We start from the raw sequence: 163365 nt of genomic DNA, 5'->3' as shown, positions 1-163365 counted from the left end.
TGCATCCGGGAGGATTCGAACCTCCGACCGCTCGGTTCGTAGCCGAGTACTCTATCCAGCTGAGCTACGGATGCATCGGGAAATTTATTTTACTGCTGATATTGATACCGCCACTAAAGCCATATCAAGTAAGAAAATCCATCTTAACCATCATCACTGATGATTACGGAGAATATGGTGCATCCGGGAGGATTCGAACCTCCGACCGCTCGGTTCGTAGCCGAGTACTCTATCCAGCTGAGCTACGGATGCATCGGGAAATTTATTTTACTGCTGATATTGATACCGCTACTAAAGCCATATCAAGTAAGAGATGGTGCATCCGGGAGGATTCGAACCTCCGACCGCTCGGTTCGTAGCCGAGTACTCTATCCAGCTGAGCTACGGATGCATCGGGAAACTTACTTTACTGCAGATTTTTTGATACCGCTACTAAAGCCGTATCAAGTAAGAGATGGTGCATCCGGGAGGATTACTCGCCTTGCGGCTCGCCCTTCGGGCCGTTGCTAAAGCAACGTTATCCTCCCTGGTGCCTGCGGTTATTACCGCCACCTCTTCCATACCTTCATCGCTGAAAGTACGTAGAATATGGTGCATCCGGGAGGATTCGAACCTCCGACCGCTCGGTTCGTAGCCGAGTACTCTATCCAGCTGAGCTACGGATGCAAATGGCGGTGAGGCGGGGATTCGAACCCCGGATGCAGCTTTTGACCGCATACTCCCTTAGCAGGGGAGCGCCTTCAGCCTCTCGGCCACCTCACCACACGCCTCTTACGAGTGCTTCGAAGAACTTGTTTATCGCTCATCGTCGCTGCGTGGCGCACATATTACTTTCTGAGACTTATAAGTCAAACAATTTTTCCCACACTTTTATCGTTTGCACACTTCACGCTCAATTAGTCTGTAAAAACGTCAAAAAGAGTGTTTTATCAACAGAAAAACGGAGGTCTGTCAGATAGCAGTAATGCAAAAAAATGGAGACTTAAGTTGAATGAACGGGAGTAAAGCGAAAAGACAATGGAGTGAAGAAGAAATTTTGAGGGTGCGTCTCACCGATAAAGATGAGACGCGGAAAGATTAGTAACTGGACTGCTGGGATTTTTCAGCCTGGATACGCTGGTAGATCTCTTCACGGTGAACAGAAACTTCCTTCGGGGCATTTACGCCAATACGTACCTGGTTGCCCTTTACCCCTAAAACTGTCACGGTGACCTCATCCCCAATCATGAGGGTCTCACCAACTCGACGAGTCAGAATCAGCATTCTTTGCTCCTTGAAAGATTAAAAGAGTCGGGTCTCTCTGTATCCCGGCATTATCCATCATATAACGCCAAAAAGTAAGCAATGACAAACACATTACATCTAAGCAGTCATGGCATTACATTCTGTTAAACCTAAGTTTAGCCGATATACACAACTTCAACCTGACTTTATCGTTGTCGATAGCGTTAATGCGAATGCCGTGAAGCGAGTCCACGGCATTGCCTGACGCTTATATTATTGCAATTTCGCGCTGACCCAGCCTTTCACACTGGCTAACGCTGCAGGTAAGGCCGCAGCATCCGTACCACCGGCTTGCGCCATGTCAGGACGTCCACCACCCTTGCCGCCCACCTGCTGAGCGACCATACCAATCAGTTCCCCTGCTTTCACACGATCTGTGACGTCCTTAGATACGCCTGCAATCAGAGAAACCTTACCTTCGGCTACCGTTGCCAGCACGATAATTGTCGACCCCAGCTGATTTTTTAAATCGTCAACCATGGTACGCAACATTTTCGGCTCAACACCGCTAAGCTCGCTAACCAACAGCTTAACACCATTAACATCAATTGCCTTACTGGAAAGATTTGCGCTCTCCTGTGCGGCAGCTTGTTCTTTAAGCTGTTGTAACTCTTTTTCCAGCTGACGCGTACGTTCCAGTACTGAGCGCACTTTATCAGCCAGATTATTGCTATCGCCTTTCAGCAGATGCGCGACTTCGTTTAAGCGATCGCTGTCTGCATGAACGGTGGCGATAGCGCCTTCTCCGGTTACCGCTTCGATACGACGAACGCCTGCAGCAGTACCCGATTCAGAGATGATGCGGAACAGACCAATATCACCAGTGCGACTGGCGTGAGTACCGCCACACAGCTCGGTGGAGAAATCGCCCATGCTCAGCACACGTACACGTTCATCATACTTCTCGCCGAACAGCGCCATCGCACCTTTCGCTTTCGCCGCTTCGAGATCCATGATGTTGGTTTCAATCGGCAAGTTACGGCGAATCTGTGCGTTCACCAGGTCTTCGACCGCACGAATCTCTTCTGGTTTCATCGCTTCGTTGTGTGAGAAGTCGAAGCGCAGCACTTTGTCGTTAACCAGTGAACCTTTCTGCGATACATGAGTACCCAGAACCTGGCGCAGCGCAGCGTGCATCAGGTGCGTTGCGGAGTGATTCAGACGAATACGGGCGCGACGAGCTTCATCAACATCAGCCTGCACCGCGTCGCCCACTTTCACAGAACCCGCAGCAAGTTTACCGATGTGACCAATCGCCTGGCCGTATTTCTGCGTATCTTCCACCGCAAAGGAGAAGTTAGCGCCTTTCAGTTCGCCTTTATCACCAACCTGACCGCCGGATTCCGCATAGAATGGCGTTTGATCCAGCACGACCACAGCTTCCTGGCCTGCATTGATGGCATCAACCGCTTTACCATCAACAAACAGCGCGGTCACTTTGCCGTTCAGTTCCAGATGGTCATAGCCTTTAAATTCAGATGCACTGTTAACACGGATCATTGCGTTGTAATCGGCACCAAAGCCGCTGGCTTCGCGCGCACGACGACGCTGCTCTTCCATTGCTGCTTCAAATCCAGCTTCGTCAACTTTGATGTTGCGCTCACGACAAACATCAGACGTCAGGTCAACCGGGAAGCCATAGGTGTCGTACAGACGGAAAGCCGTTTCACCATCCAGCGTATCACCAGAAAGTTTTGCCAGCTCTTCGTCCAGCAGCGCCAGACCGCGCTCCAGAGTACGGGCAAACTGCTCTTCTTCAGTCTTCAGCACCTGCTCAACCTGCGCCTGCTGGCGTTTCAGGTCTTCACCCGCAGAGCCCATTACGTCGATCAGCGGACCAACCAGTTTGTAGAAGAAGGTTTCTTTCGCGCCCAGCATATTGCCGTGACGCACTGCGCGACGAATGATACGACGCAGTACATAACCACGGTTTTCGTTGGACGGCATTACGCCATCCGCGATCAGGAACGCACAAGAACGAATGTGGTCAGCGATTACGCGCAGCGATTTGTTGCTCAAATCGGTCGCGCCAGTGACTTTCGCTACCGCCTGGATCAGCGTACGGAACAGGTCGATGTCATAGTTAGAGTTAACGTGTTGCAGCACCGCAGCAATACGCTCCAGACCCATACCGGTATCTACAGACGGCTTCGGCAGCGGTTCCATCGTGCCATCTGCCTGGCGGTTGAACTGCATGAAGACGATGTTCCAGATCTCAATGTAGCGGTCGCCGTCTTCTTCCGGACTTCCCGGAGGGCCACCCCAAATGTGGTCGCCGTGATCGTAGAAGATTTCGGTGCACGGGCCGCACGGACCAGTGTCACCCATCTGCCAGAAGTTGTCAGATGCGTATGGCGCACCTTTGTTATCGCCGATGCGAATAATACGTTCGCGCGGGATCCCGACTTCTTTTTCCCAGATTTCGTAGGCTTCGTCGTCGCTTTCATAGACGGTAACCCACAGACGCTCTTTCGGCAGGGCAAACCATTTTTCGCTGGTCAGCAGTTCCCATGCAAACTGAATGGCATCGTGTTTGAAATAGTCGCCGAAGCTGAAGTTGCCCAGCATTTCGAAGAAGGTATGGTGACGCGCGGTGTAACCGACGTTTTCCAGGTCGTTGTGTTTACCACCCGCACGCACGCAGCGTTGGGAAGTGGTAGCGCGGGAATAATTACGCTTGTCGAGCCCAAGGAACACATCCTTGAACTGGTTCATCCCGGCGTTGGTAAACAACAAAGTTGGGTCGTTATGGGGTACCAGGGAGCTGCTGGCAACTACCTGATGTCCCTTACTATGGAAAAAGTCGAGAAACGCCTGACGGATCTCAGCGGTGCTCTTGCTCATAATTATCCTGAAATCAAGCTAACGAAATATCGCCACCAGCTCCAGCGTGTCTTAACCGCCGGGCTGGTAACTGAAAAGTGGGAATAAGATAAGTTTTCTTGACTGGGAAGTAAAATACCGTATGCGTTCAGTCGGCAAAATTTCGCCAAATATCCTGGATATCTTCCATCAGATAGCCACGATAGAGCAGAAAACGCTGGATCTTAACTTTTTCTGAAAAGACAGTTGGCAAAGGTTCGCCATATTTTCGCGTCGCCTGATCGCGCGCCAGTGCGCACCAGTCGATGTCACATTCACGCATCGCTTTTTCTGTCGCTTCGCGGGAAATACCTTTCTGATTCAGTTCCTGACGAATACGCGCAGGTCCATAACCTTTGCGGCTACGGCTGGCGATAAAGCGCGCAACAAATCGGCTGTCATCGAGATAGCCATGTTCATGGCACCAGACGATAACGCGCTCGTAATCTTCTGCCGTGGCATCAATCTCTTCCGGGCCATTTTTGCCCATGATCGGTGCCGCGAGTTTACGTCGCAATTCTTGCTCACTGTGATCGCGCACCGCCAGAATGCGTACCGCACGATCCAACAGGCGAGCATATGCCGGGCGACGGGACGTTGATTCTGTCATGGCATATCCTTACAACTTAAAAAAGCAAAAGGGCCGCAGATGCGACCCTTGTGTATCAAACAAGATGATTAAAAATCTTCGTTAGTTTCTGCTACGCCTTCGCTGTCATCTACAGAGAAATCCGGCGTTGAGTTCGGGTTGCTCAGCAGCAACTCACGTACTTTCTTCTCGATCTCTTTCGCGGTCTCCGGGTTATCTTTCAGCCAGGCAGTCGCATTCGCTTTACCCTGACCGATCTTCTCACCTTTGTAGCTGTACCACGCACCTGCTTTCTCGATCAGCTTCTCTTTCACGCCCAGATCAACCAGTTCGCCATAGAAGTTGATACCTTCGCCGTAGAGGATCTGGAATTCAGCCTGTTTAAACGGCGCAGCGATTTTGTTCTTCACCACTTTCACACGGGTTTCGCTACCCACCACGTTTTCGCCCTCTTTCACCGCGCCGATACGACGGATGTCGAGACGAACAGAGGCGTAGAATTTCAGCGCGTTACCACCGGTAGTGGTTTCCGGGTTACCGAACATCACACCAATTTTCATACGGATCTGGTTGATGAAGATCAGCAGCGTGTTGGACTGCTTCAGGTTACCCGCCAGCTTACGCATCGCCTGGCTCATCATACGTGCCGCAAGGCCCATGTGAGAGTCGCCGATTTCGCCTTCGATTTCCGCTTTCGGCGTCAGTGCCGCCACGGAGTCAACGACGATAACGTCTACTGCGCCAGAACGCGCCAGGGCGTCACAGATTTCCAGTGCCTGCTCGCCAGTGTCCGGCTGGGAGCACAGCAGGTTGTCGATATCGACGCCCAGTTTACGTGCATAGATTGGGTCCAGCGCGTGTTCAGCATCGATAAACGCACAAGTTTTACCTTCGCGCTGGGCTGCGGCGATCACCTGCAACGTCAGCGTGGTTTTACCGGAAGATTCCGGTCCGTAGATTTCGACGATACGGCCCATCGGCAGACCACCTGCCCCAAGCGCGATATCCAGTGAAAGCGAACCGGTAGAGATGGTTTCCACATCCATGGAACGGTCTTCACCCAGGCGCATGATGGAGCCTTTACCAAATTGTTTCTCAATCTGGCCCAGTGCTGCCGCCAACGCTTTCTGTTTGTTTTCGTCGATAGCCATTTTTACTCCTGTCATGCCGGGTAATACCGGATAGTCAATATGTTCTGTTGAAACAATTATACTGTATGCTCATACAGTATCAAGTGTTTTGTAGAAATTGTTGCCACAAGGTCTGCAATGCATACGCAGTAGCCTGACGACGCACCGCATCACGGTCACCGCTGAAGCATTCCCGCCGGGTAATGCCTTCACCGCGGGCAGTGGCAAAAGCAAACCAGACGGTGCCGACAGGCTTTTCTTCACTGCCGCCATCCGGCCCGGCGATACCACTAATAGACACAGCATAATCAGCACGAGCCGCTTTCAGTGCGCCTATCGCCATTTCCACCACGACAGGTTCGCTCACCGCGCCATGCTGCGCCAGCGTCTCTTCGCGTACACCGATCATTTGCGCTTTGGCTTCGTTACTGTAGGTGACAAATCCGCGTTCAAACCAGGCGGAGCTACCGGCAATATCGGTAATCACTTTCGCTACCCAACCACCGGTACAAGACTCAGCAGTTGTTACGGTTGCGCCACGGGCTTTCAGCGCCTGCCCAACCTGTTCGCTTAACTGCATCAGTTCACTGTCAGTCATCACAACCTCTGTCAGTCAAAAATTTATGCCGGACAAGATAGCACTTTCGTCAGGAAGATGGTGTTGGCGTTGCAATTTTACGAGGAGGATTCAGAAAAAAGCTGATTAGCCAGAGGGAAGCTCACGCTCCCCTCTTGCAAATAGTTACTGCACGCGCGCCAGCGCCACGGCTTGTCCTAACTGCCAGACCGCCATTGCGTAATGGGTACTGTGGTTGTAACGGGTGATGGTGTAGAAGTTCGGCAGACCGTACCAGTACTGGTAACCGGTACCGACATCCAGACGCAGCAGGCTGGCTTGTTGATGGTTGCCCAGCGGCTGCTGTGGCGTTAAACCTGCCGCGGCAAGCTGCGAAATGCTGTACTTGGTTTTGAAGCCATTTGGCAAGCCTGGAGCCTGACCGTTTGCCATCACCGCAACCTGCTCACCTTTCACCCAGCCGTGCGCTTTGAAATAGTTCGCCACACTACCAATGGCATCAACCGGATCCCACAGGTTGATATGCCCGTCGCCGCTGAAATCTACCGCATATTGTTTGTAAGACGACGGCATAAACTGTCCGTAGCCCATCGCCCCGGCAAAGGAACCTTTCAGATTGAGCGGATCGTCCTGCTCGTCGCGCGCCATCAGCAGGAAGGTTTCCAGCTCGCCAGAGAAATACTCCGCGCGGCGTGGGTAGTTAAATGACAGCGTTGCCAGCGCATCGAGGATACGGGTTTTCCCCATCACGCGCCCCCAGCGGGTTTCAACGCCGATAATCCCGACGATAATTTCCGGCGGTACACCATACACCTGCCACGCGCGATTCAACGCATCTTCATACTGATTCCAGAAAACCACACCGTTCTGCACGTTGTCCGGCGTAATAAATTTTTTGCGATAACGCAGCCATGCGCCGTTCGGACCTGATGGCGGTTTCACCGATGTGGTTGGTGCCTGGTTATCCATCAGCCGCAGTACCGAATCCAGACGTTTCGCCTGGGAGAGAATTTCCTGCAACTGCTGACGATCGAAACCGTGTTTGTTCACCATTTTGTCGATGAACTGCTGGGCATTCGGGTTATTAGCGAAATCGCCACCCATCTGCATCACATTGTGCTGCGGCTCAAGCAGGAAGCCGCCAGACGGCGTTCCGGTGGTCGTTTCAGTCTCAGTAGGTTTTGGCTTGCTGCTACAGGCGGCAAGCAACACAAAAAGGGGAAGCAATGTTACATAACGACGCTTGAACATGAGGGGTCCATTTAACAGATTCAACCAGGGGCAAGTATGGTAAAGCATCACGCCCCGCACAAGGAAGCGGTAGTCACTGCCCGATACGGACTTTACATAACTCAACTCATTCTCCTCGCTATCCTTTTATTGAAACTTTCAAGTTAAAATATTTATCTTTCATTTTGCGATCAAAATAACACTTTTAAATCTTTCAATCTGATTAGATTAGGTTGCCGTTTGGTAATAAAACAATAAATCCTGAAGGAGAGAACAATGATAGAAACCATTACTCATGGTGCAGAGTGGTTTATCGGGCTGTTCCAAAAGGGCGGAGAGGTGTTTACCGGGATGGTGACCGGCATTCTTCCGCTGTTGATTAGCCTGCTGGTTATCATGAACGCACTGATTAATTTTATCGGTCAGCATCGTATTGAACGTTTTGCTCAACGTTGCACCGGTAACCCTGTTTCCCGTTACCTGCTGTTACCGTGCATTGGCACGTTTGTCTTTTGCAATCCGATGACCTTAAGCCTGGGTCGCTTTATGCCGGAAAAGTACAAACCCAGCTACTACGCGGCCGCCTCTTATAGCTGCCACTCAATGAATGGCCTCTTCCCCCATATCAACCCAGGCGAACTGTTTGTTTATCTTGGCATTGCCAGCGGTCTGACAACACTGAACCTGCCACTTGGCCCACTGGCGGTGAGTTATCTGCTGGTTGGTCTTGTCACCAACTTCTTCCGCGGCTGGGTGACCGATCTGACCACCGCCATTTTTGAGAAAAAGATGGGTATTCAACTTGAACAAAAAGTTCACCTGGCAGGAGCAACATCATGACGCGTATTCGGATCGAAAAAGGAACGGGTGGCTGGGGCGGCCCGCTTGAGCTGGAAGCCACGCCGGGCAAAAAAATCGTCTATATCACCGCCGGTACCCGGCCTGCGATTGTTGACAAACTGGCACAGCTTACTGGCTGGCAGGCTATTGACGGATTTAAAGAAGGTGAACCCGCGGAGGCGGAAATTGGTGTCGCGGTAATCGACTGTGGCGGCACATTACGCTGCGGCATTTATCCGAAACGGCGTATTCCCACCATTAATATCCACTCGACGGGCAAGTCCGGTCCACTGGCGCAGTACATTGTGGAAGATATTTATGTCTCTGGCGTAAAAGAAGAAAACATCACTGTAGTGGGTGATGCGACACCACAACCCTCTTCCGTGGGCCGTGACTATGACACCAGCAAGAAAATCACCGAACAAAGCGATGGTTTACTGGCGAAGGTGGGAATGGGTATGGGTTCTGCCGTTGCCGTGTTGTTTCAATCTGGTCGTGACACCATCGACACTGTATTAAAAACCATTCTGCCGTTTATGGCGTTCGTCTCGGCGCTTATCGGCATCATTATGGCTTCCGGTCTTGGCGACTGGATTGCCCACGGTCTTGCTCCGCTGGCGAGCCATCCACTGGGTCTGGTCATGCTGGCGCTCATCTGCTCCTTCCCGCTGCTTTCACCTTTCCTCGGCCCAGGCGCAGTTATCGCACAGGTTATCGGCGTATTGATTGGCGTGCAGATTGGCCTCGGCAATATTCCGCCGCATCTGGCTTTACCTGCACTGTTTGCCATCAACGCGCAGGCGGCCTGCGACTTCATCCCGGTCGGTTTGTCGCTGGCGGAAGCCCGTCAGGACACGGTTCGCGTCGGTGTCCCTTCTGTACTGGTGAGCCGCTTTTTAACCGGCGCGCCGACTGTACTGATCGCCTGGTTTGTCTCCGGTTTTATCTATCAATAGAGGCTGAAACATGACCGTTATTTATCAGACCACCATCACCCGTATCGGCGCGAGTGCCACTGACGCCCTCAGCGACCAGATGCTCATCACCTTTCGTGAAGGCGCGCCTGCGGATCTCGAAGAGTATTGCTTCATTCATTGCCACGGCGAGTTGAAAGGTGCACTCCATCCCGGTTTGCAATTTACGCTCGGGCAGCATCGCTATCCGGTGACCGCCGTTGGCAGTGTGGCGGAAGACAACCTTCGCGAACTGGGTCATGTCACCCTGCGCTTCGATGGTTTAAACGAAGCGGAATTTCCGGGCACTGTCCATGTGGCAGGCTCTGTACCCGACGATATCGCGCCGGGATCGGTTTTGATGTTTGAATCTGTTAAGGAGTAAAAAATGAATCAGGTTGCCGTTGTCATCGGTGGTGGGCAAACCTTAGGCGCGTTCCTGTGCCACGGTCTGGCTGCCGAGGGGTATCGCGTCGCGGTTGTCGATATTCAGAGCGACAAAGCCGCAAATGTGGCACAAGAAATTAACGCCGAATATGGTGAAGGAACAGCGTATGGTTTTGGTGCTGACGCCACCAGCGAGCAAAGCGTTCTGGCGCTCTCTCGTGGGGTAGATGAAATCTTTGGTCGCGTGGATTTGCTGGTCTACAGCGCCGGAATTGCAAAAGCAGCCTTTATCAGCGACTTCCAGCTCGGCGATTTTGACCGTTCGCTACAAGTGAATCTGGTGGGTTATTTCCTGTGTGCCCGTGAATTTTCGCGTTTGATGATCCGCGACGGGATTCAGGGGCGCATTATTCAGATCAACTCGAAATCCGGCAAAGTGGGCAGCAAACACAACTCTGGTTATAGCGCCGCGAAATTTGGTGGCGTCGGGCTGACTCAATCACTGGCGCTGGATCTGGCGGAGTACGGCATTACGGTGCATTCACTGATGCTCGGTAATCTGCTGAAATCGCCGATGTTTCAGTCGCTATTGCCACAATATGCGACCAAGCTGGGTATCAAACCGGATCAAGTCGAGCAGTATTACATCGACAAAGTACCGCTCAAACGCGGCTGCGATTATCAGGATGTGCTGAATATGCTGCTGTTCTACGCCAGTCCTAAGGCGTCGTACTGCACTGGTCAGTCGATCAATGTCACCGGCGGTCAGGTGATGTTCTGATTAACAGCGGAGATCCGTTAAGGATCTCCGCGAGACTAATAAAATGCCTGATGCGCTACGCTCATCAGGCATACAGGACTTCCGCCACTACATTAAGGAAAAGTTATGGTATCCGCACTCATCACCGTCGCCGTTATCGCCTGGTGTGCGCAACTGGCCTTAGGCGGTTGGCAAATTTCTCGTTTTAACCGTGCCTTCGACACACTATGCCAGCAAGGGCGGGTTGGCGTGGGCCGTTCCAGCGGGCGCTTTAAACCGCGGGTCGTGGTCGCCATCGCCCTGGACGATCAGCAACGCATCGTCGACACCTTGTTTATGAAAGGACTGACCGTCTTCGCCCGACCACAAAAAATTCCCGCAATTACCGGTATGTATGCGGGTGATTTACAGCCCGATGTGATCTTTCCCCATGATCCACTATCACAGAATGCTCTATCATTGGCGCTTAAACTGAAACGTGGATAATTTCGTTGTGAATGTTACTTGCTTGCGAAGTTATCATTTTGAAACCTAAATCAGGTAATCACGCCCATGAAACCTCGTCAGCGTCAGGCCGCCATTCTGGAGTATCTGCAAAAGCAGGGTAAATGCTCGGTTGAAGAATTGGCGCAATACTTTGACACCACAGGCACAACCATTCGCAAAGATCTGGTCATTCTGGAACATGCCGGAACCGTCATTCGTACTTATGGCGGAGTGGTGTTGAATAAAGAGGAATCCGATCCGCCTATCGATCATAAAACACTCATCAACACCCACAAGAAAGAGCTGATTGCAGAAGCTGCCGTTAGTTTTATCCATGATGGCGATTCGATCATTCTTGATGCTGGCAGTACCGTTTTGCAGATGGTTCCCCTGCTCTCGCGCTTTAATAACATCACAGTGATGACCAACAGCCTGCATATCGTCAATGCGCTATCCGAACTGGATAACGAACAAACTATCCTGATGCCAGGCGGAACATTTCGTAAAAAATCGGCCTCATTTCACGGGCAACTGGCAGAGAATGCCTTCGAGCATTTCACCTTCGATAAATTGTTTATGGGCACCGACGGCATCGATCTCAATGCGGGCGTAACCACGTTCAACGAGGTTTATACCGTCAGTAAGGCAATGTGCAATGCCGCGCGCGAAGTGATTTTGATGGCAGACTCATCAAAGTTTGGCCGTAAAAGCCCCAACGTAGTTTGCAGTCTTGAAAGCGTCGATAAGCTAATTACCGACGCAGGTATCGATCCAGCGTTTCGTCAGGCGCTGGAAAAGAAAGGGATCGATGTGATCATAACCGGAGAGAGCAATGAGTGAAGCACTACTGAACGCGGGACGTCAGACTTTAATGCTGGAGTTGCAGGAAGCAAGCCGTTTACCGGAACGTCTGGGCGATGATTTTGTTCGCGCCGCCAATATCATCCTGCACTGCGAAGGCAAAGTGGTGGTTTCGGGAATTGGCAAATCGGGCCACATTGGTAAGAAAATCGCCGCAACGCTTGCCAGTACCGGCACACCGGCTTTTTTTGTCCATCCGGCAGAGGCACTGCACGGCGATCTGGGGATGATCGAAAGCCGCGATGTGATGCTGTTTATCTCTTACTCCGGTGGCGCGAAGGAACTGGATCTGATTATTCCGCGTCTGGAAGATAAATCTATCGCACTGCTGGCGATGACCGGCAAACCGACGTCACCGCTGGGCCTGGCGGCGAAAGCGGTGCTGGATATCTCCGTAGAACGCGAAGCCTGTCCGATGCACCTTGCGCCGACCTCCAGCACCGTCAATACCCTGATGATGGGTGACGCGCTGGCGATGGCGGTCATGCAGGCGCGCGGATTTAATGAAGAAGATTTTGCCCGCTCCCACCCTGCTGGAGCATTGGGTGCTCGCTTGCTGAATAAAGTGCATCATCTGATGCGCCGTGATGACGCTATCCCGCAGGTAGCGTTAACCGCCAGCGTGATGGATGCGATGCTGGAACTCAGCCGCACTGGTCTGGGGCTGGTGGCGGTATGTGACGCTCAACAACAGGTACAAGGCGTCTTTACCGACGGCGATTTACGTCGCTGGCTGGTTGGCGGCGGCGCACTCACCACGCCAGTTAATGAAGCGATGACGACAGGCGGCACCACATTACAGGCGCAAAGCCGTGCCATCGACGCCAAAGAGATCCTGATGAAGCGCAAAATCACTGCCGCACCGGTGGTGGATGAAAACGGCAAACTCACCGGCGCAATTAACTTGCAGGATTTCTATCAGGCCGGGATTATTTAATCCTTCAATCCCAGACGTTTCGCCAGCCGATGCAGGTTGGCGACGTCGGTTTCCAGCATCCGCGCACAGGCAGCCCAGTTGTGATGATTTTGTGCCAGTGCCTGACGAATAGTTTCACGCTGGAACGCTTCTGTCGCTTCACGCAGGTTTTGCTTAACAACGGGCACCGCCGCCGCTTCTGGCGGCGGCAACGTCACCTCAGGAAAAGCAAAATGTTGCGCCTCAAGAATCACTTCATCGCCGCTGCGAGTGGCTCTCGACAGTACTACCGCCCGATGAATAGCATGTTCCAGTTCGCGCACGTTTCCCGGAAAACTGTAGTGTTGCAGTAAATTTCGCGCCCCGGCACTTAATACCACGCGGGAGAGCCCCAGCCGCAAACGACACTGCTCGCAGAAATACCCCGCCAGCAGAATGACATCATCGCCCCGCTCACGCAGCGGCGGCACCGAAAGTGGAAACACGCTCAGGCGATGAAACAAATCGGCGCGGAATCGCCCTGCCAGTACCTCTTCGCGTAAGTCGCGGTTAGTCGCCGCCAGCACGCGCACATCGACCCGCAAACTGCGGTCATCGCCAACACGCTGAATATCGCCATACTGCAACACTCGCAGCAACTTGGCCTGCAATGCCAACGACAACTCGCCGATCTCATCCAGAAACAGCGTGCCGTTATCCGCCATTTCAAACTTCCCGCTGCGGTTACTCATAGCGCCAGTAAACGCCCCTTTCACATGCCCGAACAGTTCACTTTCCGCCACACTTTCCGGCAGTGCGGCACAGTTGAGATAGACCAGCGGATTCACCGCCCTTGGCGAGGTTTCATGAATCGCTTTCGCCACCAGCTCCTTACCGGTTCCCGTCTCACCGCTGATTAAGACGTTGAGATCGGACGCCGCCACAATCTCAATCTCTTTTTTCAATTGCGTCATGCCAGGGGACAAGCCAATCATCTGCGTCTGTTTCACCGCTTCAAACGGCGTGGCATCGCCTGGCAGCATATTCTGGCTTTCCAGTTGCTCAATCAGCAACGCATTGCTTAACGCTCCCGCCGCCAGTGCGGCAATCAGCCGTAGCTCTTCGTCGCTGAAAACATCGAACTGATCGGGCTGCATCCCGTCGAGCGTCAAGGCACCGATCAGGTTTTGCCCGGCAAACAACGGCAAACCAACGCAGGCGTGAACCTTCAGACTCTCCTGCCCTGGAATCAAACCGTCATAAGGATCGGGCAATTCGCTGTCTGCGGGAAAGCGCACCACATCCCCGGCGCGGGCAATCGCTTCCAGCCGTGGATGACCTTCCAGCGCAAAGCGTCTACCGAGTACATCCTTCGCCAGCCCGTCGATGGCAAGCGGAATAAACTGCCGCGAGTCGTAACGTAGCAACGCAGACGCATCGCACTCCAGCACCTGACGCAACGTGGTGATCAGGCGCTGAAAACGATCCTGATGACCAATCCCACGCTGCAATTCGATGGCGATATTCGCCAGCACATCAACGGAAAAACTCATCTTTGCCTCACTGTCAATTTGACTATAGATATTGTCATATCGACCATTTTATTGATAGTCATTTTGACTACTCATTAATGAGCACAATTTTATTTATAGAGTAAAAACAATCAGATAAAAAACTGGCACGCAATCTGCAGTTAGCAAGACATCTTTTTAGAACACGCTGAATAAATTGAGGTTGCTATGTCTATTGTGGTGAAAAATAACATTCATTGGGTTGGTCAACGTGACTGGGAAGTGCGTGATTTTCACGGTACAGAATATAAAACGCTGCGCGGCAGCAGCTACAACAGCTACCTCATCCGCGAAGAAAAAAACGTGCTGATCGACACCGTCGACCATAAATTCAGCCGTGAATTTGTGCAGAACCTGCGTAATGAAATCGATCTGGCGGATATCGATTACATCGTAATTAACCATGCTGAAGAGGACCACGCCGGGGCGCTGACCGAACTGATGGCACAAATTCCCGATACGCCGATCTACTGTACTGCCAACGCTATCGACTCGATAAATGGTCATCACCATCATCCGGAGTGGAATTTTAATGTGGTGAAAACAGGCGACACGCTGGATATCGGCAACGGCAAACAGCTCATTTTTGTCGAAACGCCAATGCTGCACTGGCCGGACAGCATGATGACTTACCTGACAGGCGACGCGGTGCTGTTCAGTAACGATGCTTTCGGTCAGCACTACTGCGACGAGCATCTGTTCAACGATGAAGTGGATCAGACGGAGCTTTTCGAGCAGTGCCAGCGTTACTACGCCAATATCCTGACGCCGTTCAGCCGCCTGGTAACGCCGAAAATTACCGAGATCCTGGGCTTTAACTTGCCAGTCGATATGATAGCGACCTCTCACGGCGTGGTATGGCGCGATAACCCGACGCAAATTGTCGAGCTGTACCTGAAATGGGCGGCGGATTATCAGGAAGACAGAATCACCATTTTCTACGACACCATGTCGAATAACACCCGCATGATGGCTGACGCTATCGCCCAGGGTATTGCGGAAACCGACCCACGCGTGGCGGTAAAAATTTTCAACGTCGCCCGAAGCGATAAAAACGAAATCCTGACCAATGTCTTCCGCTCAAAAGGCGTGCTGGTCGGCACTTCGACGATGAATAACGTGATGATGCCAAAAATCGCCGGGCTGGTGGAGGAGATGACTGGTTTACGCTTCCGTAACAAACGCGCCAGTGCTTTCGGCTCTCACGGCTGGAGCGGCGGTGCGGTGGATCGTCTTTCCACACGCCTGCAGGATGCAGGTTTCGAAATGTCGCTTAGCCTGAAAGCCAAATGGCGACCGGACCAGGACGCTCTGGAGTTATGCCGTGAACACGGTCGCGAAATCGCCCGTCAGTGGGCGCTCGCGCCGCTGCCGCAGAGCACGGTGAATACGGTAGTTAAAGAAGAAACCTCTGCCACCACGACGGCTGACCTCGGCCCACGGATGCAGTGCAGCGTCTGCCAGTGGATTTACGATCCGGCAAAAGGCGAGCCAATGCAGGACGTTGCGCCAGGAACGCCGTGGAGTGAAGTCCCGGATAACTTCCTGTGCCCGGAATGCTCCCTTGGAAAAGACGTCTTTGACGAACTGGCATCGGAGGCAAAATGAGCAACGGCATTGTGATCATTGGTTCGGGCTTCGCCGCCCGCCAACTGGTGAAAAATATTCGCAAACAGGACGCCAGTATTCCATTAACCCTGATTGCCGCCGACAGCATGGATGAGTACAACAAACCGGATCTCAGCCATGTTATCAGCCAGGGGCAACGTGCCGATGACCTTACCCGCCAGACGGCGGGTGAATTTGCCGAGCAGTTTAATCTGCACCTGTTTCCGCACACCTGGGTGACGGATATCGATGCCGAAGCCCATGTGGTGAAAAGCCAGAATAATCAGTGGCAATACGACAAGCTGGTGCTGGCAACTGGTGCCAGTGCCTTTGTCCCGCCAGTGCCTGGGCGTGAGTTAATGCTGACGTTAAATAGTCAGCAAGAGTATCGCGCCTGTGAAACGCAACTGCGGGATGCCCGACGCGTGTTGATTGTCGGCGGTGGTTTGATTGGTAGCGAACTGGCGATGGATTTTTGTCGTGCAGGCAAAGCGGTCACGCTAATCGACAACGCTGCCAGTATTCTGGCATCGTTAATGCCACCGGAAGTAAGCAGCCGCTTGCAGCATCGGTTGACGGAGATGGATGTTCATCTGCAGTTGAAATCTCAGTTGCAGGGACTAGAAAAAACAGATTCTGGCATTCTGGCAACGCTGGACCGCCAGCGCAGCATCGAAGTGGATGCGGTAATTGCCGCCACCGGGCTGCGCCCGGAAACCGCCCTGGCACGACGCGCAGGGCTGACGATTAATCGCGGCGTTTGCGTCGATAGTTATCTGCAAACCAGTAATGCCGATATTTATGCGCTGGGCGATTGCGCGGAAATTAACGGTCAGGTATTGCCGTTCCTGCAACCGATTCAACTTAGCGCGATGGTGCTGGCAAAAAATCTTCTCGGCAATAACACGCCGCTGAAACTCCCGTCGATGCTGGTGAAAATCAAAACGCCGGAATTACCGCTGCATCTGGCAGGCGAAACCCAGCGTCGGGATTTACGCTGGCAGATAAATACCGAACGCCAGGGAATGGTGGCGCGCGGTGTTGATGATGCCGACCAGCTTCGCGCCTTTGTGGTCAGTGAGGATCGGATGAAAGAGGCGTTTGGATTGTTGAAAACGTTGCCGGTGTAGGCATGGTTTTCTCCCTCGCCCAAAGGGCGAGGGGACTGTCCGCGCTCTATTTACGCTTAGTTACGCCACATCCACCACTATGCAGTATGCAGGATGCGCGCCGCAGCAATAACCCCCTGCCCCAGAGACAAGCCGCCATCACCCGCCGGTAAACTCTGTGGAAAGAGCAATGTGAAATCAGCGAGATAATGCGCCAGACGTGCACGCAGCAATCGGTTATGAATAACCCCACCGCTAAATACCAGCGTAGTGATACCGCGCATCGTGGCCTGCTCACGCATCAACGCGGCAAAACCCTGCGCCAGCGCATCATGAAACGCCCACGCGCGTTGATTAACCGGTGCCTGCCAGTTCAGCCACTGCTGCCAGAAAGTGGCGAGATCCAGTTGATTGTCCACCAGCGGCATCGTCACCGGATGCGTCACTCCGTCACATGAGGCTGCGAGCGCCTCCAGAGCACAAGCCGCTTCACCTTCATAACTTAACGTGGCTGGCGCACAGCCCAGTGCCGCCGCCACAGCATCAAACAAACGCCCACACGACGACGCCAGCGGCGCGTTAATTCCACGCTCAATGGCCCGCGCCAGCACGCTCCAGTTTTGCTGTTGCACACTTGCCGTTTCAGGGTAATTCTGCCACTCCGGCACAAAGCGCAGGCACTGCGCCAGCAGGTTACGCCACGGCTGCTTCGCCGCCAAATCGCCCCCAGCAAGCGCCACCGCTGGCAAGCCGCCCAGGTGCTGGCATTCGCGATAGTTCACCCGCAGGCACTCGCCGCCCCATAAAGCGCCGTTCTCCCCCATACCGATACCGTCGAGCGTCAACGCAATGACATCACCGCCATCCAGCGGCCAGTGATGTTCTGCCAGACACGCCGCTGCGTGGGCATGATGATGCAGCACCGTTTGTGTCGGCAGATTCATTTCGCTCGCCCACTGGCTGGAGACATAGCCCGGATGCGCGTCATGCACAACGTATTGCGGGGTGAAATCGTAGATGTTTTGCATCAGGCGTAACGCTTCGCGCCACTGCATCTGGATGCCATCGTCACTTAAATCGCCCAGATGCTGACTCAACACCGCTTGTTCACCGCGCACCAGGCAGAAGGTATTTTTCAGATCCGCGCCGAGACACAGCACAGGCGGAACATTTTTAAAGCCCGGAGGCAAAGACAGCGCGTCCGGTACATACCCTCGCGAACGGCGCAGCATTTCGCCGCTTTCGCGCACCACTGAATCATCCATCCGCTGCACGATGTCGCGGTTATGTAGCAAGAATCCGTCGGCAATGCCCTGCAAATCCGCCAGCGCCTGTTCGTTGCTGATAGCCGGTGGTTTACCGCTCAGGTTGCCGGAGGTCATCACCAGCGGGCATTGCAGTTCCTGTAACAGCAAATGCTGGAGCGGGTTCGCAGGCAACATTACCCCGACTTCGTTAAGGCCAGGGGCGATATCATCACAAAGCTCAGGTACGTATTTTTTATCCACCAGCACAATCGGCGCGGCGGGCGTGGTAAGCAACTGGCGCGCAGCGTCTGGTAAACCTTCTGCCACTGGCAACATGACCGCCAGCGGTTTCGCCGGGCGATGTTTGCGCGCCCGAAGTGTCGCCACCGCGTTACTGTTACGCGCATCGCAGGCGAGATGAAATCCGCCAATCCCTTTGATGGCGACAATGTTGCCCATTTTTAACTGTGCGATAGCCGCCTGTAATGCCGCCTCTTGTTCTGCATGTTCACCATGACTTACCCATTCAAGATGTGGGCCACACTCCGGGCAGGCCACCGGCTGGGCGTGGAAGCGACGATCGAGCGGGTCGCGATATTCTTTGTCACAGGCCGGACACAGCGGAAACGCCGCCATCACGGTAAACGGGCGGTCGTAAGGCATCGCGCGAATAATGGTGAAACGTGGGCCGCAGTGGGTACAGTTGATAAACGGATAACGATAACGCCGCTCGCCCGGGGTATTCATTTCAGCAAGACAGGCAGGACAAGTCGCGGCATCGGGAACAATTTGCGTATTCATGACGCCGCCTGTGCTCTGACGGATAGTGAACTCGGTGGGCAGTTGTGACCAGATAAACGGCTCACGCTCGACGCTATCAATACGCGCCAGCGGCGGGCAGTGCTGATGCAACTGCACAAGAAACGTTTCCGGGTCTTCCAGCAGCCGGACTTCTACGCCATCGCCGTCATTACAGACATCGCCGTGAAGATTTAATTGCTGTGCCAGCTGCCAGACAAACGGACGAAAACCGACGCCCTGCACTTTGCCACGAATACGCAGTTGGACACCGCAAGATGTGTTTTTTGCCATTGAGTTATTCCCGCCATCATGAATTGCGTAACCCGCCCTGCCGGACACGACAGCGTCGTATCCGGCAATCACAGGTCGGCGATACCGCCCGCTCCGTATTCTACGAATATTTCCGGGAATTCCTTTGATGCCAGAACAGTTCAGTAAGATTTTTAGAACATCAGCGCCGTACGGCGACGTTTTTCTGCGCTCAGTTGTTCAAGTTTATTACGATCGACACAAATCAGCGCATGAGTCGGGCAAGCCGCCATACACGCCGGGCCGTCTTCACGATGGTTGCACAGGTCACATTTATTGGCTTCGGCTTTGTCAGCCCGTACATTCAGCCCCGCGCCGCTGTTGCGAATCACCGGACGTACCACCACTTCCATCGCGCCATACGGGCAAGCCACAACGCAGGTTTTGCAACCAATACAACGTTCCTGCATCACATGAACAAACCCTTTATCACGACTGATAGCACCATTCGGGCAGACGTTAGCGCACGGTGCATCTTCACACTGACGGCAAACTGTCGCCGTGGAAATGTTCACACCTTTAATGACATGGATACGCGGTAAAAATGTTTCCGGGGTCAGCGATGCACAGTCCTGATTTTCCTGATGAGAAACCACGCACGCCACTTCACAGGTACGGCAACCAATACATTTACTCGCGTCAGCAATGATGAAACGGTTCATCAAATTCTCCAGCAATGACAGTTAATGCGCCGATACATTCACAAATCATGCCAGTTTTTAATTTACTGTTATTTAAGGAAATTAAATTCTGTAATGCAGGAAAAACGATGTCATCGACACTAGTGACGATGACATGTGATGACAATGTTTATTGCGAAAGGGCAATGAGTGAGTCACGGCGGATCAGTTTTCCGCTGAAGGTTTTCGGCGGTGAGAAATCCCCGCCATCGAGCATAAAAATCAGCCGTCCAATAATTTCCTGAATCATCTCAGTTACCGGAATTTTTACGCTGGAGAGCGCCGGAACGGTGTAGGGGGCAATAGCGATATCATCGAATCCGATAACTGACACCTGCTCTGGCACCGCTACGCCGCGCTCGTGTAACGCTTTCATCGCACCTATCGCCATATCGTCGTTACTGGCAACTAACGCGCTAAATTTAGCCCCACGTTCGAGCAACATTTCTACCCCTTCGGCCCCGCTGGCAGGCGTCCATTTACCGTTAGCGATAAGTTTTTCATTGAGCGCAATACCATGCTGCGCCAGCGCGTCTTTATACCCGGCAAGACGTTCAACGCTGGTGGGGGAATCCATCGAACCGGTAAGGAAAGCAATCTCCTGATGTCCGGCGTTTATCAACTCTGCCACGGCGTTAAAGCTGGTCTGTTTATGATCGCACCAGACGCTATGGCTGCTGTTTTTGCGCAGGCGGCGATTAAGCACCATTATCGGCTGACTGTGTGCGTCAATGATGTCATCAATCTCATCCACGCTTAAAAAACGCGGGTAAATCATAATGGCGTCGCAGCGCAAATCCAGCAGATACTGAATCGCCTGGCGCTCTTCTTCGGCGCTATGTTTACCATCTGCCAATAGCAACTGTCGCCCTTTCTCTTCCGCCATTCGCGCGGCATGAAACAGTAATTCACTAAAATAAATGCCGTGGTAAAGCGTGTTGGTCACGACCAGCCCCAGCGTCTGAGTACTCTTCGCCGACAGATTGCGCGCCAGCAAGTTTGGACGGTAACCGCTCTCTTCTACCGCCTGAAACACGCGATCTTTAGTCTCCTGGCTGACGTAGCCATTACCTGAAAGCACGCGGGAAACGGTCGCTTTTGAAACCCCGGCGCGCTTCGCCACTTCCAGCATCGTCGTCATCATTTTCATCCCTTTACACGCAATCAACGCAGTGTACTGCACCGTTTGCCGATTGTCCTTGCGCAATCGGCGGGAAAAATATTCAGGTGACCGGTTTCACAAATATAAAAAATGAACAATTAACTCTCTTGCTTATTTAGTGACAACTATTCATGATTTTGTGAAACCGGTTTCCTAATTCCGTTTCAGCATCGGCATTTTTCCGTCACGTCGACTGATAACAACTACATCTACCCTACTGATAACAGGATAAAATCCGATGGCCAAAAATTATGCGGCGCTGGCACGCTCGGTGATAGCGGCACTGGGCGGCGTTGATAACATCTCGGCAGTCACGCACTGTATGACGCGTTTGCGCTTTGTTATCAAAGATGACCAGCTTATCGACAGTCCGACGTTGAAAACCATCCCCGGCGTGCTCGGCGTGGTACGTAGTGACAACCAGTGTCAGGTGATTATCGGCAATACCGTTTCACAAGCCTTTCAGGAAGTCGTCAGCCTGCTGCCGGGAGATATGCAGCCCGCACAGCCCGTGGGTAAACCCAAACTTACGCTACGTCGCATAGGTGCGGGGATCCTCGATGCGCTGATCGGCACCATGTCACCGCTGATCCCGGCGATTATCGGCGGATCGATGGTCAAACTGCTGGCGATGATCCTCGAGATGAGCGGCGTGCTGACAAAAGGATCGCCGACCTTAACCATTCTGAATGTGATTGGTGACGGTGCTTTCTTCTTCCTGCCGCTAATGGTCGCGGCATCTGCCGCCATCAAATTTAAAACCAATATGTCGCTGGCGATTGCCATCGCGGGTGTGCTGGTACATCCGAGTTTTATTGAATTAATGGCGAAAGCGGCCCAGGGTGAACATGTCGAATTTGCCCTGATCCCGGTCACCGCGGTGAAATACACCTACACGGTGATCCCGGCGCTGGTGATGACCTGGTGCCTGTCATATATCGAACGCTGGGTGGATCGCATTACACCGGCGGTGACTAAAAACTTCCTCAAGCCAATGCTGATTGTGTTGATTGCCGCACCGCTGGCAATCCTGCTGATTGGCCCGATTGGTATCTGGATCGGTAGCGCCATTTCGGCGCTGGTTTACACCATTCATGGTTATCTGGGCTGGCTTTCAGTCGCCATTATGGGCGCGCTGTGGCCTCTGCTGGTAATGACCGGGATGCACCGCGTCTTTACGCCAACCATCATTCAGACCATTGCCGAAACCGGCAAAGAAGGGATGGTCATGCCGTCAGAGATCGGCGCTAACCTGTCGCTGGGCGGTTCATCACTGGCGGTGGCGTGGAAAACGAAAAACCCGGAACTGCGCCAGACGGCGCTCGCAGCGGCGGCATCAGCCATTATGGCGGGGATTTCCGAACCGGCGTTATATGGCGTGGCGATCCGCCTGAAACGTCCGCTTATCGCCAGTCTTATCAGTGGTTTTATTTGCGGCGCGGTTGCCGGTATGGCGGGGCTTGCCAGCCACTCAATGGCAGCGCCGGGGCTATTTACCAGCGTGCAGTTCTTCGATCCGGCGAATCCAATGAGCATCGTCTGGGTGTTCGCGGTCATGGCGCTGGCGGTGGTGCTGTCGTTTATCCTCACACTGTTGCTCGGCTTTGAGGATATTCCTGTTGAGGAAGCGGCTGCCGAGGCGCGAAAGCATCAGAGCGCACAACCGACCGTCGCCAAAGAAGTAAGTCTTAATTGAGGATGAAAATGTCAGTATTTCCAGAAGGTTTTTTATGGGGCGGCGCGCTTGCCGCCAACCAGTCTGAAGGTGCGTTCCGCGAAGGCGGCAAAGGACTGACCACGGTCGATATGATCCCGCACGGCGAGCATCGAATGGCGGTGAAACTGGGGCTGGAAAAACGTTTTCAGTTGCGCGATGACGAGTTTTATCCCAGCCATGAGGCGACGGATTTTTATCATCGTTATAAAGAAGATATCGCCCTGATGGCAGAGATGGGATTCAAAGTGTTCCGTACCTCAATTGCCTGGAGCCGCCTCTTCCCGCAGGGCGATGAACTGACGCCCAACCAGCAGGGCATTGCTTTTTACCGTTCTGTCTTTGAAGAGTGTAAAAAGTACGGTATCGAACCGCTGGTCACGTTGTGCCACTTCGATGTGCCGATGCATCTGGTCACCGAATATGGCTCCTGGCGTAACCGCAAGCTGGTGGAGTTTTTCAGCCGCTACGCCCGGACCTGCTTTGAAGCATTTGATGGCCTGGTGAAATACTGGCTCACCTTCAATGAAATCAACATTATGTTGCATAGCCCGTTCTCCGGCGCGGGTCTGGTGTTTGAAGAAGGCGAAAATCAGGATCAGGTGAAATATCAGGCTGCGCATCACCAGCTGGTTGCCAGTGCGCTAGCCACCAAAATCGCCCATGAGGTTAACCCGCAAAATCAGGTGGGCTGTATGCTGGCGGGCGGCAACTTCTACCCTTATAGCTGCAAGCCGGAAGATGTCTGGGCGGCGCTGGAGAAAGACCGGGAAAACCTGTTTTTTATCGATGTGCAGGCGCGGGGCGCGTATCCGGCTTACTCTGCCCGCGTATTCCGCGAAAAAGGGGTAACCATCAACAAAGCACCGGGCGATGATGAAATCCTGAAAAACACCGTCGATTTTGTCTCCTTCAGCTATTACGCCTCGCGCTGCGCCTCGGCGGAGATGAACGCCAACAACAGCAGTGCGGCGAACGTGGTGAAATCGCTGCGTAACCCGTATCTACAGGTAAGCGACTGGGGCTGGGGTATTGATCCACTCGGTCTGCGTATCACCATGAATATGATGTACGACCGTTATCAGAAGCCGCTGTTTCTGGTGGAAAACGGCCTGGGCGCAAAAGATGAATTTGCTGCCAATGGTGACATTAACGATGACTATCGCATCAGCTATTTACGCGAACATATCCGCGCAATGGGCGAAGCGATTGCAGACGGTATTCCGCTGATGGGCTACACCACCTGGGGCTGTATTGATTTAGTTTCCGCCTCAACGGGTGAAATGAGCAAACGCTACGGTTTTGTCTACGTAGACCGTGACGACGCAGGCAACGGTACGCTGGCGCGCACGCGTAAGAAATCATTCTGGTGGTATAAAAAAGTGATTGCCAGTAACGGTGAAGATTTAGAGTAAGCAACCGTGCCGGATGCGGCGTGAATGCCTTATCCGGCCTACATAGTTCGTGCGACATGTAGGCCCGATAAGCATTGCGCATCGGGCAATCTGGCGTTTGCTATCAGTTCTGATTCCCTCATCAAGAACATCCCTGTCCTGATTCCTTACTGAAAAACTACTCTTCTTCCACCGCTAACTGCGCGAATCCGCCATTCCCTTCCCAGCCTTCCAGTCGTTGATAAACGGTTTCTACCGCATCTTTAATCGGCTGGGTCATCGGGTAGTAAAAGCCGACGATATCCGGCTGGATGCCGAGGAAAATCACTTCGCCAATGTCTTCTTTCAACTGGTCGATAAGGTAGTTCAACGGCATGTTATGGGTAGTCATCATAAACATCTCGGCGATGTCATCCGGGTCGATGATGCGGATCTCGCCGGGGTTTAGCCCCATATCCGTGGCGTCGACAATCAGCAGCCGCGTAGGGCGCAGTTCACGGATGGCGACAATATCGTTTTCCGGTGCACTACCGCCGTCAATCACCACCCAGTGACCTTTCGGCGCGGCGGCGCACTTTTCCGCCAGTAGCGGGCCTGCGCCATCATCGCCCATCATGCTATTGCCAACACAGAGTAAAACGTCAGTCACGCAATCTCCTCACCATCAAATAGATGGCGTTTTCCTGATGAATATCATGCAGCATACTTAACAGCATTGTACTCCATTCCTGCTGCTGCGAAGTTTGCGCTGCCCGGGCTTTATCGAATGCATTGGCCAGCATCGGCACATGGTTAATGTCGATGACGATCTCACCGTACTTCGGTACGCCTTCCATTTTGCGGCGGGCTTCGCTGCCCGCCTCCAGAGTGGCAATCCATGCCAGATATTCATCCCATGGGCAGGTGAGCGCCGCTTCCAGGCAATCGATAACCCCAAGGTGGTGACCAATCGCCAGGCTGTAATAGACCACCTGCTGCGCCTCGGCGGGCGTGGCATCGTTCTCATCAATAAATTTACGGCTCAGTTGACTGAACACCACCTTTTCACTCATCGGATACGCGCCTCTTCAACAACATGATTCAGATGGCTGACAATCTCGTTCAGACGCGGATCGTTTTCCGCTTCCAGCCAGCGTGCAACCTGCTCTTCGCCCTGCCCTAACTGTGTCAGGAAGTCATCGGCAATCTGACGACCGTAACGATAACCCGCCAGGCGGCGTGCTTCGCGATCCACTTTCACGCGCAGCGGCTGCACCATATCGCCATGCAGAATTTCTGCCGGTTGTTCATCCTGCTCACCCGGGCCACGGGCGTGAATTTTCTGCTCCAGCAGGCCGAGCGCCATTGCAAAGCCGTACAGCGTGGCGGCAGGCGTTGGCGGGCAGCCAGGGATATAAACATCCACCGGGACGATTTTATCCGTACCGCCCCACACGCAGTAGAGATCATGGAAGATCCCGCCACTGTTACCGCAGGCACCGTAGGAGATACAGATTTTCGGGTCCGGCGCGGACTGCCACGCACGCAGCGCAGGGGATCGCATTGCACGGGTGACCGCGCCGGTAAACAGTAAAATATCCGCATGACGCGGTGAAGGAACGACTTTAATGCCGAAGCGTTCTGCATCAAACAGCGGCGAAAGCGTGGCGAAAATTTCGATTTCGCAGCCGTTGCAGCCGCCGCAGTCCACGCGGTAAACGTAGGCAGAACGTTTGATTTTTTTCAGTAACGACGCCTTCATGCTGGCGATGGATTCATCCACCGTCATCGGGACCGGAATGCCGTTGGCGTCACGGGGGCCTAATAAATTGCTCATCAGATGGCCTCTTTCATATGGCGAGTCAGTTCAATACGGTCGGACGGCACCAGGCATTTCTGGCGCTTACATTCCGGGCAAGTCTCAAAGCTTTCGCGGTGGTTTTCCGCGCGGCTGTCACCATTGTGCTTAAGCAGCGCAATGGCGTAGTCGATCTCTTTCTGGACGGCGAAAGGACGATTGCAGACGCGACAGTTGCACAGCGCGAAGCGGGACTGTTGCAGGAAGTCTTCTTTCTTCCACACCGCCAGTTCGTACTCTTGCGACAGTTTGATCGCCGCCGTCGGGCAAACTTCTTCGCAGCGTCCACAGAAGATGCAGCGCCCGAGATTAAACTCCCAGGCAAGCTCTCCTGTGGCGAGGTCAGTTTCAACCGTTAAGGCGTTTGACGGGCAGGCATTGACGCAGGCCGCGCAGCCGATGCACTGCTGCGGGTTCTGCTCTGGCTTACCACGGAAGTTTTTATCAACCGCAATCGGCTCCAGCGGATAAGACGAGGTCGCCGTGCCGGTTTTGATAACTTTTTTGATAAAGGTAAACATGGCGATTCCTTATTTCAGCGGCGAGTTTTTACGCTCAATGCTGTAACGCTCGAGTTCTTTGTACGGCACCACTTTGCTCTTCTTCTTACGCACATCGACCACGGTCATGCGGTCGGTACAGGAGTAGCAAGGGTCCAGACTACCGATAATCAGCGGCGCATCGGAAACGGTGTTGCCGCGCAGCATGTAGCGCAGGGTCGGCCAGTTCGCGTAGGTCGCGGCACGGCAGCGCCAGCGGTACAGCTTCTGGTTGTCGCCGGTCATGCTCCAGTGGATATCGTCGCCGCGCGGCGCTTCGGCAAAGCCCAGCGCAAAACGGTGCGGAATGTAGGTAAAACCTTCTACCATCAACGGACCGCCCGGCAGGTTATCCAGACCGTAGTCGATCATGTTCAGCGCGGTATAAACTTCGTTGATACGCACTTTCAGACGGGAAATAACGTCGCAGCCCTGCTCGCTGTGGACTTCCATTGGCAGCAGGCCATAACCAACAAACGGGTGATCGGCGCGGGTATCGCGAGCGTGTCCGCTGGCGCGGACCATCGGGCCAACGTTACTGAAGTCGCGGGCAATTTCCGGGTCCAGACGACCAATGCCGACGGTGCGCTGTTCCATGTTCGGTGTGCTCAGCAGCACATCCACCAGCTCCTGCACTTCACGACGCATCTGTTGTGCCAGCTGGCGGGTCTGGATCATGTCGTCTTTCAGCAGATCGCGACGAATCCCGCCGATCAGGTTCAGGCCGTAGGTTTTACGTGCACCGGTAAGGATCTCTGCCATTTTCATGGAGGTTTCACGCACGCGGAAGAACTGCATAAAGCCGGAGTCGAAGCCGGTAAAGTGACAGGCGAGGCCGAGGTTGAGCAGATGCGAGTGCAGGCGTTCTACCTCCAGCAGAATGGCGCGGATCATCTGCGCACGTTCTGGTACCTGAATACCCATCGCGTTTTCCACCGACGTGGTGTAGGCGGTGCTGTGAGCAAAGCCGCAGATCCCGCACACACGGTCAGAGAGGAAGGTCACTTCGTTGTAACCCATGCGGGTTTCCGCCAGTTTTTCCATGCCGCGATGGACATAGAACAGGCGGTAGTCGGCGTCGATAATGTTTTCGCCATCGACGAACAGACGGAAGTGACCCGGTTCGTCGGAAGTAACGTGCAGCGGACCAATCGGCACGACGTTGTTTTTCTTGTCGCCCAGTTCGTTGATGAACTCGTAGGTTTCAGCATCGGTAGTCGGTGCCGGACGTTGACGATAATCCATGCTGTCTTTACGCAGCGGATAAAGTTCATCCGGCCAGTCATCCGGCAGCACCAGACGACGTTCATCCGGCAGCCCTACCGGAATCAAACCGTACATATCGCGCACTTCACGCTCGCCCCATACCGCCGCCGGAACGCGCGGCGTTACGGACGGATATTCCGGTTTGTTGGCGTCAACTTCAACGCGCACGGTTATCCAGCATTTGGTGCCCTTCTCCATCGACAGCACGTAATAAACGGCGTAATGACCATTCAGTTTGCGTTCGTCGTTACCAAACAGCACCGACAGCCAGCCCCCCTGCTTGTAGTAGAGAAACTCCACCACTTCCGGCAGGTAGTTCACCTTCACGGTCACGGTCAGCTGATCTTTGGTCTGCCAGGCGTGATCCAGCACGACGCCCGGAAATGCCTCATTCAGCGCGGCGAGATAATGTTGACCTAATTTTTCTTCAGACATGCTCAAACTCTCTTTAATCACGCCGCCAGCAAGGAGACGAACGCTAAAAATGCAAAGCCAAACCCAGCCCAGGTAATGCGCGGAGTAATATCAAGACGCAGACGGGCCATGCTGTTTTCGAACAGCGCGATAACCAGGACGCCGACCACCAGTTTGACGATGGCAATCACCAGCGCCAGCAGCAGCCCACCGACGGTGAAGGTTTCCATTTGTCCCCACGGAATAAACACCCCGACGAACATCTGCAACACCACCAGCTGTTTCAGGCTGATACCCCATTTCATGACGCCAAAGCCGCTGCCGCTATACTCAGAGAGCGGACCTTCCTGCAACTCCTGCTCGGCTTCCGCCAGGTCGAACGGCAGTTTGCCCATTTCGATAAAGGTGGCGAATGCACAGGCACAAAGCGCCAGCACCAGCGGGATGCTCTGGCTCAGCGGCCAGTGATAAACGGTGTCGGTGATGTTGCTGATGTTGGTGGAACCGGCAACCTGCGCCGCAACCCACAGACCAAGCAGCAGCATCGGTTCGACCAGCACGCCAAGCATCGCTTCACGGCTCGCGCCGATAGCGGTAAACGGGCTACCGGTATCCAGACCAGAAATGGCAAAGAAGAAACGCGCGATGGCAAAGAGATACAGTAAAGTGATCAAATCGCCCAGCTGCGGCAGCGGAGAACCAACGGTCACCACCGGCAGCGCAGTAGCGATAGTCAGCATGACGCCCACCATCACATACGGCGTCAGGCGGAACACCCAGCCGGAGGCATCCGGGCCAACGCTCTGGCGACCCAGCAGTTTGATAATGTCGCGATACTCCTGCAACACGCCCGGCCCGCGACGGTTATGCAAGCGGGCGCGCGCCACGCGGGTTATACCGGAGAGCAGCGGCGCAACGGCAAATAACACCAGCGCCTGAATTAACGGATATAAAACACTCATTCTCAGGCTCCTCGTGAAACAATAATCACCACCAGTACCGCCAGTTCAACCAGCGCCATCCGGCGGAACAGCAACGCACTCCCCTCACACTGCCAGCCCGGTACCAGCGACACCGGATTCAGCCATTTGCGCAGTTTCAGCACCGGCGCAAACGCCTGTTTCACCGGCATGGCAAAACCGTGAGCAGTAATCACCATTGATTTTTCATGGTCGTAGCCGCACACCCAGGCCGCGCCGCGGGAACGCGACGGCAAACGATCTCCTTTGCAAATCGCCATAATGATGAATGGCAGCAGCGGGCAGGCAATCAGCAGCAACGTGATCATGGGTTGAGAAACGGTGGTGTTAGCAGGCTCCAGCGGCAGAGGTACAGCAGCAGAGAGCATCGGCAGCAGCCACGGCGCAGCAACACCGCCAATGACGCAGCAAATCGCCAGTGCCACCACGCTTACGCTCATCAGGAGCGGCGCACAGGTGGCGTTTTCGGCTTCTTTGGTACGCGGCGCGCCGAGGAACGTGACGCCATAGACTTTCGCCATACACATCACCGCCAGCGCACCGGTAATTGCCAGCCCCACAGCGAGCAGCGGCCCCAGCAGACGGGCAACAAACGCGCCACTATTGCTCAGTTTGAAGAAGGATTGATAGATAACCCATTCCCCGGCAAACCCGTTCAGCGGCGGCAGCGCAGCCATTGCCATCAGCCCGACTAACATGGCGATGGAGATAACCGGCATTTTCTTGCCAATACCGCCAAGTTTTTCGATATCGCGATGCCCGGTACGGAACCAGACGCTCCCCGCCCCGAGGAACAGTACGCTTTTGAACAGGCTATGGTTAAGCAGATGGTACAGACCACCGACCAGACCAAGGGCAATCAGCGCCGGTTGTTCGAGCGCAATACCCGTTACGCCAGCGCCCAGCCCCAGCAGGATAATGCCGATATTTTCCAGGGTGTGGTAAGCCAGCAGGCGCTGGATGTTGTGTTCCATCAACGCATACAGACCACCGACGAACGCGGTGATCATGCCGAGCACCAGCAGCGCGATTCCCCACCACAGCGGTGCATTACCGCCCAGCAGTGACAGGGTTAAAATGCCCAGCAGGCCAATTTTCATGACTACCGTGGAAAACAACGCGGCAGCTGGCGCAGAGGCGTTAGCATGTGCCTGCGGCACCCAGCCGTGCAGCGGAATAATCCCGGCCAGCAGGCCAAAGCCAATCACACCGAGCAGCCAGATATCGGAACCGAGCGGCAGCTGTTGCATACGCATATCCAGCAGGCGCAGATCCAGCGTGCCGTAACGCTGCCACAGCAGCCAGCAAGCAATCGCCAGCAGCAGAGTGCCAAGACGCCCCAGTGCAAACCACAGTTTGCCCTCTTTGCTGTTGTTGGTGAGGAACACCGCGCACAAGGCCATGATTTCTGCCATTACCACGAACATACCGAGGTTGCTGGCAATGACGGCGCAGACGGCGGCAGCCATCAACATATTGATCTGCAAGCCGTTGCACTTCACCTGCGCGTGGCGATGCCAGTCAATGTTATAGAGGCTGACAAACAGACCGCACAGACCGAGCGTAATCAGCCAAATCGCGTTAAGCGGAGAGATTTGCACATCGTAGCTTACCAGCGACAGCGCACCGCTCACGCCAACCGCGCCAGTCAGCACAGTAAAGCCCGCGGCTGCCGTATACAGGCTACCAACCGCGCCGCCAATTCCGGCTATCCAGCCGCTTAGCGCCTTTTGAAAAGAAAAGAGAAATGCCAGAACAGCGGCGGCGACAAACCACGCCACGCCGCTATTGATCAGGGAAATTGCGCTCATTTAGCCTCTCCACTTTGAGCCTGCTGAAACAAGGTGAGATCGCCAAAGTCCGTGTTAAAAGTCAGCTCACGCTTACGTTTGCTGACGCGGGCGATATCGGTGTTATCCACCAGATGCAGGGCTTTAGTCGGGCACATCCGCACGCAGGCCGGACCTTGTTCATCAAAACTACAAAGGTCACATTTGACGGCGATCGCGCGAATACCTGGCACCCAGTCAAGCAATGTGCTGACACGCGCCGGAGCAGGCGGTGCCGGTGGCGCTTTCGGGGTATTGGCATTTGCCGGAATATCCAGCGGACGGCTGCCGGAAAATTCAATTGCGCCAAACGGGCAGGCGATGCCGCAGAGTTTGCAGCTTACGCACAGACTTTCATTCAACTGCACGGCCCCATCAACGCGGGTGATGGCGTTAACCGGGCAGACCACCGCACAGGGCGCATCTTCACAGTGGTGACAGAGCTGCGGCGCAGATTCTTTTTCATTCAGCATCACTCTCAGGCGCGGCATTGATTGCAGGCCGTGCTGGCGATGCGTCTCTGAACAGGCGGCCTCACAAGTGTGGCAGCCGATACAGAGCGTGGAGTCAGCAATTACAAAACGATTCACCAGGCATTCCTCAGGCGATTGTCATTTTTGACGAAAACATGCCGATGAAATGTCATTTTCGACACTCATCGACACGCCCATCCCCAAACAGGCGTAACGCCTGCAAAACGGGCAAAGCCTCAGCTCATGCTGCCGGGCTTTGTCCCTTTACCAGTTGGCTTAAATTCACCGGCACATTGTTTTCAATAGCGGTGTATAAGCTGTCGTAAACGCCCGCGATTTTTTCGAGATAGTGTTCCAGAACCTGTTCGCGATCGCGGATGTTGACCTTGCCATCAATCATGCCGTCAATGCTCAGTTGCGCCTGCGCAATCCGCTGTTTGTCTTCGCCATCTTTTGTTTCGACGTAATACTCGATGGTGTGGCTGTTAAAGCCATCCGCCAGGGTGACGTAAATGCGAAAATGTTCAAAAAGGACGAAACAGAGTTCTTTGTCCGGCGCGCAGCTCATGGCGTGATGCAGGCGCGCTTTCGATAACGTGATCCCCTGAACCAGCGAATTGCAGTAGATGTGCCACTGGTCCTGTAGGCGACGATGCCGCTGTGCGATGTAATCGGCTTTCTCGCTTATTTCCCAAATAGTCATTGTCAGGTTACCCGTTTAACAGAGATGCCAGCTTTAAGCATTTTCTGTGCCAACTTTTAATTCATTGTTATGAAACAGATTTTTAAGATAAAGATGAATTTCGTCGCCGTGTCGACGTGTCATTTCGACATCATCGACATTATTCACCGCAGGGATAATCAACACTGGCACAATTATTGCTTGTAGCTGGCAATAGTTAATGGGAGGCGATATGCACGAAATAACCCTCTGCCAACGGGCACTGGAATTGATCGAACAGCAGGCCGCAAAACACGGCGCAAAACGCGTAACTGGGGTCTGGCTCAAAATTGGCGCATTTTCTTGTGTCGAAACCAGCTCTCTTGCCTTTTGTTTTGATCTGGTTTGCCGCGGCAGCGTGGCGGAAGGTTGTAAACTGCACCTCGAAGAACAAGAGGCCGAATGCTGGTGTGAAACATGCCAACAGTATGTGACGCTACTGACCCAGCGCGTCCGCCGCTGTCCACAGTGTCATGGTGACATGCTACAGATTGTGGCAGACGACGGTTTACAGATTCGGCGGATAGAAATAGACCAGGAGTGAGCGATGTGTACAACATGCGGTTGCGGTGAAGGCAACCTGTATATCGAGGGTGATGAACATAACCCTCATTCCGCGTTTCGTAGCGCGCCATTTGCCCCGGCGGCACGCCCGAAGATGAAAATCACCGGCATTAAAGCGCCTGAATTTACCCCCAGCCAGACTGAAGAAGGCGACCTGCATTACGGTCATGGCGAAGCGGGCACACACGCGCCGGGCATGAGCCAGCGTCGAATGCTGGAAGTCGAAATTGACGTGCTGGACAAAAACAACCGTCTGGCTGAACGCAACCGCGCGCGCTTTGCTGCCCGCAAGCAACTGGTGCTCAACCTGGTTTCCAGCCCTGGTTCCGGTAAAACCACCCTGCTGACGGAAACCTTAATGCGCCTGAAAGACAGCGTTCCGTGCGCGGTTATTGAAGGCGATCAGCAAACCGTGAACGATGCCGCACGCATTCGCGCTACCGGCACACCAGCGATTCAGGTGAATACCGGTAAAGGCTGCCATCTTGACGCACAGATGATTGCCGACGCCGCACCGCGCCTGCCACTGGACGATAACGGTATTCTGTTTATCGAAAACGTTGGCAACCTGGTATGCCCGGCCAGCTTCGATCTCGGTGAAAAACACAAAGTGGCGGTGCTTTCCGTTACCGAAGGTGAAGACAAACCGCTGAAATATCCGCATATGTTTGCCGCCGCCTCGCTAATGCTGCTCAACAAAGTTGACCTGCTGCCGTATCTTAACTTTGACGTTGAGAAGTGCATCGCCTGCGCCCGCGAAGTCAATCCAGAAATTGAAATCATCCTTATTTCCGCCACCAGCGGCGAAGGGATGGACCAGTGGCTGAACTGGCTGGAGACACAGCGATGTGCATAGGCGTTCCCGGCCAGATCCGCACCATTGACGGTAACCAGGCGAAAGTCGACGTCTGCGGCATTCAGCGCGATGTCGATTTAACGTTAGTCGGCAGCTGCGATGAAAACGGTCAGCCGCGCGTGGGCCAGTGGGTACTGGTTCACGTTGGCTTTGCCATGAGCGTAATTAATGAAGCCGAAGCGCGCGACACTCTCGACGCCTTACAAAACATGTTTGACGTTGAGCCGGATGTCGGTGCGCTGTTGTATGGCGAGGAAAAATAATGCGTTTTGTTGATGAATATCGCGCGCCGGAACAGGTGATGCAGTTAATTGAGCATCTGCGCGAACGTGCTTCACATCTCTCTTACACCGCCGAACGCCCTCTGCGGATTATGGAAGTGTGTGGCGGTCATACCCACGCCATTTTTAAATTCGGCCTCGACCAGTTGCTGCCGGAAAACGTTGAGTTTATCCACGGTCCCGGTTGCCCGGTGTGTGTACTGCCGATGGGTAGAATCGACACCTGCGTGGAGATTGCCAGCCATCCGGAAGTCATCTTCTGTACCTTTGGCGACGCCATGCGCGTACCAGGGAAACAGGGTTCGCTGTTACAGGCAAAGGCACGCGGTGCCGATGTGCGCATCGTTTACTCGCCGATGGATGCGTTGAAACTGGCGCAGGAGAATCCAACCCGCAAAGTGGTGTTCTTCGGCTTAGGTTTTGAAACCACCATGCCGACCACCGCTATCACTCTGCAACAGGCAAAAGCGCGTGATGTGCAGAATTTTTACTTCTTCTGCCAGCACATTACGCTCATCCCAACACTGAGCAGTTTGCTGGAACAGCCGGATAACGGTATCGACGCGTTCCTCGCGCCCGGCCACGTCAGTATGGTGATCGGCACTGATGCCTATAATTTTATCGCCAGCGATTTTCATCGTCCGCTGGTGGTGGCTGGTTTCGAACCGCTTGATCTACTGCAAGGCGTGGTCATGCTGGTGGAGCAGAAAATAGCGGCCCACAGCAAGGTAGAGAATCAGTATCGCCGGGTAGTGCCGGATGCCGGTAACCTGCTGGCGCAACAGGCAATTGCCGATGTGTTCTGTGTCAACGGCGACAGCGAATGGCGCGGCTTAGGCGTGATTGAATCTTCCGGGGTGCACCTGACGCCGGATTATCAACGATTCGATGCCGAAGCGCATTTCCGCCCGGCACCGCAGCAGGTCTGCGATGACCCGCGCGCACGTTGTGGCGAAGTATTAACGGGCAAATGTAAGCCGCATCAATGCCCGCTGTTTGGTAACACCTGTAATCCTCAAACCGCGTTTGGTGCGCTGATGGTCTCCTCCGAAGGGGCGTGCGCCGCGTGGTATCAGTATCGTCAGCAGGAGAGTGAAGCGTGAATAATATCCAACTCGCCCACGGTAGCGGCGGCCAGGCGATGCAGCAATTAATCAACAGCCTGTTTATGGAAGCCTTTGCCAACCCGTGGCTGGCAGAGCAGGAAGATCAGGCCCGTCTTGATTTGGCGCAACTGGTAGCGGAAGGCGACCGTCTGGCGTTCTCCACCGACAGTTACGTCATTGACCCGCTGTTCTTTCCTGGCGGTAATATCGGCAAGCTGGCGATTTGCGGCACCGCGAATGACGTTGCGGTCAGTGGCGCTATTCCGCGCTATCTCTCCTGTGGCTTTATCCTCGAAGAAGGATTGCCGATGGAGACACTGAAAGCCGTAGTGACCAGCATGGCAGAAACCGCGCGCGCGGCAGGCATTGCCATCGTCACTGGCGATACTAAAGTGGTGCAGCGCGGCGCGGCAGATAAACTGTTTATCAACACCGCTGGTATGGGCGCAATTCCGGCGAATATTCACTGGGGCGCACAGACGCTAACCGCAGGCGATGTATTGCTGGTTAGCGGTACACTCGGCGACCACGGGGCGACTATCCTTAACCTGCGTGAGCAGCTGGGGCTGGATGGCGAACTGGTCAGCGACTGCGCGGTGCTGACGCCGCTTATTCAGACGCTGCGTGACATTCCCGGCGTGAAAGCGCTGCGTGATGCCACCCGTGGTGGTGTAAACGCGGTGGTACATGAGTTCGCGGCAGCCTGCGGTTGTGGTATTGAAATTTCAGAAGCGGCACTGCCGGTTAAACCAGCCGTGCGCGGCGTTTGCGAACTGCTGGGACTGGACGCCCTTAACTTTGCCAACGAAGGCAAACTGGTGATCGCCGTTGAACGCAACGCGGCAGAGCAAGTGCTGGCAGCGTTACATTCCCATCCACTGGGAAAAGACGCGGCGCTGATTGGTGAAGTGGTGGAACGTAAAGGTGTTCGTCTTGCCGGTCTGTATGGCGTGAAACGAACCCTCGATTTACCACACGCCGAACCGTTACCGCGTATATGCTAATAAAATTCTAAATCTCCTATAGTTAGTCAATGACCTTTTGCACCGCTTTGCGGTGCTTTCCTGGAAGAACAAAATGTCATATACACCGATGAGTGATCTCGGACAGCAAGGGTTGTTCGACATCACTCGGACACTATTGCAGCAGCCCGATCTGGCCTCGCTGTGTGAGGCTCTTTCGCAACTGGTAAAGCGTTCTGCGCTCGCCGACAACGCGGCTATTGTGTTGTGGCAAGCGCAGACTCAACGTGCGTCTTATTACGTGTCGCGTGAAAAAGACACCCCCATTAAATATGAAGACGAAACTGTTCTGGCACACGGTCCGGTACGCAGCATTTTGTCGCGCCCTGATACGCTGCATTGCAGTTACGAAGAATTTTGTGAAACCTGGCCGCAGCTGGCCGCAGGTGGGCTATACCCAAAATTTGGTCACTATTGCCTGATGCCACTGGCGGCGGAAGGGCATATTTTTGGTGGCTGTGAATTTATTCGTTATGACGATCGCCCCTGGAGCGAAAAAGAGTTCAATCGTCTGCAAACATTTACGCAGATCGTTTCTGTCGTCACCGAACAAATCCAGAGCCGCGTCGTCAATAATGTCGACTATGAGTTGTTATGCCGGGAGCGCGATAACTTCCGCATCCTGGTTGCCATTACCAACGCGGTGCTTTCCCGCCTGGATATGGACGAACTGGTCAGCGAAGTCGCCAAAGAAATCCATTACTACTTCGACATTGACGATATCAGCATCGTCTTACGCAGCCACCGTAAAAACAAACTCAACATCTACTCCACTCACTATCTTGATAAACAGCATCCCGCCCACGAACAGAGCGAAGTCGATGAAGCCGGAACCCTCACCGAACGCGTCTTCAAAAGCAAAGAGATGCTGCTGATTAATCTCCACGAGCGGGACGATTTAGCCCCCTATGAACGCATGTTGTTCGACACCTGGGGCAACCAGATTCAAACCTTGTGCCTGTTACCGCTGATGTCTGGCGATACCATGCTGGGCGTGCTGAAACTGGCGCAATGCGAAGAGAAAGTGTTTACCACTACCAATTTGAATTTACTGCGCCAGATTGCCGAACGTGTGGCAATCGCTGTCGATAACGCCCTCGCCTATCAGGAAATCCATCGTCTGAAAGAACGGCTGGTTGATGAAAACCTCGCCCTGACCGAGCAGCTCAACAATGTTGATAGTGAATTTGGCGAGATTATTGGCCGCAGCGAAGCCATGTACAGCGTACTTAAACAAGTTGAAATGGTGGCGCAAAGCGACAGTACCGTGCTGATTCTCGGTGAAACTGGTACAGGTAAAGAGCTGATTGCCCGCGCGATCCATAATCTCAGTGGGCGTAATAATCGCCGCATGGTAAAAATGAACTGCGCGGCGATGCCTGCCGGATTGCTGGAGAGCGATCTGTTTGGTCATGAGCGTGGGGCTTTTACCGGTGCCAGCGCCCAGCGCATTGGTCGTTTTGAACTAGCGGATAAAAGCTCCCTGTTCCTCGACGAAGTGGGCGATATGCCACTGGAGTTACAGCCGAAGTTGCTGCGTGTATTACAGGAACAGGAGTTTGAACGCCTCGGCAGCAACAAAATCATTCAGACGGACGTACGTTTAATTGCCGCGACTAACCGCGATCTGAAAAAAATGGTCGCCGATCGCGAGTTCCGTAGCGATCTCTATTACCGCCTGAACGTTTTCCCGATCCACCTGCCGCCCCTGCGCGAGCGTCCGGAAGATATTCCACTGCTGGCAAAAGCCTTTACCTTCAAAATTGCCCGTCGTCTGGGGCGCAATATCGACAGCATTCCTGCCGAGACGCTGCGCACCTTGAGCAACATGGAGTGGCCGGGTAACGTGCGCGAACTGGAAAACGTCATTGAGCGCGCGGTATTGCTGACACGCGGCAACGTGCTGCAGCTGTCATTGCCAGATATTGCTTTACCGGAGCCTGAAACGCCGCCTGCCGCAACGGTTGTCGCTCAGGAGGGCGAAGATGAATATCAGTTGATTGTTCGCGTGCTGAAAGAAACTAACGGCGTGGTTGCCGGGCCTAAAGGCGCTGCGCAACGTCTGGGGCTGAAACGCACGACCCTGCTGTCACGGATGAAGCGACTGGGAATTGATAAATCGGCATTGATTTAACAGATGTGGTTATACTCGATCAACATTCAATGAAAGGAGGCAGTATGGCAGTTTCAGCAAGAAATCAATTAACCGGAACAGTTAGCGCAGTAGCAATGGGCGCTGTGAATGATGAAGTAGAACTGACGCTGGCAGGTGGTGCAAAGCTGGTGGCAATTGTGACTCACAGCAGCCAGCAAGCGCTGGGTCTGGCGAAAGGGAAAGAAGCGATTGCCCTGATTAAAGCCCCGTGGGTAACGCTGGCAACGGAAGACTGTGGACTGAAATTCTCTGCTCGCAACCAGTTTGCTGGCAGCGTGTCGACAATCACCGAAGGCGCAGTGAACGCCACTGTCCATATCAAAACGGATGCGGGTTTTGAAATTGTGGCAGTGGTAACAAATGAAAGTCAGGATGAAATGAAACTTACCACTGGCTCACGCGTTATTGCGTTGATCAAAGCATCAGCAATCCTGATTGCTACCAAAGCGTAAGCGCCTTATTTGCCGGAGAGTATGGCTCTCCGGCAGATTTATTTCTTTGGACGATATTTTTCTGGCAACTCCGGCACCGGACGCTTGTCATCGATGAGATGACGCACGGTTAAGATCGGATGACGCCACAGCATTCTCGGCCCGGCCCAACGCATAATCTGTTTCATCTCTTCACGCTTTGCAGGCTGGTAACAGTGCACCGGACACTGCTTACAGGCTGGTTTCTCTTCGCCGAACACACATTTATCCAGCCGCTTTTGCGCGTAAGCAAACAACGCCTCGTAATGCTCCGGCTCCGCTGACGCCTGCGGGCATTTCGCTTGATAAAGATCGATCATTTTTTTAATCGTCAGTTTTTCACGAGAGATACGCTTGCCGGACATGCTGCCTCCACCTCATTAAGATGTATTTATACTACAACTTAATTTGAAAGGGGACTATGGCTCTGAAGGAGGAGGTTTATTCAACCGACGCAATTTTGCGTACTTGCTTCATAAGCATCACGCAAAAGCTGCAAAACAGCATCTTTCCCGGAACCAGCATCAAGAACTCGCCGTTCGCTTCTTCCCCTGAAATGATTAACTCCGGTATCATGTGCGCCTTATGTGATTACAACGAAAATAAAAACCATCACACCCCATTTAATATCAGGGAACCGGACATAAACCCATGAGTGCAATAGAAAATTTCGATGCCCATACGCCCATGATGCAGCAATATCTCAAGCTGAAAGCCCAGCATCCCGAGATCCTGCTGTTTTACCGGATGGGTGATTTTTATGAACTGTTTTATGACGACGCAAAACGCGCGTCGCAACTGCTGGATATTTCACTGACCAAACGCGGTGCTTCGGCGGGAGAGCCGATCCCGATGGCGGGGATCCCCTACCATGCGGTGGAAAACTACCTCGCCAAACTGGTGAATCAGGGCGAGTCCGTTGCCATCTGCGAACAAATTGGCGATCCAGCGACCAGCAAAGGTCCGGTTGAGCGCAAAGTTGTGCGTATCGTTACGCCGGGCACCATCAGCGATGAAGCGCTGTTGCAGGAGCGTCAGGATAACCTGCTGGCAGCTATCTGGCAGGACAGCAAAGGTTTCGGCTACGCGACGCTGGATATCAGTTCCGGTCGTTTTCGCCTGAGCGAACCGGCTGACCGGGAAACGATGGCGGCAGAACTGCAACGCACTAATCCTGCGGAACTGCTGTATGCAGAAGATTTTGCTGAAATGTCGTTAATTGAAGGTCGTCGCGGTCTGCGCCGTCGTCCGCTGTGGGAGTTTGAAATCGACACCGCGCGCCAGCAGTTGAATCTGCAATTTGGGACCCGCGATCTGGTCGGTTTTGGCGTCGAGAACGCGCCGCGCGGACTTTGTGCTGCCGGGGGTCTGTTGCAGTATGCGAAAGATACCCAACGCACGACCCTGCCGCATATACGTTCTATCACCATGGAACGTGAGCAGGACAGCATCATTATGGATGCCGCGACGCGTCGTAACCTGGAAATTACTCAGAACCTGGCGGGCGGTGCGGAAAATACGCTGGCTTCTGTGCTCGACTGCACCGTCACGCCGATGGGTAGTCGTATGCTGAAACGCTGGCTGCATATGCCAGTGCGCGATACTCGCGTGTTGCTTGAGCGCCAGCAAACTATTGGCGCATTGCAGGATTTCACCGCCGAGCTGCAGCCGGTACTACGTCAGGTCGGCGACCTGGAACGTATTCTGGCGCGTCTGGCGTTGCGTACCGCTCGCCCACGCGATCTGGCCCGTATGCGTCACGCTTTCCAGCAACTGCCGGAGCTGCGTGCGCAGTTAGAAACTGTCAATAGTGCACCGGTACAGGCGCTGCGTGAAAAGATGGGCGAGTTTGCCGAGCTGCGCGATCTGCTGGAGCGAGCAATCATCGACACACCGCCAGTGCTGGTACGCGACGGTGGTGTTATCGCATCAGGCTATAACGAAGAGCTGGATGAGTGGCGCGCGCTGGCTGACGGCGCGACCGATTATCTGGAGCGTCTGGAAGTCCGCGAGCGTGAACGTACCGGCCTGGACACGCTGAAAGTTGGCTTTAATGCGGTGCACGGCTACTACATTCAAATCAGCCGTGGGCAAAGCCATCTGGCACCCATCAACTACATGCGTCGCCAGACGCTGAAAAACGCCGAGCGCTACATCATTCCAGAGCTAAAAGAGTACGAAGATAAAGTCCTCACTTCAAAAGGCAAAGCACTGGCTCTGGAAAAACAGCTTTATGAAGAGCTGTTCGACCTGCTGTTGCCGCATCTGGAAGCGTTGCAACAGAGCGCAAGCGCGCTGGCGGAACTCGACGTACTGGTTAACCTGGCGGAACGGGCCTATACCCTGAACTACACCTGCCCGACCTTTATTGATAAACCGGGTATTCGCATCACCGAAGGCCGCCATCCGGTGGTTGAACAGGTGCTGAATGAGCCGTTTATCGCCAACCCGCTGAACCTGTCGCCGCAGCGTCGCATGTTGATCATTACCGGTCCGAATATGGGCGGTAAAAGTACCTATATGCGCCAGACCGCACTGATTGCGCTGATGGCCTACATCGGCAGCTATGTACCGGCACAAAAAGTCGAGATTGGACCTATCGATCGCATCTTTACCCGCGTAGGGGCAGCGGATGATCTGGCATCCGGGCGTTCAACCTTTATGGTGGAGATGACAGAAACCGCCAATATTTTACATAACGCCACCGAGTACAGTCTGGTGCTGATGGATGAGATTGGGCGTGGAACGTCCACTTACGATGGTCTGTCGCTGGCGTGGGCGTGCGCTGAAAATCTGGCGAATAAGATTAAGGCATTGACGTTGTTTGCCACCCATTACTTCGAGCTGACTCAACTGCCGGAGAAAATGGAAGGCGTGGCTAACGTGCACCTCGATGCGCTGGAGCACGGCGACACCATCGCCTTTATGCACAGCGTACAGGACGGCGCGGCGAGCAAAAGCTACGGCCTGGCGGTTGCTGCTCTGGCGGGCGTGCCAAAAGAGGTGATTAAGCGCGCACGGCAAAAACTGCGTGAGCTGGAAAGCATTTCGCCGAACGCCGCCGCTACGCAAGTGGATGGTACGCAAATGTCTTTGCTGTCCGTACCAGAAGAAACTTCGCCTGCGGTCGAGGCACTGGAAAACCTCGACCCGGATTCACTGACTCCGCGTCAGGCGCTGGAGTGGATTTATCGGTTGAAGAGTCTGGTGTAATAACAATTCCCGATAGTCTTTTGCTATCGGGAATATTAACGACAACTGACGAATCAAATAAAAATACCCTGTATAATAGGAAATCTTATTTTACAGGGTAAAACCATGCCATCTACACGCTATCAAAAAATCAATGCCCATCACTATCGCCATATATGGGCCGTTGGTGATATTCATGGTGACTATCAATTATTACAATCCCGCTTACATCAACTCTCTTTTTGCCCTGAAACCGACTTACTTATTTCTGTCGGCGATAATATTGATCGTGGGCCGGAGAGTCTTAACGTGCTGCGCCTGCTAAACCAGCCCTGGTTTACGTCGGTTAAAGGCAACCATGAAGCGATGGCGTTGGATGCGTTCGCGACCGGCGATGGCAATATGTGGCTTGCCAGCGGCGGCGACTGGTTCTTTGAATTAAATGAGACGGAACAACAAGAAGCAATAGATCTGTTGCTGAAATTTCATCACCTTCCACATATTATTGAAATCACTAACGACATAATAAAATATGTCATCGCGCATGCAGATTATCCGGGGAGTGAATATCTCTTTGGCAAAGAAATAGCGGAGAGAGAACTACTCTGGCCTGTTGATCGTGTGCAGAAATCGCTTAATGGCGAGTTACAACAAATAAACGGCGCTGATTATTTTATATTTGGACATATGATGTTTGATAACATTCAGACGTTCGCTAACCAGATTTATATTGATACCGGATCGCCGAAAAGCGGGCGGCTGTCATTTTATAAAATAAAGTAGTCTCATGCTTCTTCTGTGAAGCATGAGTAACCCGGTGTTATTGCAGGCCATTATTCATTTTTCGCTACCAGCAAAGAGAGCTCCTGCTTCGCCAGCGCGCGACTGGCACTCTCCGGCAAACCGTCGTCTGTAATAATCTGATCAAACTCGCTTAATGGTAACGCCAGCCATGTCGCCACCTGACCATATTTCGTCGCATCACAGACCAAAACTCGCTGGCGGCTGGCACTGGCAATCGCCCGTTTCACCGTGACTTTATCTTCCGCTGGCGTAGAAATCCCCCGCACACTCCATGACGATGCAGAAATAAAAGCCTGATCAATCATCAGGCTGCGCAGCATGGTCGCAGCGGCTTCCCCGACACAGGAACGGTTTTCCCGACACACTGCACCGCCAGTGTGAATAATTGTGCAATTACTGTTGTCGAGCAAGTAGTCCGCAATAACGAAATCGTTTGTGACCACAGTCAGTGACTCCATGTGAATCAGATGCTGTGCTATCGCTAGCGTGGTCGTTCCCGCATCCAGATAGATACAACTTCCCGGCTGAACAAGACTTGCCGCCAGCTTGCCAATAGCCGCTTTTTGCGTCATTGCCAGCGCAGTTTTTACCTGATGAGAAGGTTCATGCGCCACGCGTCCCGGAGACTGGACGCCTCCGGACACCAGCACAACGGCTCCCTGCTGCTCCAGTTTTTGTAAATCCCGACGAATGGTCATATGTGACACATTCATTCTGTCCGTTAGTTCAGCAATACTGACAATGCCTTTTTCAGCTACCATCTCAAGGATGATTTGGCGACGCTCTACGGGTATCAACTTTTGCTCCTTCCTTTGTCCTGCTGACATTCTACGCTATTTGCCTGCGAAACGTGCGCGGCGCAACTAACACTTAGTTCACATAAAATAACACACAATGTTAATTTATGTGAATCAGCTCACCATATCGTTATCTTCCAGCGCTTATATTCACAATATCAAACAAAATATCACTTAAATTAACAAGGAGAGCAGATGAAAACGGGATCTGAGTTTCATGTCGGTATCGTTGGCTTAGGGTCAATGGGAATGGGAGCAGCACTGTCATGTGTCCGCGCAGGTCTTTCTACCTGGGGCGCAGACCTGAACAGCAATGCCTGCGCTACGTTGAAAGAGGCAGGTGCTTGCGGGGTTTCTGATAACGCCGCGACGTTTGCCGAAAAACTGGACGCTCTGCTGGTGCTGGTGGTCAATGCGGCCCAGGTTAAACAGGTGCTGTTTGGTGAAACAGGCGTTGCACAACATCTGAAACCCGGTACGGCAGTAATGGTTTCTTCCACTATCGCTAGTGCTGATGCGCAAGAAATTGCTACCGCTCTGGCTGGATTCGATCTGGAAATGCTGGATGCGCCAGTTTCTGGTGGTGCAGTAAAAGCCGCTAACGGTGAAATGACTGTCATGGCCTCCGGTAGCAATATTGCCTTTGAACGACTGGCACCCGTGCTGGAAGCCGTTGCCGGAAAAGTTTATCGCATAGGTGCAGAACCGGGACTAGGTTCGACCGTAAAAATTATTCACCAGTTGTTAGCGGGCGTACATATTGCTGCCGGAGCCGAAGCGATGGCACTTGCAGCCCGTGCGGGGATCCCGCTGGATGTGATGTATGACGTCGTGACCAATGCCGCCGGAAATTCCTGGATGTTCGAAAACCGGATGCGTCATGTGGTGGATGGCGATTACACCCCGCATTCAGCCGTCGATATTTTTGTTAAGGATCTTGGTCTGGTTGCCGATACAGCCAAAGCCCTGCACTTCCCGCTGCCATTGGCCTCAACAGCATTGAATATGTTCACCAGCGCCAGTAACGCGGGTTACGGGAAAGAAGACGATAGCGCAGTTATCAAGATTTTCTCTGGCATCACTCTACCGGGAGCGAAATCATGATCAAGATTGGCGTTATCGCCGATGATTTTACCGGCGCGACGGATATCGCCAGTTTTCTGGTGGAAAACGGTCTACCAACGGTACAAATTAACGGTGTTCCAACAGGTAAAATGCCGGAAGCAATCGACGCACTGGTGATCAGCCTGAAAACGCGTTCCTGTCCGGTGGTTGAAGCCACACAGCAATCGCTGGCGGCTCTGAGCTGGTTGCAACAGCAAGGTTGCAAACAGATCTATTTCAAATACTGCTCTACTTTCGACAGTACGGCGAAAGGTAATATCGGCCCGGTTACCGATGCATTAATGGATGCTCTCGACACGCCGTTTACGGTCTTCTCTCCGGCCCTGCCGGTCAACGGACGTACGGTTTATCAGGGGTATTTGTTCGTAATGAATCAACTGCTGGCCGAATCTGGGATGCGCCATCACCCGGTAAATCCCATGACCGACAGCTATCTTCCCCGTCTGGTTGAAGCGCAATCCACAGGGCGCTGCGGCGTCGTTTCGGCACATGTTTTCGAACAAGGTGTGGATGCCGTTCGTCAAGAGCTGGCTCGCTTACAGCAAGAGGGCTACCGCTACGCGGTGCTTGATGCGCTGACCGAACACCATCTGGAAATTCAGGGAGAAGCCTTGCGCGATGCCCCACTGGTAACGGGCGGTTCTGGTCTGGCGATTGGCCTTGCCCGGCAGTGGGCGCAAGAAAACGGTAACCAGGCTCGCAAAGCAGGGCATCCGCTCGCTGGGCGCGGCGTAGTGCTCTCCGGTTCATGCTCTCAAATGACCAACCGCCAGGTAGCACATTACCGTCAAATTGCACCAGCCCGTGAAGTTGATGTGGCACGCTGCCTCTCAATTGAAACTCTGGCCGCTTATGCACACGAACTGGCAGAGTGGGTTCTGGGCCAGGAAAGTGTACTTGCTCCACTGGTTTTTGCCACCGCCAGCACTGACGCATTGGCAGCAATTCAACAGCAATACGGTGCACAAAAAGCCAGTCAGGCAGTAGAAACACTGTTTTCTCAACTAGCGACGCGGTTAGCCGCGGAAGGCGTGACACGCTTTATTGTCGCAGGCGGTGAGACCTCCGGCGTAGTCACACAGAGCCTGGGAATAAAAGGGTTTCATATTGGCCCAACCATTTCCCCCGGCGTGCCGTGGGTAAACGCACTGGATAAGCCTGTCTCACTCGCCCTTAAATCTGGCAACTTCGGTGATGAAGCCTTTTTTTCACGAGCCCAAAGAGAGTTTTTATCATGAGCGATTTCGCAAAAGTAGAGCAGTCTTTGCGAGAGGAGATGACGCGGATTGCCAGTTCATTCTTTCAGCGCGGCTATGCAACCGGTTCGGCTGGCAATCTGTCGCTGCTTTTACCTGACGGGAATTTACTGGCGACACCGACAGGTTCATGCCTGGGCAATCTCGATCCGCAGCGGCTTTCCAAAGTCGCCGCGGATGGCGAATGGTTAAGTGGTGACAAACCCTCGAAAGAGGTGCTCTTTCATCTGGCGCTGTATCGCAACAATCCGCGCTGTAAAGCGGTGGTGCATTTGCACAGCACATGGTCGACGGCGCTTTCCTGCCTGCAAGGGCTGGACAGCAGCAACGTTATTCGTCCGTTCACACCATACGTGGTGATGCGGATGGGAAATATCCCGCTGGTGCCTTATTACCGACCGGGCGATAAACGCATCGCACAGGATCTGGCGGAACTGGCAGCAGACAATCAGGCTTTTTTACTGGCAAATCATGGCCCAGTGGTTTGCGGTGAAAGCCTGCAAGAAGCCGCCAACAATATGGAAGAGCTGGAGGAAACGGCAAAGCTGATTTTTATTCTCGGTGACCGCCCGATCCGTTATCTGACCGCAGGTGAAATTGCGGAATTAAGGAGTTAATGCAATGCCTCGTTTTGCAGCTAATTTATCCATGATGTTCACCGAAGTGCCTTTTATTGAACGCTTCGCCGCAGCGCGAAAAGCCGGGTTCGATGCTGTGGAATTTCTGTTTCCCTATAACTACTCCACCCTGCAAATCCAAAAGCAACTGGAGCAAAACCATCTGACACTGGCGCTGTTCAATACCGCTCCCGGAGATATTAATGCGGGAGAATGGGGATTATCCGCCCTTCCCGGACGTGAGCACGAAGCACACGCAGACATCAACCTGGCACTGGAATATGCATTGGCGCTCAATTGTGAACAAGTCCATGTGATGGCAGGCGTCGTGCCCGCTGGCGAAGATGCTGAACGGTACAGGGCAGTATTTATCGATAATATCCGCTACGCTGCCGACCGCTTTGCACCACACGGCAAGCGAATATTAGTTGAAGCACTCAGCCCCGGCGTTAAGCCTCATTATCTCTTCTCCAGCCAGTATCAGGCACTGGCTATTGTTGAAGAAGTTGCGCGAGATAACGTGTTTATTCAACTAGATACTTTTCATGCGCAAAAAGTAGATGGCAACCTGACGCATTTAATCCGCGACTACGCCGGGAAATATGCGCACGTACAAATTGCCGGACTACCTGATCGACATGAACCGGACGATGGAGAAATCAACTATCCGTGGCTGTTCCGCCTGTTCGATGAGGTGGGATATCAGGGCTGGATCGGTTGTGAATATAAACCTCGTGGCCTCACCGAAGAAGGGCTTGGCTGGTTTGACGCCTGGCGCTAATTCGTTAAATCCCTAATTACAACGTACCCATACATCCCCCCATCTACGGATGGGGTAGGTTAACTATAACTTTCAGACAGGGTTTCCCATGTCCACAATTACATTGTTATGCATTGCGTTAACTGGCGTAATCATGCTGTTGCTGCTGGTCATCAAGGCAAAGGTACAACCATTCGTTGCTCTGCTCCTCGTCAGCCTGTTAGTCGCACTTGCGGCGGGTATACCAGCGGGCGAAGTGGGTAAAGTGATGATCGCCGGGATGGGCGGTGTGCTTGGTTCCGTCACTATTATTATTGGTCTGGGCGCTATGCTGGGGCGTATGATCGAACACTCTGGTGGTGCAGAGTCACTGGCTAATTATTTCAGTCGCAAGTTAGGTGACAAACGAACTATCGCTGCGCTGACTCTGGCAGCGTTCTTCCTCGGTATTCCCGTCTTCTTTGATGTCGGCTTTATTATTCTTGCGCCAATCATTTACGGTTTTGCCAAGGTTGCCAAAATATCGCCACTCAAATTTGGCCTGCCTGTCGCTGGAATCATGCTAACTGTTCATGTGGCGGTACCGCCGCATCCAGGCCCTGTCGCCGCAGCGGGGTTACTCCACGCAGACATCGGCTGGCTAACCATCATCGGTATTGCGATTTCTATTCCAGCAGGGATTGTTGGCTACTTTGCAGCGAAAATAATCAATAAGCGCCAATATGCGATGTCGGTGGAAGTACTGGAACAGATGCAACTGGCTCCGGCCAGTGAGGAAGGCGCGACAAAATTAAGCGATAAAATAAATCCACCGGGCGTCGCGCTGGTCACCTCGCTAATTGTTATTCCTATCGCGATTATCATGGCGGGTACGGTTTCCGCAACACTGATGCCGCCTTCGCATCCCCTGCTTGGTACGCTACAGCTGATCGGCTCACCAATGGTAGCTCTAATGATTGCGCTGGTGCTGGCATTCTGGTTATTGGCTTTACGTCGCGGCTGGAGCTTACAACACACCAGCGACATTATGGGCTCAGCCCTTCCCACTGCGGCGGTAGTGATTTTGGTTACTGGTGCTGGAGGGGTATTTGGCAAAGTGCTGGTGGAATCGGGCGTCGGCAAAGCCCTTGCCAACATGCTACAAATGATTGACCTGCCTCTGTTACCAGCCGCATTTATTATTTCACTGGCGCTGCGTGCATCGCAGGGGTCAGCAACCGTAGCAATCCTGACAACCGGCGGGTTACTCTCAGAAGCGGTGATGGGATTGAATCCGATTCAGTGCGTATTGGTGACGCTGGCAGCCTGCTTTGGTGGGCTTGGCGCGTCACATATTAATGACTCAGGGTTCTGGATTGTGACCAAATATCTGGGGTTGTCGGTAGCAGACGGTCTGAAAACCTGGACAGTGTTAACGACCATTCTCGGTTTTACCGGATTCTTAATTACCTGGTGCGTATGGGCGGTAATTTGACCTTAATAAAAAGGTCCGATGGGCATCGGACCTTTTATTTAGCGCTTACCTTCCGCCAGCAGCGGCGGGATGCTCGGCACCATCGGCGCGTCATCAATATCTTTCTGCGTCATGCGGAACGCTTCGGGATAATGTTCGCGGCTGGTGCGGCGTAGCGGTTCGGTATCGCGCCAGGTATAGAGGCAATGCTGGCACTGATAGATCGTCCAGACATCTTTTACCGGCGATTTCGCCATCACTTCAATCTGTTCATCAGCACAACGTGGACAAATCATCTTGTTCTCCTTATTTACGTGCGGCCAGCATAGCGGTCAGTTTTTCAGCCCAGGCTTTGGTTTCCGGTAAATCCACCACCGGCTGGCTGTAGTGACCACGGTTGTCCGGGGCGACAGGCGTGGTGGCGTCGATAATCAGCTTGTCGGTGATACCGGCCGGGCTTGAGCCGGGGTCGAGTTCCAGCACGGACATATTCGGCAACTGCACCAAATCCCCTGCCGGGTTCACTTTCGAAGAGAGCGCCCACATCACCTGCGGCAGGTTGAACGGATCAACGTCTTCATCGACCATAATCACCATCTTCACGTAGCCCAGACCGTGTGGCGTGGTCATCGCACGCAGGCCCACCGCGCGGGCAAAGCCACCGTAGCGTTTTTTGGTGGAGATAATCGCCAGCAGGCCGTGGGTGTACATGGCGTTCACCGCCTGCACTTCCGGGAACTCGGCTTTCAGTTGCTGATACAGCGGCACGCAGGTGGCTGGCCCCATCAGGTAGTCGATTTCTGTCCACGGCATGCCGAGGTACAGCGATTCGAAAATCGGCCTGGTGCGGTAAGAGACTTTATCGATACGCACCACGGTCATGTTACGCCCGCCGGAGTAGTGCCCGGTAAACTCACCGAACGGCCCTTCGATTTCGCGTTTACGGCTTTCGATGACCCCTTCGAGGATCACCTCCGAGCCCCACGGCACATCAAAACCGGTCAATGGCGCGGTGGCGATCGGATACGGGCTTTCGCGCAGCGCGCCTGCCATTTCATACTCAGACTGATCGTATTTCAGCGGCGTGGCCCCCATCAGGGTGATGATCGGATCGTTACCGAGCGTGATTGCAATCGGCAGATCTTCACCGCGCTCTTCTGTTTTATGCAGATGCAGGGCGATATCGTGCATCGGCACCGGTTGCAGGCCGAGCTTACGCTTGCCCTTCACTTCCATGCGGTAGATGCCGACGTTCTGCTTGCCGAAGTTATCCGGATCAAGCGGATCGCGGGAAACCACGCACGCTTTGTCGAGATAGAAACCGCCATCGCCATCGTTTAAACGAAACAGCGGCAGGATATCGAACAGGTTGATCTCGTCGCCATCGACGGTGTTCTGCGCCCAGGCTGGATTGGCGCGGCGCTCCGGGGCAATCGGGAAGTTATCCCAGCGGCGGATAAACTCATCAATCTGCTTTTTGACCGGGGTGTTTGGCGGCAGGCCGAGGGAAATCGCGTGGTTCTGCCAGGAACCGATGGTATTCATCGCCACACGGGCATCGGTAAAGCCGCGAATATTATCAAACCACAGCGCGGGCGCGCCGTCGCCGATACGCCCGGTGGCGTTAGCTGCTGCTGCCAGATCCGGTTCCGCGTTCACCTCTTCGCTGATTTTCAGTAACTGTCCGTGGTCATCAAGCGCCTGTAAAAAGCTGCGTAAATCATCAAATGCCATTATTCATTCTCCTGAGAAAAATTCCGGACCTGCGGCAATCCTTGCCAGCGCCTGGCGTGGGGATGTTCGAGGCCAAATTGATCCAGCACGCGGGCTACCACGTGGTGGACAATGTCATCTACCGTTTCGGGATGGTTATAAAAGGCAGGCATCGGCGGCACCATCGCCACGCCCATGCGTGAAAGTGCGAGCATATTTTCGAGATGGATGGTGCTAAGCGGCATTTCACGCGGCACCAGCACTAGTTTGCGGCCTTCTTTGAGCACGACGTCCGCCGCGCGCCCTACCAGGCCATCGGCGTAACCGGCACGGATACCGGCGAGCGTTTTCATACTGCACGGAATAACGATCATGCCGTCGGTACGAAAGGAACCTGAGGAGATGGTCGCCGCCTGATCCGCCGGGTTATGACTGAAGTCTGCGAGGGCAGCAACATCGCGAGCGCTGTAAGGCGTTTCCAGTTCAATGGTGGTTTTCGCCCACTTCGACATCACCAGATGAGTCTCGACATTCGGCATCTCCCGCAGCGCTTGCAGTAATGCCACCCCAAGAGGCGCACCGGTAGCCCCTGTCATCCCGACGATCAGTCTCATTGTTTATTCTCTTAATTGTTCGTATACGAACGTTATTATTAAAATACGCCTCTGTTTTCATCGCGGCAAGCACTGAAAAGTAACAACATCTTCTTCGTCACTGAAAAACCGCTATGATAGCCACAGATAGTTTGCCCGGAGTTTACATGGCGTTACGAAATAAAGCGTTCCATCAGTTACGACAGCTTTTTCAGCAGCACACGGCTCGCTGGCAGCACGAGTTACCTGACCTCACCAAACCACAGTACGCGGTGATGCGCGCCATTGCTGATAAGCCTGGTATCGAACAGGTGGCACTGATGGAAGCAGCAGTCAGCACCAAAGCAACGCTGGCAGAAATGCTGGCAAGAATGGAAAATCGTGGCTTAGTCAGACGAGAACATGACACCGCTGATAAGCGGCGACGCTTTGTCTGGCTGACTGCCGAAGGAGAAAAGGTACTTGCTGCGGCGATACCGATTGGTGACAGCGTGGATGAGGAATTTTTGGGGCGTTTGAGTGCAGAAGAGCAGGAGCTGTTTATGCAGCTGGTGCGCAAGATGATGAACGCATAGGGGGCAAATTTCCGGATGCGACGCTATCGCGTCTTATCCAGACTACAAATACACCGACTCACCAACCGAAAGAAAAAAGGCCAGCCTCGCTTGAGACTGGCCTTTCTGACAGATGCTTACTTACTCGCGGAACAGCGCTTCGATATTCAGCCCCTGCGTTTGCAGGATTTCGCGCAAACGGCGCAGGCCTTCAACCTGAATCTGGCGAACACGTTCACGGGTGAGGCCAATTTCACGACCTACATCTTCCAGTGTTGCCGCTTCGTACCCCAGCAAACCGAATCGACGTGCCAGTACTTCACGCTGTTTGGCGTTCAGCTCGAACAGCCATTTGACGATGCTCTGCTTCATATCGTCATCTTGCGTGGTATCTTCCGGACCGTTCTCTTTTTCATCGGCCAGGATGTCCAGCAACGCTTTTTCGGAATCACCACCTAGCGGGGTGTCTACCGAGGTAATGCGCTCGTTAAGACGAAGCATACGGCTGACGTCATCAACTGGCTTATCCAGTTGCTCTGCGATCTCTTCCGCACTTGGTTCGTGGTCCAGTTTATGGGACAACTCGCGTGCGGTTCGCAGGTAAACGTTCAGCTCCTTTACGATGTGAATCGGCAAACGAATAGTACGGGTTTGGTTCATAATCGCCCGTTCGATCGTCTGGCGAATCCACCAGGTTGCGTATGTTGAGAAGCGGAAACCACGTTCCGGGTCAAACTTCTCTACCGCGCGGATCAGCCCCAGGTTGCCCTCTTCGATCAGGTCCAGCAACGCCAGACCACGATTGCCATAACGGCGGGCAATTTTTACCACCAGACGCAAGTTACTCTCGATCATCCGGCGGCGGGAGGCAACATCTCCACGCAGTGCGCGACGCGCAAAATAAACTTCTTCTTCGGCCGTTAACAGTGGTGAATAACCAATCTCACCAAGGTAAAGCTGAGTCGCGTCCAACACACGCTGTGTGGCTCCCTGCGATAACAGTTCCTCTTCGGCCAAATCGTTATCACTGGGTTCCTCTTCTACTAAGGCCTTTTCGTCAAAAACCTCAACTCCGTTCTCATCAAATTCCGCATCTTCATTTAAATCATGAACTTTCAGCGTATTCTGACTCATAAGGTGGCTCCTACCCGTGATCCCTTGACGGAACATTCAAGCAAAAGCCTGGTTCCGCCGATTTATCGCTGCGGCAAATAACGCAGCGGGTTTACGGATTTCCCCTTGTAACGAATTTCAAAATGCAAGCGTGTTGAACTGGTTCCGGTGCTACCCATGGTTGCTATTTTTTGCCCCGCCTTCACTTCTTGTTGTTCCCGGACCAGCATTGTGTCGTTATGGGCGTAGGCACTCAGGTAATCATCATTATGTTTGATGATAATCAGATTACCGTAGCCGCGCAGCGCGTTACCGGCATAAACAACGCGGCCATCTGCGGTCGCGATAATTGCCTGTCCTTTGCTGCCTGCGATATCAATCCCCTTGTTGCCCCCCTCAGAAGCGCCAAAGGTTTCGATCACTTTGCCCTCAGTCGGCCAGCGCCAGGTGGAGATAGGCGTACTGGTTGATGTACTGCTGACAGTCGGCTCGGTTGTGCTTGCTGTTGGCACCGTTACAGGCGCTGTGACCGTGGTCGCAGTTGGCTTGTTGTTCGGCAACATTTTGTTAGCACTCTGTTCACCCGAAGACTCAGAATACGTAATTGTCGGTTGCGACGCAACAGCAACGGTGGAATTTTGTGCAGGCTTGATCACAACTCCTTGCTCTGCTGCGTCGGCCTGGGTAATGGCATTTCCGCCAGTGATTGGCGTACCGGAAGCATTACCCACCTGCAAGGTCTGACCAACGTTCAGCGCGTATGGTGCCTGAATATTGTTGCGCTGAGCAAGGTCACGGAAATCGTTGCCAGTAATCCAGGCGATATAGAAAAGTGTGTCGCCTTTTTTCACGGTATAGGTACTGCCGCTATAACTGCCTTTCGGAATGTTCCCATACTGACGGTTATAGACGATGCGTCCGTTTTCCATCTGTACCGGCTGCTGAGCTACTGGCTGCACCGGCTGGATTTGCGGTTGTTGAGTGGCCTGAATTTGTGGCTGCTGTACCGGCTGAATTTGCGGTTGCTGAGCTGTAGACGTCGTTCCCATTTTCGGCGGCGGCGTAATCAACATACCAGAATTGGTATTTGCAGGCGCATTGCCATTAACGGAGCTGACCGGTGCCGGTGGATTTGAAGTGTCAGAACAGCCTGCCAGCCATAGCGAAACCAGTGACAAAGCCGCAATGCGGCGAACGGTGAATTTTGGGCTTCCCGCGCTCATTTATCCCCCAGGAAAAATTGGTTAATAACCAGTGACATAATTACCGTGCAAGGCACCATACTGAACACTGGAAAAGATGTTCACGATACGCTGACCTGCGGCAAAATAACCAGGAAAAATCCAGGTATTTCCTCACGTTTTAAGCCAGCTCACCCTTCACTAAAGGGACAAAGCGCACGGCCTCCACGGTATCGATAATAAATTCGCCTCCCCGACGACGCACCCGTTTCAAATACTGGTGCTCCTCCCCTACGGGTAAGACGAGAATCCCGCCTTCGTCCAGCTGCGTCATTAGCGCAGTTGGAATTTCCGGCGGTGCCGCCGTAACAATGATAGCGTCAAACGGCGCACGTGCCTGCCAACCTTGCCATCCATCGCCATGACGGGTTGAAACATTATGTAAATCAAGATTTTTCAGGCGGCGACGCGCCTGCCACTGCAAGCCTTTAATCCGTTCGACCGAGCAAACATGCTGGACAAGATGCGCCAGGATTGCCGTTTGATATCCCGAACCGGTGCCAATTTCCAGCACCCGCGACTGCGGCGTCAGCTCGAGTAATTCGGTCATTCGCGCCACCATATACGGCTGCGAAATTGTCTGCCCCTGACCTATCGGCAAGGCGATATTGTCCCAGGCTTTTTGTTCAAACGCTTCATCAACGAATTTTTCACGCGGCACGGCGGCAAGTGCATTCAGCACCTGCTCATCCTGAATACCTTGCGCACGTAATTGATCCAGAAGTGCTTGTACGCGTCTGCTTACCATTGCGTGCCAACTCCCACGCTGTTTAACCAGTCTGAAACCACATCTTGCGCGCTATGCGCAGTTAAATCCACATGCAGCGGCGTGATGGAGACATAGCCCTCATCTACCGCAGCAAAATCGGTCCCCGGACCGGCATCACATTTACCGCCCGGCGGGCCAATCCAGTACAGCGTATTGCCGCGCGGATCTTGCTGCGGGATCACCTGATCTGCCGGATGTCGTGTACCGCAGCGCGTCACGCGAATACCTTTGATTTGATCCAAGGGTAAATCCGGAACGTTAATATTAAGAATACGTCCGGTGCGCAGCGGCTCTTTACACAGTGCGCGCAAAATTGAACAGGTTACCGCCGCGGCAGTGTCGTAATGTTTATGCCCGTCAAGCGAGACGGCAAGCGCCGGAAAACCTAAATGACGGCCTTCCATCGCGGCGGCTACCGTACCGGAATAAATAACATCATCCCCCAGATTCGGCCCGGCGTTAATTCCGGACACAACAATGTCCGGGCGCGGACGCATCAGAGCATTCACGCCAAGATAGACGCAATCGGTCGGGGTTCCCATTTGCACAGCAATATCACCATTTTCAAAGGTAAACGTGCGCAGGGAGGATTCCAGTGTCAGAGAATTTGAAGCGCCGCTGCGGTTACGATCTGGGGCGACCACCTGAACGTCAGCAAACTCACGCAAGGCTTTCGCCAGCGTTTGTATACCGGGTGCATGTACCCCGTCATCATTACTCAGCAATATGCGCATAATCACCTGTTGTGTTGATAAGTTCCCTGACAACGCTGGTTGCAAAACTACCCGCCGGAAGCCAGAAACGGATTTCTACGGTGACGTCATCCCACCAGTTCCAGCTTAATTGTTGCGGATACAGCAGCATCGCTCTGCGCGCTGCTTCAACTTTTTCGCGCACCAGTAAGGCTTGTAATTCAGTTTCTTCGGCGATAGCTGCTTGTTCGAATGCCAGCGCTTCACGCTGAGTTCCCCATTCACCACTGCCCGGCAATGCGGCGGTTATCATCAGCTCTTTATCGTTGACGCGACGCTGTAATTCCGCCAGTTCTTCGGTGGTTGCAACAAACCAGCTACCACGTCCGGCTAATTGTAGCGCATCGCCGTCAACAACTTGATTAACGTCTGCTTTTTTGAGGCGCTCAGCAACAATCTGATTAAACAACGCACTGCGGGCGGCCGACAACCAAAAACTCCGTTTATTGCGATCGCGCACCGGAGTATTGGTTTGCGCCCAGCGCAGCGCGCCCTGCAAGTTGCTACCGCCAATCCCAAAACGTTGGGCACCAAAATAGTTAGGCACGCCTTTTACGCAAATATCGATCAGACGTTGTTCAACGTCATCGCGATTGCTCACTTCGCGCAGAACCAGGGTAAAGGCGTTACCTTTCAGCGCGCCTAAACGCAGCTTGCGCTTGTGCCGCGCATACTCCAGCACCTGGCAGCCTTCCAGTTGAAAGGCGCTCAGATCGGGCATTTCCTTGCCCGGCACGCGAGCGCATAACCACTGTTCCGTAACAGCATGTTTGTCTTTTTGCCCAGCGAAGCTGACTTCACGGGCATGAATTTTAAGGAATTTTGCCAGTGCATCCGCCACAAAACGGGTATTGCAGCCGTTTTTGAGGATTCTAACCAGAATATGCTCACCTTCACCATCAGGCTCAAAGCCCAAATCTTCCACCACCACAAAGTCTTCCGGATTGGCTTTCAGCAGCCCGGTGCCTTGCGGTTTACCGTGGAGGTAAGTGAGATTATCAAACTCAATCATTTTGTTGCCTTAATGAGTAGCGCCACCGCTTCACAGGCAATCCCTTCCCCACGTCCGGTAAATCCAAGTTTTTCCGTAGTAGTGGCTTTCACGTTAACATCATCCATATGGCAGCCGAGATCTTCGGCAATAAACACGCGCATTTGTGGAATGTGCGGCAACATCTTCGGTGCCTGAGCGATGATAGTGACATCGACGTTGCCAAGGGTATAACCCTTCGCCTGAATACGACGCCAGGCTTCGCGTAGCAGCTCGCGGCTATCGGCACCTTTAAATGCCGGATCGGTATCCGGGAACAGTTTGCCGATATCCCCCAGCGCCGCCGCGCCAAGCAATGCATCGGTCAACGCATGGAGCGCCACGTCGCCATCAGAATGCGCCAGCAATCCTTTTTCGTAAGGAATGCGTACGCCACCAATGATAATTGGGCCTTCACCGCCAAAGGCGTGTACGTCAAAACCGTGTCCAATTCGCATTATGTATTCTCCTGATGGATGGTTCGGGTGAGGTAAAACTCGGCCAGTGCCAAATCTTCCGGTCGCGTGACTTTAATGTTATCCGCGCGGCCTTCGACCAACTGCGGATGGAATCCGCAATATTCCAGCGCCGAGGCTTCGTCGGTAATGGTAGCGCCTTCATTTAGAGCGCGCGTCAGGCAGTCATGTAACAGCTCGCGAGGGAAAAATTGCGGCGTCAGCGCGTGCCATAAGCCGTTGCGATCAACGGTATGAGCAATGGCATTTTTGCCCGGTTCGGCACGTTTCATCGTATCGCGCACTGGTGCGGCGAGGATCCCCCCCGTGCGGCTGGTTTCGCTCAACGCCAACAATCGCGCGAGGTCATCCTGATGCAGACAAGGACGAGCGGCGTCATGCACCAATACCCACTGCGCGTCGCCAGCGGCTTTCAGACCTGCCAGCACCGAATCGGCACGCTCATCACCGCCATCTACAACGGTGATTTGCGGATGATTCGCCAGAGGAAGTTGTGCAAAACGGCTATCGCCAGGACTTATGGCAATGACGACACGTTTCACCCGGGGATGCGCCAGCAGCGCATGCACCGAGTGTTCAAGAATGGTTTGATTACCGATTGAGAGATATTGCTTAGGACATTCCGTTTGCATTCGACGGCCAAATCCGGCCGCCGGAACCACGGCGCAAACATCCAAATGAGTGGTTGCCATGTTAATTCCCGGGCTGATTTATCGATTGTTTTGCCCCGCAGACTGTGCGCGCTTCGACGCGTCAGGCACCAGACGATAAAAAGTTTCGCCCGGCCTGGTCATGCTGAGTTCATTACGCGCACGCTCTTCGAGCGCCTCCTGGCCGCCATTGAGATCGTCAATTTCGGCAAAAAGTTGATCGTTTCGCGCTTTAAGTTTCGCGTTTGTAGCTTGCTGTGCCGCCACATCATCATTGACGCGGGTATAGTCATGTATACCGTTCTTACCGAACCACAGCGAATACTGTAGCCAGACCAGAATAGCCAGCAACAGCAGCGTTAGTTTACCCATCCTGCCCCCTGAAAAACGGCATCATCATCCCATGCATCCGAAGACGACTCTACATCCTCTGTTGGGGATACCGCGACAACGCGGGCAAATGTACCACATTTGTCCATTGTTACGTATACCCAGGGCGTGCAGAACATAATCTCATTATTAGTTACGGTTTGAATTATGAACAGAGGAGACAAGAAAGTACAAATTAGCCCAGTAGCCACATAAACAGTGCGCCAAACATAATGCCTACTGTCATCAGGGTGAAAACAATACTGTAGCGTAGCTTTCCGTCCATCAATGAATGCAGCGCAATCCCCACCACTACCGCGACGGGCATCAGCGCCAGAAAGAAAGGCCAGGTGTAGATAAAGAAGAACAGCGTGTTAGAGCCATAAATCAACATCGGCATCGCCAGCGCAAATAACCAGGAGATAAAACCGACCACGGCACCAGGCAGTGACCATGTGGTTTCTTCATCCTCAGTAAGGCTGTCGTTATTTGTTAGTGTAATGTTATGGCTATTACGCATATTTGATCCTGTTACTTTGACGAACCGGGCATGGAAACCCGGTGGTGTCTCAGGATCTGATAATATCGTTCTGTCTCAACAGATCTAATAATTGCTGTACCAAATTTGTTACTAATTGTTCACCATTGAGATGAATTTCTGCCGATTCAGGCGCTTCGTAAACAGAATCTATTCCCGTAAAGTTACGCAGTTCACCGGCACGCGCTTTCTTATATAAGCCTTTTGGATCGCGGGCTTCGCAAATCGCCAGCGGTGTATCGACAAACACTTCGATAAAGCGCCCTTCTCCTACGCGTTCGCGAACCATCTGGCGTTCGGCGCGGTGTGGCGAGATGAATGCGGTCAGCACCACCAGTCCGGCTTCAACCATCAAATTCGCCACTTCACCGACGCGACGGATATTCTCTTTACGATCGGCATCGCTAAAACCGAGATCGCTGCATAATCCGTGGCGAACATTGTCGCCATCCAGCAGATACGTACTGACGCCGAGTTTATGTAACGCCTCCTCCAGCGCCCCGGCGACCGTTGATTTACCGGACCCGGAGAGGCCGGTAAACCACAGCACTACACCACGATGACCGTGGTGTAGCTCGCGTTGTTGCACAGTGACCGGATGGCTATGCCAGACGACGTTTTCGTCATGCAGCGCCATTATTTATCCCCCAGCAAATCGCGCGCGCCCCAGTGCGGAAAGTGGCGACGAACCAGGGCATTCAATTCCAGTTCGAATGCACTGAATTCAGATGGCGCAGCAGTTGCCTGGCTAACTGGCTCGTGCACCATACCGGCACCCACGGTCACATTGCTCAGGCGATCGATAAAAATCAGCCCACCGGTAACCGGGTTTTGCTGATAACGATCTAACACCAGTGGCTCGTCAAAAGTGAGATCCACCAGGCCGATGCCGTTCAGCGGCAGGTTTTCAACTTCGCGTTGGGTAAGGTTATTAATATCAACCTGATAACGAATGCCATCAACACGAGCACGCGTCTTCTTACCGGCAATTTTGATGTCGTAACTCTGGCCTGGGGAAAGCGGCTGTTCCGCCATCCATACCACATCCACCGACGCGCTCTGCACAGCCGGTAACGCTTCGTCTGCCGCCAGCAGCAGATCGCCACGGCTGATGTCGATCTCATCCGTTAGCACCAGGGTGATCGCTTCTTCGGCAAAGGCTTCTTCGCGATCGCCATCAAAAGTCACGATCCGCGCGACGTTTGATTCCACACCAGAGGGCAGCACTTTGACACGTTGCCCGACTTCCACTCGACCGGATGCCAGCGTTCCGGCGTAGCCACGAAAATCGAGATTCGGGCGATTAACGTACTGCACCGGGAAGCGCATTGGCTGGGCATCCACCACTCGCTGGATCTCCACGGTTTCCAGCACTTCGAGCAGTGTCGGACCGCTGTACCACGGCATACTTTCACTTTGCGAAGCCACGTTGTCGCCTTCCAGTGCAGAGAGCGGCACAAAGCGGATATCCAGATTACCCGGCAGCTGCCCGGCAAACGTCAGATAATCTTCGCGAATACGGGTGAACGTCTCTTCACTGTAACCCACCAGATCCATTTTGTTGATCGCCACGACCAGATGTTTGATCCCCAACAGTGTGGAGATAAAACTGTGACGACGGGTTTGATCGAGCACGCCTTTACGGGCGTCGATCAGTAAGATCGCCAGTTCGCATGTCGATGCGCCGGTCGCCATATTGCGGGTGTACTGCTCGTGCCCAGGGGTGTCGGCGATAATAAATTTGCGCTTCTCGGTAGAGAAATAACGGTAAGCCACGTCAATGGTGATGCCCTGTTCGCGCTCAGCTTGCAGGCCGTCCACCAGCAGTGCCAGATCCAGTTTTTCGCCCTGGGTGCCGTGACGTTTACTGTCGTTATGCAGCGATGAGAGCTGATCTTCGTAGATTTGGCGGGTATCGTGCAGCAGGCGACCAATCAGGGTACTTTTGCCGTCATCGACGCTACCACAGGTCAGAAAACGCAGCAGGCTTTTATGTTGTTGCGCAATCATCCAGGCTTCGACGCCGCCTTCATTGGCGATTTGTTGTGCTAGTGCGGTGTTCATCTTAAAAATACCCCTGACGTTTTTTCAGCTCCATAGACCCCGCCTGGTCGCGGTCAATCACGCGGCCCTGACGTTCACTGGTGGTGGAAACCAGCATCTCTTCGATGATCTCCGGCAGTGTTTGTGCATTTGACTCCACCGCGCCGGTCAGCGGCCAGCAGCCCAGCGTACGGAAACGCACCATCCGTTTTTTAATCACTTCGCCCGGTTGCAGGTCGATACGGTTGTCATCAATCATCATCAACATACCGTCGCGTTCCAGAACCGGACGTTCCGCAGCGAGATACAGCGGCACAATGTCGATATTTTCCAGCCAGATGTATTGCCAGATATCCTGCTCGGTCCAGTTAGAGAGCGGGAAGACGCGGATGCTTTCGCCTTTGTTAATTTGCCCGTTGTAGTTGTGCCACAGCTCCGGGCGCTGATTTTTCGGATCCCAGCGATGGAAGCGGTCACGGAAAGAGTAAATTCGCTCTTTAGCGCGGGATTTCTCTTCGTCACGGCGCGCACCACCGAAGGCGGCATCAAAACCGTATTTGTTCAGCGCCTGTTTCAGGCCTTCAGTTTTCATAATATCGGTATGTTTCGCGCTGCCGTGCACGAATGGATTAATCCCCATCGCCACGCCTTCCGGGTTTTTATGCACCAGCAGCTCGCAGCCGTAGGCTTTCGCCGTACGATCGCGGAACTCATACATCTCGCGGAATTTCCAGCCGGTATCGACATGCAGCAACGGGAAAGGCAGCGTACCTGGATAAAACGCCTTGCGCGCCAGATGCAACATGACGCTGGAATCTTTACCGATAGAGTAGAGCATCACCGGATTTGAGAATTCTGCCGCCACCTCGCGAATAATGTGGATGCTTTCCGCCTCCAGTTGCCGCAGGTGAGTAAGTCGTTTTTGATCCATAACCGTTCCTTTGCAATACCGCTATTTTCTTGCCATCAGATGTTTCGACTATAGGGAGCGTAAGAGAACGAATGAAATTACCAATTAGAATGAGTAGTTCCTTAACGGAATAACGATTTGGCAAAGCTAATATCAAAAAGTGCTTAAGGCACCGGATTTCGGGCGTTTAGGAAGATTTGAAATTGTTTTAGCGCAGCGGCAGTTTCATACTATGGCGGTAAAAAAATTTGCATGGTATTTAAGGACTCACTATGTTTTCCGCATTGCGCCACCGTACCGCTGCCCTGGCGCTCGGCGTATGCTTTATTCTCCCCGTACACGCCTCGTCACCTAAACCTGGCGATTTTGCTAATACCCAGGCACGACATATTGCTACTTTCTTTCCGGGACGCATGACCGGAACTCCTGCAGAAATGTTATCTGCCGATTATATTCGCCAACAGTTTCAGCAAATGGGTTATCGCAGTGATATTCGGACATTTAATAGTCGGTATATTTATACCGCCCGCGATAATCGCAAGAGCTGGCATAACGTGACGGGAAGTACGGTGATTGCCGCTCATGAAGGCAAAGCGCCGCAGCAGATCATCATTATGGCGCATCTGGATACTTACGCCCCGCTGAGCGATGCTGACGCCGATGCCAATCTCGGCGGGCTGACGTTACAAGGAATGGATGATAATGCCGCAGGTTTAGGTGTCATGCTGGAACTGGCAGAACGCCTGAAAAATACGCCTACCGAGTATGGTATTCGATTTGTGGCGACCAGTGGTGAAGAGGAAGGGAAATTAGGTGCTGAGAATTTACTCAAGCGGATGAGTGACACCGAAAAGAAAAATACGCTGCTGGTGATTAATCTCGATAACTTAATTGTTGGCGATAAATTGTATTTCAACAGTGGTGTAAAAACCCCTGAAGCAGTAAGGAAATTAACGCGCGACAGGGCACTGGCAATTGCGCGTAGTCATGGAATTGCCGCAACGACCAATCCGGGTTTGAATAAAAATTATCCGAAGGGTACTGGCTGTTGTAATGACGCCGAAGTTTTCGACAAAGCCGGTATTGCCGTACTTTCGGTAGAAGCAACAAATTGGAATCTTGGGAATAAGGATGGTTATCAGCAACGCGCAAAAACAGCAGCATTCCCTGCGGGAAATAGCTGGCATGACGTAAGACTGGATAATCAACAACATATTGATAAGGCACTTCCAGGAAGAATAGAACGTCGCTGCCGTGATGTTATGCGGATAATGCTACCGCTGGTGAAGGAGCTGGCGAAGGCGTCTTGATGGGTTTGAAATGATTACTCCCTTGCCTGCAGGAAATCAATGCCACCAGAAACAGAGTATAAAAAAGGGGTGCAGGAGGCCAAACTTTAACAATTCAATACGCGGGGTTTTACCCCCGCGTGGTGGCTACTTCTTCGATTCGTAAGCGAGAACTGCCTTAAACTCCATACCACGTTCTCTGATACTCAACTCACACAACGAGTCGCCTACCATCAGCGTGAATCCCAGTACTGTACAACACAGTACGATGATTGCCACAAGGGCATATTTTGTCAGCATGTCTTGCCTCCCTGCAAAGAAGAGACTAACATTCGAATTGCTTAGGTTCGAACGCTGGCCTCAGGTTGATAGAAATATCGCCTGGGGCTTTTGTCCATCTGGAACCTCGCGAATGCTTAACGCCAGACAGCCTCAAGCACCCAACTCCATTCTATACCTGTTAATTCTCCCTGCGATGTTCACCTTTAAATGCCGGAATGCTGCTCGCAAAATAAAAACGCCCCCATCATTTCTGACAGAGGCGTTTAATTTATCCGGCAATATTTACCCTTCGTGTAACCCACATTCCCTTTTTAAGCCAAAGAAACGCGTTTCTTCTTCCGCCATGCCGGGTTCCCATTTACGGGTTGTATGGGTATCGCCCACCGATAAATATCCTTCGTCCCATAATGGGTGATATTTCAGGCCATGTTTTTGCAGGTACTGATAAATAGTTCGGTTATCCCAGTCGATAATCGGCAGCACTTTAAATACGCCACGCTGAATTGCCAGCACCGGTAAATTGGCGCGGCTGCCGGATTGTTCACGGCGCAGGCCAGCAAACCAGGTTTGCGCGTTAAGTTCTTTCAGCGCCCGGTTCATCGGTTCGACTTTGTTGATGTCATTGTACTTTTCAATGCCTTCAACGCCCTGCTCCCACAGTTTGCCGTAGCGCGCTTCCTGCCAGGCGGCGCTTTCGGTAGCGCGGTACACTTTCAGGTTGAGCTTGAGTTTGTCCGTTAACTCGTCAATAAAGCGGTAGGTTTCCGGGAACAGATAACCCGTATCGGTCAGGATCACCGGGATATCCGGGTGAATCTGATTCACCAGATGCAGGCTCACCGCCGCCTGAATGCCGAAACTGGAAGAAAGTACATATTCACCGGGCAGATTATCCAGCGCCCAGGCAACGCGGCCTTCAGCATCCAGTTTTTCCAGTTCGGCGTTAGTTTCTGCCAGCGCCAGAATGCGATCTACCTTCGGCAGTTCGTTCAGGGCGTTTAGATCGAGTTTGGACATAGATTCCTCACTGTTTGCCTTGCCTGATGCGACGCTCACGCGTCTTATCAGGCCTACAAGACCGGGCTGATGGTTAATCCCACAAATCGCGCGCCGGATCGAGCACCGGGCGAATGATGCCCGCACGCACCGTAAAGTCGCCGAAGCCTTCACCCGCTTCGCGCTCTTTCGCCCAGCGCCCTATCAGTTCATCAAGCGACGCCAGGATTTCCGGCTCGGTGATGTTTTCTTTATACATCCGTGGGATACGTGTCCCAATGCGGTTGCCGCCAAGATGCAGGTTGTAGCGACCCGGCGCTTTCCCCACCAGACCCACTTCCGCCAGCATCGCGCGACCACAACCGTTCGGGCAGCCTGTTACACGCATCACGATATGCTCATCGCTGACACCATGTTTCGCCATTAAATTATCGATGTTGTCGATAAAAGACGGCAGGAAACGCTCCGCTTCCGCCATCGCCAGCGGGCAAGTCGGGAATGACACGCAGGCCATTGAGTTTTCACGTTGCGGCGTGACGGCATTCATTAACCCGCTTTCTTTGGCGATCTTATCGATCTTCGCTTTCTCGCTTTCCGGCACTCCGGCGATGATCAGATTCTGGTTCGCCGTAATGCGGAAATCACCTTTGTGGATCTTCGCGATCTCCAGCAGGCCGGTTTTCAGCGGACGCCCAGGATAATCAAGGATACGACCATTTTCGATAAACAGCGTCAGATGCCAGTTATCATCAATGCCCTTAACCCAGCCAATACGATCGCCGCGTCCGGTGAACTCATACGGGCGGATCGGTTCAAATTTGATCCCCGCGCGACGTTCAACTTCCGCTTTAAACGTCTCAACCCCTACGCGCTCCAGCGTGTATTTGGTTTTGGCATTTTTACGATCGGTTCGGTTACCCCAGTCGCGCTGAGTCGTCACGACGGCTTCTGCCACCGCCAGCGTATGCTCCAGCGGCAGATAACCAAACTCACTCGCCGTGCGGGCATAGGTTTTCTTGTTGCCGTGCTCGATGGAAAGCCCACCGCCCACCAGCAGGTTAAAGCCCACCAGCTTGCCGTTTTCGGCGATCGCCACGAAGTTCATGTCGTTGGCGTGCAGATCGATATCGTTCTGCGGCGGGATCACTACCGTGGTTTTGAACTTACGCGGCAGGTAGGTCTGACCAAGGATCGGCTCTTCATCAGTAGTGGCGACTTTTTCCTGATCGAGCCAGATCTCCGCATACGCGCGGGTACGTGGCAGCAGATGTTCAGAGATTTTCTTCGCCCATTCATATGCTTCCGCGTGCAACTGCGACTCGTAAGGGTTCGAAGTGCACAGCACGTTACGGTTCATATCGTTGGCGGTCGCCAGCGCATCAAGACCGACCGAGTGCAGCATCTGGTGCACCGGTTTGACGTTCTTTTTCAGAATGCCGTGGAACTGGAACGTCTGGCGGTTGGTCAGGCGAATGCTGCCATAGATGGTGTTTTCACCGGCAAATTTATCGATCGCCTGCCACTGTTTGGTGGTAATCACCCCACCCGGCAGACGACAGCGCAACAGCATTGCATGACGTGGCTCCAGCTTCTGTTCAGCACGTTCGGCGCGGATGTCGCGGTCATCCTGCTGATACATGCCGTGGAAGCGGATCAGCAGGAAGTTATCGCCCTTAAAGCCGCCGGTCAGACCGTCGTTTAAATCTTCCGCAATGGTGCCGCGCAGGTAGTTGCTTTCAAGCTTCATGCGCTCGGCGTCTGTCAGTTTTCCTTCGACCACTAAAGGCCCTGGATGTTTTTCGCTCATTAGTAGACATCTCGCTGATAACGGCGCTCTACGCGCAGCTCACTTAAAAATTCATCCGCCGCTTCGGTGTCCATGCCACCAAATTCGGCAATCACTTCCAGAAGTGCCTGCTCAACGTCTTTCGCCATGCGATTAGCGTCGCCGCAGACATAAATGTGGGCACCGTCATTGATCCAGCGCCACAGCTCCGCGCCCTGTTCGCGCAGTTTGTCTTGTACATAAACTTTTTCTTTTTGGTCGCGCGACCAGGCAAGATCGATGCGGCTCAATACGCCTTCTTTCACGTAGCGCTGCCACTCCACCTGGTAGAGGAAATCTTCCGTAAAGTGCGGGTTGCCAAAGAACAGCCAGTTTTTACCTGGCGCTTCGTCAGCGGCGCGTTGCTGCATAAAGGCGCGGAACGGCGCGATGCCGGTGCCTGGGCCAATCATAATCACCGGGGTTTCCGGGTTGGCTGGCAGGCGGAAGTTATCGTTATGTTCGATAAAGACGCGGACTTCGCCCTCTTCTTCCACGCGATCCGCGAGGAAGCTGGAGGCACCACCGGCACGGGCTCGGCCTTCCACGTCGTAACGCACCACACCAACGGTGACATGTACTTCGTTCTCGACTTCCGCCTGCGAGGAGGCGATGGAATACAGGCGCGGGGTCAGCGGGCGCAGCAGGTTAATCAGCGCTTCGGCATCCAGTTGCGCCGGAGAGAAACGCACCATGTCAACAATCGGCGTGGTCGCGGCGTAATGCTGTAACTTCGCTTTATCGCCCACCAGCGGCAGCAGCGTTTCGCTGCGGGTAAGCGTGGCGTAGTTCTCAACAATATTCGCGGTGTTGACGGTGAGTTCAAAGTGCCACTGGAGCGCTTCGCTCAGGGTCAGCGTTTTGCCCTCAACGGTGACAGGTTCATCGCCTTTCAGCCACAGCAGTTCGACAAGTTCTTTCACCAGTGCCGGATCGTTCTGATACCAGATGCCCAGCGCGTCACCCGGCTGATAACGCAGGCCAGAGTCACCTAAGTCAATTTCGATATGGCGAACGTCTTTTTCAGAGTTACGCCCGGTAATTTTCTGGTTAACCGAAAGGCTCGCCACCAGCGGCGCGTCTTTGCTGTACGGGCTGGTGTGGATTTCATTTACCGCGCCAGTAGCGACGGATTGCGAAGGTGCCGCGACAGGCGCACGGGACTTCAGAACATCAACCACGCGGGCGCGCCACTCGCTGGCAGCAGCCTGGTATTCAACGTCGGCATCGACACGGTCGAGCAGGCGTTCACCGCCCAGTTCCGCCAGCTTGCTGTCAAAATCTTTCCCGGACTGGCAGAAAAATTCATAAGAGCTATCGCCGAGGCTAAACACGGCAAATGCAGTGTTTTCCAGCTTTGGCGCTTTTTTGGAGAACAGGAACTTATGCAGCGCGACGGCTTCTTCCGGCGGTTCCCCTTCCCCTTGCGTTGACGTCACCACGATGAGCAGTTTTTCGCTGGCGATTTGTTTGAATTTATAGTCGCCCGCGTTCACCAGCTTAACGTTCAGTTTTGCCGCTAATAAATCATCGCGTAATGCTTCAGCAACCCGGCGCGCATTGCCGGTTTGCGAAGCGGAGATAATAGTTATACCCGGCATTTCTGCGGCGGGCGCAGGCGTCGCTGCAAGCGCTGCAGGCTGCTGGTTGAGTACGCCCCAGAAATAGCCAGAAACCCAGGCAAGCTGGGTGGGAGTTAAATCGGTCGTGGCCGCCTGAAGGCGTGCCAGTTGCTCCGGGTTCAACGGAAGCAACGCGGAAGGTGGGACCTGTGTCGTCATGCGTCGTTATGTTCCAGTAAGCAAAGCTGTTTCTGCGCCCTGTCAGCGCCCATAAAACAGAAGAGAAGGTAAGGTTAACGGGGTGAACGGTGTGGATTAAAGACGGGATAGCGATAACTAATAACCAAATCGACTAACCTGTTTTAGCAATAGTCTTTAACAACAAAACAGATTAACCAACCCAATGAAAAACAAATGAAATTAGCCAATCATTAAGATAAATTAGCGATTTTGCGCAACAAAGTCGTTTTAGATAATGCGAAAAAACAGCCTTTCCGGTACTCTACGGCGGTTTTATCGTCCTGTAGAGAAATTATGATGTCCACCACGTTATTTAAAGATTTCACCTTCGAAGCCGCTCACCGCTTACCACACGTCCCGGAAGGGCATAAATGTGGTCGCCTGCACGGGCATTCCTTTATGGTGCGACTGGAAATTACCGGGGAAGTCGATCCGCATACGGGCTGGATTATCGATTTCGCTGAACTGAAAGCGGCGTTTAAGCCAACTTATGAGCGCCTCGATCACCATTATCTCAATGATATTCCAGGTCTGGAAAACCCAACCAGCGAAGTTTTAGCAAAATGGATTTGGGATCAGGTTAAACCGGTTGTTCCGCTGTTAAGTGCGGTTATGGTGAAAGAAACCTGCACCGCAGGTTGCATCTATCGCGGCGAATGATAAGAGTGTGTCGGCGGTCAATTTCCCTTAAGTAACGCTATGTTAGGGTGTTGCGCTCTGGATATATGGGGCACGACATGGAAGACGACTGCGACATTATTATTATCGGTGCCGGCATTGCGGGCACCGCTTGTGCGTTACGCTGCGCGCGGGCAGGTTTATCCGTTCTGTTACTGGAACGTGCTGAAACCCCTGGCAGCAAAAATCTTTCTGGCGGGCGTTTATACACCCATGCGCTCGCGGAACTCCTCCCGCAATTTCATCTGACCGCGCCTCTTGAACGACGCATCACTCACGAAAGCCTTTCCCTGTTAACGCCGGATGGCGCAACGACGTTTTCCAGCTTACAGCCCGGCGGAGAATCCTGGAGCGTATTACGTGCACGGTTCGATCCGTGGCTGGTTGCCGAAGCCGAAAAAGAAGGTGTCGAATGCATCCCTGGTGCGACGGTGGATGCGCTGTATGAAGAAAACGGCAGGGTGTGTGGTGTCATTTGTGGTGACGATATTCTCCGCGCCCGTTATGTGGTGCTGGCAGAAGGTGCCAACAGCGTCCTGGCTGAGCGTCACGGGTTAGTGACTCGTCCTGCTGGCGAAGCGATGGCGTTGGGGATCAAAGAAGTGCTGGCGCTGGAAACATCCGCTATTGAAGAACGTTTTCATCTGGAGAATAACGAAGGCGCAGCGTTGCTGTTCAGCGGCGGAATCTGTGATGACTTACCCGGCGGCGCATTTCTTTATACTAATCAACAAACGCTCTCGTTAGGGATTGTTTGCCCGCTCTCTTCACTTACGCAAAGTCGTGTTCCGGCAAGCGAGCTGCTGGCTCGCTTTAAAACGCATCCGGCAGTGCACCCGCTTATCAAAAACACGGAATCACTGGAGTATGGTGCGCATCTGGTGCCAGAAGGTGGCTTGCACAGTATGCCAGTGCAATACGCCGGTAACGGCTGGCTGCTGGTGGGCGATGCGTTGCGCAGTTGCGTCAATACCGGAATTTCCGTGCGCGGTATGGATATGGCGCTGGCTGGCGCACAGGCGGCGGCACAAACGCTGATAAGCGCCTGCCTGCACCGCGAGCCGCAAAATCTGTTTCCGCTTTATCATCACAACGTCGAGCGCAGCCTGCTATGGGATGTTCTACAACGTTATCAGCATGTTCCGGCGCTTTTGCAACGACCTGGCTGGTATCGGGCGTGGCCTGCGTTAATGCAGGATATTTCCCGTGATTTATGGGATCAGGGTGATAAACCTGTTCCGCCGCTGCGCCAGTTATTCTGGCGTCATTTACGTCGTCACGGCCTGTGGCATCTGGCGGGCGATGTTATCAGGAGTCTGCGATGTCTGTAGCCCGTAATCTCTGGCGCGTTGCCGATGCGCCGCACATTGTTCCGGCTGACTCCGTTGAGCGCCAGACGGTACAACGGTTGATTAACGCTTGTCCGGCTGGTCTTTTTTCGCTCACACCGGAAGGTGATTTACGCGTTGATTATCGCGGCTGCCTGGAGTGTGGCACCTGCCGTTTGCTGTGCGACGAATCAACACTACAACAGTGGCGCTATCCGCCTTCCGGATTCGGCATCACCTACCGTTTTGGATAAATAATAAGGATAATTTATGCCCCTCTTACACCTGCTCCGCCAGAATCCGGTGATTGCTGCCGTTAAAGATAATGCCAGCCTGCAACTGGCAATCGACTCTGAATGCCAGTTTATTTCCGTGTTGTACGGCAATATCTGCACCATTAGTCAAATCGTTAAAAAGATTAAAAATGCCGGAAAATATGCTTTTATTCATGTTGATTTGCTGGAAGGCGCGTCAAATAAAGAAGTGGTGATTCAGTTTTTGAAACTGGTGACAGAGGCGGACGGAATTATCAGTACCAAAGCCTCAATGCTGAAAGCAGCAAGAGCGGAAGGTTTTTTCTGTATTCATCGCCTGTTTATTGTTGATTCAATTTCGTTTCACAACATTGATAAGCAAGTTGCGCAATCGAATCCGGATTGTATTGAGATCCTGCCAGGCTGTATGCCCAAAGTGCTGGGCTGGGTGACGGAGAAAATCCGCCAACCGCTGATTGCTGGCGGGCTGGTGTGCGATGAAGAAGATGCGCGTAATGCGATTAACGCAGGTGTCGTGGCGCTTTCCACCACGAATACCGGGGTCTGGACGCTAGCGAAAAAATTGCTTTGACGGGATAATCGTAACGAATTGAATTTGTGTGATTTGTAGGCTGCACGCCACATCCGACATTCAGCGCCTGATGCGACGCTTGACGCGTCTTATCAGGCCTACAAGTCCCCAGCCCAGAACCGTAGGCAGGATCATCCGGCAACACGTTATTGGCAATCTGCGTGAATGTTTGTCACCAGTGCCTCCAGCACCACTTTCCAGTCATCAACCACGCCAACATCTGCCTGTGAAAATACCGCTGCGCTGGCGTCATGATTAATCGCCACCACAAACTTGCTATTGCGTACGCCCGCCATTAACGCTGCTGCGCCGGAAGCGCCAACAACAATACACACCTCAGGTGCCAGCAGATGTCCGGAAATACCAATCACTTTTTCAGCATCAACGCCACCGTTCATCACTCGCGCCCGACTGTAGCCCACTTCGGCTCCCAGCTTTTCTGCCAGCATAGCGATTTCCTGGTTATCTGCCTCTCCGCCCTGCCCCACCACCAGCACCCGTCTGGCTTCAGCTAATGGGTCGCGGGTAACATTTTTCAGGTTTTCTATGCTAACCAGCCAGTCGGGAAGCGCACCTGGGACAATGTTCAGTTGCTGCATACCAGAGGGCAACGTGGCGTTTTTATCTGCTCCCGCCTGACGTGCCAGCGAAAGGCATAGCGGGCGTTTTTCTGTTTGCAGCGTCGCCGTTAGCGCATTTCCCCAGTGGGATTTGCGCACGCTTACGGTTGGAATATCTAACGAAGTCACCTGGCAGATGCTTGCACCATGTAAACGCCAGGCCAGCCGGGTCGACAGTTCATCGCCAAACGTTCCCGGCGGAAAGAGAACAACGTCCGCTGGCGTTCGCTGCCACTGTTCCACCAGCGCATCCAGCACCTGTTCCGCCACTACGGGCTGAGGTTCAATATGCCAGTGTGCCAGGGTACAACCGCTGAAATCCTGTTCTGCCAGCCAGCTCGCTATTGCGGCATTCTCCTGATTTATTGTCACAATTGCGATATTCATGGCTGCATCCTTTGGCGTAAATAGTCCTGCCATAGCTTTTGCGCTTTTTCTGCTACCGTTTGCCCATCAATCAGCGTCGCTCCGCGTTGTTGCTCTGCTCTTGCCAGTTGCAGACACTGCATCGCTGGCGATTCGGCAGCAACAGTTTTACGGATAATTTCTGCTTTCCCCGCCGCCATACGCTGGCGCATTCCCGGTACTGGCAAGGCCACTTCACCGCACTGACGCACGGCAATCACCGCAGGCAAGCGAACCCGGCAACAGCGCAGCCCGTTTTCAGTACGCTGTTCGAGGGTGATAAACGGCGCGTCGAGAGTAAAACGCTCCACCTGGGTGAAGCAGGGCCAGCCCAGCATTTCCGCCAGCAAAAATGGCGTTTGCCCATTCTGCCCTTCGCTGCTTTGGCAGCCGGTAATTATCAGATCCAGCGGATTCTGACGCTGCCATTCGGCAATATGGCGAGCGACAAATTCCGGCGCAAAGCGCAGATCTGCCGCCGTCTCCAGCAATACAGCTTCCTCAAACCCAAGCGCCATGAGATAGCGCAGCCAGTGCAACGCCCGTTCATCCCCCATGCTCAACGCGGTTAAGGACATCGACGTACCGTTTTTTCTCTGCGCCAACAGCAGCGCGGCGGCAGCCTGTTCATCAGCACCGAGTAAACTTCGCAGAAGCGAAACATCCGGTCCGCTATTACCCTGAGCCGTCGCCTGCCACTCTTTTTCCGCCAGCATTCCGGCATCCGGTTCGGCTTTAAACGCTAACAGAATGTTCATTCGCACCTCCTACATTTCCCGCCGCCACCAGCGGGAGTGCTTTGGTTTCTGGTGCCCATAGCCAGGTCACAACAAAACCAACCAACAACACTGCCGCCAGGAGCATTAAGGTGACTTGCATTCCCCACTGCGCCAGCACCCACGGCAGCAGGCCAGTACTTACCGCCGCCCCCAACCGACTCATGGCGGTGGCAAAACCGACGCCCAGCGAGCGAATGTCAGTAGGAAAACTTTCCGCAGGCAAAATGCCCACCAGATTACTGACTGCCGAAATGGTGGTGCTGAAGAGAACAAAAAGCAGCAGCGTTAATGAACTGCCGGAAGGCAAACAAGCCATCACTACCAGCGTTGCCGCCAGCAGCAAAAAACTTCCCAGCAAAAATTTGCGATGTGCCAGCAGGTGCGTCAGAACTAATCCCAGCAGCGCACCCACAATTAACAACGCATTAAGCATCAGGCTAGCGGTCAACGCATCTTCCAGACCAATAGTCTGGGCGATAGTTGGCAGCCAGGTATAAATCACAAACCATGGGATTACGAGGCAGACAAAGAAGACGCTGTTAAACGCCGTGCGCCGCCAGTAGCGCGAAGAGAACAAGGTTTTGATGTGTTTATGGGTCGCCGTTGCCACTTCATCGCCCAGTAAAACATGGGGACCAAAATAGCGATGCACGATAGCGTGAGCTTCTGCAAAACGCCCCTGCCGCAGTAGCCAGCGTGGCGATTCTGGCGTTCCCCAGCGTAATAACGTAATCAACAATGCGGGCAGAGCTGCCGATGCCAGCAGCCAGCGCCAGGCCTCCGGGCTTTCGCTAATAAAGTGATGTCCGGCAATACTTGCCAGCACATAGCCTACGGTCCACACCACGCTGAATGCGCCCAGCAAAATACCGCGATGGCGGCGCGGAGAAAATTCAGCCAGCAAGGTGTGGCCTACTGAGTAATCGCCTCCCAGACCAATGCCGATCAAAATGCGCAGTCCAATAAGATGCTCTGGCGTGGTGGCAAAAAATTGTAAGAACGAAGCGAGCGTAATCAGCAAAAAGCTGAAGGTGAAGATTTTTTGCCGACCAATATGGTCGGAGATCCACCCCAAAACCAGGCTACCGATAAACAGGCCAAGTAGCGCCGAGCCGCCAATCATTCCCGCCATAAACGGCGTCAGTTGCATGGCGGGTGTAAGCTGAATAATGGCGTAACCAATGACGCCGAGAACATAACCGTCGGTCAGGTGCGCGCCGAAAGTGAGCGCAGCAATTCGACAGTGAAAACGGTTAAGCGGTAAATCATCCATTCGCACCGGTGAAGTGTTCATCTTTACCCCTTCATTGTCCGGTAATAAGAACGGCTTCTCGCCTGAGAAGCCGAAAAGGCAACGCCCCTCATAGCGGAACGCTGCCTCACACATTATTTTTCAATCGGATAGATAGTACCCGTATTCATAATGCCGTTAGGATCGAACTGTTTTTTCAGACCTTCCAGCAACGTCCACGCGCTGCCGTGTTCCAGTTTGCTCCAGTGAACGCGATGTTTACCAATACCGTGGTGGTGCACCATCGAACCGCCGAGGCGAATGGTTTCTTCGCAGATGATTTTGTTGAGCGGATTGTGGTACTTGTCGATTTCCTCTTCCGGCTTACAGTCGACAACGTTGTAGTCGTAAACGAAGTACATGTTGGTGCCGTTCTGGTAGCTGTGAGAGGAGTGACCGCCCAGCATGGTGATGTCGTCGGCGTGCGGGAACTCGGTACGAATACGGTTAATAACGCTTTCGTAGATTTCGTGGATGCAGCTCCAGCAGCCGGACACTTCGGTGGTAAAGCCCATGTTGCCGGTTTTGAGGATCTGCACACGTTCAGCGGCCACTTTATCCGGCCCCCAGTTCAGGTGATTAAACCAGGTTTCGATCAGCTTGCTGTCCACTCGCTGGCATTGCGGGTAACGTGCCACGATTTCCGCAATCCCTTCGCCTGTCGCCTTCGCAATGCGAGGGTTACCTTCAGCCATAAAGATCAGCACACATTTACCATCGGCACAATGGGTGAAGTGTTGGGTGCCATCTTCAGCGTCATACAAACGAGCGATCGACGGACGATACCCTTCCACCATGATTTCACGCAGGATGTTGAAGCCGGTTTTCATGTCTTCCAGGATATAGCCGTAGAAGAGGTTGTTTTCCGGGGTGAACTTAAAGATTTTCACAGTTACTTCAGTGATATAGCACAATGCACCTTCGTTGCCGATGATGATGTGACGAATGTCCGGGCCTGCCGCGCGGCGTGGTACGTTTTTAATGCGTGTTACGGTGCCATCAGCCAATACTGCTTCCAGACCAACGACCATATCTTCGATTGCGCCGTAGAGTGTGGAGAACTGCCCGATACTGCGGGTTGCTACCAGGCCGCCCATCTGCGCCAGCGGCTTTGACTGCGGAGAATGCCCCGTGGTGTAACCTTTTTCACGCAACGCGTTTTCCAGCACCTCCAGCGGAACGCCACATTGCGCCGTCGCCTGCATATTCTCAATATCAATATTAATGATTTGATTCATGGCGGAGCCGTCGAGCACCACCGAGTTTTCCACAACGGTTTCCAGCCCACCTTCAGTGGCGGAAGCGCCGGTACGCGGCACACCGTTAATTTTGTGCGCATTCATAAAATTCAGCACACGGGAGACTTGTTCTGTGGAACCGAGTTTTACGACCGCTGCCGGAATCGGCAAAGTATAAATACCATGAATATCCGGAAATTTACGAAAACGGTCAATACTGTTTTTCTTTAATACTGTTTCATCGGTAATTACGCGATCTGCACCAACAATTTCCTTTAGCTGGTCGACAATCGCTGCGCGAGATAAAGACATAGTAATTCCTTCCTGATAATAAAAATGGAATAATCATTAATAAGAGAAAACAGAAACCACCGTTATGGATTAGCGCACTAAATAACCGCCATCAACCACTAATAAATGTCCGTTGACATAATTCGATGCCGGACTTGCGAGGAATACGGCTGCGCCCATTAAATCCTGAGTATCGCCCCAACGGTTTGCCGGAATATGATCAAGAACGCGCTGGTTAGTTTCTGGATTACTACGGGTCGCCAGAGTGATATCGGTAGCGTAATCTCCCGGGGCAATACCATTCACCTGAATATTATATTGACCTAATTCATCGCAATAGGCTTTGGTGAATCCGGCAAGAGCATGTTTAGTGGCAGAATAAGCAGGTGACCATTGTCCACCTAAGTAAGAGAACAATGAACAGATATTAATGATTTTACCGCTTTTCTGCGGGATCATAATTTTTGCAGCTTCATAGCTTAACTCGAATGCGGCGGTCAGGTTCACATCAATCATTGGATCCCAGTCGGCACGACCGAAGTCCAGCACCTTATTCAGCTTACAAATACCGGCATTGTTAACCAGAATATCGACGGTACCGAAACGTTCGCAACAGGCGGCGATTATCTTCTGCGGCGCGCCTTTTGCGGTGATATCCACCTGCATGAAGTCTACTTCAACACCCTGTTTTTCAATCATTTCCTTTGTTTCGCCGTTATCTTTGACGAAGCTTGGAATAAAGATATTTGCGCCTGCTTTGGCCAGCGCCATGGCAAATGCCTGGCCTAAACCGCTATTCCCGCCGGTAACAATTGCGGTTTTACCTTTCAGGGAGAAAAAATCCATTGAGAACGCATTGAGAGATTCGATTGACATAGTTAGCTCCAATTTCCGTAAGGCAAAAAAAAAGAAAGGTAACTTCCCCCGCGAGAGGGAAGTTACCTTTCTCATTATCTCTGGTAACTGGAGATAATTTTTATCATAAGGGCATAATCGCTAATGTGATCGTAATCACAGTGTGATATTCGAATTGTCAAATAATTTTAAAAAGCAGAAGCGTGATTACTCTCACACAACACCACTGCTTTCCATGTTATTTCTTATTGCAATTACTAGAGACCTGAGATAAGTAATCCACCTGAAAGGGCGGCTTACTTTTCTCTTTTTTTTGTCTATTACAAATGGGAATACGATATGCAACACAACTCATGTCGCCGTTGGATAACCCTCGCGATAATTAGTTTTAGCGGCGGCGTTAGTTTCGACCTGGCTTATTTACGTTATATTTATCAAATTCCCATGGCGAAATTTATGGGATTCAGCAATACCGAGATAGGTTTAATAATGAGTACCTTTGGTATTGCGGCTATTATTCTTTATGCCCCCAGCGGCGTTATTGCCGATAAATATTCACACCGCAAAATGATTACTTCCGCGATGATCATTACCGGATTACTGGGTCTGTTAATGGCAACATATCCACCGCTGTGGGTAATGCTCTGTATTCAGGTCGCCTTTGCGATAACGACGATTTTAATGCTGTGGTCGGTGTCGATTAAAGCCGCCTCGTTGCTGGGCGATCATAGCGAGCAAGGGAAAATTATGGGCTGGATGGAAGGGCTGCGCGGCGTCGGTGTAATGTCGCTGGCGGTGTTTACCATGTGGGTCTTTTCTCGCTTTGCACCGGATGACAGCGCCAGCCTGAAAACGGTCATTATTATCTATAGTGTGGTTTACATTCTGCTGGGCATTTTGTGTTGGTTTTTTGTTAGCGATAACAACAACCTGCGCAATACCAATAACGAAGAAAAACATTCATTCCAGCTTAGCGACATCCTGGCCGTTTTGCGCATCAGAACCACCTGGTATTGCAGCATGGTGATTTTTGGTGTCTTCACCATCTACGCCATTCTGAGTTACTCCACCAGCTATCTGACCGAAATGTACGGCATGTCGCTGGTGGCGGCGAGCTACATGGGGATTGTGATCAACAAAATCTTCCGCGCGCTGTGCGGCCCACTTGGTGGCATTATCACCACCTACAGCAAAGTGAAATCCCCTACCCGCGTGATCCAAATCCTTTCCGTACTCGGCTTGCTGGCGTTAACTGCCCTGCTCGTCACGAACTCTAACCCGCAATCGGTCGCGATGGGGATTGGCCTGATTTTACTGCTGGGATTCACCTGTTACGCCTCACGCGGGCTGTACTGGGCCTGCCCTGGCGAAGCGAGAACACCGTCTTACATTATGGGCACCACGGTAGGTATTTGTTCGGTGATTGGATTCCTGCCGGATGTCTTCGTTTACCCGATTATCGGCTACTGGCAAGACACCCTGCCCGCTGCAGAAGCCTACCGCAATATGTGGCTGATGGGCATGGCGGCGCTTGCCATGGTGATCGTCTTTACCTTTTTGCTGTTCCAAAAAATTCGTACTGCTGATAGCGCCCCTGCTATGGCTAGCAGCAAGTAAGTCCAGAAAATTACAGGAGAAAAATCATGTCGAAAAAATACATCATAGGGATTGATGGCGGAAGTCAGAGCACAAAAGTGGTGATGTACGATCTGGAAGGTAACGTGGTTTGCGAAGGCAAAGGCTTATTACAGCCGATGCACACGCCAGATGCCGATACTGCAGAACATCCTGACGACGATTTATGGGCATCATTATGTTTTGCCGGTCACGATTTGATGAGTCAGTTTGCCGGAAATAAAGAAGATATTGTCGGTATTGGTCTGGGATCCATCCGTTGCTGCCGTGCGTTATTGAAAGCCGATGGCACGCCAGCTGTGCCGTTGATTAGCTGGCAGGATGCTCGCGTTACACGCCCTTACGAACATACGAATCCTGACGTGGCATATGTCACCTCTTTTTCGGGTTATCTGACGCATCGCTTAACCGGCGAGTTTAAAGATAATATCGCCAACTATTTTGGTCAGTGGCCGGTGGATTATAAGAGCTGGGCATGGAGCGAAGAGGCTGCGGTAATGGATAAGTTTAATATCCCCCGTCATATGCTGTTTGATGTGCAAATGCCTGGCACCGTCCTCGGACATATCACACCACAAGCCGCACTGGCGACACATTTCCCGGCTGGGCTGCCGGTTGTTTGTACCACCAGTGATAAACCGGTAGAAGCACTGGGAGCCGGGTTACTGGATGATGAAACTACGGTAATTTCTCTTGGCACTTACATCGCGTTGATGATGAACGGCAAAGCACTGCCGAAAGATCCGGTAGCGTACTGGCCGATTATGTCTTCTATTCCGCAAACATTGCTGTATGAAGGTTACGGTATCCGCAAAGGCATGTGGACAGTGAGCTGGCTGCGCGACATGTTAGGCGAGTCGTTAATTCAGGATGCCAAAGCACAGGATCTTTCACCGGAAGATTTGCTCAACAAAAAAGCGTCTTGTGTGCCGCCTGGCTGTAATGGTCTGATGACGGTGCTGGACTGGCTGACCAATCCGTGGGAACCGTACAAACGCGGGATTATGATCGGCTTTGATTCCAGCATGGATTACGCATGGATATATCGTTCGATACTGGAAAGCGTGGCGCTGACGCTGAAGAACAATTACGACAATATGTGTAATGAAATGAATCACTTTGCAAAGCATGTGATCATTACTGGCGGCGGTTCGAACAGCGATCTGTTTATGCAGATTTTTGCCGACGTGTTCAACCTTCCGGCACGCCGTAACGCCATTAATGGTTGTGCAAGTCTGGGGGCAGCGATTAATACGGCGGTAGGTCTGGGGCTATACCCGGATTACGCAACGGCTGTCGACAAAATGGTTCGCGTGAAAGATATCTTTATGCCTGTTGAGAGCAACGCCAAACGCTACGACGCGATGAATAAAGGCATTTTCAAAGACCTAACCAAGCACACTGATGTGATCCTGAAAAAATCGTATGAAGTGATGCATGGTGAGCTGGGGAATGAAGATTCGATCCAGAGCTGGTCGAATGCGTAAGTGAGGAAGGCCGGGCGGGAAACTGCCCGGCCTGAACATACCTGAATGGTTATCCCCGCTGACGCGGGGAACTCGCCAGTGCCTGGTCATATGTGTAACACCTATCCGGTTTATCCCCGCTCGCGCGGGGAACTCTTGCTGTATAGAGATTATCGGCGTGGGATTGTCGGTTTATCCCCGCTCGCGCGGGGAACTCGTTTGCGGCTTGCAAACATTTTAATGCGTATTCGGTTTATCCCCGCTCGCGCGGGGAACTCCCAGCCCGACACAAATAATGCAGCATTGCGCGCGGTTTATCCCCGCTCGCGCGGGGAACTCTCTAAACATAACCTATTATTAATTAATGATTTTTTAAGCCAGTCACAATCTACCAACTTTACAGTATCACACAAACAACACATCTATTATGTTAAAGAGCACTTAATCCATTGATTGAAAAGGTAAATATTTAAAATAACTCTATACAAACTAAAATCTACCAAACTCCGACGTAATAATTTTCACCTCAGAGAAAAATTAACGCCACAGAATTTGTAGAGAATGACAATGATTAGTCCGGAATGGGCAAAATGGATGAGTTTTCAGAGGCGACAAAAAATATAAATGAGTGGAAGTCTTTACAGGTTCCACCCATTTATAACGCATATAAATGTGTAATCAGGCAATATTTAAATATTTATGTGTTTGCATCGACAAACGCCAGTTACGCGCAATGCAAGTTTCAATGCACAAACGTGTGGCATCATCCTTTTGGCTAATCGGCTGCAGTGCAATGACTCGCGGTTTATCATCGGTCAGCGTCGCAAGCAATTCATCCAGTGCTTCGATATCACGTACGCGTCCAACTGGGTGTTTGATTTCGTTAGCTCGCTCCAGGGCTTGCGACAATACTTCATAACCACCACGCATATTTAGCTTTGGCGACACGGTGACCCAGGTATTCGACGTACAACGCACTTCATGAGTACCGCTGGTTTCTATCTGGCAACTGAAACCGTTCTTTTCGAGCAGATCAGTTAGTGGCATCAAGTCATGAATACAAGGTTCACCACCCGTAATCACCACGTGACGCGCGGTGTATCCCTGACGACCGATGACTGCGAGTAAGTCTTCACTGCTTGCTGCTCCCCACTTATCACTCTCTTTCGTTTTACCCAGAATGCTGAAAAGGGAAACTTCCCGATCCTCAAGCTTTTCCCATGTGTGTTTGGTGTCGCACCAGGCACAGCCGACCGGGCATCCCTGTAAACGAATAAAAATGGCGGGAACGCCGGTAAAGTAACCCTCACCTTGCAGGGTCTGGAACATCTCGTTAATCGGGTACTGCATAGCATTCTCTGTGAAGTGGATAATTGTTAATTATTGCAGATCCTGCCACAACAATCATGTCTTATTAACATTCTGTTACAGGCAGGTTTAAAGAAAAATGAGAAACAGATCGTTAATAATAAAAGGGAGTAACGTATTATGTCAGAAATAAATAAAGTAAAGGGATTTAATCATGTCAAAAACATTCACCAAAATTATACTTATTTTTTCTGTGTTCGTTTTTAATTATAACGAATCTCAAATTACCGATGCCGCCGTCAATTTATTTATCCAGCTTTAATGGGACATTTATAATGCGCTATTTCATACCAATATTCACATTCGTGTGTTCCTTTGTTGCAGCCCAACCAACTATTGTCCCATCATTACAGCAACAAGTTACGGATCTTACGAGTAGCTTAAACTCACAAGAAAAGAAAGAACTGACGTACAAGTTAGAATCTATTTTCAATAATACCCAAGTGCAAATTGCTGTATTAATTGTTCCCACAACCAAAGACGAGACAATTGAAAAATATGCTACACGGGTTTTTGACAATTGGCGTTTAGGAGATGCCAAACGTAATGATGGGATACTGATCATTGTTGCCTGGTCGGATCGTACTGTCCGCATCCAGGTAGGTTATGGGCTGGAAGAAAAGGTAACCGATGCTCTGGCTGGAGATATCATCCGTAGCAACATGATACCCGCATTTAAACAACAAAAATTAGCTCAGGGATTAGAGCTAGCTATAAACGCTTTGAATAACCAACTCACTTCACAACACCAATATCCGGCTAATCCTTCAGAAATTGAATCAGCGTCTTCCAGTGATCATTATTACTTTGCTATTTTTTGGGTATTTGCAGTGATGTTCTTCCCTTTCTGGTTTTTTCATCAAGGCAGTAATTTTTGTCGCGCATGTAAAAGCAGTGTCTGTATTTCAGCAATCTATCTTTTAGATGTATTCCTGTTCTCCGATAAAACTTTTTCCATTGCTGTATTTTTCTTCTTTTTTACTTTCACCACCATTATGGTCTTTACCTGTTTATGTGTACTTCAGAAAAAAGCATCTGGTAGAAGTTATCATTCAGACAACAGCGGTTCCGGTGGCGGCTCAAGTGGCGGCGGATTTAGCGGCGGGGGCGGTTCTTCTGGCGGTGGCGGCGCGTCCGGTCGCTGGTAACTCAACCATAAAAAATGCCAGCCCGAAGGCTGGCATTTTTAAATCAGATAAAGTCAGACTTACGCCTGGCCTTTGATCTCTTTACGACCGTTGTACGGTGCTTTTTCGCCCAGAGCTTCTTCGATACGAATCAGCTGGTTGTATTTAGCAACACGGTCAGAACGGCTCATAGAACCAGTTTTGATCTGGCCTGCAGCAGTACCAACAGCCAGGTCAGCGATGGTAGCATCTTCAGTTTCGCCAGAACGGTGAGAGATTACTGCAGTGTAGCCAGCGTCTTTCGCCATCTTGATTGCAGCCAGAGTTTCGGTCAGAGAACCGATCTGGTTGAATTTGATCAGGATGGAGTTAGCGATACCTTTTTCGATACCTTCTTTCAGGATCTTGGTGTTGGTTACGAACAGGTCGTCACCAACCAGCTGGATTTTGTCGCCCAGAACTTTGGTCTGGTATGCGAAACCGTCCCAGTCAGATTCGTCCAGACCGTCTTCGATAGAAACGATCGGGTACTGTTTGGTCAGTTCTTCCAGGAAGTGAGTGAATTCTTCAGAGGTGAACGCTTTGTTGCCTTCGCCAGCCAGAACGTATTTACCGTCTTTGTAGAATTCAGAAGCTGCGCAGTCCATCGCCAGAGTGATGTCTTTGCCCAGTTCATAACCAGCAGCTTTAACAGCTTCAGCGATAACAGCCAGAGCTTCAGCGTTGGAACCCAGGTTCGGCGCATAGCCACCTTCGTCACCAACAGCAGTGTTCATGCCTTTCGCTTTCAGAACTTTTGCCAGGTGATGGAAAACTTCAGAACCCATGCGGATGGCTTCTTTCACAGTTTTCGCGCCAACCGGCTGAATCATGAATTCCTGGATATCAACGTTGTTGTCAGCGTGCTCACCACCGTTGATGATGTTCATCATCGGAACCGGCATGGAGTATTTGCCCGGAGTGCCGTTCAGTTCAGCGATGTGCTCGTACAGCGGCATGCCTTTAGCGGCAGCAGCAGCTTTGGCGTTAGCCAGAGATACAGCCAGGATTGCATTCGCGCCGAATTTGGATTTGTTTTCGGTGCCGTCCAGGTCGATCATGATCTTGTCAATGCCAGCCTGATCTTTGGCATCTTTGCCAATCAGTGCCTGAGCGATCGGGCCGTTTACCGCAGCAACAGCTTTGGTTACGCCTTTACCCAGGAAACGGGATTTGTCGCCATCGCGCAGTTCCAGAGCTTCACGGGAACCAGTAGAAGCACCTGACGGAGCAGCTGCCATACCGACGAAACCACCCTCCAGATGTACTTCGGCTTCAACAGTCGGGTTACCACGGGAGTCGATGATTTCACGACCGATGATTTTTACGATTTTGGACATTAGGTTTTCCTCAAGTCACTAGTTAAACTGAAACTCCAGACAAACAACGCGTACCCAAGGTACGCGTTGCCGTTCTAACTTTTTTCTTACTTCGCCTGACGTTTCTGGAACTCGCTGGCGGCTTTCACAAAGCCTGCAAACAGCGGGTGACCATCACGTGGAGTAGAAGTAAACTCCGGATGGAACTGGCAAGCCACGAACCACGGGTGATTCGGAACTTCGATGATCTCGACCAACTGATCATCCCCGGAACGGCCCGCAACGCGCAGACCTGCATCTTCAATCTGTTTCAACAGCATGTTGTTGACTTCGTAACGGTGACGATGACGCTCAACAATTGTCGGCGCATTGTACAGCTGGCGAACCAGGCTATCGTCAACCAACTGGCACTGCTGTGCGCCGAGACGCATGGTACCGCCGAGATCGCTCTTCTCGCTACGAACTTCAACGTTGCCGTTTTCATCGCGCCACTCGGTAATCAGCGCCACAACCGGGTACTTACAGTCTGGCACAAATTCCGTAGAGTTGGCGTTCTCCATGTTGGCAACATGGCGAGCGTAATCAATTAACGCCACCTGCATACCCAGGCAAATGCCCAGATAAGGAATATTGTTCTCACGCGCAAAACGCGCGGTCGTAATCATGCCTTCTACGCCACGATAGCCGAAACCGCCAGGTACGAGGATTGCGTCCAGACCTTTAAGAATTTCAACGCCGCGCGTTTCAACATCTTGTGAATCGATCAGTTTGATGTTGACGCTGACACGATTCTTCAGCCCACCGTGTTTCAGTGCTTCGATCACGGATTTGTAAGCGTCCGGCAGTTCAATGTACTTGCCGACCATACCAATGGTGACTTCACTTACCGGATTCGCTTCTTCGAAGATAACCTGTTCCCATTCGGACAGATTCGCTTCCGGGCAGTTTAAGCTGAATCGTTTACAAATATAATCGTCCAGCCCCTGCGATTTCAACAGGCCCGGAATTTTATAGATGGAATCGACGTCTTTCAGAGAAATAACCGCTTTTTCCGGAACATTACAGAACAATGCAATCTTCGCACGTTCGTTCGCCGGAACGGCGCGATCTGAACGACAAATCAGGATGTCAGGCTGGATACCGATGGAGAGCAGCTCTTTTACAGAGTGCTGAGTCGGTTTGGTTTTGACTTCACCAGACGCTGCCATGTACGGCACCAGCGTCAGGTGCATAAACAGGGTGTGCTCACGGCCAATTTCAACAGCCATCTGGCGAATCGCTTCGAGGAACGGCAGGGATTCGATATCACCTACTGTACCGCCGATTTCGACCAGTACCACGTCATGACCTTCGCCGCCTTCCAGCACGCGCTCTTTGATAGCGTTAGTGATGTGCGGAATAACCTGTACGGTTGCGCCGAGGTAGTCACCGCGGCGTTCTTTACGCAGAACGTCAGAGTAGATACGACCCGTGGTGAAGTTGTTGCGGCGGCTCATTTTGGTACGAATGAAACGCTCGTAGTGCCCCAGGTCCAGGTCGGTTTCAGCGCCGTCTTCAGTAACGAACACTTCCCCGTGTTGGATTGGGCTCATAGTACCTGGATCGACGTTGATGTACGGATCCAGTTTCATGATGGTCACATTGAGGCCACGGGCTTCAAGAATGGCTGCGAGGGAGGCTGCGGCAATGCCTTTACCCAGAGAGGATACGACCCCGCCGGTCACAAAAATATAGTTCGTTGTCATGCTGAACCTGAGAAGTTAGGTTGAAAAGACGATGGAATAACCAGGACGGGAAAGCAGTATACCCGAACATGACCTGTGCCACAAACTTTCATTATCCCTCCTCTTCGCCAGCGCACTATTGAAATCAGGAGTGAGAAAATAGCCCCTTTGGGGTAAATGTTTTTGACGCAAATCAAGCGCTTGTCATTTAAAAAATGACACAAATCGCGCTTGACCACGTAATTCCCTTAGAGATCAATTTCCTGCCGTTTTACCTGTTGCCAGACTTCTTCCATTGTTTCGAGGTCAACACCTGTCATTTCCAGTCCACGCGCGGCAACAATACGCTCCACTTCGCGAAAACGACGCTCGAATTTTTCATTGGCTTTTTGTAGTGCAATCTCTGCTTTTGTCCCTAAATGGCGGGCCATGTTGACCGTGGCAAACAGCAGGTCGCCCATTTCCTCCTCCAGTTTAGCCTGGTCGATAACAGCCTGCCGTGCCTCGTACATCACCTCGTCGATCTCTTCGTAGACTTTATCGACTACCGGACCAAGCGTCGTCCAGTCAAAACCAACGTTGGCGCAACGTTTCTGGATTTTTTGCGCACGCATTAAAGCCGGTAAACTACGAGGAATATCGTCCAGCGCCGAATGCTGCGCTTTCTGCGCGCGCTCTTCGGTTTTGATTTGCTCCCAACGGGCAAGCACTTCACTACTGTTTTCGGCAGAACTGTCAGCAAAAACATGCGGATGGCGACGTTCTAATTTATCGCTGATCGCGGCGCAAATATCATTAAAGTCAAAGCGCCCTTCTTCCTGGGCCATTTGTGCGTAAAACACCACCTGGAACAGCAGATCGCCCAGTTCACCGCGAAGATCGTCAAAATCTTCACGGGCGATGGCGTCCAGCACCTCGTAGGTTTCTTCAAGGGTGTAAGGCGCAATGGTGGCAAATGTCTGCTCTTTATCCCACGGGCAGCCGTTTTCCGGATCGCGCAGGCGCTGCATAATAGTGAGCAAACGGTCGATTTGATTCATTAGAATGTCCTGAAAATTGCGGGTCTGTCAGGTGGAAACCTGTGACCAGAATAGAAGTGAGTTAGTAACACCTACCCAATCAGTACGTTAATTTTGGCTTTAATGAGTTGTAATTCCTCTGGGGCAACTGTTCCTTTCTTCGTTGCTCCTCTTGCCCGCCAGGCGATACTTTTTACCTGATCAGCTAACGCTACGCCATCACGTTCCTGACCGGATAAAACAACTTCGAACGGATATCCTTTTGATTGCGTTGTACAAGGAACACACAGACACATACCTGTTTTGTTGTTGTACATGAACGGACTCAGGACAACAGTCGGACGATGTCCAGCTTGCTCGCTACCTTTTGTCGGGTCAAAATCAACCCAAATCAGATCGCCCATATCGGGTACGTATCGGCTTACCATTACCAGACTTCCTTATCTTTCGGCTCTCCCCAGTCGATATTCTCGTGGAGGTTTTCCGGCGTGATGTCGTTGACCAGTTCAGCAAGCGTAAATACGGGCTCTTTACGCACTGGCTCAATAATTAATTTGCCATCCACCAGGTCAATCTTCACTTCATCATCAATATTCAGATTGAGCGCCTGCATTAACGTAGCCGGGATCCGCACCGCCGGTGAATTTCCCCAACGCTTTACGCTACTGTGGATCATAACCCTTTCCTCAAACCGCTATCATATGTAGATACAGTATATATCAATCTACATTGTAGATACGAGCTAATTTCGGCCTAACTCCCGTGCAACCGACGCGCGTCGATAACATCCGGCACCTGGTTGAGTTTACCCAGCACGCGGCCCAGCACTTGCAGGTTGTAAATCTCAATGGTCATGTCGATGGTCGCCAGTTGCTGTTTGGTGTCGCTACGGCTGGCAACGCCAAGCACGTTCACCTTCTCGTTGGCGAGAATGGTCGTGATATCACGTAACAACCCACTACGATCATTAGCCACCACGCGGACCACCAGCGAATATCCGGCGGAGTAGCTCTCACCCCATACCGCGTCAACAATGCGTTCTGGCGCATGGGAGCGCAGTTCCGCCAGTTGTTCGCAATCGGCGCGGTGTACTGAAATACCACGTCCTTGGGTAATGAAGCCGACAATCTCATCTCCAGGAATCGGCTGGCAGCAGCGCGCGATGTGGTGCATCAGGTTACCGACACCTTCAACCACCACACGACCGTTATCTTTACTGCGGTTTTGCGGCGTATAGCTTTTTTGCTGAAGTTGCTTCAGCGCGGCGGCATCCTGCTCTTCGGCACTCGGCTTATTAAATTGCGATTGCAGGAAGTTCACCATCTGATTGAGACGGATATCCCCGCCACCAATTGCCGCCAGCAACTCGTCGACATCATTGAAGTTGTAACGCGGCAGCAGATGTTTTTCTGCTTCTTTCAGGCTGATCCCCAGATGTTCCAGCTCGTCGTCAAGGATTTGCCGCCCAGCCAGAATGTTTTTGTCACGGTCCTGTTTACGGAACCAGGCGTGAATTTTCGAACGCCCACGGCTGGTTGTGACGTAACCGAGGTTTGGGTTTAACCAGTCACGGCTGGGGTTCGGCTGTTTCTGGGTGATAATTTCAATCTGGTCGCCCATCTGCAGCTGGTAGGTGAACGGCACAATGCGCCCGCTAATTTTTGCCCCGATGCAGCGGTGCCCGACATCACTGTGGATGTGGTAAGCGAAGTCCAGCGGCGTTGATCCCGCAGGCAAATCAACGACGTCACCTTTCGGCGTAAAGACGTACACCCGGTCGTCAAAGACCTGGCTGCGTACTTCGTCGAGCATTTCGCCGGAATCAGCCATCTCTTCCTGCCACGCAATCAGTTTACGCAGCCAGGCAATCCGGTCTTCATGTCCCGAACGTGCGCCGCCAGCTGCCGCGCCCTCTTTATATTTCCAGTGCGCAGCAACACCCAACTCTGCATCTTCATGCATCTGTTTAGTGCGGATTTGGATCTCAACGGTTTTGCCACCTGGTCCCAGAACCACGGTATGAATAGACTGATAACCGTTTGGTTTCGGGTTAGCGACGTAATCGTCAAACTCATCCGGCAGGTGGCGATAGTGAGTGTGCACTATCCCCAGTGCGGCATAACAATCCTGTAAACGCTCGGCGACAATACGTACCGCACGCACATCAAACAGCTCATCGAAGGCGAGGTTCTTTTTCTGCATTTTGCGCCAGATGCTGTAGATGTGTTTCGGACGACCATACACTTCAGCTTTAACGCCTTCAGCTTTCATCTCAGCGCGCAGATGGCCGACAAACTCTTCGATATAGTGTTCGCGGTCGAGACGGCGTTCATGCAGCAGTTTTGCGATGCGTTTGTATTCGGTCGGGTGGAGATAACGGAAGCAGTAATCTTCCAGCTCCCATTTCAGTTGTCCAATCCCAAGACGGTTCGCCAACGGCGCGTAGATATTGGTACACTCTTTTGCCGCCAGTACGCGTTCATCTTCCGGCGCGTCTTTTACTTCGCGCAGATGAGCAATACGCTCTGCCAGTTTGATGACCACGCAGCGAAAATCATCGACCATCGCCAATAACATCCGGCGAACGTTATCGACCTGTTCGGAGGAAACAGAATCGGTATGCGTCGCTTTCAGCTGGCGGATCGCCGCCATATCACGCACGCCGTGAATAAGGTTAACGACCGACTTACCGACGCTCTCACGCAGCACATCTTCGCTGACTACGTTGGCATCCGCCAGAGGGAACAGCAGCGCCGCCCGCAGCGTGTCAATGTCCATACTTAATGTCGAGAGGATCTCCACCATCTCAACACCACGCCACAATAACAGACTGGCATCCGGATGCCCCTGCGTCTGTTGCAGACAATACGCCCAGGTTTCGGCTAAGCACTCACACGACTTCTGGCTGGTAATACCCAGACTTGCGATCCATTTTTCCGGATCAAATTCACCAGCCTTATTGATATGTGCACTTCTTACCGCAACCATCGTCCTCTCCTTTAGGGACCAGACCTGCCGAAATCGGCAAATCGTAACTATTTAACGCGCGAGAAAAGTACCATCGATTCCAGATGTCCCGTGTGTGGGAACATATCCAGCATCGCCAGTCGCGCAATGGTATATCCTGCTTTTAATAACGCTTCGCTATCCCGAGCCAGCGTTGCAGGGTTACAGGATACATAAACTATACGAATAGGTTCCAGTTTTATAATTTGCTGCATAACACCTGCGGCACCTGCTCGCGCCGGGTCCAGCAACACTTTATCGAAGCCGTTTTTCGCCCACGGCTGCTTTGTGACATCTTCTTCAAGATTTTCGTGATAAAACGTCACATTGTGTAAGCCATTAAGACGCGCATTCTGCTGGCCTTTTTCCACCAGCGCCGGAACACCTTCTACTCCCACCACACTGGCAGCTTGTGTCGCCAATGGCAGTGTAAAGTTGCCCATACCGCAGAACAGATCCAGTACGCGATCTTCAGGTTGTACATCCAGCCATTCCAACGCACGCGCTACCATTTTTTGGTTCACACCCGCATTGACCTGAATAAAATCGCGCGGGCTAAAAGTTAAGCGCAACCCATTTGAGTCATACCAGGGCATCTCACCAGAGACGGTTTCGAGTATCTCACTATCGGGGGCGAGATACAGATCCAGGCCTTCAGAATGCGAAAAGCGTTCCAGTTTTTCGCGATCTGCCGAACTTAGCGGTGCGGTATGGCGCAAAATCATCAGCGTGCCGCTGGTTGCCTGTACCAGTTCAACATGACCAAGATGGCGCATAGCTTGTAAGCTGCCCAGGCATGCCCTGACTTTGGGCAGTAATGCTTCAAGTTGGGGCACTAAAATGGGGCATTGTTTAACGTCGACAATGTCACTGGAGCCCGCTTTGCGAAAGCCCATCTGAAGTTGCTGTGTTTTCGGTAAGTAGTTCAAACTTAAACGCGCGCGACGGCGATAGCCCCAGGGAACATCGGCGATCACTTCAGAGACTTCGTGTTTCATTAATCGGGCGAGTGCCGCACTTTTGCTTCGCTGCTGTAAATCCTCGCTGGCGTGTTGTTGCTGACAGCCGCCGCATACGCCAAAATGAGGGCAGCGTGGCGTTTCGCGTTCCGGGCTATCGCTTAACCGGCGCACGACTTTAGCGCGGGCGTATTGTTTTTTATCTTCAGTAACAGTAACTTCCGCGTTTTCCTGTGGCAGTAATCCAGGAATAAATAACGCTTTGCCGTTATGTCGTGCCACGCCCTGACCAAAAGAGTCGAGGTCGTTGACTGAAACAGTTATGATCTGACGCGTCGTCGTGCGTCGTTTTGCAGAGTAGAATTGCGCCATTGGCGAGACTTTCTCAATTTAACAGTGTGACCTTAATTGTCCCATAACGGAACTCCATGACCAACTACAGCCTGCGCGCACGCATGATGATTCTGATCCTGGCACCGACCGTCCTTATTGGTTTATTGCTGAGTATCTTTTTCGTTGTGCATCGCTATAACGACTTGCAGCGTCAACTGGAAGATGCCGGAGCCAGCATTATTGAGCCGCTTGCAGTTTCTACTGAATATGGCATGAGCCTGCAAAATCGCGAATCTATCGGTCAGTTAATAAGCGTACTGCATCGTCGCCATTCCGATATTGTTCGCGCGATTTCGGTTTATGATGAAAATAACCGACTCTTTGTCACCTCCAATTTTCATCTTGATCCCTCATCAATGCAGCTCGGCAGCAACGTGCCGTTTCCTCGCCAGCTCACTGTCACTCGTGACGGCGATATTATGATCCTCCGCACACCGATTATTTCTGAGAATTACTCCCCCGACGAATCGCCCAGTAGCGATGCCAAAAATAGTCAAAATATGTTGGGATATATTGCGCTTGAGCTGGATCTTAAATCGGTTCGCTTGCAGCAATATAAAGAGATCTTTATTTCCAGCGTGATGATGCTGTTTTGTATCGGTATTGCGCTTATTTTTGGCTGGCGCTTAATGCGCGATGTAACCGGTCCGATTCGCAATATGGTGAATACCGTCGACCGCATCCGTCGCGGGCAACTCGACAGCCGGGTGGAAGGATTTATGCTCGGCGAGCTGGATATGCTGAAAAACGGTATCAACTCAATGGCAATGTCGCTGGCTGCTTATCACGAAGAGATGCAGCACAATATCGACCAGGCGACGTCCGATCTGCGTGAAACGCTGGAGCAGATGGAAATTCAGAACGTTGAGTTGGATCTGGCGAAAAAGCGCGCCCAGGAAGCGGCGCGTATTAAATCCGAGTTTCTGGCAAATATGTCACACGAGCTGCGTACACCACTGAATGGTGTTATTGGCTTTACCCGCCTGACGCTGAAAACAGAATTAACACCAACGCAGCGCGATCACCTGAATACGATTGAACGTTCGGCAAATAATTTGCTGGCAATTATTAATGATGTTCTCGACTTCTCGAAACTGGAAGCAGGTAAGCTGATTCTGGAAAGTATTCCATTCCCACTACGCAGCACGCTGGATGAAGTCGTTACCCTGCTGGCACATTCTTCTCACGATAAAGGGCTGGAACTGACGCTCAATATTAAAAGCGACGTGCCTGATAACGTTATCGGCGACCCTCTACGATTACAGCAAATCATCACTAACCTGGTGGGGAATGCAATTAAATTCACCGAGAATGGCAACATTGATATTCTGGTAGAAAAACGTGCGCTGAGTAATACCAAAGTGCAGATTGAAGTGCAGATTCGGGATACCGGCATTGGTATTCCTGAACGCGATCAATCGCGCTTATTCCAGGCCTTCCGACAGGCTGATGCCAGTATTTCCCGCCGTCATGGTGGCACCGGGCTGGGGCTGGTGATTACACAAAAACTGGTTAATGAAATGGGCGGCGATATTTCGTTCCATAGCCAGCCGAATCGCGGTTCAACTTTCTGGTTCCACATTAATCTCGATCTGAACCCGAACATTATTATCGAAGGGCCATCCACCCAGTGCCTCGCCGGCAAGCGCCTGGCCTATGTCGAACCAAACTCCGCAGCAGCGCAATGCACGCTGGATATTTTAAGTGAAACGCCGCTGGAAGTGGTTTATAGCCCAACGTTCTCCGCGCTGCCTCCCGCGCATTACGACATGATGTTGTTAGGCATCGCGGTGACCTTCCGCGAGCCGCTAACAATGCAACATGAGCGATTAGCGAAAGCAGTATCGATGACCGATTTTCTCATGCTGGCACTTCCTTGCCATGCACAAGTCAATGCTGAAAAACTTAAGCAAGATGGTATCGGCGCGTGTCTGCTGAAACCATTAACACCTACGCGCCTGTTACCTGCCCTGACGGAATTTTGTCATCACAAACAAAACACGCTTTTGCCTGTAACCGATGAAAGTAAGCTGGCAATGACAGTCATGGCGGTTGATGACAACCCCGCTAACCTGAAACTTATCGGCGCATTGCTGGAAGATATGGTGCAACATGTGGAACTTTGCGATAGCGGGCATCAGGCGGTTGAACGGGCGAAACAGATGCCGTTCGATTTGATTTTAATGGATATTCAAATGCCGGACATGGACGGCATTCGGGCCTGCGAACTCATCCACCAGCTCCCCCATCAGCAACAAACGCCAGTTATCGCGGTAACGGCGCATGCAATGGCCGGGCAAAAAGAGAAGCTGCTTGGCGCAGGGATGAGCGATTATCTGGCGAAACCGATTGAAGAAGAGCGATTGCATAATTTGTTGTTGCGCTACAAGCCTGGCAGCGGTATTTCCTCTCGCGTCGTGACGCCCGAAGTCAACGAAATTGTGGTGAACCCGAATGCGACCCTCGACTGGCAACTGGCACTACGCCAGGCAGCAGGAAAAACCGATTTAGCGCGCGATATGCTGCAAATGTTACTCGATTTCCTGCCTGAAGTTCGCAACAAAGTTGAGGAACAGCTGGTTGGAGAAAACCCGGAAGGCCTGGTTGATTTGATTCATAAACTGCATGGCAGTTGCGGCTATAGCGGTGTGCCGCGTATGAAGAATCTCTGCCAGCTGATCGAACAACAGCTACGTAGCGGTACTAAAGAAGAAGATTTGGAGCCGGAGCTGCTGGAACTGTTAGACGAGATGGATAATGTAGCGCGCGAAGCCAGCAAAATTCTAGGGTAATGGACCGTCTTGCCGAGTAGCAATCGGCTTTTTATGACGCTGGTTTCAGACTGGTGACAAGGTGCCTGTGTTTATGCCGGATGCGGCGTTAACGCCTTATTCGGCATAAACACCAATTAAATTCAATGAATTAAAAAAATAATGTAGGCCTGATACGTAGCGCAACAGGCAATTTTGCGTTTGGCATCAGACTCAAACCGGCTCCTGACAGAGCCGGTTTTGGTTTTCTGTCTTAACGCACCATGCACGGACGCTTGTTATCGAACGTCCAGCCAGGAATCAGGTACTGCATTCCCATCGCATCGTCACGCGCGCCAAGCCCATGTTTCTGATACAGCTCGTGGGCTTTCATCACCTGATCCATATCGATTTCTACGCCCAATCCTGGTTTTTGCGGCACCTGAACCAGCCCGCCTTTGATCTCAAACGGTTCTTTGGTCAGACGCTGATTGCCTTCCTGCCAGATCCAGTGCGTATCAATAGCAGTAATTTTACCCGGTGCAGCAGCGGCTACATGGGTAAACATCGCCAGGGAAATATCGAAGTGGTTGTTAGAGTGTGAACCCCAGGTCAGGCCAAATTCATGGCACATTTGCGCCACACGTACCGAACCTTGCATCGTCCAGAAATGCGGATCCGCCAGCGGGATATCAACGGATTGCAGGGAGAGCGTATGGCCCATCTGCCGCCAGTCGGTGGCGATCATATTGGTTGCGGTCGGCAGGCCAGTTGCGCGACGGAACTCTGCCATCACTTCACGCCCGGAGAAACCTTGCTCCGCACCACACGGATCTTCTGCATAAGCCAGCGAATCTTTCAGGTATTTACCAATTTTAATCGCTTCGTTCAGCGACCAGGCACCGTTAGGATCGAGGGTAATACGCGCCTGTGGGAAGCGTTGCGCCAGTGCCACAATAGATTCTGCTTCTTCTTCCCCGGCCAGTACACCGCCCTTCAGTTTGAAATCGTTGAAGCCATATTTTTCATATGCCGCTTCCGCCAGGCGCACCACCGCATCCGGCGTCATCGCTTCTTCGTGACGCAGGCGATACCAGTCACATTTATCATCCGGCTGGCTTTGATACGGCAGCGGTGTGGCTTTGCGATTACCGACGAAGAACAGATAACCGAGCATTTCGACTTCGCTACGCTGTTGACCATCGCCCAGCAGGGATGCCACGTTAACCCCCAGATGCTGCCCCAGCAGATCCAGCATTGCCGCTTCTATCCCGGTAACCACATGAATAGTGGTCCGCAAATCAAATGTCTGCAAACCGCGCCCGCCGGCATCACGATCGGCAAATGTATTACGCACCAGCGTCAGAACGTTTTTGTATTCACCCAGCGTTTTACCCACCACTAGCGGAATCGCATCTTCCAGCGTTTTACGGATTTTCTCGCCGCCGGGAATTTCCCCTACCCCGGTGTGACCAGAATTATCTTTGATAATCACAATATTACGCGTGAAGAACGGTGCGTGTGCACCACTCAGATTCATCAGCATACTGTCATGGCCCGCCACCGGGATGACCTGCATTTCAGTAACAACAGGCGTCGTAAATTGAGAACTCATATTTATGTCCTTTTTCAGAATCAATGACGGCCGAAAACGGGACGTTTACGGTCAAAGGTCCAGCCGGGGATCAGGTACTGCATCGGGCCTGCGTCGTTACGCGCACCGCCAGGCAGACGTTTATAGGCCTCATGTGCCTTTTGTACCTGTTCCCAGTCCAGTTCCACGCCCAGACCGGGCGCATCAGGAACGGCAATTTTTCCGTTTTTAATCTCCAGCGGATTTCGGGTCAGGCGACAATCGCCCTCCTGCCAAATCCAGTGGGTATCGATAGCGGTGGGATTACCCGGTGCCGCCGCGCCCACATGGGTAAACATCGCCAGAGAGATATCAAAGTGGTTATTGGAATGGCAGCCCCAGGTCAGCCCCCAGTCGTCGCAAAGCTGCGCCACGCGGACTGCACCGGAAAGCGTCCAGAAATGCGGATCGGCAAGTGGAATATCCACCGCATTGAGCATTACCGCATGGCCCATTTCGCGCCAGTTGGTGGCGATCATGTTAGTCGCGACGGGCAAGCCGGTCGTCCGCCGAAACTCCGCCATCACTTCACGTCCGGAGAAGCCCTGTTCTGCGCCGCATGGATCTTCGGCATAGGTAAGAACATCATTCAGCCCTTTGCACAAAGAAATGGCTTCATCAAGCAGCCATGCACCGTTGGGATCAACGGTAATCCGCGCATCCGGGAAGCGTTTCTTCAATGCACGAACAGTGTCGATTTCTTGCTCGCCAGGTAACACGCCGCCCTTAAGTTTGAAATCTTTAAAGCCGTAGCGATCCTGTGAGGCTTCCGCCAGACGCACAACGGCTTCGCTGTTCATCGCTTTCTGATGGCGCAACTGATACCACTCATGGTTGCCCAGCGTATTTTCCAGATAAGGAAGATCGGTTTTGGTCCGATCACCGATATAAAACAGATAACCGAGGACGGTAATAGCCTCGCGTTGCTTACCTGGCCCTAACAGTTCGCAGACCGGAACATTCAGCGCCTTACCTAGCAGGTCAAGCAAGGCGGCTTCCAGCGCCGCCACGGCGTTAACGCGTAATTCAAAGGTCCAGGCCCCTTTACCGAAGGTATCAAAATCGGCGGCCTGATTACCTTTATGCACCTGCTGGACCACTTTATTCAGGCGCGCAACTTCCTGGCCCAGAACCATCGGAATAGCATCGACAAGCGTCTGATAAATCACCTCTCCGCCTGGCGCTTCACCAATGCCGGTATGCCCGGCGTTATCGGTGAGTACCACAATATTGCGAGTGAAATATGCGTTATGCGCCCCACCAATATTAAGCAACATGCTATCGTGCCCGGCGACCGGAATGACTTTCATATCAGTAATAACAGGACTGGATTGTGTCGTCATCTTATTGCCCCGCGACAGGTTTCAGCTCGATACGCTTGATATCGCCCACCAGCACCAGGTAGCTCAGTACCGCGATTAAGGCATGAACACCAACATAAATCAGCGCCCCATTAAAGGAGCCAGTCGTGCCAACGATATAACCAATTGCGATTGGCGTGACGATGCCAGAAATGTTACCGAACATGTTGAACAGGCCACCGGAAAGACCGCTGATCTCTTTTGGCGCGGTATCTGCCATTACTGCCCAACCCAGCGCCCCGATACCCTTACCGAAGAAGGCCAGCGCCATAAAGCCGATGATCATCCACTCAACGTTGACGTAGTTGCAGAACACCATCACCATCGACAGCAACATGCCCATTACGATCGGTGTTTTACGCGCAATGTTCAGCGATCCCGTGCGGCGCATCAGCCAGTCGGAAATAATCCCACCCAGCACACCGCCGATAAAACCGCAAACCGCCGGAACGGAAGCCACAAAGCCCGCTTTAAGAATCGACATCCCGCGCGCCTGCACCAGATAAACCGGGAACCAGGTAATAAAGAAGTAAGTCAGGGCGTTGATACAGTACTGACCGATATAAACGCCGATCATCATCCGTGACCCGAGCAGCTGTTTGATCTGCCCCCACTTCACGCTGAACGGTACTTTAACTTTGGTGTTTTGCTGATCCATATTGATCAGCGCGCCACCCGCAGCGATGTACTCCAGCTCTTTCTGATTTACACCCGGATGTTGATTTGGCTCGTGGATGACTTTCAACCAGATAAAGCTGATGACAATGCCCAGACCGCCCATAAAGAAAAAGACGTGTGACCAGCCCACTTCATGCGTCAGCCAGCCCATAATCGGCGCGAAGATCACCGTTGCGAAGTATTGAGCGGAGTTAAAAATCGACACCGCCGTTCCCCTTTCCTGCGCCGGAAACCAGGCCGCTACAATGCGACTGTTACCGGGGAAAGATGGCGCTTCAGCAAGCCCGACCAGGAAGCGCAGCGTAAACAGGGCAACGATAATGCCGAATCCACTAAAAATATCGACGAAGCCTTGCAGCAAGGTAAACATCGACCAGATAAAGATCGACCAGAAGTAGACGCGTTTTGAACCAAAACGGTCCAGCAACCAGCCACCAGGGATCTGCCCGATAACATAAGCCCATGAGAAAGCAGAGAACACATAGCCCATTCCCACAGGATCAAGGCCGATATCTTTGGCCATTTCCGAACCGGCGATAGAGAGCGTAGCGCGGTCGCCGTAGTTGAAGGATGTGACGATAAACAACATCACCACTATCCAGTAACGAGCATTCGTGCGTTTTTCCACACTGCTCGCAGCCTGACTTAAAGAACTCATTGTTGCACTCCTGAAAATTCGCGTTAGCCACGCTCACTCTGGACTGCGACATCGCCAGGAAATCAGAGGTGACGTAGGGTGTTTTTTGCCGTTTTTATAGGTCGTTCGCCGAATACGGCGCGTGTTTATATCTGGCAATAGCAGTATAAAAAGCGCGCCATAGCGGCTCACCGTGCAACAACACAACATTAATGCGTTCAATGAGGCCCGATTTTGGCATTAGCCCTGGACGGTGGAATCCACTTCACGGAAATGAAAACAAAAACAAGAAAGGAAGGGTTAAAACGAAGAAATAAAGAAGAGTATGAAATGGATCGCTTGACTCCAGGCAAACGCCAGTAAAAATCCGCGCTATGAAGCAGTTTTTACTGGCATTTGCCTGAAAAGATTCGATTCAGCACCGCTAAAACGGCATTTACCGCTCGCTGAACATATCAGGACAACAGCGTGCCCCAATGTTCGACCCACGGATTTGATTCCGTTTCCGGTTCCGGGTTCTCACTGGCGTCAATCAACAGCATTTCGCCAACCCGCTGAGCGCTCTGTTCCTGCAACAAGGCATCGAACTGTTTGCCGCCATTGCAGAAATTCACATAACTGCTGTCGCCGAGCGCAATCACGCCATAACGCAGATTCGGCTGGAAGCCCAGACTATCTTTGATTCCCTGAAAGAGCGGCACAATGCTATCAGGAAGGTCGCCCTGCCCGGTCGTGGACGTAACCACCAGAACATACTTATCCTGATAGGGCAGCCAGTCGCTTAATTCAGGATCTTCAAATACCGTTGCTTTGTGGCCCTGTGCGGTCAGAATTGCTTCTGCTTCTTCCGCCACTAACAGCGAATTTCCGTACATGGTGCCGACAAAAATACCAATTTCCGCCATACCGTTTTCTCCCTGGATTAGGAACTTATCTCTCCATCCTGACCCGATGGCGCACTGAACTCAACCCTTTCATTTTCAGGAAGCAGACCGCGCCAGCCAAATTGTGATAACGCCTGCATCCAGGTGTCGTCCAGGCCCGCGTGAATAGTCAGCGGCTCGCCAGTAAAAGGATGCGTCAATGACAACTGACTGGCATGCAGCATTAACCGCTGAAGACCAAAATGTTCAGCACCGCTGCGATTCTGGCGTAAATCGCCATGTTTGCTATCGCCAATAATCGGGTGGCGCAAATGGGCAAGATGTCGGCGAAGCTGATGTTTGCGTCCGGTTTTCGGCTCCAGTTCCACCAGGCCGTAGCGCGTGGTCGGGTAACGTCCGGTCGCTACCGGCATTTCTACGGTCGCCAGACCGCGGTAATGCGTCACTGCTGGCTGCGGGCCTTTATCTTCGCGGGCAAATTTATCAGCGATTTTGTCCAGTTCTTCCACCAGTGGATAATCCAGCACCGCTTCTTCCATCAACCAGCCGCGCACAATCGCATGGTAACGTTTCTGGATTTGGTGCTGTTCAAACTGTTGTGCCAGCAGCCGTCCGGCCTCGCTGGATAATCCCATCAACAACACACCAGAAGTGGGTCGGTCCAGACGATGAGCAGTAAAAACATGCTGTCCTATCTGGTCACGCACGGTTTGCATGACCACTACTTTCTCGTCGCGATCCAGCCAGCTGCGGTGAACCAGCCAGCCGGAGGGTTTATTTACCGCAACCAGCCATTCATCCTGATAGAGTATTTCCAGCATTAGCTCGCATCATCCGCAAAAAGAGCATCCAGTTTTTCCAGCTCAGCCAGAATAAGCGCGCGTTGCGGATGGTCCGTCGCCAGCGCCATTTCATAATAGGGAGCAACGGCAAAAGCGCCCGGTAACGGCTGGTTGTTATCTAACAAATCGTGCATTCGCGGAATAAGCACCCACTGCAACCACTCCAGTGGTTCCATGGTGTCCATAAAGAACGGTTGGGTACTGTTAAATTGATGCGGCTGGGGTTCATCGTTTCGCCAGTGCTGATGTTCACGCAGTAACGCTTCAAGCGCCTGCAACTGGAGACGAACGCGGTCATGAGTGGTCATAAAGCAACCTCAATAAGAAAAACTGCCGCGAAGGATAGCAGGAATAAAAAAAGGGAGCACTGTATTCACAGTGCTCCCGGTTCGTTTCGCAGCATTCCAGCTACTTTTGTTGCTCCCTGCTCATCCTTGACAACTTTTCCTCTGGCCTTGCGGCCAATCGTTCATCCTGAACTATTGCTTCCTGCTCACACCACCCCGATGTGATACTTCATCCTGAAGTGTCCCTGGCCTTCCTGACCCACCGAATCATCCTGACCGGTTCTCATTCTCCATCCTGGAGGTGTCCTTTAACGCGTCCTGCGTCATCCTCTTCGCTTCATCCAGAAGCCTTTCCCTGAAACACCATCCTGGTGTGTCCTTCAGAAGTGTCATCATCCTGATGTTCACTTCGTTGTCTGACTCCCTGTCGACGAAGATAGAATCGTCTTTTTCGCGAAGTCTTACAAGGCGCTTACAGACAATGCCTTAAGGAAAATTTCATATGAAAGTTAAGAATTGACAAGCAATATATTGATTTTAAATGAAAATAACGATTCTTATCTTTTTAAGTATTCGCTTATTTCCTGGCGATCTCCTACAGAGTCTGTAAGAGATCTCTCACAACCAGATGGGGTATTTGGATTACAGAAGAGGCTTAAGTTGATTAAGGAATTCCGCAAGATTTGAGGCTAAATGCGTCCGTTTACGTGTTCCCAGCGTCTCTTTGCACACTTCACCGGAGAGATTACACACCGAGATCACCTCTAACTCTTCTTCCAGCGTCGCGATAAATAGCGTGGGCGGCAGTTTTAGCCTTTTCTGAGTCACCAGATGACCAATCAGATTTTCCTGCACCCGACGGAAGTCGTCTTCACTCCAGGTTTGTAGCAATGTCAGTTTGATATCGCCAAACTGCGCATGCATATCCCCGGCAAACTGAGTCGTATAAAAGGTATGAATTGTGGGTTGTATCACAATATCAAAAGCGCGTTCAACCGCGTTTACATTTTGTTCTCCGGTAAACGGCTGGGGTTGCCAGTATACGGCGTCTTCGGTGGTTGAAATAATGCACGGTGAAGGAACGCCGTACAGTTCCTCACTCAACGGCCAGCTTTTATGCTCTTCATGCCACGCATCGCAGTAGCGTGCAGTAAAATCTTTCAGGGCTTGTGCGGTCAAATCGTCCACTAATTTCTCTCTTCACTTAAACCAGATACACTTGTCGTTTAGTTTATCTGGTTTATGACGGTGAAACATGTCTTCTTATGCAAACCATCAGGCACTTGCGGGCCTGACTCTTGGAAAATCAACCGATTACCGGGATACCTATGACGCCAGCCTGCTACAAGGCGTTCCGCGTAGTCTGAATCGCGATCCGCTGGATCTGAAAGCGGATAACCTGCCTTTTCACGGTACGGATATCTGGACGCTGTATGAACTTTCCTGGCTGAATGCGAAAGGTTTGCCGCAGGTCGCCGTCGGTCACGTTGAACTTGATTACACCAGCGCAAATCTGATTGAGTCGAAGAGTTTTAAGCTCTATCTCAACAGTTTTAACCAGACGCGTTTTAATAACTGGGATGAGGTGCGCCAGACGCTGGAGCGCGACTTAAGCACTTGCGCTCAGGGTAATGTTAGCGTGGCGTTATATCGTCTTGATGAACTGGAAGGCCAGCCGATAGGTCATTTCAATGGCACTTGCATTGATGACCAGGATATCACTATCGATAACTATGAATTCACTACTGACTATCTGGAGAATGCCACCAGTGGTGAAAAAGTAGTGGAAGAGACGCTTGTCAGCCACCTGCTGAAATCAAACTGCCTGATCACCCATCAACCAGATTGGGGTTCGATCCAAATTCAGTATCGTGGACGCCAAATTGACAGAGAAAAACTGCTGCGTTACCTGGTCTCTTTCCGCCATCACAACGAGTTCCACGAACAGTGCGTGGAACGCATCTTTAATGACCTGTTACGCTTCTGCCAGCCAGAGAAATTGAGCGTTTACGCACGTTATACCCGTCGTGGCGGTCTGGACATTAACCCGTGGCGCAGTAATAGCGATTTTGTCCCATCGACCACAAGACTGGTTCGGCAATAAATTTTTTCTCAATTTTGCGTGCTGGATTCACGCAGAAGGTTGTGAAAGGTCATCAGGCAGGGCTATTGTAATCAAAGGGAATGACGATATTCGTCCCATAAGGAGTTTTTCTTGATTACACATATTAGCCCGCTTGGCTCCATGGATATGTTGTCGCAGCTGGAAGTGGATATGCTTAAACGCACCGCCAGCAGCGACCTCTATCAACTGTTTCGCAACTGTTCACTTGCCGTACTGAACTCCGGTAGCTTGACCGATAACAGCAAAGAATTGCTGTCTCGTTTTGAAAATTTCGATATTAACGTCCTGCGCCGTGAACGCGGCGTAAAGCTGGAACTGATTAATCCCCCGGAAGAGGCTTTTGTCGATGGGCGAATTATTCGCGCTTTGCAGGCCAACTTGTTCGCGGTTCTGCGTGACATTCTCTTCGTTTACGGGCAAATCCATAACACCGTTCGTTTTCCCAACCTGAATCTCGACAACTCCGTCCACATCACTAACCTGGTCTTTTCCATCTTGCGTAACGCTCGTGCGCTGCATGTCGGTGAAGCGCCAAATATGGTGGTCTGCTGGGGCGGGCACTCAATTAACGAAAACGAATATTTGTATGCCCGTCGCGTCGGGAATCAGCTGGGCCTGCGTGAGCTGAATATCTGCACCGGCTGTGGTCCGGGAGCGATGGAAGCGCCGATGAAAGGCGCTGCGGTCGGACACGCACAGCAGCGTTACAAAGACAGTCGTTTTATTGGTATGACAGAGCCGTCGATTATCGCCGCTGAACCGCCTAACCCGCTGGTCAACGAATTGATCATCATGCCAGATATCGAAAAACGTCTGGAAGCGTTTGTCCGTATCGCTCACGGTATCATTATCTTCCCTGGCGGTGTGGGTACGGCAGAAGAGTTGCTGTATTTGCTGGGAATTTTAATGAACCCGGCCAACAAAGATCAGGTTTTACCATTGATCCTCACCGGCCCGAAAGAGAGCGCCGACTACTTCCGCGTACTGGACGAGTTTGTCGTGCATACGTTGGGTGAAAACGCGCGCCGCCATTACCGCATCATCATTGATGACGCCGCTGAAGTCGCTCGTCAGATGAAAAAATCGATGCCGCTGGTGAAAGAAAATCGCCGCGACACAGGCGATGCCTACAGCTTTAACTGGTCAATGCGCATTGCGCCAGATTTGCAAATGCCGTTTGAGCCGTCTCACGAGAATATGGCTAATCTGAAGCTTTACCCGGCTCAACCCGTTGAAGTGCTGGCTGCCGACCTGCGCCGTGCGTTCTCCGGTATTGTGGCGGGTAACGTAAAAGAAGTCGGTATTCGCGCCATTGAAGAGTTTGGTCCTTATAAAATCAACGGCGATAAAGAGATTATGCGTCGTATGGATGACCTGCTACAGGGTTTTGTTGCCCAGCATCGTATGAAGTTGCCAGGCTCAGCCTACATCCCTTGCTACGAAATCTGCACGTAATCTCCCTCCCCCGGTGACGTTTGTTGCCGGGTTTTCTCGTTTTTGGTCACATACCCATCAATTTATTTCATTTGTTATATGAATGTTTCTTACCACCCTCACGCGATAAATATCATTACAGTTAATATGTCATACAATTTATGTTGTAACGCAAACGTTTCCCTATTTTCATAAACCACATTTTATCGCTATGAAAAAGAAATTATCGCCATGATTAACTAAAAGTATTGATTTTTTCAGTTCAACCTACATATATTGCGCGCCCCGGAAGAAGTCAGATGTCGTTTAATGGGCAAATATTGCCCTTAAATTCTCTTTTACTTTTGATTTACAGAGTAAAGCGTTGGGATAATCTATCTTCCAAGTAGATTATTGTATTTGGGATCAAGATCACTGATAGATACATAACTTGTGTGTATCTTTCCGCCCTCAAATTATTACGGCGGTAAATGATTAAGCCATCGCCGATAGACAGATTTCATTTTTACGGTCAGGCACCTTCCCGGGCTGAACTGGCTAAAAGCTGAATTATTTGCATTCCTCCAGGAGAAATAGATGGAAACGACTCAAACCAGCACGATTGCGTCGAAAGACTCTCGTAGTGCCTGGCGCAAGACAGACACCATGTGGATGCTGGGCCTTTACGGCACGGCAATCGGCGCGGGCGTGCTGTTCCTGCCAATCAACGCCGGTGTTGGCGGTATGATCCCGCTGATCATCATGGCTATCCTTGCGTTCCCGATGACATTTTTTGCTCACCGCGGTCTGACTCGCTTCGTACTGTCTGGTAAAAACCCGGGCGAAGACATCACCGAGGTTGTAGAAGAACACTTTGGTATTGGCGCAGGTAAACTGATTACCCTGCTCTACTTCTTCGCTATCTACCCGATCCTGCTGGTTTATAGCGTGGCAATCACCAATACAGTTGAAAGCTTCATGTCTCACCAGCTGGGTATGACGCCACCGCCGCGTGCGATTCTGTCGCTGATCCTGATCGTGGGTATGATGACCATCGTTCGCTTCGGTGAGCAGATGATCGTTAAAGCGATGAGTATTCTGGTATTCCCGTTTGTTGGCGTACTGATGCTGCTGGCTCTGTACCTGATCCCGCAGTGGAACGGCGCAGCACTGGAAACGCTGTCTCTGGACACTGCATCTGCAACCGGAAACGGTCTGTGGATGACCCTGTGGCTGGCAATTCCGGTAATGGTGTTCTCGTTCAACCACTCTCCGATCATCTCTTCTTTCGCCGTTGCGAAGCGTGAAGAGTACGGCGATATGGCAGAACAGAAATGCTCGAAGATCCTGGCATTCGCACACATCATGATGGTGCTGACCGTAATGTTCTTCGTATTCAGCTGCGTACTGAGCCTGACTCCGGCAGACCTGGCTGCGGCTAAAGAGCAGAACATCTCGATTCTGTCTTACCTGGCTAACCACTTTAACGCACCGGTTATCGCGTGGATGGCACCGATTATCGCGATTATCGCTATCACCAAATCCTTCCTCGGCCACTACCTGGGCGCACGTGAAGGCTTCAACGGTATGGTGATTAAATCTCTGCGTGGTAAAGGTAAGTCTATCGAAATCAACAAGCTGAACCGTATCACTGCGCTGTTCATGCTGGTAACGACCTGGATTGTTGCCACCCTGAACCCGAGCATCCTGGGTATGATTGAAACCCTGGGCGGCCCAATCATCGCGATGATCCTGTTCCTGATGCCGATGTACGCAATTCAGAAAGTACCGGCAATGCGTAAGTACAGCGGTCACATCAGCAACGTATTCGTTGTCGTGATGGGTCTGATTGCAATCTCCGCAATCTTCTACTCTCTGTTCAGCTAAGTCCTTTCGCGCCGCTTTCGGGCGGCGCTTCCTCCGTTTTAACGCGATGTATTTCCTATGATTAGCGTATTCGATATTTTCAAAATCGGCATTGGCCCTTCCAGTTCTCATACCGTTGGACCAATGAAAGCGGGTAAACAATTTACCGACGATCTGATTGCCCGTAACCTGCTTAAAGACGTGACCCGCGTGGTGGTTGACGTGTACGGCTCGCTCTCTCTGACTGGTAAAGGCCACCACACTGATATCGCCATTATTATGGGCCTGGCGGGTAACCTGCCGGATACCGTGGATATCGATTCCATCCCTGGTTTTATTCAGGATGTGAATACTCATGGTCGCCTGATGCTGGCAAATGGTCAGCATGAAGTGGAGTTCCCGGTTGATCAGTGCATGAACTTCCATGCCGACAACCTTTCTCTGCATGAAAACGGTATGCGCATTACCGCGCTGGCGGGCGATAAAGTCGTTTACAGCCAGACTTACTACTCTATCGGCGGTGGCTTTATCGTTGATGAAGAACATTTTGGCCAGCAGGATAGCGCACCGGTTGAAGTTCCTTATCCGTATAGTTCAGCAGCCGATCTGCAAAAACATTGTCAGGAAACCGGGCTGTCACTCTCTGGCCTGATGATGAAAAACGAGCTGGCGCTGCACAGCAAAGAAGAGCTGGAACAGCACCTGGCGAACGTCTGGGAAGTCATGCGCGGCGGTATTGAGCGCGGTATTTCTACCGAAGGCGTGTTGCCTGGCAAACTGCGCGTACCACGCCGTGCTGCGGCACTACGCCGGATGCTGGTCAGCCAGGATAAAACCACCACTGACCCGATGGCGGTTGTTGACTGGATCAACATGTTTGCACTGGCAGTGAACGAAGAGAACGCTGCTGGCGGTCGCGTGGTGACTGCGCCGACTAACGGTGCGTGCGGGATTATCCCGGCTGTGCTGGCGTACTACGATAAGTTTATCCGCGAAGTGAACGCTAACTCACTGGCTCGTTACCTGCTGGTAGCCAGCGCCATTGGTTCTCTTTATAAGATGAACGCGTCGATTTCTGGTGCCGAAGTGGGTTGCCAGGGTGAAGTTGGCGTGGCGTGCTCAATGGCGGCGGCTGGTCTGGCAGAACTGTTAGGCGCAAGCCCGGCGCAGGTGTGCATCGCGGCGGAAATCGCCATGGAGCACAACCTCGGTCTGACGTGTGATCCGGTTGCTGGACAGGTCCAGGTGCCATGCATCGAGCGTAACGCCATTGCGGCAGTAAAAGCGGTGAACGCCGCACGTATGGCGCTGCGCCGTACCAGCGAGCCGCGCGTCTGCCTCGATAAAGTTATCGAAACCATGTACGAAACAGGTAAAGATATGAACGCCAAGTACCGCGAAACCTCTCGCGGCGGCCTGGCAATGAAGATCGTTGCCTGCGATTAATCGCTCTCCAGAGGCCTCGTTTTGCGAGGCCTCTTCCCGATTTCTCATCCAGCCATAGCCTGTTCCAGTATCGAATGTTACCCTTATCGCCTGATCTTTAAGGGGGTTATCGTGGCTGTTCATTTGCTTATTGTCGATGCACTGAATCTTATTCGTCGCATTCATGCCGTTCAGGGTTCGCCCTGTGTCGAAACCTGCCAGCACGCGCTCGATCAGCTCATTATGCACAGCCAGCCAACCCACGCTGTCGCCGTTTTTGATGATGAAAACCGCAGTAGCGGCTGGCGTCATCAGCGTTTACCAGATTACAAAGCGGGTCGACCGCCAATGCCGGAAGAGTTGCACGACGAGATGCCTGCATTACGCGCCGCCTTTGAGCAACGCGGCGTCCCGTGCTGGTCAACCAGCGGCAACGAAGCCGATGACTTAGCCGCCACGCTGGCGGTCAAAGTGACACAGGCCGGGCATCAGGCAACGATTGTTTCGACAGATAAAGGCTACTGTCAGTTACTTTCACCGACATTACGTATTCGTGATTACTTCCAGAAACGTTGGCTGGATGCGCCATTTATCGATAAAGAATTTGGCGTTCAACCGCAGCAGTTGCCCGATTACTGGGGACTTGCGGGGATCAGCAGTTCAAAGGTACCGGGTGTTGCGGGAATCGGACCAAAAAGCGCCACGCAGCTGCTGGTCGAGTTTCAGAGTCTGGAAGGGATATATGAGAATCTGGATGCGGTTGCCGAAAAGTGGCGCAAAAAATTAGAAACCCATAAAGAGATGGCGTTTCTGTGCCGCGATATTGCCCGCTTACAAACCGATTTGCATATCGATGGCAATTTACAACAATTGCGATTGGTACGGTAACGGCGAGCCGGATGCAAACGATTATCAACACATTGAATTTAATGCACTTATATGCCGGATAAGACGCGGCTAGCGTCGCATCCGGCATTATCACATCAGCGCATTTACCAGGCGGTATGGTAAAGCTCTACAATATCCTCAAGCGTTGCTTCACGCGGGTTGCCACCGGTACAAACATCATCCAGTGCCGCCTGCGCCAGTGTCGGAATATCTTCCTTACGTACACCAACATCACGCAAATGTGGCGGAATACCGACATCACGGTTGAGAGCAAACACCGCTTCAACAGCGGCATTACGCGCCTCTTCCAGGCTCATACCTTCAACTTTCACGCCCATAACGCGCGCGATATCGCGGTACTTCTCACCGGTAAAGTCAGCGTTATAGCGCATGACATGCGGTAACAGGATGGCGTTTGCAACACCGTGTGGAGTGTTGTAAAACGCGCCCAGTGGATGCGCCATACCATGTACCAACCCTAAGCCAACATTCGAGAAGCCCATACCCGCAACATACTGCCCGAGCGCCATTTCTTCTCCGGCATCCTTATCACCAGCAACCGATCCTCGCAGCGCCCCAGCAATGATTTCAATCGCTTTAATGTGCAGCGCATCAGTTAGTGCCCACGCGCCACGGGTAATATACCCCTCAATAGCATGAGTGAGCGCATCGACACCCGTCGCGGCTTTCAGCGCTGGAGGCATACCATCCATCATGTCAGCGTCAATAAACGCCACCTGCGGGATATCATGCGGATCAACGCAAACAAACTTGCGCCGTTTTTCTTCGTCAGTGATCACGTAGTTAATGGTCACTTCTGCCGCAGTGCCTGCTGTGGTGGGGATTGCCAGAATCGGTACACTAGGTTTATTGGTCGGGGAAAGTCCTTCCAGGCTACGCACATCGGCAAACTCCGGGTTGTTGCTGATAATGCCAATCGCTTTACAAGTATCCTGTGGAGAACCACCACCAATAGCGATCAGGTAATCCGCGCCGCTATTCTGGAATACACCGAGCCCTTCTTTGACGACAGTAATTGTTGGGTTGGGCACTACGCCGTCGTAAATCGCCCATGCCAGCCCTGCAGCATCCATCTTATCGGTCACTTTCGCCACCACGCCGCATTGCACCAGCGTTTTATCGGTGACGATCAGCGCCTTCTGATAACCACGGCGTTTCACCTCATCGGTTAAAGCTCCAACAGCCCCCCGACCAAACCATGCCGTTTCGTTCAGAATCATTCTGTTAGCCATCATCCTTCTCCTTGTTGCTTTACGAAATTACTCTTCAATCCGTAACCCGTAGGTTTTGAATTTCTCCAGCACTACGGCAATCTCTTCATCGCTCAGCACTGGCACCGGGTCCGTAATCGCCAGGGTCGTCAGGTAAAGTTGCGCCAGCACTTCAACTTCATGCGCCAGCCATAACGCTTTCTCCAGATTCACCTCACAAGCGATAAGCCCATGATGTTGTAACAAAGTTGCCTTACGATTTTTGAGAGCCAGCGCAACATGTTCAGAAAGTTCGCGTGTTCCAAAGGTCGCATAAGGCGCGCAAGGAATAGAATTACCGCCAGCCGCCGCAATCATGTAGTGAATAGCGGGGATCGGTCGGTTAAGAATGGAAACTGCTGTGCAATGAACGGCATGATTGTGAACAACCGCGTTGGTATCCGGTCTGCTTTGATAGGCCGCCATATGGAAACGCCATTCGCTTGAGGGGAGCTTTCCTTCCTCATGTTTACCGTTGCCATCAATAAAGACAATATGCGACTCCGTCAGTTTTTCATATGGAATGCCTGTAGGTGTAATCAGCATCCCATCCTGATAACGTACACTGACGTTCCCCGCTGTCCCCTGGTTCAGTCCCAGGCGGGTCATTTCCAGACAAGTGTCAATAATCTGACGAGCAAGTTTATTTCGTTCCATTAGCTACCTCTCTCTGATTCAAAACAGGGCAATAATGTTGTTCCTTTCACACTATTGAATTAGCCGTTTAATTACCCACCATCTTCTTCCTGATTAACCAGAAAGAAATTCACAAGCTTATATTTTGTGACCTGGTTCAACTAATCACAGTAAATAACTGCAAGTTCTCTTTTTATAACCCCATTAAAAATGACCGCTCTTAAAAATATTTATCAAAACGGTCATTTTTCTATTCACCCAAGCCAGGAATGCCCGTTTTCGGCATAAACAATTAATACGGTCATCGGGTTTGTGTTTTTTATGATTTATTTTCTGAAACGGGCATGAAATTTCGATTATTAAAGTGATGGTAGTCACATAAAGTCACCTCCCAGCTAATAAGTGTGACCGCCGTCATATTACAGAGCGTTTTTTATTTGAAAATGAATCCATGAGTTCATTTCTGACAGGCAAATATTCACTGATATGAAGCCCGAACTCGCTGGTTTTGCACTTTTGAAAACATAACCGATTACGTGCTTAAGCTTCTGAACCTAAGAGGATGCTATGGGAAACACATCAATACAAACGCAGAGTTACCGTGCGGTAGATAAAGATGCAGGGCAAAGCAGAAGTTACATTATTCCATTCGCGCTGCTGTGCTCACTGTTTTTTCTTTGGGCGGTAGCCAATAACCTTAACGACATTTTATTACCTCAATTCCAGCAGGCTTTTACGCTGACAAATTTCCAGGCTGGCCTGATCCAATCGGCCTTTTACTTTGGTTATTTCATTATCCCAATCCCTGCTGGGATATTGATGAAAAAACTCAGTTATAAAGCAGGGATTATTACCGGATTATTTTTATATGCCTTGGGTGCTGCATTATTCTGGCCCGCTGCAGAAATAATGAACTACACCTTATTTTTAGTTGGCCTATTTATTATTGCAGCTGGATTAGGTTGTCTGGAAACTGCCGCAAACCCTTTTGTTACGGTATTAGGGCCGGAAAGCAGTGGTCACTTCCGCTTAAATCTTGCGCAAACATTTAACTCATTTGGCGCAATTATCGCGGTTGTCTTTGGGCAAAGTCTTATTTTGTCTAACGTGCCACATCAATCGCAAGACGTTCTCGATAAAATGTCTCCAGAGCAATTGAGTGCGTATAAACACAGCCTGGTATTATCGGTACAGACACCTTATATGATCATCGTGGCTATCGTGTTACTGGTCGCCCTGCTGATCATGCTGACGAAATTCCCGGCATTGCAGAGTGATAATCACAGTGACGCCAAACAAGGATCGTTCTCCGCATCGCTTTCTCGTCTGGCGCGTATTCGTCACTGGCGCTGGGCGGTATTAGCGCAATTCTGCTATGTCGGCGCACAAACGGCCTGCTGGAGCTATTTGATTCGCTACGCTGTAGAAGAAATTCCAGGTATGACTGCAGGCTTTGCCGCTAACTATTTAACCGGAACCATGGTGTGCTTCTTTATTGGTCGTTTCACCGGTACCTGGCTCATCAGTCGCTTCGCACCACACAAAGTCCTGGCCGCCTACGCATTAATCGCTATGGCACTGTGCCTGATCTCAGCCTTCGCTGGCGGTCATGTGGGCTTAATAGCCCTGACTTTATGCAGTGCCTTTATGTCGATTCAGTACCCAACAATCTTCTCGCTGGGCATTAAAAATCTCGGCCAGGACACCAAATACGGTTCGTCCTTCATCGTTATGACCATTATTGGCGGCGGTATTGTCACTCCGGTCATGGGGTTTGTCAGTGACGCAGCGGGCAACATCCCCACTGCCGAACTGATCCCGGCACTCTGCTTCGCAGTCATCTTTATCTTTGCCCGTTTCCGTTCTCAAACGGCAACTAACTGAACATATTTTCCGAATAAAGTGAGGAATCAGTAATGAAAAAAATCAGCTTACCGAAAATTGGTATCCGCCCGGTTATTGACGGTCGTCGCATGGGTGTTCGTGAGTCGCTTGAAGAACAAACAATGAATATGGCGAAAGCCACGGCTGCACTGCTGACCGAGAAACTGCGCCATGCCTGCGGAGCTGCCGTCGAGTGTGTCATTTCCGATACCTGTATCGCGGGTATGGCTGAAGCCGCTGCTTGCGAAGAAAAATTCAGCAGTCAGAATGTAGGCCTCACCATTACGGTAACGCCTTGCTGGTGCTATGGCAGTGAAACCATCGACATGGATCCAACCCGCCCGAAAGCCATTTGGGGCTTTAACGGCACTGAACGTCCCGGCGCTGTTTACCTGGCAGCGGCTCTGGCAGCTCACAGCCAGAAAGGCATCCCGGCATTCTCCATTTACGGTCATGATGTTCAGGATGCCGATGACACATCGATTCCTGCCGATGTTGAAGAAAAACTGCTGCGCTTTGCCCGCGCCGGTTTAGCAGTCGCCAGCATGAAAGGTAAAAGCTATCTGTCGCTGGGCGGCGTTTCGATGGGTATCGCCGGTTCCATTGTTGATCACAACTTCTTTGAATCCTGGCTGGGAATGAAAGTCCAGGCGGTGGATATGACCGAACTGCGTCGCCGTATCGATCAGAAGATTTACGACGAAGCCGAACTGGAAATGGCGCTGGCCTGGGCTGATAAAAACTTCCGCTATGGCGAAGATGAAAATAACAAACAGTATCAACGCAATGCCGAGCAAAGCCGCGCAGTTCTGCGCGAAAGTTTACTGATGGCGATGTGTATCCGCGACATGATGCAAGGCAACAGCAAACTGGCCGATATTGGTCGCGTGGAAGAATCACTTGGCTACAACGCCATCGCTGCGGGCTTCCAGGGACAACGTCACTGGACCGATCAATATCCCAATGGTGACACCGCCGAAGCGATCCTCAACAGTTCATTTGACTGGAATGGCGTGCGCGAACCCTTTGTCGTGGCGACCGAAAACGACAGTCTTAACGGCGTGGCAATGCTAATGGGTCACCAGCTCACCGGCACCGCTCAGGTATTTGCCGATGTGCGTACCTACTGGTCACCAGAAGCAATTGAGCGTGTAACGGGGCATAAACTGGACGGACTGGCAGAACACGGCATCATCCATTTGATCAACTCAGGTTCTGCTGCGCTGGACGGTTCCTGTAAACAACGCGACAGAGAAGGTAACCCGACGATGAAGCCGCACTGGGAAATCTCTCAGCAAGAGGCTGACGCTTGCCTCGCCGCTACCGAATGGTGCCCGGCGATCCACGAATACTTCCGTGGCGGCGGTTACTCTTCCCGCTTCCTTACCGAAGGCGGCGTCCCGTTCACCATGACTCGTGTCAACATCATCAAAGGCCTGGGACCGGTACTGCAAATCGCGGAAGGCTGGAGCGTGGAATTGCCGAAGGATGTGCATGACATCCTCAACAAACGCACCAACTCAACCTGGCCAACCACCTGGTTTGCACCGCGCCTCACCGGTAAAGGGCCGTTTACGGATGTGTACTCGGTAATGGCGAACTGGGGCGCTAACCACGGGGTTCTGACCATCGGCCACGTTGGCGCAGACTTTATCACTCTTGCCTCCATGCTGCGTATTCCGGTATGTATGCACAACGTTGAAGAGACCAAAGTGTATCGTCCTTCTGCCTGGGCCGCGCACGGCATGGATATTGAAGGCCAGGATTACCGCGCTTGCCAGAACTACGGCCCGTTGTACAAGCGTTAATACATTACTCCCTGATGTGATGCCCGGTCGCTCCGGCTACCGGGCCTGAACAAGCAAGAGTGGTTAGCCGGATAAGCAATGTTATCCGGCTATATTGCAGGAGCGATTATGAAACAAGAAGTTATCCTGGTACTCGACTGTGGCGCGACCAATGTCAGGGCCATCGCGGTTAATCGGCAGGGAAAAATTGTTGCCCGCGCCTCAACGCCTAATGCCAGCGATATCGCGATGGAAAACAACACCTGGCACCAGTGGTCTTTAGACGCCATTTTGCAACGCTTTGCTGATTGCTGTCGGCAAATCAATAGTAAACTGACTGAATGCCACATCCGCGGTATCGCCGTCACCACCTTTGGTGTGGATGGCGCTCTGGTAGATAAGCAAGGCAATCTGCTCTATCCGATCATTAGCTGGAAATGTCCGCGAACAGCAGCGGTAATGGACAATATTGAACGGTTGATCTCCGCACAGCAGTTGCAGGCTATTTCTGGCGTCGGAGCCTTTAGTTTCAATACGTTATATAAGTTGGTGTGGTTGAAAGAAAATCATCCACAACTGCTGGAACGCGCGCACGCCTGGCTGTTTATTTCGTCGCTGATTAACCACCGTTTAACCGGCGAATTAACTACTGATATCACGATGGCCGGAACCAGCCAGATGCTGGATATCCAGCAACGCGATTTCAGTCCGCAAATTTTACACGCCACCGGTATTCCACGCCGACTCTTCCCTCGTCTGGTGGAAGCGGGTGAACAGATTGGTACGTTACAGAACAGCGCCGCAGCAATGCTCGGCTTACCCGTTGGCATACCGGTGATTTCCGCAGGTCACGATACCCAGTTCGCCCTTTTTGGCGCTGGTGCCGAACAAAATGAACCCGTGCTCTCTTCCGGTACATGGGAAATTTTAATGGTCCGTAGCACCCAGGTTGATACTTCGCTGTTAAGTCAGTACGCCGGTTCCACCTGCGAACTGGATAGCCAGGCAGGGTTGTATAACCCAGGTATGCAATGGCTGGCATCCGGCGTGCTGGAATGGGTGAGAAAACTGTTCTGGACGGCTGAAACACCCTGGCAAATGTTGATTGAAGAAGCTCGTCTGATCGCGCCTGGCGCGGATGGCGTAAAAATGCAGTGTGATTTATTGTCGTGTCAGAACGCTGGCTGGCAAGGAGTGACGCTTAATACCACGCGGGGGCATTTCTATCGCGCGGCGCTGGAAGGGTTAACTGCGCAATTACAGCGCAATCTACAGATGCTGGAAAAAATCGGGCACTTTAAAGCCTCTGAATTATTGTTAGTCGGTGGAGGAAGTCGCAACACATTGTGGAATCAGATTAAAGCCAATATGCTTGATATTCCGGTAAAAGTTCTCGACGACGCCGAAACGACCGTCGCAGGAGCTGCGCTGTTCGGTTGGTATGGCGTAGGGGAATTTAACAGCCCGGAAGAAGCCCGCGCACAGATTCATTATCAGTACCGTTATTTCTACCCGCAAACTGAACCTGAATTTATAGAGGAAGTGTGAAATGCTGAAAACAATTTCGCCGTTAATTTCTCCCGAACTATTGAAAGTGCTGGCAGAGATGGGACATGGAGATGAAATTATTTTTTCCGATGCTCACTTTCCCGCCCATTCGATGGGACCGCAGGTGATCCGCGCTGATGGCCTGTTGGTGAGCGACTTGCTCCAGGCAATAATCCCGTTATTTGAACTGGACAGTTATGCCCCGCCGCTGGTGATGATGGCGGCGGTAGAAGGTGACACTCTCGATCCTGAAGTAGAACGACGTTATCGTAATGCGCTTTCACTACAAGCCCCCTGTCCTGACATCATCCGCATCAATCGTTTTGCGTTTTATGAACGGGCGCAAAAAGCCTTTGCGATCGTTATCACAGGCGAACGAGCGAAGTACGGGAATATTCTTTTAAAAAAAGGGGTAACACCGTAATCTCATACCGGTACGCCCGCATGACGCGGGCGGTTATCGAATGATGGGGTGAAAATTATGAAAGCGGCACGCCAGCAAGCGATAGTCGACCTGCTGCTGAACCATACCAGCCTGACCACGGAAGCTCTCTCTGAACAGCTAAAGGTCAGTAAAGAAACCATTCGTCGCGATCTCAATGAATTACAGACGCAGGGTAAAATTCTGCGCAATCATGGACGCGCTAAATATATCCACCGTCAAAATCAAGACAGTGGCGATCCCTTTCACATCCGGCTGAAAAGCCATTATGCGCATAAAGCAGATATCGCGCGCGAGGCGCTCGCGTGGATTGAAGAAGGGATGGTGATAGCCTTAGACGCCAGTTCAACTTGCTGGTATCTGGCACGCCAGTTGCCTGACATCAACATTCAGGTCTTCACCAATAGCCATCCGATTTGCCATGAACTCGGTAAACGCGAACGCATTCAACTGATCAGTTCCGGTGGCACACTTGAGCGCAAATATGGCTGTTACGTCAATCCCTCGCTGATTTCCCAACTTAAATCGCTGGAAATCGATCTGTTTATTTTTTCTTGTGAAGGGATCGATAGCAGCGGCGCACTGTGGGACTCCAATGCCATCAACGCTGATTACAAATCAATGCTATTAAAACGCGCCGCGCAATCGTTGTTATTGATTGATAAAAGTAAATTTAATCGTTCAGGGGAAGCCCGCATCGGGCATCTGGATGAGGTAACGCACATTATTTCTGATGAGCGCCAGGTTGCAACTTCTTTGGTAACAGCCTGACGGAAAGGGTAGCAGGCCGGAGACGACGCCCCGGCCTTGCCTGTTATCGCTCGTCGCGACGACCACCCACCGCAGCCCAGATACGGCGGACGTGCACCGTCACTTCTTCGCGATCGTGATACAACTGCCGCGCCTGGATCTGAGCATTTATGCCATGTTCATCAAGCTGTGCCTGAATATACGCCAGATTGTGTGACACTTCTTCGTAGCGTTTTTTCATCGGCAGTTTGAGGTTGAAAATGGTTTCACGACACCAGCCATTAACCAGCCACTGCGCCATCAATGCCGCAACTTTCGCCGGTTTTTCAACCATATCGCATACCATCCAGGAGATATTGCTGCGTGTCGGACGGAATTTGAAACCGTCTTCCCGCAGCCAAGTCACCTGTCCGGTATCCATCAGACTTTGCGCCATCGGGCCGTTGTCGACGGAATAAACCCACATGTTGCGCTTCACCAGTTGGTAGGTCCAGCCGCCTGGGCAAGCGCCTAAATCCACCGCCCACATCCCGTTCGCCAGGCGTTCATCCCACTCATCCGCAGGAATAAACACATGAAATGCCTCTTCCAGTTTGAGCGTGGAACGACTCGGCGCATCTGCCGGAAATTTCAGGCGCGGAATGCCCATATAGAACGGCGAATTATTGTTGCTGTATGAGTAACCGGTATAGCAGCAGCCTGGTGCAATAAAGAATACATGCACAACCGGACGCTTCGGCGTTTCATAGTTCGCCAGCACACCCGCATCGCGCAAGGCAGCGCGTAGCGGCACGGTGAATTTACGGCAGAATTTCAGCAACTCTTTGCTTTCGTTGGTATCGGCAACTTCAACACGCAGTTCACCGCCCTTCTCTACTACGCCCTGTAACATGCCGACAATGGGAGTAATACGATCTTCTGGCGGCAAATGCTGCAGGAGTTCCCCCACCACAAACCACTGGCGGGCAAAAATTAATGAACTGAACGGCAGCTCACGGATTAACTTATCGCCATCATCAGGTTGATAACATTCATAAATGACATAACCCGCATTCTCTTTCACGCGGGCAAAACCGAAAATTTCCCGCTGGCCGGCTTTATCGGTAATTTCTGCGGCGCACTCTTTTTCAAAGCCCGGACGGCACAGCAATACAACCTTATTCATGACTTACGCCCTTGCGCTTTAAACGGATAGCACCAACTAACATTAACGCCCAGCCCGCGAGGAAGCTCACGCCGCCAACCGGTGTGACAAATGCCCACAAACGCAGATGGGACAGCGCCAGGCAATAAAGGCTGCCGCTGAACAGCACCGTGCCTAACGCGAGGAAAACGCTACTCCAGTAAAACCAGATACTGATGCGACGCTGCATTGCCACCGCCAGACCTAAGATCGCCAGCGTATGGAACGCCTGATATTCGAGACCGGTCTGGATCCAGCCCATCTCAACGGCCCCCATGGTTTTACTTAACACATGCGCGCCAAAAGCGCCCAGAGCCACAAAAATGAAGCCGCTAATGGCGGCGAAAATCAGCATAAAACGGCTGGTCATGGTCGTACCCTACGTAAATTATTGTTCATAACGAAAGCGGAATTTTTCTTGTTCAGCAGCGGCTTTCGCCAGGATCCATTGGCGAAAGGCGGCTATTTTACCCAGTTCTGCCTGGCTGTCATGACAAACCAGATAAAAAGCGTTTTTACTGACCAGTACATCATTAAACGGGCAAACAAGACGTCCAGCCTCAATTTCAGATTGCGCCATCACGTTATTTGCCAGCGCCACTCCCTGCCCGTGGATAGCCGCTTGCAGCACCATGGCGCTATGGCTAAAAATTGGCCCTTGCTGAACGTTGATATGATTTAACCCCAACTGTCGGGTATATGTCTGCCAGTCACGGCGCGACGCATCATGTAATAACGTATGTTTAGCCAGATCTTCCGGGGTCTTCAAGGGTTTTTCGCCAGTCAGCAGTAGCGGCGAACACACCGGCAATAAATATTCGGCGTACAGTTTTTCCACCCGTAGCCCCGGCCAGTTGCCCCGACCATAAAATATCGCCACATCAACATCATCCGCCAGCTTATCTTCCTGACGATCAACCGCCTGGATTCGAACGTCAATTCCCGGATAAGCTGAATTAAAGCTGGAAAGTCGCGGAACCAACCAATGAATGGCGAAACTGGGGAGTAAACTGACCGTCAACGCCCCCTTGGCGCTACGGGCCTGGAGTTTACGCGTCGCTTCGGTTAATTGCGAAAATATCTCTTTGATATCGAGGAAATAGCTTTGCCCTTCCTCGGTCAGCAGGAGTGAACGATTACGGCGGCGGAACAGTTTTAGCCCCAGAAAATCCTCAAGAGACTTGATTTGATGACTTACTGCGGCCTGGGTCACAAAAAGCTCTTCTGCTGCGCGAGTGAAACTTAAATGGCGTGCTGCGGCATCAAAAACTCGTAAGGCATTTAGCGGTGGTAATCGTTTAGACATGGCTTTTAAACTTTGATGTTAAATGAATTTAACAATTAGATTACACTATGTAACCTATTAGTTTTTTTAATCTGAGCCATTATAAATTGTCCGTTGAGCTTCTACCAGCAAATACCTATAGTGGCGGCACTTCCTGAGCCGGAACGAAAAGTTTTATCGGAATGCGTGTTCTGGTGAACTTTTGGCTTACGGTTGTGATGTTGTGTTGTTGTGTTTGCAATTGGTCTGCGATTCAGACCATGGTAGCAAAGCTACCTTTTTTCACTTCCTGTACATTTACCCTGTCTGTCCATAGTGATTAATGTAGCACCGCCTAATTGCGGTGCTTTTTTTTACCTTGCGATCGCGAATTACTGATCCAGTTCGACCATCTCTTTCACGTCGGTACGGTTGATCTGCTGTTTGTTGCCATTAGCGTCTTTATACGAAATCATACCGGTATCGTTATCAGTCTGTGGTTTGCCGTCAGAGACGATGGTACGTCCGTCATTGGTGTGCATCACATAGTTCGAACCGGAACAGGCGCTCAGGGCAAAAGTCAGCATACAGGCAGAAATAATTGCGGCAGTCTTTTTCATCATCTTCTCCTTAAAGCGATTAATAAATCTTAATAGTATTGATTAACAGGCTAAAATTAACGCCTAACACTATTCAGCATATGTTACTTACGCGGCTTCGCCAGGATATCCAGATAATTCTGATGGTTAGCACTCTCCTTGTATCAAAGTGAATTTTGCGTCACGATCGGTGCATCAAGCCGAGGAGTACCATGAACGTTTTTAATCCCGCGCAGTTTCGCGCCCAGTTTCCCGCGCTACAGGATGCGGGCGTCTATCTCGACAGCGCCGCGACCGCGCTTAAACCTGAAGCCGTGGTTGAAGCCACCCGACAGTTTTACAGCCTGAGCGCCGGAAACGTCCATCGCAGCCAGTTTGCCGAAGCCCAACGCCTGACCGCGCGTTATGAAGCTGCGCGGGAGAAAGTGGCGCAATTACTGAATGCATCAGATGACAAAAATATCGTCTGGACGCGCGGCACCACTGAATCCATCAACATGGTGGCGCAATGCTATGCCCGTCCGCGTCTGCAACCGGGCGATGAGATTATTGTCAGCGTGGCAGAACACCACGCCAACCTCGTCCCCTGGCTGATGGTCGCCCAACAAACGGGAGCCAAAGTGGTGAAATTGCCGCTTAATGCGCAGCGATTGCCGGATGTCGATTTGTTGCCAGAACTGATCACACCTCGTAGTCGAATTCTTGCTCTGGGACAAATGTCGAACGTCACTGGCGGTTGCCCGGATCTGGCGCGAGCGATTACCTTTGCTCATTCAGCCGGGATGGTGGTGATGGTTGATGGTGCTCAGGGGGCAGTGCATTTCCCCGCGGATGTTCAGCAACTGGATATTGATTTCTATGCTTTTTCAGGTCACAAACTGTATGGCCCGACAGGTATCGGCGTGCTGTATGGCAAATCAGAACTGCTGGAAGCGATGTCGCCCTGGCTGGGCGGCGGCAAAATGGTTCACGAAGTGAGTTTTGACGGCTTCACGACTCAATCTGCGCCGTGGAAACTGGAAGCTGGAACGCCAAATGTCGCTGGTGTCATAGGATTAAGCGCGGCGCTGGAATGGCTGGCAGATTACTATATCAACCAGGCCGAAAGCTGGAGCCGTAGCTTAGCAACGCTGGCGGAAGATGCGCTGGCAAAACGTCCTGGCTTCCGCTCATTTCGCTGCCAGGATTCCAGCCTGCTGGCCTTTGATTTTGCTGGCGTTCATCACAGCGATATGGTGACGCTGCTGGCGGAGTACGGTATTGCCCTGCGGGCCGGGCAGCATTGCGCTCAGCCGCTACTGGCAGAATTAGGCGTAACCGGCACACTGCGCGCCTCTTTTGCGCCATATAATACAAAGAGTGATGTGGATGCGCTGGTGAATGCCGTTGACCGCGCGCTGGAATTATTGGTGGATTAATGACAAACCCGCAATTCGCCGGACATCCGTTCGGCACAACCGTAACCGCAGAAACGTTACGCAATACCTTCGCACCGTTGACGCAATGGGAAGATAAATATCGCCAGTTGATCATGCTGGGGAAACAGCTTCCGGCTTTGCCAGACGAGTTAAAAGCGCAGGCTAAAGAGATTGCCGGATGCGAAAACCGCGTCTGGCTGGGATATACCGTGGCTGAAAACGGTAAAATGCACTTCTTTGGCGACAGCGAAGGGCGCATTGTGCGCGGCCTGCTGGCGGTGTTGTTGACTGCCGTTGAGGGGAAAACCGCCGCCGAATTGCAGGCACAGTCGCCGCTGGCATTGTTTGATGAGCTGGGATTGCGTGCGCAGCTTAGCGCCTCACGCAGCCAGGGGTTGAATGCGTTAAGCGAGGCGATTATCGCTGTGGCGAAGCAGGTTTAAGCACAGAACCAGGTCGGATAAGACGTTCGCGTCGCATCCAACCTGATTGTTTACCCCTGACGGGCCGCTTTCGCCATCATCTTCTTCAGCGCATGAGAAACCGCAACAAAACCAAAGGTGGCGGTCACCATCGTCGCCGCGCCAAATCCAGATGCACAATCCATCCGCTTCGGCCCTTCCGCCGTGGCTTTCATAGCACACACCGTACCGTCTGACTGCGGGTACACCAATGCTTCGGTAGAGAACACGCAATCCACGCCGAGCTTACCTTTACTGTTTTTCACTATGCCAAAATCGCTTTTCAGGCGCTCACGCAACTTCGCCGCCAGCGGGTCCTGAATCGTTTTCGCCAGATCGGTAACCTGAATCTGCGTCGGGTCAATCTGCCCACCCGCGCCACCGGTTGTGACCAGTGGGATTTTATTGCGCCGACAATAAGCAATCAGCGCCGCTTTGGGCCGTACACTATCAATGGCATCAATCACGTACGAATAACCGGCACTCATATACTGCGCTACGTTATCCGGCGTCACGAAATCATCCACCACCGTTACACGGCACTCCGGGTTAATCTGGCGAATACGCTCCGCCATAACTTCCGCTTTTGCCAGCCCAACGTTATCGCGCAGAGCGTGAATTTGCCGATTGGTGTTGGTGACGCACACATCATCCATATCGATAAGCGTGATTGCGCCAATCCCTGTGCGCGCCAGCGCTTCCGCCGCCCAGGAACCGACACCGCCAATACCAACCACACAAATATGCGCGTCAGCAAACAGTTGCAACGCTTTTTCACCATACAGACGCGCTGTGCCACCAAAACGCTGACGCCATGCATCACTAATTACCACAGACATAGCACCTCAGAATAAAAAGGGCGAGGTTATCCCTCACCCTGTCATATCCGTAAAAACGGCATACAGAATATCACATCAGCCGCTAAAGACGTTACCTGCGCCCGGAGCCGTTTTCAGCACCCAGACACGTCCATAGTGGTTGTACCAACCTGCGCGGTGCCCGGCTTCCGGCCCGATCCCTTGATAGATATCGAAGTGTTGGCCTTTGATTGCGCCACCGACATCCAGCGCCACCATCAGACGCAGTTCATACTGACCGTTAAATTTGCCGTTATTATCCAGCAGCGGCACTTCTGCCAGCAAGGTAGTACCTGGCGGAATAATTGAACGATCGGAGGCAACAGAAGCACGGCCAACCAGCGGCACCGCACTTGCCCCTTTCACCGGTGCAAAAGATTGCGGTTTAAAGAAGACGAAAGACGGGTTCTGTTCCAGCAGCTCGCGAACCTCGGCTTCACTGTGTGTTTCACCCCAGTGACGAATCGCCTGCATCGACATATCTTCTTTTTTCACTTCGCCACGGTCAATCAGCACCTTACCAATACTGCGATATGCATGACCGTTTTTCCCTGCATAGCTGAAAAAGTTAAGCGGACTGCCATCACCAAAGTCGATATACCCACTACCCTGCACATCCATAATGAAGTTATCCATCAGGGAGTTACTGTAAGCGAGAATATATTTATCACTCAATGCCCCCGCGTAGATCTCCGCACGAGACGGCAGACGACCACGTTTTGGCGGCATACGGTAAATAGGATACTGGAACTCGCCCTGGCGGGTATGGCGCGCCTGAATTACCGGCGTGTAATAGCCTGTAAACTGCACGTTACCATAGTTGTCGGCACCTTCCATCTGCCAGGCATCAATGCCGAACTGGCGCATATTGCGGGTATCACCGCCTGCGCGCAGCCACTCTTGCACCGCGTTATAAACATTACTCTGGTTGCCATACAGACGCGGTGACGAATTACGAATATGATTAATTTGCTCGGCAAAATCACCGGCGTTAATCGGCGCGCCAACGGCATCTGGCTGGTTCACCAGAGAGAAAGGCTGGGTAAATTTCCCGTCTTTATATTGCTGTCCGCGATCGGTTGGTTTGGAAGAGCAGGCGGCAAGCATTGCCACAACCGTGCCCATAAGAAGGTACTTTACCCAACGTCCTTTCATTGTTCTCTTCTTCAGGTTAAAAAATAAGGCGCAACGAAGATAACAAACCACCGCGTTTAATGAAATGAGCAGCCTCTCCCTGACGCAAATTTTGCACAAAAAATAGGCTTTAGTGATTTGTTTTTGTTCAAAATCATGCCGAATCCGTGATCGGGTTAAAAAAAAGGTTGCATGAAAACGCGAGCGGAGTATAGTGCGCATCCACGGACGCGGGGTGGAGCAGCCTGGTAGCTCGTCGGGCTCATAACCCGAAGGTCGTCGGTTCAAATCCGGCCCCCGCAACCAATTAAAATTTGATGAAGTAAAGCAGTACGGTGACGCGGGGTGGAGCAGCCTGGTAGCTCGTCGGGCTCATAACCCGAAGGTCGTCGGTTCAAATCCGGCCCCCGCAACCAATCAAAATTTGATGAAGTAAAAGCAGTACGGTGACGCGGGGTGGAGCAGCCTGGTAGCTCGTCGGGCTCATAACCCGAAGGTCGTCGGTTCAAATCCGGCCCCCGCAACCAATTATTGAACACCCTAACGGGTGTTTTTTTGTTTCTGGTCTCCCATAAAAAAAGCGCCATTCAGCGCCTTTTTATCATCCCCTTCTCGCCAGCGTCGCCCCATCGGCAAAATACGCTTTAATCCCCGCAAGAATAGACTCCGCAACTTCCTGCTGGAAAGTCGCCGTTTTCAGTTTACGTTCTTCCTCAACGTTACTGATAAACGCCGTTTCGACCAGAATGGAGGGAATATCTGGTGCCTTTAGTACGGCAAACCCGGCCTGTTCAACTTGATTTTTATGCAGCTTGTTGATTTTACCGAGCTTATTCAGCACCGCTTTACCAAACTTCAGGCTGTCGGCAATGGTCAGCGACTGCACCATATCGAACATGGTGTGGTCGACATAGCGGTCACCGCTTTTGCTCACGCCACCAATCAAGTCCGAGGCGTTCTGGGTTTGTGCCAAATATTTTGCCGCAGTACTGGTTGCACCTTTGGTTGAGAGCGCAAACACAGAGGAACCGCTCGGCTGACGACTGGTAAAGGCGTCGGCATGGATAGAGACAAACAGGTCGGCACGCTGTTTCTGGGCTTTTGCTACGCGCACTTGCAACGGAATGAAGATGTCTTCATTGCGCGTCATGTACACCTTCATATTGCCCTCTTTCTCGATCAGAGAGCGCAGACGGCGAGCTATTTGTAATACCACGTCTTTTTCGCGCGTTTTGTATTTCCCCACCGCACCGGAGTCTTCGCCACCGTGGCCAGGGTCAAGCATAATGACAATCGGACGATCGCGCCCTGCTTTACCCGGTTGTGGACCACTTTGTGCTGGCGGCACCTGCTTTTCGAGGTCGCCTTTGTTGTAATCCTCCAGCAGCGCCAGCAGCGGGTCCTGCATATCCTGTGCATTGGCCGGATAGAGGTCCATCACCAGACGCTCTTTAAACCCGGCGACCGGCGCAAGGGCAAACAGCTGCGGTTTTACGTTTTGCTTTAATTCAAAAACCATGCGTACGGTTTGCGGGTCAAATTGCCCGACGCGCGCCGACTTAATGAACGGGTCGTCTGCACGAATTTGTGCCGCCATCCCCTTGAGTACCGAGTTCAGGTTTACATCTTCGATATCCACCACCACGCGTTCCGGGTTACTCAACGCGAACTGCTTATATTTCAGCTGACGATTTGATTCTACCGTCACGCGGGTGTAGCTGGACGCAGGCCAGACGCGCACCGCCACGACCTGGCTGACCGCAGCCAGACTGACCTGACTTACGCTCAATAGCCACATGGCACCCGCGCCTTGCAGTAAACGACGACGGCTGATTGCAGTGTTGGATCCTGACATGCCTCTCCCGAGCAAAAGAAATCTAAGCTGTGTAACAAGTAAACGACTAATTTGACCGGAAACTTTAGCGAAAGACGCATAATCTGTCATCTAATAAACGGTAAACATTCTTTTTATATTCACGGCATTACTGATAAAAAAGTCGCTCTCGCATAAAATTTACACTTGCACCCTGCGAAAAAACAGAATAAAAATACAATAATTTCGAATAATAATGCAAATAGGTGTGCCGTGGTAAAGGAACGTAAAACCGAATTGGTCGAGGGATTCCGCCATTCGGTTCCCTATATCAATACCCACCGGGGAAAAACGTTTGTCATCATGCTCGGCGGTGAAGCCATTGAGCATGAGAATTTCTCCAGTATCGTTAATGATATCGGGTTGTTGCACAGCCTCGGCATCCGTCTGGTGGTAGTCTATGGCGCACGTCCGCAGATCGACGCAAATCTGGCTGCGCATCACCACGAACCGCTGTATCACAAGAATATACGTGTGACCGACGCCAAAACATTGGAACTGGTGAAGCAGGCTGCGGGAACATTGCAACTGGATATTACTGCTCGCCTGTCGATGAGTCTCAATAACACGCCGCTGCAGGGCGCGCATATCAACGTCGTCAGTGGCAATTTTATTATTGCCCAGCCGCTGGGCGTCGATGACGGCGTGGATTACTGCCATAGCGGGCGTATCCGGCGGATTGATGAAGACGCGATCCATCGTCAACTGGACAGCGGTGCAATAGTGCTAATGGGGCCGGTCGCTGTTTCAGTCACTGGCGAGAGCTTTAATCTGACCTCGGAAGAGATTGCCACTCAACTGGCCATCAAACTGAAAGCTGAAAAGATGATTGGTTTTTGCTCTTCCCAGGGCGTCACTAATGACGACGGTGATATTGTCTCCGAACTTTTCCCTAACGAAGCGCAAGCGCGGGTAGAAGCCCAGGAAGAGAAAGGCGATTACAACTCCGGTACGGTGCGCTTTTTGCGTGGCGCAGTGAAAGCCTGCCGCAGCGGCGTGCGTCGCTGTCATTTAATCAGTTATCAGGAAGATGGCGCGCTGTTGCAAGAGTTGTTCTCACGCGACGGTATCGGTACGCAGATTGTGATGGAAAGCGCCGAGCAGATTCGTCGCGCAACAATCAACGATATTGGCGGTATTCTGGAGTTGATTCGCCCGCTGGAGCAGCAAGGTATTCTGGTGCGCCGTTCTCGCGAGCAGCTGGAGATGGAAATCGATAAATTCACCATTATTCAGCGCGATAACACGACTATTGCCTGCGCCGCGCTCTATCCGTTCCCGGAAGAGAAGATTGGGGAAATGGCCTGTGTGGCAGTTCACCCGGATTACCGCAGTTCATCACGGGGCGAGGTTCTGCTGGAACGCATTGCCGCTCAGGCGAAGCAGAGCGGCTTAAGCAAATTATTTGTGCTGACCACGCGCAGTATTCACTGGTTCCAGGAACGTGGATTTACCCCAGTGGATATTGATTTACTGCCCGAGAGCAAAAAGCAGTTGTACAACTACCAGCGTAAATCCAAAGTGTTGATGGCGGATTTAGGGTAAGCGATGAAAATCGCCGGATGCGACATGCGTAACACCCGTGCGTCGCATCAGGCAATTACGTTTATTCCCGCGAACTAAACAATGCCGCCAGACCACTGCGCCGCTCAGTGCGCGTGGCGATTGCCGCACTTAATATGCGCTCATCGGCATACAGCGACAGACGGCGACGCGCGCGGGTCACCGCGGTGTAAACCAGCTCTCGTGTTACTACCGGCGTGCGTTGGCTCGGTAAAATCAACGCCGCATGGTCGAACTCCGATCCCTGCGATTTATGTACCGTCATCGCCCACGTCGTTTCGTGCTCTGGCAAGCGACTCGGTTGCACAGACTTAATATTGCCGTCCGGCATCGCAAACCAGACGCGCGTCCCCTGCCCACGATCCAGAGCGATACCGATATCGCCATTAAACAACCCAAGCGCGCTGTCATTACGGGCAATCATCACCGGTCGGCCTTCGTACCAACGAGAGTGCGGATTACGATGAATTTTGCGCTTCTGTTGCATAAACTGCTCAATTCGCTCATTCAGTCCAGCCACGCCAAACGGCCCTTCCCGCAGGGCGCACAAAAGCTGGTACTCATTGAACGCCTGAATGATTAAATCCGGCTCGGCACGCGCTTGCAGCAGATCCAGATAACGTCCGTAACCCGCAAGAGCTTCCTCAAGCATCGCAATATAATCTTCGCCGCTCTGTAAAAGCCGTTTTTCGATATCAGAAAAATCCTGCTGAAAAACGGTTTTCACTGCCGTTTTATCACCACGGTTGATCGCCGCAGCTAACTGACCAATGCCAGAATCGCTGCCGAAACGATAGCTTTTTTGCAGCAGGCAGAGACTGTCGCGCAAAGATGCCGCTTCTGTGCCAGTTCCTGCCGGAACGTGAGTTCCCGTCAGGCGGCTTAGCTGCCCGGCACGCTCGGCGGTAAAGCCGGCATTGGCATAAGCACAAATATCGCCCAGCACAGCCCCAGCCTCAACCGAGGCCAGTTGATCACGATCGCCGAGAAAGATCACTCGCGCATGATCGGGCAAGGCGTCTATCAGTCTCGACATCATCGGCAGATCGATCATTGACGCTTCATCTACCACCAGCACATCAAGATGCAGCGGGTTACCGGCATGATGACGTAAACGCTGGCTACCCGGCTGTGCACCCAGCAATCGGTGCAAAGTACTGGCATCTTCCGGAATGCGTTTCTTTTGTTCATCGGTCAGCGGTAACTGTCGCAAAGCCTTGCCGAGAGATTCGGTTAAGCGCGCGGCAGCTTTACCCGTTGGTGCAGCCAGACGGATACGGCAGCGTTCGCCGTCGGCCATTTGAATTAACGCTGCCAGCAACTTCGCTACGGTGGTCGTTTTACCGGTGCCAGGGCCGCCGGAAATCACCGAGATCCGCCGCGTCAGCGCCACTGCCGCCGCAACTTTTTGCCAGTTAATTTCATCGCTTACTGGAAAAAGTTTGTCCAGGGTTTGCGCCAGTAGAGCTTCATCAACCTCAATGGCATGATTCACTTCGTTGAAAAAGCGTGCCACTGTGCGCTCGTTACACCACATGCGATTCAAATAAAGACGATCACCACAGAGGATCATCGGCGTTGGTTCATCTCCCCGGCTGACCGCTTGTGAAGCCAGCAAGCATTCTTCCCAATTTTGTAACTCACCGATTTCACTGACACAGGTCGCCAACAGCGGATGCGACGCCTCGTTATTTTCCAGTCGTGAGAGCGGTAAACAGACATGCCCTTCTCCGGCGTCGTGGCTTAACAGGGCTGCCGCGAGGGTGACGGCAGGATGTTCATCTCCCGCCACGGTCAGGGCAAACTGCACGTCCAGCGGGCGTAGCTGTTTGTGCTCCACAGCTTCCAGTAATTGCTTTTGCAATTTCATTACGCCTTCTCCAGGGTCATACCGGCAAACATCTCATCCATCAGGTCAATCAACCCGGCGTTGGGTCGGGTTGTGTAAATCCCCTGTTGCGGATGTTCTTTATCAACACCACGCAGGAACAGATAAATAACGCCGCCAAAGTGGCGCTCATAGTCGTAATCAGCAATGCGATGGCGCAGATAACGGTGCAGCGCCAGGGTATAAAGCTGATATTGCAGATCATAGCGGTGCGCCTGCATTGCCGCTGCCATAGCCTGTTGGGTGTAAGCCGAACTGTCTTCACCCAGCCAGTTGGATTTATAGTCGAGCAGGTAATAACGCCCTTCGTGGCGGAATACCAGATCGATAAAGCCTTTTAACATGCCGCGTACCTGCATGAACTCCAGCGGCGGGCAGCCAGCGGATAGCGGATCAAACTGGCGAATTAGTGCATCAAGCTGGCTGGCGATGAGCGGTTCACTAATCGGCAGGTAAAACTCCATCTCCACCTGTTTATCGCGGTCGGAAAGTTGATTCAGGCTAACACCCGTTTCATTGAGAGGTGCCTGGAGGACAGCCGTGATCCACTCGGTCAACACTGGTTCCCACTGCGATTCAAAGCCGCCGAGTTCCAGTTTTTCCTGTACCCAGTTCGGGTCAACCGACTGGGTAAAATCGAGGTCTTCAAACAAACTGTGCAAGAATGTCCCTGGTGACGCACCGCGCGGGAACTGATGCGGTGTTAACGTCGGTTCTTCAACGACGCTGACCACGCCTGCGGCATCAACATCCAGCCGTGGCATCAGATCCTGAGCGATACCGTGACCACGCTGCTGCAAACCGGAGTAGCTGGTGACACGCCAGTTATCGCCGGGCAATCGTTGTAGCGTCCTCGCATTCAGTTCTGCAGTTAAAGCATCATTAACCTGCCAGGGCTGGTTATCACCCGTTTGTGCCGTTTGCCAGGCAATATCATCATCGCATAACGCTTCAATACAGGTGCGAAGCCCTGCCGCATCTTGCGGTTCCCCTTTTTGCAGCAAACGCCCGAGCGCACTTTGGTGGACGTCGGTATCACCTTTTTTATCGCCACGACGGCGCACCAGCGGTGCAACGCCGAGACTGCAATGCCAAACCGAACGCGTCAGCGCCACGTAAAGCAAACGCAGATCTTCCGCCAGACGTTCGGCCTCCGCGAGGTCGACGCTTTCTGGCGCAGCATTAAGATCCAGAACTGCCTCAAACGAGTGGCGATCGTGATAAAACGCCTGATCCTGGACGCGGAAATTGGTGATAAACGGCAGCCAGACCAATGGATATTCCAGCCCTTTCGATTTGTGGATCGTGACAATCTGCACCAGATGTTTATCACTTTCGAGGCGCATTTGTTGGCTGGAGGCATTACTGTCTGGCTCGAGGATATGTTGCGATAACCAGCGTACCAGCGCATGTTCACTTTCCAGCTGCGTTCCGGCTTCTTGTAGCAATTCGCTGATATGCAAGATATCGGTAAGACGCCGCTCACCGCCTGCCGTTGCCAGCAAGTTTTCTGCAATGTTACGCGCCGACATCAGCGCCCGCAGCATCGGCATAACGCCACGTTTGCGCCAGATTTGCCGATAACCATCGAACTCTTCGACTACCGCATCCCACGCATGTTCGTCATTATTCAGCGTTTCAATATTCAGCGCATTCAGCCCCATCATTGACGTTGCCAGCGCACTGCGCAGGGTGTTCTCACGTTCGGGCGTCATCACCGCCTGCAACAGCCAAAGCATCTCCTGCGCTTCCAGAGTTTCAAAAACACTGTCGCGGTTCGAAAGGTAAACGGAAGGGATTTCCAGCAGCGTTAAGGCATCGCGCACCTGAGCGGCCTCCTGGCGGCTGCGCACCAGCACGCTGATGTCCGAAGCACGCACCGGACGCGCTTCGTCGCCGTTCATCAGCAACGCTTCGCCCCGCTGTCCGGCTTGTAGCCAGTCGCGGATTTGCGCAGCACATACCTGCGCCATGGTACTTTGATAGTCGCCAACGCCGCAGCTTTCGCCTTCCATCAGCCACATTTTCATCGCAGGCTGCGTTTCACCTTTAAATACAAAACGTAACGCCTGATTTTTCCTAGCTGATTTCACTGGAATAAACGGTATTTCGCGAAACATGAAAGCGTCATCAGTCTGGCTGAAAAGCTTGTTCACACTGTTCACCATTCCTGGTGCGGAGCGCCAGTTGGTGTCTAAAGTGTAGTGGGCGTGAACTTCGCTACGCGCCTTCATATAAGTGAAGATATCCGCACCCCGGAATGCATATATGGCCTGTTTCGGGTCGCCAATCAGCAACAATGCGGTTTCCGGCTGATGGTGCCAGATACGGCGAAAAATTCGGTACTGCTGGGGGTCGGTATCCTGAAATTCATCGATCATTGCCACCGGGAATCGCGTACGGATCGCCGCTGCCAACACCTCGCCGCTTTCGCTACGCAGCGCGGAATCGAGCCGACTTAACATATCATCAAAACCCAATTCGCCACGGCGGCGTTTTTCACGCGCTACTGTTTCGCGGATCTCAGCCAATGCGCGGGTGATCACCAGATCACGGATCGACAATGGTTCTGCAAGCAGTTGATCGATCGCCTCAAACAGTGGATGTCGCGGGGTTTCCCCCCCGGCTTTCGTGCGATCTTCTAAGAAACGCTGAGAGAATTTTTCCAGCGACTCCGGTAACTGATAACTGTTGGTCTCTTCTTCTGCCCAGGCGCTGATCTTGTCGATCCATTTAGCCTGATTGCTACGGTTAAACTTGCGTCGATCAATACCAGAAGATTCGATCAGCGCATCCAGTTCACCCACTGCGTCGCGCCACTGCTGTTTTACGGCGTCGATACGCGCCACAATTTGCGCGTGGCGGGAAGCCAGCGTTTCATCATCGGGCGGCGGTGCTTTGATAACCGGTGCTTCGCCTTGCAGATAACGATTAATATCGCGCAGCAACGCCTGCGGCCCTTTCCAGGTTTCAAAGACCACCTGGGCAATTTCACGCGGCAGCGGGTAGCAGTGGCGACGCCAGAAATCGGCGCAGGCCTGGTAACGTAGCAGAGACTCATCTTCAATCAGCTGCTGCTCAAACAGCATGCCGGATTCAAAGGCATTCAGGTTGAGCATGCGCTGGCAAAAACCGTGAATAGTAAAGACTGCCGCTTCATCCATCTGCCGTTCGGCTAACAACAACCACTGCGCGGCTTGCGCTTTATCGTCGATCTCTTCCAGCAGGCGTTCGTACAGTGGATTGTCGGTGGTTTCACGCAGACAGGCGATGCGCAACTCGTGGATATTGCTACGGATACGACCGCGCAATTCTGCCGTGGCAGCCTCGGTAAAGGTGACCACCAGCAGTTCTTCAACGGTCAGCGGGCGGGGAAAGGCGGCAGAACCGCCTAGTCCAAGTAACAGGCGCAAATAGAGCGCCGCAATCGTAAAGGTTTTGCCTGTGCCGGCAGAGGCTTCAATCAGGCGCTCGCCCTGTAAGGGCAAGCGCAAAGGATCTAGTGTCTCGGCGACATCACTCATTCTTTTCACTCATCAGGGGCATTGTTTGCTGCAACGCGCTGACGTTCTCCCACACTTTCCAGCCTTCAGGATGCACATATTCGGCTTTCCCGTTCTGGCTGCCGGAAATCTGCGACAGAATAGCCATGCCTTGCGGCTCGACCACCGCCTGATGGAAGAAATCAGCAAGTTTTTGCGGCGTCAGCAGTTTTATCTGGGCCACGATTTTATCACGCGAATCGAAGCGCATATTGCCGCGATCGAAATCTTTACTTAACTTCGATGCTTCTTCGCCGAGCGTTTGCGGTGCCTGCAGCATCTGGGTTATTACCGCCTGCTGGATTTGCGCAAACTCTTCTGGCTTCATCGTCCGCAATTTTGCCTCTGCGGTTGGGAAAAACGCCTTGTAACGCTCCCACAAGAATGAAGGCTGTTTATCATTGCTTTGCAACAGGAAGCCCATGCCCCACTGACGCCCCACGCTCATTGGAAACGCAAACACGGCATAGCCCAACTGTTCTTCGGTACGCAACTGATTGTAGAACCACGGCTGTACGATCTGCCCCAACAGAGAGCTATAGGCTGAGCTGGTGTATTCATCGTAGCCAGTCGGTACAAATACCGCTGCCAGTGCGGAGTCGGTGCTGTTACCGGCTTTTTCAAAGATGACAGATTGTTTTTTATCGACCACGACATCTTTGTTACGACACCACTCCGAACCATCAGCGCCCAACTGTTTTTGCACATCGCGTGCCAGCGTTGTTGCCTGGGCTTCGGTCATGTTGCCAATAACCATAAACTCTGGTCGAGCCCCTGATTTTAAGGCGTCGCGATAGGCCAGCACCTCTTTCAAAGTGATTGAAGGCAAAATTTTGCGCCGTTCATCTCGCGAGAAGTACGGCACTTGCGAGAGCATCTGCGCGGGCATAATCGCCTGCTCGAACGCTTTGCCCTTTTCTGCGGAATCCATCATCTGGTTATACCAGGACTTCGCCTGCTCAAGCTGATCTTCCGTAGCGGTATAGCTAAAGTAGCCCTCCAGCAGAGCCTGGAACAGCTGCGGCAGGCGCTGGGTGTAACCATTGGCATTAACCATAAGGCCGTTGTTAGCATTGGTGGAAAAACTTATGCCACCAACCGACGCCTGGTTGCTTAACTGATCAAGCGCCAGCCCTGCGAGATAATCATTGAGCGCAAACATCACCTGATTGCGGGCGCTATCCATGGCTTTCGGATTACGCAAAATCAGGCTGACATCAGCTTTGGGTTCGCTGGAAAAATAACGGCTTGGCGCATAGACCACACGCAGATTCGACTCATCAACAATAAGCTCTGGATGGTCATATTTCTTCTCTGACTTAATCAGCGAGAAATCGTCAGGAATATAGGGGTTAAGCTCTGGCAAAGAGAGCGCAATGTCGGCGGCTTTTTTCTGCCAGTCAGCGAAAGTTTGTGCGCTAATTTTATCGACCTGATACGGCGCATCGACAAAGTAAGCCGTTTTGTTGTGCGGCTCTTTCGGGCTGATATACCAGATACGCGCATTCTGCGGCGTCATCATCGCCAGGCGTTCTTTTACTGCTTTAGCGTCGTACCGATCGGCAATATTGACTGCATCCAGCGTATGCTCAACAGGAACGCGAATCATGGTATCTGCCAGCCATTCGACGTAATCCATATCACGGGTGATTGACGGATAACGAAAGTCGATATCCAGCACATTCGCCAGTTCATCGAAGTATTGTTTATCAATCCCTTTTTCGCGTAACAGATTGAGGTAGCTAAAAATGGCCGCCACAACCTGATCGCGATTCGCCAGACCTTTATCGGTTAAAGACGCAGAGATCGCTAATACGCCGCTGTTGCCGTTGACGATAGGATCGGAATTGGCGCTAATGCCCTCAACTAATCCCTGCTTTTGCAGCCAGTCAGAAAGTGTACCTGGGCTGCGATTACCGATCAGATAGGTAATCAATTCATCCGTTTTACTACGGAACTTCGCTGAATTGTTATCGATGCGAAACTCAACGCGCAGAACTTTACGCGGCAGCGCCGGGACGTAATGAATGATAATGCCCTTTTGCGCGTCGGTGACTACCGGCACGGTGATTTCCGGTTTTTTGCTCTCTTTGTTCGGCACGCGACCAAAGGTGTCCGCCGCCATTTTTGCCAACTCCGGCAGCGGTTTATTGCTGTAAATAACCGCCTTCATCAGATTGGCGGAATAGTACTTCTCGTGGAAATCTTTCAGCGCCTGCTGTACCGGATTTCCGGGTTTGTCGCTTAAAGTTTCGAGGTTACCACCAGAAAACTTTGAACCGGGGTGTGCCGGGTTAATGGTTTCTGCGCTGACCTGTGCCATGCGCATCCCGTCACGCGTACGCGCCATGGTTAATTCGGCATTCACTGCATTACGTTCACGTTCGGCGTATTTCTTGTCGAGCAAGGGTTCTGCAATAGCGTCCGCCAGGCGGTCTACCGCACCGGGCAAGGCGTCGTTCTCAACTTCCAGATAGAAAGCCGTGCGATACGGTGCCGTGCTGGCATTGTGACTGCCGCCGTGCATTTTGAGATATTCGGACAGACTGTCAGCCTGCGGGTACTTTTTCGACCCCATCAGACTCATATGTTCAAGGTAATGTGCCAGCCCCTGGTACGCCTCGGGATCTTCCAGCGACCCAACGGGCACCACCAGCGCCGAGAGCGATTTAACCGCCTGCGGATCAGAAACCAGCAAGACCACCATACCGTTATCCAGACGTATAGCCTGATACTGGCGGTTATCTTTATCACTTTTACGGATGGTTTCCTGAATCGGCTGCCATCCCGTTTCTGCCTGACTTAAGGGTGCCCAAAGGGCAACAAACAACAATAATGCTTTGAACCAGGTGCTGCTGGGCATTCACGGACCTCATAATCAACTTTATTTTCTGGCCAGATTCAACAGGTTAACGCAAATCATCTGCCAGAATTTAATCTTGTGCTGCACGAGTCAGCCTATGTCTATATATCCATCAGTCCGTGACTGGTGCGCATCATAAAGCAAGCAGATATATTGCGCAATTTTTATACAGCACTCATGACTGATTAAAGCGAAACAGCGGTAACAGGAAACGTTGCGACTGTTCAACGATGGCCTCCATTGTCTCTGGTGTTAATTGCCGCCAGAGCCGTTGATACCAGATATCATCACCTTCGCCACGCACCATCATGTTGCCTTCGTAAGCCTGAAGGAATTTCGTACGGGCTTTTTGTAACGTGGAATCGTCATCCAGCATGGCATCGTTTTGCGCGTCATAACAGGTTTTTAGCCACGCGCCGCCACTTTCAGGTAACACCAGCAATGGCGCGGACATTCCCTCACGATACCCCTCAATCAGTTGTGAGAGGTAATGCAAAGCCTGTTCGGCTGCAAGCGGCGGAAAACGCCACTCGCCGTCTTTGCGTAGAAAAAGGCGACTTTCACCATTACCACCGCTGGCACAGTAGACAAGGTGTTCCAGCCAAAGTTGCATTCCCTGCGCCACACTTAATAAAGAGGGACGCCAGCGCAACAGGCCATCCGGCTGCACCTGCGGCAACCAGCCAGTTATCTGCACACCGTTGCAGGCGAGATCAATTTCCATACTCTGCCCCGGCTGGCGACAGGCAATGACTCTGTCGGCAAGCTGCTGCATCTCCTGGCACTGTGTTTCCCAGAAAATTTCACCAAAAGCGCCATACGGTAAATCCCCCGCCGCCCGGAAGCGGCGGAACAAGCGTTCGGCATCATCCTGCTCAACCAGTGCATTCAATAACTGCTGATTGATTTGATAACGGCTAAGCCCTTCCAGAATAAATGGCTCGGTGTCGGGGATTTCGCTGTCTTCAGTACGGAAGTTCACCTGCAAACGCATCTGGAAGAACGCCCGTACCGGATGTGCCCAGAATCGTTGTAGCGTTTCCAGCGGCACGGTTTCCGGTAAGGTAAACGGCAGCGGCTGAACAAATTCAGAATGTGCTTTACCAGCCTGGCTGGCCGCAGGTAGCCATTCACGAGCATAGCTTTGTCGTTCGCCTGGCTGGTAGTTTTGCGGATCAAACGGCATCCGGGTATGGAGGCAAGTAAGATGCGCTTTTACCCTTGCCTCGCTTTCATCACAGTTGAGCGCTTCATCGCCCGGTAGATAATGACTTTGCCCGATGTAGTCGATCAGTTCCTGCACCAGTACCGACGGGAAACGTTCACTGTTATCCTGAATGGAACGCCCGATATAGCTGATATAGAGTTTTTGCTGCGCGGAAATTAACGCTTCCAGGAACAGATAGCGGTCGTCATCGCGACGGCTACGGTCGCCACGCTTCGGTTTCTGGCTCATCAGGTCAAAGCCCAATGGCGCAAGCTGGCGTGGATAAACGCCGTCGTTCATTCCCAGCAGGCAAACCACTTTGAATGGGATGGAACGCATTGGCATCAGAGTACAAATGTTAACCGGTCCGGCGAGAAAACGCTGGCTGATACGTTCCTGATCCAGGCGCTGTGCCAGTTCATAACGCAATAGTGACAGCGGCACCGCGTCGCCATACTGCGCACCTAAACCTTCGGCGATAATCGCCTGCCATTGTTGTTCGATCAGCGTCATCGCCGCTTCGGCTTCCGCATCCGGCAGGAAGAAGGCGTTGAGCATATCGCGACAAACCGGCAACCACTCTTCCAGCGGACGCTCCTGCGCCAGCCCGCGACGCCAGATGTTTAGCTGCATTAGCAGTGAAGCCAGATGCCCCACCAGTTCTGCAATTAAGCCGCTCGATTCATCATAAGGTAGAACCGATTGCCACTCGCCCTGCGCGCTCTCCATCGCGTAGCCCAGCAACATACGCGTCAGGCCAAACCGCCAGGTGTGTTGTCCGGTGGCGGGGAGTTCCAGCTCGCGAACGTTGTCGTCATCTATCCCCCAACGAATGCCGGATTCGTTGACCCACTGGCGTAAATAACGCAGCCCTTCTTCGGTGATGTCAAACCGCGCCGCCAGCACCGGCACATCCAGCAGCGCCAGCACATCCTCCGACACAAAGCGGCTGTCTGGCAACGATAACAGGCTGATAAACGCTTCCAGTACCGGATGTGACTGCCGCGCCCGACGGTCGGAAATGGCGTAAGGCAGGTAACGATCCGCAGGTGCGCTACCAAACACAGCCTGAATAAACGGACTGTAGCTGTCGATGTCGGCCACCATCACGATGATGTCGCGCGGAGTGAGTGTCGGGTCTTCCTCCAGCATCGCCAGCAGGCGATCGTGTAAAACTTCAACTTCGCGCTGCGGGCTATGGCAAACGTGAAAGGTGATACTGCTATCCAGTGGATCAAGCGGGCGTTTGTTATCGCTACGGGAAAACTCTTCGATGTTTACACCAGCAACGGCGCGGTTTTCCAGTTCCAGAATGTCAGACTGAATGTTATGCAGCAGGTTATCTGGCGTAACATCGACAAAAGCATCCAGCTCCTGGCTGCTCTCCAGATCAGAAAGGAGATAAATGTAGTCGCGCCCAAGCTTGCCCCATGATGCCAGCAGCGGGTTGCCGACATCCTGTTCACCATCGCTGTTAAAGAGCTGTCCGGCATTTTCGCTGTCGCGAAATAGCGGTAATTCGCGATCTTCAAAACTGTGTCGGCGCTGGCGAGTCAGCAGTTTCGCCAGATAAGCAGGATCTTTAATGTCGCCCCAGTAATAACGGCAGGGGTTGGTAAACAGGAGATGGATTTCAATATGTTTACCCAGCGCCTGTAGCGCCTGGAGATAAACAGGCGGTAACGCGGAAATACCGCATATAAAGACGCGCGAAGGTAACCCCGGCGGGCAGGTCGTCGCGGACTCCAGCGTTTCGATAAAGCGCTGATAAAGATTGGCGCGGTGCCAGCGCGGTTGCCCGAGTTGATGGGTATATTCCACCAACGCCTTCCACAACGGCGCTTGCCAGGCCTGTGCTTCTCCCAGCCCTTCAACCAAATGTCCTGTTTCCCACTGTGCCAGCCAGTCCGGACGATAGACCAGATACTGGTCAAACAGGTCCGCCGCTTTTGAAGAAAGCTGGAACAGTTTTCGCTTGTCGCTATCGTCAGTCAGATAATGCCGCAACAGGGTAAAGTCTTCGCGCTCCAACAGTTGCGGCAGCAGAGTCATCAGTTTCCAGCTCATACTCTGTTTGTTAAAGGCGCTCTCTTTGGGGATTTCCGGTAACACCCGGACGAACATATCCCAGATAAAGCTCGCTGGCAGCGGAAAATCAATGTTTGCCGCAATACCAAACTTTTGCGACAGGGTCATTTGCAGCCACTGCGCCATACCGGTACTTTGCACCAGAATCATCTCTGGTTCGAAAGGATCGTCCAGCCGTTCGCGTTCGACAATAAACTCCATCAACGCTTCCAGCACGTCCAGACGATTGGAATGGTAGACCCTTAACATAGCGGCTCCTGACTACTGACGATTCGGGCAATGCAGGCGGGTCATCTCGCCTTCTCTGCCCCCGGGTGAAACTAGCGTAACGCTGATGCTGACACATCCCGCTTGCGATGTCTGCATTCGGTTGACCTGCCAGTTGGCAGGTGGCGAAATCGCACGCAGTTGCGTTTGCTGCCAGCCATGCCGCCAGAGCTGTTGGTACTGGTTTCTGCTGGCAAGACTGTTCATTAATGTTCGCTGGAAACCCGATAACGCAGTGACAATCATCACCATCAGCACCATTGCCAACATCACCTCCGGGAGGCTAAAGCCTTGTTGATTCTTCAGGGAAACTGACATAACGCCCCCTCTTTCAGCGGACAAAAATCGCTCCAGCCGCGTGGCGAAAAAACAATGTTTCCATCGATGACTTCGCCTGTTCGCCACAACGAAACGCCTTCATAACCGGCAATCAATAAGGCCTCATTATCTGCCAATAAACGCAGACAAACCCGGGCACCGGTGGCAGCATACAGTAAGCACTGAACTGCGGGCTGCGTCTGCCAGGAGTGCATTTTTCCCCACTCCAGCGCCGACTGAACGATGGCCTGGCGGCGCAATGACTGACTTTCCATGCTCACGCGAGAGGCAAAACTGCGATCCTGTTGGCTCATTCCTTGTAATAGCAAGCTACCCAAAATCAGCAGCATCAGGACCAGAGCCAGTGATGAAACACCCTTTTCGCGGTTCACAGGTTGGATCCTGTCACGCTATAGCTGGCATCCACCACGGTTTGCGGATCAGCCTTGCTGGCAGCGTGCATATTAACCGTCAACACCGGCGAGAAACCGCTGACATCCTGTCGGGTAACCTGAAAAGTGTCGATAATGATGGCATCCGGATTAGTGACTTTATCCCAGCCCTTACCTTCACAGGATGTCGCACCGCGTAGCGTTTCCAGCACATGCTCCTTCAGACGAAATCCAATCTGGTCGGACTCTTTTACCGGTTCGCGATCCCAGATACCGTTACTGTTCGCATCCCACTGCACAATGATACAGTCACCCTGTCCGACAATTTCCAGCCCTTCGCCGGTACAGCTGCCATGACAATAACCCGCCCTCTGGAGATGCTTCGCGACGGTAAATACCCGCAGCCAGATTTCATCTTCCAGCGCCAGCTTACGGGTGCTCGTTAAACTTTCACGCTGTAACGCAGGCAGAAAGCGTGCCGCCCCCAGCAACAATACGCTACTGATCGCCATAGCAATCAACACTTCCAGCAGAGAAAAACCTTGCTCTTTTACAGGCATCCTTCTGTTTCTCCTTGCTGACAAAGCCGGAGTCTTCCCCACGGCGAAACCACCAGCCACCACTCGCCCGTTGAGTTTTTGAAGCGAATATGCCCGGCCCATGCGGTATTGCGCAGGCCAAAGAAAGCAAGCGAAGGTGTCAGATCGCTCATTTCGACTTCGGGCCAGCGTGGCACAAAGACCAATGGTGAACTGCCATGACAGGTATTCGCCCCAGCAACGGAACTCACAAGGCACCATAACGTCCCCTCCCTGATAACACTGATACTGTAGTCGCGGTTATGCCAGTTGGCATCTTCACGTAAATAGAGCAAATAGTCCCGCGCCTGGCTGGCGGTTTGCCAAAGCCGTTGCGACTGCTGCCAATATTGCCAGCCATAGAGTCCACTTGCGCTTAGCATGACCAAAATCAGCATCGCGACCAGCGTTTCAATCAGCGTATAACCACGTTGTGTTTTCATGCCGGCAGTATGGGGCGAGGAGAAAAAAAGACGAGGGCCAGTTTCTATTTCTTCGGCGCATCTTCCGGACTATTTACGCCGTTGCAGGACGTTGCAAAATTTCGGGAAGGCGTCTCGAAGAATTTAACGGAGGGTAAAAAAAAACCGACGCACACTGGCGTCGGCTCTGGCAGGATATTTCGTAATTAGATAGCCACCGGCGCTTTAATGCCCGGATGTGGATCGTAGCCTTCAATCTCAAAGTCTTCGAAACGGTAGTCGAAGATGGATTCGGGTTTACGTTTGATAATCAACTTCGGCAGCGGACGCGGTTCGCGGCTTAATTGCAGATGAGTTTGATCCATATGGTTGCTGTACAGGTGCGTGTCGCCACCGGTCCAGACAAAATCACCCACTTCCAGATCGCACTGCTGCGCCATCATATGCACCAGTAACGCGTAGCTGGCAATGTTAAACGGCAGGCCGAGGAAGACGTCACAGGAGCGCTGATAAAGCTGGCAAGAGAGTTTGCCGTCTGCCACATAGAACTGGAAGAATGCATGGCACGGTGCCAGCGCCATTTTATCCAGTTCGCCTACGTTCCACGCTGAAACAATAATGCGGCGCGAATCCGGGTCGTTTTTCAGCTGGTTCAGTACCGTAGTGATCTGGTCAATATGACGACCATCTGGCGTTGGCCAGGCGCGCCACTGTTTACCATACACTGGCCCGAGGTCGCCGTTTTCATCGGCCCATTCGTCCCAGATGGTGACATTGTTTTCGTGTAGATAAGCAATGTTAGTGTCGCCCTGCAGAAACCACAGCAGTTCATGGATGATGGAACGCAGGTGGCAACGTTTAGTTGTCACCAGCGGGAATCCATCCTGCAGGTTAAAACGCATCTGATGACCAAAAATGGAAAGCGTTCCGGTTCCGGTACGGTCGTTTTTCTGTGTGCCTTCGTCGAGCACTTTTTGCATCAGTTCTAAATACTGTTTCATGGTTCCTCAGGAAACGTGTTGCTGTGGGCTGCGACGATATGCCCAGACCATCATGATCACACCCGCGACAATCATCGGGATGGAAAGAATTTGCCCCATGCTGATGTACTGCACCCAGGCACCGGTAAACTGCGCGTCGGGCTGGCGGAAAAACTCAACAATGATGCGAAACGCGCCGTAACCAATCAGGAACAAGCCTGAGACTGCTCCCATTGGGCGCGGTTTACGAATATACAGGTTGAGGATAATAAACAGCACCACACCTTCCAGCAGCAGCTCGTAAAGCTGTGATGGGTGGCGCGGCAGCACACCGTAAGTGTCGAAAATGGATTGCCACTGCGGGTTGGTTTGCAGCAGCAAAATATCTTCTGTACGGGAGCCAGGGAACAGCATGGCAAACGGGAAGTTCGGGTCAACGCGGCCCCACAATTCACCGTTAATAAAATTGCCCAGACGCCCGGCACCAAGACCAAACGGAATGAGTGGTGCGATAAAATCAGAAACCTGGAAGAAGGAACGTTTAGTACGGCGGGCGAAGATAATCATCACCACGATAACGCCAATCAGGCCGCCGTGGAAAGACATGCCGCCGTCCCAGACACGGAACAGATACAGCGGATCGGCCATAAACTGCGGGAAATTGTAGAACAGAACATAACCAATACGTCCCCCGAGGAAGACACCGAGGAAGCCCGCATAGAGTAAGTTTTCAACTTCATTTTTGGTCCAGCCGCTGCCCGGACGATTCGCCCGACGTGTTGCCAGCCACATTGCAAAAATGAAACCCACCAGATACATCAGGCCGTACCAGTGAAGCGCCACGGGTCCTATTGAGAAAATGACCGGATCAAACTCCGGAAAATGCAGATAGCTACTGGTCATCTGTCACCACAAGTTCTTGTTATTTCGCTGAAAGAGAACAGCGATTGAAATGCGCGCCGCAGGTTTCAGGCGCTCCAAAGGTGCGAATAATAGCACAAGGGGACCTGGCTGGTTGCCGGATACCGTTAAAAGATATGTATATGATCCGCGCTATAACCCTCCGCGAATCAACCCGCCCATGCCGCGACGCTCCATAAAGGCTGCAACCTGATGGCGAACTTCGGTCGCCAGTTGCGCTTCCAGACTACGCTGCGCAAGATTTTCTGCTTCGGCATAATCAATGCGCCGCAGCAGGTATTTTACGCGCGCTACAGAACGTCCGTTCATAGACAGATGACGATACCCAAGCCCAATGAGGATTGCCACGCACATGGGATCGCCCGCCATTTCACCGCACAAACGGAGATCGATACCATGTATTTCCGCTTCCCGAGCGATCATCGCCAGAGCTCGTAACATTGCAGGATGAAGACTGTCATAAATGTTCGCCACCCGGGTATTGTTGCGATCAACGGCCAGGATGTATTGAGTCAGATCGTTGGTGCCAACAGAGATAAAATCGACCCGCTTTGCCAGATGCGGCAGCATAAATACCATTGACGGCACTTCAAGCATGATGCCGATACGTGGTTTGGGAATTTCGTAACCGATCATCTCCTCGACTTCACGTCCGGCACGTTCAATCAGGCGGCGTGCTTCGTCAACTTCATCGAGGCTGGTGACCATCGGCAACAGAATATTCAGGTTGCCCGTAGCGGCATTAGCACGCAGCATCGCCCGCACCTGGATCAAGAAGATCTCAGGCTGATCGAGCGTAATGCGAATCCCACGCCAACCCAGGCATGGATTCTCTTCGCTGATCGGCATGTAAGGCAGCTGCTTATCTGCTCCGACATCCAGCGTACGCAAGGTGACGGGCTTATCATTGAACATTTGCAGCATCCCCTGATACTGCGCCACCTGTTCTTCTTCCGACGGAAAACCACTTTGCAGCATGAATGGGATTTCAGTGCGATAAAGTCCTATGCCATCAATACGGCTGCCCAGTTTTTCTTCATGTTCCGGGCTTAAACCGGCATTGAGCATGACTTTTATACGCTCGCCACTTTTTAACTGCGCGGGTAAATTGACGTCATCTTCCGCCAGACGGCTAAGCTCAATCTCTTCACTAATTAGTCGCTGATATTCTTGCAGCAGTACCGGCTCCGGATCGACCAGCAATTCACCGCGATAACCATCGACAATCAGCGTCCGACGATGCAGCACCGAAGGCTGAATATCCGCGCCCATCACGGTAGGGATCCCCAGCGCACGTACCATGATCGCAGCATGGGAGTTGGCTGCGCCATCGCGCACGACAACACCGACTAAGCGATCCTGGGGCAGCTCAGCAAGCGTTGTTGCTGACAGTTCATCTGCCACCAGAATGAAACGTTCCGGCCAGGCGTTCGGCCCTTGATTAGCGTCATCAAGATGAAACAGCAATCGCTGACCCAGCGCACGTAAATCGCCAGCCCGCTCTTTGAGATAGTTATCGCTTAGCGCGGCAAACTGTTCGGCAAATTTTTCAATGACCGTTTTTACCGCCCACTCTGCCACCGAGCCTTTATCAACCTCGGCAAACAATTCGCGACGCAGCCGGGTGTCCGAAAGCAGGTGCGAGTAAAGATCGAAAATAGCCGCCGTTTCTTTTTGTGCACCGGCGGCAAAGCGTTTGCTGTAGCGGCGAAACTCGTTTGCCGCTTCTTCCAGCGCCCCGGTCAGTCGTTCGCGTTCCAGAGCCGGATCCAGCGTTGATGCCTGATACACCTGTTCCATTAAAGGTAACGTGGCATCCTGCCAGCCTTCGGCAATCGCTACACCAGGCGCTGCCGGTAATGCACGGATTCGCGTCTGGCGATATTGCCCAAACAAGGCAGTCAACTGCGACTGAGAAAGAATCGCTGCCATCTGGGTGGCAAGCGTCACCAGGAAGGATTCTTCACTTTCGTCATACTGGCGCAACTCTCGTTGCTGTACCACCAGTACACCAAGCAACTGGCGACGTTGAATAATTGGTACGCCTAAAAACGCGCGGAAACGTTCTTCTTTTACGGAGGGGATGTATTTGAAGCTGGGGTGCTTTTGCGCATCTGCAAGGTTTATCGGTTCCGCCAGCCTGCCAACCAGGCCGACGATCCCTTCATCAAACGCGAGCGTTACAGTGCGACCGCGTGGTTTTTTCAGCCCCCGGGTCGCCATCAGGTAGTAACAACGTCGATCATGATCGGCCAGGTAAACCGAACAGACCTCGGTATCCATCGCAAGACAGATGTCGGTAACCAGAATATTTAACGCCTCATTCAGGCGTGGTGCGCTGGCTACCTTTTCGACTATTTCGCGCAGGCGAGTGAGCATAATTGGCGTGACTTAACCTCTTTTACGTCGATAAGCAGATGCGTTTTGTGGTTTTGGCGTATTTTCCTGCAGTGACATCACCACACTCGCGAACTCTTTCATTACCCTACGGTAGACATCACGTTTAAATGACACCACCTGTCTGACTGGATACCAGTAACTTACCCATCGCCAGCCGTCAAACTCTGGTGTACTGCTGGTTTGCATATTGATTTCTGCATCGCCGCTCACCAGCTGCAAGAGAAACCATTTTTGTTTTTGGCCGATACAAACCGGCTTCGTGTCCCAACGCACCAAACGTTTCGGTAATTTGTAGCGCAACCAGTTACGCGTTGAAGCAAGGATTCGAACGTCTTTACGGCTTAATCCTACTTCTTCAAACAATTCACGGTACATCGCCTGCTCTGCGGATTCTCCGGGGTTGATTCCGCCTTGCGGAAATTGCCAGGAGTGCTGACCAAATCGCCGGGCCCACATTACCTGCCCCTGGCGATTACAAATCACGATACCTACGTTTGGGCGGTAGCCATCGTCATCAATCACCGGACTACCTCAAAATAAAGCTTTATATACGAATGATTGTTTCATACTCCAGGAAGACGGTAAACCACTCTCTGCAGGGCATTACACACTAATAACAATTGAATAACTCACAGTTATGTGCAGAGTTATAAACAGAAGAAGGGGTGGATAGCCGTTTTTATTCACCTTTTCTGTGGATAGAGTTGTGAAGAACTACGGAATTACTACGGGAAAACCCGGAGCATTCTGAATAAGCCCGATATAGACATTTTAAAATATTCATTATCAGTCAATGCATTACATGTAATTTGAGTAATAAAAAAGAGTAATTCGTGACCCAGGTCACACCTCTCATTTACGGGTTGGCGAAAGATCAACCAATGCGGTATTTATCCACAGAATGTGCCACTAAGTTAAGCACTGAACCACTAAAAACTGGAGTTTCGTCGCACGTCAAGGCTGTAAATGGAAACAGTAGTGGAGGTTTTTCACAGTTATCCCAGCTTTCTGTGGATAACATGGTGTAAGATCCTGTTTATTTTCAGTGACCAGATTTGGAAAACCCGTTTCAGTGTTGCGCAACTCGATTACCGACAATCTAAAAAGCAATATAAATCAGAGAATTGAACAACGCATGTGGAAAAAGTTACACTGCGAATATTCGGCACAGAAATGCTGTTTGTTTTTTAACCAAGGTATCATGACATGTCCCAACCTCGCCCACTGCTCTCTCCTCCCGAAACTGAAGAACAGTTGTTAGCGCAAGCACAGCAACTTTCTGGTTATACATTGGGAGAACTGGCGGCACTTGCCGGGCTGGTGACGCCAGAGAATTTAAAACGCGATAAGGGCTGGATTGGCGTGTTACTGGAGATCTGGCTAGGTGCCAGCGCAGGAAGTAAACCTGAGCAAGATTTTGCTGCTCTGGGCGTGGAACTTAAAACTATCCCTGTGGATAGTCTTGGTCGTCCGCTGGAAACAACATTCGTTTGTGTAGCCCCGTTAACGGGTAATAGCGGGGTGACCTGGGAAACCAGCCACGTACGCCACAAGCTCAAACGCGTACTGTGGATACCGGTTGAAGGCGAGCGCAGCATCCCGCTGGCGCAGCGTCGCGTAGGATCACCGTTACTGTGGAGCCCGAATGAAGAGGAAGACCGACAGCTACGCGAAGACTGGGAAGAATTAATGGATATGATTGTTCTCGGTCAGGTTGAGCGGATTACCGCTCGTCACGGGGAATATTTACAGATACGACCGAAAGCAGCGAATGCGAAAGCGCTGACCGAAGCCATTGGTGCCCGGGGCGAACGGATTCTGACGCTGCCACGCGGCTTTTATTTGAAGAAGAATTTCACCAGTGCACTACTGGCCCGTCATTTTCTGATCCAGTAGCCATCGCTTTGACCTGCCGCTTTCCGGGCATATAATTACCGCTTCATTTTTTTGGCAGGGCTTTTTAGATGTTATTTGCATGGATAACCGATCCTAACGCCTGGCTTGCGCTCGGTACGCTGACGCTGCTGGAGATCGTTCTTGGGATCGACAATATTATTTTCCTTTCTCTGGTGGTGGCAAAGCTTCCCACAGCACAACGTGCTCATGCGCGCCGTCTGGGGTTGGCGGGAGCCATGGTTATGCGTCTGGCGCTGCTGGCATCCATCGCCTGGGTTACGCGCCTGACGAATCCGCTTTTTACAATATTCAGTCAGGAAATTTCCGCCCGTGATTTGATTCTGCTTCTGGGTGGCTTGTTCCTTATCTGGAAAGCCAGCAAGGAAATCCACGAATCCATCGAAGGTGAAGAAGAAGGGCTGAAAACACGCGTTTCATCATTCCTCGGCGCTATCGTGCAGATTATGCTGCTGGATATTATCTTCAGCCTCGACTCGGTGATTACCGCTGTGGGTCTGTCAGATCACCTGTTTATTATGATGGCCGCCGTGGTGATTGCCGTAGGCGTGATGATGTTTGCCGCGCGCTCGATTGGTGATTTTGTCGAACGCCATCCTTCGGTAAAAATGCTGGCGCTCTCTTTCCTGATTCTGGTGGGCTTTACCCTGATTCTTGAAAGTTTCGACATCCACGTACCGAAAGGTTACATCTACTTCGCGATGTTCTTCTCTATTGCGGTTGAAAGCCTCAACCTGATTCGCAACAAAAAGAATCCGCTCTGATACTCCGTACGCTCTCCTGCGGGAGGGCGTACTCACTCCTGTTACCCTCACAGTTTAAGATTTTCCTGCTTTCAAGATATATAACGTCGGTTTATAAACAGACTATTATCATAGGTGGGCCAAATGAGGATAACCGGATGAAAAAATGGGCAGTAATAATTTCTGCAGTCGGACTGGCGTTTGCTGTTTCCGGGTGTTCCAGTGATTACGTCATGGCGACCAAAGATGGCCGTATGATTTTGACCGATGGAAAACCTGAAATTGATGATGATACCGGGCTGGTGAGTTATCACGATCAGCAAGGTAACGCGATGCAAATTAACCGTGATGATGTTTCGCAAATTATTGAACGTTAACAAATAAGGTCAGCATCCGGCTGGCCTTAAGATTTTTCTCTTTCCCTTTTCCCTTCCCTCTGCCATTTTTATATTCCTTATGTCGTGATTATAAAAAGGAAACGGCTATGCAATATCACCGTATACCCCACAGTTCGCTGGAAGTCAGCACGCTGGGGCTTGGCACGATGACGTTTGGTGAACAGAACAGCGAAGCCGACGCCCACGCACAACTCGACTATGCCGTCGCTCAGGGCATTAACCTTATCGACGTTGCCGAAATGTACCCAGTACCTCCGCGCCCCGAAACGCAAGGGTTAACCGAAACCTACGTCGGCAACTGGCTGGCGAAACATGGCAGCCGCGAAAAGTTAATTATCGCCTCCAAAGTGAGCGGACCGTCGCGCAATAATGACAAAGGCATCCGCCCGGATCAGGCGCTGGATCGGAAGAATATCCGCGAAGCGCTGCATGACAGCCTCAAGCGTCTGCAGACTGATTACCTCGATCTTTATCAGGTGCACTGGCCGCAGCGCCCAACCAACTGCTTCGGCAAACTCGGTTATAGCTGGACAGATTCTGCGCCTGCGGTTTCGCTGCTGGATACGCTGGACGCACTGGCAGAGTACCAACGCGCGGGAAAAATTCGTTATATCGGCGTGTCGAACGAAACTGCATTTGGCGTAATGCGCTATCTGCATCTGGCGGACAAACACGATCTGCCGCGTATTGTCACCATTCAGAACCCTTACAGTCTGTTAAACCGCAGTTTTGAAGTAGGTCTGGCAGAAGTCAGCCAGTATGAAGGGGTCGAACTGCTGGCCTATTCGTGCCTGGGTTTCGGCACGCTGACCGGGAAATATCTCAATGGTGCAAAACCCGCTGGCGCACGTAATACGCTCTTTAGTCGGTTCACCCGCTATAGCGGTGAGCAAACGCAAAAAGCCGTCGCGGCGTATGTTGATATAGCCAGACGTCATGGCCTGGATCCTGCACAGATGGCGCTCGCTTTTGTACGCCGTCAACCGTTTGTTGCCAGCACTCTGCTGGGCGCAACCACGATGGAGCAGCTGAAAACTAACGTCGAAAGTTTGCATCTGGAGTTAAGCGAAGACATATTAGCTGAAATTGAAGCGGTACATCAGGTTTATACTTATCCGGCACCATAAGATTAACGCCGGTTAAAACCGGCGTTAAATATTAATGACGGCGCTGCCAGATCCACAGCGCCGTTATTGCCAGCGCAAATAGCGCACCGAAGCCAATGCCAATGGGCACGACCGGGATGCCTACCATTACCGCCAGCGAGTAAATGCCCAGCATCAACAACATGGCGCTGTTTTCGCCAAGGTTTTGTACTGCAATCGCATTCCCCGCCCCGACGCTTTTTTTACCCCGCTCCTGTAGCAACGCATTGAGCGGTACTACAAAAAAGCCCCCCAGCACGCCAATCAGCATCAACAAGGCATAGGCTGGCAGCAGCTCGTGTTGCAGGGAGAAAATCAGTACCACCACGCCAATCAAAATCCCGGCTGGCATACAGCGTGACACGGTTTCCAGCGTAACTAACTTCGCTGCCGCACCAGCGCCAACCACGATACCAATCGCTACCATCGCGTTGAGATAGGTCGGCGTAGCGTTATCGGTAATGCCCAGCGCCACCGGTACCCACAGCACCAACAGGAAACGCAGCGTGACACCCGCTCCCCAGAATAAACTGGTGCCCACCAGCGAAAAACGCGTTTCACCATTGCGCCATAGCGAGGTGCAGGCATTCAGGAAACTGCGGGTCATGCTGATGAGATTCCAGGACTGCCCCGGACGCGCCGCCACCAGTTTGGGAATGTAGATATTGGCAACGACCGCACCACCGTAGGCCAGTGCGCATGCGGCCAGGGCGACCAGGACATGCCAGTCAGCCAGCACACCACCGGCTACGGAACCGAGCAAAATCGCCGCTATGGTAGAAGCTTCCATTAAACCGTTAGCTTTCACTAACTTACTACCCGTGGTTAATTCGCCGAGAATACCGTATTTCGCCGGTGAATAGGCTGCAGCACCAACACCCACCAGCGTATAGCCGAGAAACGGATTGATACCAAAGCAGATACTGGCTGCGCCCAGCAGCTTCAGGCCGTTGGCAAACATCATCACCCGGCCTTTGGCGAAGCTATCCGCCACCTGTCCGACAAACGGCGCAAAAAGAATGTAAGCACCTACAAACACCATTTGCAGGATGGGCTGGCTCCACTCCGGATAGAACTGCGCTTTCAGTAACGCCAGAGTGGCAAACAGCAGCGCATTATCGCCAAACGCAGAGAGAAACTGCGCCACGATAACCGCTTTCATCCCCTTCGACCACAACGAAGTGTTAGTGTGCACTGACTCACTCATCGTGTTGTTCCGCTTCGTCTACCCAGCTTTTCAACGTGACAAAGTCAGGTTTGCCGCTGCCAAGTAATGGCATCTGTTTCAGATAGCGAATATCGCGCGGTACAGCAAGCTCCGGCACGCCGTGCTCGCGGGCATACTGTTGCAACTTATCGCGCGTCAGTTCGTTATCTGTGGTGAAAAGCACCAGTGCCTCGCCTTTGCTGGCATCGCTCTTAATCGCAGTGGCATGGACTTTATCTGGCGAAACACCAAGTGCCAGTTGTTCCACCATTTCCAGCGACACCATTTCGCCTGCAATTTTGGCAAAGCGTTTTGCGCGGCCCTGAATCTGCACAAAGCCCTGCTCGTCGAAACGCACAATATCGCCAGTGTCATACCAGCCGCGCTCCATTTCGCCGCGAACATTCTCGGCGGTGGGCACTTCCAGTACACCTGGCTTCTCCACCCGCAGATAGCCGTTCATTATGTTCGGCCCTTTCAGTTGCAGGCGTCCGCCCTCTTCGATACCAGGAACCGACAACAGGCGCGCGTCCATACCTGGTAGAATACGCCCTACCGTACCGGGTTTCGCCGCCATCGGTACGTTGATAGAAACGACAGGCGCGCACTCGGTCACACCGTAGCCTTCAAGGATGCGCAGGCCAAATTTATCCTGCCAAAGCTGTTTGGTACTTTCTTGTAGTTTTTCTGCGCCTGCCACCACATAGCGTAGACGATAGAAGTCATACGGGTTGGCGAAACGCGCGTAGTGACCGAGGAAAGTCGAGGTACCGAACAACACGGTGCAACTGCGGTCATACACCAACTCCGGCACAATACGGTAATGCAGCGGGCTTGGATAAAGGAACACTTCTGCACCTGTGAGCAGTGGCGTAAACAGGCCTACCGTCAGCCCAAAGGAGTGAAACAGCGGTAACGCCGACATAAAGCGATCGTTGGTGGTGAAGTCGGCAATCGTTTTAATCTGCTCGACGTTCGCCAGAATGCTTTTATGGCTATGGACGACGCCTTTCGGATGGCCTTCAGAACCGGAGGTAAAGAGGATCAGCGCCTCTTCTTCCGGCTGCTGTTTAACCTGTGCCAGACGCGGCATCAGCAAATGAGAGAAGATCCACACTTTGTCGGCAGTGGTGACATCTGCTTTTAAATCTTCCAGATAGACCCAGCGCACCTGAGTAAGTTGCTCCGGCAGATGCCAGAGTTTGCCTTTATCGAGAAACTGGCGGGAAGTGAAGATGGTTTTGATTTCAGCCGCCGTAATAGCACTGGTCAGCCCTTTTACCCCGGCAGTGTAGTTCATCATTGCGGGAATGCGGCGACGGGCGATGGCCCCAAAAATCACTGCCGCACTGATGCCTGCATTGGGCAGCATTAAGCCGATGCGTTCGCCTTCAACACTGTATTTTTCAAGGATGCGTCCAACAAACAGCGTTTTCGTAAGCAATTTGCGATAGGAGTCTGGGGTAAAGTTGACGTCTTCGACACATTTCTTCCCGGCTCCGAAGCGGTACATTGCACTCAGTAAAGATTCGTACAGCGTTTCACGCGGGCGCACCGCCATTCGCGCTTCCATCATTATTTGATGCAGCATTTCGCCAGCGATTTTGCGACGGTCACGGGCACGCGGCGCATCCGGCATCGCCACCTGCGTTGGTGGCAAAATATGCAGAGTAATTTGCGGGAACAAGCGACGTTTAACCAGACCTTTCAGGCGGCTGAAGTGCGTAAGTTCCGCCCCTTCAATACGCACAGGAATAACCGTTGCACCAGACTTCGCCGCGACAAAACCCGCGCCATCGTAGATTTTCATCAGCGAGCCTGTAGTGGTGATGCGTCCTTCAGGGAAAATCACCACTGGTCGGCCCTGTTCCACCAGACGTACCAGATGTTTAATAGCCATAGGTTGCGTCGGGTCGAGAGGAACAAAGTCGATAAATGATTTCAGCCAACGCATATACCACTGTTGGCTTATTGAGGTGTAAACGGCAAACACTGGACGCACAGGTAAAAACAGTCCAAGCAAAATGCCATCAATAAAAGAGACGTGATTAGGCGTAATTAGAACGCGCTCGCCCTTCAGTGCCTGGGTGTCACCCGTAACGCGAACGCGATACAAAACACGGCACAAATTTCGAAAAAAGCTAAAAAGCATTCCAACTCCCTTTGCTCTGATTCAGTAAAAGCGAATGGAGGGAGATTACACGAGATAAAGAACGCGAGCGACAGTAAATTAGGTGCGAAAAAAAACCTGCGCATCCGCGCAGGTTGGTGCAAGAGACAGGGTACGAAGAGCGTACCGAATAATCTCACCAATCAATACCTCTGGGATCTTGATTGTGGTCTGCACGACGACTCTTCGCCAGCGAGAAAACGCAAAGGAATGAAGGGAAATGCAACGAGGTGTGTAAATTGTCGGTTACTGTTACAGATTGATGACCGGCAAAAAAAAACCTGCGCATCTGCGCAGGCTGGTGTAATTCATGTGCTCAACCCGAAGTTGACTTCACCTATCAATACCTCTGGGATCACCACTTTAGCAACCTGAAGCCAAACGCCACCAGCGGTCAATCGCAACAGCGTTTCGCAAAGTGTAACCAAAGGTTTGCAATCTCTTTTTTTGTCTTACTTATTTGCGTTTGGCTCACATTCCCACGATGAAAACACGCCACCCCTTGAACCAACGGGCGTTTTCCGTAACACTGAAAGAATGTAAGCGTTTACCCACTAAGGTATTTTCATGGCGACCATAAAGGATGTAGCCCGACTGGCAGGCGTTTCAGTCGCCACCGTTTCCCGCGTCATTAATAATTCACCTAAAGCCAGTGAAGCTTCCCGGCTGGCTGTGCATAGTGCAATGGAGTCTCTTAGCTATCACCCGAACGCCAACGCCCGTGCGCTGGCGCAGCAGACCACTGAAACGGTCGGTCTGATCGTTGGTGATGTTTCCGATCCGTTTTTCGGTGCAATGGTGAAAGCGGTCGAACAGGTGGCTTATCACACCGGTAATTTCTTATTGATTGGCAACGGTTACCACAACGAACAAAAAGAGCGTCAGGCTATTGAGCAACTGATCCGCCATCGCTGTGCTGCGTTGGTCGTCCATGCCAAAATGATCCCGGATGCCGATTTAGCCTCATTAATGAAACAAATGCCCGGTATGGTGCTGATCAACCGTATCCTGCCTGGCTTTGAAAACCGTTGTATTGCTCTGGACGATCGTTACGGTGCCTGGCTGGCTACGCGTCATTTAATTCAGCAAGGTCATACCCGCATTGGTTATCTGTGCTCTAACCACTCTATTTCTGACGCCGAAGATCGTCTGCAAGGGTATTACGATGCCCTTGCTGAAAGTGGTATTGCGGCCAATGACCGGCTGGTGACATTTGGCGAACCAGACGAAAGCGGCGGCGAACAGGCAATGACCGAGCTTTTGGGACGAGGAAGAAATTTCACTGCGGTAGCCTGTTATAACGATTCAATGGCGGCGGGTGCGATGGGCGTTCTCAATGATAATGGTATTGATGTACCGGGTGAGATTTCGTTAATTGGCTTTGATGATGTGCTGGTGTCACGCTATGTGCGTCCGCGCCTGACCACCGTGCGTTACCCAATCGTGACGATGGCGACCCAGGCTGCCGAACTGGCTTTGGCGCTGGCGGATAATCGCCCTCTCCCGGAAATCACTAATGTCTTTAGTCCGACGCTGGTACGTCGTCATTCAGTGTCAACTCCGTCGCTGGAGGCAAGTCATCATGCAACCAGCGACTAACCGCAGTTAAAGCAATTCCAGCGCCAGTAATTCTTCGATGGTCTGGCGACGGCGAATCAACCGCGCCTGACCATTATCAAACAGAACTTCTGGTAACAGCGGACGGCTATTGTAGTTGGATGACATTGATGCGCCATATGCCCCTGTATCATGCAGTACCAGATAATCACCTGCCTTCACTTCCGGCAAGGCGCGGGTTTCAACATTTCCCCCTTCCTGCTGGGTAAAGACATCGCCCGATTCACATAACGGTCCGGCGACGACGGTTTCCACCGTTGGCGCGTGTTCCAGAGAACGACCATCAGCTGCCAGGGCACTGATATGGTGGTAACTACCGTACATTGCCGGGCGCATCAGATCGTTGAACCCGGCATCAACCAGCACAAAGTGGCGGCTCCCCATTTGTTTGACGCTCCGCACCTGAGTAATTAATACGCCAGACTGCGCTACCAGGAAGCGACCCGGTTCAATTTCCAGTTTCACAGGGTGGCCCAAATGGCGGGCGATTTGCTCACGCGCGGCATTCCACAGACCATAATAATGTTCGGTATCAACCGCCTCTTCACCCTGTTGATAAGGAACAGAAAGCCCACCGCCCGCAGAAATAGCCTGTAAATCCTGACCGAATTCGATGACCTGACGCACCATAGCACCACACACCTGTTCCAGATGGGCATAATCAACGCCAGAACCAATGTGCATGTGAATGCCGACCAGCTGCAGATGATGACGTTGTATCACGTCCAGTGCGGCGGGCAGATCGGTGTACCAGATACCGTGCTTGCTGTTTTCGCCACCGGTATTGGTTTTTTGGCTATGTCCGTGACCAAACCCCGGATTAACGCGCAGCCATACCCGATGCCCTGGCGAAACCTGGCCCAGTTGGTCGAGCATATCAACAGACCCCGCATTCACCGGAATTTGCAATTCACTGACGCGTTCAAGCGTCGCCTGATCGATAACATCTGCCGTAAAAACAATATCATCGGGGTGCGTTTGCGGATTGTAACCCGCCGCCAACGCACGCTCTATTTCGCCTAACGAGACGGAATCCACTTTCACGCCCTGCTCACGCATTAAGCGCAAAATATGAATATTGGAACAGGCTTTCTGTGCAAAGCGCACCACATCAAACTGTTTCAGCGCTGCAATCTGCCGACGAATAATTTGCGCATCGTAGACCCACACCGGGCAGCCAAATTCAGCGGGCAAACGCAGCAGATTTTCGGCGGTGAGATCGGTATCGGTGCTGAACAGTGAATGTGGCATAACAAACTCCAGATAAGTGCTTTTTTATGATTACGCCACATCATAAAAAGAATAAAAAATATCGATCTATGTCGAGTCTATGCAAAAATGATATGGATTACCGGATTGCGAGAGAGCGCTAATGGCCGCCGTTAACTTACGTCATATTGAAATTTTTCATGCGGTAATGACCGCCGGAAGCCTGACTGAGGCGGCACACCTGCTACACACCTCACAGCCAACCGTCAGCCGCGAACTTGCGCGCTTTGAGAAGGTGATCGGGCTGAAATTGTTTGAGCGCGTACGTGGGCGATTACATCCTACCGTGCAAGGACTGCGTCTGTTTGAAGAAGTGCAACGATCCTGGTACGGACTGGATCGCATTGTCAGCGCCGCAGAAAGTCTGCGCGAGTTTCGCCAGGGAGAACTGTCTATTGCCTGCCTGCCGGTCTTTTCGCAATCTTTTTTACCGCAGCTCCTGCAACCCTTTCTGGCACGTTATCCCGATGTCAGCTTAAATATCGTGCCCCAGGAATCACCGCTACTTGAAGAGTGGCTCTCGGCCCAGCGTCATGATTTAGGACTCACTGAAACGCTCCATACGCCTGCGGGAACAGAACGTACCGAATTACTCTCTTTAGATGAAGTGTGTGTGTTACCTCCGGGTCATCCGCTGGCGGTAAAAAAGGTATTAACGCCGGATGATTTTCAGGGTGAGAACTACATCAGCCTTTCCCGTACTGACAGCTATCGCCAGTTGCTGGATCAGCTATTTACTGAACATCAGGTTAAACGACGCATGATCGTAGAAACCCACAGCGCCGCGTCAGTCTGCGCAATGGTACGGGCGGGGGTAGGTGTTTCGGTGGTTAACCCGCTCACCGCACTAGATTATGCGGCAAGCGGTTTAGTGGTGCGGCGGTTCAGTATTGCGGTTCCGTTCACCGTCAGCCTGATCCGCCCCCTGCACCGCCCGTCATCAGCGCTGGTTCAGGCGTTTAGTGGGCATTTACAAGCGGGGTTACCGAAACTGGTCACTTCTCTTGACGCTATTTTGTCGTCAGCTACGACAGCATAAAAGCGACAGCATCCTCGGCATGGATCGCCGCGGTATCAAACACAGGCAAAACACTGCGCTCTTCTGGCACCAGTAAACCAATTTCTGTGCAGCCAAAAATGACGCCCTGTGCGCCCTGTTCTGCAAGGCGAGCAATCACTTGCGCATAATAAGCGCGTGACGCTTCGGTAAATTGCCCCAGACACAGTTCTTCAAAAATAATCTGATTAATTTTCGCCCGTTCATCCGCTTCAGGAATAAGACAATTGATGGAAAATTGTTCCGTCAGCCGCCCGCGATAAAAATCCTGTTCCATGGTGTAACGCGTACCCAGCAGCGCCACACGAGTCATTCCGGCCCCGGTAATTGCACGTCCGGTGGCATCCGCAATGTGTAAGAAAGGCAGAGTGCAACGTGACTCAATGGCATCCGCCACTTTATGCATCGTATTGGTACATAACACAATACCTTCTGCGCCCGCCCGCTGTAAGCCAAGCGCCGCCTCAGCCAGAATGTCCCCGGTTTTATCCCATTCCCCGCGACGCTGGCACTCTTCTATTTCATGAAAATCGACGCTATGTAGCAGCACTTGCGCAGAGTGAAGCCCACCAAGCCGCTGTTTAATGCCTTCATTTATCAAACGATAGTAAGGAATGGTGGATTCCCAGCTCATTCCTCCCAGCAAACCAATTGTTTTCATTCCTCTCTCCTGATGTGCGTTACCGCAACAAGGCTGAATAAGGAACGAGACAAACGCCTCAACGGCCAAGTGCCCGATCTCTATTAACGAAAAAAGGGCCGGATGTACAGCACATCCGGCCCGTGAAATCAGATGCCGATATTTCTCAACTTCTCGCCTGCCATCAGTTTGCGTTCGATATGTTCCAGCGTGACATTTTTGGTTTCCGGAATGAGCCAGAAAGTGATGCCCACAAACGCAATGTTCAGCGCAGTGTAGAGCCAGAACGTACCGGCAGCGCCAATGCTGTCGAGCAGCGTCAGGAAGGTCGCGCCGATAATCATATTCGACACCCAGTTCGTGGTGGTCGAACAGGTAATACCGAAATCGCGGCATTTCAGCGGCTGAATTTCAGAGCACAGGATCCACACCACTGGCGCGGCGCTCATCGCATAACCGGCAATACACATCATCGTCATGCCAACAGAGAGCCAGGACAAGCCACTGGAAGCCGTACCGTTATCAAACTGCATCAGGCAATAGCCCAGCACCAGAGTGCCTAACGCCATCACGCTGAAACCAATTTTCAGAGCCGGTTTACGCCCTGCTTTATCTACCGTAAACACCGCAATAAAGGTGGCGAACATAAAGGTCAGCCCTACGACCAGAGTCGCAATCATCTGTTGTTCTGTGGTCGTAAAGCCCGCCATTTTGAAGATACGCGGCGCGTAGTACATGATGATGTTCATACCGGTAAACTGCTGCATCGCCTGCAACAACATACCGAGAAACACAGCACGACGGACGTTACGGTTGATCTTAAACAGTGCCCAACCGCCCTGTTTTAACTTCAGGCTTTCACGAATTTCGTTGAGTTCTTCTCGCGCTTTTTCCGACGTATCGCGCAGCATACGCAATACTTCTTCCGCCTCAATATGACGCCCCTTTTCCGCCAGCCAGCGCGGGCTATTTGGCAGGAAGACTACCAGAATAATCAGCAGAACTGCTGGTAAAGCAAGAACCCCCAACATTGCGCGCCAGTTACCGCTATAACTGAACGCTGTATCGGATAAAAACGCCAGCACGATGCCGAGTGTGACCATCAACTGGTACATACTGATCATCTTACCGCGAACGTTTTCACTTGCCATTTCAGAAAGATACAGAGGAGCGGTGTAAGACGCGATCCCGACAGCAATGCCCAGCACCACACGAGCGGCGATTAACATCTCTACGCTGGTCGCAAAAGCGGACCCTATAGAACCGAGTACAAACAGGATGGCCCCCGCCATCAGGCTGTATTTACGCCCCAGGCGGAACGACAGCCAACCATTAAACAGCGCACCAATTGCTGCGCCGAGCATCATGCTACTAACCACCCATTCCTGCAAACGACTGGTCAGCACAAAGTGATCGGTAATGAACGGCAACGCTCCGGCGATTACGCCGACATCAAGACCAAATAACAATCCTGCGACCGCAGCAGCTACCGAAACAAACATATTCATACGCCGCGTATCCCGCAAAGAACGTGGCGTTAAAGCAGATTCCGTATTGATAGTAACCATTTTTTCCTGCCAGCAGAGAATAAGACATAGTGAAAAAATACGTGAACAATTCACACAGGTGTCAGGTCGGAAATAGCATAAATATGGATTAAATTGCTACGACATGCCGTTATGTGATGGATATTCCAATTTTAAAATTAAGTTGAATTATTGAGATTATTATTAACCACCTAATTTTAAAGCAGATAAAATTCATAAAGTTCATTCATTGATAATTGATATGGATTATTTCATAACCATGATATGGATTATGATGATCTACAGATATAAAAAACCCTGCCATGCGGCAGGGTCATAAAAGTAAGAAGAATGAATTAACGCGCCAGCCAACCGCCATCCACGGCAATGGTATAACCATTCACATAATCTGAAGCGCTGGAGGCAAGGAACACTACCGGCCCCATCAGGTCACTCGGCAGTCCCCAACGACCAGCTGGAATGCGGTCGAGAATTTCCGCGCTACGTTGTTCATCTGCCCGTAGTTGTTGAGTATTGTTGGTCGCCATGTAACCCGGGGCTATCGCATTAACATTAATGTTGTGTTTAGCCCATTCGTTCGCCATCAATCGCGTCACACCCATCACGCCGCTTTTTGATGCGGTATAAGAAGGCACACGGATCCCGCCCTGGAAGGAGAGCATTGACGCGATATTGATAATCTTGCCGCCATTGCCTTGCGCGATAAAGTGTTTCGCCGCTGCCTGAGACATGAAGAATACGCTCTTGATATTCAGGTTCATGACATCGTCCCAGTCCTTTTCGCTGAACTCGAGAGCATCTTCGCGGCGAATCAATCCGGCGTTATTCACCAGGATATCAATATGACCAAACTCCGCTACCGCGCGATCCAGCAGTGCTGGAATACCATCAATCTTTCGCAGATCGGCGGTCAGGCTTAAAAAACGACGCCCCAGCGCTGTGACCTGCTCGATGGTTTCAGTCGGTTCAACGATGTTAATGCCAACAATGTCACAGCCCGCTTGCGCCAGCCCCAACGCCATCCCCTGACCCAGTCCAGTATCACAACCAGTGACGACCGCAACTTTACCTTCGAGAGAAAATGCACTTAAAATCATAACAATACCTTATTCGTTTATGCCCACAACTAGCGCAAATCTTTAACGGCCACATGGTCCATATCATCAAAGACCTGGTTTTCACCAACCATGCCCCAGATAAAGGTATAAGCTTTGGTTCCGACGCCGGAATGGATCGACCAGCTCGGGGAGATCACCGCCTGCTCGTTATGCATCACAATGTGACGCGTTTCTTGCGGTTGCCCCATCATGTGGAAAACGCAGGCGTCATCATCCATATTGAAATAGAAATAAACTTCCATCCGGCGCTCGTGGGTGTGACACGGCATGGTGTTCCACAAGTTACCTGGAGCCAGCTCCGTCAGCCCCATACTCAATTGGCAGGTTTCCAGCACATCCGGGACAAAATATTTGTTAATAGTGCGACGGTTACTGGTGAGGTTATCGCCTAACGTGACTGGAGATACTTCGTCCGGGGTGACTTTTTTGGTGGGATACGTCGTATGCGCGGGTGCGCAATTGTAATAAAACTTCGCCGGAGTGCCGGTATCAATACTGGCAAAGACAACTTCTTTTGCACCTTTACCAACATACAGGGCGTCGCGGTGACCGATTTCATAGCATTGGCCATCGACAGTAATCGTACCGGCACCGCCAATATTGATAACACCTAACTCGCGACGTTCAAGGAAATAGCTTACGCCGAGTTGTTTACCAACTTCCCCGCCAACGGAAACCGTTTTAGTTATCGGCATAATGCCGCCAACAATAATTCGGTCAATGTGGCTGTAAACCATGGTGTACTCATCGGCGACAAATACCTTTTCAACCAAAAATTCATTGCGCAGCCCTTGGGTATCCAGCGTTTTTGCGTGCGCACTGTGGATGCTCTGTCTTACGTCCACATCAACCTCCGATAATCAGTGAAGCGTGAAAATAGAAAACGATAGTGAAACACTGTTTTGTTTTCTCTATAAAGGGATGATATGCCCATGGGCTAGGGTTTTCAATTAAAAATAAAACAATGTTTCATTTTTAAGTTAAGGATTAAAAAAAGTGCAGTGTCGATCACGAATATGTCATGAGAATGGAAAAATGAGGGAGCCCAGAAAATGTATGTCGACTTGCCAGCCATCATTATTCAACAGATTAATGACGGCAGATATTTATCGGTAAGGAGGAAATGCAGAGCTATTCGTCACGTTCAATGGTCAATGCCACACCCTGGCCCCCGCCGATACAAAGCGTTGCCAGTCCTTTGCGGGCATTACGTTTCACCATTTCATGAACCAGAGAAACCAGGATTCGGCAACCGGAAGCGCCTATCGGGTGACCAAGTGCGATCGCACCACCATTGACATTGACCCGACGCTCATCCCACTCAAGCATCTTGCCAACCGAAAGCGCCTGTGCAGCAAACGCTTCATTAGCCTCGATAAGATCGACATCAGCCAACTGCCAGCCTACACGCTCCAGGCAACGGCGGGTCGCATACACCGGCGCAATTCCCATCAATGCCGGATCTACACCAACGCTGGCAAATGCGCGAATGCGGGCCAGCACGGGTAAATTCAACGCTCGTGCTTTGGCTTCGCTCATCATCATTACCGCAGCTGCGCCATCGTTTATGGATGATGCATTACCCGCTGTCACAGAACCGAGACTATCAAATGAAGGATTTAAACGGGCTAAACCTTCTGCACTGGCGTCAGTGCGTGGCTGTTCATCGGTATCAACAACCAACGTCTGACCGTTACTTTGGGTCATTACCGGGACGATCTCATCTTTAAATCGTCCGGCGTCAATCGCCGCTCGCGCTTTTTGTTGCGAGCTAAGTGCGTAAGCATCCTGCAATTGACGGCTGATGCCATATTCGCGAGCCAGATTTTCGGCGGTGACACCAATATGATAATCATTGAAGGCATCCCATAACCCATCATGCACAAGACTGTCAACCAGCTGGCTATTGCCAAGCTGTGCACCGGTGCGGCTATCAGTCAGAACATGTGGTGCGCGGCTCATGTTTTCCTGGCCACCGGCGATGACAATATCAGCCTCGCCACACTGTATCGCCTGAGTAGCCAGATGCAGTGCTTTAAGTCCGGAACCGCAGACGTCATTAATCGTGATTGCAGAAACGCTATTAGGCAGACCACCTTTAATAGCCGATTGCCTTGCCGGATTCTGCCCTGCCCCTGCAGTCAACACCTGACCAAGAATTACTTCATCCACCGCATATGCAGGAACGCCGGTACGTTCTATTAACGCTTTCACGACCAGACTACCAAGTTCCACGGCGGAATGACCCGCTAACGCACCGCGAAAGCAGCCGATAGGTGTCCGTAACGCCCCGACAATCACAACGTCTTTCATCACAACCTCGCACCAATTAACAGTGCAATAGTAAATGATTGTTAATTACAGTTATCTTAATTGTTTAAAAAAAGTGATTTTTATCACAAAGGAAATATGCCTGAGCAGTAGTCAGAGTCATAACTGGCACGTAAGGTTTGCAACCACTAACCCACCAATAGAGGGGTAGATAGGGCGTTAATCTCCCATACTTAACCTGGTTTATGGTAAATTGCCCTCCATTTTGTTTAATTTGTAGATGATACGTTCAGATAATGTCTAATATTTGGTCTAAAGAAGAAACTCTGTGGAGTTTCGCGCTCTACGGCACAGCCGTTGGTGCAGGCACGCTCTTCCTTCCTATTCAGTTAGGTTCGGCAGGGGCTGTGGTCCTGTTTATTACTGCTCTGGTCGCCTGGCCTTTAACATATTGGCCACATAAAGCCTTATGCCAGTTCATCCTCTCATCGAAAACATCAGCAGGTGAAGGGATAACGGGCGCAGTAACACACTACTATGGCAAGAAGATTGGTAATCTGATTACCACGCTGTACTTCATCGCCTTTTTTGTCGTCGTGTTGATATATGCAGTGGCAATTACCAACTCACTTACGGAACAGCTGGCAAAGCATATGGTTATTGATCTTCGCATCCGTATGTTGGTGAGTCTGGGTGTTGTATTAATCCTGAATCTCATTTTTCTGATGGGACGCCATGCAACCATTCGGGTAATGGGTTTTTTGGTATTCCCATTGATTGCCTATTTCTTATTTCTTTCCATTTACCTTGTCGGTAGTTGGCAACCTGATCTATTAACGACCCAGGTAGAGTTCAATCAGAATACCCTTCACCAGATATGGATATCGATTCCCGTGATGGTTTTCGCCTTTAGCCATACGCCCATTATTTCTACGTTTGCCATAGACAGACGTGAAAAATATGGCGAACACGCTATGGATAAATGCAAAAAAATTATGAAAGTCGCTTATCTCATCATCTGCATAAGTGTACTGTTCTTTGTCTTTAGCTGCCTGCTTTCTATTCCACCTTCGTATATTGAAGCGGCTAAAGAAGAAGGGGTCACCATTTTATCGGCGCTTTCTATGCTGCCGAACGCCCCAGCATGGCTGTCAATTTCCGGGATTATTGTCGCAGTAGTTGCGATGTCGAAATCATTCCTGGGTACGTACTTTGGCGTTATTGAAGGTGCCACGGAGGTCGTCAAAACAACACTACAGCAGGTTGGTGTAAAGAAAAGTCGTGCATTTAACCGCGCACTATCAATTATGTTGGTATCGCTGATCACCTTCATTGTTTGTTGCATTAACCCGAACGCGATTTCGATGATTTACGCGATCAGCGGCCCGCTCATTGCCATGATACTTTTCATCATGCCTACGTTGTCAACGTATCTGATCCCGGCGCTTAAACCCTGGCGTTCCATCGGAAATCTGATTACGCTGATCGTGGGTATCCTGTGCGTATCGGTAATGTTCTTTAGCTGATATCCATTGTGAATGGTTCAAAATTGCTACAATTTTGAACCATTCCAGTTTTCATAATGTTCATTCGTTATTATTCCGCCCTATCACTTCTCTCATCATATCCTAGTATTATCAGTTAGTTAAACACACAAAGAGATCTGAACATCTTAAATAAGACCATTTAAGATGCATAACTTAGATTCGCAAGATATCTTCTGGTCATTCAAAAACAATTTGCGATATAGATATTCTCATACCATGAGATAGTTATCTGAACCACCCTCAACCAGGTAAGATTAAATCAGTGAAACATAATCATATTTAATAACGAGAAATGCATTTTAAAATGTCTTAATCAGAATTATAGCAAATACAGATTAATCGCAATTTTTCCCAGCAAAATTACAAAATCATGGTGTATTGACATCATCAATCACCAATGAAATTATGCAATTATATACGGATAGGGAGGTTCTTAACATGGGGCTTTGTAGTCGTTATAAAAGTCTTACATGCAATAGTTGCTCAATGCATTGCCAAATAATGCCAGAAGAGTCACCGCGTTTGCAGTACTGCGCAAACTCGTGTTTTTGTATGTGGCCCGAAGAAAGTTCATATTTTAATCGTGGTGTGGTAGAAGGTATCTTAACTAAAAACCACAAAGCGAGATTAAGCGGATATATTTTTGTCGATTTTTCAGTAAGTTTTTTACGTCTATTCCTTGAAAAAGACTGGATTGACTATCTTGCAAGTACTGACATGGGGATTGTTTTAGTCAGCGACCGCAATATGCAATCGTTAGCTAATTACTGGCGAAAACACAACTCAGCAATATCTGCTGTCATATATAATGATGATGGTCTTGATGTTGCCAATGAAAAGATCAGACAACTATTTATTGGTCGTTATTTATCATTTACCAGAGGTAACACATTAACTCAGATGGAATTCACCATAATGGGGTATATGGTTTCTGGTTATAATCCATATCAGATTGCTGAAGTTCTGGATATGGATATCCGTAGCATCTATGATCTTACCCAGCAATAGTGGACACGCGGCTAAGTGAGTAAACTCTCAGTCAGAGGTGACTCACATGACAAAAACAGTATCAACCAGTAAAAAACCCCGTAAACAGCATT

Annotated in this window: 147 protein-coding genes, 8 tRNA genes, 1 pseudogene and 1 CRISPR repeat array; of the genes and pseudogenes, 60 read left to right on the top strand and 96 right to left on the bottom strand. The window is 51.9% G+C overall.

What is annotated here, in order from left to right:
• From ACJHX3_RS14720 to mltB, 11 genes are all read right to left on the bottom strand, one after another.
• A tRNA-Arg gene (locus ACJHX3_RS14720) sits at nucleotides 1–74 on the bottom strand.
• 101 nt (nucleotides 75–175) lie between these two features.
• A tRNA-Arg gene (locus ACJHX3_RS14715) sits at nucleotides 176–252 on the bottom strand.
• Nucleotides 253–314: 62 nt separating this feature from the next.
• Nucleotides 315–391, bottom strand: a tRNA-Arg gene (locus ACJHX3_RS14710).
• Between the two features lie 198 nt (nucleotides 392–589).
• A tRNA-Arg gene (locus ACJHX3_RS14705) sits at nucleotides 590–666 on the bottom strand.
• Nucleotides 667–669: 3 nt separating this feature from the next.
• Nucleotides 670–762 (bottom strand) — tRNA-Ser (locus ACJHX3_RS14700).
• Between the two features lie 315 nt (nucleotides 763–1077).
• A complete protein-coding gene (csrA, locus tag ACJHX3_RS14695) occupies nucleotides 1078–1263 on the bottom strand; it encodes a carbon storage regulator CsrA (RefSeq protein WP_000906486.1) in 186 nt (61 codons plus the stop codon).
• A 234-nt stretch (nucleotides 1264–1497) separates the two neighbouring features.
• Nucleotides 1498–4128, bottom strand: coding sequence for an alanine--tRNA ligase (gene alaS, locus ACJHX3_RS14690; protein WP_094308394.1), 2631 nt, complete (start codon nucleotides 4126–4128; stop codon nucleotides 1498–1500).
• A gap of 127 nt (nucleotides 4129–4255) precedes the next feature.
• On the bottom strand, nucleotides 4256–4756 hold the full coding sequence (gene recX, locus ACJHX3_RS14685) for a recombination regulator RecX (RefSeq protein WP_094321843.1): 501 nt from the start codon (nucleotides 4754–4756) through the stop codon (nucleotides 4256–4258).
• 68 nt (nucleotides 4757–4824) lie between these two features.
• Complete coding sequence (gene recA / locus ACJHX3_RS14680; RefSeq protein WP_000963143.1) at nucleotides 4825–5886, bottom strand: recombinase RecA; 1062 nt, start codon at nucleotides 5884–5886, stop codon at nucleotides 4825–4827.
• Between the two features lie 79 nt (nucleotides 5887–5965).
• Nucleotides 5966–6463 (bottom strand): nicotinamide-nucleotide amidase, encoded by a 498-nt coding sequence (gene pncC, locus ACJHX3_RS14675; RefSeq protein ID WP_000132231.1) that lies wholly within the window; start codon nucleotides 6461–6463, stop codon nucleotides 5966–5968.
• A gap of 144 nt (nucleotides 6464–6607) precedes the next feature.
• The gene (mltB, locus tag ACJHX3_RS14670; protein WP_094321844.1) at nucleotides 6608–7693 is read right to left on the bottom strand and encodes a lytic murein transglycosylase B; all 1086 of its coding nucleotides are present in this window, start codon (nucleotides 7691–7693) and stop codon (nucleotides 6608–6610) included.
• A gap of 255 nt (nucleotides 7694–7948) precedes the next feature.
• Here mltB and srlA point away from each other — a divergent pair, with 255 nt between their 5' ends.
• The 7 genes from srlA to gutQ all read left to right on the top strand — a co-directional run bounded on the left by srlA (nucleotide 7949) and on the right by gutQ (nucleotide 12896).
• Entirely contained in the window at nucleotides 7949–8512 is a 564-nt protein-coding gene (gene srlA / locus ACJHX3_RS14665) for a PTS glucitol/sorbitol transporter subunit IIC (protein WP_000573329.1), read from the top strand.
• Complete coding sequence (gene srlE / locus ACJHX3_RS14660) at nucleotides 8509–9468, top strand: PTS glucitol/sorbitol transporter subunit IIB (RefSeq protein ID WP_000196934.1); 960 nt, start codon at nucleotides 8509–8511, stop codon at nucleotides 9466–9468. Before srlA ends, srlE begins: the two co-directional genes overlap by 4 nt.
• 10 nt (nucleotides 9469–9478) lie before the next feature.
• Nucleotides 9479–9850 carry a PTS glucitol/sorbitol transporter subunit IIA gene (gene srlB / locus ACJHX3_RS14655; RefSeq protein ID WP_094308396.1) on the top strand — a complete coding sequence of 124 codons (372 nt, stop codon included), beginning with the start codon at nucleotides 9479–9481 and terminating at the stop codon, nucleotides 9848–9850.
• Nucleotides 9851–9853: 3 nt separating this feature from the next.
• Entirely contained in the window at nucleotides 9854–10633 is a 780-nt protein-coding gene (gene srlD / locus ACJHX3_RS14650; protein WP_001077351.1) for a sorbitol-6-phosphate dehydrogenase, read from the top strand.
• Nucleotides 10634–10738: 105 nt separating this feature from the next.
• Complete coding sequence (gene gutM / locus ACJHX3_RS14645; protein ID WP_000252914.1) at nucleotides 10739–11098, top strand: transcriptional regulator GutM; 360 nt, start codon at nucleotides 10739–10741, stop codon at nucleotides 11096–11098.
• A 66-nt stretch (nucleotides 11099–11164) separates the two neighbouring features.
• Entirely contained in the window at nucleotides 11165–11938 is a 774-nt protein-coding gene (srlR, locus tag ACJHX3_RS14640; RefSeq protein WP_000804552.1) for a glucitol operon DNA-binding transcriptional repressor SrlR, read from the top strand.
• The gene (gene gutQ, locus ACJHX3_RS14635) at nucleotides 11931–12896 is read left to right on the top strand and encodes an arabinose-5-phosphate isomerase GutQ (protein WP_001287415.1); all 966 of its coding nucleotides are present in this window, start codon (nucleotides 11931–11933) and stop codon (nucleotides 12894–12896) included. The genes srlR and gutQ overlap by 8 nt, the downstream gene beginning before the upstream one ends.
• On the opposite strand, the gene norR is transcribed toward gutQ, so the two are convergent.
• Nucleotides 12893–14407, bottom strand: a complete 1515-nt coding sequence (gene norR / locus ACJHX3_RS14630) for a nitric oxide reductase transcriptional regulator NorR (RefSeq protein WP_000010755.1) — start codon at nucleotides 14405–14407, stop codon at nucleotides 12893–12895. The two genes, gutQ and norR, sit on opposite strands and share 4 nt — an antisense overlap.
• Before the next feature lie 186 nt (nucleotides 14408–14593).
• Here norR and norV point away from each other — a divergent pair, with 186 nt between their 5' ends.
• Nucleotides 14594–16033, top strand: a complete 1440-nt coding sequence (gene norV, locus ACJHX3_RS14625; protein WP_000029622.1) for an anaerobic nitric oxide reductase flavorubredoxin — start codon at nucleotides 14594–14596, stop codon at nucleotides 16031–16033.
• The gene (gene norW / locus ACJHX3_RS14620) at nucleotides 16030–17163 is read left to right on the top strand and encodes an NADH:flavorubredoxin reductase NorW (RefSeq protein WP_000064698.1); all 1134 of its coding nucleotides are present in this window, start codon (nucleotides 16030–16032) and stop codon (nucleotides 17161–17163) included. The genes norV and norW overlap by 4 nt, the downstream gene beginning before the upstream one ends.
• Before the next feature lie 77 nt (nucleotides 17164–17240).
• Here norW and hypF read toward each other — a convergent pair whose 3' ends face one another.
• From hypF to ascG, 3 genes are all read right to left on the bottom strand, one after another.
• Entirely contained in the window at nucleotides 17241–19481 is a 2241-nt protein-coding gene (gene hypF / locus ACJHX3_RS14615) for a carbamoyltransferase HypF (protein ID WP_001107670.1), read from the bottom strand.
• A gap of 152 nt (nucleotides 19482–19633) precedes the next feature.
• Nucleotides 19634–20161 (bottom strand): electron transport protein HydN, encoded by a 528-nt coding sequence (gene hydN / locus ACJHX3_RS14610; RefSeq protein WP_001078777.1) that lies wholly within the window; start codon nucleotides 20159–20161, stop codon nucleotides 19634–19636.
• 148 nt (nucleotides 20162–20309) lie between these two features.
• The gene (ascG, locus tag ACJHX3_RS14605; RefSeq protein WP_024185229.1) at nucleotides 20310–21320 is read right to left on the bottom strand and encodes a DNA-binding transcriptional regulator AscG; all 1011 of its coding nucleotides are present in this window, start codon (nucleotides 21318–21320) and stop codon (nucleotides 20310–20312) included.
• A 259-nt stretch (nucleotides 21321–21579) separates the two neighbouring features.
• On the opposite strand from ascG, the gene ascF reads away from it, so the two are divergent.
• Both ascF and ascB read left to right on the top strand, forming a co-directional pair.
• Nucleotides 21580–23037 (top strand): PTS cellobiose/arbutin/salicin transporter subunit IIBC, encoded by a 1458-nt coding sequence (gene ascF, locus ACJHX3_RS14600; RefSeq protein ID WP_001107857.1) that lies wholly within the window; start codon nucleotides 21580–21582, stop codon nucleotides 23035–23037.
• A gap of 8 nt (nucleotides 23038–23045) precedes the next feature.
• Nucleotides 23046–24470, top strand: a complete 1425-nt coding sequence (gene ascB / locus ACJHX3_RS14595) for a 6-phospho-beta-glucosidase AscB (RefSeq protein ID WP_000110333.1) — start codon at nucleotides 23046–23048, stop codon at nucleotides 24468–24470.
• 157 nt (nucleotides 24471–24627) lie between these two features.
• Here the strand turns inward: ascB and hycI are convergent, their stop codons facing one another.
• The 9 genes from hycI to hycA all read right to left on the bottom strand — a co-directional run bounded on the left by hycI (nucleotide 24628) and on the right by hycA (nucleotide 32490).
• The gene (gene hycI, locus ACJHX3_RS14590) at nucleotides 24628–25098 is read right to left on the bottom strand and encodes a hydrogenase maturation peptidase HycI (protein WP_000132947.1); all 471 of its coding nucleotides are present in this window, start codon (nucleotides 25096–25098) and stop codon (nucleotides 24628–24630) included.
• On the bottom strand, nucleotides 25091–25501 hold the full coding sequence (hycH, locus tag ACJHX3_RS14585) for a formate hydrogenlyase assembly protein HycH (RefSeq protein WP_001291921.1): 411 nt from the start codon (nucleotides 25499–25501) through the stop codon (nucleotides 25091–25093). Before hycH ends, hycI begins: the two co-directional genes overlap by 8 nt.
• The gene (gene hycG, locus ACJHX3_RS14580) at nucleotides 25498–26265 is read right to left on the bottom strand and encodes a formate hydrogenlyase subunit HycG (RefSeq protein ID WP_000067399.1); all 768 of its coding nucleotides are present in this window, start codon (nucleotides 26263–26265) and stop codon (nucleotides 25498–25500) included. Before hycG ends, hycH begins: the two co-directional genes overlap by 4 nt.
• Nucleotides 26265–26807, bottom strand: a complete 543-nt coding sequence (hycF, locus tag ACJHX3_RS14575) for a formate hydrogenlyase subunit HycF (protein ID WP_000493785.1) — start codon at nucleotides 26805–26807, stop codon at nucleotides 26265–26267. The genes hycG and hycF overlap by 1 nt, the downstream gene beginning before the upstream one ends.
• Nucleotides 26808–26816: 9 nt before the next feature.
• Nucleotides 26817–28526, bottom strand: coding sequence for a formate hydrogenlyase subunit HycE (gene hycE / locus ACJHX3_RS14570; protein ID WP_001288122.1), 1710 nt, complete (start codon nucleotides 28524–28526; stop codon nucleotides 26817–26819).
• Nucleotides 28527–28543: 17 nt separating this feature from the next.
• Nucleotides 28544–29467: a formate hydrogenlyase subunit HycD gene (gene hycD, locus ACJHX3_RS14565; RefSeq protein ID WP_000115226.1), complete on the bottom strand. Its 924-nt coding sequence runs from the start codon at nucleotides 29465–29467 to the stop codon at nucleotides 28544–28546.
• A gap of 2 nt (nucleotides 29468–29469) precedes the next feature.
• On the bottom strand, nucleotides 29470–31296 hold the full coding sequence (hycC, locus tag ACJHX3_RS14560) for a formate hydrogenlyase subunit 3 (RefSeq protein ID WP_001521141.1): 1827 nt from the start codon (nucleotides 31294–31296) through the stop codon (nucleotides 29470–29472).
• Nucleotides 31293–31904, bottom strand: a complete 612-nt coding sequence (hycB, locus tag ACJHX3_RS14555) for a formate hydrogenlyase subunit HycB (RefSeq protein WP_001079186.1) — start codon at nucleotides 31902–31904, stop codon at nucleotides 31293–31295. The genes hycC and hycB overlap by 4 nt, the downstream gene beginning before the upstream one ends.
• Nucleotides 31905–32028: 124 nt before the next feature.
• Nucleotides 32029–32490, bottom strand: a complete 462-nt coding sequence (gene hycA, locus ACJHX3_RS14550) for a formate hydrogenlyase regulator HycA (protein ID WP_000158056.1) — start codon at nucleotides 32488–32490, stop codon at nucleotides 32029–32031.
• 211 nt (nucleotides 32491–32701) lie between these two features.
• Between hycA and hypA the strand changes: the two genes are divergently transcribed.
• The 7 genes from hypA to ACJHX3_RS14515 all read left to right on the top strand — a co-directional run bounded on the left by hypA (nucleotide 32702) and on the right by ACJHX3_RS14515 (nucleotide 38944).
• Complete coding sequence (hypA, locus tag ACJHX3_RS14545; protein ID WP_001299100.1) at nucleotides 32702–33052, top strand: hydrogenase maturation nickel metallochaperone HypA; 351 nt, start codon at nucleotides 32702–32704, stop codon at nucleotides 33050–33052.
• A 3-nt stretch (nucleotides 33053–33055) separates the two neighbouring features.
• Complete coding sequence (gene hypB, locus ACJHX3_RS14540) at nucleotides 33056–33928, top strand: hydrogenase nickel incorporation protein HypB (protein ID WP_000337665.1); 873 nt, start codon at nucleotides 33056–33058, stop codon at nucleotides 33926–33928.
• Nucleotides 33919–34191, top strand: a complete 273-nt coding sequence (gene hypC, locus ACJHX3_RS14535; RefSeq protein ID WP_000334881.1) for a hydrogenase 3 maturation protein HypC — start codon at nucleotides 33919–33921, stop codon at nucleotides 34189–34191. The genes hypB and hypC overlap by 10 nt, the downstream gene beginning before the upstream one ends.
• The gene (gene hypD / locus ACJHX3_RS14530; RefSeq protein WP_042064406.1) at nucleotides 34191–35312 is read left to right on the top strand and encodes a hydrogenase formation protein HypD; all 1122 of its coding nucleotides are present in this window, start codon (nucleotides 34191–34193) and stop codon (nucleotides 35310–35312) included. The genes hypC and hypD overlap by 1 nt, the downstream gene beginning before the upstream one ends.
• On the top strand, nucleotides 35309–36319 hold the full coding sequence (hypE, locus tag ACJHX3_RS14525) for a hydrogenase maturation carbamoyl dehydratase HypE (RefSeq protein ID WP_001059912.1): 1011 nt from the start codon (nucleotides 35309–35311) through the stop codon (nucleotides 36317–36319). Before hypD ends, hypE begins: the two co-directional genes overlap by 4 nt.
• A gap of 73 nt (nucleotides 36320–36392) precedes the next feature.
• The gene (gene flhA / locus ACJHX3_RS14520) at nucleotides 36393–38471 is read left to right on the top strand and encodes a formate hydrogenlyase transcriptional activator FlhA (RefSeq protein WP_094321845.1); all 2079 of its coding nucleotides are present in this window, start codon (nucleotides 36393–36395) and stop codon (nucleotides 38469–38471) included.
• Nucleotides 38472–38515: 44 nt separating this feature from the next.
• Complete coding sequence (locus tag ACJHX3_RS14515) at nucleotides 38516–38944, top strand: molybdopterin-binding protein (RefSeq protein ID WP_000301062.1); 429 nt, start codon at nucleotides 38516–38518, stop codon at nucleotides 38942–38944.
• Nucleotides 38945–38982: 38 nt separating this feature from the next.
• On the opposite strand, the gene ACJHX3_RS14510 is transcribed toward ACJHX3_RS14515, so the two are convergent.
• Both ACJHX3_RS14510 and ACJHX3_RS14505 read right to left on the bottom strand, forming a co-directional pair.
• Nucleotides 38983–39327 (bottom strand): nitrous oxide-stimulated promoter family protein, encoded by a 345-nt coding sequence (locus ACJHX3_RS14510; protein ID WP_000015482.1) that lies wholly within the window; start codon nucleotides 39325–39327, stop codon nucleotides 38983–38985.
• 76 nt (nucleotides 39328–39403) lie between these two features.
• The gene (locus ACJHX3_RS14505; RefSeq protein WP_000611926.1) at nucleotides 39404–39538 is read right to left on the bottom strand and encodes a hypothetical protein; all 135 of its coding nucleotides are present in this window, start codon (nucleotides 39536–39538) and stop codon (nucleotides 39404–39406) included.
• A 75-nt stretch (nucleotides 39539–39613) separates the two neighbouring features.
• On the opposite strand from ACJHX3_RS14505, the gene mutS reads away from it, so the two are divergent.
• Complete coding sequence (mutS, locus tag ACJHX3_RS14500; protein ID WP_094308491.1) at nucleotides 39614–42175, top strand: DNA mismatch repair protein MutS; 2562 nt, start codon at nucleotides 39614–39616, stop codon at nucleotides 42173–42175.
• Between the two features lie 105 nt (nucleotides 42176–42280).
• A complete protein-coding gene (gene pphB, locus ACJHX3_RS14495) occupies nucleotides 42281–42937 on the top strand; it encodes a protein-serine/threonine phosphatase (protein WP_001141297.1) in 657 nt (218 codons plus the stop codon).
• Nucleotides 42938–42987: 50 nt separating this feature from the next.
• Here the strand turns inward: pphB and ygbI are convergent, their stop codons facing one another.
• Entirely contained in the window at nucleotides 42988–43755 is a 768-nt protein-coding gene (gene ygbI, locus ACJHX3_RS14490; RefSeq protein WP_024216516.1) for a DNA-binding transcriptional repressor YgbI, read from the bottom strand.
• A 195-nt stretch (nucleotides 43756–43950) separates the two neighbouring features.
• Here ygbI and ltnD point away from each other — a divergent pair, with 195 nt between their 5' ends.
• The 5 genes from ltnD to ACJHX3_RS14465 all read left to right on the top strand — a co-directional run bounded on the left by ltnD (nucleotide 43951) and on the right by ACJHX3_RS14465 (nucleotide 48987).
• On the top strand, nucleotides 43951–44859 hold the full coding sequence (gene ltnD, locus ACJHX3_RS14485; protein WP_000847993.1) for an L-threonate dehydrogenase: 909 nt from the start codon (nucleotides 43951–43953) through the stop codon (nucleotides 44857–44859).
• On the top strand, nucleotides 44856–46118 hold the full coding sequence (gene otnK / locus ACJHX3_RS14480; protein WP_000590400.1) for a 3-oxo-tetronate kinase: 1263 nt from the start codon (nucleotides 44856–44858) through the stop codon (nucleotides 46116–46118). The genes ltnD and otnK overlap by 4 nt, the downstream gene beginning before the upstream one ends.
• On the top strand, nucleotides 46115–46753 hold the full coding sequence (locus ACJHX3_RS14475; RefSeq protein ID WP_001278992.1) for an aldolase: 639 nt from the start codon (nucleotides 46115–46117) through the stop codon (nucleotides 46751–46753). Before otnK ends, ACJHX3_RS14475 begins: the two co-directional genes overlap by 4 nt.
• A 4-nt stretch (nucleotides 46754–46757) precedes the next feature.
• On the top strand, nucleotides 46758–47534 hold the full coding sequence (locus ACJHX3_RS14470) for an HPr family phosphocarrier protein (protein ID WP_094308492.1): 777 nt from the start codon (nucleotides 46758–46760) through the stop codon (nucleotides 47532–47534).
• Nucleotides 47535–47622: 88 nt separating this feature from the next.
• Nucleotides 47623–48987 (top strand): GntP family transporter, encoded by a 1365-nt coding sequence (locus tag ACJHX3_RS14465; RefSeq protein WP_000104454.1) that lies wholly within the window; start codon nucleotides 47623–47625, stop codon nucleotides 48985–48987.
• Nucleotides 48988–49025: 38 nt separating this feature from the next.
• On the opposite strand, the gene ACJHX3_RS14460 is transcribed toward ACJHX3_RS14465, so the two are convergent.
• Genes ACJHX3_RS14460 through ACJHX3_RS14450 form a run of 3 tightly spaced genes read right to left on the bottom strand, consistent with a single transcriptional unit; the run spans nucleotide 49026 to nucleotide 51293 of the window.
• The gene (locus tag ACJHX3_RS14460; RefSeq protein ID WP_000562977.1) at nucleotides 49026–49262 is read right to left on the bottom strand and encodes a non-oxidative hydroxyarylic acid decarboxylases subunit D; all 237 of its coding nucleotides are present in this window, start codon (nucleotides 49260–49262) and stop codon (nucleotides 49026–49028) included.
• Nucleotides 49263–49272: 10 nt separating this feature from the next.
• A complete protein-coding gene (locus tag ACJHX3_RS14455) occupies nucleotides 49273–50700 on the bottom strand; it encodes a non-oxidative hydroxyarylic acid decarboxylases subunit C (protein ID WP_094308493.1) in 1428 nt (475 codons plus the stop codon).
• Entirely contained in the window at nucleotides 50700–51293 is a 594-nt protein-coding gene (locus tag ACJHX3_RS14450; RefSeq protein ID WP_001237177.1) for a non-oxidative hydroxyarylic acid decarboxylases subunit B, read from the bottom strand. Before ACJHX3_RS14450 ends, ACJHX3_RS14455 begins: the two co-directional genes overlap by 1 nt.
• 146 nt (nucleotides 51294–51439) lie before the next feature.
• On the opposite strand from ACJHX3_RS14450, the gene ACJHX3_RS14445 reads away from it, so the two are divergent.
• The gene (locus tag ACJHX3_RS14445; protein WP_001208079.1) at nucleotides 51440–51847 is read left to right on the top strand and encodes a MarR family winged helix-turn-helix transcriptional regulator; all 408 of its coding nucleotides are present in this window, start codon (nucleotides 51440–51442) and stop codon (nucleotides 51845–51847) included.
• 120 nt (nucleotides 51848–51967) lie between these two features.
• Here the strand turns inward: ACJHX3_RS14445 and rpoS are convergent, their stop codons facing one another.
• From rpoS to cysD, 12 genes are all read right to left on the bottom strand, one after another.
• Nucleotides 51968–52960, bottom strand: a complete 993-nt coding sequence (gene rpoS / locus ACJHX3_RS14440) for an RNA polymerase sigma factor RpoS (RefSeq protein WP_000081550.1) — start codon at nucleotides 52958–52960, stop codon at nucleotides 51968–51970.
• 62 nt (nucleotides 52961–53022) lie between these two features.
• Nucleotides 53023–54117: a murein hydrolase activator NlpD gene (nlpD, locus tag ACJHX3_RS14435; RefSeq protein WP_306174120.1), complete on the bottom strand. Its 1095-nt coding sequence runs from the start codon at nucleotides 54115–54117 to the stop codon at nucleotides 53023–53025.
• A gap of 184 nt (nucleotides 54118–54301) precedes the next feature.
• Nucleotides 54302–54928 carry a protein-L-isoaspartate O-methyltransferase gene (gene pcm / locus ACJHX3_RS14430; protein WP_000254708.1) on the bottom strand — a complete coding sequence of 209 codons (627 nt, stop codon included), beginning with the start codon at nucleotides 54926–54928 and terminating at the stop codon, nucleotides 54302–54304.
• Entirely contained in the window at nucleotides 54922–55683 is a 762-nt protein-coding gene (surE, locus tag ACJHX3_RS14425) for a 5'/3'-nucleotidase SurE (RefSeq protein WP_001295182.1), read from the bottom strand. The genes pcm and surE overlap by 7 nt, the downstream gene beginning before the upstream one ends.
• Nucleotides 55664–56713: a tRNA pseudouridine(13) synthase TruD gene (gene truD / locus ACJHX3_RS14420; RefSeq protein ID WP_000568922.1), complete on the bottom strand. Its 1050-nt coding sequence runs from the start codon at nucleotides 56711–56713 to the stop codon at nucleotides 55664–55666. Before truD ends, surE begins: the two co-directional genes overlap by 20 nt.
• Entirely contained in the window at nucleotides 56710–57189 is a 480-nt protein-coding gene (gene ispF / locus ACJHX3_RS14415) for a 2-C-methyl-D-erythritol 2,4-cyclodiphosphate synthase (RefSeq protein ID WP_001219242.1), read from the bottom strand. Before ispF ends, truD begins: the two co-directional genes overlap by 4 nt.
• The gene (gene ispD / locus ACJHX3_RS14410) at nucleotides 57189–57899 is read right to left on the bottom strand and encodes a 2-C-methyl-D-erythritol 4-phosphate cytidylyltransferase (protein ID WP_000246138.1); all 711 of its coding nucleotides are present in this window, start codon (nucleotides 57897–57899) and stop codon (nucleotides 57189–57191) included. Before ispD ends, ispF begins: the two co-directional genes overlap by 1 nt.
• An 18-nt stretch (nucleotides 57900–57917) precedes the next feature.
• On the bottom strand, nucleotides 57918–58229 hold the full coding sequence (gene ftsB / locus ACJHX3_RS14405; protein ID WP_000517476.1) for a cell division protein FtsB: 312 nt from the start codon (nucleotides 58227–58229) through the stop codon (nucleotides 57918–57920).
• A 193-nt stretch (nucleotides 58230–58422) separates the two neighbouring features.
• Entirely contained in the window at nucleotides 58423–58746 is a 324-nt protein-coding gene (locus ACJHX3_RS14400; protein WP_001246103.1) for a DUF3561 family protein, read from the bottom strand.
• Nucleotides 58747–58795: 49 nt separating this feature from the next.
• Entirely contained in the window at nucleotides 58796–59401 is a 606-nt protein-coding gene (cysC, locus tag ACJHX3_RS14395; RefSeq protein ID WP_001173673.1) for an adenylyl-sulfate kinase, read from the bottom strand.
• Nucleotides 59401–60828 carry a sulfate adenylyltransferase subunit CysN gene (cysN, locus tag ACJHX3_RS14390; RefSeq protein WP_001090390.1) on the bottom strand — a complete coding sequence of 476 codons (1428 nt, stop codon included), beginning with the start codon at nucleotides 60826–60828 and terminating at the stop codon, nucleotides 59401–59403. The genes cysC and cysN overlap by 1 nt, the downstream gene beginning before the upstream one ends.
• A 1-nt stretch (nucleotide 60829) precedes the next feature.
• Complete coding sequence (gene cysD, locus ACJHX3_RS14385) at nucleotides 60830–61738, bottom strand: sulfate adenylyltransferase subunit CysD (protein WP_000372392.1); 909 nt, start codon at nucleotides 61736–61738, stop codon at nucleotides 60830–60832.
• A 251-nt stretch (nucleotides 61739–61989) separates the two neighbouring features.
• On the opposite strand from cysD, the gene iap reads away from it, so the two are divergent.
• The gene (gene iap / locus ACJHX3_RS14380) at nucleotides 61990–63027 is read left to right on the top strand and encodes an alkaline phosphatase isozyme conversion aminopeptidase (RefSeq protein ID WP_000490430.1); all 1038 of its coding nucleotides are present in this window, start codon (nucleotides 61990–61992) and stop codon (nucleotides 63025–63027) included.
• A gap of 126 nt (nucleotides 63028–63153) precedes the next feature.
• Here the strand turns inward: iap and ACJHX3_RS14375 are convergent, their stop codons facing one another.
• From ACJHX3_RS14375 to cysJ, 4 genes are all read right to left on the bottom strand, one after another.
• On the bottom strand, nucleotides 63154–63306 hold the full coding sequence (locus ACJHX3_RS14375; protein WP_000956458.1) for a Hok/Gef family protein: 153 nt from the start codon (nucleotides 63304–63306) through the stop codon (nucleotides 63154–63156).
• A gap of 264 nt (nucleotides 63307–63570) precedes the next feature.
• Entirely contained in the window at nucleotides 63571–64305 is a 735-nt protein-coding gene (gene cysH / locus ACJHX3_RS14370) for a phosphoadenosine phosphosulfate reductase (RefSeq protein ID WP_000039841.1), read from the bottom strand.
• A 73-nt stretch (nucleotides 64306–64378) separates the two neighbouring features.
• Nucleotides 64379–66091, bottom strand: a complete 1713-nt coding sequence (cysI, locus tag ACJHX3_RS14365) for an assimilatory sulfite reductase (NADPH) hemoprotein subunit (protein ID WP_001290701.1) — start codon at nucleotides 66089–66091, stop codon at nucleotides 64379–64381.
• Nucleotides 66091–67890: an NADPH-dependent assimilatory sulfite reductase flavoprotein subunit gene (gene cysJ, locus ACJHX3_RS14360; protein ID WP_000211924.1), complete on the bottom strand. Its 1800-nt coding sequence runs from the start codon at nucleotides 67888–67890 to the stop codon at nucleotides 66091–66093. Before cysJ ends, cysI begins: the two co-directional genes overlap by 1 nt.
• Before the next feature lie 318 nt (nucleotides 67891–68208).
• Between cysJ and queD the strand changes: the two genes are divergently transcribed.
• From queD to ACJHX3_RS14340, 4 genes are all read left to right on the top strand, one after another.
• Nucleotides 68209–68571 (top strand): 6-carboxytetrahydropterin synthase QueD, encoded by a 363-nt coding sequence (gene queD, locus ACJHX3_RS14355; protein WP_000108294.1) that lies wholly within the window; start codon nucleotides 68209–68211, stop codon nucleotides 68569–68571.
• Nucleotides 68572–68648: 77 nt separating this feature from the next.
• Nucleotides 68649–69920, top strand: a complete 1272-nt coding sequence (locus tag ACJHX3_RS14350) for an FAD-dependent oxidoreductase (protein WP_001469274.1) — start codon at nucleotides 68649–68651, stop codon at nucleotides 69918–69920.
• Nucleotides 69911–70171 (top strand): ferredoxin family protein, encoded by a 261-nt coding sequence (locus ACJHX3_RS14345; protein ID WP_000109536.1) that lies wholly within the window; start codon nucleotides 69911–69913, stop codon nucleotides 70169–70171. The genes ACJHX3_RS14350 and ACJHX3_RS14345 overlap by 10 nt, the downstream gene beginning before the upstream one ends.
• Before the next feature lie 16 nt (nucleotides 70172–70187).
• On the top strand, nucleotides 70188–70763 hold the full coding sequence (locus ACJHX3_RS14340; RefSeq protein ID WP_001130278.1) for a glycerol-3-phosphate responsive antiterminator: 576 nt from the start codon (nucleotides 70188–70190) through the stop codon (nucleotides 70761–70763).
• A gap of 146 nt (nucleotides 70764–70909) precedes the next feature.
• On the opposite strand, the gene ACJHX3_RS14335 is transcribed toward ACJHX3_RS14340, so the two are convergent.
• The 5 genes from ACJHX3_RS14335 to ACJHX3_RS14315 all read right to left on the bottom strand — a co-directional run bounded on the left by ACJHX3_RS14335 (nucleotide 70910) and on the right by ACJHX3_RS14315 (nucleotide 76263).
• Nucleotides 70910–71770 carry an electron transfer flavoprotein subunit alpha/FixB family protein gene (locus tag ACJHX3_RS14335; protein WP_001469275.1) on the bottom strand — a complete coding sequence of 287 codons (861 nt, stop codon included), beginning with the start codon at nucleotides 71768–71770 and terminating at the stop codon, nucleotides 70910–70912.
• The gene (locus ACJHX3_RS14330; protein WP_094321846.1) at nucleotides 71767–72546 is read right to left on the bottom strand and encodes an electron transfer flavoprotein subunit beta/FixA family protein; all 780 of its coding nucleotides are present in this window, start codon (nucleotides 72544–72546) and stop codon (nucleotides 71767–71769) included. The genes ACJHX3_RS14335 and ACJHX3_RS14330 overlap by 4 nt, the downstream gene beginning before the upstream one ends.
• Nucleotides 72524–73861, bottom strand: coding sequence for an MFS transporter (locus ACJHX3_RS14325; protein WP_001098096.1), 1338 nt, complete (start codon nucleotides 73859–73861; stop codon nucleotides 72524–72526). Before ACJHX3_RS14325 ends, ACJHX3_RS14330 begins: the two co-directional genes overlap by 23 nt.
• Before the next feature lie 92 nt (nucleotides 73862–73953).
• On the bottom strand, nucleotides 73954–75408 hold the full coding sequence (locus tag ACJHX3_RS14320) for an FAD-binding oxidoreductase (RefSeq protein ID WP_094321847.1): 1455 nt from the start codon (nucleotides 75406–75408) through the stop codon (nucleotides 73954–73956).
• A gap of 69 nt (nucleotides 75409–75477) precedes the next feature.
• Complete coding sequence (locus tag ACJHX3_RS14315) at nucleotides 75478–76263, bottom strand: SDR family oxidoreductase (RefSeq protein ID WP_094308499.1); 786 nt, start codon at nucleotides 76261–76263, stop codon at nucleotides 75478–75480.
• A 318-nt stretch (nucleotides 76264–76581) separates the two neighbouring features.
• Between ACJHX3_RS14315 and ACJHX3_RS14310 the strand changes: the two genes are divergently transcribed.
• Nucleotides 76582–77859 carry an MFS transporter gene (locus tag ACJHX3_RS14310; RefSeq protein WP_094321848.1) on the top strand — a complete coding sequence of 426 codons (1278 nt, stop codon included), beginning with the start codon at nucleotides 76582–76584 and terminating at the stop codon, nucleotides 77857–77859.
• A 26-nt stretch (nucleotides 77860–77885) separates the two neighbouring features.
• The gene (locus ACJHX3_RS14305) at nucleotides 77886–79364 is read left to right on the top strand and encodes an FGGY-family carbohydrate kinase (RefSeq protein WP_094321849.1); all 1479 of its coding nucleotides are present in this window, start codon (nucleotides 77886–77888) and stop codon (nucleotides 79362–79364) included.
• A 45-nt stretch (nucleotides 79365–79409) separates the two neighbouring features.
• Nucleotides 79410–79682: direct repeats of the CRISPR family, unit length 29 nt; unit sequence CGGTTTATCCCCGCTCGCGCGGGGAACTC.
• A 339-nt stretch (nucleotides 79683–80021) separates the two neighbouring features.
• Here the strand turns inward: ACJHX3_RS14305 and queE are convergent.
• Nucleotides 80022–80693 (bottom strand): 7-carboxy-7-deazaguanine synthase QueE, encoded by a 672-nt coding sequence (gene queE / locus ACJHX3_RS14300; protein ID WP_001199984.1) that lies wholly within the window; start codon nucleotides 80691–80693, stop codon nucleotides 80022–80024.
• Between the two features lie 138 nt (nucleotides 80694–80831).
• On the opposite strand from queE, the pseudogene ACJHX3_RS14295 reads away from it, so the two are divergent.
• Nucleotides 80832–80973: pseudogene (locus ACJHX3_RS14295) on the top strand (hypothetical protein).
• 13 nt (nucleotides 80974–80986) lie between these two features.
• Complete coding sequence (locus ACJHX3_RS14290; RefSeq protein WP_094308501.1) at nucleotides 80987–81859, top strand: TPM domain-containing protein; 873 nt, start codon at nucleotides 80987–80989, stop codon at nucleotides 81857–81859.
• 59 nt (nucleotides 81860–81918) lie between these two features.
• Here ACJHX3_RS14290 and eno read toward each other — a convergent pair whose 3' ends face one another.
• The 7 genes from eno to rlmD form a co-directional block, all read right to left on the bottom strand.
• A complete protein-coding gene (gene eno / locus ACJHX3_RS14285; RefSeq protein ID WP_000036723.1) occupies nucleotides 81919–83217 on the bottom strand; it encodes a phosphopyruvate hydratase in 1299 nt (432 codons plus the stop codon).
• Between the two features lie 86 nt (nucleotides 83218–83303).
• Complete coding sequence (gene pyrG, locus ACJHX3_RS14280; RefSeq protein ID WP_000210878.1) at nucleotides 83304–84941, bottom strand: glutamine hydrolyzing CTP synthase; 1638 nt, start codon at nucleotides 84939–84941, stop codon at nucleotides 83304–83306.
• 227 nt (nucleotides 84942–85168) lie between these two features.
• A complete protein-coding gene (mazG, locus tag ACJHX3_RS14275; protein ID WP_001071644.1) occupies nucleotides 85169–85960 on the bottom strand; it encodes a nucleoside triphosphate pyrophosphohydrolase in 792 nt (263 codons plus the stop codon).
• A gap of 71 nt (nucleotides 85961–86031) precedes the next feature.
• Nucleotides 86032–86367 (bottom strand): endoribonuclease MazF, encoded by a 336-nt coding sequence (mazF, locus tag ACJHX3_RS14270; protein WP_257122409.1) that lies wholly within the window; start codon nucleotides 86365–86367, stop codon nucleotides 86032–86034.
• The gene (gene mazE, locus ACJHX3_RS14265) at nucleotides 86367–86615 is read right to left on the bottom strand and encodes a type II toxin-antitoxin system antitoxin MazE (RefSeq protein ID WP_000581937.1); all 249 of its coding nucleotides are present in this window, start codon (nucleotides 86613–86615) and stop codon (nucleotides 86367–86369) included. The genes mazF and mazE overlap by 1 nt, the downstream gene beginning before the upstream one ends.
• 77 nt (nucleotides 86616–86692) lie before the next feature.
• On the bottom strand, nucleotides 86693–88927 hold the full coding sequence (gene relA / locus ACJHX3_RS14260; protein ID WP_001551562.1) for a GTP diphosphokinase: 2235 nt from the start codon (nucleotides 88925–88927) through the stop codon (nucleotides 86693–86695).
• Nucleotides 88928–88974: 47 nt separating this feature from the next.
• Nucleotides 88975–90276, bottom strand: a complete 1302-nt coding sequence (gene rlmD / locus ACJHX3_RS14255; RefSeq protein WP_000046780.1) for a 23S rRNA (uracil(1939)-C(5))-methyltransferase RlmD — start codon at nucleotides 90274–90276, stop codon at nucleotides 88975–88977.
• Between the two features lie 56 nt (nucleotides 90277–90332).
• Between rlmD and barA the strand changes: the two genes are divergently transcribed.
• Entirely contained in the window at nucleotides 90333–93089 is a 2757-nt protein-coding gene (barA, locus tag ACJHX3_RS14250; protein WP_094308502.1) for a two-component sensor histidine kinase BarA, read from the top strand.
• 232 nt (nucleotides 93090–93321) lie between these two features.
• Here the strand turns inward: barA and gudD are convergent, their stop codons facing one another.
• From gudD to syd, 7 genes are all read right to left on the bottom strand, one after another.
• On the bottom strand, nucleotides 93322–94662 hold the full coding sequence (gene gudD, locus ACJHX3_RS14245) for a glucarate dehydratase (protein ID WP_094321850.1): 1341 nt from the start codon (nucleotides 94660–94662) through the stop codon (nucleotides 93322–93324).
• A 20-nt stretch (nucleotides 94663–94682) separates the two neighbouring features.
• On the bottom strand, nucleotides 94683–96023 hold the full coding sequence (locus ACJHX3_RS14240; protein ID WP_094308503.1) for an enolase C-terminal domain-like protein: 1341 nt from the start codon (nucleotides 96021–96023) through the stop codon (nucleotides 94683–94685).
• A gap of 1 nt (nucleotide 96024) precedes the next feature.
• Complete coding sequence (gene gudP / locus ACJHX3_RS14235; protein WP_000097082.1) at nucleotides 96025–97377, bottom strand: galactarate/glucarate/glycerate transporter GudP; 1353 nt, start codon at nucleotides 97375–97377, stop codon at nucleotides 96025–96027.
• A gap of 434 nt (nucleotides 97378–97811) precedes the next feature.
• Nucleotides 97812–98261 (bottom strand): flavodoxin, encoded by a 450-nt coding sequence (locus ACJHX3_RS14230; RefSeq protein ID WP_000807751.1) that lies wholly within the window; start codon nucleotides 98259–98261, stop codon nucleotides 97812–97814.
• 17 nt (nucleotides 98262–98278) lie between these two features.
• The gene (gene truC / locus ACJHX3_RS14225) at nucleotides 98279–99061 is read right to left on the bottom strand and encodes a tRNA pseudouridine(65) synthase TruC (protein WP_000890001.1); all 783 of its coding nucleotides are present in this window, start codon (nucleotides 99059–99061) and stop codon (nucleotides 98279–98281) included.
• On the bottom strand, nucleotides 99061–99390 hold the full coding sequence (locus ACJHX3_RS14220; RefSeq protein WP_000206991.1) for a YqcC family protein: 330 nt from the start codon (nucleotides 99388–99390) through the stop codon (nucleotides 99061–99063). Before ACJHX3_RS14220 ends, truC begins: the two co-directional genes overlap by 1 nt.
• 621 nt (nucleotides 99391–100011) lie before the next feature.
• Nucleotides 100012–100557 (bottom strand): SecY-interacting protein, encoded by a 546-nt coding sequence (syd, locus tag ACJHX3_RS14215; protein ID WP_000342431.1) that lies wholly within the window; start codon nucleotides 100555–100557, stop codon nucleotides 100012–100014.
• Nucleotides 100558–100624: 67 nt separating this feature from the next.
• Here syd and queF point away from each other — a divergent pair, with 67 nt between their 5' ends.
• The 5 genes from queF (at nucleotide 100625) to xni (ending at nucleotide 107086) form a co-directional block, all read left to right on the top strand.
• A complete protein-coding gene (gene queF / locus ACJHX3_RS14210) occupies nucleotides 100625–101473 on the top strand; it encodes an NADPH-dependent 7-cyano-7-deazaguanine reductase QueF (RefSeq protein WP_094308504.1) in 849 nt (282 codons plus the stop codon).
• A gap of 111 nt (nucleotides 101474–101584) precedes the next feature.
• Nucleotides 101585–102949 (top strand): nucleotide 5'-monophosphate nucleosidase PpnN, encoded by a 1365-nt coding sequence (gene ppnN, locus ACJHX3_RS14205; protein WP_094308505.1) that lies wholly within the window; start codon nucleotides 101585–101587, stop codon nucleotides 102947–102949.
• A 555-nt stretch (nucleotides 102950–103504) separates the two neighbouring features.
• Nucleotides 103505–104794: an HAAAP family serine/threonine permease SdaC gene (gene sdaC / locus ACJHX3_RS14200; protein WP_000450476.1), complete on the top strand. Its 1290-nt coding sequence runs from the start codon at nucleotides 103505–103507 to the stop codon at nucleotides 104792–104794.
• A 57-nt stretch (nucleotides 104795–104851) separates the two neighbouring features.
• Nucleotides 104852–106219 carry an L-serine ammonia-lyase II gene (gene sdaB / locus ACJHX3_RS14195; protein ID WP_000626404.1) on the top strand — a complete coding sequence of 456 codons (1368 nt, stop codon included), beginning with the start codon at nucleotides 104852–104854 and terminating at the stop codon, nucleotides 106217–106219.
• A gap of 111 nt (nucleotides 106220–106330) precedes the next feature.
• Entirely contained in the window at nucleotides 106331–107086 is a 756-nt protein-coding gene (gene xni / locus ACJHX3_RS14190; protein ID WP_000268232.1) for a flap endonuclease Xni, read from the top strand.
• Between the two features lie 104 nt (nucleotides 107087–107190).
• Here xni and fucO read toward each other — a convergent pair whose 3' ends face one another.
• Together fucO and fucA are read right to left on the bottom strand one after the other, a co-directional pair.
• Nucleotides 107191–108339, bottom strand: a complete 1149-nt coding sequence (gene fucO, locus ACJHX3_RS14185) for a lactaldehyde reductase (protein ID WP_000013592.1) — start codon at nucleotides 108337–108339, stop codon at nucleotides 107191–107193.
• A gap of 27 nt (nucleotides 108340–108366) precedes the next feature.
• On the bottom strand, nucleotides 108367–109014 hold the full coding sequence (fucA, locus tag ACJHX3_RS14180) for an L-fuculose-phosphate aldolase (protein ID WP_094308506.1): 648 nt from the start codon (nucleotides 109012–109014) through the stop codon (nucleotides 108367–108369).
• Between the two features lie 546 nt (nucleotides 109015–109560).
• On the opposite strand from fucA, the gene fucP reads away from it, so the two are divergent.
• The 5 genes from fucP (at nucleotide 109561) to fucR (ending at nucleotide 115425) form a co-directional block, all read left to right on the top strand.
• Complete coding sequence (gene fucP, locus ACJHX3_RS14175) at nucleotides 109561–110877, top strand: L-fucose:H+ symporter permease (protein ID WP_000528603.1); 1317 nt, start codon at nucleotides 109561–109563, stop codon at nucleotides 110875–110877.
• 32 nt (nucleotides 110878–110909) lie between these two features.
• A complete protein-coding gene (gene fucI, locus ACJHX3_RS14170; RefSeq protein WP_094321851.1) occupies nucleotides 110910–112685 on the top strand; it encodes an L-fucose isomerase in 1776 nt (591 codons plus the stop codon).
• Nucleotides 112686–112793: 108 nt separating this feature from the next.
• Complete coding sequence (fucK, locus tag ACJHX3_RS14165; RefSeq protein WP_094308507.1) at nucleotides 112794–114212, top strand: L-fuculokinase; 1419 nt, start codon at nucleotides 112794–112796, stop codon at nucleotides 114210–114212.
• Between the two features lies 1 nt (nucleotide 114213).
• Nucleotides 114214–114636 carry an L-fucose mutarotase gene (gene fucU / locus ACJHX3_RS14160; RefSeq protein WP_000920840.1) on the top strand — a complete coding sequence of 141 codons (423 nt, stop codon included), beginning with the start codon at nucleotides 114214–114216 and terminating at the stop codon, nucleotides 114634–114636.
• Nucleotides 114637–114693: 57 nt separating this feature from the next.
• Nucleotides 114694–115425, top strand: coding sequence for an L-fucose operon activator (gene fucR, locus ACJHX3_RS14155; RefSeq protein ID WP_000642344.1), 732 nt, complete (start codon nucleotides 114694–114696; stop codon nucleotides 115423–115425).
• Between the two features lie 43 nt (nucleotides 115426–115468).
• Here the strand turns inward: fucR and rlmM are convergent, their stop codons facing one another.
• From rlmM to ACJHX3_RS14135, 4 genes are all read right to left on the bottom strand, one after another.
• A complete protein-coding gene (gene rlmM, locus ACJHX3_RS14150) occupies nucleotides 115469–116569 on the bottom strand; it encodes a 23S rRNA (cytidine(2498)-2'-O)-methyltransferase RlmM (RefSeq protein WP_001045520.1) in 1101 nt (366 codons plus the stop codon).
• Nucleotides 116562–116957: a DUF423 domain-containing protein gene (locus ACJHX3_RS14145; RefSeq protein WP_000203905.1), complete on the bottom strand. Its 396-nt coding sequence runs from the start codon at nucleotides 116955–116957 to the stop codon at nucleotides 116562–116564. The genes rlmM and ACJHX3_RS14145 overlap by 8 nt, the downstream gene beginning before the upstream one ends.
• Before the next feature lie 18 nt (nucleotides 116958–116975).
• Nucleotides 116976–117893, bottom strand: coding sequence for a glycine cleavage system transcriptional regulator GcvA (gcvA, locus tag ACJHX3_RS14140; protein WP_000044401.1), 918 nt, complete (start codon nucleotides 117891–117893; stop codon nucleotides 116976–116978).
• 350 nt (nucleotides 117894–118243) lie between these two features.
• Entirely contained in the window at nucleotides 118244–118471 is a 228-nt protein-coding gene (locus ACJHX3_RS14135; protein WP_000750398.1) for a YgdI/YgdR family lipoprotein, read from the bottom strand.
• Between the two features lie 191 nt (nucleotides 118472–118662).
• On the opposite strand from ACJHX3_RS14135, the gene csdA reads away from it, so the two are divergent.
• Nucleotides 118663–119868, top strand: coding sequence for a cysteine desulfurase CsdA (gene csdA, locus ACJHX3_RS14130; RefSeq protein WP_094308508.1), 1206 nt, complete (start codon nucleotides 118663–118665; stop codon nucleotides 119866–119868).
• Nucleotides 119868–120311 carry a cysteine desulfurase sulfur acceptor subunit CsdE gene (gene csdE / locus ACJHX3_RS14125; RefSeq protein WP_000184262.1) on the top strand — a complete coding sequence of 148 codons (444 nt, stop codon included), beginning with the start codon at nucleotides 119868–119870 and terminating at the stop codon, nucleotides 120309–120311. Before csdA ends, csdE begins: the two co-directional genes overlap by 1 nt.
• Before the next feature lie 50 nt (nucleotides 120312–120361).
• Here the strand turns inward: csdE and tcdA are convergent, their stop codons facing one another.
• Entirely contained in the window at nucleotides 120362–121168 is an 807-nt protein-coding gene (gene tcdA / locus ACJHX3_RS14120) for a tRNA cyclic N6-threonylcarbamoyladenosine(37) synthase TcdA (protein WP_001559724.1), read from the bottom strand.
• 75 nt (nucleotides 121169–121243) lie between these two features.
• The gene (mltA, locus tag ACJHX3_RS14115) at nucleotides 121244–122341 is read right to left on the bottom strand and encodes a murein transglycosylase A (RefSeq protein WP_000678646.1); all 1098 of its coding nucleotides are present in this window, start codon (nucleotides 122339–122341) and stop codon (nucleotides 121244–121246) included.
• Nucleotides 122342–122549: 208 nt separating this feature from the next.
• Between mltA and ACJHX3_RS14110 the strand changes: the two genes are divergently transcribed.
• The 3 genes from ACJHX3_RS14110 (at nucleotide 122550) to ACJHX3_RS14100 (ending at nucleotide 122847) form a co-directional block, all read left to right on the top strand.
• Nucleotides 122550–122626, top strand: a tRNA-Met gene (locus ACJHX3_RS14110).
• Between the two features lie 33 nt (nucleotides 122627–122659).
• A tRNA-Met gene (locus ACJHX3_RS14105) sits at nucleotides 122660–122736 on the top strand.
• A 34-nt stretch (nucleotides 122737–122770) separates the two neighbouring features.
• Nucleotides 122771–122847: transfer RNA gene (locus tag ACJHX3_RS14100), tRNA-Met, on the top strand.
• 74 nt (nucleotides 122848–122921) lie between these two features.
• On the opposite strand, the gene amiC is transcribed toward ACJHX3_RS14100, so the two are convergent.
• Nucleotides 122922–124175 (bottom strand): N-acetylmuramoyl-L-alanine amidase AmiC, encoded by a 1254-nt coding sequence (amiC, locus tag ACJHX3_RS14095; RefSeq protein WP_000016907.1) that lies wholly within the window; start codon nucleotides 124173–124175, stop codon nucleotides 122922–122924.
• A 231-nt stretch (nucleotides 124176–124406) separates the two neighbouring features.
• Here amiC and argA point away from each other — a divergent pair, with 231 nt between their 5' ends.
• Nucleotides 124407–125738, top strand: a complete 1332-nt coding sequence (gene argA / locus ACJHX3_RS14090; protein ID WP_000237947.1) for an amino-acid N-acetyltransferase — start codon at nucleotides 124407–124409, stop codon at nucleotides 125736–125738.
• A 61-nt stretch (nucleotides 125739–125799) separates the two neighbouring features.
• Here the strand turns inward: argA and recD are convergent, their stop codons facing one another.
• From recD to ygdT, 13 genes are all read right to left on the bottom strand, one after another.
• Entirely contained in the window at nucleotides 125800–127626 is a 1827-nt protein-coding gene (gene recD, locus ACJHX3_RS14085) for an exodeoxyribonuclease V subunit alpha (protein WP_000775943.1), read from the bottom strand.
• A complete protein-coding gene (gene recB / locus ACJHX3_RS14080; protein ID WP_094308510.1) occupies nucleotides 127626–131168 on the bottom strand; it encodes an exodeoxyribonuclease V subunit beta in 3543 nt (1180 codons plus the stop codon). Before recB ends, recD begins: the two co-directional genes overlap by 1 nt.
• On the bottom strand, nucleotides 131161–134049 hold the full coding sequence (gene ptrA, locus ACJHX3_RS14075) for a pitrilysin (protein ID WP_094308511.1): 2889 nt from the start codon (nucleotides 134047–134049) through the stop codon (nucleotides 131161–131163). The genes recB and ptrA overlap by 8 nt, the downstream gene beginning before the upstream one ends.
• Nucleotides 134050–134224: 175 nt before the next feature.
• Nucleotides 134225–137593 carry an exodeoxyribonuclease V subunit gamma gene (recC, locus tag ACJHX3_RS14070; protein WP_094308512.1) on the bottom strand — a complete coding sequence of 1123 codons (3369 nt, stop codon included), beginning with the start codon at nucleotides 137591–137593 and terminating at the stop codon, nucleotides 134225–134227.
• 12 nt (nucleotides 137594–137605) lie between these two features.
• Nucleotides 137606–137929 (bottom strand): prepilin-type N-terminal cleavage/methylation domain-containing protein, encoded by a 324-nt coding sequence (locus ACJHX3_RS14065; protein WP_083576219.1) that lies wholly within the window; start codon nucleotides 137927–137929, stop codon nucleotides 137606–137608.
• Nucleotides 137914–138321 (bottom strand): DUF2509 family protein, encoded by a 408-nt coding sequence (locus tag ACJHX3_RS14060; RefSeq protein ID WP_094308513.1) that lies wholly within the window; start codon nucleotides 138319–138321, stop codon nucleotides 137914–137916. The genes ACJHX3_RS14065 and ACJHX3_RS14060 overlap by 16 nt, the downstream gene beginning before the upstream one ends.
• Nucleotides 138318–138881 (bottom strand): prepilin peptidase-dependent protein, encoded by a 564-nt coding sequence (locus tag ACJHX3_RS14055; RefSeq protein WP_054496278.1) that lies wholly within the window; start codon nucleotides 138879–138881, stop codon nucleotides 138318–138320. The genes ACJHX3_RS14060 and ACJHX3_RS14055 overlap by 4 nt, the downstream gene beginning before the upstream one ends.
• Nucleotides 138872–139342 carry a prepilin peptidase-dependent protein gene (locus ACJHX3_RS14050; protein ID WP_094308514.1) on the bottom strand — a complete coding sequence of 157 codons (471 nt, stop codon included), beginning with the start codon at nucleotides 139340–139342 and terminating at the stop codon, nucleotides 138872–138874. Before ACJHX3_RS14050 ends, ACJHX3_RS14055 begins: the two co-directional genes overlap by 10 nt.
• A gap of 185 nt (nucleotides 139343–139527) precedes the next feature.
• The gene (thyA, locus tag ACJHX3_RS14045) at nucleotides 139528–140322 is read right to left on the bottom strand and encodes a thymidylate synthase (RefSeq protein WP_000816232.1); all 795 of its coding nucleotides are present in this window, start codon (nucleotides 140320–140322) and stop codon (nucleotides 139528–139530) included.
• 6 nt (nucleotides 140323–140328) lie between these two features.
• Nucleotides 140329–141204 carry a prolipoprotein diacylglyceryl transferase gene (gene lgt / locus ACJHX3_RS14040; protein WP_000204658.1) on the bottom strand — a complete coding sequence of 292 codons (876 nt, stop codon included), beginning with the start codon at nucleotides 141202–141204 and terminating at the stop codon, nucleotides 140329–140331.
• A 150-nt stretch (nucleotides 141205–141354) separates the two neighbouring features.
• Nucleotides 141355–143601 carry a phosphoenolpyruvate--protein phosphotransferase gene (ptsP, locus tag ACJHX3_RS14035; RefSeq protein ID WP_000957914.1) on the bottom strand — a complete coding sequence of 749 codons (2247 nt, stop codon included), beginning with the start codon at nucleotides 143599–143601 and terminating at the stop codon, nucleotides 141355–141357.
• 12 nt (nucleotides 143602–143613) lie between these two features.
• Nucleotides 143614–144144, bottom strand: a complete 531-nt coding sequence (rppH, locus tag ACJHX3_RS14030; protein ID WP_000564489.1) for an RNA pyrophosphohydrolase — start codon at nucleotides 144142–144144, stop codon at nucleotides 143614–143616.
• Between the two features lie 352 nt (nucleotides 144145–144496).
• Nucleotides 144497–144643 carry a protein YgdT gene (gene ygdT / locus ACJHX3_RS14025; RefSeq protein WP_001305801.1) on the bottom strand — a complete coding sequence of 49 codons (147 nt, stop codon included), beginning with the start codon at nucleotides 144641–144643 and terminating at the stop codon, nucleotides 144497–144499.
• A gap of 185 nt (nucleotides 144644–144828) precedes the next feature.
• Here ygdT and mutH point away from each other — a divergent pair, with 185 nt between their 5' ends.
• From mutH to ACJHX3_RS14005, 4 genes are all read left to right on the top strand, one after another.
• Nucleotides 144829–145518 (top strand): DNA mismatch repair endonuclease MutH, encoded by a 690-nt coding sequence (gene mutH, locus ACJHX3_RS14020; protein ID WP_000082188.1) that lies wholly within the window; start codon nucleotides 144829–144831, stop codon nucleotides 145516–145518.
• Between the two features lie 68 nt (nucleotides 145519–145586).
• Nucleotides 145587–146300 carry a TerC family protein gene (locus ACJHX3_RS14015; protein WP_000895624.1) on the top strand — a complete coding sequence of 238 codons (714 nt, stop codon included), beginning with the start codon at nucleotides 145587–145589 and terminating at the stop codon, nucleotides 146298–146300.
• A gap of 137 nt (nucleotides 146301–146437) precedes the next feature.
• On the top strand, nucleotides 146438–146656 hold the full coding sequence (ygdR, locus tag ACJHX3_RS14010; protein WP_000758655.1) for a lipoprotein YgdR: 219 nt from the start codon (nucleotides 146438–146440) through the stop codon (nucleotides 146654–146656).
• Between the two features lie 107 nt (nucleotides 146657–146763).
• Nucleotides 146764–147804 carry an NADP(H)-dependent aldo-keto reductase gene (locus tag ACJHX3_RS14005; protein ID WP_001199297.1) on the top strand — a complete coding sequence of 347 codons (1041 nt, stop codon included), beginning with the start codon at nucleotides 146764–146766 and terminating at the stop codon, nucleotides 147802–147804.
• Nucleotides 147805–147835: 31 nt separating this feature from the next.
• Here ACJHX3_RS14005 and lplT read toward each other — a convergent pair whose 3' ends face one another.
• Nucleotides 147836–149029 (bottom strand): lysophospholipid transporter LplT, encoded by a 1194-nt coding sequence (gene lplT, locus ACJHX3_RS14000; RefSeq protein ID WP_000004627.1) that lies wholly within the window; start codon nucleotides 149027–149029, stop codon nucleotides 147836–147838.
• The gene (aas, locus tag ACJHX3_RS13995; protein WP_094308516.1) at nucleotides 149022–151181 is read right to left on the bottom strand and encodes a bifunctional acyl-ACP--phospholipid O-acyltransferase/long-chain-fatty-acid--ACP ligase; all 2160 of its coding nucleotides are present in this window, start codon (nucleotides 151179–151181) and stop codon (nucleotides 149022–149024) included. Before aas ends, lplT begins: the two co-directional genes overlap by 8 nt.
• A 585-nt stretch (nucleotides 151182–151766) precedes the next feature.
• Here aas and galR point away from each other — a divergent pair.
• Nucleotides 151767–152798, top strand: a complete 1032-nt coding sequence (galR, locus tag ACJHX3_RS13990; protein ID WP_000201048.1) for an HTH-type transcriptional regulator GalR — start codon at nucleotides 151767–151769, stop codon at nucleotides 152796–152798.
• A 6-nt stretch (nucleotides 152799–152804) separates the two neighbouring features.
• Here galR and lysA read toward each other — a convergent pair whose 3' ends face one another.
• On the bottom strand, nucleotides 152805–154067 hold the full coding sequence (gene lysA, locus ACJHX3_RS13985; protein ID WP_001120711.1) for a diaminopimelate decarboxylase: 1263 nt from the start codon (nucleotides 154065–154067) through the stop codon (nucleotides 152805–152807).
• A 121-nt stretch (nucleotides 154068–154188) separates the two neighbouring features.
• On the opposite strand from lysA, the gene lysR reads away from it, so the two are divergent.
• Nucleotides 154189–155124 carry a DNA-binding transcriptional regulator LysR gene (gene lysR, locus ACJHX3_RS13980; RefSeq protein WP_000741828.1) on the top strand — a complete coding sequence of 312 codons (936 nt, stop codon included), beginning with the start codon at nucleotides 154189–154191 and terminating at the stop codon, nucleotides 155122–155124.
• Here lysR and ygeA read toward each other — a convergent pair.
• From ygeA to ACJHX3_RS13955, 5 genes are all read right to left on the bottom strand, one after another.
• Nucleotides 155111–155803: an amino acid racemase gene (gene ygeA / locus ACJHX3_RS13975; protein ID WP_000848664.1), complete on the bottom strand. Its 693-nt coding sequence runs from the start codon at nucleotides 155801–155803 to the stop codon at nucleotides 155111–155113. The genes lysR and ygeA overlap by 14 nt on opposite strands.
• Before the next feature lie 128 nt (nucleotides 155804–155931).
• Nucleotides 155932–157350, bottom strand: a complete 1419-nt coding sequence (gene araE, locus ACJHX3_RS13970; protein ID WP_094308517.1) for an arabinose-proton symporter AraE — start codon at nucleotides 157348–157350, stop codon at nucleotides 155932–155934.
• 314 nt (nucleotides 157351–157664) lie between these two features.
• Entirely contained in the window at nucleotides 157665–158426 is a 762-nt protein-coding gene (gene kduD / locus ACJHX3_RS13965) for a 2-dehydro-3-deoxy-D-gluconate 5-dehydrogenase KduD (protein ID WP_000603504.1), read from the bottom strand.
• Nucleotides 158427–158455: 29 nt separating this feature from the next.
• Nucleotides 158456–159292, bottom strand: coding sequence for a 5-dehydro-4-deoxy-D-glucuronate isomerase (gene kduI / locus ACJHX3_RS13960; protein WP_000383237.1), 837 nt, complete (start codon nucleotides 159290–159292; stop codon nucleotides 158456–158458).
• 286 nt (nucleotides 159293–159578) lie between these two features.
• Nucleotides 159579–160760, bottom strand: a complete 1182-nt coding sequence (locus ACJHX3_RS13955; RefSeq protein ID WP_000656029.1) for an acetyl-CoA C-acetyltransferase — start codon at nucleotides 160758–160760, stop codon at nucleotides 159579–159581.
• A gap of 254 nt (nucleotides 160761–161014) precedes the next feature.
• Between ACJHX3_RS13955 and ACJHX3_RS13950 the strand changes: the two genes are divergently transcribed.
• Entirely contained in the window at nucleotides 161015–162244 is a 1230-nt protein-coding gene (locus ACJHX3_RS13950; protein WP_000065950.1) for an amino acid permease, read from the top strand.
• A 459-nt stretch (nucleotides 162245–162703) separates the two neighbouring features.
• Complete coding sequence (locus tag ACJHX3_RS13945) at nucleotides 162704–163273, top strand: hypothetical protein (protein WP_094321854.1); 570 nt, start codon at nucleotides 162704–162706, stop codon at nucleotides 163271–163273.
• Nucleotides 163274–163365 lie beyond the last annotated feature (92 nt).

It is taken from the genome of Escherichia sp. WS1265 (assembly GCF_046487585.1).
GTDB classification, from domain to species: domain Bacteria; phylum Pseudomonadota; class Gammaproteobacteria; order Enterobacterales; family Enterobacteriaceae; genus Escherichia; species Escherichia coli.
This window is presented reverse-complemented; position numbering and strand designations above follow the sequence as displayed.

Excerpts from the sequence above, each read along its gene's own strand:
- ispD (WP_000246138.1), bottom strand. The coding sequence starts at position 57,899 with ATGGCAACCACTCATTTGGATGTTTGCGCCGTGGTTCCGGCGGCCGGA.
- pyrG (WP_000210878.1), bottom strand. The coding sequence starts at position 84,941 with ATGACAACGAACTATATTTTTGTGACCGGCGGGGTCGTATCCTCTCTG.
- hydN (WP_001078777.1), bottom strand. The coding sequence starts at position 20,161 with ATGAACCGTTTCATCATTGCTGACGCGAGTAAATGTATTGGTTGCCGT.
- fucA (WP_094308506.1), bottom strand. The coding sequence starts at position 109,014 with ATGGAACGAAATAAACTTGCTCGTCAGATTATTGACACTTGTCTGGAA.
- ACJHX3_RS14005 (WP_001199297.1), top strand. The coding sequence starts at position 146,764 with ATGCAATATCACCGTATACCCCACAGTTCGCTGGAAGTCAGCACGCTG.
- ACJHX3_RS14065 (WP_083576219.1), bottom strand. The coding sequence starts at position 137,929 with ATGTCAGTTTCCCTGAAGAATCAACAAGGCTTTAGCCTCCCGGAGGTG.
- gudD (WP_094321850.1), bottom strand. The coding sequence starts at position 94,662 with ATGAGTTCTCAATTTACGACGCCTGTTGTTACTGAAATGCAGGTCATC.
- ACJHX3_RS14330 (WP_094321846.1), bottom strand. The coding sequence starts at position 72,546 with ATGAACATTCTGTTAGCGTTTAAAGCCGAACCGGATGCCGGAATGCTG.
- cysD (WP_000372392.1), bottom strand. The coding sequence starts at position 61,738 with ATGGATCAAAAACGACTTACTCACCTGCGGCAACTGGAGGCGGAAAGC.
- pphB (WP_001141297.1), top strand. The coding sequence starts at position 42,281 with ATGCCATCTACACGCTATCAAAAAATCAATGCCCATCACTATCGCCAT.
- norV (WP_000029622.1), top strand. The coding sequence starts at position 14,594 with ATGTCTATTGTGGTGAAAAATAACATTCATTGGGTTGGTCAACGTGAC.
- queF (WP_094308504.1), top strand. The coding sequence starts at position 100,625 with ATGTCTTCTTATGCAAACCATCAGGCACTTGCGGGCCTGACTCTTGGA.
- recC (WP_094308512.1), bottom strand. The coding sequence starts at position 137,593 with ATGTTAAGGGTCTACCATTCCAATCGTCTGGACGTGCTGGAAGCGTTG.
- ACJHX3_RS14055 (WP_054496278.1), bottom strand. The coding sequence starts at position 138,881 with ATGCCTGTAAAAGAGCAAGGTTTTTCTCTGCTGGAAGTGTTGATTGCT.
- galR (WP_000201048.1), top strand. The coding sequence starts at position 151,767 with ATGGCGACCATAAAGGATGTAGCCCGACTGGCAGGCGTTTCAGTCGCC.
- lgt (WP_000204658.1), bottom strand. The coding sequence starts at position 141,204 with ATGACCAGTAGCTATCTGCATTTTCCGGAGTTTGATCCGGTCATTTTC.
- hycE (WP_001288122.1), bottom strand. The coding sequence starts at position 28,526 with ATGTCTGAAGAAAAATTAGGTCAACATTATCTCGCCGCGCTGAATGAG.
- norR (WP_000010755.1), bottom strand. The coding sequence starts at position 14,407 with ATGAGTTTTTCCGTTGATGTGCTGGCGAATATCGCCATCGAATTGCAG.
- tcdA (WP_001559724.1), bottom strand. The coding sequence starts at position 121,168 with ATGTCTGTGGTAATTAGTGATGCATGGCGTCAGCGTTTTGGTGGCACA.
- ACJHX3_RS14220 (WP_000206991.1), bottom strand. The coding sequence starts at position 99,390 with ATGACCACTCATGACCGCGTTCGTCTCCAGTTGCAGGCGCTTGAAGCG.
- recA (WP_000963143.1), bottom strand. The coding sequence starts at position 5,886 with ATGGCTATCGACGAAAACAAACAGAAAGCGTTGGCGGCAGCACTGGGC.
- ACJHX3_RS14400 (WP_001246103.1), bottom strand. The coding sequence starts at position 58,746 with ATGCGTAATAGCCATAACATTACACTAACAAATAACGACAGCCTTACT.
- mutS (WP_094308491.1), top strand. The coding sequence starts at position 39,614 with ATGAGTGCAATAGAAAATTTCGATGCCCATACGCCCATGATGCAGCAA.
- gutQ (WP_001287415.1), top strand. The coding sequence starts at position 11,931 with ATGAGTGAAGCACTACTGAACGCGGGACGTCAGACTTTAATGCTGGAG.
- rpoS (WP_000081550.1), bottom strand. The coding sequence starts at position 52,960 with ATGAGTCAGAATACGCTGAAAGTTCATGATTTAAATGAAGATGCGGAA.
- ascG (WP_024185229.1), bottom strand. The coding sequence starts at position 21,320 with ATGACGACGATGCTGGAAGTGGCGAAGCGCGCCGGGGTTTCAAAAGCG.
- cysC (WP_001173673.1), bottom strand. The coding sequence starts at position 59,401 with ATGGCGCTGCATGACGAAAACGTCGTCTGGCATAGCCATCCGGTCACT.
- mutH (WP_000082188.1), top strand. The coding sequence starts at position 144,829 with ATGTCCCAACCTCGCCCACTGCTCTCTCCTCCCGAAACTGAAGAACAG.
- pncC (WP_000132231.1), bottom strand. The coding sequence starts at position 6,463 with ATGACTGACAGTGAACTGATGCAGTTAAGCGAACAGGTTGGGCAGGCG.
- ACJHX3_RS14450 (WP_001237177.1), bottom strand. The coding sequence starts at position 51,293 with ATGAGACTGATCGTCGGGATGACAGGGGCTACCGGTGCGCCTCTTGGG.
- ascB (WP_000110333.1), top strand. The coding sequence starts at position 23,046 with ATGTCAGTATTTCCAGAAGGTTTTTTATGGGGCGGCGCGCTTGCCGCC.
- ACJHX3_RS14460 (WP_000562977.1), bottom strand. The coding sequence starts at position 49,262 with ATGATTTGTCCACGTTGTGCTGATGAACAGATTGAAGTGATGGCGAAA.
- lplT (WP_000004627.1), bottom strand. The coding sequence starts at position 149,029 with ATGAGTGAGTCAGTGCACACTAACACTTCGTTGTGGTCGAAGGGGATG.
- flhA (WP_094321845.1), top strand. The coding sequence starts at position 36,393 with ATGTCATATACACCGATGAGTGATCTCGGACAGCAAGGGTTGTTCGAC.
- ACJHX3_RS14465 (WP_000104454.1), top strand. The coding sequence starts at position 47,623 with ATGTCCACAATTACATTGTTATGCATTGCGTTAACTGGCGTAATCATG.
- hycH (WP_001291921.1), bottom strand. The coding sequence starts at position 25,501 with ATGAGTGAAAAGGTGGTGTTCAGTCAACTGAGCCGTAAATTTATTGAT.
- surE (WP_001295182.1), bottom strand. The coding sequence starts at position 55,683 with ATGCGCATATTGCTGAGTAATGATGACGGGGTACATGCACCCGGTATA.
- recD (WP_000775943.1), bottom strand. The coding sequence starts at position 127,626 with ATGAAATTGCAAAAGCAATTACTGGAAGCTGTGGAGCACAAACAGCTA.
- norW (WP_000064698.1), top strand. The coding sequence starts at position 16,030 with ATGAGCAACGGCATTGTGATCATTGGTTCGGGCTTCGCCGCCCGCCAA.
- ACJHX3_RS14515 (WP_000301062.1), top strand. The coding sequence starts at position 38,516 with ATGGCAGTTTCAGCAAGAAATCAATTAACCGGAACAGTTAGCGCAGTA.
- hypA (WP_001299100.1), top strand. The coding sequence starts at position 32,702 with ATGCACGAAATAACCCTCTGCCAACGGGCACTGGAATTGATCGAACAG.
- srlR (WP_000804552.1), top strand. The coding sequence starts at position 11,165 with ATGAAACCTCGTCAGCGTCAGGCCGCCATTCTGGAGTATCTGCAAAAG.
- sdaC (WP_000450476.1), top strand. The coding sequence starts at position 103,505 with ATGGAAACGACTCAAACCAGCACGATTGCGTCGAAAGACTCTCGTAGT.
- ACJHX3_RS14305 (WP_094321849.1), top strand. The coding sequence starts at position 77,886 with ATGTCGAAAAAATACATCATAGGGATTGATGGCGGAAGTCAGAGCACA.
- ptrA (WP_094308511.1), bottom strand. The coding sequence starts at position 134,049 with ATGCCCAGCAGCACCTGGTTCAAAGCATTATTGTTGTTTGTTGCCCTT.
- truD (WP_000568922.1), bottom strand. The coding sequence starts at position 56,713 with ATGATTGAGTTTGATAATCTCACTTACCTCCACGGTAAACCGCAAGGC.
- ACJHX3_RS14375 (WP_000956458.1), bottom strand. The coding sequence starts at position 63,306 with ATGCTGACAAAATATGCCCTTGTGGCAATCATCGTACTGTGTTGTACA.
- alaS (WP_094308394.1), bottom strand. The coding sequence starts at position 4,128 with ATGAGCAAGAGCACCGCTGAGATCCGTCAGGCGTTTCTCGACTTTTTC.
- sdaB (WP_000626404.1), top strand. The coding sequence starts at position 104,852 with ATGATTAGCGTATTCGATATTTTCAAAATCGGCATTGGCCCTTCCAGT.
- thyA (WP_000816232.1), bottom strand. The coding sequence starts at position 140,322 with ATGAAACAGTATTTAGAACTGATGCAAAAAGTGCTCGACGAAGGCACA.
- fucI (WP_094321851.1), top strand. The coding sequence starts at position 110,910 with ATGAAAAAAATCAGCTTACCGAAAATTGGTATCCGCCCGGTTATTGAC.
- ACJHX3_RS14445 (WP_001208079.1), top strand. The coding sequence starts at position 51,440 with ATGGCGTTACGAAATAAAGCGTTCCATCAGTTACGACAGCTTTTTCAG.
- truC (WP_000890001.1), bottom strand. The coding sequence starts at position 99,061 with ATGCTGGAAATACTCTATCAGGATGAATGGCTGGTTGCGGTAAATAAA.
- rlmD (WP_000046780.1), bottom strand. The coding sequence starts at position 90,276 with ATGGCGCAATTCTACTCTGCAAAACGACGCACGACGACGCGTCAGATC.
- fucU (WP_000920840.1), top strand. The coding sequence starts at position 114,214 with ATGCTGAAAACAATTTCGCCGTTAATTTCTCCCGAACTATTGAAAGTG.
- srlD (WP_001077351.1), top strand. The coding sequence starts at position 9,854 with ATGAATCAGGTTGCCGTTGTCATCGGTGGTGGGCAAACCTTAGGCGCG.
- ACJHX3_RS14050 (WP_094308514.1), bottom strand. The coding sequence starts at position 139,342 with ATGAAAACACAACGTGGTTATACGCTGATTGAAACGCTGGTCGCGATG.
- hycD (WP_000115226.1), bottom strand. The coding sequence starts at position 29,467 with ATGAGTGTTTTATATCCGTTAATTCAGGCGCTGGTGTTATTTGCCGTT.
- ftsB (WP_000517476.1), bottom strand. The coding sequence starts at position 58,229 with ATGGGTAAACTAACGCTGCTGTTGCTGGCTATTCTGGTCTGGCTACAG.
- cysI (WP_001290701.1), bottom strand. The coding sequence starts at position 66,091 with ATGAGCGAAAAACATCCAGGGCCTTTAGTGGTCGAAGGAAAACTGACA.
- ACJHX3_RS14230 (WP_000807751.1), bottom strand. The coding sequence starts at position 98,261 with ATGGCGGAAATTGGTATTTTTGTCGGCACCATGTACGGAAATTCGCTG.
- ygdT (WP_001305801.1), bottom strand. The coding sequence starts at position 144,643 with ATGTTATCCACAGAAAGCTGGGATAACTGTGAAAAACCTCCACTACTG.
- gudP (WP_000097082.1), bottom strand. The coding sequence starts at position 97,377 with ATGAGTTCTTTAAGTCAGGCTGCGAGCAGTGTGGAAAAACGCACGAAT.
- csdA (WP_094308508.1), top strand. The coding sequence starts at position 118,663 with ATGAACGTTTTTAATCCCGCGCAGTTTCGCGCCCAGTTTCCCGCGCTA.
- ascF (WP_001107857.1), top strand. The coding sequence starts at position 21,580 with ATGGCCAAAAATTATGCGGCGCTGGCACGCTCGGTGATAGCGGCACTG.
- recB (WP_094308510.1), bottom strand. The coding sequence starts at position 131,168 with ATGAGTGATGTCGCCGAGACACTAGATCCTTTGCGCTTGCCCTTACAG.
- srlB (WP_094308396.1), top strand. The coding sequence starts at position 9,479 with ATGACCGTTATTTATCAGACCACCATCACCCGTATCGGCGCGAGTGCC.
- queD (WP_000108294.1), top strand. The coding sequence starts at position 68,209 with ATGTCCACCACGTTATTTAAAGATTTCACCTTCGAAGCCGCTCACCGC.
- ltnD (WP_000847993.1), top strand. The coding sequence starts at position 43,951 with ATGAAAACGGGATCTGAGTTTCATGTCGGTATCGTTGGCTTAGGGTCA.
- ACJHX3_RS14320 (WP_094321847.1), bottom strand. The coding sequence starts at position 75,408 with ATGTCTTTATCTCGCGCAGCGATTGTCGACCAGCTAAAGGAAATTGTT.
- ispF (WP_001219242.1), bottom strand. The coding sequence starts at position 57,189 with ATGCGAATTGGACACGGTTTTGACGTACACGCCTTTGGCGGTGAAGGC.
- barA (WP_094308502.1), top strand. The coding sequence starts at position 90,333 with ATGACCAACTACAGCCTGCGCGCACGCATGATGATTCTGATCCTGGCA.
- ACJHX3_RS14345 (WP_000109536.1), top strand. The coding sequence starts at position 69,911 with ATGTCTGTAGCCCGTAATCTCTGGCGCGTTGCCGATGCGCCGCACATT.
- cysH (WP_000039841.1), bottom strand. The coding sequence starts at position 64,305 with ATGTCCAAACTCGATCTAAACGCCCTGAACGAACTGCCGAAGGTAGAT.
- ACJHX3_RS14350 (WP_001469274.1), top strand. The coding sequence starts at position 68,649 with ATGGAAGACGACTGCGACATTATTATTATCGGTGCCGGCATTGCGGGC.
- relA (WP_001551562.1), bottom strand. The coding sequence starts at position 88,927 with ATGGTTGCGGTAAGAAGTGCACATATCAATAAGGCTGGTGAATTTGAT.
- hycC (WP_001521141.1), bottom strand. The coding sequence starts at position 31,296 with ATGAGCGCAATTTCCCTGATCAATAGCGGCGTGGCGTGGTTTGTCGCC.
- ACJHX3_RS13945 (WP_094321854.1), top strand. The coding sequence starts at position 162,704 with ATGGGGCTTTGTAGTCGTTATAAAAGTCTTACATGCAATAGTTGCTCA.
- ACJHX3_RS14315 (WP_094308499.1), bottom strand. The coding sequence starts at position 76,263 with ATGTCAATCGAATCTCTCAATGCGTTCTCAATGGATTTTTTCTCCCTG.
- araE (WP_094308517.1), bottom strand. The coding sequence starts at position 157,350 with ATGGTTACTATCAATACGGAATCTGCTTTAACGCCACGTTCTTTGCGG.
- hycG (WP_000067399.1), bottom strand. The coding sequence starts at position 26,265 with ATGAGCAATTTATTAGGCCCCCGTGACGCCAACGGCATTCCGGTCCCG.
- fucP (WP_000528603.1), top strand. The coding sequence starts at position 109,561 with ATGGGAAACACATCAATACAAACGCAGAGTTACCGTGCGGTAGATAAA.
- cysJ (WP_000211924.1), bottom strand. The coding sequence starts at position 67,890 with ATGACGACACAGGTCCCACCTTCCGCGTTGCTTCCGTTGAACCCGGAG.
- hypC (WP_000334881.1), top strand. The coding sequence starts at position 33,919 with ATGTGCATAGGCGTTCCCGGCCAGATCCGCACCATTGACGGTAACCAG.
- ACJHX3_RS14290 (WP_094308501.1), top strand. The coding sequence starts at position 80,987 with ATGCGCTATTTCATACCAATATTCACATTCGTGTGTTCCTTTGTTGCA.
- ACJHX3_RS14145 (WP_000203905.1), bottom strand. The coding sequence starts at position 116,957 with ATGACCAGCCGTTTTATGCTGATTTTCGCCGCCATTAGCGGCTTCATT.
- fucO (WP_000013592.1), bottom strand. The coding sequence starts at position 108,339 with ATGGCTAACAGAATGATTCTGAACGAAACGGCATGGTTTGGTCGGGGG.
- csrA (WP_000906486.1), bottom strand. The coding sequence starts at position 1,263 with ATGCTGATTCTGACTCGTCGAGTTGGTGAGACCCTCATGATTGGGGAT.
- hypD (WP_042064406.1), top strand. The coding sequence starts at position 34,191 with ATGCGTTTTGTTGATGAATATCGCGCGCCGGAACAGGTGATGCAGTTA.
- csdE (WP_000184262.1), top strand. The coding sequence starts at position 119,868 with ATGACAAACCCGCAATTCGCCGGACATCCGTTCGGCACAACCGTAACC.
- ACJHX3_RS14335 (WP_001469275.1), bottom strand. The coding sequence starts at position 71,770 with ATGAATATCGCAATTGTGACAATAAATCAGGAGAATGCCGCAATAGCG.
- mazG (WP_001071644.1), bottom strand. The coding sequence starts at position 85,960 with ATGAATCAAATCGACCGTTTGCTCACTATTATGCAGCGCCTGCGCGAT.
- ygeA (WP_000848664.1), bottom strand. The coding sequence starts at position 155,803 with ATGAAAACAATTGGTTTGCTGGGAGGAATGAGCTGGGAATCCACCATT.
- hypB (WP_000337665.1), top strand. The coding sequence starts at position 33,056 with ATGTGTACAACATGCGGTTGCGGTGAAGGCAACCTGTATATCGAGGGT.
- mltA (WP_000678646.1), bottom strand. The coding sequence starts at position 122,341 with ATGAAAGGACGTTGGGTAAAGTACCTTCTTATGGGCACGGTTGTGGCA.
- ACJHX3_RS14015 (WP_000895624.1), top strand. The coding sequence starts at position 145,587 with ATGTTATTTGCATGGATAACCGATCCTAACGCCTGGCTTGCGCTCGGT.
- ACJHX3_RS14325 (WP_001098096.1), bottom strand. The coding sequence starts at position 73,861 with ATGAACACTTCACCGGTGCGAATGGATGATTTACCGCTTAACCGTTTT.
- otnK (WP_000590400.1), top strand. The coding sequence starts at position 44,856 with ATGATCAAGATTGGCGTTATCGCCGATGATTTTACCGGCGCGACGGAT.
- ACJHX3_RS14470 (WP_094308492.1), top strand. The coding sequence starts at position 46,758 with ATGCCTCGTTTTGCAGCTAATTTATCCATGATGTTCACCGAAGTGCCT.
- fucR (WP_000642344.1), top strand. The coding sequence starts at position 114,694 with ATGAAAGCGGCACGCCAGCAAGCGATAGTCGACCTGCTGCTGAACCAT.
- hycA (WP_000158056.1), bottom strand. The coding sequence starts at position 32,490 with ATGACTATTTGGGAAATAAGCGAGAAAGCCGATTACATCGCACAGCGG.
- ACJHX3_RS14505 (WP_000611926.1), bottom strand. The coding sequence starts at position 39,538 with ATGATACCGGAGTTAATCATTTCAGGGGAAGAAGCGAACGGCGAGTTC.
- mazE (WP_000581937.1), bottom strand. The coding sequence starts at position 86,615 with ATGATCCACAGTAGCGTAAAGCGTTGGGGAAATTCACCGGCGGTGCGG.
- ACJHX3_RS14455 (WP_094308493.1), bottom strand. The coding sequence starts at position 50,700 with ATGGCATTTGATGATTTACGCAGCTTTTTACAGGCGCTTGATGACCAC.
- aas (WP_094308516.1), bottom strand. The coding sequence starts at position 151,181 with ATGCTTTTTAGCTTTTTTCGAAATTTGTGCCGTGTTTTGTATCGCGTT.
- kduD (WP_000603504.1), bottom strand. The coding sequence starts at position 158,426 with ATGATTTTAAGTGCATTTTCTCTCGAAGGTAAAGTTGCGGTCGTCACT.
- ACJHX3_RS13950 (WP_000065950.1), top strand. The coding sequence starts at position 161,015 with ATGTCTAATATTTGGTCTAAAGAAGAAACTCTGTGGAGTTTCGCGCTC.
- ACJHX3_RS14475 (WP_001278992.1), top strand. The coding sequence starts at position 46,115 with ATGAGCGATTTCGCAAAAGTAGAGCAGTCTTTGCGAGAGGAGATGACG.
- srlE (WP_000196934.1), top strand. The coding sequence starts at position 8,509 with ATGACGCGTATTCGGATCGAAAAAGGAACGGGTGGCTGGGGCGGCCCG.
- ACJHX3_RS13955 (WP_000656029.1), bottom strand. The coding sequence starts at position 160,760 with ATGAAAGACGTTGTGATTGTCGGGGCGTTACGGACACCTATCGGCTGC.
- gcvA (WP_000044401.1), bottom strand. The coding sequence starts at position 117,893 with ATGTCTAAACGATTACCACCGCTAAATGCCTTACGAGTTTTTGATGCC.
- queE (WP_001199984.1), bottom strand. The coding sequence starts at position 80,693 with ATGCAGTACCCGATTAACGAGATGTTCCAGACCCTGCAAGGTGAGGGT.
- hypF (WP_001107670.1), bottom strand. The coding sequence starts at position 19,481 with ATGGCAAAAAACACATCTTGCGGTGTCCAACTGCGTATTCGTGGCAAA.
- rlmM (WP_001045520.1), bottom strand. The coding sequence starts at position 116,569 with ATGAATAAGGTTGTATTGCTGTGCCGTCCGGGCTTTGAAAAAGAGTGC.
- ACJHX3_RS14135 (WP_000750398.1), bottom strand. The coding sequence starts at position 118,471 with ATGAAAAAGACTGCCGCAATTATTTCTGCCTGTATGCTGACTTTTGCC.
- ptsP (WP_000957914.1), bottom strand. The coding sequence starts at position 143,601 with ATGCTCACTCGCCTGCGCGAAATAGTCGAAAAGGTAGCCAGCGCACCA.
- fucK (WP_094308507.1), top strand. The coding sequence starts at position 112,794 with ATGAAACAAGAAGTTATCCTGGTACTCGACTGTGGCGCGACCAATGTC.
- ACJHX3_RS14240 (WP_094308503.1), bottom strand. The coding sequence starts at position 96,023 with ATGACGACACAATCCAGTCCTGTTATTACTGATATGAAAGTCATTCCG.
- ACJHX3_RS14340 (WP_001130278.1), top strand. The coding sequence starts at position 70,188 with ATGCCCCTCTTACACCTGCTCCGCCAGAATCCGGTGATTGCTGCCGTT.
- ACJHX3_RS14310 (WP_094321848.1), top strand. The coding sequence starts at position 76,582 with ATGCAACACAACTCATGTCGCCGTTGGATAACCCTCGCGATAATTAGT.
- ACJHX3_RS14510 (WP_000015482.1), bottom strand. The coding sequence starts at position 39,327 with ATGTCCGGCAAGCGTATCTCTCGTGAAAAACTGACGATTAAAAAAATG.
- iap (WP_000490430.1), top strand. The coding sequence starts at position 61,990 with ATGTTTTCCGCATTGCGCCACCGTACCGCTGCCCTGGCGCTCGGCGTA.
- amiC (WP_000016907.1), bottom strand. The coding sequence starts at position 124,175 with ATGTCAGGATCCAACACTGCAATCAGCCGTCGTCGTTTACTGCAAGGC.
- lysA (WP_001120711.1), bottom strand. The coding sequence starts at position 154,067 with ATGCCACATTCACTGTTCAGCACCGATACCGATCTCACCGCCGAAAAT.
- recX (WP_094321843.1), bottom strand. The coding sequence starts at position 4,756 with ATGACAGAATCAACGTCCCGTCGCCCGGCATATGCTCGCCTGTTGGAT.
- hycF (WP_000493785.1), bottom strand. The coding sequence starts at position 26,807 with ATGTTTACCTTTATCAAAAAAGTTATCAAAACCGGCACGGCGACCTCG.
- mltB (WP_094321844.1), bottom strand. The coding sequence starts at position 7,693 with ATGTTCAAGCGTCGTTATGTAACATTGCTTCCCCTTTTTGTGTTGCTT.
- gutM (WP_000252914.1), top strand. The coding sequence starts at position 10,739 with ATGGTATCCGCACTCATCACCGTCGCCGTTATCGCCTGGTGTGCGCAA.
- lysR (WP_000741828.1), top strand. The coding sequence starts at position 154,189 with ATGGCCGCCGTTAACTTACGTCATATTGAAATTTTTCATGCGGTAATG.
- srlA (WP_000573329.1), top strand. The coding sequence starts at position 7,949 with ATGATAGAAACCATTACTCATGGTGCAGAGTGGTTTATCGGGCTGTTC.
- cysN (WP_001090390.1), bottom strand. The coding sequence starts at position 60,828 with ATGAACACCGCACTAGCACAACAAATCGCCAATGAAGGCGGCGTCGAA.
- pcm (WP_000254708.1), bottom strand. The coding sequence starts at position 54,928 with ATGGTAAGCAGACGCGTACAAGCACTTCTGGATCAATTACGTGCGCAA.
- eno (WP_000036723.1), bottom strand. The coding sequence starts at position 83,217 with ATGTCCAAAATCGTAAAAATCATCGGTCGTGAAATCATCGACTCCCGT.
- mazF (WP_257122409.1), bottom strand. The coding sequence starts at position 86,367 with ATGGTAAGCCGATACGTACCCGATATGGGCGATCTGATTTGGGTTGAT.
- ygdR (WP_000758655.1), top strand. The coding sequence starts at position 146,438 with ATGAAAAAATGGGCAGTAATAATTTCTGCAGTCGGACTGGCGTTTGCT.